The sequence below is a fragment of the Janthinobacterium sp. SUN033 genome (genome assembly GCF_030397595.1).
GTDB lineage: Bacteria > Pseudomonadota > Gammaproteobacteria > Burkholderiales > Burkholderiaceae_D > Janthinobacterium > Janthinobacterium kumbetense.
In genome coordinates this window covers 743,426-974,111 of sequence record NZ_JAPQNV010000002.1, presented here as the reverse complement: position 1 = coordinate 974,111, position 230,686 = coordinate 743,426, and the positions used below count along the sequence as shown (strand labels likewise).

Genomic DNA, 230,686 nt, shown 5'->3' with positions numbered 1-230,686 from the left:
GTGAAATTCGATGGCGGTGCGGCAGATGTTCAGGCCCATGCCCATGCCTTCGGACTTGGTCGAGAAAAACGGCGAAAACAGCCGCTCGGCCACGTCCTGCGCAATGCCGTGGCCATGGTCGATCACGTCCACCGTCACCATGCCTTGCTGCGCATCGTGACTGGCCCGCAGGCGCATGATACGCCGTCCCGGCGCCGCATCCTGCATGGCCTCGATGGCGTTGCGCGTCAGGTTCAGCAGCACTTGCTCGATCATCACGGGATCGGCGCGCAGCAGCGGCAGATCCGGCGGCAGCTCTTCCTGGATGGTGACATAGTATTTGCGCGCCTGCAGGTCGATCAGCGCGCGGATGCCGTCGATCAGGGTGCGGATGGCGATATCCTGGCGCTGCGGCTCGCTCTTGCGCACGAAATCGTGCACGCTGCGGATGATCTGGCCAGCCCGCTGCGCCTGCGCGCTGGCCTGTTCCAGCGCCGGCTTCAGGGTGCCCGGATCGACGGGGGCGTCATGCTCGATGGCGCGGCGGATCAGGTTCAGCGCGCCCGTGGTGTAGCTGGAAATGGCCGCCAGCGGCTGATTTAATTCATGCGCCAGCATCGACGCCAGCTCGCCCATGGTGGCCAGGCGCGAGCTCGTTTGCAGCTTTTCCTGCTGCTGGCGATTCAGTTCCTCGACGCGTTTGCGGTCCGAGATGTCGAGCACGGAACCCATCCAGCCCGTCTGCTGGCCGTTCTTGTCCACCAGCGGCGCTTCGAAGATCAGCACGGGCACGCGCGTGCCGTCGGGCCGCTGGAAATAGGTTTCGAACTGCGGCGTGGGATTGCCGGCCAGGGCCTTGACGAAGCGCTGCTGGTATTCCTCCAGCGCCTCGGGCACCCAGTAGGGCATGGGCGGCAGACGCCCCAGGATTTCCTCGGGCGGATAGCCGACGATCTGGCAAAACGCGGGATTCACATATGTGACTCTTCCTTCGAGATCGCGTGCGCGCATGCCCGTCACCAGCGAGTTTTCCATCGCCGTGCGAAACAGCATCTGCTGGCGCAGCGCGCCCTCGGCCACCAGGCGGCGCGAAATATGCCGCCACAGGGCCAGCAGGCTCCATAATAAACCCAGCGAGAGGGCGATGACGGAGCCGACCAGCAGATTGGGCAGCAGCTTGGGCTGGCTTTTCACGCTGTCGGTAAACAGGGTGATGGTGGCGCCGGGCACGTCGAGCGCGCGCTTGTGCGTGTACACGCCGTGGCCGGGACCGGCGGCGGCGCGCCGCGCCAGCACCTTGTCGTCGCGGTCGATCAGCGAAATCTGGTTGTCCTGCGCAAACCACCACGGCACCATTTCATCGAGCAGGCTGCTGATCTGGTAGGTGGCCACCAGGCTGCCGACATAGCGCTGGCCGTCGAACAGGGGCTGGTGGTAATCCATCAGCATGGCGCCGGGCGGCGCGTCGGGAAAGCCGCTTTGCTGCGAAGGCTGGGCGTACTGTCCCCGGTGCAGGCGGCGCGCATTGTCGGCCGCCGTCAGAGAGGCCGGCGAAAACGACAACGCATGCGGCAGGCTGTTGTCGCTGGTGGCCAGCACCTTGCCGCTGGTGTCGAGCCACAGCACGCGCTGCAATTCGCGGCCATTGCGCAACATCTGCTGCAGCCGTTCGTGCACTTTTTCCGCGCCCAGCGAGGCGCTGGCGATGTCCACGCCCAGGTTGAACAGGCTTTCCTCGTTGCGCGCCAGCTGGAAGCGGATGGTCTGTTCCACCCACAGGGTGTCGGCGATCAGCTGCTCCTGGCGCTCGTTGCTTTCCATCTGGCGCGCTTGCCAGGGCAGCCAGAACAGGATGGACAGGAACAGCAGCAGCAGGATGACGGGCAGCAGCCAGCGCATCGGGCTCGATAGCTTGAAACGGCGCGCAAAGGTGGGGGAAGTCGGCATGGCTGGCAGGGTAGCGGCTTATCGGGAGCCGGCTATTGTGGTTAACCACAATAGCCGGGGCAGTTTCTTTGGCACAATATCCAAGTAGACAAAAAATAAAGTTTTTTAAAAAACCACTCAGGAGACAAAAATGCAACTGCCGCCAATGAAAACCCTGTTCGTCGCGCTGTGCGCTGCCATCGGCGCCACCGCCGGCGTCCACGCCTATGCGCAAGCGCCCATCGTCATCAAATTCAGCCACGTCGTGGCCACCGATACGCCAAAAGGCCAGGCCGCCGAGCGCTTCAAGCAGCTGGCCGAGAAAGCCACGAATGGCAAGGTCAAGGTCGAACTCTACCCGAACAGCCAGCTGTACAAGGACAAGGAAGAACTTGAAGCCCTGCAGCTGGGCGCCGTGCAGATGCTGGCGCCGTCGCTGGCCAAGTTCGGCCCCCTGGGCGTAAAGGAATTCGAAGCGTTCGACCTGCCCTATATCTTCCCCACCAAGACGGCGCTGTACAACGTCACCGAAGGCGAAATCGGCAAGAGCCTGCTGAAGAAACTGGAACCCAAGGGTATCACGGGCCTGGCCTACTGGGATAACGGCTTCAAGGTGATGTCGGCCAACAAGCCGCTGCATACGCCGGCCGACTTCAAGGGCCTGAAAATGCGCATCCAGTCGTCGAAGGTGCTCGACGCACAGATGCGCGCGCTGGGCGCCAACCCGCAGGTGCTGGCCTTCTCCGAAGTGTATCAGGCGCTGCAGACGGGCGTGGTCGACGGCACGGAAAATCCGCCATCGAATATGTACACGCAAAAGATGCATGAAGTGCAAAAGCACGTGACCGTGTCGAACCACGGCTACCTGGGCTATGCCGTCATCGTCAACAAGAAATTCTGGGATGGTTTGCCGCCCGAAATCCGCGGCCAGCTGGAAAAAGCCATGCGCGAGGCGACCACGTTTGAAAAAGCCATCGCCCAGCGCGACAACGACCAGGCCCTCGACGCCATCAAGAAGGCGGGCAGGACGCAGATCTATACCCTGACGGTGCAGGAGCAGGCCGAATGGCGCAAGGCGCTGGCGCCCGTGCAGAAGGCCATGGAAGCGCGCATCGGCAAGGACCTGATCTCGGCCATCAACAAGGAAAGCGCGAAGTAACAGCGCTGGCCGCGCCACCCGGCGCGGCTGCCAGGGACATCCCTGTCTTTCTGCAGCAACGGCACCTGCGCGTCCTGCGCGGGTGTCAGCGTACCCGCATTCTTTGAAAGTCCACCATGAAATTTCTGGATCACCTGGAAGAGTGGCTGATCGCGTCCCTGATGGGCGCCGCCACCTTCATCATCTTCGTCGCGGTCGTGCACCGCTACCTGGCGGGCTTGCCTATCCCCGGCCTGCAAGACTTCCTGATTCAAATCAATACCAGCTGGGCCCAGGAACTGTGCATCTACATGTTCGTCTGGATGGCCAAGTTCGGCGCCGCGTACGGCGTGCGCACGGGCATCCACGTGGGCGTCGACGTCTTGATCAACCGCATGAATCCCCGCTGGCGCGACCGTTTCATCGTTTTCGGCCTGGGGGCCGGCGCCCTGTTTACGGGCATCGTGGGCACGCTGGGCGCCAGCTTCGTGTGGTCGATCGGCCACACGGACCAGACCTCGGCCGACATGGAAGTGCCGATGTGGCTGGTTTACCTGGCCGTCCCGCTGGGTTCCTACCTGATGTGCTTCCGCTTCCTGCAGGTGATGGTGCATTTCATCAAGACGGGCGCCTTGCCGAAACACGACCATTCGCATGTCGAGGGGCTGGAAGACGAATTGACGGCTGAAGAAAAAGGAGCCAAGGCATGAACGCGCTGATCATCTTTGTATTGCTGCTGGCGCTGATGCTGACCGGCATGCCCATTTCCATTTCGCTGGGCCTGACGGTACTGACGTTCCTGTTTACCATGACCAGCGTGCCCATCGAATCGGTGGCCCTGAAAATTTTCACGGGCATCGAAAAATTCGAAATCATGGCCATCCCGTTCTTCATTTTGGCGGGTAACTTCCTCACGCATGGCGGGGTGGCGCGGCGCATGATCAACTTCGCCAGCTCCATGGTGGGCCACTGGCATGGCGGCCTTGCGCTGGCCGGCGTGATGGCGTGCGCGCTGTTTGCCGCCGTCTCCGGTTCCAGTCCCGCCACCGTGGTGGCGATCGGTTCCATCATCCTGCCGGCCATGGTCAAGCAGGGCTATCCGCGCGGTTTCGGCGCCGGCGTCATCACCACCTCGGGCGCCCTGGGCATCTTGATACCGCCATCGATCGTGATGGTGATGTATTCCGTCAGCACCAACACGTCCGTCGGCAAACTGTTCATGGCGGGCGTGATTCCCGGCATGATGCTGGCCATGCTGCTGGGCCTGACCACGTGGTTCTTGGCGCGCAAGCACAACTATCCGCGCATGCAGAAGGCCAGCTGGGGCGAGCGCTTCGTGACGTTCAAGAAAAGCGCCTGGGGCTTGCTGCTGATCGTCATCGTCATGGGCGGCATCTATTCGGGCGCCTTCACGCCGACGGAAGCGGCCGCCATGGCTGCCGTGTACGCCTTCATCATCGCCGTCTTCGTCTACAAGGACTTGAAGATCAAGCAAGTGGGCAAGGTCTTGCTCGATTCGGCCGCCATGTCGGCGATGCTGTTGTACATCATCACGAATGCCGTGCTGTTCTCGTTCCTGATGACCAGCGAAAACATTCCGCAAGCGATGGCCGAATGGATCACGGGCAAGGGCCTGGGCGTGATCAGCTTCTTGTTGGTGGTCAACGTGCTGCTGTTGTTGGCTGGTAACGTCATGGAACCGTCGTCCATCGTGCTGATCATGGCGCCGATTCTGTTCCCCGTGGCCATGAAGCTGGGCATCGACCCTGTGCACTTCGGCATCTTGATCGTGGTCAACATGGAAGTGGGCATGTGCCATCCGCCCGTGGGCCTGAACCTGTACGTGGCGTCCGGCATCACCAAGATGGGCATCTCGGAGCTGACCGTGGCCGTGATGCCGTGGCTGCTGACGATGCTGGGCTTCCTCGTGCTGATTACCTACGTACCACAAATCTCGCTGTGGTTGCCAAATTTAATTTACAACTAAAACAGTTGTCCCCGTCATGGTGCAAAAAAAGTCGATCCGGCCGAATAAATGCGCTATGATGGGCAGCCTTAAGGGGAAACACGTATATGCATATGCGCCCTGGTAGCAAGGCTGAAAGACAGAATTGGTAACAAGGTTAGTGGGGGAGTGGTCTATAAAAACGGTATTGATACCGGGGATATATTGAGGAGACACACGTTTCACAGAAGTTGTTGAGTCATAGCTGTCTGCGGCCATAAGCCGGCACCGGCGGACCCAAACGACCGGGAACGTGAAGCAATATTTGAAGCGCACCGACTGGTGCGCTTTTTTTTCGTGCGGGGGAAACGTCCGCCGGCACGCCCAAAGTCGGTGCATAATCACTAGGGCGCAGCCAGATGCGCCGGCAGGTTGTATATATGCCACACTTGAAATTTGATCAGCAGATGAAAAAACAACAGGGCAGTGAACTGTTCAGCGCCATCGTGGCCGCGCCGTTCGGCGCCATGGGCGTGCGCGCGCAGGATGGCCAGTTATGCGAACTGGTTTATTTGCCGCCGCACTTCGCGGAAAAAGATGCGCAGGATGCCGTCTCCGAGCGGGCGTGCCGGCAACTGGCGCGCTATTTCCTTGATCCCGATTATGTCTTCGACCTGCCGCTGGCAGACGCGGGCAGCGCCTACCAGCAGCGCGTATGGGTGGCGATTGCCGGCATTCCGCGCGGCCAGGTGCGCACGTACGGCGACGTGGCGCGCCTGATCGGCTCGGCCCCGCGCGCCGTGGGCCAGGCTTGCGGCGCCAACTGGTTTCCCGTGGTGATCCCCTGCCACCGGGTCACGGCCGCTGGCGGCCTGGGCGGCTTTGCCCACCACGACGATGCGACGGGCTTCCACCTGGGCGTCAAGCGCTGGCTGCTGGCGCATGAAGGCGTGGCGGGCATGGGGTGGTCCAAACGATGATGAACAGCCTGCTGGCGCCCGACAACACTACCCTGATCGATGAATTCTGCGACAGCCTGTGGCTGGAAGACGGCCTGTCGAAAAACTCGCTGGACGCCTACCGGCGCGACATGCGCCTGTTCGCGCGCTGGCTGGAAGTGAACCGGCCCGGGCGCGAGGGCCTGTACGAGGTATCCACGGCCGACGTCGACGCGTATTTCGCGGCCCGCCACGACGAGAGCAAGGCGACGTCGTCGAACCGGCGCTTGTCCGTGCTCAAGCGCTTTTACCAGCTGGCCTTGCGGCACAAGCATATCGCGGCCGACCCGTGCCTGAAGATGGTCTCGGCCAAGCAGCCAGCGCGCTTCGTGCACACCTTGAGCGAAGCGCAAGTGGAAGCCTTGCTGGCGGCGCCCGACGTCAGCACGCCGCTGGGCCTGCGCGAACGCACGATGCTGGAGCTCATGTATGCGAGCGGCTTGCGCGTGTCGGAGCTGGTGGACTTGAAATCGGTGGAACTGAGCCTGAACGATGGCGTGCTGCGCATCACGGGCAAGGGCAGCAAGACGCGCCTGGTGCCGTTCGGCGAGCAGGCGCGGCTGTGGATCGAGCGCTACCTGAAGGAAGCGCGCGGCGTCATCCTCGATGGCCAGATGGACGATGCGCTGTTCGTCACGCGGCGCGGCGGCGCCATGACGCGGCAAATGTTCTGGGTCATCATCAAGAAACACGCGCTGAACGCCGGCATCACGGCGCCGCTGTCGCCGCACACCTTGCGCCATGCGTTCGCCACGCATTTGCTCAACCATGGCGCGGACTTGCGTGTTGTGCAATTGTTACTGGGGCACTCCGATATTTCCACCACGCAGATTTACACGCATGTGGCCCGCGAACGGCTGAAACTGCTGCATGCGCAGCATCATCCGCGCGGCTAAAAATTTTGTATTTGCTCCAACTGCGTCATAATGTGCCCTATGTGCTTATCTGTAACAATAAAAAACTAAAGAGGTAGTAAATGGCCAAGACAAATTTCCAATACGAAAAACGGCAAAAAGAGCTGGAAAAGAAGAAGAAAGCCGAGGAAAAAGCCAGACGCAAGCTGGAAGCGAAGAACAATCCGAAACCGGCCGATGGCAGCGAAGGCGATGAGCCGGAAGCGGACGACGCCGACGTCGACGCAGATCCGGCCGCCGAAGGCGACGCACCCGCCCAGCCCCAGTAACTCCCCGTTCCTGACGACCGGTGCGGCATCGCCGCGCCGGTATCCCCTCGTTCTCCCTTCCCCCGCTACAAGCGCGGCCGCTGGCCAAGCGCCAGTTGCAGCTGCGTGCTGGCCATGGCCGCATCGGCGCGCGCCTGCACATAGCCCTGGTACGCTTCGTCGGCCGAGCGCTGCGCCGCCAGCCATTCCAGCAGCGAGGCATTGCCGCTGAAGTAAGACAGGCGCATGCCGTCGACTACCTTTTGCGCATCGACCAGCACGCCGTCGCGGTAGCGCGCCAGCCTGTCCTGCGCCGCATGCAGCTGCCGCTGCGCCGTGCGCACTTGCGTCTCCGCCTGTAATTCGGCCTGGCGCAGGGCCAGCATCGCTTGCGTGACCCCTGCTTCGGCTTGCACCACGTCGCCCTTGTCGCGCCGCGACAGGGGGATCGGGATGGCCAGCGAGATGGACAGCGCACGGGAGCGGGGCGCGCCATCGACGGGATTGCCGCTGGCGTCGCTGCCGTCATGGTAGCCGCGTGCGGCGGCCAAGCCTACGGTCACGGTCGGGTCGACGGCGCGGTTGGCGCGCACCAGCGCCGCACCGTCGCGCAGGTTGTCCAAGGTGGCGCGGGCGATGCGCACGTCGTTGCGGGCCTCGAGCGCCTGCGGCACCAGCACGCCGGCGTCGCCGCCCACGTACGCGGCGAAGTCGCACGCCAGTTGCGCCTGCGGAAACAGACCATCGAACTGGCGTCCCAGCGGCGGCGACAGGGCCAGCATGGCGCCATCGGCCTCGCTGCGCGCCTGCGCCAGGTCGGCCTGGAACTGGTCGCGTTCCACGCGCGACTGCAGCAGCTCGATGCCGCCCACGTCGCCCGCCTTGCGCCGCACGGTATTCGCCTCGACTACCTTCGACAGGGCCGCCATGGTCTGTTCCTTGCGCGCGAGGACCTCGCGCGTGCGGCATGCTTCCGTGAACGCGGCGGCGGCCGTGCCATACAGCTCGCTCCTGAAACCGGCCACCGTCTCCTCTGCCAGCGCGACATTGCTGTGCGCCGCCTTCAGGCGCGCGGCGCGCTTGCCGCCCGTCTCGATGGCCATGCTGATGGCCGGATTCCACGTGACGGGACGGTGTTCGACGCTGCGCACGGTTTCGCGCGTGGCGCCCAGGGTGAACTCGGGATCGGGACGCAAGCCGGCGATGCCGATGCCGGCCTTGGCCGAGGTGATGCCCTGCTGCTGCGCCTGCAGTTCCAGGCTGTGGCTTTCCACGGCGGACAGATAGGTTTCAAAGCTCAAGGGTGCGGCAATGGCGCATGGAGCAATCAGCCAGGCCGCCAGCAGTACATTAAAACGTGTCATGGGTCTCTCCTTCGGTGTCGGTCCGGCGTTTTTGCAGGTGCGCCTCGATCAGGTAATACAGGGCCGGCAACAGCAGCAGGGTTAGCGCGGTCGCCGTCACCAGGCCGCCCACCACCACGGTGGCCAGCGGGCGTTGCACGTCGCTGCCCAGGCCTGTCGCCAGCATGGCCGGCGTCAGGCCCAGGGCGGCCACCGTGGCCGTCATCAGTACGGGACGCATGCGGTCGCGCGCGCCTTCCAGCACGGCCTCGCGCAGGATTTTTCCCTCGTCGCTGCGCAAGCGGTTGATCTGTGCCAGCATCAGGACGGCATTCAGGACGGCCACGCCGAACAGGGCGATGAAGCCGACGGCGCTCGACACGTTCAAGGTCATGCCGCGCAGGTGCAGCGCGGCCAGGCCACCGAGCATGGCCAGCGGCACGGCCAGCAAGACCAGCGCGGGCTGGCGCAGATTGCGGAACTGGCCAAACAGCAGCAGGAACATGGCGCCCAGGGTCATCGGCAGGATCAGCGCCAGACGGCTTTGCGCGCGTTGCAGGTTTTCGAACTGGCCGCCCCATTCGACGCTGATGCGCTGGTGTTCATCGGCCACGGCTTGCGCCACCAGCGGGCGCGCTTCGGCCAGGAAGCTCGCCAGGTCGCGCCCGCGGGCATTCAGGCGCACGATGATGTGGCGCCGTCCCATTTCGCGCACGATCACGCTTTCGCCCGAGGTGGTGCTGATGGTGGCCACCTGCGCCAGCGGAATCCTCGCGCCGTTGGCGGCGTTGAGCTTCAAGTTGGCGATGGCGTCCGGGCTGGAACGCGTGGCCGGCGGGAAGCGCACGGCGATGTCGTAGCTTTTCTCGCCCACGTACACCTGGCCGATGGGCGCACCGCCGATGCCGGTGGCGATCAGGTCGGCCACGTCGGCCGCGTTGATGCCGTAGCGGGCCGCCTTTGCCCTGTCCAGTTTCACCTTCAGGTTGGGCAGCGGCGGCTCCACGTCCACCGCCACGTCGGAGGCGCCAGGGATAGTCTTCAGGACATTTGCCACCTTGCCGGCGATGCCGCGTACTTCGTCGAGGTCATTTCCGAAGATTTTCACCGTCAGGTCGCTGTGCGCGCCCGACAATTTATCTTGCACGCCGTCGATCATCGGCTGCATGAAAGCCACGGTGACACCGGGCATGCTGGCGAAGCGCGCGTTCATTTTGGCGATCAACTGCTGCTTGCTCATGCCCGACTTCCAGCTCTTGTACGGATGCAGGCCCACGCTCGCCTCGATGTGCGACGGCGTCCAGTAATCGGTGCCGTCGTCGTTGCGCCCCGTCTGCGTGACGATGGTCGATACTTCGGGAAATTCCAGCGCGGCGCGCCGCAGTTCGCTGGCCATCTCGGATGCCTTGTCCAGGGTGATCCCGGGCGGCATCTGCACCTGCAGCCATAACGAGCCTTCATCGAGGTAGGGCAGGAAGTCGCGTCCGATGCTACCGCCCAGCAGCGCCAGGCACGCCAGCGAGGCGGCGCACACCATCGCAACCCAGCGCTTCCTGCCCACCATGCGTTCGAGGAAACGGCCGTACGCGCCCGCCAGCTTGTCCAGCGCGCGGTTATGGAAGGTGCGGCGCGGCTTGCGCAAGGCCAGCCAGGCCAGGCCCGGGATCAGCACCAGCGCCACCACCAGCGCGCCGACGAGCGCCGCGCCCACCGCATACGCCATCGGCGAGAACAGCTTGTATTCGATGCGCTGGAAGGCGAACAGGGGTAAATAAGCGGCGATGATGACGGCCATGCCGAACATGATGGGACGCGCCACCTGCAGGGTCGCATCGATGGCGTCCTGCAGGGTGAGAGGCCGTTCCTGCTCCCGTTCGCGGCGGCGCAGCATGTTTTCCAGCACCACCACGGAACCGTCGACGAGGATGCCGAAGTCGATCGCCCCCAGCGACAGCAGGTTGGCGGGAATTTTAAAATGGTGCATGAAGATGAAGGCGATCAGCAGGGCCAGCGGAATCGTCAGCGCGACGATGGCGGCCGCGCGCGGGCTGCCCAGATACAGCAGCAGCACGAGGGCGACCAGCAGCATGCCTTCGCCCAGGGTGTAACTGACCGTGTGCAGGGTGGCGTCGATCAGCGAGCTGCGGTCCAGGTAGGGCACCACTTTCACATCCTTCGGCAGCACATTGGCATTCAAGTCGTCCACGGCAGCATGGATGCCGGCCAGCGCTTCGGACGGATTGAAGTCCTTCAGCAGCAGGGTGATGCCTTCTATGGTGTCGGGATTGTCGTCCTTGCCCAGGATGCCGCGCCGCTCCACGTTGCCGTAGGCGAGCTTGCCCAGGTCCTTCACCAGCACGGGCACGCCGTTCTTGCTGCTGACGACGACGTTGCCCATGTCATCGAGCGAATGCAGCAAGCCCACGCCGCGCACCACGTACGATTGCTGGCCGCGGTCGATGACGCTGCCGCCGCCGCTGATGTTGTTGGCGTTGATGGCGTCCTTGACCTGCGCCAGCGAAAAGCCGTAGCTGTCGAGTTTTGCGGGATCGAGTTCCAGCATGAACTGCGTCGTCAGGCCGCCGAAATTGCTGACGTCCGCCACGCCGCGCACCTGCTGCAGGCGCGGTATCACCGTCCAGAACTGCAGCTCGGACAGTTCGCGCAGGCTGCGCGACTTCGATTCCAGCGTGTAGCGGTAGATCTCGCCCGTGGGCGAGGTATACGGATCGAGTCCCGGCTTGGCCTCATACGGCAAGTTGACGCTGGCGAGGCGTTCCTGCAGCCGTTCGCGCGTGAAGTAGCCGTCGCTGCCATCCTCGAACACCACCGTGATCAGCGACAGGGCGAACAGGCTGCGCGTGCGCAGCACGTGCATGCCGGGCGTGCCGAGCAGGGCGCGTTCGAGCGGAATGGTGATCTGCTGCTCGATTTCCTCGGCGCCCAGGCCCGGCACCTGCGTGACGATTTGCGAGGTGACGTCGGCGATGTCGGGATACGCTTCGATGGGCAGCTGCTTCCAGCAGTAGACGCCGTAGGAGGCGACGAACAGCAGTACCAGCCAGACGATGCCGCGCCGCTGGCAGCAGGTGGCGATGAAACGGTCAATCATTGAGCAGCACTCCTTCCTTGACGACGATGCGTTCGCCCGCGCGCAAGCCGGAGACGATTTCCACCTGGTCGCCATGGCTGGCGCCCACTTCCACTGCGCGCGGCGAGAACACCAGCGCGCTGCGTTCGACCATCACACGCGTCGAGGGCCCGCTTTGCAGCAGGGCGGACGCGGGCACGAGGAGGGCGCGGCGGCTGGCGCCGGCGAACCCCGCGTGGGCAAACATGCCGGGCTTGAAGGCGCCGCTGCGGTTGTCGATGGCCACGCGCACCTTCACCGTACGCGTCTCGGGGTCGAGCACGGCGCCCACATACGCGACCTTGCCTTCGAAAGCCTTGCCGGGCCAGGCGTCGACGGTGATGCTGGTCGTTTGTCCCACGGCCACCTGCGCCAGGTCCCTCTCGGCCACGTTGGCCGACAGCCACACGGTGGACAGGTCGGCCACCGTCATGACGGGCGCGTTGATATCGTTCCAGTAGCCGCCCTGGGCGCCTTCCATGGCGATCACGGTGCCGGCGATCGGCGAACGCAGCACGTAGTCGCGGCGCGACCCGCGCGCTCCGGCGCCGTACTGCGCCAGCTTGTCGGCGCTGGCCTGGGCGTCGCTGCCGGCTTGCGCAAAAGTGGCCTGCGCCGCTTCGTACTCCTTGCGCGCGGCGATTTCCGCCTCGAACAGGGTTTTCTGGCGTTCCAGTTCCTGGCGCGCCTGCAGCAGGGCGGACCTGGCTTTGCTGTCGTCCGCGTAGGCGGCGCTCAGTTCCGCCGAGTCCAGCGTGAACAGCGGATCGCCCGCCTTCACGCTGTCGCCCAGGGCGCGCTGCAAGCGCGTGATGCGTCCGGCCAGGGGCGGCGTGATCTTCACCAGCTTCTCCGGCATGGCCTCGATGCTGCCCGGCGCCTCCGTCTGCGTGGCGATGTCCTGTTCCAGTACGGCGGCGATCTGCAGGCGCTGGCGCAGCGGCGACATCTTGTCGACGGCGATGCTGCCGTCATCCTGATGCATCGATTGGGCGACAGGCGTGGCTGCCGCCGTCGGTTTGGCGCAGCCGGCCAGGGCCGAGCAGGCGAGAGCGAGGGCGCAGCTGGCGCCCAGGGCGTTGCGGGTGGTCGTGTTCATCCCGTGTTTCCTTGTTATTGATGGTGAGGGGGCATGCGTGGATGCCGTGCCCAGGCGGGCAATGAGAGGGGCGCAGGTGGCGCAGGCAGCGTCACAACAGCGCCGGGAAAGCATAGCAATGTGGTCCTGAAGAAGCGCCCAAGAACGCCTGAATCATTCTTCAGGTTCCGTGCGCGCACGGTGCGGCGCGGTAAAATGCCAGCATGGAAAACACGGCGCAATGCGAAAGGCAGGCATGAGAATCCTCCTGGTGGAAGACGACCGCAAGGCGGCGCGCCTGCTGGCGCGGGGCTTGCAGGAAGAAGGCTTTGTCGTCGACGTGGCGCACAGCGCGGAAGAGGGCGAGGACGAAAGCTACGCCGTCGACTACGACGCAATCGTGCTGGACTGGATGTTGCCGGGCAAGCAGGGCATCGATTTTTGCCGCGACTTGCGCGCGCGCGGCATCCAGACGCCCGTGCTGATGCTCACGGCGCGCGACGCCACGGCCGACCGGGTGGCGGGCCTGAACACGGGCGCCGACGATTACCTGACCAAGCCGTTCGAATTCGAGGAGCTGCTGGCGCGCATCCGCGCCCTGCTGCGCCGCTCCGACATCAGCCGCCCGCTGGTGCTGGCGCTGGCCGACCTGACGCTCGATCCCGTCAGCCACCAGGCGACGCGGGCTGGCGTGCCGCTGGTGCTCACGCCCAAGGAATACGCGATCCTGCTGATCCTGCTGCGCCAGGCGGGCGAAGTGGTCAGCCGCGCGCGCCTGGCCGAGCAGATCTGGCAGGCGGACCTGATCGGCATCGACAACCTGATCGATGTCCACGTGCGCAACCTGCGGGGGAAAGTGGATGCGCCGGGCTTGCCGCCTTTGATACACACGGTGCGCGGACGCGGCTTCCGCCTGGCGGAAAACAACGGTGGCTAGCTTTCGCAAGCGCCTGCTGCTGGTGCACCTGGCCGTCATCCTCGCCATCGTCGCCTGTACGGCGCTGGCCGGCTACTGGGGGCTGTCGCGCGCCGTGCATGGCCAGCTCGATGCGGCCCTGCTGGCGCTGGCCGAGACGGAAATGGCCATGCTGCCGGCCGCGCCGCGCCAGCCCGTGCAGGTGCACGAGGTGGCGCCGGGTCTGGCGCCGCCGTCATTGACGCGGCTCGACCGCCTGGTGCAGATCATCGATGGCGAAGGCCGCGTGCTGGCGCGCAGCCGCAACCTGGAGGCGGCGCAATTGCCGGCCCCTCCCGCCTTGCTGGCGCGCCTGGCGGCCGGCGAGACCATTTTCGAGACCCTGCCGAAGTTCGGCGAAGAGCCGCTGCGCATGGTCTCGATTCCCGTGCCTTCGTCCGGCGCGCGCCTGGCGGTACAGGTGGCCGGTTCGCTCGACGATACCAATCACGTGCTGGCCGCGGCCACCGTGCTGTTTGGCGCCATGGCGCTGGCCTTGCTGGCGGCCGTGGGCCTGGCCGGCGAAATGCTCACGCGCCGCGTGCTGGGCGCCATCGACGACGTGGTGGACCAGGCGCATTCGATCGGCGAAGCCAGTTTGCACCAGCGCCTGCCCCATCCCGGCACGCAGGACGAGATCGGCCGCCTGGTCGATACCCTGAACGCCATGCTGGACCGCCTGGAACACGGCTACGACGCGCAGCGCCGCTTCACGGCTGACGCTTCGCACGAATTGCGCTCGCCCCTGTCGCGTCTGCGCACGGAAATCGAAATCACCCTGCGCCGCCCGCGCGAGTCGCCCGAATATGTCGACGCGCTGGCATCGTGCCTCGATGAAGTGCAGCGCCTGACGACCCTGGTGGAAGAACTCTTGATGCTCACGCGCCTGGACGTGGGCCAGGAGCGCAACGCGGTGGAAACCATCGAACTCAATCCGCTCGTGCGGGCGGCGGCGCAGCGTCTGGAAAAGGCGGCAGCGCAGCGCGGCATCCGCATCGTCTTCGATGCAAGTGCAGACGTGCAGGCCAGGGTGGCGGCCGGCCCGGTCGACCTGGTGCTGGCCAATTTGCTGGATAACGCCGTGAAGTTCTCGCCGCCCGACAGCGTCATCACCGTGCACGTGACGCGCGACGGCGCGCATGCGATCGTCGGCGTGGCGGACGCGGGACCGGGTATCGGCGTGGAAGACTTGCCGCACCTGTTCGAACGTTTTTACCGGGGCGCGCAGGCGCGCGCGGGCGAGGCGCCCGGTTTCGGCCTGGGCCTGGCCCTGTCGCAAGCCATCGTGCACGCGTATGGCGGCAGCATCGAGGCGCAGAACCGCCCGCAAGGCGGCGCGCTGTTCCTCATGCGCCTGCCCGCCTCAAGCTGAAGGCGCAACGCCTTCCCAGCGCACTTGCCGCACTTGCGGCCAGGCGCCCGCGCGGTTGACGAAGCGCACCAGCACGGCGCGCTGCACGGCCTGGCACAGCACCGTGGCGATCAGCTGCACAACCTGCCTGGCCGCGTCCCAGCTGCGCAGCATTTGCGACGGCGCCAGGCCCGCGCCCTTGAGTTCGGCCAGCAGCAGGCGCACGACGTGGTCGGCCTGCGCTGCGGGGCAGGTGACGGTCAGGCGATAGGTGGCGACGGCAGGCCCCCGTTTGGCAAACCACAGCATCCATTTTTTCATCATCACACTCCCCGTTCGGCGACAAATTCCGCGTTGTTCACCAGCGCCCAGCGCACGGCCGAGACGCTGCCTTCCAGGCTGACCTGGCTGACGATCTGCTCCAGCAATCCCAGGCTGGACAGGGGCGTGAGCAGGTCGGCCCGCACTTCGATGCGTCCGGCGTGCGCGGCATCCTCGCTGTGCAAGGATTGCAGCATCAGGGCCGGCATGCCGCTGATCATGCGCAGCATCAGGTTGCGCACGAGGACTTCCTGCTCCGCCTCGCACACGGCCGTCACGCGGTAGATGCTTTCCGTCTCGATGCCCGCTTCGCTGCCGTGCGCGTTGATGCGTTGTGCCAGGTGGCGCAGCACGAGGTTGGCCACCAGTACAAATCCCGTGCCGATGGCCGCTTCCAGTGCAAACCCCAGGCCGCACAGTATGCCGATGGCGGCCGAGCACCACAGGGTGGCGGCCGTATTCAGGCCGCGCACCGTCATGCCTTCGCGCATGATGACGCCGGCGCCCAGGAAGCCGATGCCGGAGACCACCTGCGCGGCGATGCGCATATGGCCGGCGCTGTCGCCTTCGAGCACGGAAACCATCACGAACAGCGAGGCGCCGACGGAGACCAGCGCGTTCGTGCGCAGGCCCGCCATGCGCTGGCGCAGCTGGCGTTCGGCGCCGATCATGGCGCCCAGGGTCAATGCCGCGGCAACGCGCAGCGCAAAGTCAAATACCACCATCAGTTTCTCCCGGCTGGGGAGGAACAGGCGAGTGCGGGGGGCGAAGACAATTCGCCCCGAAAGGGGGCAGCAGACGATAACGGTGGAACGATGAGGAGGGAAGTGGCGGCGAGAGAATACTGCCGCTGATAAAACCGCACCTTGCCATGGGCAGGGCGGGCGGAATGCGCGCGTCTTGCCTAAGGCCGATCGCCGATGGTCAATCGACTACTGTCACTGGAACAAGCACCCACGAGTCACTCCATATCATTGATAACGGGGACAGTCTAGCCAGTGGGGCTGCTTTGGTCAACTGAAGCTCTCTTCAGGAAGCCGCCGCGTCGTCCCCGCCAATGCGGGGACGGTGAAGGCGACCGGTCAATCAGTGGGCGTGTGCTTTGCCGTCGTCGGCGGAGTCGGCGTGCTCGCCGCTGCCGCCGAAAAAGCGCGCGGCGCGCTTGCCCAGGCTGTCGAGGTAGGTGTAGGCGACGGGCACCACCACCAAGGTCAACAGGGTCGAGGTGATCACGCCGCCGATGACGGCGCGGCCCATCGGCGCCTGCGATTCGCCGCCGTCGCCCATGCCGATGGCCATCGGCAGCATGCCGAAGACCATGGCCAGTGTCGTCATCAGGATGGGGCGCAAGCGCACTTGCCCCGCTTCCATCAGCGCCTCGAACTGGCCCAGGCCTTCGCGCTGGCGCTGGTTGGTGAAGTCCACCAGCAAGATCGCGTTCTTGGTCACCAGGCCCATCAGCATGATGAAGCCGATCACGGAGAAAATGTTCAGGGTGCTGCCCGTAATGAGCAGGGCGGCCAGCACGCCGATCAGCGACAGCGGCAGGGACACCATGATGGCGATCGGCTGCAAAAAGCTGCCGAACTGCGACGCCAGCACCAGGTAGATGAAGATCACGGCGATCCCCAGCGCCATCATGGCGCCGCCCATGGTTTCGGCCATCTGCTGCGCATTGCCGGCCACGTCGAAGCGCACGCCGGGCGGCAGGTCGATGGACTTGATGGCTTTCTGCACGTCGGCGTCGACGTCGCCTGCAGGGCGGCCCTGCGTGCCTGCATAGATGGCCACCCGGCGCTGCAAGGCCTGGCGCTTCAGCACCTGCGGGCTTGATGACGGCACGAAGTCGACCACCTGGCGCAGCGGGATCATGACGGGCTTGCCGTTCGCATCGAGCTTGCTCGAGGCCAGCGACAGGTCGGCCAGGTCGGCCACCTTTTGCCGGCCCGACTTGGGCAACTGCACGTTGACGTCGTAGTTTTGCCCGTCGCCGGCTAACCAGTGGCTGACCGTGTCGCCCGCCACGAACGGCCGCAGGGCGTTGCCGATCTGCTGCACCGACAAACCCAGGTCGCTGGCCAGTTCGTTATTGATCTTCACGGTGGTCGACGGATTGGCGCCTTCCTGGCTGTATTCCATGTCGGCCAGGCCCTTGATGCCGCGCATCTTGTCCATCAGGGTATGCGCCACCGCATCGAGCTTGCCTTCGTCCGTGCCGAGGATGGCGATGAAGATGGGGCGCTGGCCGACGGACAGGGTGATGCCGGCGATCGGCGCCAGGCGTTCGCGGATCAGCTTTTCCAGCTCCTGCTGCGAGCGGCGCTTGTGCTTCTTGATGTCCGTCAGCTTCAGGTTCACCTCGGCCGTGTTGCGCCCGTCCTGCGTACCGATATTGGCCACCAGGCTGTCGATTTCTGGGAATTCCTTCAGGGCCGTTTCGATCTGGCGCACCTTGGTATCCGTGTATTCGAGGCTGGAGCCGACGGGCGTCTTGAAGCGCAGGTTGACCCAGCCCTGGTCCGTTTCCGGGAACATCTCGCCGCCGATCATCGGCACGAGCATCAGGCTGCCTGCGAACAGGGCGACGGCCGTGGCCAGGGTCGTCTTGCGCCAGCGCAAAGCGACAGCCAGCACCTTGCCATACCATACATGCAGGCGGTCAATGCCCGTCTCGATCCAGGCCATGAAGCGGCCCAGCCACGGCGCGTACTTGAAGCGGTCCTTGACGGGGTCGCGCCAGACGGACGACAGCATGGGGTCGAGCGTGAAGCTGACGAACAGGGAGACGAGAACGGCGACGGCTACGGTGATGCCGAACTGCAGGAAGAAGCGGCCGATGATGCCGTCCATGAAGGCGACGGGGACGAATACGGCGACGATGGCGAAGGTGGTGGCCATCACGGCCAGGCCGATTTCATTGGTGCCGTCGTTGGCCGCCTTGTAGTGGTTCTTGCCCATGCCCAGGTGGCGCACGATGTTTTCGCGCACGACGATGGCGTCATCGATCAACAGGCCGATGCACAGCGACAGCGCCATCAAGGTGAGGAAGTTCAGGGTGAAGCCGAAGGCCTTCATGGCGATGAAGCTGGCCAGCACGGAAATCGGCAGGGTCAAGCCCGTGATGATGGTCGAGCGCCACGAATGCAGGAACAGGAAGACGATCACCATGGTCAGCACGGCGCCTTCGATGATGGTGCGCTTGACGTTATCGAGCTGGCTTTGCACGCGCTCCGATTCGTCGTCCAGCACGCGCAGGGTGATATCGGGCGGCAGGGTCTTTTTCAGGTCCGCCGCCACTTTCAGGATGCCGGTGCCCACTTCGACCACGTTGGCGTCCTGCACCTTGGTGATTTCCATCGTCACGGCCTGCTGGCCGTTCATGCGCGAGATCGACAGTTCTTCCTGCTCGCCGTCGACGACGGTGGCCACCTGGTCCAGGTAGACGGGGCCGACGGCGCGGCGCGCGACGATGATCTTGCCGAATTCGCGCGCATCCTTGATCTTGCCTTCCACGCGCACCAGCTGTTCGGCCGCGCCATGGCTGATGGAGCCGGCCGGCAAATTGGTATTCGTGGCCTGGATGGCGCGGATCACTTCATCGACGCCGATGCCCTGGGCATTGAGTTCGATCGGCTTCATGCTGATAAGGATCTGGCGCGCGCGCAGGCCGCGCAGCTTGACTTGCCCCACGCCGGCCACGCCCTGGAAGCGCTTGCTGATGATCTGCTCCGTCATGGTCGACAGCGAACGCAGGTCATGCCCGGTGGAGGTCAGCACGATGGTGGCGATGGGGCGCTCGTTGTCGCCTTCTGCGCGGGCGATGAACGGGTCCTTGGCTTCTTTCGGGAAGCGGGGGCGCACCAGGGCCACCTTGTCGCGCAAGTCCTGCATGGCCTTGTCCATGTTCGTCGACAGCTCGAATTCCAGGTAGACGCCGGCGCGTCCTTCCCACGAGTTGGCGCGGATGGTCTTGATGCCGCTGACGGTGTTGACGGCGTCCTCGATGGGACGCGTGATGTCGTTTTCCACGGCTTCGGGCGAGGCGCCCGGATAGTTCACTTCAATGGCGGCGAACGGGAACTGCACGCTGGGCATGCTTTCCACGCCCAGACCCCGGTAGGAGAAGATGCCCAGCACCACCAGCGCCACCATGACCATGGTGGCGAAGACGGGGTTCTGGATACTGACTTTGGTCATCCACATGGCTTAATCCTTCCGAGCCAGCACGGCTGCCGGCGCGGCAGGGACGGCGGCCGGTGCGGCGAAAGTCACGCCATGGCCCGGCTTGACGCCATCGAGCCTGGCGATGATGACTTTCGCGCCCGGCACCAGGCCGGATTTGACTTCCGCATAGCCTTCATCCTCGTTGCGCAGCCCCAAGGTGACGGGCTGGGCGACCACCTTGTTGTTCACCAGCGCGTACACGACGGGGCCCTGCTTTTCGTTGCGCACGGCCGTCAGGGGCACCAGCGGCGCCACGTTTGACCGTTCGGTGACGATGCTGCCCTTGGCGAACATGCCGCCGCGCAGCGCGCCGTCGCCATTGTCGACGGCGATGTAGACCAGCATGGCGCGCGAACCGCTCTCGGTGGTGGGGTTGATGCGCGTGACCTTGCCGGCGAAGTCGCGCGCGCCGAAGCCGTCGACCTTGAAGTGCACGTCCTGGCCCAGCTTGATGCGGGGGATTTCCGCGCTGGGCACGGGCGCTTCCAGGGTCAGCTGGGCCAGGTTGACGATGGTGTAGACGGGCATGTCGGGCGAGACTTTTTCCCCGGCCTGCAGGTGGCGCTTGCTGACGATGCCGGCCATCGGCGCGCGGATCACCGCATCGGCCAGCGCGATGCGGGCGATATCGACCATGGCGGCGGCGGACTTGACGTTGGCGCGCGCCAGGTCGACCGAGTTTTGCGTCGTGTCGTACGCCGTCTGCGAGATGTATTTTTGCTTGAGCAAGGCCTGGCTGTTCGCTTCATTCTTGCTGGCCATCGACAAGCGCGCCTGCGCTTCGTCGAGCATGGCTTGCTGCTGCGTCAGGCGGGCGCGCAGGTCGGCCGCATCCAGGCGCACGAGGATTTGCCCATTCGCCACTTGCTGGCCTTCCTGCAAGGTCGTTTCCTGGATCACGCCGGAAACCTTGGCCTTGATGGTGGCCTGGGTCACGGGCGCCAGCGAGCCGGACAGGGGCAAGCTGATGCTGAGCGCGCGCGCCGCGATGGCGGCCACGTCGCCTTGCGCCAGTTCGTGCACGGGCGTCTTGGCCTGCTCCTTCTTCTTGCTCGCTTGCAGTTCGGCCGCCTTGGCGGCTTGTTGCTTCGATTGCATCACCGTCCAGCCGCCGCCGGCCAGGCCCAGCACGACCAGGATCAGCACGGGGGTGCGCCAGCGCCGGCGGCGCGTGGCTGCAAGGGGAGAGGCGGGGGGCAGGGTCTCGTTTTTCATAGGTATTTTTGGTCAGGAGCGGCGCAGGGGTTCGGCGCCAGGTCTCGGTGCGGACCCGGCCTGTCGCTGGCCGGGGGAATTCGGGTAGCGCATCACCGTGGCGGCCGCAGACAACACGCCTGCCGCTGCAGCCGTTCACGGCGATGCGCATGTTGCCACTTTAGGAAGAATCCAGCCCGGCCGCCATCGCCGTGCGACAGATTGCACAAAATCGGGGCTGGAATGCAAAAAACGGCGACCAAAGACACTGCCGGCATCGACGCCTTGCGCGTCACGATGCTTGCGCATCCTCAAGAAGCCGATTCGCCGGCGCGCAAGAATGGGGGGGATGGTTGCGCCACCGGACAGGCCATTCGCCCGCCGGTTGCCGTGCGGCCGCGCCACGGGGGGCTGATGTCTGAACGGATTGCCGGGGCCGCCCCGTCGCCGGGCCGTTTGCTGGCCGCTGCCGAACCGCAGGCGGGAGCGGCCGGCAAGGCGCTCGATCTGCTGGCCATCATCGTTGCCGCCGTCGAGCAGGCACCGGGCCTGGCCGTGCGCGGCATCGACCGCGATGGCATCGTGCGCTACTGGAGCTTGGGTGCGGCGCGCCTGTATGGCGTCACGGCCGAGCTGGCGCTGGGCCAGCCGTGGGCCAGGGTGGCCGCCTCGCTGCCGGATGCCACCCTGGCCGAGGAGGTTGCCGGCGAACTGGCGGCCGTGTGGGACAGCGGCAAGGCGCGCAGCACGCGCCTGTGGAAGCTCGGCGCCGATGGGGCCGCGCCGCGTTGCATCTGTTCCACCGTGTTTCCTGTCATCCAGTCCGGGCGAGTGCGGCAAGTGGTCTGCATCGACGTCGACATCACGGCCAGCGGCCAGGATGGCGCCGCGCAGGGCGCCTTGTTGCTGATGGGCGACAATTTCCGCCAGTTGTACGAGAAATCCGCCGATGCCATCCTGCTGCTGCGTGACGAGCATATCGCCGACGCCAATCCGGCCGCCATCGTCCTGTTTCAATGCGAGGACCGGCCACGGCTGCTGGGGCGCCGCCTCAGCGATTTTTCGCCCTTGCGCCAGCCCGATGGCGAATTGTCAGCGTTGCGCGGCACGCAACTGGCGGGGCAGGCCCACGCGGACGGCAATTGCCGCTACGACTGGCGCTACCAGACCTGCGCGGGCGAGCTGTTCTGGGGCGAAGTGCTGCTCACTTCCGTCACGCTCGACCACACCTATCTGTTTTACGCCGTGATCCGGGATATTTCCTCGCGCAAACTTGCCGAGCGCGCCCTGTACCTGTCGGCGCAGGTGGTCGAGCATGCGCGCGAAGCCATCGTCGTGCTCGATCCGCAGCAGCGCGTGGTCAGCATGAATCCCGCGTACAGCGAGATCAGCGGCTACAGCCTGGACGACATGCTGGGCAAGCCCTTCGTCCTGCACGGCGCGGAGCCGGACGCGCCGGCGTTTTTCGACCACGTGTGGGACGAAGTCGGGGACAACGGATATTGGCAAGGCGATATCGTGGGCCAGCGCAAGGCGGGCGGGCGCTACCCGGCCTGGCTGTCGCTGACGGCCATCCGCGATTCGCAGGGGCAATTGAGCAATTATCTGGCCATCCTCAGCGATATCAGCGAGCGCAAGAAAAACGAGGAGCACACGCGCCACCTGGCCGAGCACGATTTCCTCACCGACCTGCCGAACCGGGTGCTGTTGCTGGACCGGCTGTCGCTGGCGCTGGCGGCCGCGCGGCGCAAGCTGAGCATGCTGGCCATTTTGTACCTGGACCTCGACCACTTCAAGCACATCAACGACAGCATGGGCCACCACGTGGGCGACTTGCTGCTCAAGGAAGTGGCGCGGCGCCTGGTGCGCTGCGTGCGCGGCGTCGATACGGTCAGCCGGCATGGCGGCGACGAGTTTGTCATCATCCTGGCCGAGGTGGGCGGCATCGACCAGGTGGCCCACGTGGCGTCCAGCTTGCTGCATGCCGTCACGCAGCCCTATCAGCTGGGCGAATACGAATTGCATGTGTCCACCTCGATCGGCGTGGCCATCTTTCCCAGCGATGGCGACAGCATCGATAGCCTCGTGCATAACGCCGACATCGCCATGTATCACGCCAAGGAAAGCGGGCGTAACAATTTCCAGTTTTTCAATGCCGAGATGAATGCGCAGATCGTCGAGCGGGCCAGCCTGGAGCAAGGCTTGCGCGAGGCGCTGGGTCGCGAGGAATTCGTGCTGGAATTCCAGCCTGCGCTCGATGTCGCCAGCGGGCAGATCGTCGGCGCCGAAGCGCTGTTGCGCTGGCGCCACCCGCAACTGGGCGTGCTGCCGCCCGAGCGCTTCATCGCCGTGGCCGAGGAATGCGGCTTGATGGTGTCGATAGGCAACTGGGTGCTGCGCCACGCCTGCCTGCGCGCGCGTGCCTGGCACGACGCGGGCCATGCCTGGCGCGTGGCCGTGAATCTGTCGCCGGCGCAATGCCTGCACAATAACTTGTTGCTAAGCGTGCAAGAGGCGCTGGCCGTGTCGGGCTTGCCTGCCGGCTGCCTGGAACTGGAAGTGACGGAGTCCTTGCTGATGAAGGGCGGTGCGCGCCTGGCCGGCGTGCTGGCGCAACTGCGCGCGCTGGGCGCCAGGCTGGCCATCGACGACTTCGGCACCGGCTATTCGCGCCTGGCCAATCTGCGCCATTACCCGGTGGATAAACTCAAGATCGACCCCTCGTTCCTGCCCGCCGCGGCGGACGGCGCGGCGGGCGAGTCCGACACGGCCGTGGCCGCCACCATCATCGCCATGGCGCGCGAGCTGCAATTGACGGTGATCGCCGAAGGCGTGGAGACGGCGCAGCAACTGGCGTATCTGCGGGGGCAGGGCTGCCAGCAATACCAGGGGCGCTATGCCAGCGCGCAAGTGGAGGGCAGCGCGCTGGCGAAGTTGCTTAATTAGCAGCTGAGTTAGTCAATATTTCCCAGCAGCTTGATGCGTGCCAGCACCTGGCCATGGTCGGAGGCGTGCCGCAAGCCCAGCAGCAGATGGTCGTTGAGATAAGTCACTTCCTGCAGCACGCCGATGGCGCGCGGCGAGGCTGGATGAAAATGTTCGGAAACGAGGATGTGGTCGATCGTCATGTAGGCGCTGTCGTGGATATTCGTGTAGCCCACGTGGCGCAGGGCGTCCTGGCGCTGCTGGATGGCGTTGGCGTCGTACAGGCGTTCGCGCATCTCGGCACCCGCTTCGCACGGCGCGCCCGCCCCCATGACGATGGCCGTGGTGACGGCATTGGCGATGTCGTTGAAGTCGCCCAGCACGATGCGGGGACGGCCGCTGTGGCCCAGTTCGCTTGCCAGCACGCGCAGGGCCACGGCTTCCGCGCCGCGCCGCTGCAGCGAGCGCAGGTTGGCCAGCGCGTAGGCGGTGGCATCGTTGCCGTCGCCATGGCGGTAGTCGGGGCGGCGCGATTTCAAATGCACCACGACCACGTCCGTGAGTTGTCCGCCAGGCAAGATGACCTGGACATGCAGCGGCGCGCGGGCGAAGCGGCCAGCATCGTCTTCGGCAGGCACGCTCACGCCGGCGGGGAAATTTGCCCAGGCAACACCGGCGCCGGCCAGCGGCAGCCGCGACACGAGCGCCACCGTGGGCAGCATGCGTCCGGCGGCATCGATGGCATCGTAGCCGGCCAGGGTGGCTGCGCGGTAATGGCGCGTGCGCGACAGCACGTCGCGCAGGGCCGCTTGCGAGAAAATTTCCTGGAAACCGATCACGTCGGCGTCGAGCAGGTCGATTTGCCGCGCCGTCCATTCCGCCTTGGCTTCGTATTGCGCCGGGCTCAACGGTTCCAGGTTGTCATACAATTTCGCCCCGGCGGGGGCAAGGTTGCAGACATTGAATGTGGCAAAGCGGATTTCTTCCTGCATAATTAGCACTCCTCACTGAACGATCAGCGTATCACGCATGGCTAAAAAAGAGCATATTTCCGAAACCCAGGCGACGCAGTTGCTGCGCAAGCATCAAGTTTCCTTCGAAGAACATCCGTATCCTTACGAGGAGCACGGCGGCACCAGCGTCTCGGCGCGCGAATTGAACGTGCCCGAACACGCGGTGATCAAGACCCTGGTGATGCAGGACGAGGCGGCCAAGCCGATGATCGTGCTCATGCATGGCGATTGCAAGGTGTCGACCAAGAATCTGGCGCGTGGCATCGGCTGCAAGTCCGTCGAGCCGTGCAAGCCCGAAGTGGCGCAGCGCCATTCCGGCTACATGATCGGCGGCACCTCGCCCTTCGGCACGAAGAAGGCCATGCCCGTGTACGTGGAGCAATCCATCCTGGCGCTCGAGCGCATCTATATCAATGGCGGGCGGCGCGGTTTCCTCGTCTCGCTGGCGCCGCAGGTGCTCGTTGATTTGTTGCAAGCCAAACCGGTGCAGTGCGCCTTGCAGGATTAAGAGAGCAAGAAAGCGGGGCTCCGCCCTGTCCCTGGACGGGGCGCTGGTGTATATTCTGCTGCGCCAGCCTCGATGCTGGTGCAATAAACACAATAAAGGGAAGAAATGAATCCAGTAATCACAACCGTGGCAATGACAGTGGCCGCTTACTTGCTCGGCTCGATATCGTTTGCCGTGGTGATGAGCAAGGTCTATGGCATTGCCGATCCGCGCACCTATGGCTCGAAAAATCCGGGCGCCACCAACGTGCTGCGTAGCGGCAACAAGGGCGCCGCCATCATGACCCTGCTGGGCGATGGCGCCAAGGGCTGGCTGGCCGTGTTCCTGGCCGACCATTTTGCCAGCGCGCTGGGCGTGGGCGACACGGCCGTGGCCCTGGTCGCCATCGCCGTCTTCCTCGGCCATTTGTGGCCCGTGTTCTTCCGCTTCGTCGGCGGCAAGGGCGTGGCCACGGCCCTCGGCGTGTTGCTGGGCATCAATCCCTGGCTGGGCCTGGCGACCCTGGCCACCTGGCTGATCATTGCCTATGCCTTCCGCTATTCCTCGCTGGCAGCCCTGGTGGCGGCCCTGTTTGCGCCGTTTTACTATGGCTTGCTGTTCGGCGTCGATCCCATCTTGCTGGCCGTCATCGTCATGAGCGTGCTGCTCGCTTACCGCCACAGCCAGAACATCGCGAACTTGCTCTCTGGCAAGGAAAGCAAGATCGGCGGCAAAAAGGATGGGGCCAAGGCGCCCGCCAAGAAAAAGTAAGCGCTTGATTTCCCGCGGGCCGCACGCATATGCTGTGCTTGCGGCGCCGCGCGGTGCGGCCGCCACCGACTCGCGCAAAGGCTGCCCACCATGAGTTCCACTCCCGCCACACCTACCCCCATCCGTATCGATTTCGTTTCCGACGTTTCCTGCCCCTGGTGCGTGGTCGGCCTGAAATCGCTGGAGCAAGCGCTGGACACGCTGCAAGGCACCGTCCAGGCCGACATCCACTTCCAGCCCTTCGAGCTGAACGCCAACATGCCGCCCGAAGGCGAGGATGTCGGCGAACACATCGCCCGCAAATACGGCTCCACCCCGGAACAGATGGCGCAGTCGCGCGAAGCCATCCGCGCGCGCGGCGAACAGCTGGGCTTTACCTTTGCCATGGACAAGCGCGGCCGCATCTACAACACGTTTGACGCGCACCGTCTGCTGCACTGGGCCGGACTGGAAGGGCGCCAGAAGGCATTGAAAATGGCGCTGTTCGATGCGTATTTCACGCAGGGACAGGATCCGTCCTCGCACGCGGTGCTGCTGGCCGTGGCCGGCAAGGTGGGGCTCGATGGCGTGAAAGCGGCCGAGGTGCTGGCCTCCGGCGCGTATGCGGACGAGGTGCGCGCGCAGGAACAGTTCTACCAGCAGAACGGCATCAATTCGGTGCCCGCCGTCATCATCAACGAGCGTCACCTGATTTCCGGCGGCCAACCTCCCGAAGTGTTCGAACAAGCCTTGCGCCAGATCATCGCCGGCGCTTGAGCGGGGCGCCAATGGCGCGCGCCATGGCGGACTTTTTGCGCTACACTCGGCGCAGAAGGAGGATAGTCAAATGCCAACAGCCAGCTGGAATGGCGCCGTCATCGCGCAAGCCACCGATGCGCAGGTGCAAGTCGTTGAAAACAATGTATATTTTCCTTTAGCTACCGTGACGCAGGAATACCTGCGTCCCAGCAGCCACACGAGCATCTGCCCATGGAAGGGCACGGCCAGCTATTACGACCTCGTCGTCGATGGCGCCGTCAATGCCAACGCGGCCTGGTATTACCCCCAGCCCAAGGATGCCGCCAAGCAAATTGCCGGCCACGTCGCCTTCTGGCGCGGCGTCAGCGTCGAGCGCTGACGCTTTCTTACGACCAATCAACCTGAAAGCAGACGATGGATTTACGCCTCGCCGTGTACCAACTCGCCTCGGACTATGCGCTCGATGCCCAACAAACCCGGCAGTTGCAGGAAGTGGCCGGCTTCCAGCGCGAACCGGCGCGCCTGGCCTACTGGCTGCCGCGTGGCGTGGCCGTGCTGGGCGCCGTGCTGCTGGGCATGGGCTTGATCTGCTGGGTGGCCGCCAACTGGGAAGACCTGGGCCGCATGGGCCGCTTTGCCCTGCTGCAAGGCGTGCTGGCCGCCGCCTGCGTGGGCGCGTTTGCCGTGCCGAAAGCGCGCGTGCCCTTGCTGCTGCTGGCCTTGCTGGCCATCGGCGGCCTGTTCGCGTATTTCGGCCAAACGTACCAGACGGGCGCCGATCCGTGGCAGCTGTTCGCCCTGTGGGCCGCGCTGGCCTTGCCCCTGTGTCTGGTGGCGCGCAGCGACGTGCTGTGGACGCCGTGGATGCTGATACTGTCGACGGCCGCCACCCTGTGGATGCAGGCGCATGCGCACAACAGCTGGCGCGTCGATTCGGCCGATCTGCCCATTTTCATCGGCGGCTGGCTGGCCGTGCTGGCTGGCTGTGCGTTCGTCTCGCCCCTGCTGGCGCGCTGGACGGGCGCGGGCAACTGGGCCTTGCGTCTGGGCCTGGTGCTGGCCACCTTCCTCATCACGGGCACGGCCGTCAGCGCCCTGTTCGGCAGCGAGATCGAATCGCCGTACTGGGCCGGTCTCGGCTTGCTGGCCGTCGCCGGCGTCCTGCTGGCCACGCGCCAGTTCTTTGACGTGTTCGGCCTGAGCGCCGTCGCGCTGGGCCTGAACACCTTGCTGGTGTGGGGACTGGGGCACGTGCTGTTCCATGGCGGCGGCAATGGCGATGGCATCGGCAGGCTGGTGATGCTGGGCTTGTTCGCGGCCGTGCTGCTGGCGCTCACCGTGCAAGGCATTTTGTGGCGCACGCGCCGGGAGGCGGCATGAGCCATATCAATAGTCAGCGAGCCGATGCGCTCGCCACCCTGATCGACGACGCCACGCGCGCCGGCCTGTTGCCGTCCGGCGCCGCCCGTCCCGTGCAGGATGTGCGGCCGTGGCCGCTGGTGCTGATGACGGCCCTCGGCGCCTGGCTGGCCGCCATCCCCCTGGTCCTGGCGCTGGGCGCGGGCCTGGAAAGCGTCGTGCGCCACGGCCCCGGCGCGTATGTCGTGGCCGCCATCGTGCTGGTGGTGGCCGTGCTGCTGATCCGCACGCGCGGCGTGGCGTTGTTTGTCGAGCAACTGGCCGTGCCATGCCTGCTGGTGGGCGGCAGCCTGCTCGGCTATGCCCTGTTCCGCGACTACGCCACGCAGACGGCGTCGCTGCTGATGTGCCTGGCGTGCCTGCTGACGGCCGCCGCCCTGCCGCGCGACTGGCTGCGCGTGCTGCTGGGACTGGTCGCCTGCGGCTTGCTGGGGCTGGGCATCATCGATAGCACGCGCGACTGGATTTTCGAGAACGACCCCACGCAGCTGTACAGCGCCTGGATGCTGGCCCTGGCACTCTGGCTGGGCGCCCACTGGCTGCAAAAGCAGGCGTTCAACGATGGCCGCGGCGCGTCCATCGCTGCCTTTCTGGAATCGCTGTCGACGGGGTGGGTCCTGGCAATCTTGCTGGGGCTGGTCTTCTGGTCCGGCATGACCTTCATGCTGGGCGGCGCGCTGGGCGGCGGTATTGTCGGCGACGTGGCGCGCGAAGCGACCCGGCACCAGGCCGTTGCCTGGTATGCGCAAGTGTTGAATGGGGTGTCCCTCGTGCTGGCAACGGCGGCGGCCGCCTGGGCGGGATGGCGCTGGCCGGCGCTGCGCCAGTTGCCCGCCATCGGCGTGGCGCTGGTGCTGATCGTGCTGGCGTGGTTCATGCCGGCGCTGGGGCCCGTGCTGCTGATCCTTGCGTATTGTTTGACGAGCGGGCGTTCGCGCGTGGCCGTGGCGGCCGCGCTGGCGGCGGCGTGGATACTCGGCAGCTTTTATTATCAGCTGGCCTGGCCGCTGGCCAGCAAGGCGGCGCTGCTGGCCATGGCCGGCGCGCTGCTGTGCGCCCTGTCGTGGCTGGCCACGCGGAGCGCCGTGCTGCACCTGGTGGAAAGCAAGCCGGCGGGCGTGGTGCTTGAGCACCGCGCCGCGCGCCTGGGCGTGCTGGGGGGCTTGCTGCTGGTGTTGCTGGTCGCCAATGGCGGCATTTGGCAAAAAGAGCAGCTGATTGCCAAAGGGCAAGCGATCTTTGTGGCGCTGGAACCCGTCGATCCCCGTTCGCTGATGCAGGGCGACTACATGCGCCTCAATTTCGTCAACCTGGGCGTCCTGTCCACCCTGGCCAGCGTGGACAGGACGCCTGGCCGGCCCCTTGTGGTGGCGATGCGCGATGCGCGCGGCGTGGCGGAATTGCTGCGCCCGTACACCCAAGAGGCGCTGGCGCCCGGCGAATTCCTGCTCGAACTGACGCCGAAGGATGGGAACTGGGTGCTCGTCAGCGATGCCTGGTTCTTCAAGGAAGGCGACGCGGCGCGCTGGGAAAAGGCCCGCTATGGCGAATTCCGCGTGCTGCCCGACGGCCGCGCCTTGCTGGTGGGCATGCGTGGCCCGGAGCTGGAGAAGCTGTAGCTTTGTCGCGCAGGCAGTCGTGCAAGAGCACGCCAGGGCGGGCATCCTGTAAAATTGCCCTATGGATAATATTACGCATTCGGTCATCGGCCTCGGGGTCGGCGAACTGGTACACCGCAGCCTGCCGCCCGAGCCGCAGGCCCCCGCACAGCGCACCCGGCGCGCGCTGTTTTTATTTTCGGCATGGTTTGCCAGCAACGCGCCCGACCTCGACCTGGTGCTGACCAGGCTGTTGCCGCGCCCGTTCGGCTACATGTTGCACCACCGCGGCCACACGCACACCTTGCTGCTGGCCTTGCCGCAGGCGCTGCTGTTGCTGGCCTTGCTGTGGCTGCTGTGGCCCGGCGCGCGCCGGCTGCTGAAAAGCAGCGTACCCGCCCGCATCGGCCTGGCCGCTTGCCTGCTGCTGGGCTTTTGCTTGCACATGGGCATGGATTTCCTCAATTCCTATGGCTTGCACCCGTTCTATCCGTTTGACAGCCGCTGGCTGTATGGCGACATGGTCTTCATCGTCGAGCCCATGTTCTGGGTGCTGCTGGGCGTGCCCGTGATCATGTCCTTGCACTACGGCATCGTCAAAAGCGTGCTGCTGGCGGGGTTGACGGCGGCCCTGTGTTTCTTCACCTATAAAACCTATCTGGCGCCCGCTTCGCTGCTCATCCTGCTGGGGCTGGGCGTGGTCCTGGCCGTGCTGCAGGGGCGGGCCGGCGAGCGGGGGCGCGGACCGCTGCTGCTGGCCTTCGCGCTGGCCGCCACGTTCATCGGCACGCAGGGCGTGGCGTCGGCCCTCGGCCGTGCGCGCATCGAGGCGGCCGTGCAGCGCCTCGATCCCGGCACGCGCGTGTGGGATGTGGCGATGACGGCGTTTCCCAGCAACCCGCTGTGCTGGATCTATGTCTCGCTCGACAGCAAGACGGACGTGTACACCCTGCGGCGCGGCACCCTGAGCCTGCTGCCTGATGCGCTGGCGCCCGCTGCCTGCCCTGCCGGCCTGGTGGAAACGGGTAAGCAAGGCCAGCAACTGGCGCCCGGCATCGCCGTGTCGGCCAAGGCGGAGGGCAGCCTGGCCGCCTTGCGTGCCTTGCAGGAAGACAATTGCTATGTCGACGCCTGGTTCCGCTTTGCCCGCATGCCCAGGTTGAATGCGGACAAGCTGACGGACGTGCGCTTCAACCCCGGCATGCTGCCCAATTTCACGACCGTCGAACTGCAGCAGTTCCGCAACCGGCCGTGTCCCGCCTACGTGCCGGGCTGGGGCCGCCCCCGCGCGGACATGCTGGCGCCGCCGCAAGCGGTACGTCCGTAGCGAATTTGTTGCCTTGTGGCAAAATATCGTGTGTGCACTTACTTCGCCATGGCCGCGCATGCGACACGACCAATTCAGCATGAATGATATTTAGTTAGGATTATTTTGGAAGAGCAACACGCCTTACCGTATTTGCGGGAAACCCTGCTGTTTCTCGCCCTGGCCGGGATTTTTATTCCGTTATTGCAACGCCTGAAGGTCAACCAGGTCCTCGGTTTCCTGGCCGTGGGCGCCCTGTTCGGCCCGTTCGGCTTCGGCCTGTGGGCGGGCGACTTCACGTGGCTGACGTATTTCTCGTTCGTGCGTGCCGAGCAGGTCAGCGGCCTGGCCGAGCTGGGCGTGATGTTTCTGATGTTTATGATCGGCCTGGAACTGTCGACGGAACGGCTGTGGGCGCTGCGGCGCTGGGTATTTGGCGCGGGCGTGGGGCAGGTGGCCGTCAGTGCCTGCCTGATCGGCGGCGTCGCGTATTACTTTGGCCTGTCGCTGGAAGCGTCCATCGTGCTGGGCCTGGTGTTGTCGCTGTCGTCCACGGCCGTCGTGATGCAATTGCTGACCGACCAGCGCTCGCTGCAGACGCCGGCCGGCCAGGCGGGTTTTTCCATTTTGATGTTCCAGGATTTGATGGTGGTGCCGCTGTTCATCCTGATCGACGTGTTCGCCAGCGGGCGCAGCGACGACCTCGCGTATCTGCTCAGCTTTGCGGCCGTGAAATCGGCCGGCGCCATCCTGCTGATCTATCTGCTGGGGCGCCGCGTGATTCGTCCGCTGTTCCAGTTTTTCGTCAAGAAACGCCAGCCCGACGTGTTCATGGCCTTGACCCTGCTCAGCACCCTGGGCATCGCGGGCTTGACCTACCTGGCGGGCCTGTCGATGGCGCTGGGCGCCTTGCTGGCCGGCCTGCTGCTGGCGGAAACGGAATTTCGCCACGAAGTGGAAGTGACGATCGAGCCCTTCAAGGGTTTGCTGATGGGCTTGTTCTTCATGTCCGTGGGCATGCAGATCGACGTGCGCGAAATCCTCAAGTCGCCGGTCTTGATACCGTTGGCCGTGCTGAGCCTGTTCGCGCTGAAAACCCTGGTCATCAGCGTGATTTTCCGCATCGGCGGCTTCCACTGGGGGCGTGCCGTGGAAACGGGCGTGCTGCTGGGGCAGGGCGGCGAATTTGCCTTCATCGTCGTCGCGTATGCGCTGGGTACCAAGCTGATCGGCCCGCAGGTGGCGCAGTTCGTCATGCTCGTGGTGGGCCTGAGCCTGTTTGCCACGCCGGCGCTGGCCAAGGCGGCGCGCGCTTTCGGCAACTGGTGGGAGCAGCGCCACCACCATCAGCTGGCCGACCTGGCGCACGGCGCGCCGCCGCCGCAGGGCAGCACCGTCATCATCGCCGGGTTTGGCCGGGTGGGGCAGTTGCTGGCCAAGGTGCTGACGGAGCAGGATATCGCGTATGTGGCGATTGAAAACGATGCGCGCCTGGTGACGACCCTGCATCCGCGCGGCTTCCCCGTGTATTTCGGCGATGCGTCGCGCGCGGAATTGTTGCAAAAGGTCAATGCGGACCGGGCTGCCGCCGTGGTGCTGACGATGGACCATGCGGCGTCCGTGCTGCATGCCGTGAAATCGATCCGCCGCGAATATCCGCAGCTGCCCGTGTATGCGCGGGCGCGCGACGAGGCGCATGCCGTGGCCCTGATACAGGCGGGCGCCACCCTGGTCGTGCCCGAGGCGCTGGAATCGGCGCTGCAGCTGACGGCCACCGTGCTGCACACGGTGGGCCTGTCGGAAGCGCGCACGGCGGACATCGTGCAAGCCGAGCGCGACCGGCGCAATGCCGTGCTGCTGGCGAAAAAGCTGTCGTAGTGTTGTTGTAGTGAAACCTGTAGCGCAACCGTGCGTGTCGCCGTGCTTTGTCAATTATCTATACAATAATAGTATATGAGCACATTACCCACATGAAAGCCGCGACGAAGAGCGGAGCGGCGCCCTTGACGCCGCAGCAACTGGCGGCGCAGGAAACGCAGCAGAAATATGGCAAGCCCGAGCGGGGCTGGCGCGAGCAGGTGTACACCGTCATTTTCGAGGCGGAAACGCGCACGGGCCGCGCCTTCGATTTGCTGCTGATCGCCGCCATCCTGATCAGCGTGACGGTGGTCGTGCTCAGCAGTGTCGCCTCCGTGGCCGAGCGCTATGGCACCTGGCTGACGGCGCTGGAATGGTTTTTCACCATTTTATTTACCATCGAATATTTCGCCCGCCTGTCTTGCCTGCAGCATCCGGTGCGCTATGCCAAGAGTTTTTTCGGCATTATCGATTTGCTGGCCATCGTGCCGACCTACATCGGCTTGCTGCTGCCGGGCGCGCATGTGCTGATCGACGTGCGCATTTTGCGCCTGCTGCGCATGTTCCGTATCCTCAAGCTCACGTCGTATGTGCATGAATACACGGTGCTGGGGCGGGCCTTGCTGGCCAGCCGGCGCAAAATCCTCATTTTCTTGTCTTTTGTCATGATGGTGGTCTTTCTGTTGGGTACTGTGATGTACGTGGTGGAAGGACCGGAGAACGGTTACAGCAGCATCCCCACGTCGATTTACTGGGCCATCAGCACCATGACCACCGTGGGTTTCGGCGATATCACGCCGAGGACCGACATCGGGCGCACCATCGCTTCCCTGATGATGTTGCTCGGCTGGGGCATCTTGGCAGTGCCTACCGGCATTATCAGCGCGGAAATGACGGTGCAGCGCAGTTCCAAGCTGGTCACCACGCGTACCTGCCCCACGTGCCTGAAGGAAGGGCTCGATGACGATGCCAGTTTCTGCAAGAACTGCGGTGTTGCATTGCCGCCGCTGGCACGTGATTAATTCATAACTATATTTACTTTGTTAAGGCCAACATGATTCCAGTTCGCCTGATCGCGACGGGCAAGGCCGTGCCGTCGCAGAGTGTGACTTCCGCCAGCCTGGACCTGACTTTGGGCCATCCGGCTGGCTATACCCTGCGCAAGAGCGGCGTGCTGTCGCGCTTTGTCGCCGCGCCCGATGAATCGCAAAGCCAGCTGGGCGCCGCCGCCCTGCTCGACGCGCTGAAGAATGCCAGCCTGCGTCCGGCCGACATCGACTTGTTGATCTGCGCCAACGGCGTGCCCGAGCAAGCGTTGCCGAATACGGCTTGCTTCGTGGCCGAACATGCGGGATTGCCGCCAGGCACGCAAAGCTTCGACGTCAACGCCAGCTGCCTCAGCTTCATGGCCGCCTTCCGCGTGGCCGCGTCCATGCTGGCGGGCAGCGCCTACCGGCGCATCGCAATCGTTTCGTCCGACCTCGCCTCGCGCGGCGTCGACTGGAGCGAGCCGGAAGCGTCGATGATCTTTGGCGACGGCGCCGCCGCCGTCATCGTCGAGCGCGGCGATGGCAGCGTCGGCATCCGCGCCTACAAGATGGGCACGTATCCGGAAGGGCGGCGCTACTGCGAAATCCGTGGCGGCGGCACCGAGCGCAACCCGCGCAATGGCTGCGAGCCGGGCGACTACCTGTTCCGCATGGATGGCAAGGCCGTGTTCCGCCTGGCCGTCAAGGTGATGCCGGATTTCCTGACGGAACTAATGCAGGAATCGGGCGCGGGACTGGAAAAAGTCGATGTGGTCGTGCCGCACCAGGCCAGCCCGCTGGGGCTCGCGCATGCGGCGCGCATCCTCGACGTTCCCGATGCTAAAATCATCAAGATCTTTGAAACGCATGGCAACCAGGTGGCCGCGTCCTTGCCCACCGCCCTGCACGAGGCGGTGATGACGGGGCGGGCCGTGGCAGGCCAGCGTTTGCTGATGATGGGCACGGCCGCGGGCCTGACCATCGGCGGCATGATTCTTGACCTGTGAAGGTGGTGCGATGAGGCGGATACTGGTCACGGGAGCGACGGGCGGCTTGGGGCGCAATGCCGTGCGCACCCTGCTGGCGCAGGGCGTGGAAGTGCGCGCCACGGGCCGCAACGCCGCCGTCGGCCGCGAACTGGAACGCATGGGCGCGCAATTCGTCGCGCTCGACCTGGCGCAGGCATCGCCACGCCAGGTCGATGAACTGGTGCGCGGCATGGACACCGTCTGGCACTGCGCCGCGCTGTCCTCGCCGTGGGGGCCGGAACGCGACTTCATCGCCGCCAACGTCACGGCCACGGGCCAGTTGCTGCGCGCGGCCGCCAGCCTGCACGTGGCGCGCTTCGTGCACATCTCCACCCCGGCCATCTATTTCGACTACCGCAACCACCTTGAAGTGCCGGAAACCTTCCGCCCCGATGCCTTCGTCAACGCGTATGCGCGCAGCAAGGCGATGGCGGAAAAGCTGGTGCAGGATTGCGTCGACCGCCACCGCGGCATGACGTGCGTGATCCTGCGCCCGCGCGCCATCTTCGGCCCGCACGACCAGGTCTTGATCCCGCGCCTGGCGCGGGTGCTGCAGGAGCGCGGCGGCAAGCTGCCCCTGCCCAACGGCGGCGCGGCCACCATCGACATCACCTATGTCGACAATGTCGCGCACGCGATGTGGCTGGCCACCGTGCACAAGACCATCGCTTCCGGCGCCGCCTTCAACATCACGAATGGCGAACCGGCGCGCCTGTGCGACATCTTGCGCACCCTGTTCTGCGATTATCTGCAGCAGCCGTTCGAGATCGTCAGCGTGCCTTACCGCGTGCTGGCGCTGGTCGCGCGCCTGATGCAGTTCGCCTCGCGCTTTACCCGCCGCGAACCATCGCTCACGCCCTACAGCATCGGCGCGCTCAGTTTCGACATGACGCTCGATAATGCCAAGGCGCGCAAGGTGCTCGGCTACCGTCCCATCGTCAGCCTGCAGGAAGGCATCGCCCTGACGGCGCAGTGGATGCGCCAGGAAGCGGCGGCGCACAAGGTGGGCAAGGAGCGCAATGGCTAGCATCACCGCGTTTCGGGTCGGCCACTGCACCCATCCTTCGTGCATGGTCTTGAAAGGCAGCGGGCTGGCCAGCCGCTGCTTCCCCTCGCGCGCCTACCTGATCGAAACGCGCGCGGGCCTGTACCTGTGGGACACGGGCTACGCCGAGCACTTCCGCGCCGCCACGTCGAAGGGCGTGTACCGCATGTATGCGTGGGTGACGCCGATTTCCTTCGATGACAGTGAATCGTTGCAGGGCCAGTTGCGCGCGCATGGCGTGGCGCCCGGCGATATCCACACCTTGCTGCTGTCGCACTTCCACGCCGACCATATCGCGGGCCTGCGCGACTTTCCCGGCGCGCGGCTGATGGCCTCCCAAACGGGCTGGGATGCCGTGCGTCGCTTGTCCGGCGTGGCCGCCGTGCGCCAGGCCTTCGTGCCCGAACTGCTGCCGAATGACATCGCCGACCGCCTGGATTTCGTGGAAAGCGTGCCCGAGACGGCCTTGCCGGCGGCCTTGCTGCCATTTACGCACGGGCGCGACGTCAGCGGCACGGGCGAAATCTACATCGTCGACCTGCCCGGCCATGCCATCGGCCACCTGGGCGCCTTCGTGCTGCAGGATAGTGGCTGGACCTTGCTGGCGTCGGACGCGGCCTGGGTACCGGAAAGCTTCCAGCAGCTGCGCGGACCGTCCGAACTGTCGTTCCTCATCCAGCACAAGCGCGCGCCGTACTACGCCACCCTGAACCGGCTGCACCAGTTGCACCGGTCGGGCAATGCGCACATCCGCATCACGCATGAAGACACGGCGGACTATGTTCCTGTGGCGGGCCGCCCGTGAAGCGTCTTTTCTGGCTGTTATTGTCGTACTGGCGCACGCGCCGCCTGCGGTTCACAAGCCGCCCGCAGCTGGGCGCCTACCAGCACAAGCAACTGGCGCGCTTCACCGAGGTGCTGTGCGCGCGCAGCACCTACTTTGCGCCGTTCCGCGATCTGCCTCTGGCGCAGTGGCCGACGATGAACAAGGCGCTGATGCTCGAGCATTTCGACGCCATGAATACGCAAGGGGTGACTTTGGCGCAGGCGATGGCGGCAGCCATGGCGGCCGAGCAGAGCCGCGACTTTACGCCGGCCGTCGGCGACATCACGGTAGGCCTGTCGTCCGGTACCTCGTCGCGGCGCGCCGTGTTTACCGTCAGCCCCCGCGAAAAGGCGCAATGGGCGGGCGTGATGCTGGCCAAGGCGCTGCCCGACGGCCTGTTTTCCGGCGAAAAAGTGGCGCTGTTCCTGCGCGCGAACAGCAATCTGTACACGGCCGTGCGCTCGCCGTGGCTGACCTTTGCCTTCTACGATTTGTTCGAACCGTTCGACAGCCTGTGCGCGCGGCTTGCGCAATATCAACCTTCCGTCATCGTCGCGCCGGCCCAGGTGCTGCGCCAGCTGGCCTTGCGCGTCATCGACGGCAGCCTGGCGCTGGCGCCGAAAAAAGTCATCTCGGTGGCCGAAGTGCTGGAAGCGCAGGACCGCGCGCTGATCGTGCAGGCGTTTGGCGCCGTGCATGAAATCTACCAGGCCACCGAGGGTTTCCTCGCCAGCAGCTGCGAGCATGGCGTGCTGCACTTGAACGAAGAGTACGTGCACATCGAGCCGCAGTGGCTGGACGCTGAACAGAGGCGCTTCGTGCCCGTGATTACGGACTTCACGCGCATCACGCAGCCCATCGTGCGCTACCGCCTCGACGACATCCTGCTCGCGCGCACCACGCCATGTCCGTGCGGCCGCGCCACGCGCGCCATCGACGGCATCGAAGGGCGCTGCGACGACATGCTGTTCTTGCCATCCGTGCCATCGGCGAACGGCGGCGCACCCGTCGCCGTGTTTGCCGACGTATTGACGCGCGCGTTTGCGCAAGCCTTGCCGCCGGACGCCGATTACCGCCTGGTGCAGTCGGGCGTAGCGTCCCTGCAATTGCACGCAGCGCTCGACGAGGCAGGACTGGCCGCCCTGCGCGCGCACCTGGCAGCGGTGCTGCGCGGCCTGGGCGTGGCCGTCGACGGCCTGGCCTGGACGGTGAGCGGCGAACTGCCTCCCTTTGACCCCACCATGAAACGGCGCCGCATCCGGCGCCTCGCAAGCGCATGAATCCTTCTTCCATGACCGTACGCGGCCGCCTGCTGCACCTGCTGGCCGGCTGGGGCAGCGTCGGCCTCGTGTATTTTTCCAGCGACCTTCTGCAAGGGCAGGGCGTGCTGCTGCCGGAAACGGCCATCGACCGCGCCATCCCCTACACGGATGCCGCCATCTGGCTGTACCTGTCCTTCTTTATCCTGATCCCCTACGCCTACCTGGCGGCCGATGCGGCGAAGGTACGCTGGCTGGCGCGCGCCATGGCGCTTTCCGCGCTGGCTTGCGGCGTGGTCTTCCTGCTGTACCCGACCACGCTCGCGTATCCGCCCGTGGGCGAGGGCAGTGCCTGGAGCACGCAGGCGCTGCGCCTGCTGCAGGCGGCGGACTCCACGCAAAACTGCCTGCCGTCGCTGCACGGCGCCCTGACATTGCTGTGCGTGTGGGCCTTGTGCGGCAGGCGCCACCTGCTGCGTTCCGCGCTGGCCGTGGTGCTGGGCGTGGCCATCTGCTACGCCATCATCGCCCTGCGCCGGCACGTGAGCATCGACCTGGCCGCCGGCCTGGCCGTTGGCGTCGCTGGCGGCATCCTGGCCAAAATGCAGGTATCCTTGGCTGCCCGCCGCGCCGTTTCCATAAAAACCGCATCATGATGAATCCCTTTGCCCTGTCGTTTTTGATCATGCTGGCCTTCGTGCTGGCCGAACTGCTGATCCTCAAATGGGTGCGCAAGACCCCCGTGCCGTGGAAGGACGTGATCTTCAACCTCAACTCCGGCCATATCCTGATGTGGGTGTTCCGCGGGGTGGAAGTGGCGGCGTTCGCCCTGCTGCTGCGCCATGCGAACCTGCACGTCGTCGACCAGTGGCCCGTGGCAGCGCAATGGGTCTTCGCCTTCTTTGCCTGGGACCTGTGCTTTTACTGGATGCACCGGCTGCATCACAAAATCCCCCTGCTGTGGGCCGTGCACGTGGTGCACCACCAGGGCGAGCATTTCAACCTGTCGCTGGGCGTGCGCAATTCCTGGTATTCGTCGCTGACGAATTTCCCCTTCATCGCCATCCTGGCCGTGCTGGGCGTGCCGCTGGAAATCTTCCTCGTCGTCTCGTCCCTGCATTACACGGTGCAGTTCTACAACCACAATGCGCTGGTGAACAAGTCCGGCATCCTCGATAGCTTCATGGTCACGCCGTCGCATCACCGCGTGCACCACGGCACGGATAAACGCTACGTCAACCGCAATTTCGGCGGCACGCTGTTGATCTGGGACAAACTGTTCGGCAGCTTCCAGCCCGAACTCGAGGGCGTGGAAATGCGCTATGGCGTGAAGGGCATGACACCCACGCATAACCCGCTGTTGGCCAGCAATGGCAAACTGTTCACATGGCTGTGCGCGCGTTTCCCCCACTGGCAGTCGCGCGGCACTTTCCACGTGCCCGAGCTGTTCATCGGCACCGGCGGCGTGATCCTGTTTGGCCTGGTGATCTATTACGTCAACCATGAAGCGCTGCTGGCGGGCGCGCAGCAAGCCATCCTGTTTGCGCTGATCTTCGGCGGCACCCTGGCGCTGGGCGGCCTGTCGGATGCGAGACGCTGGGGTGCCATCGCCTGGGTCGCCATCGCGCTGGCCATGCCGGCCCTGTATCTGGGCTGGTATGGCGCGCGCGATGCGTGGGGCATGGTTTTCCTGGCCGCGCTGCTGGCGCATGGCCTCGACGGCGCGCGCCGCCTGTGGTGGCCGGCAGCGGCGGGGACGCGCGCGTGACGCAGCCTGTACCTTCGCTGCCGCCGCTGCGCTTCCGGCCCGCACGCGATTCCGCCTTCCGCCGCGAATTGCGCGCACGCGCCGACGCCTACCTGGCGGACGAAGGAAAACACCGCTTCGGCGACGCGCGCCTGCATGCGAAAACCGTGTTCCTGGCCGCGCTGACGGTGGGACTGTATGCGCTGGCGCTGCGCGCCGAAAGCACCTGGCCGTTTGTCGCCAGCTATGTCGCTTGCCTGGTCGCGGCCATGACCCTGGCCATGAATACCCTGCACGATGCGGCCCACAGCGCCGTCTTTCGCCAGGGAGCCTGGAACCGCGTGCTGATCCGCCTGGTGGGCTTGCCCGTGGGCGTGGATACGGATTTCTGGACCATCCGCCACGTGCATTTCCATCACACGTATGCCAACGTGGAGGGCTATGACCTCGACACGGAACCGAATCCGTTTTTGCGCCAGACGCCGTTCCAGCGCTGGTCGCCGCAGTACCGCTATCAATACCTGTACTGGCCCGTGGTGGCGGCCCTGTCGCTGCCCTATTTGAACTGGTATGGCGACTGGCTGGACCGCTTCGGCAAGACGCCCGTGGCGGCGCACAGCCGGCTGCAGGGCTGGCGCGGCTGGCTGTCGTTCCTGGGCTGGAAGCTGGGCCACGTGGCGCTGGTGCTGGCGCTGCCCATGTGGGTGCTGCAGCAGCACGGCATCGGCTGGGGCGTGGTGCTGGGCGCGTATTTCGTGGGCCAGATGATCGCCTCGTGCGCGCTGGTGGCGCTGATCCTGGGCACGCACTGGGCCGAAGTCGAGTTTTTCCAGCCGGGCGCGGACGGTACGCTGCCGCACGACTGGTACCAGCACACGTTTTACACGTCTTGCGACTGGACGCCGCAGCCGCGCCGCCTGCGCTGGCTCGGTTACTGGCTCGGTGGCTTGAATCTGCACCTGACGCACCACTTGTTCCCCACCTGGAACCACCGCCACTACCCGGCGCTGGCGCGCATCCTGGCCGAACTGGCGCCGCGCCACGGTCTCGTGTACCGCGAACTCGGTTATGGCCAGCTGCACGCGTCGCAGCAGCAATTCCTGCGCGCCATGGGCCAGCCGCCCGCCGGCAGGGACCTGTAACGAATCGCACTTGACTCGGTTTCCGTTCCGTCTTACATTTCTGTAACGACAGAAATAAGAGAAAATCATGGAACTGAGTCCAACCACGCAGAAATATATTCTGCACTGGGGCGAGATGGGCACCCGCTGGGGCGTCAACCGCACGGTGGCGCAAATCCATGCGCTGCTGTTCCTGGCCAACGAACCCTTGACGGCGGAAGACATCGCGGCCAGCCTGAACGTGGCCAGGTCCAACGTCAGCAACAGCCTGAAGGAATTGCAAAGCTGGGGCCTGGCGCGCATCACGCACGTGATGGGGGACCGGCGCGACCATTTCGTCGCCCTGCAGGATGTGTGGGAAATCTTCCGCGTCATCATGGAAGAGCGCAAGCGGCGCGAGATCGACCCCACCCTGACGGTGCTGCGCGAATGCGCGATCGAGGGCGAGCACGATGCAGCGATACCGCCGGCGACGCTCGAACGCATGGGCGAAGTGCTGGCGTTTCTGGAAATGCTCAGCAGCACCTACAGCGACTATAAGAACCTGCCGCCGGCGACCTTGCAGCGCATGCTGTCGATGGGCGGCAAGGTGGCCAAGTTCCTCAGCCCGGAAGACAAACCGGGCAAGCGCGGGGAATCATGAACGGCCCCTCGGAAGGAGAACTGTTCAAGAAGGTGATGGGCGAGCAGTGGCTGACCCTGCACCCGGACATCCGCCGCCGCTTCGAGAAAAATCCCGCGCCGGGCCAGCCCCTGTACTACCGGGGTGAACTCAGTGAACTCAGCAGCTCGCGCCTGGGGAAATGCCTCGGCTGGCTGACGCGCCCCTTCATCGATGGGGCGCTGATTCCGCATGACGACCACGACTTTCCCGTGGATATCGAAGTCTATTCGCGCCCCGGCTGCCCCTTCATCTTCAAGCAGCGCACCTACCGCCTGCACGGGCGCGCGCCGATCCGCTTCACCTCCTATATGGCCGAAAGCGCAAAGGGCGAAGTGCTCGAATACGTGGGCATGGGGCTGGGCATGAAGCTGCTGCTGCACGTGGAAGAGGGCAATTTGCACTTCACCAGCGACGGCTATTTCCTCGATATCTTCGGCTGGCGCCTGCCGCTGCCCGGCGTGCTCACGCCCGGCAAGACCTATCTGTGCCACCGCAACGAGACGCCGCAGCAGTTCAACATCCGCATCGAGATTCGCCACGCGCTGTTCGGCACCACGTTCACCCAGGCGGGCGTGTTTCGCGAGTCCGCCGCACCGGAAATGAAGGAAACACCATGAATACGCATCTGCTGGCCCTGCAACTGATGGCGGCGCAAGGCTGCCTGGGCGCCTTCGACACCATCTACCACCATGAAATCACGGAGGCGCTGCCGCAAAAGGCGTCCGCAAGGCTGGAATTGACCATCCATGCGACGCGCGCCCTGATCTACAGCTTGCTGTTCGTGGGCCTGGCCGCCTGGGAGTGGCATGGCGCCTGGGCCTGGGTGCTGGTCATCGTGTTTGGCGTGGAAATCGTGCTGACCCTATGGGATTTCGTCGTGGAAGACCAGACCCGCCTCTTGCCCGCCACGGAGCGGGTCACGCACACGGTGCTGGCGATTAACGCGGGCGCCTTCATCGCCTTGCTGGCCCTGAACAGCAGCGAGTGGGCGACGTTGCCGACGGCCCTCGTGTGGCAGCCGTATGGCTGGCTCAGCGTCTTCCTCGCCCTGTGCGGCGTGGGCGTGGGCTTGTCCGGCCTGCGCGACGCGTATGCCGTGTGGCAGCTGGGCCGGCGCAAGGTGCAGGAAAAGCAAGAGCAGGAAGAGCACCTGCGCTTTGCCGCCGCGCCGCAGTCCGTGCTGGTGACGGGCGCCACGGGTTTCATCGGCCAGCAACTGGTCAGCGCCTTGCTGGCCGATGGGCATGCGGTGACGGTGCTGACGCGCCAGCCGAAACAGGCCGCGTGGACCTTCGATGGCCAGGTGCGCTGCATCGATTCGCTGGACGCATTGGCGGATGCGCAGCGCATCGACATGGTGGTCAACCTGGCCGGCGCGCGCATCGTCGGGCGGCGCTGGACGGAGGCGCGCAAGGCGGCGCTGCGCCGCAGCCGGGTGGCGCTGACGCAGGAACTGGTGGCGTGGATCGCCCGCGCGCAGCACAAGCCGCGCGTACTGCTGTCGGCGTCGGCCATCGGCTATTACGGCGTGCAGCCGCAGGGCGACGCCACGGAACTGACGGAGGAGAGCGCGCCGCAAGCCATCTTCATGTCGCAGCTGTGCCAGGAATGGGAAGCGGCCGCGCGCCAGGCGGAGGCATTTGGCGTGCAGGTGGGCTGCATGCGCTTTGGCCTCGTCTTCGGCCACCAGGGTTCGCTGCCGCAGATGCTGCTGCCGATCCGCTTTGGCGTGGGCGGCCCGCTGGGCAGCGGCAAGCAGTGGGTCACGTGGGTGCACGTGCGCGACGTGATCCGCGGCATCGCCCACCTGGCGCGCCGCAGCGAAGATGCCATCGTCAGCGGCGCGTATAACTTCTGCGCGCCGGAAGCCATCGAACAGCGTCGCTTCGCCCAAGTGGCGGGCGCCGTGCTGCACCGCCCCAGCTTCCTGCCCACGCCGGCCTTCGTCATGCGCACCATGCTGGGCGAGCAGGCCGACTTGCTGGTGGAAGGCCAGCGGGTCGCGCCGCGCCGGCTGCTGGGCGAAGGCTTTGCCTTCCGCTACCCACAGCTGGAAGGGGCGCTGCGCAGTTTATAAGTTGGCGTAAGATGGGGATGGGAGGAACCGAACCATGCCCCGCTTCAGCCATACGATAGACAGTCATACCTATGCCTTCGCCAGCCTGAAGGAGCTGCTGGCGAAGGCCACGCCGCCGCGTTCGGGCGATGTGCTGGCCGGCGTGGCGGCCGCCAGCGCGCGTGAACGGGTGGCGGCGCAGCTGGCGCTGGCGGACGTGCCCTTGTTGACCTTTCTCAATGAGGCGCTGGTGCCGTACGAAGACGATGAAGTCACGCGCCTGATCATCGACACCCACGAGCGCGCCGCCCTGGCGCCGATTTCCCACCTGTGCGTGGGCGATTTCCGCGACTGGCTGCTCGATGACGCGACGGATACGCCAACGCTGTCCCAGGTCGCCGCCGGCATCACGCCGGAAATGGCGGCCGCCGTCTCAAAAATCATGCGCCTGCAGGACCTGGTGCTGGTGGCCCGCAAGTGCCGTGTCGTCACGGCCTTTCGCAATACCCTGGGCCTGGAAGGCCGCCTGTCCACGCGCTTGCAGCCGAATCACCCGACGGATGACGCCACGGGGATTGCCGCCTCCATCCTCGATGGCCTGCTGCTGGGCAGCGGCGACGCCGTGATCGGGATCAATCCCGCCACCGACAATGTGGCGCAGGTGGTCGCGCTGTTGCACCTGCTCGATGCCGTCATTGATCAATATCAGATTCCCACGCAGTCGTGCGTGCTCACCCACATCACCAATACGCTCGAGGCGATACGCCGCGGCGCGCCCGTCGACCTGGTATTCCAGTCGGTGGCGGGCACGCAGGCGGCCAACCGCAGCTTCGGCATCGACTTGTCGCTGCTGGCCGAGGGCCAGGCGGCGGCCCTGTCGCTGGGGCGCGGCACGGTGGGCAACAACGTCATGTATTTCGAGACGGGGCAGGGCAGCGCCCTGTCGGCCGGCGCCCACCACGGCATGGACCAGCAGACGTGCGAGGCGCGAGCGTATGCGGTGGCGCGCGCCTTCCAGCCGCTGCTGGTCAATTCCGTGGTGGGCTTCATCGGCCCGGAATACCTGTACGACGGCAAGCAGATCATGCGCGCGGGACTGGAAGACCATTTCTGTGCCAAGCTGCTTGGGCTGCCCATGGGCTGCGACGTGTGCTACACCAACCACGCGGAAGCGGACCAGGACGACATGGATGCCTTGCTGACCATGCTGGGCGTGGCCGGCTGCAATTTCATCATGGGCGTGCCGGGCGCGGACGACATCATGCTCGGCTACCAGAGCACCTCGTTCCACGACGCCCTGTATGCGCGCCGCGTGCTGGGCCTGCGTCCCGCGCCCGAATTCGCGGCCTGGCTGGCGCGCATGCGGATCACGGATGCGCAGGGTCGTCTGAACACGGCGCTGGCGCCCGCCTTCCAGGCGGCCCTGCTGCGCCTGAACGGCTAGGGAGGATACATGGACGAGAAAAGCCCGTGGCAGGCGCTGCGCGCGCATACGGCGGCGCGCATCGCGCTGGGGCGCCGCGGCGTGAGCGTGCCGACCAGCGCGCAGCTGGCGTTCCAGCTGGCCCACGCGCAGGCGCGCGACGCCGTGCACCTGGCGCTCGATGGCGGCGCCCTGGCGCAGACGCTGACAGAACAGGGGCAAGCCTGCGTGCAGCTGCACAGCGCCGCCGCCACGCGCGCCGACTATCTGCAGCGTCCCGACCTGGGCCGCCGGCTCGACGATGTTTCACGCGCGCGCCTGGCGGCCTTGCCGCAAGGCGTGGATCTGGCGCTGGTGGCGGCCGATGGCCTGTCGGCGCTGGCCGTGCAGCGCCACGCGGCGCCCTTCCTGGCCGCCTTGCGCGCACGGCTGGCGCTGGAAGCGTGGACGCTGTCGCCGCTGCACATCGTGGCGCAGGGACGGGTGGCCATCGGCGACGAAATAGGGGAGTTGCTGAAGGCGCGCGCCGTGCTGGTGCTGATCGGCGAGCGGCCGGGCCTCAGTTCCCCGGACAGTCTGGGCCTGTACCTGACGTGGGCGCCAAAAACAGGCTTGCGGGACGAGCGCCGCAACTGCATCTCGAACGTGCGTCCGGAAGGGCTGGCGTATGCGCCGGCCGCGTACCGGCTGCATTATCTGCTGTCGCAGGCGTTCAGCCGGCAGCTGTCGGGCGTGGGCTTGAAGGATGAAACGGTGGCGGAAGGCGCGGCCCTGGCGGGCGCGCGCAACTTCCTGCTGGAGTGATCAGACTTCGCGGATTTCGTCCAGCGGCCAGCGCGGGCGCACATTGAACGAGTAATCGTGCTTGGCCGCCTGCGGGTTGATTTGCAGGCGCATGGCGCCGGCAAAGGCGATCATGGCGCCGTTATCGGTACAGAATTCCAGCTCCGGGTAATACACTTTAAAACGCTTCTTGGCGGCGGCCACGTTGAGCGAGGCGCGCAATTGCGCGTTGGCGCCCACGCCGCCGGCGATCACCAGGCGTTTCAAGCCCGTGTGCTTGAGGGCCGCCACGCATTTGGCCGTCAGCACGTCGACGATGGCGTCGACGAAGCCGCGCGCGATATTCGCCTTGTCCTGTTCGCAGATATTCGCGATGACTTTTTCTTCATGGTTCTTGACCACGGTCAGCACGGCCGTCTTCAAACCGGAGAAACTGAAATTGAAATCCTTCGAGTGCAGCATGGGACGCGGCAGTTTATAGGCCAGCGGGTCGCCGAATTCGGCCAGGCGCGAAATGGCGGGGCCGCCCGGATAGCCCAGTCCCAGCAGCTTGGCCGATTTGTCGAACGCTTCGCCGGCCGCGTCATCGAGCGTTTCGCCCAGCATCGTGTACTGGCCCACGCCATCGACGCGCATCAGCTGCGTGTGGCCGCCCGACACCAGCAGGGCGATGAAGGGGAATTCCGGCGGCTCCGACGCCAGCAATGGCGAAAGCAGATGGCCTTCCAGGTGGTGGATGCCCAGCACCGGCTTGTTGATGGCCAGGCCCAGGCTGCAGGCCACCGAGGAACCCACCAGCAGCGCGCCGGCCAGTCCGGGACCCTGCGTATAGGCGATGGCGTCGATCTCGGGCAGGGTGATGCCGGCCTTGGCCAGGGTTTCATCGAGCAGCGGGATGGCGCGGCGGATATGGTCGCGCGACGCCAGTTCCGGCACCACGCCGCCATATTGCTCGTGCATGGCTACCTGCGAGTAGAGGGCGTGCGACAGCAGGCCGCGTTGCGTGTCGTACAAGGCCAGGCCGGTTTCGTCACAGGAGGATTCGACGCCAAGAACAATCATGAAGGTACTGAATAGGGAGGAGTAATCCGCCATTGTAAAGGAAAGCCGGCTGGTCCACCGTGCGGCGGGCGCACCATTTCGGCGGCAGTGTGCACTTGCGCAGTGCGCCGCGCTGGGGTTTCCCCCTGCATGTTGGCCATTTTTTGCCCGTGCGGCACTGGCACCGCTCTTGCTTAGACAGGCGTGTGCCTTTCTCAAGGGAGCTAGCGATGTCGGAACAATGGAAAATGATTTGCCGCCTGAAGGACATGCCGCCGGCGGGCGCGCGCATGGTGCAGCGGGGCCTGGCCTGGCAGGACTTGCCCGGCGTGGCGCTGTTTCGCGCCCTGGATGACACGGTGTACGCGCTGCTCGATACGGTGCCATGCCTGGGCGGCCCGCTGGCGCACGGGGTGCTGATGGAGAAAAACCTGATGGGACCGAAGAACAGCTGGATCATCGAGCTCGATTCGGGGCGCCTGGTGGCGCCCGTGCAGGGCATGGCGCGCACGTACGCCGTGCGCATCCTCGATGGGCGCATCTACCTGGACGTCAATGAACTCAATATCCCGGCCAGCAAGGCGGAACAGGCGCTGGCGGGATCGTTCGCCGTGCTGCCGCATGTGCAGATGGCCGTGTGAAAAAAAAAGGCGCACAGGGCGCCGTTTTTGGTCTCCGCGAGAGGCTTACGCCGGGCGGTTCAACAAGTGCGCATGCGCATCGCGCAGCATGGTCGCCGTCGTGTCCCAGTCGATGCAGCCGTCGGTGACGGAGCAGCCGTAGGTCAGTTGCGACAGGTCTTGCGGGATCTTCTGGTTGCCGCCGACGATGTTCGATTCGATCATCACGCCCACCAGCGAGCGGTTGCCCTGGCGGATCTGGTTGACCACGTCGGCCATCACCAGCGGCTGCAGTTCTGGTTTCTTGTAGCTGTTCGCGTGCGAGCAGTCGACCACCAGGTTGGCGGGCAGCTTGGCCTTGGCCAGCGCCTGTTCGGCGATGGCGATCGACACGGAATCGTAGTTCGGGCGGCCGTCGCCGCCGCGCAGCACGACGTGGCCGTACGCGTTGCCGCGCGTGCGCACGATGGCCACATTGCCTTCGCCGTTAATGCCCAGGAAGGAGTGCGGGTGCGCCGACGACAGGATGGCGTTGACGGCGATGCTGATGTCGCCATCGGTGCCGTTCTTGAAGCCGACGGGCGTCGACAGGCCGGACGACATTTCGCGGTGCGTCTGCGATTCCGTGGTGCGCGCGCCGATGGCCGTCCAGGCGATCAGGTCGCCCAGGTATTGCGGCGAGATGGGGTCCAGCGCTTCGGTGGCGGTGGGCAGGCCCAGTTCGCACACGTCGAGCAGGAACTGGCGCGCCTTTTCCATGCCTTCGTTGACCTTGAACGAGTCGTCCATGTACGGGTCGTTGATATAGCCCTTCCAGCCCGTGGTGGTACGCGGTTTTTCGAAATACACGCGCATCACCAGCAGCATCGTGTCCTTGACTTCCTCTTGCAGCGCTTTCAGGCGGCGCGCGTAATCGAGGCCGGCGACGGGGTCGTGGATCGAGCACGGGCCGACGACGACGAACAGGCGCTGGTCCTTGCGGTCGATGATGTTGCGCAGCGCTTCGCGGCCGCGGCTGACGGTGTCGAAGGCGCTTTCCGACAGGGGCAGCTTGGCGTGCAGTTCGGCCGGTGTCGGCATGGGCGCGAAAGAGGTGACGTTGATATTTTCGATGTCTGGCGTATTCATGATTCTGGCTCGGCTTTCGCTATTGCGTTCTTTAAGAGGCAATAGTGTAGCGGAAATGCGGCCTGGCGGCGGGGATGGGGCCAAAACGGGAATGGCTGAGTTGTTTTTATGGCAGGGCCGGCACGCCGCCGGCCCCTTGCTTCCGGGCGCTCAATGACCGCCGGCCAGGCTGGCGCCAACGCTGTAGCGGGCGATGCGCGGGTAATTGCCGGCCAGCTCGGGTGGCCGGGACAGGCCGGGATGGCGCCGCACATGCGCAAGAATGGCGCTTTCGTGCTGGCGTATCTGCGTATCGAGGCAGGCGATCTGCTGGCGCAGCAATTGATGCAGCGCAATCTGGCCCGCATGGAAATGGGTTTCCAGGCACGTCATTTCCTGTTGCCGCAGCTGCCGCACGGCTTGCAGGCGGCGCAGCCACTGGCGCAGCTCCATGTAGGCGGGCGAAGGCGGCGTCCAGGGGACAGGGCGTGCCGCCGCGCAATACTTGGCCAGCACCACGGCGCCGCGCACCGCGCCGCCGGGCAGGCCGCAGCCGCGCGCATACGCTTCCAGCCGGCCGGGCTCGGCATCGCAGACCAGCATGCCCATGCCGGCCAGCGCGCTGGCGGCCGCCTCGCTGTGCGGCTCGTTCACGCGCATGCAGACGCGCAAGCCCATGACGGACACGTCGTTCCTTTGCAGCCAGCTGCGCAGCCAGCGGTAGCCGGCCACGTCGTTTTCCAGCACCTTGCACAGCACTTCGCCGCCCGAGAGCAGCACGGCTTTCAGCAGCAGCTTGCTCGTTTCGATGCCGACGAAGGCCGTTTCCTGTTTGCTTGCGTGTTCCATGATGAGTCCTCCTGTGCAGTCTTATACGCAGCGGTGGCGCGTTTGGATGCAGTTCCATCCAAGAAATAGCTCGAAAGACTGTTGCATCGGCGTCCATGGCGGCTTCCAGCCCGTCTGCAAGGGGGAGAATCCGTGTAAACTGGCGCCATGACGACTGTTTCCATCCCCCATACCGATGTGGCCGGCGAGCCATTCCCCGCAGCACGTTTCATCAAGGAAATAGGACGCGGCAAGAACGGCGCGCGCAGCATGACGCGCGATGACGCCCGCGCCCTGTACCGCGCCATGCTCGAGGGCCGCGTGTCGGACCTGGAATTGGGCGGCATTTTGTTGTCGATGCGCATCAAAGGCGAATCCGTGGACGAGATCGCCGGCTTCCTCGACGCGGCCGAAGCGTCATTCGTCCCGCTGGCCGCGCCGGCCGGCGAATTCGCGCCCATCATCATTCCCAGCTACAACGGCGCCCGCAAGATGGCCAACCTGACGGCCCTGCTGGCGCTGCTGCTGGCGCGCGCGGGGGCGCCCGTGCTCGTGCATGGCGTGACGGGCGACCCGGGCCGCATCACGACGGCCGAAGTGCTGGCCGCGCTGGGCGTGCCCGCCTCGCCGGACCATGCGCAGGCCGAGGCCGCCATGGCGCGCGGGGAAGCCGCCTTCCTGCCCATCGCTGCGCTGGCGCCGCGTCTGGCACACATGCTGTCCCTGCGGCGCGTGCTGGGCGTGCGCAATTCCACGCACACCCTGGTGAAAATCATGCAGCCGTTCGCCGGTCCCGCCCTGCGCCTGGTGTCGTACACGCACCCGGAATACCTGGAAATGCTCGGTGAATATTTCCTGACTGCATCAGATTCTGCGCGCGGCGACGCTTTCCTGATGCGCGGCACGGAAGGCGAAACGGTGGCCAACGCCAACAAGGCGCAGCAGATCGACTGGTTTCACGGGAGCGAACGCACGGTGCTGGTGGAAAAACAGTTGCTGGTGGAAGAGTTGCCGCACTTGCCGGCCGAGCGCGATGCGGTCACCACGGCTGCCTGGATCGCCGCCGTGCTGCGCGGCGAGGTGCCCGTGCCGCCGTCGATCGCCGAGCAGGTGGAGCAATGCCTGATGGCATCGCGGCAGATTGCAGCACGGCCGCGCTAGCCGCGCCGCCGCAGTTTACAATGGCGTCTTTGTAATCAGCGGTGACCGGAATTCTTATGGCAAAACAATTTGATGTGGCAGTGATCGGCGCGGGCGCGGCCGGCATGATGTGTGCGGCTGTTGCCGCCCAGCAAGGCAAGCGCGTGGTGTTGATCGATCACGCGGCCAAGCTGGCCGAAAAGATCCGCATCTCGGGTGGCGGGCGGTGTAATTTCACCAATATTAACGCCACGCCACAAAATTTCCTCTCGGAAAACCCGCATTTCTGCAAAAGCGCGCTGTCGCGCTACACGCCGCAGGATTTCCTCGCGCTGGTGAAAAAATACCGGATCGGCTACCACGAAAAGCACAAGGGCCAGCAATTCTGCAATGAATCGGCCGAACAGATCATCGACATGCTCAAGGACGAGTGCGCCGCTGGCGGCGTGCATTGGCGCATGCCGTGCAAGATCGACAATGTTGTGCAGCAGGAAGATGGCGGCTTCGTGCTGCAGACCGATAGCGGCGACATCGAGACGGCCAGCATCGTCATCGCCACGGGCGGCCTGTCGATCCCGAAGATCGGCGCCACGGATTTCGCCTACCGCATCGCCAAGCAATTCGATTTGATGATGGTCGAGCCCCGTCCGGCCCTGGTGCCGCTGACGTTCGACCCGGCCAGCTGGGCGCCGTTCGCGGAACTGTCCGGCATCGCGCTGGAAGTGGATGTGGAAACGGGCAGCCTGAAAGGCCGCAAGGCCACGGGTGCGCGTTTCCGCGAAGATTTGCTGTTCACCCATCGCGGCTTGTCGGGCCCGGCGATTCTGCAGATTTCCAGCTACTGGCTGCCGGGCGAGCCCATCGTCGTCAACCTGTTGCCGGAAGTGGACGTGGCGCAGACCTTGATTGAAGGCAAGGGCACCTTGAAGAAGCAACTGGGCAATATCGTCGCGCAATGGCTGCCGCAGCGCCTGGCCGACTGTTTGCTTGCTGTCAATGGCCTGGCGCCGGATGCGCGCATCGCCGACATGCCCGACGCGCAGCTGCGCAAGCTGGGCCAGGCCATCAATGCCTGGTCCATCGTGCCGAACGGTTCCGAAGGCTACCGCAAGGCGGAAGTGACGCGTGGCGGCATCGACACGCGGGAATTGTCGCAGCAGACCATGATGGCGAATAAGGTGCCGGGCCTGTATTTCATCGGTGAATCGGTCGATGTGACGGGCTGGCTGGGCGGTTACAACTTCCAGTGGGCCTGGGCTTCCGGCGTGGCGGCAGGTATTGCCTTGCAGTAAGCAAGTCTGTAGGATGGGGTTCTGGCGCCCGGTGCGCCGACCCCGGTGCGTGGTTTACGCCACATTCCGGCAGCGACTGCAGGCTGCATGCCGCACGCAAGTGGGGGAGGGGCTTCCCTTTCCGAATAAAAGCTGCTACTATCTATCTCTTCCTATACACCACCTCAACGGTTTGAATTTTACATGACCACTATTCGCCTTAAAGAAAACGAGCCGTTCGAAGTCGCAATGCGTCGCTTCAAACGCACCATCGAAAAAACGGGTCTGCTGACCGAATTGCGCGCACGCGAATTCTACGAAAAGCCAACAGCTGAGCGCAAGCGCAAGCTGGCAGCTGCTGTTAAGCGTCATTACAAACGCATCCGCAGCCAACAACTGCCGAAAAAATTATTCTAAGACTGTTCAGTCAGAACCAACCCGGGTAGTTCGGCGCATTGTTCGCCACGGGTTTTGTTTTGATTCGCCTGGAGTGATACTTCAGATGAGTCGCATACCCGCTCCGGTTCGCCGCAGCGGGTTTTCGCTTTTGTGGCTGCCTGCTTGGAGTACACAGATCAGCATCGAACCCCACTTACCAACACGAGGATTGCCATGAGCTTGAAAGAACAAATTACCGAAGACATGAAAAACGCCATGCGCGCCAAGGAAGCGGGCAAGCTGGGTACGATTCGCCTGTTGCTGGCGGAAATCAAGCGCAAGGAAGTCGACGAGCGCATCGAATTGACGGATGCCCACGTGACGGCCATCGTGGAAAAGATGATCAAGCAGCGCAAGGATTCGATCACCCAGTTCGAAGCCGGTGGCCGTGCCGACCTGGCCGACATCGAAAAAGCCGAACTGGTGCACCTGATCGGCTACATGCCTGCGGGCCTGTCGGAAGACGAAGTGGCGGCCGAAGTGGCTGCCGCCGTGGCCGCCTCGGGCGCCGCCGGTCCGCAAGACATGGGCAAGGTCATGGCCATCGTCAAGCCGAAGCTGGCTGGTCGCGCCGACATGACGGTGGTGTCCGCCCTGGTCAAGAAAGCCTTGACGCCGGCAGCGTAAGCATACAATAGTAGCAAGGGCTGCCAGCCGTCGCGCTGGCAGCCTGTTAACAGCCCACACGTTGACCTGGCTCAACCTCAGGCCGCGTGCGGTAGTATAGTCTGACCTATAACAAGACCCGCCCTAGCCAGTGATACCTCAATCCTTCATTTCCGATTTGCTCAACCGCGTCGATATCGTCGATGTCGTGGGGCGCTATGTGCAACTGAAAAAAGGTGGCGCCAATTTCATGGGCTTGTGCCCTTTCCACAGTGAAAAATCGCCCAGCTTTACCGTCAGCCCCACCAAGCAGTTCTATCACTGCTTCGGCTGTGGCGCGCATGGCACCTCGATCGGCTTCCTGATCGAGTACTCGGGCATGGGCTTTGTCGACGCCGTCAAGGACCTGGCGCAGAACGTGGGCATGGTCGTGCCGGAAGCGGACGATAAAATTCCGCCAGCCCAGCGCGCGCAGATCCAGGCGCAGAGCCTGGCCCTGTCCGACGCCATGACGCAGGCGTGCGATTATTACCGCGGACAATTGCGCCACGCGCCGGAAGCCATCGCCTACCTCAAAAACCGGGGCTTGACGGGCGAAGTGGCCGCTCGCTTCGGCATGGGCTTCGCGCCCGGCGGCTGGGACAACCTGCGTTCCGTCTTCCCCGATTACGATGTGGTGGCCCTGGCCGAGGCCGGTCTCGTGATCGACAAGGTCGATGAAGAGGGCAACAACCGCAAGCGTTACGACCGTTTCCGTGAACGCATCATGTTTCCGATTCGCAATACCAAGGGCCAGGTCATCGCCTTTGGCGGCCGCGTGCTCGACCATGGCGAACCGAAATACCTGAACTCGCCGGAAACCCCCTTGTTTTCCAAGGGTTTCGAACTGTATGGGCTGTTCGAGGCGCGCCAGGCCATCCGCGATGCCGGCTATGTGCTGGTGACGGAAGGCTATATGGACGTCGTTGCCTTGGCGCAAATGGGTTTCCCGCAAGCCGTGGCAACCCTGGGCACGGCGTGCACGCCCACGCACGTGCAAAAACTGCTGCGCCAGACGGACAACGTGATTTTCAGCTTCGACGGCGACAAGGCCGGCCGCCGCGCCGCCCGCCGCGCGCTGGAAGCGAGCCTGGCCCACGTGTCGGACAATAAGACCATCAAATTCTTGTTCTTGCCGTCGGAACACGATCCGGACAGCTACATCCGCGAATTCGGCGCCGAAGGTTTCGAGCAGCAAGTGCATGAAGCCATGCCGCTGTCGCAATTTTTGCTGAAAGAGGTGTCGGGCGAGCATGATCTGTCGGAACCGGAAGGGCGCGCCCGCGTGCAGTTCGACGCCAAGCCGCTGCTGCAACTGATGGCGCCGTCGTCCCTGCGCCTGCAGATCGTGCGGGGACTGGCGCAGCTGACGCAGTCCACGCCGGCCGAGATCGAAGCCCTGTTCGAGCTGGCGAAGCCCGTTGCCGTGGCGCACCGCGCGCCGCCGAAATCGGGCCGCCCCGTGCCTGTCGGCCTGGAATTGAAGATCATGCGCATGCTGGTGGCACATCCGCCCCTGACGATGCGCATCGACGAAGCCGCCCTGGCCGCCTTCCAGCACCTGGGGCCGGATGCGGCGCACAGCCTGGGGCAACTGGTGGCCGTGGGCCAGGCGCTGGGCGAGCACGGCAGTTTTGCCGCGCTGGCGCAGCAGTTGAAGGAGTTGGGCAGCGAGTATGACGAGATCATCGGCGAGATCGCGGCCGGTACGGAATCCGATTACGACAGCGAATTGTCGTGGTTGGTGAGCACCATCCGCGAGATCAAATTGAATGCCTTGAAGGCGGAATTGCAGCAATTGTTTGCGTCGGGTTTGCCATCCGAGAAAATTGGTGTACGCTACCGCGAAATCATGCAGGAGCAAGGGGCGCTGGAGCGCGAGCGCGATGCCGAGTTGGTGAATCGCTAACCTTGCCTTGAGGGTATGGCGCGCACTGGAAAAACATTTTTCGCGTGCTATAATTAAATGCTAAGTATTGTGTGCTTTGGCAAGCTAGTTCTGTTTCGTAAATAGTATTTGTTTTCAGTAAGTTAGGCTCTTGATCGGCGCGGTGGATCGTGTCGGCAGCCAGGGCCAACTGGCGTTTTCGGCGTTGCGGGCAAGGCTCGCAGACGCTGGCAAGCCGCGCCAGGCTCTCGCTCCCAACGCGGTCGATGCAGGAATTTTTGCCGAGGCGGCTGGCAACAGCCGGTGGACAGGAATTGCTGCGCTTCCCGCGGATCGTGGCCGATGAGGTGTAAGTAACGTAACAGTGTCGAATTTGCGTAGTCGGCAGGTTCGAAGATGGTGGTTCCCGCAGGTAGACAGGGAACTGGCAGCAAACTTTATCCTAATCCACCGTAAAGCAAGTCGTTGTGTAATCGAAAGCGCCTGTGCCAATCAAGAAACCCGAATCCAAAGCGGCTGCAAAGCCCACTAAAGTTACCACGAAAGCCGAAAAGGCGCTCGACCGGCCAGAAGCGCGCGTTACCAGCGCGCCCGTGGTCAGCCAGACCACCGACGCTGCCACCCTGGCAGCCATCGATACGTCCGGTTATGTCTTGCCGTCGGTAAAAGTGCCAGGCCGCCGCGGCCGCAAGCCAAAAGAATTCCAGCCAGAAAATGATGAAGTCGCCGCCCTGAACGCCGTCGAGCGGGCCGAACTGAAGGCCGTCGACAAGGCCAAGGCCAAGGACCGCAAGGCGAAAGAGCGCGCGCTGCTGAAGGACGCGTTCTCGTCCGATACGGAAGCGAGCGAGGAAGAACTCGAGCGCCGGCGCCAGAAACTCAAGACATTGATCAAGTTCGGCAAGGAACGCGGTTTCCTCACGTATGCGGAAATCAACGATCACTTGCCTGAAAACATCGTCGATCCGGAAGCCATCGAAGGCATCATCGGTACCTTCAATGACATGGGCATCGCCGTCTACGAGCACGCGCCCGATGCGGAAACGTTGTTGCTGTCCGATAACGTTGCCGTCGTCACCAGCGATGACGAGGCGGAAGCTGCGGCCGAGGCCGCACTGTCGACCGTCGATTCCGACTTCGGCCGCACCACCGATCCCGTGCGCATGTATATGCGCGAAATGGGCTCGGTCGAGCTGCTGACGCGCGAAGGCGAGATCGAGATTGCCAAACGCATCGAAGATGGCTTGAAAGACATGATCCAGGCCATTTCCGCCTGTCCCGTGACGATCGCCGAAATCATCGCCGCTGCCGACCGCATCGCCAACGAAGAGATCAAGATCGACGAAATCGTCGACGGTCTCGTCGATGAAAACGAGCCGGTCGCCGCCGCCCCTGTCGTCGCCGCTCCCGTCGAAGAAGACGAGGAAGAAGGCGAAGCGGAAGAAGAGGAAGAAGAAGAAGAAGAAGAAGCGAGCGCGTCGGGCGCCGCCGGTTTCTCCGCGGAACAGCTGGAAACCCTGAAACGCACGGCGCTGGAAAAATTCGCCGTCATTTCTCAGCAATTCGACAAGATGCGCCGCGCCTTCGAAAAAGAAGGCTACAACTCGAAGCCGTACGCCAAGGCGCAGGAAGCCATATCGCAAGAATTGCTGGGCATCCGCTTCACGGCCAAGGTGGTGGAAAAGCTGTGCGACACCCTGCGCGGCCAGGTCGACGAAGTGCGCCATATCGAGAAGCAAATCCTCGACGTGGCCGTGAACCGCTGCGGCATGCCGCGCGCCCACTTCATCAAGGTCTTCCCGGGCAATGAAACCAACCTGGACTGGGTCGATGGCGAAGTCAACGCAGGACACGCCTACAGCGCCATCTTGGGCCGTAACATTCCGACCGTCAAGGAACTGCAGCAGCGCCTGATCGACCTGCAGGCGAGGGTCGTGCTGCCGTTGCCGGACTTGCGCAATATCAACCGCCAGATGGCGGCCGGTGAAATGAAGGCGCGCAAGGCCAAGCGCGAAATGACGGAGGCCAACTTGCGCCTGGTCATTTCGATCGCCAAGAAATACACGAACCGCGGCCTGCAATTCCTCGACCTGATCCAGGAAGGCAATATCGGCCTGATGAAGGCCGTCGACAAGTTCGAGTACCGCCGCGGCTACAAGTTCTCCACGTATGCGACCTGGTGGATTCGCCAGGCCATCACGCGCTCGATCGCCGACCAGGCGCGCACGATCCGCATTCCCGTGCACATGATCGAGACGATCAACAAGATGAACCGGATTTCCCGCCAAATCCTGCAGGAAACGGGTGCGGAACCCGATCCGGCCACCCTGGCGATCAAGATGGAAATGCCCGAGGACAAGATCCGCAAGATCATGAAAATCGCCAAGGAACCGATCTCGATGGAAACGCCGATCGGCGACGACGACGACTCCCATCTGGGCGACTTCATCGAGGACAACAACACCCTGGCGCCGGCCGATGCGGCCCTGCACGCATCCATGCGGGGCGTGGTCAAGGACGTGCTCGATTCCCTGACGCCACGCGAAGCGAAAGTGCTGCGCATGCGTTTCGGCATCGAGATGTCCACCGATCACACCTTGGAAGAAGTGGGCAAGCAATTTGACGTGACGCGCGAGCGCATCCGCCAGATCGAGGCCAAGGCGCTGCGCAAGCTGCGCCACCCATCGCGCTCCGACAAGCTGAAAAGCTTCTTGGAAGGCAACTAGAAGCCAATAGGGCTTGACGTACGCCCCTGATACCCCTATCCTCGCGTGTCCGTTTCCAAAACGGCCGCGCGAGGCGGGTTTCAACAGCGCCGCCACGCCGCAGTCCCCTGGGCCTCTAGCTCATGCTTGGTTAGAGCAGCGGACTCATAATCCGTTGGTGCCGTGTTCGACTCACGGGAGGCCCACCAGAATTTGCAGCAATAGAACGAGCCCCGGCGGGTGACTGCCGGGGCTTTTTTATGCGCATGACAATCAGCGCAAGGATTTTTCATTCGGATTAGCTAGCTGGTTTCCTCACTAATTTCATCTTTACAGCGGTATGGAGTGCATAAGAGGCGTCGTGCACTCTGTCAACCGTTCGATCTTGTATTCGCAATTACGTACGCGATAGGCCATTATCGTTCTTCAACGTGGCTATGGTTGGGCTTGTGTCTGAATGACGGATTTGACCCTGCCACCGTGTAGGCCGCTTTTCGGACGATTGAGGGGCATTACATGGATGGCTTGCAGACATGGTGCAACAATGGGCTTGGCGTTGTCTACCTTGCGACTGCTCCGGGCTTGCTTAACACTGTGCATGAATGTCCGTTTTGAATGTTGTATAGTTTATTCAATGCAACATTTGGAGTCGCCTGGCTATGGGAGTTTCGGAGTCGTCGCAGTTGGTTTTTCCAGTGGACGGTGTCATGCAAAAAACTTGGGATGACGCCGTTGCTCGGTGGCTAATCGAGAAAGCAGATAAGGCATCGTTGAAATCAGATAAGTGTATTATTCGCTGGCTTGATAGTTATCTAAGCGGCCTTCCTATTGCTGATATCACGCGTCCTGTAGTTGACTCGTTGGCACACAAGAAGATTGCTACAGGAGTTGCAAACGGTACAGTCAATAGGATGCTTGCGTTGCTGCGTTCCATATTGATTCGCGCATCTCTAGATTGGGAATGGTTGCCTGTAGTGCCTAAAGTAAGATTGCTGCGGGAACCTGTCCGTCGTATTCGTTATCTTACTAAAAGTCAGGCAGAGTCATTGCTTGCTCAGTTGCCGCCTCACTTAGCTGAAATGACGGCATTTTCGCTTGCTACGGGCCTACGTAAAAGTAATGTCACAGGTCTATGTTGGTCTCAAGTTGATTTGCCTAGGCGCGTGGCTTGGATACATCCTGACCAGTCGAAAACACGTAAGGCTATCGTAGTTCCATTAAATCTAGATGCATTACGTGTGGTTTCATTGCAGTTTGGTAGGCATCCGACGCGAGTATTTAGCTATAAAGGAGATCCAGTGGCCCAAGTAACGACAGTTGCATGGTATAAAGCGTTAAAGAGGTGTGGTATCGATGATTTTAGATGGCATGATTTAAGGCACACTTGGGCAAGCTGGCATGTGCAAAATGGTACGCCATTGAACGTGCTGCAAGAGTTAGGTGGCTGGGAGAGTGCGCAGATGGTAAGGCGTTCCGCTCATTTCTCTGCTGGTCATCTCGCCCATTATGCTGATAGTCTTCCTTGTATTACTTGAGTAGAGAATGATATGCATAAGTAATGCTTATTTATTTTTTTGTTAAATAATTTGGATTTCGTATGAAAATAAATTTTAGTTGGGTTTTAATTATTGTTTTGGCTGAGCTAATACTTCTTCATACGGTATATTCATTGGTATATAGTTATTCAGATATTAAAAGTGTGGTAGATGCATTTGCTTTTGGTGGAACATTGGTTGGAATTCTTGTCGGTGTTATTGCAATTATTTATGCCTTTTACCAGGGGGCGGCACAACAACAAACCAATACTACTATGGTGTCGGAATTAACAAAGTTGGCAACAATTAAAGAGGATATTGGGGCTTCGGCAAATTCATTGCGGAAAGAAATGGGGGGGCTGACACTCATTGCTGAAAAATTAGCTCTTATAGAGAGTAATGTTATCAATACGCACGATGGTCTTACTGAACTTTCAAATAGGATCGATAAATCAGGGTCATTTATTGTACCTGTTAGTCATAATTCTAATGCCACTTCTGTTCCCCCTGAAGTGATGGGAGTGGATTCTGTAATTTCATTTCTTAAAGTATATTTGCCCAAGCAGGCAATTTTATATCTATGTTTCTTTTCATACTTTCTTAAAGCTAGAGGAATTAAGAAATTTGATGATCATATAAATTCTGTATTCTCGGTAATGAAGGATTTTGATGATGGATATAAAAGCAGTATATTTACTGAAAATTTAATTTATGTTGTTTTTCAATGCTTGTCCTCTGTTTTTGGTTCTCTTGGGATTGTTTGTTTTACATTGGATCCGGAGGATTCAGAAATTATTTCTTGGGAGATTTCTGATGAATTTAAAGATAAAATAGATATTATATTTGAAATATTGTGGGGTTCGGCAGATAGTGATGCTAATAAGACTCTCGTAACTAAGATATATAAAATGTAATTTCTATCTTTTGCACTAGTGTCCGATTCTAATATTTTTAGCTAAATGAAGAGTTGTTTTTCGGCAATGGTATAATTTCCCTCTTGCCCATGTCTTTGTGTCGCGATAGAGCATGTGTCTCATAATCCGTTGGTGCCGTGTTCGACTCACGGAAGGCCCACCAGAATTTGCAGCAATAGAACGAGCCCCGGCGGGTGACTGCCGGGGCTTTTTTCGTGCTGTCGTACAATCGCGGCATTGCGATTTATCAAGGATGAAATGAGATGACGGCTGAAGTGAAGATGGACGATATCGTGGTCGGTGACGGCAAGCCGGCGGCGCGCGGTGCGCTGATTACGGCGCACTACCGGGGCTGGCTGGAAGATGGGACGGAGTTTGACTCGTCGCACAAGCGGGGTGAACCTTTTCGCTGCGTGTTGAGCAATAACAAGGTAATCCAGGGCTGGATTCTGGGCTTGCAGGGCATGCAGGTGGGCGGCACGCGCAAGCTGTGGGTGCCGGCAGAGCTGGCGTATGGCGAGCGGCAGGTGGGCTTGATTCCGCCAAACTCCAATTTGGTCTTCGAGATCGAGTTGCTGGAAGTGCTGACGCGCGATTGATGTTTGGATGGTGTCATCAGGCCGATACGACGCCGGCTTTTTTCAGCAGCAATTGCTCGACATCGGCGCGCAGCGCCTGCTGCGTGGGGAAATTGGCATAGCGCAAGGTCACATAGCCGGCCAGCCTGAGCATGGCGTTGCGCTCCTTGTCCTGGCGTTCGCGGCGGTTGTGGCTGCTGTCGTCGAGCTCGATCACGGCGATGACGTTCAGTTGCTGGCTGCACAGGACAAAATCGGCCACCTTGCGGTCGAAACGGTTTCTGTTCGCCCATCCTTTCGCTGTCACCAGCGCGGAAAACGCCACTTGCGCCAGGACCGTGCATTCCGGCAAGGCCGTTTGCAGCAGGTGGTACATCTGCTGCTCGCGCGCCGTCATGACGGGTTTTCTGTGCAGCCGCAGCGGTGCACGGGACTTCGCGTTTCCGCGCACGGCCAGCATGGCAAAGAGCAGGAGCAAGGCCGCGATGGCGAGCAGGACGGTATAGGAAGGCATGGGCAGGCATCAGGATGGACGAATCCTGATGGTACGCGAACAGCGGCGTGTTTTCGTGCCGCTGCCGGCGTATTTCAGGTGCAGCCTTTGTTGAAGATCAAGCCTGTTTCAAGTTGATCTGCATCACGTCCAGCGCCGGCACGATGTCTTGCAGGCTGGCCACTTCATAGGTAGGGATGGCGGCCGAGGTATTGGCCATGCTGTCCGGGTTGAACCAGCAGCTGTCGATGCCGTAGCGGTTGGCGCCCAGGATGTCGGCGTCCAGGCGGTCGCCGATGATGATGGTCGCGTCCTTGCTGCATGCGCGCGCCATGTCGGCCGCGTATTCGAAGAAACGCACGTCCGGCTTGGCGTGGCCGCACGCTTCGGAGGTGGCGACGAAGGAAATGTAGTCGCCCAGGCCGGAGGCGGCGATGCGGCGGTTCTGGATGGACTCGACGCCGTTGGTGATGATGCCCACTTCGCCGATGCGCGACAAGGTTTCGCACACTTGTTTGGCACCATCGATGAGCACGACCGTGTCCGGCAGGGAGTCCAGATACAGCCGGCTGGCCAGTTCCGGGTCGATGGCGATGTGGTTCAGTGCAAACGTCTTGCGGAAGCGCTCCACCTTCAGGAAATCCTTGCTCACGTCACCCGTTTCGAAACGTTTCCACAGGTCGACGTTGATCTCTTGGTATTGGGAAAACAAGCCGTCGATGCCGTCGCGCAAGCCCAGTTCGTGCATGGTGTGCAGGAACGAGCGTTTTTCGGATGCCCGGAAGTCGAGCAGGGTATCGTCCAGGTCAAACAGGAATAATTTGTATTTCATGGCGTGTTGTTGAAAGCGTGGAAATCTATCTTGCATCGTAGCACGTAGCGCTGAGTTCGGTTGGTCGTGCCCTGCGCGGGCGATCCGCTACAATCGCTGCCACACCTGTTACCCTCATTCCATACCCGCACATGACCCAGCTCTCCGTCAACGTCAATAAAATCGCCTTGCTGCGCAATTCGCGCGGCCGCAACTTCCCGGACCTGCTCGCATTTTCCGCGCGCTTTCTCGACCTGGGCGCCGCCGGCATCACCTTGCATCCGCGCCCTGACCAGCGCCATGCCCGCTACGACGATGTTGCCCCGTTGCAGCGCCTGTGCGCGGAGCGGGGGCGCGAGCTGAATGTGGAGGGGTATCCGACGGCGGAATTTCTGGAAATAGTGAAAAGTGCGCGCCCGGCGCAATGCACCCTGGTGCCGGACATGCCGGGGCAATTGACGTCCGATCACGGCTGGGACATCGAGCAGCACGCAGCGCTGCTGCGTCCCGTCATTGCGGAATTGAATGACCTGGGCATCCGCGTCAGCCTGTTTGTCGATGCCGACTACCCGGCGCTGGAATGGGCGCGCGAAGTGGGCGCGGCGCGGGTCGAGCTGTACACGGAGCGGTTTGCCGAAAGCCATGGCAGCGGGCACGGCGATGCCGTATTCGATACGTATCTGCAGGCGGCGCGGCGGGCGCAGGCGCTGGGACTGGGCGTGAATGCCGGGCATGATCTCGATCTGCACAACCTGGCGCGTTTCCTGGACATTCCCGGCATCCTGGAAGTGTCGATCGGCCACGCGCTGGTGGTCGAGTGCATCGAGCAGGGCATGGACAAGGTGCTGGGCCGCTACCTTGAGATATGTCAATCGTAGGAGTCTTGGAGGACGATGCTGGCCGGCCGCTGCAACCTGAAGCGGACTGGCCGTTCTTCGATGCCGATTTCTCCATCCCCGCACAGATGCGGGCGCAAGTGCAAGCGCTGACGCCCCACGCCGCGGCGCAGTTGTGGACGCGCCTTGTGTCGGCCCAGCCCGATGAAACGCACCCGTTGCAGTTGCGCGAGGGACACCGCCTGCAGCCAACGGTAGCGGGGCCGGACTGGCTGGCCGAGTTTGACGCCGTTTCCAGCGAGCACCCGGCGCAATCAGGATGCGTGGCCGCGTTTCTCGCTTCCCACTTTCACGCTGCCGGGGCGGCACCCGTCCTGTTCATGGCCAGCCGGGCGCGCGCCTATGCGCTGACACCCGCCGCGCTTGCCGCATGCTGGCCTTGCTTGCTGGCCATTGCCGATGAAAGTCCCTTGCTGTACCAGCCAGTGACAGGCAAGTTCGTCTGGTGCCAGCCACATGGAGCGCTGGCGGGTGGCGAGGACAAGCTGCAGTCCGTTTAACGGGAACGATAGACTCATGCGTCCATTCGGTAGCGGTATCCACTGCGCTGAATGCCAGGCGCGTTGTCTAATTGCACTGAAACCTGACCATTTTCGTTCGCTGTGCAATGGCTGCGACGCACTGTTTGACGCCTGGCAAAGCCATGCGCAGGTAGCGTTCGGTACCCGCATACAGGCAGTCCACCTGAAACAGATACTCGGGCGCATCAAAATTGATGTCCCAGCGTTGATGCAAGGTGCCGTTGCGTGTCCATTCCTTGTCCGGGGCCAGGATAGGCAAGGCGTCGCCCGCTGCTGGCGGCTGATCTGCCGGATAGGACAGCACGCGTACGCCATCGAGCTTGCTGGCCGGCAGGTTCCAGCTTGAGGGAGGCGCTTGCGGGCAAGAAAGGGGGGCTGCGTTAGCTGACTGCATCGCCGCGGCAGCGATGGCCAATGCCAACAGTGCGAGCAGCTTCATTCCACTACCGAATAGAGTTCGGGACGATTCGATGCCCCGGCCGCCGAACGGCCGAAGTAGATCACGCGGGCGCCGGGCTTGTGGTGACGCCACTGGTCGAAAATTTCTATGCCGCCAGGTACCTGGCGGATGAACAGCGCCGCATGATTGCCCTGCCGCAGATTCTGATAGCGGCCATTGACGAAGGTGGCAATCAGCGTGCCTTTCGCGATGCCGCCGTGTTCCAGCAGGTCCGGCACTTTGTCACCTTCGCGCCAAAGCGAAGAGGCACGGGCGCCGGTGAGGCGCCTTGCCAGCGTGACGCACTCGCCATTTCCCACGATTTCTTTTTGCTTCGCATAGTCGGCGCGCGCAATGTAGGGCATATCGTTGCTCTCTGTGGTTGACGATAGAGAGAGCGTATGCAAGGCGCGGGCAAGCACCTTGATGTGTGCCAGAGCAATACAGAACATTGACATGTGTCATGGCTCCGCCTGGCGCACGGGCATGCTTACATATCCACCCACCAGTTGAGCAAGGTTTCATCATCGTCGTCATCGAGGTTGACGTAGATATTGGCGAAGTACCATTCCACGCCCGTCGCTTCGCGGAAGGCGTCAAAGGGACCGTTGACGTTGTAGATGCCGTGGTGTCCCGGCACGCTGAAGGTGAGGTTGCCCTTGTACTGGCCATCCAGGGTGCCGCCCAGCTGGCTTTGCACGTCGCGTTCGAGCTGGTCCACTGCCTCTTGCGACACGTCGTCGGCGTCGTAGATATGGATGCAGAAGTTGCCGCCGCGCTTCAGTACTTCGGCGGGGGCGAGCGGGTCGGCGATGTTGACGATGTCGCCGCGCGCCAGGTTCAGGGTCAGGCCGGGCGAGGCCAGCAGTTCGTAGACGTGCTCGTCGATCTGGCGCGCCGGCAGGGTTTCATACACGGGACCGCTGGTGTTTTCGCCTGCCAGTACGCGGATGTGCGGCAAGCCTTCGCAATTGATGTCTTCCATTTATTCTTTCATAATGCCGGCGCCGCGTACTTTGGGCTGCGCCAGGGTGGGTTTATGGCAATATTGTACCGGGTACGTATCTGCTGGCAGGGCACGCAACGGTGCAAACGAGGAGAAGCGATGGAGAATGTGGTGCAAACAGGCGGCTGTCTGTGTGGCGCGGTGCGCTTTGAAGCGACAGGCGAGGGCAGCAATCCGCACAGCTGTTCCTGCCGCAATTGCCAGCAGCATACGGGCGCGCCGACGGTGGCGTGGGTGGAGTTTGCGCGCGATCAAGTGCGCTGGACGGGTACGGCCGGTGCACCGGCAACATACCGTTCTTCCGAGTATTCCAGCCGGGCATTTTGCGCCGCGTGCGGCAGTTCCGTCGGCGCCATCGACGATGCGCCGACGGTGGCCTTGCTGGTGGGCAGTTTTGATGATCCTGCCCGGGCGGCCTTTGCTCCCGACTATCACGCGTTTGACGATGTCAGGCCGCTCTGGTGGCACTTCGATCCGGCCGTCGCTATACCCGGGCCGGGCGGCGCAGGCAAATAGCCTGCGGCGCGTCAGACTGGCGGCGTGGCCAGGAAGGCGGGCAAGGTTTCCGCCGAGCGCGTGTAGGCGTGGATGGCCGGGTAATCGCTGGGTTTGACGATATCGGACGTTTCCAGCTGGGCGAAGCTCCAGCCGACGGCGATGGTCACGCCCGCCTGGTCGATACTGCCAGTCTCGCCAGGCAGGGGCAGGTGCGCGCATTCCTGTTCCAGCGCGTTCCAGGCGGCATGCAGCTGCATGCTGACCCGTTCCAGCCACGGCGCGTGTTGCTTGTCGAGCGGACGCAGCTTGCGTTCGTAGACGATCTGCACGGCTTTTTCATAGGCGGCCAGGGCCAGGCCCGTCAGGCGCAGCGCGCGCACGCTGTCGGCGAGGGCGGGGACGGCGGTGTCCGGACGCAGCAGCGACAGATATTGCAGGATCAAGGTGGAATCCATCAGCACTTGCCCGTCGTCCAGTACCAGGGTCGGTACCTTGATGACGGGGTTGATCTCGCGCACGGCATCCATGTTGCGGAACACGGAGAGCGGCAAGTGCTCGTAGGAAATTCCCTGCAGTTGCAAACAGATGGCGACCCTGCGCACATAGGGCGAGTCGAGCATGCCGATCAGTTTCATGGCCAGTCTCCGGGGTAGTCAGGAGTATCTACGATACCCGCTTGCCTGCCCGCTGGCCAGCGTCCTGCTTAATTGTGTGCGCTGATGCCGCTGCGGAATTGTTCGAAACCGGCGCGGGCTGCCTTGTAGCAATTGCCGGCGGCCGCTTCCAGGCCTTCGCGGTCGAGCACTTCGACCGTGCCGCGGCGGTACTGGATCAAGCCTTCGTCCTGCAGCTTGCGGGCCGTGACGGTGACGCTTTCGCGGCGCACGCCCAGCATGTTGGCCATGGTGTCTTGCGTCACCTTCAGCTCGTTCGACAGCGAACGGTCGAGGCGGTCGAGCAGCCAGCGGCACAGCTTTTGCTCGATGCTGCAATGACGGCCGCCCACCACGTTCTGTGCCATTTGCGCAAACATGGCGCTGGTATAGCGCATCAGCAATTGCGCCAGCGCGCCGCCTTCATTGAACACTTCGCGCAGGAAGGCTGTTTTCAGGCGGTAACCGTAGCCGGCCGTTTGCACGATGGCCGTGCAGGTGGCGCGCTCGGCTTCGTACAGTACCACGCCGGCCACGCCTTCGCGGCCGATGACGGCGATCTCGGTGGTGGCGCCGTCTTCCATCACATACAGCAGGGAAACGATGGCGTTGGTGGGGAAGTACGTGTATTCAATCTTGCCGCCACAGTCGAACAGGTGCTTGCCGGCAGGCAAAGCGACCAATTCCAGTTGGCAAAACAGGCGCTCCAGATCGGCGCGCGACAAAGCGCGCAGCAATTCGTTCTGTTGCGCGCCCGTGATGCTGATCATGGGCGTGGCGGGAGCGGCTTGCCAGTTGTGCTGGACGGCGGCGTGGGTATTCGTTGCTGGTGTCAGGTTGCTATAAGCTTTGTACATGGTAGGGCCTCGTCTTCTGATTTTGTTGGATGGCGCTGCTTTTCTGGCTTGCTAGCGTTGTGCTGAATCTTGTATCCACTATAGAACCGGGGGCTGTGGACGGGCATCGGATGAGCCGACGCGCTTATGTAGGCTAGGAACATTGCCTCGTGTCATCCGACTCCTACGCCTGTTCCTGCTTTTTTCCCTGTGGAAACAGCCGTGCCTGGACAAAAATACGTCGCGTTATCCGCGAACTTTGGCCGCATGCCGCGATCAAACCACTCTGCGTCTGGTGCGACGGTGATAAAATGTTGCACTGCGGAAATTTGGTTTGTGCCGGTATGAGTTGCTGCACTTGCTCTCCAGCACCGCTCCCTTTCCCGCAGCCTGCCCTCACTGCGCGCGCCGTGCCTTTGCCAGCGTGCGGCTGTCTTGTCCCGCGGTCTTGTCCCGTTTACCCGTTTATGAAGGAAAGCAACGCATGAAATGGTTTTTTGATTTGAAAATTGCCACCAAGCTGATCTTGTCGTTTGGCGCCGTGCTGTTGTTGACGGCCGCGCTGGGCGTGTCGGCGATCTTTTCCATGGCGCGCATCAATACCGCGTCGACGGATCTGTCTGATAATTGGATGCCCAGCGTGCTGGCGGCCATGTCCATGCGCAGCGACGTCAGCGATTTCCGCCGCTGGGAACTGGCGCACATGCTGGCCGCACAGGATGCCGACATGGCGCAGAATGAAACGCGCATGACGGAAACCCAGGCCAAGCTGAAGGTGGACGGCGACAAGTACCGCAGCCTGATTTCGGAACCGGGCGAGAAGGAAGTGTTCGAGCGCTTCCTGGCGCTCAACGATGAATTCATGCGCCTGCACGCAACCATGCTGAGCCTGTCGCGCGAGATGAAAAAGGAAGAGGCGCGCGCGCTGGCCGTGGGGCCGTCGGCCCAGGTCATGACGGACATGATGACGGTCCTCGATAAACTGGTGTCGATCAATACGGATGGCGGCGTGCGCTCGAGCGCCAGCGCCGACGCAACCTATGCGGCCTCGCGCGCCAGCCTGATCGGCTTGCTGGTAGGCATCGTCGTCATCGGCATGCTGCTGGCGCTGTGGGTGGCGCGCAGCGTGGCGCGTCCGCTGATCGCGGCCGTCGGCGTGGCGCGCCAGGTGGCGGCCGGCGATTTGACGGCGCATATCGTTGTGCAATCGCAAGACGAAACGGGGCAATTGATGCAGGCCCTGAAAGACATGAATGCCAGCCTGCAAAACCTGGTGGGCCAGGTGCGCAGCGGCACCGATACCATCGCCACGGCGTCGAGCCAGATTGCCGCCGGCAACCAGGATTTGTCGTCGCGCACGGAGGAGCAGGCCAGTTCACTGGAAGAAACGGCCTCTTCGATGGAAGAGTTGACGTCGACCGTGAAACAGAACGCGGACAATGCGCGCCAGGCCAACACCATGGCGCTGACCTCGTCGAGTATCGCCATCGAGGGAGGCAAGGTGGTCGGCGAAGTGGTGGGCACGATGGCGTCGATCAATGCCTCGTCGCGCAAGATCGTCGACATCATCGCCGTTATCGACGGCATTGCATTCCAGACCAATATCCTGGCCCTGAATGCGGCCGTCGAGGCGGCCAGGGCGGGCGAACAGGGACGGGGCTTTGCCGTCGTGGCCACGGAAGTGCGCAACCTGGCGCAGCGCTCGGCCGCAGCGGCCAAGGATATCAAGGTCCTGATCGGCGATTCGGTCGAGAAAGTCGAGGCGGGATCGAAGCTGGTGGACCAGGCGGGCCGCACGATGGATGACATCGTTGCCAGCATCACCCGTGTGACGGACATCATGAGCGAGATCACGGCCGCCAGCAGCGAGCAGAGCGCCGGTATCGAGCAGGTCAACCAGGCCATCGCCCAGATGGACCAGGTGACGCAGCAAAATGCGGCCCTGGTGGAAGAGGCGGCGGCAGCGGCCGAATCGATGCAGGAGCAGGCCGCCAGCCTGAGCGCCGTGGTCAGCATCTTCAAGCTCGACGCAGCCAGTACCGTTGCAACCGGGCCGCGCGCGCCTGTCACCGTCAAGACGCCGGCAACCGTGGCGCCGGCACCTGCGCCGCGTCAACTGGCCGGCACGGCGCGCCGCGCGGCGCCAGTGGATGAGTGGGAAAGCTTTTAATTCAGAAATTAAGCGCGCTTGCGCGCTTTCCTGATGCCCTGAGGGGCGGGGGCTGCCGCGGCTTGCTGGCGCTGTTGCCACGCCCTCAGGGCCTCTTCGTAGGCGGCCAGGTCTTCCTGGTACATTTCCAGCACGCAAAAGGTGCAACCGCTGTGGCAACACTCGTCATTACCCGGTTTGCTGGGCGCTTGCGGTGGCGGATCGTGGGGCAGAGGCGGGGTGGGCATGGTGAGGGCAGGGGGCGGCGGAAGAGGCATCGGAGCTGGCATCGAAGTTGCCATCATACGGCATCCCGGCGGGCCGTTGCTGGAACGCTTTTTGCTCAAAAATCACGGTTTCCGTGTACAGTTGCGGTGAATTAGGGTATCGTTTACAGCACTGATATTGTATCTTCTGCGCGCGATGTTCCGCCGGCGCGATCTCCGCCGCCATCGCAGCACATCTCTTCGACGCTCCCGCATACGCCCTACAGCATGTCCCGGAGCACGGAGGTGCCGCAAGAACAATGATCCATGGCTTGCAAGACGGAGCTGCCTGTGCCCCGAAATGTTGTTTATTGAGAAAGCATGGCTTCCGCAGTGCGGAGGCACACCAGAAAATTTATGTCTGAAACCGAATCGACTCCTACGCCCAGCCCGGCGATTGCCCCTGAAGCGGCGCCCGCCGCTGCACCCGCACCAGCACCTGCCGCAGCCGTGGCGCCCAGCCTGACTTTTGCCGACTTTGGCCTCGCGCCTGAAATCCAGCGCGCACTGACCGACCAGGGTTACACCCATCCGACACCGATCCAGGAACAAGCGATCCCCGTGGTGCTGCAAGGCCGCGATGTAATGGGGGCCGCGCAGACGGGCACCGGCAAGACGGCCGGTTTTTCCTTGCCGATCATCCAGTTGCTGATGGCGCATGCCAGCAGCAGCATGTCGCCGGCACGCCATCCGGTGCGCGCCCTGATCCTCACGCCGACGCGTGAGCTGGCGGTGCAGGTGGCCGAAAACGTCAAGGCCTACGCCAAGCACACGCCGTTGCGCTCGACCGTCGTCTTCGGCGGCATGGACATGAAGCCGCAAACCGTCATCCTGCGCGGCGGCGTGGAAATCGTCATCGCCACGCCGGGCCGCCTGCTTGACCATATCGAGCAAAAGAACATCAGCCTGAGCCAGGTGCAGATGCTGGTCATGGATGAAGCCGACCGCATGCTGGACATGGGCTTCTTGCCGGACTTGCAACGCATCATCAACTTGCTGCCGAAACAGCGCCAGAACCTGATGTTCTCGGCCACGTTCTCGCCAGAAATCAAGAAGCTGGCTGCCACGTTCCTCAACGATCCGCTGACGATCGAAGTGGCGCGCAGCAACCAGACGGCCGACAAGGTCACGCAGGTGGTGTACAAGGTGACGGAAGGCGATAAGCATGCCCTGGTCGCCCATCTGCTGCGCCAGCGCGACCTGAAGCAGGTCATCGTATTCTCGAATACCAAGATCGGCGCTTCGCGCCTGGCCCGCGTGCTGGAACAGGAAGGCATGAGCGCCACGGCGATTCATGGCGACAAGAGCCAGCAGGAACGCATGGCGGCGCTGGAAGCGTTCAAGAAGGGCGAGATCGACGTGCTGGTGGCCACCGACGTGGCGGCGCGCGGCCTGGATATTTCCGACTTGCCTTGCGTCATCAACTTCGACTTGCCGTACAACGCGGAAGACTATGTGCACCGTATCGGCCGCACGGGCCGCGCCGGCGCCTCGGGCGACGCCATTTCGATCTACTCGGATAAAGACGAGCGCTTGCTGGCCGATATCGAGAAACTCATCAAGCAAAGCATCAAGCGCGGTGAATTGACGGGCTTCAATCCGGCTCCTGCCCGCAGCAGCGACAGCGAGCGCCGTCCGCCGCGCCGCAGCGAAGGCGGCGAGGCGCGTCCTGCGCGCGCACCCGAGAGCCGCCATGCCGGCGAGAGTCGCGACAGCCGCTCCGTCGAGCGCGGTGCGCGTCCCGCCTTTGGTCCCGGCGCCCGCCGCGAAAAGGCCGATCCCTGGTTCCTGAAGCCGTATGAGCCCGCCAAGGCAGCAGCCCCGGCTGCCGCCAGCATGGCGCCTGCCGCGGCCAAGCCGAAGCAGAAGGTGGCCGCGTTGCTGGGTGGCTTGTTGAAGAGCTGACTGTCGCGACTGGCTGCTACCCATGGTCGTTCGGGTAGCAACAGTGCCTGAATTGATGAATGAAACCCAAAAAGTTCAATGCGCACTTTTTGGGTTTTTTTATGATGAAGAGGCGGAGACGCTACCGCCGGCCTTGAGATGGTCGTGGCCGCCGGATATTGACGGCTGTCGAACCAGTTGGTGGCGCCGGCGTGCGTGTTGTACTACCGCAATCAGCCTTGCAGCTGTTGACGGTTATTCTGCCACCAACGACGCCCCAGCACGAACAAGATGGAGATGCTCAAGCCTGCCAGCAGGCTGCCTAGCAGGGCAACTGAGGTACGGGTTGTCCGATTCTTGGGCAAGCTGGGGCCAGCAATAAAGCGTGTTTTTTCCAGATAGAGACTAATGGCGGAACTATTATCGACACTGATCTTGTTATAGACTTCCTTGATCGTTTCGTCTTCCATATCCTTGCCGCTAAAGACGGTTTTCTTGATTGGTTCCAGTCCGCGCAGAATAGCTTCGCCAGATTTTGTGCTCTCGGCCAATGCTTTCGCGCGATCATAATACTCTGCGAGTATCATATACTGCTTTTGTTCCCGCTTTGCCTTGTAGATGGCTTCATTCGCTTCAGTAATCTCGACTTCGCTGGTCATCAGCTGGCTGAGCGGCGACAGGTAGCGCGCCGTATCTTCGGTGATTGATACAAGCTGGCGGGAAGCCTGGCTGGCAGCGTCCGGATAGCGCGTCACGATTTGCTTGAGCCTGACGCCTTTGCGCTGATACGAGTCGATTTTTTCCTTGTTTTCAATGATTTTATTATCCAGCTTGGTAATGGCAGCGGAAATTTCGGAATTTTTAAAGCGCAAAATATCCGTATAAATCATGTAGACAATGGTGTCGACTGTATATCGGCCAAGCAAGCTCACTGCTTGTTGCGCGCTTTCCGGTGTCTTGGCCGCGTAGTTGATGGAAACGGCGATGACATTGTTGTCAGCGTCCTTGGTGCTGCTCATCAATTCTTTGGCATCAAGCTTGGTGAACGGAAAGATCGGTTCGATCACCTTGGCAATCCCCCCGCGCGCGGCAAATGTCTGGCTCAACGCGATGACAGTAGGGTCATTCTCTATATTGTTTTGCCTGATAAATTCATTAAAGCGTTCGCTGGTGTTTAATGGCGATGAAAAGCGCTTGTAGTCAGCCAAAGCGATACCGGGCGCCTGTTCTTTGACTTCCTTTCCATCTTTCTCTATTTTTTTCTCGGGAATGGCGCCGCCGAACTGTAAAAAACCTTCACTTTGGTATTTGCCAAGGAATAAGGCGCTGGATGTGCCGAGTATCGCCACCAAGGCGGTTCCCGCCAGAATAACGCCACGCGACTGCCATAAGATAGTGAGGAAATTTGTCAAATTGAAGTCATCATCTTCAACGTAAACTTCCGATTCATTCAATTCGTCATGCTTTTCCATAAGTTCTCTTTTTTAATTTTCCAGCTCGCCATTTTCAAGATAAAAGTGGCAAGGATGTTTCAAAGGGCTAGTCTGCCATGTCGCTCAGTCCTGCCTGAGGATGCCGGGTGAATATGATTTCGCGGTATGCATTACCTGAGGGGCATGAGTTCTCTACGGTTATTCTTGAGGAACAATTTGATTGCTATTGAGTGAAAAAAATGTGCCAAGGACAATAATCGATGTTGGTTCTTATATTGCGAGCTTCATTTTTCGGAGAGCAGATTTTTTCACAAAATATTATAGGGGAATAATGGGAGACGTGAAAATAGGCATTTGTTACAATTTGTTAGCTTTCTTGTCTCGTTACCCATATATTCCCCGCCCCATTGTTATTTGAGGCGGGCTTCAGTCGGTCGCCCGGTTCATGTCAAAAAATTACTATCCTTGAGCGGTGGCGACTTATCTTCCGCGGTAGCCTGTCGACGCCGCTGCTCCGACCAGATCAGGTCTTCGATACCACATTGCGGTACATATTCGTGAACTGCCCGCAGCAGCAGATTGCGTAGCGCCTCGAAATTGAAGTCATTGCATGCAAGATCCATTTCCTCCAAGATCTTTTTCAAATCTTGCCAAGGCACTTCCGATTCCTCTGCCCGCATGATGAGGGGATGTTCGGTGCCTTCCACATTGCCCCCAATCAATAGCTCTTCATAGAGCTTTTCTCCGGGGCGCAGACCTACATGCTGTATTTCAATACCGTCCGGTGCCGACTTGCTCTTCACTTCCAGGCCACTCAAATGGATCATGCGTTCAGCCAGATCCATGATCTTCACGGGCTCGCCCATGTCAAGAACGAACACATCGCCGCCCGTGCCCATGGCGCCGGCTTGCAGCACAAGTTGGGCGGCCTCGGGAATGGTCATGAAATAGCGTGTGATTTCCGGATGTGTCAGGGTGATGGGACCACCGGCCTCGATCTGTCGGCGGAACAGGGGAACGACCGAACCAGACGAGCCCAGGACATTGCCAAAACGAACCATGCAAAAGCGCGTGTGGCTCTGTTCGCGTGTAAATGCCTGCAAAATCAGTTCCGCGAGGCGCTTGGTCGTGCCCATCACATTGGTCGGACGTACCGCCTTGTCCGTGGAAATCAGGACAAAATATTTGACATGGGCCGCCATTGCCGCCTTGGCAATGCTGAGCGTGCCGAAGACATTGTTGCGTACCCCCTCAACGGGGTTATGCTCCACCAACGGCACGTGTTTGTAGGCTGCCGCATGATACAGCGTCTCCACCGAGAAGGATTGCAAGATGCGCTGACATTTTTCGGTATCGAGCACGCTGCCGAGGAAGGGCAGGATGTCGACGCCCAGCTCATATCCTTCATTGATGCCTTTTAACTCCTGCTTGATGGAATACAGGGCAAATTCGGACATGTCCAGCAAGACGAGGCGGGCAGGTTTCAATCGGATGATCTGGCGACACAGTTCGGAACCGATCGAGCCGCCAGCGCCCGTGACCATGACGGATTTGCCGATAATGCAACTGGATATCAGCGACAGATCGGGCGATACCTGGTCACGGCCCAGCAAATCTTCAATTTCGATGTCGCGGACATCTTGCACGCGTAACTCGCCACTGACCAGGCTTTCCACCGGCGGGGTAACCTTGATCTTGACTTTCAGGTGTTCAAGGCTATTGAGGATTTTTTTCTGTTCGCCTTTGTTCAAGGCAGGCATGGCCAGCAGTATCTCGTTAACCCCATATTTCTCGATCACGTCGGCCAGCGCATTGGACGGATGGACTTTAATGCCAGAAATAGTTGCATCGCGCAATTCTTTCATATCGTCGATGAACGCCACTGGCATGTACTCGCGGCCTGCGCGCAAGGCGCTGGCCAGTTGCACGCCCGCTTTGCCCGCGCCATAGATGGCGACGCGCGTATAGCGACGTCCCATCTGGTGCAGTAGCACGCCCCGTGCGAGAAAGCGGCTGGCCACCACGTAGGTCAAGGCACTTACCCAATAAATGCCGAATACGCCGCGCGAGACTCCGGCCATATGCGTCAATAGCCCCGCCAGTGCCAGTAAAACAGCGACCGACAGCGTGACACCGAAGACGACCACATACACGATTTTCTGATCGATGAAGCGGATGACGGCGCGGTACAGGCCAATTTTGATAAAGATGGGGATGGCGACGATGGGGGCCGCAACGATGATCCAGAAATAGCTGAGGAACAAGTTCAGGTTAACGACATCGTAGCGCAAAATAATCGCCAGACAAAAGGTCAATGGCAAGAATATCAAATCAGCAGTAACAGCAATGAGCTGTTTCTTGAATCGTGATAAATCAATAATTAGTTTCATTTTGACGAATAATTACTTTAGAAAGGATAAGGGCAGCGTTGGCTTTGCTGCAAACCGTTGGAATATCGCAAAAACAATACTGTTTCCAATGTAAAACTCATCAATGCGTGACGCCATCGCGGCGTACTACCTTGAGCGCCGTCAGGAGGATAATTTTCAAGTCGAAGAAGAACGATTGCTGCTGCATGTAGGCCAGATCGAGTTTGACCTTTTCCGGAATCGGCAATTCATCGCGGCCATTGATCTGCGCCCAGCCGGTCAGGCCTGGCAGTATGCGGTCGACGCCGTATTCCGTCCGCAGCGCGATCAAATCCTGCTGGTTGAACAGGGCGGGACGGGGCCCGACAAAGCTCATGTCGCCGCGCAGGATGCTCCACAATTGCGGTAACTCGTCAAGGCTGGACTTGCGCAGGAAGGAGCCTATCGGCGTGAGGAACTGCCCGGGATTCGTGAGCAAGTGCGTTGCCACGGCCGGTGTGTCTATACGCATCGTACGGAACTTTGGCATGCGGAAAATCTTGTTGCGCACCCCGACCCGGTCCGACCAGTAAATGGCAGGCCCTTGGGAGGTGAGCTTGACAAGTATGGCGACGATGAGAATCGGGATGGCAAAGGCCAGCAGCACTACGGAAGAAAGGACGAAATCAAATAATCTTTTCATTGGAGTATTTTTATTGTTTTGAAGTAAAAGAAGTCACCGTCTTGTTGATGGCGTCCTGCATTGCATGGGGGGGCTGCCAGTTCAGCATGCGTTTGGTCTCGCTAATATCTACTTGCAATGAGTCAAGCAAGCGGTTCGCATCCATCGATTTTCCTGCCAGGCGCGCCAACGCCACAAGCAGGCAGGGAGGAACGGGTATCAGCCAAATATGTTTTTTCATGCCGCTTGCCAACATGCGCAGTAACTGTGCAATGCTGACATCGTGGTCATCTGACACAAGGAATATTTTCCCCGGTGCCTGTGCATGCCATGTACTGAGCGCAATCAAATCAACAAAATTATCCAGTGCAACCATACTGCGGACATTGTGTACGGCGCCGAGTGGCAATGGTACACCGCGCTGTACCAAACGCATCAATCGTTCAAAATTTGCGCGTACGCCAGGCCCGTAGATCAGCGGTGGACGCAGTATAACGATTTCCATGCCCGTTTCGCGACCAATGGCCAGCAGGGCCTGTTCGGCTTCGTGTTTGGACGTGCCGTAGGGGTCTTGTGGATTCGCTGCATCACTGGCCTGGAACGGGCGACCAGGAAGCGTTTGCTCGCCATTCACCTTTAACGAACTGATGAAGATGAATCTGCGGACGCCGGCATCCGCTGCCTGGCGGGCCAGATTGACGCTGCCTTGCACGTTGATACGACGAAATTCGTCCGCAGGAGACGCTGCCGTGTCGCGCATGACGTGAACCCTGGCCGCAAGATGAACGACCACCTCCACACCATCGAGCGCCGCGTGCCACTCCTGTGTTTCAAGCGCATCGTCGCACTGGAAGAACGTCATGTTTGGCGCCGTGCATGGGATGTGGCTACGGGCTGCGCACACCACGCACGTCCCGGCCTGGACGCCAAGATGCTGTGTCAGCGCCCGGCCGACAAAGCCCGAGGCGCCCGTCACGAGAAAACTGCGGGGGTTAAAAGATGTCTGCATAGCCGCTCGAAATTCTGTTCCATGTATACAATTGATCCGCCAATTGTTTCATCTGATGACCCAAGAGCGTCAACTTGGCTTCGGTCAGGCTGTTCAGCAGTTCAGTTAATTCTGCAGACGTGTCAAAAAAATAAGCCTGCTGGTTGGTGGTTTCGCGGTTGAAGATGCAGCCATAGGCAAGCACCGGCAAGCCCAGGCTCATCGCTTCGACCAGCGAAGGATTGGTTCCGCCAGCGCTGTGGCCGTGGACATACACTTGGCAGGCAGCGCGTAGCTGATTCAGGATAGTGTGATCGTAGATGGGGTCGAGCAAATGCAAATGGGCAATTCCGGCATATTTTTGCCGTAATTGCTTGCCATATTCGCTATTGTCCCAGTTGCCCACGATGACAAGATCCATCGTGGGGGCGCTGGCGAATGCCTCGATGATCATGTCGATATTGTTTTCAGGCTCGATGCGGCATACTTTAAATGCGTACTTCACGCGATCGAGCTCATATTTTGCCAATATGGCATCATCCCGCTGTGGACGTACAGCATGGTCGCCACCATAGGCGATCAGTGCGCTATCGCGTCCATATTGCGTTTTGACATAGTCCTGGATCGCTTTGTTGTCCGTCACGACCTGGTCGGCATAGCGTACGGCGGCCGATTCCGATAGTTTCAGGAACCATTTGGCAAAGCCGCTCCATTTGGCCCGGCGCCACTCGAGGCCATCAATATTGATGACAAATTTTTTGCGCGATATGACCTTCAGCACAGGCATGAAGACGCAGCCGGAAACGCCCAAGACCACGATCGTATCGGCATAACGGATGGCTTTCAACATCGACCACAGGTCATAGATGATGCTTTGCATGCCGTTGGCATCGAGGTTGATGTAGACCAGTTTGGCGCCATTATAGGTTGCCAGCTTCTCCGGGTATTTTTCAGCACAGCAATACACGGTGAAATCGAAGGAAGTGGACAAGTGCGCCGTCAGGTGGTCGACAAGTGTTTCCCATCCTCCATATTTGGCTGGTAATCCGACGGAACCTACGATAGCGATTTTTTTCATATTAATGTGAACCTGTTTTTTTTGTTGCAAGAAAACTTGAGAAATAACCTAACACGATGTAACAAAATACGGATTCATTGCTGAAGATGCCGCAGATGACCATGTTGGACAGCAACAGTCCCGCGATGCTGCCGAGTATCATCATCCTGCCATGGGGGGCCGTGCAGTGTTTGGCACGCCTGAACATTTTCAGCAAAAAAATGAAATAACACAGCAGACCAGCCAGGCCGCTCTTGACGAGAATGTACAGATAGCCATTGTGCATCCATGGAATTTCCGAATATTCGGCACCGCCCAATGGAACTGGAAAATCGAGATGCACTAATGCGCCGAATCCGCCGCCAAAAATCTCGTTAAGGACGGGATAGTTCTTGAATTCGCGAAATGACGCAAAAATTTCGTAGGCGCGATAGCTGGTGCCGATGTCCTCCTGAGTCCATTCTTCATTAAAATGCAGTTCTGAGATTGCCTTGTGCAGTGTTTCACCGATCAAATCATACAGGCCAAAGGCGCCTGCAACGGCAGCGGCAAGAATGAAAAGGGCCAAGGCGCGCCACATTATTTTGGCGTCGATGATTTTTCTTCCCGAGAGAAGAAAAAAAGCCGCCAGGATGAGAACATAGGTGCGCGAAAACTGAGCGAGAAAAACGGCATGTACCGCAATAAACCAGGGGTTGTGCAATACTTGTTTCCAGGACTTTCGTTTTTCATACAGCATGACAATGCAGTAGACCAGCAGGAAGCTGCCGGGGCTGACAAAATCACGTATTTGCAGCACCCCGATAAAACCCATCTCAAACCAGAAGAAACACAGCAGCAGTAAAAATATGGCGCAGTATATTTTCGAATAACCAAAAATCAGCTGGCGGATATTCCCACCTTGCTTGAAAAATCTTTTCCCTGCCATGAAGTAAATGTACGGAATCAGAAAGAATAGAATATCCCGAACCGTATCGGCCAGCTGGTTTTTCCATGCAAAGAGCAGGCCAATGATGCATGGTAGCAACAAGTAGAGTTCCAGCTTCTCACCGCGATAGCGCCATACTTTTTTTACCGGTAGCGCGATATACAGCGCCGTCAAAAACAGGCTGCCCAGTTTGAGATAGTTGGAACTGAAAAAGAGAGCAAGTACAGATAGCAGGAGGCCCCAGAACAGTAGTTGCGAGGGTGCACCGATCTGACGTGGCGTATGGATTATTTTACCGATTAACAAACTATTTCCCGTGATATTGGATGGAGCACGTCTTTACAGTGAAGGCAAGTGTACTGGTCGCATCATCTCAGCATCCCCACGAGCCCCCTGAGCGCCTGGGAAAACTTCTCTTGTGAAAAGTTCTCGGCCCTGGCGCGTGCCGCTTTCGACATGGCATGGCACAGGGCGGTATCGTCTGCAAGGGCCAGCGTTCTTTGTTTTAACAGTGCAAAGTCACGTGAGTCGACCAGAAATCCTTCCTGCATGTCGTTGACCAGCTCTGCCGGCCCGCCCAATGGTGGTACAAGCACGGGTAGGCCAAAAGCCATGCCTTCCAGCACCGTGAGTCCGAAGGTTTCAATCCAGCTATCCACGCGCGAGAGGTTGAGCAGCATGCCAGCGCGCTGATAAAACATGGCGGGATTGTCGGTGCGAGGATATACGCGCAGATTGGGCGTTATCGGCATATGGGCAAAATATTGCGTGATGGCCGCCTGATCGTCGTTGACCACCAATTCAAATTGCACGTCTTTGCGGTCGGCCAGCGCGGCGGCCAGCGCCACCATTTCCGGCACACCCTTGTAATCGCGCAGCGATGCCAGCATCAGTATCGTAAAGATGCCATCGTGACGCGGTTGATAGCTGGCTTGCGCTGCGACCGCCGTGAAGTCCGCGTCGAGCGTATTGTAGATTTGCACGGCCGGCACGTCGGCGATAGGCAAGGCTTCCGCGTGCGACTTCGACACATAAATATTGTAGGCCGAGCACATGCGCGCGATCGTGCAGAGCAACAGACGCAAGGGCTTGGGTTCTATGGATATTTCATGGACATGATAGATGACCTTGCGCCCGGTGAGCTTGCCATATAGCGCTCCACCGAAAGGCAGCAGGGTATTCACATAAATCACAGCATCCTTGGCGATGTTGCGTTGGCAAAGCAAGGAGAACAGCAGAAATATCTGGCTGAGTAACAGATTGCAGAGAGTAATGATACGCAACCGCGAACGGTGGTACCAATATCGGCTGAGTGGAATGCCGCACGTTTCCAGGACGCCACGACCCTGGGAGCCAACAAAGAGCATCGCGCGAGCGGGATCGTCAACCAATGCACGGATGGTGCCTCGCAGTACCCGCGGACTGCCGGATGCGTCATTGAGCAAATGGCAGAACACCAGGTCGATTTTTACGGACTCCGCTGAGGAGACGGGAGGTATGTGCGTCATGCGATAAGTGATTTTAATTTACGTGCCGGAATGCCGCCATATACGGCGTTGCCTTCATACTTCCCCGCAGTGACGACCGCACCGGCGGCAATCACGGTATTGTCGCCAATCTCGGCACCGTCCAGGATGGTGGCCTTGGCGCCGATCCAGCAGTTGTTCCCTACGCGTATGCCTTGCTGAGTGACGCCTTGCAGACGGATGGGGACGCCGCTGTCCTCAAAATTGTGATTTTCAGAATGCATGCTGACAAAATTACCCAATATGGTGTCATCACCGATGCTGATGCCGCCCGCACAGCCCAGGAAGCTGAAGGAACCAATTCCTACATTATTTCCTGCAGAAAACCCCTTGCCCAGGGTGGCCAGCGATCCTGTGCATTCAATGGATGCACCACGTCCCAGGGAAAAGTTATTCCCCAGATGAATTCCATCGCGCGACAGGGCATCCACATGGCATTCGGATGCAAATTTGATGAAGCGGCCGGTACGGATTTTCGAGGTACACAAAATCGCTGTCTTCCTGCCGACAAAAATGCGCGCGTTCAGGCGTCGAAACACGAGAATGCCGCGCAAGAGGTCAATGACCTTGCCAGCGAAAAAACGCAGCAGATAGGCCTTGGGAACGTCCGGATCGATGGCGAATTTCTCTTTTCTTGCGCGTGACGCCAGCGTTGAAAAAAAATCACTCATGCGTCACCTTTTCATAAATGTCGCGCACCTGACGTATTGTCACATCCCAGTGCAGTTCCGCCTGGCGCTGCAGGACATTGGTTTTCATGTGATCGAGCGCTGCATGATTGTTCAGACAAAATGCCATGTGGTCCGCCATCTGCTCAATGATGCCCTCTACAGTGTTGAGCGTTACCTTGAAGCCAGTTTCTGCTGTTATCAGGTCACGTGCGCCAAACTGGTCGAGCGCGATACTGGGCAAACCCATTTCAAACGCTTCCAGCAATACGGTGGGATTGCTGTCCATCATAGACGGCATGACGTGGACATCTGCTTCACGCATGATGTCGAGCACCTGCTCGCGCGGCACCTGTCCATGCCACATGATCCGCTCATCGAGTTTCAGAGCCTTGGATTGGGCCTGCAGCACTGCTTTGCACGGTCCGTCACCGATGACGTGCAAGCGCCAGTCCTGTCGTCCGGACAAGTGCGCCAGGGCGCTCAGCACGAGGTTCAGGGCCTTGAGTTCGTCGATGCGGCCAGCCCAGACAAATTGCACCTCTGCACCTGTCGGCTTGATCGTCTCCCGTAGATTCAAGAGCGAGTTTTCACGAATGATCTGGCAATCCACATGCAGAAAATGCTGGAGATTATCGCGATCAGCCGAGGTGGCCGAAAAAATTGCCTTTGCTGCCATTGCCGCATTTTTGACGCGTGCCGAGTATTGCAGGAAGTAGCTATTTGTCCAGTTTCTCAACTTGTGCCGAAGAAAGTTTCCTTTGCCCAATATAGGGAAAAATATATCGTTCAAGTTCGAACTTCCACCGACCGGCCCCCAGACAAAGGGGAGATCGAGTTTCCACAGAAAACCCGGATGCCGAAATCCTATCGTGTTCAGTTGGTGCACGAGGCTGTAATTTTCATTTGCCTGTATTTTTCTTGCGGTGGCTAGTACCTGGCGTTGCCACAACATGTAAGAAAATGAAAAGAACAGGGGGGTGATCGAACGGTTCATCCAGTCGAACAAACGCACTAATCGGTTCGGCTCGACATACACATAGTTGACGCCATCGTCTGGATTGCTTTGGCGATATTGAAGCATCGCCTCATGATTTCCCATGCAGACACCGGACGTTCCGTACAGCACGGTAATGTCGTAAAACGCGCTCAGCTTGGAAACGAAGTTCCATCCTACGCCAAATTCGGAGCCTGAATACGGTGAGATGGCGTAAGCGGCAATGAGTATCTTCTTCTTCGGTGTATTTATTTTTGTCATAAAAATATCATTGAATCATGTTGTTGAATTCGAATTCAAATTCAATTATTTTTTCCGAGAAAAGAGAAAGCACAGGCGCAATACAAGTCTGCTTAGGTGAAAAAATGGCGTGGCTGGCAGTTTGCTCAAGCCATGTTCCCGGCGCAGACGGGGGAGATCAAGGTCTATATTCCAGAAGTTTTTATATTGTTTTATCGTGACCAATGCATAGAACTGAGCATACTGACGTAGCAGCGATGGTGGTACATCGACGTGTTTTTCCAGCGCCCTACGCAATTGTATGTTTTTTGCAATAAACCCTTCGCCGGTGGCGGGATTGGCGGTTTCGTTTTCGTGAATGCGATAATACGCCAGGGTCTTGTTCAGTCTGCTTGCACCGAAATTCAGGAAATACATCGTGAAAAATACATAGTCTGAACTGGGAAAGGCAGACGCCTTGTAGCCACCAATTTGCATGGCGTGACTACGTTTGAAAATCAGGCCAAGGGCGCTCGATGGCGCATCCATATAGACGTGGGAAATCGGGATGCGGCTCAACTGCGGCAAAAACCATGTATTCTTGATATTTTTCAGACCTTGTTTGATTCTGTTTTTGAGCTGCTGGTTAAGACTGCCACGGGCATCCATAAAAATGGAGCGGCAGTATAGCAGGCTGATCGAAGGATCTTTTTTCAGCACCGAGAACATTTCAGCGACAAAATCCGGATGCAGTAAATCATCGTCATTCAAAATGGAAATCCATTCACTGCGCGCCAGTTCAATACAGCGGTTCCAATTGCCGAACATGCCCAGATTTTCGCTGTTGCGGAACAGGCGCAGGCGATCATCTGCAAATTGACGAATCAGTTCGTCAACTTGTTCGCTCATCGAATGGTCGTTATCCACGACGACGATTTCGAAGTCAATATCGCTTGCCTGGGCCAGTACCGAGCGAATCGCCTGCGCCAGCATGTCCGGGCGGCGATAGGTCGGGATCATGATGGACAGTGTCGGCATGAGGCGCTTGCCTCCATCAATGATGAGTGACGAAGGACGATCTGCACAAATGGCAAACTGGTCTTCAATATCGAGAATGTTCAAACGTTACACTTTCATTTGATGGGGCGAGGAGGCGGCAGGCGACGCTTTATTGCGATACAGTTCGAGCCAGACCATGTATGGCCATTTCCAATTGTTATAGACGAGTTGTACCGTAAATTGACTTGCTATGAGCCACGTCAGGCCCATCCCTCCCAAACGCAGGCCTAGCCATGAGAGCGTGACAATAGCCAGCCCGGAAACGAGCGCAGGTTTGACAAATGGCACACGGTTACCTGTGACAATGACGCTGGCTGCCAGCGAGTGGTTCAATTCCAGCAGAACCATGATCCCGACCCAAATCAGCAGTGGCAATGCCAGCAGCCCGGTTTGACCGCCGATCCATTTGATCATGGTCGGGCCAAAACACACCAGGATGATCGCGCCACAGAGAAAGATCCCGAGTGCACAACCGATGCCGAGCTGTATGGTGTGACGCAGGCGCCCTGGTTCATTCGCGACACGGTATTGCGCAAGTTTGGGTTGCTGGATATTGAACAGAACCATCGACATGTTTTGCAAGACGGAATAGACCTGCAGCGTCAGTGCATAAGCGGCGGTGGTGGCCAGGCCGAGGTAAGCGGACGACAGCAGCGTATTGGCCCTTAGTATCAGGAAGGCGCCGATGACCCCCAGGCCCATGCGCCATGCGTTATGCCAGAGAATACCGAAAATATCCCGCGTGGAGATGCTGGAATGCGGCGCCTGACGCAGGGCTGCCTGGAAAGACTGGTCGTGAAAATAATACCAGCTGAGCCAGCGTCCAATGAGTGCCGAAGCAAGGTATCCCAGCGCCACTGCCAGTAAGGTCAGTCCGCATTGCAAGAGTATCGCTGTCACAATCACGAAACCGAGATTGGACAGGGCACTCGATTTATAGAAGGCGGCATACAGGCCGCGTCCTTGCAGTAATGGCGTATAGTATTTGTAATACAGATTGATAACCGTAGCGACAACAAACACACCCCAGGCAAGCAATACCTCTTGCGGGGCGATCTGCCCTTGCGATACATGCACGATGTACCAGCTACCCAGGGTGGCCAGCAACAGGAAGGCGCAGCCGGCCAATACCATGAAGATGCGCCGTGCCGCATGAATGATGGCATTGAACAGGCTATAGTCGACTGGGGATGGTGTGCTCAGCACTTCGAAACCATCCTTGAGCAGGCGTTTCGCGCCGCCCAGGACATAACTGACATTGCGCGCCAGCGTGGGCGTGAATCCGAGGTCGAGCATCGTCACCAGCGCCGATATCGTCATGAAGACGTACCAGATGCCCAGCTCGGCACTGCTCAGTTTTCTCAGCAATAGTGGCAGAACCAGCAAAGCTGCTCCATACTGCAAAAACTGAGACAGATAGCCCCAGAGCATGTCTTTTTTCATTTACCTTGTCCGGCAAGCAAGCCGTCGATGAGCGTGTCGGCTTCCATGCGCGCGATCCCCTGTTGCAACGTAATTTGCGGCTGCCAGCCTGGCAGGCGAGGTTGGCGCGTACTCGGTTGCATGGTTTCACGTGGACGGTAGGGAAGGCCGCCCCATTCGATCTGCAGGTCTTTGCCTACGACGGCGCCATAAACCCGCACCAGATCTTTCAAGGTCAGACGAGCGGGGTTGCTGACGGCATAGCATTCCGCTGCGCCAATTGAGGGCAGGCGCTGCATGGCCAGGAGGTAGGCATCGAGTACGTCATCGATGTACACGAGGTCGAGCAGTTGCTCTCCCGGCGACATGCGCAGGTTGACGCCGCTGCGGGCTGTCTTGCGCAACAAGCTGAACAGTTTCGCACGAGTATCGCCGGGGCCGTAAGTGTCGAACAGCTTCAGTGTGATGGCTTGAAAACCGTGCGCGGATACATAGTAGGCCAGCAAGTCCTCGAATGCTTGCTTGGTGGCCGCATACAGGTTAACGGGATTGTATGCCGCGTCCTCGAAGTGCTGCCAGGACGTGCCGGTATTAATCAGGCGACGCAAGCCCAACTGTTGCATAGCCTCAAGCAACTGTGTCGGCATGCCGAGATTTGACTCGATCAGGCGGTTCACATCTTCCGGCTTGTGCTGTGCCAGGAACAAGGAGGCAACGTGGCACACGACGTCTGGCCGAGTTTGCTCCAATGCCGCATATAAGGTGGAATAGCTGCCATCATGGATATGCACGCTAATCTTTGGCAAGGCATCCTGCAATACGCTGAGATCGGAATGCTGGCGTACCAGGATGGCAACCTCGTGATTATCGGCGAGCAGACGTTTGACCAGCTGACTGCCTATAAAACCGGTAGCGCCAGTAAGAAATACTTTCACGGAATATATCCTACTAAAACGGAGAAATGAAATCGGCAAAGGCGTCGTGCTGCTCATCGCGCGCCGACATGATCGGTGCTGTCACTTGCCAATCGAACCCGAAGCTGTCCCAGCGTATGCCGCAGTCGGCAGACGGCGTGTGCACCGTGCTGGTCTTGTACAGCATCAACGCTTCCTCTGTCAGCGCAACAAAACCATGAGCTACTCCCTTGGGAATAAAGACCATCAGCCCATTTTCTCCAGACAGGTCGACGGATGCCACTTTGCCGTAGCCGGGTCCTTTTCGCAGGTCTAACAGTACATCGCGGACGGCGCCGCGGGTACAGTAAACCAGCTTGTCGTGATCGTGCGGCGGCAGCTGAAAGTGCATGCCGCGGATGACGTCCTTGCGTGAAATAGAATAGAACTCCTCCTGGATATCCAGATTGGCGCCTAAACTTTTACAGATGCCTTCATGATAGGTTTTAACAAAAGTGCCTCGCGCATCTTCAAAGTGGCTAGGCTCAAGCAAAAAACAGGCGGGAAGGAGTTCTTTCAGTAGTTTCATAATATGATTTAGAAATTCACGCCAAAGAATTCTTCGATCTTGCTGATCGAGAAATCCATCATTTCGCGGGTCAGGCCTGGGAAGACGCCGATCCACAGCGTGTCGTGCATGATGCGGTCGGTATTCGTCAGCTCGCCCGAGACACGGTAGTTACGCCCGATCATGTACGGCTGGCGCGTCAGGTTGCCGGCAAACAGCAGACGCGTACCGATCTTGTGTTGATCCAGGAAAGTCAGCAGGCTGACACGGTCCACGTTCGCTTCCGGACGCAGGGTGATCGGGAAACCGAACCACGAGGGATCCGAGTTCGGCGTCGCTTCCGGCAGGATCAGGAACTCCGCACAGCTCTGCAGGCCATTTTTCATGTAGTTGAAATTGTCCTTGCGCGCCTGCACGAAACCGGCCGCGCGGTCCATCTGCGCCAGGCCGCAGGCGGCCTGCATGTCGGTAATCTTCAGGTTGTAGCCCAGGTGGCTGTAGGTGTACTTGTGGTCATAGCCGTCCGGCAGCGTGCCCAGCTTGCAGCAGAAGCGCTGGCCGCAGGTGTTGTCCTTGCCTGGCGCGCAATAGCAGTCGCGGCCCCAGTCGCGGAACGATTCGGCAATCGCTTTCAGTTCCGGATTGTTAGTGAACACCGCGCCGCCTTCACCCATGGTAATGTGGTGCGCAGGGTAGAAACTCATGGTGCCGATATCGCCGAAGGTGCCGCACATCTGGCCGTTGTACGTGGCGCCCAGGGCGTCGCAGCAATCTTCCACCAGCCACAGATTGTACTTTTTGCACAGCGCGACGATGACTTCCAGGTTGAACGGATTGCCCAGGGTATGGGCCAGCATGATGGCCTTGGTCTTGTCCGTGATGGCCGCTTCGATTTTGCTGGCGTCAATATTGTAGGTGCCCAGTTCCACGTCGACGAAGACGGGTACCGCACCATATTGCAAAATCGGATTGACGGTGGTCGGGAAACCGGCCGCCACGCCGATGACTTCGTCACCGGGCTGGATGGCGCGCGCGCCGAGTTTCGGCGACGTCAGCGCCGAGAAGGCCACCAGGTTGGCCGACGAGCCGGAGTTCACCGTGATCAGGAATTCGACGCCGATGAACTTGGCCAGACGCTGTTCGAATTCATCATTGAAACGCCCCGTGGTCAGCCAGGCGTCGAGCGAGGCTTCGACCATCAGGCCCATCTCGGGGGCGCCGACGACTTTGCCGGCCGGTGGAATCACCGTCACGCCCGGCTCGAAGGGTTTCGGCACGCTGGCCAGTGCGCCGTATTGCGCCACCAGGGCAGCGATCTGCTCGCGGATTTGTTGTTGGGTCAGTTGTTCGCTCATGATACAGCCTTCAATTTATTAGGTAATTAATCAGGTATTTTGATAGGTGGCGATTTGCGCCAGCGTCATTGCCCGCATGTCCGCGCCCTGGTCGCAGGCCTTATGCCATTCGACGATCTTGGCGATGGTCTGGCCGATGTCCCAGCGCGGATGCCAGCCCAGCTGGCCGCGTGCCTTGGAACAATCGAGCTTCAGATAGGTCGCCTCATGCGGATGATCCTGGCCATCGAGCGACCAGGAGGCACCCGCGCCCCATTCCTGCGTCATGCGCTCGATGATCCATTCGACGGGCTTGGCGTCGGTATCGTGCGGGCCGAAGTTCCAGCCTTCGGCATGCACGGGGCCTGCCGTATACAGCTTTTCCGCCAGGGTCAGATAGCCGCTGAGCGGCTCGAGCACATGCTGCCACGGGCGGATTGCATGGGGATTGCGGATCATTACCGGCTCGCCGGCGCCGATCGCGCGCAACATATCCGGGATCAGGCGATCCAGCGCCCAGTCGCCGCCGCCGATGACGTTGCCGGCGCGGCCGCTGCCCAGAGCCACGCCGTGTTCGGCGTATTTGTCGGCATGGAAGAAGGAACTGCGGTAGCCGGCTGTCACCAGTTCGGCGCAGCCCTTGCTGTTGCTGTAGGGATCGTAGCCGCCCATGGCCTCGTTTTCGCGGTAGCCCCACGGCCATTCGCGGTTTTCATAGCACTTGTCGCTGGTAACGTTCACCACCGCACGCACGCCAGGCGTGGCGCGCACGGCTTCGAGCACATGCACCACGCCCATGACGTTGGTGGAATACGTTTCCACCGGATTGGCGTACGAGTAGCGCACCAGCGGCTGGGCGGCCATGTGAATGACGATGTCCGGGCGCGCAGCGGCCATGGCGCGCTTGACTGCGTCGCCATCGCGCACGTCGCCGATGATCGACTGCATGCCACTGGCCACGTCGGCGACCTCAAACAGGCTGGGGGTGGTCGGTGCCGCCAGCGCATAGCCGGTCACGTCGGCGCCAAGCTGCTGCAGCCACAGGCTCAGCCAGCCACCCTTGAAGCCGGTATGGCCGGTGAGGAAAACACGTTTTCCTTGCCAGAATGCGGGATTCATCAAGCCGCCTTCCAGGGGGCCTTGCCCGATTGCCACAGTTCTTCCAGATGTACCTTGTCGCGCAGGGTATCCATCGGTTGCCAGAAGCCATGATGGAAGAAGGCATGCATTTCGCCTTCCCGCGCCAGGCGCTCCATCGGCGCCTTTTCCCACACGGTGCTGTCTTCGGCGATATAGTCGATGACTTGCGGCGACAGCACGAAATAGCCGCCGTTGATCCAGGCGCCATCGCCTTGCGGTTTTTCCTGGAAACTGTTGATCTTGTTGCCATCCAGATTCAGCGCGCCAAAGCGGCCGGGCGGCTGGGTCGCGGTCAGGGTGGCGAGCTTGCCGTGCGCCTTGTGGAAGGCGATCGATTCAGTAATGTTGACATCGCTCACGCCATCGCCGTAGGTGAAGCAGAATGCCTCTTCGCCTTCCAGGTAGGGCTGGACACGCTTCAGACGTCCGCCGGTCATGGTCTCGTCGCCCGTGTCGACCAGCGTCACTTTCCACGGCTCGGCATTGCGCGCATGCACTTCCATCTGATTATTCTGCATATCGAACGTCACGTCCGACGTGTGCAGGAAATAATTCGCGAAATATTCCTTGATGACATAGCCCTTGTAACCGCAGCAAATCACAAAGTCGTTGATGCCATGGCTTGAATAGCTTTTCATGATATGCCACAAAATTGGCTTGCCGCCAATTTCAATCATGGGCTTGGGTTTGGTGTGGGTCTCTTCGGAGATCCGGGTGCCGAGGCCACCCGCAAGAATGACTGCTTTCATTTTTATTATTCCTATTGAACGAATTAAATTTGCCTGCCTCATTGGTTTGCGGGCTGGCGCCCGTACAACTGATCGGCCAGCGCAGTGCCTGGTGGCAAAGTATAAGTTCGGTGTACAGGTCAGGCCACACGCTACCATGTCTGCTCTTGTCCCTGCTTTTCCGCATCGCTCAAGTTGATACCTTGATGCTTGCCACTAACTCGCCGGCCCATGGCCTGATCGCGTAGCGTTGTTTTTTGGTATGGTAATTTTCACAACGCCGGGCGTCATGAATAGAAAACCGGCTGGAAAAATAGCTCGGTAGACTGGATACCTATTGCGCTAATTTTCCGAGCAAGCTTTCCGAGCAAGCGTGCTTATCACATCAGTTGCTGGTTCATCGTTCCGTGCAAGCCGAGTCAGCATGAAGTGAAATTATAAAATAATAAACTTCGGCTCTCCTGTTACCAAAATCATCTAAAATTTCCCATGCGACAAAAACAATTAGCTCTTGATTATAATTCAGAACACATGGAATTGCCATGTATGCATCGCTTCAACGGACACCGTCCGGTTACAGGTGGATCGGAAAGAATGTGAAATAAAGCACGCAATAATGCCTGATATTAAAAATATCCAAACGGCAATTATTATTGTGGAGACGAACAGTGTTTATTAAAGCTCCAAGCAAATCCAATGTTGTTACATTTGCTTGCGTTTGGCGCGAGAGTCGGACGTGTATGTGGTGGAATATGTAATGATGTTAAAAGATTCTCTATCTAAACATTGCATGGCAACCATTTCAGGGTGCTGACTGCAATGTCTTGGAGCGTCAGGTTAGGCGTGCTGCGTCATGTGTGGCCACCAAGCCACACATTTCTTCACCATGATTTTGGGCTGACGTTATTGAGCGATTTTCTTGCCGTAGCAATGCGGGCATGACACTTCATACACATATTCCGGCGCCAGCTGCTGGCGCGGCGTGACGACGGCGCGGCAGACGAAACATTGCACGGTTTCCGTTGGTTCCAGTTTCGGGTTCAGCGCCGTGCGGTAATCGAAGACGAAGCAGTCGCCCGTGTAGTGCTCGCCGCCCACTTCCTCGAAATACTTCAGGATGCCGCCGTCGAGCTGGTACACGCTGTCGTAGCCGATTTCCTTCATGTGGATGGCGGCCTTTTCGCAGCGGATGCCGCCCGTGCAGAAGGTGACGACGGTCTTGCCTTCCAGCTCATCCTTGTGGGCGGCAGCCACGGCCGGGAATTCCGTGAACTTGTCGATGCGGTAATCAAGCGTGTTGTTGAACGTACCCACGTCCACTTCAAAGGCGTTGCGCGTTTCCATCATGACCACGGGTTTGCCCGCATCGTCGACGCCGGCGTCGAGCCAGCGCTTGAGCGTATGCGCGTCGACGGACGGGGCGCGGCCCAGTTCCGGCTTGATCAGCGGCATGCGCATGGTGATGATTTCTTTTTTCAGCTTGACCAGCATGCGCTTGTGCGATTGTTCGTTCGACAAGCTTTCCTTCCACTCCAGATCGGCCAGACGCGCGTCGCTGCGGACCCAGGCGAGAAAGGCATCGATATGCTCGCGCGTGCCCGACAGGAACATGTTGATGCCTTCCGGCGTCAGCAGGATCGTTCCCTTCAGTTCCAGCGCCAGGCATTGCTCCTGATACAAGGGACGCATGGCTTCCGTATCGTCGAGCGTAATGAATTTATACGCGGCGATATTGACAAACGTGGTGGCGGACGGGCTGACGGCGGCGGAAACGGCGGGTGTTGCTGGGGTGATGGCTTGCATGATGGCGATCGGCTTAGACTGAACAGCCGATATTATAAGCCCGACAGGCCTGGCGGGATACCCGGCCAGCCACGTTTTGCCGTGCCGGCGGGCTGTGCAGGGCAGGAATTTCTTGCCCGCAACCGGGGGCCGCACCGCCGGTCCGGGGCCGCGACGCGGTAGAATAGACCCCATTGAATTTTGCACGAAACGGTACACAGGATGGAAATGGTAATGCAAGAGGCCGGCGCTCCGGCAGGTTCACAGCAAGCGATGCAGCCCGGCCCTGCCTTCGTCCATTTGCGCGTGCACTCGGAGTACTCGATCGTCGATGGCCTGGTGCGCATCGACGACGTGGTCAAGGCGGCGGCGAAGGACAAGCAGGTGGCGCTGGCCGTCACCGACCTGTCGAACCTGTTTGGCATGGTCAAGTTCTACAAGGAAGCGCGCGGCAAGGGCATCAAGCCCATCGTCGGCGTCGACGTGTGGATCACGAATGACGACAACCGCGAAAAGCCGTCGCGGCTGCTGCTGCTGGCGAAGAACCGCATGGGCTATCTGCAACTGTGCGAATTGCTGTCGACGGCCTGGCTGACGAACCAGTACAAGGGCCGTGCCGAGCTGCGCATCGAATGGCTGCAGGCGCTGGCGACGAATACCTATGAGCTGTATCCGGGCGAAAGCGCGGCGAATGGCTTGATCGTCCTGTCGGGCGCGCACTTCGGCGATGTTGGCACGGCCATCGAAAATGGCAACCTGGCTCTGGCCGAGCGCAATGCGCAACGCTGGGCCGAGATTTTTCCCGGCCATTTCTATGTTGAAATCCAGCGCGGCGGCCAGGCCAACCAGGAAGCGCAGGTCCGCCATGCGGTGGCGCTGGCGGCCAAGCTGGGCTTGCCCGTGGTGGCCACGCATCCCGTGCAATTTATTTCCCCAGAGGAATTTATTGCCCACGAAGCCCGCACCTGTATCGCCGAAGGCGAAATGCTGGCCAACGCCAAGCGGGTCAAGCGCTTCAATGACAGCCAGCGCTTCCTGTCGCAGGCCGACATGGCGGAGCTGTTTGCCGACTTGCCGGCCGCGCTGGCCAATTCCGTGGAAATCGCCAAGCGCTGCAATTTGACCTTGACCCTGGGCAAGCCGCAATTGCCGAATTTCCCCACGCCAGACGGCATGACGATCGACCAGTTCCTCGTCGCTGAATCGCAGGCGGGCCTGGAAAAACGGTTGCTGCAGCTGTATCCGGATCCGGAAAAGCGCGAAAAGGAGCGTCCGCGCTACGAGTCGCGCCTGAAATTCGAGACAGACACGATCTGCAACATGAAGTTCCCCGGCTACTTCCTGATCGTGGCCGAGTTTATCCAGTGGGCCAAGGAAAACGGCGTGCCCGTCGGCCCGGGCCGCGGTTCGGGCGCGGGTTCGCTGGTGGCGTATTCGCTGCTGATTACCGACCTCGATCCATTGCAATACAACCTGCTGTTCGAGCGCTTCCTGAATCCCGAACGTGTCTCTATGCCCGACTTCGATATTGACTTTTGTCAAGAAGGGCGCGACAGAGTCATCCAGCACGTCAAGGATTTGTATGGCAAGGAGGCTGTCTCGCAGATCGCCACCTTCGGTACCATGGCGGCCAAGGGCGCGATCCGCGACGTGGGCCGCGTGATGGACTTCGGCTATAACTTCTGCGACGGCATCTCCAAGCTGATCCCGTTCAAGCCCGGTAAACCCGTGTCGATCGCCGACGCCATCGAGGAAGAACCGCTGCTCAAGGAACGCCTGGAAAACGAGGAAGAGGTCAAGCAGTTGCTGGACCTGGCGCAGCAGGTCGAAGGCATCACGCGCAATATCGGCATGCACGCGGGGGGCGTGCTGATCGCTCCCGGCAAGCTGACGGATTTCTGCCCGCTGTACACGCAGGGCGGCGATTCCGGCGTCGTGTCGCAGTACGACAAGGATGACGTGGAAGCCGTCGGCCTCGTGAAGTTCGACTTTTTGGGTCTGACCACGCTGACGATTCTCGACCGCGCCGTGCGCTACATCAAGCAGCTTGATCCCGCGCAAGCCAATTTCGATCTGGCCACCTTGCCGCTGAACGACAAACCATCGTATGACTTGCTGACCAAGGCCAAGACCGTGGCCGTGTTCCAGCTGGAGTCGCGCGGCATGCAGGGCATGCTGAAAGATGCGCGTCCCGACCGCTTCGAGGACATTATCGCGCTCGTGGCGCTGTATCGTCCGGGCCCGATGGACCTGATTCCGGATTTCTGCAAGCGCAAGCACGGCGAACGCTTCGATTATCCCGATCCGCGCACGGAATCGATTCTGTCCGAAACCTACGGCATCATGGTGTATCAGGAGCAGGTGATGCAGATGGCGCAGATCGTCGGCGGCTATTCGCTGGGCGGCGCCGACATGCTGCGCCGCGCCATGGGTAAAAAGAAAGCCGAAGAGATGGCCGAGCACCGCGAGATCTTCCGCGCCGGTGCGGCGAAAGATGGCTTGACGGCGGAAAAGGCCGACGAGATCTTCGACTTGATGGAAAAGTTCGCCGGCTACGGTTTCAACAAATCGCACGCCGCCGCCTATGCCTTGCTGTCGTATCACACGGCTTACCTGAAAGCGCACCACACGGCCGCCTTCATGGCCGCCAACTTGTCGCTGGCCATGGACGACACGGACAAGATCAAGATCCTGGTGGAAGACTCGCTGGAAATCTGCAAGCTGACCTTGTTGCCGCCGGATATCAACGAATCCGATTACCGCTTCATGCCGAGCGGCGCGGCGCCATCCGTGAGCGGCAAGAAAGTCACGCAGATCCGCTATGGCCTGGGCGCCGTGAAGGGGTCCGGCCAGAACGCCATCGAAGCCATCATCGCCGCGCGCGAGGCGGGCGGGCCATTCACCAGCCTGTTCGATTTCTGCAAGCGAGTTGATAAAAAGCAAATCAACCGCCGCACCATCGAGTCCCTGATTCGCAGCGGCGCCTTCGATTGCCTGAAGGTCGACCGCGCCATCCTGCTCGCGTCCGTGGCGTTCGCCATGGAGTGCGCCGACCAGGCGGCCAAGGCGGCAAACCAGGTGAGCCTGTTCGGCGGCGACGACAGCGACATGGTGGCGCCGCCCGAGTACGTCAAGGTGCCAGTGTGGACGGATAAACAACGCCTGACGGAAGAAAAGATCGCGCTGGGCTTCTACCTGTCCGGCCACTTGTTCGATTCGTATGCGCCCGAGGCACGCCGTTTTGCCCGCACGAAACTGTCGGAACTGTCGCCGTCGCGCGAACCGCGCATGATGGCGGGCGTCATCACGGGCTTGCGCACGCAGATGACGCAGCGCGGCAAGATCCTCATCGTTACGCTCGACGACAAGAGCGGTACGGTGGAAGTGACGGTGTACGGCGAATTGTTCGATTCCAACCGGAAAATCTTCAAGGAAGATGAATTCCTCGCCGTCGTGGGCAAGGTGTCGGAAGACCGCTTTTCCGGCGGCTTGCGCATCACGGCCGAGAGCGCCTTCGACATCATCTCCGCGCGCGTGCAGTATGGCCGCCAGCTGGGCTTGACTCTGCCTACGACGCTGGACATGAAGCGCATCAGCGATGTGATCATGCCGCACCGGGCTGCGGACGGACTGCCGATCGCCGCCAAGGTCAGCCCGCAAGGCGTCAGTTGCGTGCTGCAGTTCGGGGACGAATGGAAAGTGGCACCATCGGATGAATTGCAGATGGCGCTGGAGCAAATGCTGGGTGCGCAAGAAGTGGCGGTCGAATACTGACCGGTACCGCCCGGCGCATGCAACAAAGCCAAACCGCAGACATGCTGGTTTGGCTTTTTTCGTTTACATGTCTTTCAGGCCCGTGATCGCATAGCCCTTGGCGGCGATCTGCTGGTGCGGCTGTTCGATATGGTAGTTGGGCAAGATCTCGGCATCGTCAGCCACTTCACTGGCGCGTACTTCCAGCTGCCAGTCGGTATTGGTAACTTCTTCAGGAATGAGCTTTCCTTCCGGCACGGCGAGGTAGGAAAAAATGCCGTCGTGCTCGGCCCGGCGGTAGATGTCTACGCGCATGACTTGCCTCCTAGTAAGCGTTGGGGGAACCGGTGCACCGCAGTGCATGCCGATAGTGCTAGCGTAACAGGATTGGGCCGCGCATGGGTTGAAGCGTGTGTTGCAGGAGGGGCGGCGGTGTGGTCGCGATGGCAAACAACGATGCGGGGGCGGGGCATCGTGCAGTGGCCGGGGGACTCAGGCGATGGCGGAAGCGTAGTCGTCGTCATCCAGATCGACCGCTTGCCGTACTTCGTTGGCGGCTGCCGCAGCGCCTGCCGTGGCGAGCTGCACCGGGCTGCGATGGGCGTCGAGGCCGCTACGCAGGGTGCTGATCATGGCCAGCGTCAGTTCGTGGCGTTTGCGTGCTTCCGAGCGCTTTTTCGAGGGAATGTCTTCCAGGGCAGGCAGGGGCAAGTTTTCGCATGGCAATTCAAAATCGCCATCCTTGCGTGCCTGGGCGCCGAGTTCTTGCCAAAGGGAATTGTAGTCGGCGAATAAACGGCCTTTTTTTGCGGAGTGATGGACGGCGCGGTTGATATTGCCTACAAGCACCATGTTGCGGCAGCCATGTTCATGTCCCAGCTGGCGCACCAATCGCACCATCAGGGCCTTGGGGCGCATGCCATGCAGGTCGCGCGTGGCTTCGCGCACGCGGCGCAAGCCTTCCGCGCCGCGCGGGCCCTGGATGCAACCGATGCCCACGCTCATGCTGGCGCGCGCGCGCGAACCGAAAAAGGTAAACGCGACCGAGTAGATCACGTCATCGCCGTGCGCCAGTTGCAGGACCATCTCGCCTTCGCGGTCCATCGGTTGTAGCGAACACAGCTGCAGGTGGTAGGGCGCGCCCGACTTTCCCGGCACGGTGCCCAGCCGCACCGGCGCGCGCGCCGCCTGCGTCATCAACTTGCCCCAGCCCTGTTGCAGGATGAAATGATAGTGTTCGACCAGCAAGGCGACGCGCTGACGGCACGACAGGTTCGTGCTCAGGTAAGGGCGGTACACCTTGTGCATCAGGCGCGGGTAGGCTTGCAGCAAGTCCTGGAACACGGGGTGGGAATTGAGCAGCTGCAGCCAGATGCGCGTCTGGCGGCGCTGCAGTTGCGCCCGCAATTGCAGCTTGAGCAGCTCGCGCATGCGGGACATGCCTGGCGGCATATTGCTCAGGCCCGCATGCAGGGTAATAGCTTGTGTCATCAAAGAGTTTTCATGTGAATGTGGATGGGCCGGACGCGGGGTGCTGGCGGCGCTTCAGGCCGGCGGCGGCCCGCTCATGCCGTCGGTGTCGGCCAGCAATACCGTGGCGCTGCGCGTAGCGCGCGCCAGCTTGCGCGCGAGCGCACCGGAAAAACGGCGCTGCCAGGGACTATGACGCAGGGCCGGCAGGACGATTTCGTGGCAGCCGAGCAGTTCAGCCGTATCGAGGATCGTAAACAGCAGCTCGCCGGCAAAAATATGGGTATTGAAGGCGAGTTGAGAGCGGCTCAGGTACAGTCCCGCCTCGTGCATCATGTGCTGCGTGGCCGGGTCCAGCGCATGGCATTCGCCGGCGTTGTGCTGGGGCAAGCCATCGGCCCGGCGCGCTGGCGCCGGTGTCACGTGCAGCAGGCTGACGCTGACCTGGATACCCCATTCCTGCAGGCGCCTGGCGTAGCGCGCACCGTAGATGATGTCGCTGGCGCGCTTGACGGGCAAGAGCAGCAGCAAGGTATCCTGGCCCGGCTTGCCGCCCGTGCCCGCGGTGCTGTCCGGGGCGCGGTGACGTTGCGGGGCAAGGCGCGATGCATGCATGGAAGGGATCGCCATAGTGGGAAAACCATGTCATCTTATCCATGCCATCCCCCTCTGTAAATTGGCGAAACAGCGTACGGGTTTCCCTTATGCCGTCACGGTTTTAATAGCGGTAAGTGACGTACACGGCGCCGACCGGGGAGGTCTTGCGCTGCACGATGGGGCTCTTGGCCGCGTCGCCCAGGCGGCTCTCGACGCCGACCAGGGTATTGATGCCCCAGCGCGCATCGAAGCGGTGCTCCCAGTTGATGGTGGCCTGTGCTTCATAGAAACCGCCCTTGGGCGTGTATTGCTTGAACGAGGTGTTCGCGGCCTGGGTGGCCGTCACGCCATACATGGTCTGCACGTACTTGCGCTCGCCCCAGCCCAGCTGCCCGCCGATGGTTACGCTATCCTGCTGCGCGCCCTTGGCATCGGTCCGGCTGTAGATCTGGCCCGCCGCGCCGAAATGCACATTCGCGCCATTTTCGCGGTTCGACAGGGGAATGTCGCTCGACACGCTCAGCGACAGGCCCGGCAAGGGCGAATACCCCGCGCTCAGCAGGGCGCTGGCGTTGCCCTTGACTTCGCCCATGCCCTTCAGGTAGTCGCTGCCGCCCCAGCCATTGGCGCCATTGCGCTTGTGGTCTTCGCGGTTGCCGCGGTAGCCCAATGCCGCGCTGTAGCTGAAGGGGCCGGCCTGGCCGCCATAGCCGATGCCGCGCGAAGTGCTGAAGAACAGGCCATTGGCCATGGCGTAATCGAGGATGATCAGGGGCGAGGCCGACAGCTTGTCGGCGCCGGAATAGCTGGACACGGCAGCGACGCCGCCGCCGATGGTGAAGACATTTTGCGGGGCCGGTTCGGCCGCGGCGGCGGCCAGCGGGTTGAGGATCATGCCGCTGGCGAGTGCCAGCGCGGTCAGCAGGGTTGTGGGTGCGTGCATGGAATTTTCCGTCAGGTGGAGAACCGAGTCCGGAGTGGCTCGATTGACTGCCGACAGTATCCATCCTTGCCATGAAGGAAAAATGAGCCTTTTATTAAGATTGGATGAAGAACGCTTCTTTACCCATTCTTCAGCTTGCGGTGGTTTAATACTCACCATGAAGATACTGCTGATTGAAGACGATATGGACCTGGGCAATGGCGTGCGGATCGCCCTGCGCGACCAGGGCATGCAAGTGGTCTGGGTGCGCAGCCTGGAGGATGCGGCGCGCAGCATCGAGCACGACAGTTGCGAACTGGTGCTGCTGGACCTGGGCTTGCCCGACGGCGATGGCCTCGATTTGCTGGCCCGGCTGCGCGCGGCGCGTCTGCCGGTGCTGATCCTCAGTGCCCGCGATACGCTGGAGCAGCGCTTGCGGGGCCTGGACGGCGGCGCCGACGATTACCTGGTGAAGCCCTTCGTGCTGGCCGAGCTGCTGTCGCGCGTGCGCGCCCTGGCACGCCGCAGCTACGGTTTCGATGGCGACACCATCGAGTTGCGCGGCCTGCTGCTGCAGGTGCCCACGCGCAGGGTCAGTGTGCATGGACGGCCCGTGGAACTCACCGCCAGTGAATATGCCCTGCTGAAAACCTTGCTGATGCGCGCCAACCGGGTCATCACGCGCCGCGTGCTGGAAGAGCATATCCTGCCAGGCGGGCTGGCCAATGCCAGCAATACCCTGGATGTGCATATGGGTAACTTGCGCCGCAAGATAGGCGAGGGGTATATCCGTACCGTGCGCGGCGTCGGCTATGTCATCGATCAGCAGGGCGAGACATCCGTCCCGCCGGGTACCGGCGCATGATGGGCCGTTTATGGGCCATGCTGCGCCGGCCCACCCTGGTGCGCCGCCTGATGATGGCGCAAATGCTGATGCTGACCGTGCTGTGGAGCCTGGCCGTGGCGTATGTGCTGTTCGAGGGCACGAGCGAAGCGAGCAATGTGACCCGCGGGGTCTTGCACGCCATTATCAGCGTGGCCGACAACCTGGCTGACCAGCCCGTGCGCCAGGAGCAAAGCTTGCGCGCCATCGACGAAGCCTTGCGCGAAGAATTTGAAATGGGGAAAGTGCCGGAACTGGCGCCGCGCATCCTGGTCTGGCGCGAGGGCAAGCTGGTCTACAAGTCGCCGAATGCGCCCAGCGGCATCCGCAGCGCCGGCCCGGAACAGATGGAAGTGGTGTACGTCAAGGGCCAGGCCTGGCGCAGCCGCAGCCTGGCCGAAGGTGTCACCCGCGTGACGGTGCTGGAAGTGGGCGGCGCCTGGCAATTTTTCATCACGATCAATTCACGCGGCTACTACCTGCTGCCGTTGCTGATCAGCCTGCCGTTCCTGCTGGTGCCGGCCTGGCTGTCGATCCGCCTTGCCATGCGCCCGTGGCGCAAGGTGGCGCAGGAGGTGGCGGCGCGCGGGCCGCAGGATTTGCGTCCGCTGACGTTCAAGCCGCCGCATGGCGAACTGGCGGCGCTGGTCGACAATATCAATGCCCTGCTGCAGCGGGTCGATGCCAGTGCCGCGCGCGAACGCAGCTTCATCGCCGACGCCACGCATGAGCTGCGCACGCCGCTGGCGGCCATGCGCGTGAATGTCGAGGCCTTGCAGGGACAGGCGCATGATGCACGCCAGCAAGAGTTGCTGGACGGTATCTTGAACAGCGGCAACCGGGCCGCGCGCCTGGTGGGGCAGTTGCTGCAACTGACGCGCAGCGAAGTGCAGGCGGGCGGGGGCGAGTTGCCGCGGCGCCAGGCGCTCGATACCTTGCTGCAGGATCGCCTGGCGGCCCTGTCCGGACTGGCCCAGGCGGGCGATATCGAGCTCGAATTGCAAGCCAGCGTTTCGCTCAGCGTGCCCGGGCAGCGCGAGAGTCTGGTCTCGCTGATCGACAATCTGGTGGAAAACGCCATCAAGTACAGCCCGCGCGGCAGCAGCGTGACGGTGTCGCTGCATGCGGAGCGGGGCCAGGCCGTGTTGCATGTGGCCGACCAGGGGCCGGGTATCGCGCCGGCGCTGTATGAACGCGTGTTCGACCGCTTTTTCCGCGCGCCGCAGCAGGCGCAGCCGGGCAGCGGCCTGGGCTTGTCCATCGTCGCTTCCGTCGTGCAACAGCATGGCGGCACGATTCAGTTGCACAGAGGCAATGGTGGCCTGGGCTTGCTGGTGGAGGTGCGCCTGCCGCTGGCCGAGGCCTGATTCTGTCGGCGCGCCTTGCGATATTGCATGAAAATTATTTTGTGTGCTTATAACGCAAGATGGCATGGCGTGGCGCACGCTTGCGATGCATAATGCGGGACAGTTAAAAAACACCGTTATGCGCCCACTCCTGTCCCGCTACCTGCCGTATCCCGCCTTTGTCGGCCTGTATCTGCTGTTTGACTGGGCCACGTATATCGATCCGATGTACGGGCTGAACATCACCCCCTGGAATCCCGATCCCGCGCTGGGCCTGGTATTTTGGCTGATCCACGGCCGCAAGGCGGCGCTGCCGTGGTTTATCGCCCTGGTGGCCGGCGAGGTGCTGGTGCGCGGCATGCCGGCAGGCCTGCCCCTGACCTTGCTCTGTTCGGCGTGGCTGATGCTCGGCTATGGCGGTATCGGCGCAGTCTTGCGCCGCAGTTTCAGCAGCAGCGACATCTTCGACAACCGGCGCCGCCTGAGCGCCTGGGTTGCCATCGTGCTGCTGGGCACCGTGCTCAATGCGCTCGGCTACATTTCCCTGCTGTCGCTGACGGGACGCATCCCGGCCGGCGAATGGGGGACGGCAGTCTGGCGCTTCGGCATCGGCGACATGGTCGGCATGCTGGTATCGATGCCGCTGATCTGGGTGCTGTTCAGCGAGCGGGGGCGCGAACGCCTGCATGCCGCCGTCTGGCGCTGGGAAACCCTGGCGTATCTGGCTCTCGCCAGCTTCGTGCTGTGGAGCCTCTTCGGTTCCATCGTGCGTTCCGAATACAAGCATTTCTATTTCCTGTTTCTTCCCGTGATCTGGGCCGCCTCGCGCCAGGGCTTGCATGGCGCCGTGCTGGCCGTGTTTGTATTGCAACTGTGCATCATTACTCTGGTGAAATGGACGCATGCGGTCGATATCCAGTTTTATGAATTGCAGTTGCTCGATGCCGTGCTGGCGCTGGTGGGGTTTTTTATCGGCATCGTCGTCGATGAAATGCGCCAGGTGGCCGACGAATTGAAACACACGATGCGCCTGGCCGCCGCCGGCGAGATGGCGGCGGCGCTCGCGCATGAGCTGAACCAGCCGCTGACGGCCTTGTCGACCTATGGCAAGGCGTGCGAATACTTGCTGGAACGGGGCGAGACCGGCGCCCTGCTGCAGGGCGCCGTGGGGCATATGATCGTCGAATCGGGCCGCGCCGCGGACGTGGTACGCCGCCTGCGCGACTTTTTCCGCACAGGTGCGATGCAGCTCGAAGCGGTGGAGGCGAGCGTCTTGATCGAGGGCATGGCGCGGCAGTTCACGCCGCTGTTCCATGAGCATGGCATCGAACTGGTGCTGGCGCCGCCGTCGCCGCTGGCCGTCAACGCCGACCGCCTGCAAATCGAGCTGGTATTGCGTAATTTATTGGCCAATGCGCAGGATGCGGTGATGGGCCAGCCGCGCGGCCGGCGCCGCATCACGGTCTCTGCCGAGCGGCTCGAAGGCGGGCGGCTGCGGCTGTCCGTGGAGGATAGCGGCCCCGGCATTTCCAATAGCCTGGCGGCACGCCTGTTCGAACCGTTCGTCTCGACCAAGGCCAGCGGCCTGGGTCTGGGGCTGGTGCTCAGCCGCAGCATTGTCGAAGCGCATGGCGGCCAGTTATGGGCCGAAGTGGGCAAGCATGGCATTTTTCGTTTTGTCCTGCCCCTGGCGTGCGCCAGCGCGGCCGCTACAGGAGAGTATGGTGACAAGTAATTTGACGGTGTTTATCGTGGATGACGATCCCGCCGTGCGCGATGCGCTGGGTTTGCTGCTGGGCATACGCGGCTACCGCACGGCCCTGTTTTCCTGCGGCGAGGATTTCCTGCACAGCTGGCGGCCCGAGTGGGCCGGCTGCCTGCTGATTGATATCCGCATGTCCGGCATGGATGGCCTGAGCCTGCAGCGCCGTTTGCTGGAGTTGAAATGCATGCTGCCCATCATTATTATTACGGGACACGGCGACGTCACCCTGGCACGCCAGGCTTTCAAGGCGCAGGCCAGCGATTTCCTGGAAAAACCGTTTGACCACGACAAGCTGCTGGCCGCCATCGATGAAGCGTTTTCGCGCGAGGCGCATGCGCGCGGCCAGTTGCTGCGCCAGGTGGAGGGGCAAGCCTTGCTGCGCGCCCTGACGCCGCGCGAACGGGAAGTGATGCATCTGGTGGTGACGGGCCAGCACAACCGCGATATCGCCCCGGCACTGGGCATTTCCGTGCGCACGGTGGAAGTGCACAAGGCGCGCCTGATGGACAAGCTGGGTGTCGACAACGTGGCCGACCTGGTGCGCATCAGCATGCTGGGCACCGGCTAGCCGCTGCCGCGTTGTCTAGGCGATGGTCTGCAATACCTGATCGACCGAGATCGCCTTGACCCAGTCGCTGCGCCGGGCCACCGTGATGACGGTGCTGTTGGCGCTGTCGAACGGCGCCCATTCCGGATTCTTCTTGCGCATCAGCGCCACCACGGGCACATGCACGGCGTTCGCCAGATGCATGATCGACGTTTCCACCGAAATAATCAGGTCGCATTGCGCCAGCATGGCCGGCAGCTGGAAAAAGTTGTCGACGGCGCTGAAGGCTTGCGTGCGCGGCAAGTTGTGCGCCTGCACGACGGCATTCACCTTGGCCAGTTCCTGCGGCATGGCATTGATCAGGAAGCAGGCATTTGCCCACTTTGGCATCGCCTGCATGCGCGCGATCAGTTCGGCGATGCGCTCCAGCGGCCAGCCGCGCTTGTGCGACTTGGCAAACGGATTCAATAGCACCAGCGGACCCTGGCGCGGGGCAAAGCCCCAGGCGGCCAGCTGCTGCTGCGCCTGCTGCAACGCGTGCTCGGGAATGTGCACGAAGGGATAGCGTTCGGCCACGGGAATGTCGAGTCCCGTCAATTGACGGAACCAGTCCGCATAGACGCTGCTGATATGGTGCTCGCCCGCATCCTGTCCCGCATACGAGGCCAGCACGGCATCGATCTTGCGGTAGGCCAGGTAATGCCAGGGGCGCAGCGGACTGAATGGTTTGCGCGTGCCGATTACCAGTCCATTCGGGCTGATCGCACGGGCAAGATCCGCGTATTGCTGTGGCCGTACGTGGGCCAATGACACGACGACAGGATAGCGTTCCGCCTTGGCCTCGCGCAGGGATTCTTCGTACAGCGCCGGGCTGTAGGTCTTGCGGTACACCTTGGCGAACAGGCCCGATTGCTCCACCCAGTCGTACAGCGAATAGGTACGCAAGCCTTCCCATTGCCTGGAGTCGGACGTGCGGCGGACTTCATCGACCCACAGGTGGATCTGGATATGGGGATAGGCCGCGGCAAAGGCGCGGAAGCCGTTTTGCAGGTAGGTAAAGTCTCCCAGCGCCAGATGGGCGATGAAAAGAATTTTGTCCGACTTTTGTAGAAGTTCGGCGGGAATCAAAGGCGTCATGTATCAGTACGATTTCAGGTATTCGGTCGATGGTGTCAAACCACTTGCTGGGAAAATTGCAGGCGATGCAGATTGGCATACGCGCCGTTGGCATCCAATAATTGCTGGTGACTGCCGGTTTCCATTATTTTCCCATGTGACAATACCACGATACGGTCCGCACGTTCAATTGTTGATAGCCTATGAGCAATAACTAAGGTGGTTTTTCCTTGCATCAGGTGTTCCAGTGCCGCTTGTACGGCCCGTTCCGCCTCCGTATCCAGTGCCGAGGTGGCTTCATCGAGGATCAGGATGGGCGCATCCTTGTAGATGGCGCGGGCGATGGCCACGCGCTGGCGCTGGCCGCCGGACAGGCGCGAGCCGTTGTCGCCCAGGCGCGTGTCCAGGCCATCTGGCAAGCCGTCGATGACGTCCGACAGGAAGGCGGCGGCCGCCGCCGCTTCGATGCGCTGCCGGTCCGGCGCCGCATCGCCATACGCGATATTCGCGGCCAGGGTATCGTCGAACAGCACCACCTGCTGGCTGACCATGGCGATCTGGCTGCGCAGGCTGGTCAGGGCGATGGCATCGATATTCTGCCCATCGAGCAAGATCTCGCCACTGCTGGCCGAGTAAAAGCCAGGCAGCAGGCTGACCAGGGTCGATTTGCCGCCGCCGGACATGCCGACAAAGGCGACCGTTTGTCCTGGCGCAATGCTCAGGTCGATGTGCCGCAGGGCTGGTTCCTGATGTCCGGGGTAGGCAAAGCTCACGTCCCTGAACTCGATGCGGCCTTTGCTGCGGCCAGCGAGCGGCGTGCCGCCCGTGCGCTCCGGCGTCTTGTCGATCAGTAAAAAGACTTCTTCGGCGGCGGCCATGCCGCGCTGCAAGGGGCCGTTGACTTCAGCCAGCTGCTTCAAAGGCGTCAGCAGCATCAGCATGGCCGTGATGAAGGATACGAAGCCGCCGACCGTGATCTGCCCCTGCTCCGACTGGAACAGGGCCATCACGATGACCAGGGCCACGGCGGCGGCCGTGATCACCTGGGTGATCGGCACGGTGGCGGAAAAGGTCGTGGTCATGCGCATGCTGTAGCGGCGCAATTGCTCGGCACGCTCTTCGAAGCGCGATTTTTCGTAGTCCTGGCCGCCGAAGATCTTGATCACTTGCTGGGCGCGCGTGGTTTCCTCGATGACCTGGGTCAGCTCGGCATTGACGGCCAGCGAGTCGCGGTTGAGTTTTTTCAGGCGCTTGCCCGTGGTGCGCACGACGATGGTCAGCAGGGGCAGCAGCACCAGGGTCACGAGGGTCAGCACCCAGTTCAGGTACAGCAGCCACGCCAGCAGACCCAGCACGGTCAGCGAGGAGCGCACGATCGAGGTAAACACCTTGGTCACCATTTCGATGATCTGCTGCACCTCAAACATGATGGAGTTGATGACTTTGCCCACCGTGTGCGTGTTGTAGAAGTCGATGGGCAAGTTGAGCATGCTGGCAAACATCCTGCGCCGCAACTCGTTGAGGATGCGCGTGGAGACATAGCTCATCAGATAGCTGCTGGCGAACGTCGACGCGCCGCGCATGGCAAAGATGCCGATGACGATCAGCGGCACCAGCCAGAAGGAAAAATTCACCTTGCCGCCAAAGCCATTGTCGAGCAGCAGCTTGAGCGCATACGGCAGCAGCGGTTCCGTGGCCGCCGTGACGACCATCGCCAGCAAGGCCAGGGCCAGGTGTTTCTTGTAGGGCGCGTGCAGCGCGGTGAGGCGCTTCAGGTCGGGCGTGAGCATCGGTATGGTTCCTTGCAGGGGACAGCAAAAACGGTCAGGCGAAAAACGAACTCAGGCAATGCGTTCTTGCTGGCGCAGCATGGCCCACAGTATCACCATCGGGAAGACCAGCATGATGATGCCGATATTCAGGGTGAGCGAGCTCGTCGTCAGGCCAAAAATCATGTAGCAGGTGCACAGCATCACGCCGGCCAGCGCAAATGGTTGGGCGCTTGCGGGGCCGTGACGCAATGCCCTCGTGAACAGAGTCAGCGGTACCAGGAATAGCAGCAGCAGGGCCAGCAGGCCGAAAATGCCACGCTTGACCAGGGAGTCGATGTAGTCGTTATGCGCATTGGTGTAATGCAACACAATTTCGCTCATTTTTCCTTCCGCCGACAGTTTTTTCTTTGCCTCCAAGTAGCCGTTGCGTCCCATGCCGAACCAAAGATGGTCATTGGATAAAGTTAATGCTGTACGCCACATTTCCAGCCGTTGGCCGACTGACGTGCTGACGTTGTCGCTGTCTTCAAATTTTTTCAAATCTTCCACGGCATCCGTCGCTCGTTCAAGCACGGGGGAATTGGGCACTATGTAGGATAGTACCGCCACGGCCAGCAGCGCCGCCAGCAGGCCAGTCATATAGTGCTTGCCGCGTGTTCTCGCGTAGTGGACGACAATTATGCATCCGCAGACGGGCAGCGCCAGCCAGCCACCGCGGCTACCGCTGATGATGGAGCCGAAAATTCCGATTAAGCCGCCTGCCAGCAATAGCACGCTCCAGGCGATTCGATGGCGCTGTTTGATGGCCCACTCGATCCCACATAACGTCAACATGCCAAACAGCATGCTGACATTGCCATAGTGAATAGCGTTACTTGTGGCGGCTTGTGGCCGGAAGGGGCTGCTAGGAATATATTGCGTAGCCGCCAAGGCTGCCCCCGCGATGGCGCCAATTGCCAGGCCGCTCCACCATGCCGCCGCCCGCGGCGGATAAGCAATCAGCAGCAGCAGCACGGGCACGGCCAGCAGCACCCGCAAGGGCATGTCGAGTTCTCGCGCCGGATCGCCGTGGTACAGCATATTGGCGGTGAAAATAAGGAAGTAGGCCAGCATCACGCCCATCAGCAGATAGTCCCGGCGCTGCAGATGCAGGCGGGGGCGCTTCCATAGCAGCCAGCTGCTGGCCAGCAGCAGGACCAGCGCGCCAAAGGAATATCCGCTGTTGACAGCCAACGCCAATGCCGAAAAGAGAAAAACACAAACAGAGGTCAGGCCGAGCATGAATATCCTTGTTAACGCACATCGTCGCCATTATGGCAACTGTAGCAACATAAAGTAGGCGTCATTGTAATCGAAGGTGGCAGCAAAAACGTCCCTGGGAGATTTACTCTTCGATAACTGTATAGGCGATCTCAAGGGGGAAATGAAAAAAACCATGGTTTTTAGACATGGTTTTTTTGTAAGCAATGGTAACTTGCTGTTATTTTGCCAAGACCGCAAGGTCGGTCATGCGTCTCAGGCGGTGGCTGGCACGCGGGTGGCCACGCCGGTGGCGATGGCCGCTTGCGACACGGCAGGCGCGACCCAGCTGCGCAGGCGTTCGTCGAACGGCGATGGAATCAGTTGCAGCGGCGTCAGCGCGCTGCTCTCGTGACCCGGCAACGGTTCCTTGGCCAGCGCGGCGATGGCGCGCACGCAGGCCAGCTTCATTTCTTCGTTGATGGTGGTGGCGCCCACGTCGAGTGCGCCACGGAAGATGTACGGGAAGCACAGCACGTTGTTGATCTGGTTCGGGTAGTCCGAGCGGCCCGTGGCGACGATGGCGTCGTCGCGCACGGCATGCACTTTTTCCGGGGCGATTTCCGGATGCGGATTGGCCAGGGCGAAGATCAAAGGCTTGGCGGCCATCGATTCGACCATCTGCGCGCTCACCACGCCGCCCTTCGAGACGCCGATGAAAATGTCGGCGCCAACCATGGCGTCGGCCAGGTCGCGGTCGCTGGTGTCGTTCGCGTAGCGCGCCTTGTTCTCTTCCATGTTGGCATCACGGCCCGGGTAGATCACGCCCTGGCTGTCGCATACTTTCAGCAGCGATTTATTCAGGCCCAGCGAGACGAGCAAGTCCAGGCAGGCGATCGAGGCCGCGCCGGCGCCCGAGACGGCCACTTTCACGTTGCCGATATCCTTGCCCACCAGTTCCAGGCCGTTCAGGATGCCGGCCGCGACGATGATGGCCGTGCCATGCTGGTCGTCGTGGAAGACGGGAATGTTCATGCGCTTGCGCAATTGCTGTTCGATGTAGAAGCAGTCCGGCGCCTTGATGTCTTCCAGGTTGATGCCGCCGAAGGTCGGCTCCATGCGCACCACGGTGTCGATGAACAGGTCGGGATCGTTCTCGGCCAGTTCGATGTCGAACACGTCGACGTCGGCAAATTGCTTGAACAGGCAAGCCTTGCCTTCCATCACCGGCTTGCTGGCCAGCGGACCGATATCGCCCAGGCCCAGCACGGCCGTGCCATTGGTGATCACGGCCACCAGGTTGCTGCGCGACGTGTAGGTGCCGGCCGTGCGCGGATCTTCCACGATCGCTTCGCAGGCGAAGGCCACGCCCGGCGAGTACGCCAGGGTCAGCGCGCGGGCGTCGCCCAGCGGTTTGGTTGGCGTGACGGAAATCTTGCCTGCGCGAGGTTCGGCGTGATAGGCGAGGGCGGCTTCTTTCAGGTTGAAGGTTTCGCCGTTCTGTTCGGCGTGCTTGCTGTGCGAAGTAGACATAGGAATTCTGGGAAGGGCATACAGGGCCCGAGTGGTCAATCCGAGTCATGGTATGCAAGCGTTTGCACGCTGTCAAGGCTGGATTGTACTTAAGAGTGTCAAAACCGCTTTGGGAAACGGCTTTATCTCAATGCAAGCGTTTGCTCGGTTTTTGACGGAATGGGGAATTTTTACGATAAAATCACGGTATTGCGATCCGGGAAGCCCATGACAAACAAGAACCCCACCTTAAGCGACGTCGCGCGGGCCAGTGGCGTGCACTTTTCCACCGTGTCGCGCGTGATGAACCCGGCAACGCGGCAAATGGTCAGCGCCGAGGTGGCCACGCGCGTGTTGGCCGAAGCGGGCCGGCTCGGCTACCGGCCGAACCGCGCCGCCTCCACCCTCGTCACGCGCAAGTCGCGCATCATCGGCGTGGTCTTGCCCGACATTACCAACGCGGTTTTTCCGCCTATCCTGCTGGGCATCGAGGAAGGCTTGCGCAAGCATGGCTACCTGGCCATCGTCGCCAATGTCGGTGCCGACGAGGAAGAGCAGCTGTTCGTCATCAACCGCCTGCTGGGGCAGCAGGTCGATGGCCTGATTTTGGCTACCGCACGGCGCGACGATCCCGTCATCAAGATGTGCATCGACCAGAATGTGCCGGTGGTGACCGTCAACCGCAGCGACGAGACGGGCGTCGCTTCCTGCGTCGTCAGCGACGACGTGGTCGGCATGCGCCTGGCCGTGGAACACTTGCTGGCGCTGGGCCACCGGCATATCGCGCATATTGCCGGCCCGGAAAACCTGTCCACCGGCCACGTGCGCCGCCTCGGTTTCCTGGCCGCCATCCAGGCCAGCGAACTCGATCCCTCGCAAGCCTTCGTGTTTGAAAGCAGCGGCTATTCGCGCGAATGCGGCAAGGCGGCCCTGCTGGAGCTGCTGCGCCAGTCGCCGCGGACGACGGCCGTGGTGACGGGCAGCGACCTAGTGGCCCTCGGCTGCTACGACGCCATCCGCGAACTGGGCTTGAGCTGCCCCGAAGATATTTCCGTGGTGGGCCACAACGACATGCCCTACATGGACATGATCCGCCCGCCCCTGACCACCATCCGCATCCGCCACCACGGCATCGGCACGGAAGCGGCCCGGCTGATCCTGCAAACCATCGATTCGCCCGATTCCGCCGTACTCGACGTGCGCCTGAAACCCGAGCTGGTGGTGCGCGAATCGACGGCCGCTCCCCGAGGCTGAGGCCGCGCCTGGGGCCGCGCCGCTGCAAGGTGGTACACTGGCGCCCCTCAACGTATTTTGCCCCTCTATCGCCATGACCAAAACCAACACGCCTTCCCCGAAACGCCGCGAAGAGGGCGTCGCCAAGCTGACCGTCAATCCCTTCCTCGATGCCGAGTTTTACGCGCGCATGCGCGATTACACGGAGCGCGATGCGGCCATCATCAAGGAATTGAAGGCGATCGCCGAGATTCGTGCCGGCAACAAGCAGCCCGACCCCCGCCTGGCGCCGTCGCTGGAAGCCCTGCGCAGCACCGTCAAAAAAGGCTTGAGCTTTGGCGAGATGCTGGAGCGCATGGCCGCCGGCAAGGAAAAAGGCTTGTGGGAGCCGTGGATGACGACCTTCGGCATTGAAATTCGCGCCGTCAACTACGGCGCCGGCCCGCGCAACGCCTGCCTGGTGCTGGACCTGGCCGCGAATGCCCCCGCGCACGCCATGTTCGCCAAGGCGGGCATCCAGAACTGGCGCAGCCTGGCCGCCGACGACTGCTCCGTCGTGCGCTCGGAAAAGGCGACGGAAACCACGCCCTTGAAAGTGTATGCCGTGTTTTATCTGGACCCGCTGCCAGCCTGATCCGCCAGCAGCACCAGCGCCAGCACGATCAGCACCACGCCCGACAGCCGTTCCAGCGACGGCAGCGCGCGCGCAAAGCGCTGCCGCAGGGCGGCGCTGCCGATGGCCAGAGCCACCGCCATATCCCACGCCAGCACGGCAAAGACCATCCACGCGCCATACGCCACCATCGCAACGGGACTCGTCTGCCTGGCGGCCAGCACGGTGGCCAGGCTGACATAGAACAGCGCATTCTTCGGGTTCAGGATGGCGGAGACAAACCCCGTCGCGACACCGCCGCGCCAGCGCGCCTTGCCGGTGGCGGGCTTTGCCTCCAGGCTGCTCTTGCCCGCATGGCGCAGGAACAGCCAGCCCAGGTACAGCAGATAGGTGCATCCCGCCAGCCGCACCAGCATGAATGCCGTGCTGCCCGCCCTCAGTACCGATAGTCCCGCAAACGCCGCCACGATAAACACCGCATTGGCCACGGTAATGCCCACGCACGTGCCGGCGGCGCCGCGCCAGCCGTGGGCCAGCGAGGTGCGCGCGATCAGGAAAAAATCGGGACCGGGCGACAACAGGGAAAGAAAGTGGGCGGCGGCGATGAAGAGAAAATCCTGCATGGAGTTTGGCTCCGGCAATGGCGATGCGCGAGTATGCCGGGGCTGGCGACAGCCTGTATTGAAGAAAATTGCAGGTGTTCTAGCTGCCCTGGCCGCGATAGCGTCCCGGAGTGATGCCCGCATGCGCCTTGAACACGCGCTGCAGGTGGCTCTGGTCGGCAAAACCCAGCTCATGCGCCAGTTGCGCCAACGCCGTCCCGGCCTGCAAGCGGCTGCGCGCGCGGTTGACGTGCATATTCAGTTGGTAGGCATGCGGCGTCAGGCCCGTGGCGGCGCGAAAGGCGCGGATCAATTGATACGGGCTCAGGCCTGCCGCCTCCGCCAGTTGCCGCAGGCTGGCCGAGGGCAGCGCCTGCAGCGTTGCGAGCACGGGTGCCAGCTGCTGCGGCAGCGGCTTGCGTTCCGAAGGCAGCCGATCCGCACAGGCGCTGGTGCAGGCGACCAGAAACGCCAGCAGCGCCGCATTTTTCTCCGCCGCGCTGACCGTTGAAAACAGCAGCGCATTCATGGCGCAAAACTGCGCGTACAGCAGCGGGCACTGCAACACCGCCGCCGTATCGCCATCGAGCGCCGGCGCGTGTGCTTGCAGCCACCGCGCATCGAGATGCAGCATCTGGTAGCTCCACAGGGCGTCGGGCAGGGGATTGCAGGCGTGTACGCAGCCGGCCGGCACCAGCACCAGGCTGCCATTGCCGAGTGCAACCTTGCCGTCTTTGCTGCCGGTAAAGATGCTGCCGCCAGAGTCGACGGCGCCGATGGAAAACGTGGGATGGCTGTGGGGCTTGTAGCAAGCCCGGCTGTGGCAGGCGCGCCGGCTCTCCACGTGAGGGAGAGACGGGTCGCGCCAGAAGGCGGTGGTACCGGGCATGACTACATCAAAATCACGTCGTATTGTTTTTTTAGTGTCTATTGGCATCTATTGACGTCTTGCTTTTAATTATAAGTCTTTGATTTTATTGAATTTATGTCCGTAATTGTCTATTGACGTCCATTAGTGTTGTCACTATTATGTGTAGCTAATTGTGTAGCTACATACGATGAGCAGAAATATGACAACAAAAATCAAGAACAGAGACCGCCTTGATGCCATGCAATTACAGCACTGGCTGAGGGCTGTAGAAAATGGCGTCGCACCCACGGTGCGCGATCCATCAACGGGCGAGGTTACAGTGCTTCCGGTACCGCTGGCAAGGTCCGACGGGGATGGCCTGACGTTTACTATATCCAAAAGTGGTACTGCTTCCTGGATATTGCGATATCGGTATGGGGGCCGTGTCCGGGAACTGACCCTTGGAAACTATCCAGACTTGGGCCTGGCCGCTGCAAGAAAAATGGCTCGGGAAAAGCGGGTGGAAATAGACCAGGGGGGCGATCCGGCAGCAGAGAAGCGGCGCATGGTTTCTTCGGCATTGAAAGATTGGACGGTCCGCCGGCTGATCGAGGACTACCGCGAGAAGATATTGGCAGACCTTTCGGTGAGTAGCCAAAAGGGTTATGGACGTAGTCTTGTCCGTATCGAAAATCGGCTAGGCGGATTGACGGTTTCTCAGGTGTCGTCGATGGATATCGTTGAGATGATCGAGTTTGTCGATGCCCCCTGGAGTGAATCGCGGACACTTCTTTCGACTGCGCGGATGTTATTCAGGCATGCCGCTGGTAGGAAGCTGGTAGCGGCCAACCCTTGTGTGGGCATTGAGCTTACCGCCTTACTTGGCCGGCGTCCTCCTGTGCGTCTGAGGTTGATGCTGTCTGAGACTGAGTTACGAATCGTACTTAGAGCGAAAATGAACCGCGAGAATGCCTTGGCTGTTCGTTTGCTGCTAGGAACCGCCGTCAGGTCTGACGAACTCCGCAATGCTCGCTGGGAACAGTTTGATTTTGAATCTGCAGTGTGGAGTGTACCTTCTACGAAAACTGGGCCTGGCATGCAGATCCCATTGTCAGGCCCGGTCCTGGAATGGCTGACGGAGTTGAAGGCGCTGAGCGGTGATTCCTCCTTTATCTTGCCCAGCAGGGCAGAGCAACGAAAGAGGAAGTTCGGTGGTGATGCGCCTATCAATCCCAATACCATTGGAGCCGCTATTGAGTTCTGGCTAACGGAATATTCGCCCTCTGTCAGGCGCTTTACCCCTCATGACCTGCGCTCCACGGCGAAAAGTCATATGCGCGCATTAGGTATTCCGCGCGACATCACAGAAATGTGCCTGAATCATAAGCTTCCTGGGATTGAGGGCATTTACGATGTGCATACTTATTTTCCGGAACGTAGCGAAGCGTTGGCAACCTGGGGAACCTATCTACAGGGCCTCGAATGTGCTACTGACTAGGACTTGCAAATCCCGCGTTATACGGCGTTTGACATCATCGGCGCTGTCAAGTGTCGTGTCACGTGCATTGCGCGCTTGTCTGGCCGTTTTATCGCGTTCTCTGGCATTGCGAGCACGTATTGCTTAGTAAGCACGCGCCGACATACAAGGAAAACCCTCCTGAATGCTGGAGAAGCGCTGAAAATGGCAAAGTTATTTGCCATTATTGAAACATTGTTGTTATGGTAAAATGTTGATATCGAGTTCAAGCTACGCATCGTTCATGGTGCCGAATTCGATTCATCGCGCAGTGCCGCAAGTCTGATCAGGTCGCCTCCGAGACAAGGACGGTAGATCGATGCTTCAGCAATTCCCATATGCCATTACAGCCCGATCTTGGTTGCCGCTCGTTCGGCTGGCATTGCTGCGCGCTTCTTTTATCATTTCAAGGAATAAATATGAGCACCTTACCTACACTTCCTGGCGTAGTTACTTCCAACACCGCAGGATTTCAACCGGCATTCAAGCATGTCGGAACCAAGGATCGGCACGCATATGCATTCGCATCGATTGCGATCATTGCCTCTACCACGATCGAAGATGTCTTTAAAAAGGCCGAGGAGCTTGGTATGCCAACTATCGGCCCGTACAGCCACTGGATCGATGCCGAATTCCTTGCAAGTATCTTTGCAAAATATGGCTGGGTGGCGACCGTGTGGAAGGAATGCACGGGTACGGCCACCTTGCCGGACCTCTGCATGGCGCTGGTTGACTACGACACTGACTGGGAAATGGGGCGCTTTGTCGTAATCCATAGGGCCAAGGCAAGCCACGACGCAAAAATCGTGACCTACGCAATTGATCCTGCCGCAGCAGATGTGAAGTTGCAGGTCCGTACGGACCTTGATGTGTTACAGCCTGCCTGGTACATCGGCGTACATCCGATGGGAAAGATCGCTTCATCGACGAAGAAGTGACGTGGCGTTCGTCTATCTAGCTGAATAAAGCGTTTTGCTTTAGCTACTCTTGCGGCGGTGGGGGAGACAGCAACTCTGCCATGGGCACACCCAGGGCGCGTGCTATGCGCTCAATATTGCAGATTGAAATGTTTCTCTCGCCGCGCTCAACGGAGGAAATGTAATTCTTGTGCAGCTCGGCATACTCCGCCACCTTCTCTTGAGTCAGAGATTTGGCGAGGCGTATGCGTTTCATGTTGGCGGCGAAGAGCAGCTGCGCATCAATTTTTTGGGGTTGGAGGCTTGTCACAGGCGAAGCATCCGTTTTTTCGATAGCTAACTCCACCCACTTTGAGTTTGCTTAAAATAATTTCCATGAGACAATAAGTAAACTCAAAGTGTTATTTCATTGTTTGGCTATTCTTGTGTTCCTCATTAGGGAGATTCAATTGGCAGCAAAAAAGAAAGACGATAGTGACCTGTATATCGTATTGGGAATGATCCTTTTTATCCCGTTCCTTATCTTTGCATGGAGACACTACAGTCGGCTAAAAAGGGAGTTTGTCGTGAACGCTTCATCGCAGCGGATTTTCGATACTGCAAGCCTTTGGTATCCGCTGGGCGTTGGCGGCGGTATCACAGCCGTGGCGACATACCTTATCCTTGCACTCGCACACGGGCCTTGGTACCTCAGCATCATCTTGGCGCCATGTCTTGGCCTCCTATTCCTCTTCTTAGGACGCCAAGTGGCTCGCTGGCTCGCCGCAACCTATTTAGGGGTGCTGGTTGACCCTTTGCAGGACAGGGTACTGCTTCCATGTGACATGGCCAGCTATGGCATTGCTGACTACCTGAGCTTTCGCTTCCTGAAGGATATGGGAACCGTAGACAGCATTCCCTTATCCGGAATTACAAAGATCACTCGTGAAGCCGGTAAAAGTCTGTACGTACATGGCGCATTTGGTTCGCGGGCGATGACCTTCACCAACAAGCAAAAACGGGACGAGTGCATTGGGGCTATCGAATCAGCATCCCGCAGATCCATCAGGGCAGGCGGGTTTGAATAGGATCGGAGGCCAATTCGCCTGCCGTTTTCAACGTTATCTATGAGGGGTATCATGCAACTGAACACGACGAAGGGCCGACTGGACTATCGGAAACTTCCATTTTTACCAGCCAAGAATAAAGTCCTTGGGATAGCGATTATGCTCAGCTCGGCCTGCATGCTTTCAGCTTGCGGCAAGTCGAAGCCGAGTGCATCGGATATCGAGCCGTATGTAATGGCTGAGCTTTCGAACTGCCCATTATGGTCAGTGAGTGATGTCCGCAAGGTGGACGGAATTGCAACTGAGGATTCGTACCAAGTAGATTTTTCAGCTAAATTAACTCTAAGGGCTACGCCAGAGCAAACACTGCGCAGGTATGTGGATCATGGAAAAGAAGCAGCCTATCTCGGCTGCCATTTCGTCATTGCGCATTTATCAGATACGCGTATTCGGGGCTTACCAACGAAAAAGTATGAAATCTCGGGTGCTGGTGAGCTAGTCAAATCAGAAAGCGGCTGGCGGTTAAGGGGAGAGTTGGGGCAGCTGGCATTTATGCGTGATGCCAATGAGTGGGCTTCAATTCGCGAGGAAGTCAATCGCCAGGAATCTGCATCTTCTACTGTTGCAGTAAGACCGTCAGCAGCAAGTGAAGTGGAGGTCAAAGGTCAAAACGCCTCACCTAACTTGTCACCTTGCGTCGAAACGAAACTGATGGCTTGGGAGAAGCGGCATTCCAATGAAGTTGAACAGGCTGCAGCAATTGCCCGAGCCGCTGGTGAAGAGTTTCGTTCCAGCGCTGGGATGGAGGAGCTGATGCGGCAAGAGGCCTTGGCCACAGCCATCTCTGAGTGCAAGTAATCCCATTTCGCTTACCAATTCCTACAATCCCTTTCGCTTAACGGTATCTTTGCTTAAATCGATGCCTGCAACCAAGTTGCAAGCAGGTTAGAAAACACTCTGACCTGCTGTATTTCCCACCTCCAAACTCAGCGAACACGTGCACATCTTCTTCTGTCGAAGTTGGAGTATGCATGCGCGCAACTTCTCACAATCAAAGGGTGATATGAAAATTTTTCGTAATGGACGTCTGCCGCCATACAACACGGAGCAGGCAGTCACACATCGCGCTCCTATCTTTGCGCTGGGTACTACGGTAGCTACACCTGGGGCACTGGATCTACTTGATCGCGCAGGGACGAATGCTTCCACCTATTTGGAGCGGCATCAGTCGGGGGATTTTGGATCGATATGTTCGGAGGATGAACAAGCAAATCGTGTCGCGATTCTTCATGGATTCCGGATTTTGTCAGCATACAACATCTCTGGCGAAAAGCTCTGGGTTATCACGGAGGCCGACCGCTCTGCGACAACGTTACTTCTACCTTCAGAGTATTAAAAAAACACCTGGGGCTTGATCCCTCGTGCATTGTTTAATAGGTAAATTTTGTGGATACGTACTGTCATCCACCACATTACATAACGGCACCCTCTGCGGTGCCGTTTTTTTTGTTCCTGCAACTATCGCTAACACTTTATTGTTGCCAATTGAAAGAAATCATGACGGACTCAAAAAAGACCTCATCATTGTCGCGCGCAGCGAAAGCCAAGAAGTTACGTAAGGTAATAAAGGCAGCGCCATCAGCGTTAGTGTTGAGCTACTCAGCGGCGGCACAGTCGAGCGCCACCACGCGGTCATACGACGCGGACATTCTTCATTTCAAACAGCATGGTGGCGCGATCCCCGCGACAGCAGCCATGGTGGCTGAATACCTGGCGAGCTTTGCCGGGACATTGGCAGTCGCGACTCTGCAACACCGCCTCATCGCTATCCACAGGGCACATACTGAACTAGGACTTGAATCGCCGATGAAGGATCACCTGATCAAACGGACTATGCAGGGAATCCGTCGGACGTTCGGCACCAAGCAGCGCCGCGTTACAGCCCTCGTTAAGGACGATCTCCTGGAAATGATGGTGCATATCGATCATCAGGCGCCAATGAAGGCTGCGCGTGACAAGGCGCTTTTGCTCATCGGATTTGCCGGTGCATTCCGGCGTTCTGAGCTTGTCGCGTTGCAGTACGAGGATATGACGCAATTCGATGCTGGAGTTGAGTTGTTGATTCGGCGGTCCAAAACCGACCAAGAGGGCGCAGGCCGAACCGTGTTCATCCCGTATGCAAGAGGTAGTCGTTGTCCGGTGAAGGTGCTGAAGAATTGGCTTGAGTTGGCAGGGATTGTAGCAGGTCCACTGTTCAGACCAATTAACCGACACGACCAGATAATCGGAAGCAAGGCGCTTACTGCGCAGTCCGTCGCTTTGATTGTGAAGTCTTCCGTGCGCAAGATGGCGGGCGATGATGCTGCCAAAGCTGTCGCTGGTCACAGCCTTAGAGCCGGGTACTGCACAGAGGCCGCGATAGTTGGACTGCAGCCATATCAGATACGTGAGCAGACAGGTCATAGGTCGGACGTGACCTTGGCGCGTTACATCAGGCCGGTCGCGAAGAGAAAAATACCCAGTCTTCTTTGAGCGGCGCGGCAGAGTCGGAGACATTTCGGTCTCTTCTTTTTTTGGGGAGGGGATCAACATTCAACCTATGACAAGTAAGCAAACCTGAACGTGTGGTCACAGGAGTCCGAGTACAGTAACTATCAAGAAGATATTCTTCCAGGCGGTCCAAATGGCCTTTCTTCATGGCACTGCGTCATGTATCCTTGTTGTTAATATACTTTTGGCATCAAGCTCATGACCACGACGACCATCGCCCCTTCCGCCTTCCGCTTCATAAAACTTGGAGAACAAGGCTATTGGGAAAAATCTTGCATCGAGGATGGAACCCTACGTCTTGGTTACGAGAGTCCCCACCATACAGAATCCCTTGCCGGTGATTGGGGCACCGTACAGGATTTCTGGCTGACCGTTCGAATTGGTGACCACAAAGAGGCGACCGTTAAACGTGACATCAACCAGGTGAAGGACTTCTACGAGTTGGATTCAAACAGCCTCTGGTTCACCTTCTACAACCGCAAACTATGGTGGTGCTTTGCCCAGCCAGAAGTCACCGAGCTTGAAGATATGAGCCGCATTCGCAAGACCTTGAATGGTTGGTCCTGCACCGACCTGAAGGGCCGCGAGCTCACCGTACAAAATCTAGACGGCCGAGTAACGACGGTCCAAGGCTTCCGTGGGACCATCTGCAGCCTGAGACCTGAGTTGCATGAATACCTCACCAGCAAGATTAACGGCGCTACGACCAAGGATGTTGATGATGCCCTGGCTCACCTGATTTCACTGACTGAGTCGATGAAGCTCCTGGTTCAAGGCTTGTGGTGGAAGGACTTTGAACTACTGACCGACCTCATTTTTTCGCAGGCCGGGTGGCAGCGTACTTCCGAGTTGGGCAAGACACAGAAATCCATTGACCTTGACATGCTCTCTCCTGTCACTGGTCGACGTGCCTATGTTCAGGTAAAGTCCAGCGCCAATATCGCAATGCTTAATGCATCTATAGATGAGTTTAAGGCGATGGAAGCCTTTGATGAACTATTCTTTGTAGCTCACACCACCGACAGAGGAATTCAGGAATTTACCACAGAAGATCAGCGCATCCATGTCATGGACTTGGACCGCATCGCGAATCTCGTGATTAATTCTGGCCTGGTGCGTTGGCTCATTAACAAACGCAGCTAGAGTAAATTCACGACAATGAAATTATCTCCCTTCACCATCAAGTACCTCGCCAAGATGGTTTCTGGTGACACCGAAGGCTGGCCCTATCGTAGAGGGCCAGACCTCGTGAAGCTGTTCAACCAGTATGGTTTTCGGGACGTATACGAACAGGGTTTCCCCACTAGGTACATCTTCGCTGAGGATAAGCTCAAGGCTATAAGTGGCCAGGTCATCGTTAAGGAGCTCCTCAAGGATTTGCTGGACCCGCGCAACTGGATGGACGCTCAGAAGGAACTCAAGAGCATCGATGAATGCGCCGCTCAAGTGAATGAGCTTATCAAGTACGATAACCTGGAAATGGTGAAGGATGGGCTCTACTATAAGGCACGTGAACTCAGCGGATCTATCATTACCGTTGAAGTCCCGTTCAGGAAGGCATCAGACATCACGGAAATTGCCATCGAAGAGCAGATTCACAAGTGCCGTGACAAGATCACTTCGGGCGACTATGACGGCGCAATTACTAATGCACGCTCATTGGTGGAAACGCTGCTGACTTCAATCGAGAAAGAACTAGACCCCAGTGCACCAGAACCAGATGGCGACATGGTACGCCTCTATACACGTGTTCGTGGGCTCCTGAATCTTGATCCCGGTCGCAAGGATATTTCAGACGCCTTGAAGCAGGTTCTTACCGGCCTGGCCTCAATCATTCATGGCTTGGCGACCATGCGAAACAAGATGTCTGATGCCCATGCTACTTCTTATAAACCGGCCCGTCACCATGCCAAGCTTGCAGTGAATGCAGCCAAGACCGTAGCGGATTTTATGTTTGAAACGATGGCCTATCAGAAGGCTGCAGGCCGGCTCAAACCGAAGCAATGAACTGAAAGTAGACCGTGCACAGACTATACGAAATTGGTTTTCAACTTTTCGGTCAGTGGAGCCTAGACAGCGATAGTCTGCGACTTGAGCTCAATGCCTTAGTTGAACATCAGAACGTACTGTACGCCTTCATCAGCTCCGACACCGTGAAATATGTGGGGAAGACTACTCAAACCCTCCAGCGAAGGATGATGGGCTACCAGAAGCCTAATGAAGGGCAACGGACGAACTGGCGCAATCGCCTTTCCATCATAGAGCTTTTGAAGGCTGGTCAGCGTGTAGAGATTTTAGCCATGCCTGATTTTGGCCTTTTAAAGTACGGCGTATTTCATTTGAACCTAGCCACTGGCCTTGAGGACAGCATCATCAAAGCCCTCAAACCTGAGTGGAATAGTGGCCGCACAAGCATAGCCATCGAAATACTAGAAGAAGCCAATCCGCCTGACCAGAGCAAAGAAGCCAAGCTTGAGTCTCAAGCCGTTGCAAGTGCTGATAGCTTCCAAATGACCATTCATAAAACCTACTACCGTACAGGATTCTTCAATATCCCTATCGCTTGGTCAAATCCTTTAGCCGGTGACAAGGCTGATGTGATGATCTACTGCGGCAAGGAAAAGCTGGTTGTCGATGCGAAGATTAACCGCATCGCTAATACCAACGGTACTCCCCGTATCATGGGTGGAACACGTTTGAAAGGGTGGTTCCAAAAGAGTGAACCCATGAGGGTTGTCACGGTTAGTATCTTGAACTCAACCACCATCGACATTCAATAACTGGCAGAAGAAAGAGCTTGCGAGCCTTCCGTCTTCCACCATTCCTTGGGTTACTAAAGGCAAACGCTCATCTGCTGGAGGAGTCAATGTAAGTTACAAGGTCAGTGGTTCCTTTTGCCCAAACTTGGCAAGCCACCAGATACTGTCCAAATTGAACCGCCTGAACCCAATCCGATATCGGCAGCACTTGCGCGCGGCTTCTTATCCAGCACGATACTTGCCAATAAATTGGCGTGTTCTTTCCAATGGTCTCTCGACAAAGGCAGATGGCAGACCGGACACCGTTTGAGGTTGACCGAGCCTTTCCCAGGCAACGCGACCTTCACTATCGCAAGGTGCTTATTCTTGGCGCGTGGCGTAGAATTGCGAGGTGGATCAGGTATGTTTTTTTGGAAGGCGATACTAAAGAAAATGTCGCTTCCATCATGCTCTAAAAATGCAGTGCATGGCCCCGAAATCTCAAGTAGTTCGTTGCGTTCACAGTGCTTGTCAAAGTGTAGATCGTGAAGGTCAAGCTTCGGTAGTCTTACACTACCGTTTGCCGATAAGCTCCAATGATGCAGAGTCAGAGTGAGGTGGTCAGGTGCGTCATTGGCGAGATGGACAACCAACTCCTTCAGCATCTCCAGAACAGCATCTCGGTTTCCAACTATGTACGGAGCTATGTCTGCCCGGTGAAGCAGTAAGAACATAGAGGCGTCTTGCGTTGAAGTGATGGGCTTGCTAAAGTTGGCAACGCATCGTAGAACCTCGATTGGTCCAGCGAACATTGAATCGATCACGCTGCGCTGCGCTGGCGTCAAATCCAGGCGGCTTCGAAAGGTTTTATTCTTCATCATGTTTTCTCACGTCCCTTCATGTGTTTGACGCCAATGGCTCTAGTCTAGCGGATCGAACTTAAGTCCTTTCTAATGACTTATTCTTTACCTGAATCTTCTGCTTATAGTCGCACCTTGGAAATCGAGTACAGCCAAAGAAATCCGAATACGGACCGGTCCTTTTCGTCAGCGTTCCTTGACCACATTTCGGACATGGAGCCGTCTTAGACTTTTTACCATCAATGCCTTGTACTTCAAGCTTGATGTCGTTAATCAACTCCACGACGAACGGCGACATACGGCCATCAACAGTGAAGATGGTTACGGAGCGCCGCGCACGAGTCAGAGCCACATAGAACAGCCTACGCTCTTCACTGAAAGCATAGGTATCCTCTGATGGCATCGCAAGTTGAAGAACTGGGTCATCTTCAATGGTGCTTGGGAAAGAGTAATAGCCGCTGACCACACGTGGCAGAATCACGTAATCAGCTTCCAAACCTTTAGATCCATGCACACTTGAGAATTTCAGTTCAAGGTGAGTACTATATTTCTTCTCCCAATCGTCAGGGATGTACTTTTTATCCACCTTGTAGCGTCCCAAGACGAATACTGAAATCTTCTTCCCTTTTTTAGGCGAAGCTACCTCACCATTCAATATTTTCCTGTGCAGGCCAGCCAAAAACTTGTCGACGCTATCCTGTAGCTTCTCATCGTCATCCACTTGGAACAGTTCAACTGCAGGGGGATGTTCAGCTTCCAGAGAGCGTACTTTTTTAGAAATCTGCGAAGGATTCTTAAGCACGAATTTGCTGGACACATCACACAAGGACTGAGGGCAACGGAAGGTTCGTTCAAGCCGAACAATGATGGCACGCCCAAACCATTCTTCAAACTTAGTCATCACCGAAATGTCAGAACCAGCAAAGCGATTGATGCTCTGCCAGTCATCCCCAACAGCGAACAGGAAGCGGCCAGGTTTACGGACAAGCGCTCGTGTGATTCTTGCGCGAGCCCATGAAGCATCTTGGAATTCATCAATCATCACCAGCTCATATGGGGATTGCCAGCGCCCCGCGTCCATGTGATCCGAGGCCAAATTCAACATGTCCTCAAAGTCAATGCAGCGACCATCAGCCAAGCTCTTTTCCCAAGCTTTGCGAACCTCCACAAAGATATCCAGGAACAGCTCATGACGATAAACGAAGTTGCCCACTGTCTGGTTGTGAAGTCGCTGGCGTAAATCAGCATCGGTAAGCCGGTTACTCTTAGCATGGGTCAGGAACGTCCTGAACACCTTCACGAGGTCCTCATTGTTAATGGGTTTACGGCCTTCAACTGGACGTTCAGGATTGGGATCAAGCACTATGCCACGCTTCGTTAGTTCAGCTTCAAGGATAGCAAAGGCTTTACCAGTTCGGAGCTGAGCCGAAGTTGTTTCAATGAGCGCTGTCTTGTGCTGCTTATGCAACCCTCGCTTCCACTTCACACCATCCATGTAGCCTTTGAACTGTGGTGGTGGAGCCCCATTTTGATCAAAAGCGAAATGCTCATGGTAGAGATCCACATCGGCGTAGTAGAAATCAGGGTTGTACTGCCTGTGCGATTCTGTGGCCGTATCATGTTCATATGGCTGTTCATAGCGATAGTCCACACCGTTATAGAAAAGCCAATCCGCAATCATACGCTCACCATGGCTCTTCACCACTTCATTGCGAAGTGTGCGGAAGCCGTACTTCTTCGTGTTGCGATCCCTATCTTCTGTGTCTTCCTCCTCTTTTCCGAATTGGGGCAAGTCCCGGCTCAGGACGATGCGGAACAGATCCCACTTCGTCCTAAATAAAGCGTCCTTGTCCTTCAGGCCATCAATCAACTCCGCCAGGTGTTCAATGTCTTTACCATTGTCCAGCCATGCGGCCAAGCTGGGCTTACGTCCAGTTGCCTTGCCGATGACATCCAAGCCGAAGGCATGGAAGGTACGGGCAACCACGGCATCAGCGCGGAAGCCGAGAGGCGTTAATCGATCATGAACCCTCTGTTGAAGTTCTTCGGCAGCGTCTTTATTGAAGGCCAGCAGAAGAATTTTGTCGGCACTGACCAACTTACGGAGCAAAGCATATGCAGCCTTTGCCACCATCGTTGAAGTCTTGCCAGATCCCGCCGACGCGATAGTTAGAACACGGTTGTCAAAGCAGACCACAGACTTGGCCTGCTCTACGGTTAGGGGAGACTTTTCCACTTTATTGAAGAAGTCTTTGCAGGCGATCAGTTCAGCCTGGAAGTGCTCTTCATTACGCTTAATGACCGTGGGGCGCAGATCAGCCTTCCATAAATCCACTGCATATTTTGTGCCCTGGTCCTTTCCCTTGAAGTGCTCAGCTACCACTGCATCCTTCAATAGGGCTGAGAATCGTTCAGCATCTTTACCAACCACAGCTGGCCTAACAGTGTCCCACCCCTGCAAAGTTTCCTCAGCAATCCAGCGATGGTTTGACTTGTGGGTCTCAAAATCTTGAACCACGATTTGGCGCCATGACACTAGCGGGGCAAGCAGCCGGTCAAATTCCTCAAGCTTGCTTCGCTTCTTCTCGCCAGCTGTGAATTGGGAGTATGCAGTCTTGATGGCCGCAGTCATCGCTACGGCATGCTCATTGGGAATGCCGTCCAATGAAATGACCTTACCTTCCTGGGTCTTGAAATCCACCGATGTCCAGAAGAACCCAGGCGCGGTGCTAACCGCCTCTTCGTCCGTAAGACTAGCCTTGTACTTGCGTCCTTCCTGGTGAACGATCAGCTCAGGACCATTGATCAAAAGCGTCCATCCCAAGGTTCTGGTGAACCGCTCGCCCATCCTGCTTGAATTCCAAATACTCACAATTGCCGAACCTTTTTCCTTAGAGAAACGACATGTTAGCAAACCCGTGGCCCATCTCGCCATAGAGTGGCCGATGACGACGGTGCTAAGGATAAGTCCAACTGTCTTTCGATTTGCAAGTTAAAGAGTTGTGAAAATCAACCTTTTCGTTTTGATCGTCTGGATTTTCTTCTACTTGAACGAGTGGATCAGTCATCAGTGGATACAACAGCGGGGAGCTTGTGACCGTTGCGAGCAAGGGCTTCCGCTTCGGCTCTGGAATATCCCGCTACTTCTTCATAGGGAGGTGAGCCTCAAGCTTGAAGAAGAAAAAAGGAAGATGAGACTGGATTACGAAATGATCGCCAGCCTCATATATCGCTGGAATCAAGATTGAGGAAGGCAATAATCCCATGAGTCTTTACGGTTGAGGGGGGCTCTGTGGGCCATATAGCGGCTCCGGCCTGCTAAGCTGACGGGAAACTGGAGGAACTAAACGATGGATCACACACAGAATGCGGCCGAGTTTTCAGGCTTTGACCCGCGGTCGCAGTTTGCGAATGCAAATTTTTCCCCACTCGGTCAAGGCGATTTCTTGGCTGGCGGCGACGCTGGGGAAGTTTTGGGAAGAATGGCGGCATGTTACCTGGGCTTTCGGAGGCCAGAAGGTGATCCTTTGTTTGACGGCATTCTGGTCATCGCGCCACCAATGTCTGCCTGGAGCGTTTCTGACGAAACCATTGCTGAGATGCTGGCATCGGGTCTTCAAGCAATCTGGGGAACAAGGGCTTCCGAGGTCGCAGCCGGGATTTTGGGACGCGTGGTCATCCATCGATGCCAGCGGCTGGAGTCTGATGAGGTCGTCGCTGCATTCAAGGTTTCCGGGCCGAGGCGCATCTGCCTGATTCCAGAGGCAAGCAGGTACCGCGACGGCGAGGCGCTCGTAACCGATACTGCCACCGGCCTTTCTCGCACAGTGTTGTCGGAAGACATTTGGGTTCCGCATGTTGTGCGCTTGGCGACAGCGAGTCTTGCTGTCGCCAAGGATACAGAAAACGTACTCGTGTTCCACTCGGAAGAGCCACTTTTAAAAGATGAAAGTATGAAGCTGTTGGCTGACGTCGAACAACTCTTTCCTGGTGTGCTTGTGGATGAGCACGGCAAGACACCAAAGAAGGAGTTTCTAACGCAATTGGTGCCGCGCTGGGTGACGATGGCCGTTGCTGGTCGCTCAGTAGATGCTTTGCACGAACTGGAACAGGCTGGATTGAGCGCAGAAGACCAGCGTGAAGTGAGGCTCAACATCGCCGTACGTGTCAAGGACCGTCCAGAGGTGCTTCGGCTGCTGAGAGAGTGTCTGGATAAGTGCCACGACCTGACCAGCGAAAGTGCGGTCAGCTTGGGTCGCGTAGCGCACCGCTTTAGCGATATGGAGCTTGCCCAGCAGTTCTTTTCCGATGCACTCACAAAGGGTCTTAACGGTCATATGGCGCTCGTGCTCGTGCTTGATGCTTCCACGTCGATAGGTGACGAAAGGCTTGTTCGGGAGAGCTGGGATCGTATGGTCGTCTTGTTTCCCAATGATAAATATCTCGACGAAAATCGGGAGTGCCGACTTGTGCTGACGTGCGAAGTAGTAAATGAGGTTACTGGTTCGGCGCCTTCAAGGGTTGGATTTGATAGGTTTGAGTCTTATCTCGCAGATGCCCTCTACCAAAAACACGATCCGGACTACCGAGGTCTGTTCGACTATGTCGTGGAGCGTTGGCCCGAGAAGCAAACGATTGCGGCTCTTTGCCTTGCCCTTCACGCATCAAATTGTCGAAGTCTCGAAGCCGCCTTGAACTTCGCCGTCGTGGCTTCCGGAGAAGAGGCGTATGCTGAGCGTGCAGCCTGGATACTCTTAAATGTCCTAAAACGGATGTTTCTTCAAGAAATCCGTCGAAGGGACGGGATGGAGATTTACAAGGTTCCTCTTTTGCTCATATCCCGTTATTTGAGCAATCATCCAGGCAGGGGGCAAATGCGTGCCGAGCTAGCTGAGGTAGTTAGTGTCGAATCAGCAGGTCAAGCTGGGCTGGCGGTCTTAGCATCATTCGTCCTCGACGTGATTGGTACGGGAGCACCAATGGTGGAAGCATCACAAGCCTGTCAACGCTCAGAAGACAGCCTGCTAAACAATTTTTTTGCCGACGCATTGATTTGGATGAGCGAGCAGCCCGCTATTGAGCCTGGCGTTACGAAGTTACCCGCACGTCTGCTCACGGACGACGCCAACAGACTCCTCTCTGGTCTTCAAGCGCTGCTGCAAATGGCCGCCCGCATGGACGATACGCCGGAGCAGCTCGACGCGATCGAGAAGTTAGCATACATGATATGCCTGCTTCAGCCCTTCGCACCCGGAAATAACACTGACCTAAGCGCGCTTCGCCTTTTTGCCGCAAAGTGTTGGTACTTCGGCCGTGCTCAACGAGCTCGTGACGTCGCTGAGCAGATACTTCAGCTTGCGGGCAGCACCCCCGAACGCAGTCGGCTAGCTTGGGGCTGCTACGCAGACATCCTGCACTTCACTGGGAGCCCGATCGACGCGCTTATTGGCTTGGCATGCGCGTCAGTGACTGATACCAAGCTAAGCGCTGCGGATCTCTATCAAGAGGCGTATGTACTACTGCGGGTCACGAGAGACCTTCATTACCTTGACCTCGCGCGACAAGTTCTTCCCACGTGCAGGAGCCTATATGAGATCGAAGGAGTTGGAGACTTAGGACGACAGCGCTTAGATGGCATTGAGCTGTCGCTGGATGTTGTTCAGGCGTCTGAGCAAGGAGAGGCAAACCTTGTCGCTTTACTGGAACGAACAAGACTTCACTGCGCCGAAGTAATGGCTGGAAAGGATGAGCTGTTCTCTGCTGCATCCCACTTCCTTCAAATCGCGGGAATGGTCGAACGAATGGGCGGCTCACTGTCGCTTGAGGCTGTGGCCCTACGGGCTGAACTTGAGGGCCGCCAGATTGGACTGCAACTCCGCACGGTGTCAACGGCCTTCCCGACGCCGGAGGAGGTCGTCGATCTGCACAATCAATTACAGGCAGCACGTTACTCCGAAGATACCGCTTCAGACCAAAGAACGGTTGTGGTCGCAGCTCATCGCCTCTTGCTGCCGCGAGAGCCAGAAATTTCGGCTGCTCAAGCTGCGGTCGCAGTCGAGCTCTTGAGTGACAGGGCAATCCGACAGATATCTGAGAGCCCAATCGATGTCGATTGGCCGGGAGAATTTATCTCAAAACTCTCCTTGGAAGGATTGAGCGTTTTGATGCTCGCGATGGATAGCGGTGGCGAGTTGGTTGGTGCCTTCAGCAAGTGCGGCGAGGTTACTCTTGTGCGGCCCCGAGCCTACGGTCCGAGTTTCGCGAGGCGACTGAGCATCTGGAGTGCCGACTACCCTTATAAGTATGGGCTCGTCAATCGAGACGCTGGTAATAACGAGATCTATTCCTCAATGACTAAACTCGATCTGAATATGCCCGATGCCAGACGTTTGTTAGTTGTAGCTCAGCCTGCGCTGCAGCAGATTCCGTTCAACATCGGGCTCATAGACGGTAACTTTGCGGGAACAACGATAGCCATTGGCTCCGCCCCATCGCTGACCTGGTTCCGAGAAGTTCGTGGACGTCAGCGCTCGGATGCCTCAAGGCGGCTCGCATGGATATCTTGTGCTCCACAGTCTGAGGCCTACGGCACTCTCGAAATGCTCTATGCCAGAATGTCGCCGGTTTTTGAACAGTATGGCTTCGAAACCGACACGAGCGGCAGCATTCCAGTGGACACTCGCGGAGCAAATCTTGTGGTTGTCACAGCACACGGCCAACTGACTGCCGACGGACGCTTCATTCATCGAATCGCTGACGAACAGGGGCTCGTTGAGTCGCCGCAGATACTTGCACGGGCGCTGGCGGGAGTTGAGCTTGTCATCCTGTTTGTGTGCAGTGGTGGTCGTGTTGACCAACATCCGTTAGCCAACACTACGGTCAGCCTGCCGAAGATGCTCCTCGACAGAGGGTGTCGCGTGGTCATAGCTTCTCCATGGCCGCTAGATAGCGTCGTGCCGGGAAACTGGCTCGAGCGCTTTCTTGAAGCCTGGGATGGCGGAGACAGCGTAATCGACGCGAACTTTAAGGCGAACCAATATGTAAGTGAACGACTAGGGCCTGAGGCGCCGTTGTACCTGGCAATGACGGTGTACGGCGACGTGTTGCTCAGTAAGGCAAGCGGTGGATTATGTGTTCCCAGGGATACAGGTCAAAGCGAGTAGAAAGGGCTATCAACGAGACGCAATGCAATCCGAGGTGTAGTCCACATTTTACTTTCTCCTGGTGCTGCTAGTTCTTGGATGAATGGGAAAGTGCTTTCTGTGTTGGGGAATGACGGTTGCCGCTGCGAACTTGCTTCGCAGCTGGCTAACTATCGAAAACGCTTTATTATCACTGCCGAAAGCACACATGAAAACCCCAACGAAGCGATCTCCGCAATCTCTGAAGACAACAAAAGCCGGAAATCCACTTAAGCAGCCTCAGGCAATACCATCGGCGCTTGTAGCTAGCTACTCAGCGGCGGCGCAGTCGAGCGCCACCACGCGGTCATACGATGCGGACATTCGACATTTCAAACAGCATGGCGGCACGATCCCTGCGACAGCGGCCATGGTGGCGGAATACCTTGCAACTTTTGCTGGAAACCTCGCTGTAGCTACGCTTCAGCATCGCCTGATCGCAATTCATCGAGCACATACCGACAGTGGCCTGCCGTCGCCGATCATGGATCAACTGGTCAAGCGGGCCATGCAAGGCATTCGTCGCACGCTGGGTGCAAAACAACGGCGTGTGACTGCTTTGGTGAAAGACGACCTGCTTGAAATGATGGTCCACATTGATCAGCAGTTGCCCATGAAAGCCGCGCGCGACAAGGCTCTATTGTTGATTGGCTTCGCTGGTGCGTTTAGGCGCTCCGAACTGGTGGGGCTGCGATACGAGGATATAACCCATTATGATAGTGGCTTGGAGTTGCTACTTCGACGGTCGAAGACCGACCAGGACGGCGTCGGACGTACCGTGTTTATCCCTAATGCGAGGGGTAACCGCTGTCCTGTGAAAGCGCTATTGACCTGGCTCGAATTGGCTGGGATCGCGGCTGGCTGGTTGTTCCGGCCGATCAACCGGTACGATCAGGTAGTCGGCAGCAAGGCGCTCACGCCACAGTCCGTTGCGCTGATCGTCAAGGCCTCTGTGCGAATGATTTCGGGCGACGAGGCGGCCAAGATGGTAGCGGGACACAGCTTGCGTGCGGGGTACTGTACTGAGGCTGCGACAGTGGGACTTCAGCCATACCAAATCCGCGAACAGACTGGGCACAAATCGGACGTCACCCTTGCTCGCTACATTCGCCCAGTCGCTAAGAGGAAGATTCCAAGCCTGCTATAAGTCCAATTGGTCTCCGTTGGTCGCGCTCAACAATGAACCCAGGCCGAGGCCCACGCGGGAGACGTTCCTGATGAGTGCGTGCGGCAAGTTGGGCTTTGCTGTGGGTTCCGCTTTTGACCGAAAGCAGTCTATCAGTGAGCGTTCGCTACCTTTCAGCGCGTTGTGCAGAGCGTCCCTAACTGTGCAGGCCCAGGATCGCCTCCGCGACGCGTCGGGCACCTGCGATGGGGTTGTCCAAGCTGATCGTTGCGGGAAGTTTCACGCGGAAGGTGAGCGACTGGACGTCCACATGCTGGTGGGCGACCACGTCATCGTGCCGCAGCACCTCGACGGCCGGGTCTGCCATGTCGTAACCCCGGACGAAGGTCACACTAAACGGGGTCGTGAACGGAGCCTCGTTGGCCATCGTGGGATGCTCGTATCCGATACCCGACTCCGAGCCATACATGGCTACGCGCGCGAGGAACTCATCGACCAAGCCGCTGGCCCCGGTCGCGGTGAGTCGCGCGACGATGCTCTCCACCAGGGAGGGAATCGACAAGGCAGGCGCGTTCGGATCTGCCTGGCGCAGTCCGATGCTTACGAGGAGTAGGCGAGCTTCCCCGGGGCCGTCATTAGTGGCAGGGGCAGGCTCGATCTGGTGGATGCCATGGATGGCGTGACTCGAGGTGGTACGAGTTGTAGTTTTTATCTCGACGCCCGTGCCCTCCCAGCTGAGATCCCTTGCAGAGCGGCGCCACCCATCCCAAGCTTGGACGACCGGCCCGACGTGGAGATCGTCTGCGCGGCGGCAGAGAGCGTCGAGAAGGAGCAGTTCCCCGACGAGTCCGAGGATGGCGTTCTCGGAGATCTCCAGACGCTTGATGGCAAGTTCGATCAAGGGCTCGGTGACGGCGAAGGCGCGGTCCAGATTGGCGTCAGCTTTCTCGCGCAGCAGTTCAGCGGCAATGAACGCACCGACCTGGTCGAAGTATCCCAGAGCGGGTAAGAGGATGCGGTTCGCGCTCAGCGGCGGCTTGGTGTCACGGTGCCACGAGTGGTAGTGAATCGCAGACTTCACTGTGCTGGTCCGGGGCTTCAACTGGTCGCCTGCAAGGAACAGTTCCAGGTGTCCGCGATGGTCCCGGGCGATACCGAGCACCTGCGCGTCGGTCAACCAAGTGATGGATCGGTCATTTCCGGTGCCCCCCGCTGGGACGGCGTTGATCTGCTCGAGAACTTCTTCGTAGTTGGTCATGGGGGGCTCCTTGTCACTATGGCCACCCCAGCACGGGTAGCTGCGAACTGCTCGGGACCTCCCGCAGGCAGGCAAACTCCAACTGCGACCGTGGGGTAGAGGTCGCCCGGATGTTGGTTGACGTAGAAGAGGATCTGTCCGTCGGAGCCGCTGGGTCGCCAAGCAGTGTCGCTGCTCATCGGAGCAGCAATTTTGCGGTGGTAGTAGTCGAAGTAAACGTCGCCGCGAAACTGGCCCGGGCCAGCGCTGGGGTCACTCGCTCCCCATGTCGTCTTGAGTTCGCCTCCGACCACACTTTTACGGGTGGCGTAGATGTTGAACGGGAGCCGTGCCAGCGAACTGTTGGACACGGCGGCACCATCTCCGTAACGAATGCCGACCCAGAACCGCGGCTGCTCAACGCTCTTTCGACCGAGGTCTGCGTAGGACCACAGGTCGCCTGGGTGGCCGGTGACAAAGAGCCCCGTGATCGAGCGAGTGAGGCTCGCCACCCAGAGTCGAAGATAGGCGGCGATGGCATAGGGGCAGGCACGCCGGGGCACATTCCCCTTCCCGCACCTCACGGGCGGGCGGTAGAACGGCTGATCCGGGAGTGGGGCGACTGCGTGTGCTCGGGCCTGGACGCGGTTCCAGATTTCGGCTTGGAAACCCTCCCGCCCGGGCTGGTAGTCGGAGAAAGTGAGGCGGTCCAAAAGTTCTGCAGCCTCGGTAAGTTCAAGTGGCACGTTCAAGATTCGGCCTCGCAGCACGTTGGCGACAGTGACATCGCTGGATGGTCGAGCGAAGAGGTCCGCCACGACGTCTGCATTGGGATCCGCCTGCTGGCCGTCATTTATGACTGTAACGAAGGGGCGTGCCCCCGGAGACAGGGGAAGGTTGCCGACGCCCGCGATCTTGCCAGTGGCCTCGAAGTTTAAGCCTTGCAGGACAGTCGGATCAGGGGCGCCGTTCATCATGCGCTCGGTGATTGCGGCGCGGACCGCTTCGTCGACATCGTGGTACGCGCGGAAGAGGGCGAGTTGGTCGCTGGCGGCGAATACGCGGCACAGCTCAATATAGGACCCGCGGTACCCGAACCAGCGCTGCATCTGCATTTGAGTGTCGGCCAGCGGGTTAGCCGACGAACGCTGAAACAACGCGGTGGTCATCCCTTCCAGCGTTAGTCCCCGGGCCATGACGTTCCCTGAGACAAAAATCGTGCTGAGGTCGCGTGCGGCGCTCCACTTTCCGGTTTCCGGGTCCTGGCTCGGTGCGTAGGCAGGGCGGTCGTCAGCGTTAGGGTCGCTGTTGACCACGGCGACCCTAGTCCCCGGGATCATCTCGTTAATGAGCAGGGTTTCGACGGTCTGCCAGTCCGGGAAGCTCTTCGGCGGCAGGACGTCGAACTCGTCCTCGATTGCTCGGGCGGAGGCAACGTACTTGCCGAGCCATTGCGCCCACGGGGCGGGATCCGCCTGCAGGTCGTTCACCAAGCTGTCGGGGAGCCTGGCGTCGCGTGCGTCGAGAAGCTTCCGAGCCGTCCCCCGGTCCTCGATCCCCGCCCAGAGCAGGATTTCCTCGGCGCCCCGGAAGTGATCCAGAATTGCCGCTGAAGGGTGGTAGAGCATTGAGTGCGGCGAAGTCACGCTGGCAAGGGCTTCGTCCTCGGAATCGAACTGGGCTGTAATTACGGAGGCCGGGCCGAGCTTGCCGGAGCGGTGCAGGCGGATGGCGCCCGCCACCAGGAAAGCCCGTACGGCATCGGCGAGGTCCTGTTGAGCGGAGTTGGTCGTGGACACACACAGGCCGCCCACCCCCGCACGGCGATAGAAGACCTCACCGCCGGTGTAGTAGGAGCGAATCCCGGCCGGCTCGGGGTACGTAGATGAGCGAGGGGCGTTGAGGTTACCGGGGGCGGTAGTGTCTACCGGATGGCCGACATCGAGAGGAGTGCGAAGTGCAATCATGAAGTCGCGCGGCGCCAGGGGGTTGTGGTCCTCCTGAAGAAGATTCGCCTGGGGTGTCGCCGTGTAGGCGATGTAGGTCGAGAACAGGTTGTCAGGAGAACCCTGGGGAGGGTCCCAAAGGTTGGCAATCGCACGCGGGATCTGCTTCAGCCTGCCGTAAATGGGGTCCTGCGAGGACTCAACAACGGCATCGAGGATCGAGCCGTCGTCGGCCTCGTCGTCCAGTACAAGCATGTGGGCCGTGCGACCAAGCTCCTTGACCACGCTGAAGACATTTGCGCGGAGGCTTGCTCCCAAGGCGTGCAGATGATCGGTCTGCTTCATCGCCACGATGATTACTGGCTTGCCCTGACTCAGACGTTGTCGAACCTGAGCCGGTGGCAGGCGATAGATGGTCGCCAGCGGGTGCGTCTGCTCCGACAGTGCGACGCCCGGTGGTGGGCACAGCAGGCGGCGCTTAATCTTCTGTGCGTCCTCCTTTCCCGAATCCAATTGTTGCACCAGTCTCTCGTAGGTCTGGCGCCACAATGAGAGACGCGTCCCGGCGAGTACGACGATGATGTCAACGCCACCGTCGATGGCCAAGGCTGAGACACCCAGCATGGAAGCGGTCTTGCCAGACTGAACCGAACCCATGACGAGTCCGGTGCGTGATCGGCGGGAGGACCATTCTTCGGATTTCGCGGTGTCGGCCGCCAGGACTCCGCGCCGCAGAATGTAGCGGGAGTCTGCTTCAACTGAGGCTCGCGCCGTGTCGGTCAGGCCGGTGAGCTGGGCCTTGTAGCGGGCCCACCATGAGTCCGCCTGCTGGGGAGAGGGCGGATTGAAGTAGACATTCTCGACGAGTGGGGCTCTTTCCTGCACGGTTCTCAACTCTTCGGCTTGATGAGCATACGCTGCAACGAATCGTACCCGGATGCCCCGAACTGCTGACGTACAGCTTGAGCAGCTTGAGCAGGGTCGATGCCCAGTAGTTCGAGGAGACTTTTGCTGATCTTGGCGATGTAGTCCCACTGGGTCCTAGTCTGCGTCTTATCGGGGCGCCTCCAGTCCGCAGATTTCTCGCTCGCGGTGCGGATGGCATCACCATTCGCCTCAATGCGGTCTTTGATATCGTCCGGCGAGGCTGCCAAGGCCATGGCAATACCCACGATGGAACCCACAAGCTGGAGTTCCTGCCACTTAGCGCCCTTGCCACCGTCCATGAACTGCTCGGACCACAACTCATCGTGCGATGAGTGGAGTTCCACAGCGTGCAGCAGCAGCGAGAACAGCATGGTCAAGGTCGAGGACTGGGCAAGCGGGTGGGACGGGTTCTTCTGAACCGCGATCAGCAATTGGTCGATGTTACGGCTTGTCGATGCCAGATCCCTTCCAGCTGTGTCATGCACCAAGACCGAGATGACCCATGCCAGAACCTTAGTGCGCTTGTAGCGCGTGTCGCCGAAGCCGTAGTTCTTCAGTGCCTGGCCGAGGCGACCAAGATTCGCGACGCCGGCTAGCGACTTGGCAATTTTGGCGACATCAGTGTTTGGGTCGGCGTCGCCGGCCGCGGCGAGCGTCGCGCGGGTGAGTTCGGCCTCATGGTAGACCGCGTTACGTATCTCTTCTGCGTTCAGGTGCACGCCCTGTTTGTTGTAAAGGCGGAAAACCTCATGAATCTGAGCCTGAGAGGCCTGGGTGTACTCAATAACGGGGATCTTGTACTCCACGACGCCCTCGAACAGTTCCTCAATGTCAAGCTGCTGGCTAGCGACGTTGATCTCGTGGCGCTTGATTTGCGTATAGTACTTTCCGCGTAGGGGTTCAAGGTTGCGGCCGACCAGCCCACCGTCTCCAGTTGTGCGTAGCTTGAACGGAAAGTAGTACTCGTTCTCATGCTCGGCTTTGAGTGCGTGACCCTCCAGCGCCTTCCACGCAAGACGGAAGGCCGGATAGTCGGTATCGAACAGATCAGCCAGGCTCTGGTCGCCGTGGTCGTCGAGCCGTCCATGTTTGTTGAACTTCTTGCCGCTGTGTCGGGCAGCGACCTCCGCAACTTTCTGTTTGGCGACAGGGTGCTTGCCCACGAACCGGAGGATGGCCGTGAGCCTCTGCTTGCCGTCGACGACCTCGTGCGGAATGGAGGGTTTGCTGCGGAGCAGGATGATGGAGGGCAGGGGGACGCCCCGAAGGATGGACTCTATTAGGGACTGCCGGTCACCATTACGCCAGACGTCTCCGCGCTGGTAGGACGGCGTTAGGTTCGGCGGCTTCTTGGTCAGTTGGAAGATCGGCCAGACGTCGGCTTTTGCTGTGACCGGTTCCGGACTCACCGCCGCCTCACCCGCGTCAATTTCCGCCCACGCGTCAGCCCAAGACTGGGTGGCCGAAGCACGACTGGTGCCCTTGGTCTCAAATTCTTCCAGGAAGTCGATCTGCAACCGCCCGGCGGTATCCACGCGCTCGTTGAGACGTTCCAGCGCGCGGAGACTCAGCAGCGGGTACGCTGTCCCAGGGGCGAGCAAGTCGGCGGGATTGAGTTCGAACTCAGCGATGAGCGCCTGAAGAAAGGATTTGCCTCCCGTGAGCGGAAGATCCTTGCTGAGGCTCAGCCAACCCTGAATCTCGGCCAGTTGATTCATCCATGCGTCGGAGGAAAAGTCGACGTCACCGCTGCTGAACATTGAAGATACTGGGGTGACCCCGTCGGGCGTGTCTGAAGCCTCCGAAAGAGTTGCCATCCCGTCGGCAAGGCTCTCCAGCAATTGGATCCGCGGATCCTCCTCGTCAAAATCGTCTTCGTGCTCGATGTGATTGGTCATGCAGTAGCTCTCAACGGTTCGAAGTCAGAGATGACGCTCGAGGTAGGACGGATGAACTCGCACAGTAATCGTTCTGCAATCGCCTTAACGACGCGGGCGTTAACTGCGTTGCCCAGGGCCTTATATGCATCAAGGTCGGACGCCGGCAACTCGATATTGCCGAGACACTGAAGTTCCGCACACTCTGCCGGGGTCATGTAGCGACGTTCACCCGTCAGGTTAGCGCCGAGAATGGGCACTTGAGTCTGCGTGAAGGCAATGAGGCTTGGGGAGGTCGTTGGACGCTTGACCCGTAGCCCAGATGCACGCACCTGTAGCACGAAGTTGTCGATGTCACGGTGTTCACCTTGTGCGTTCCATTCCATTTTCTGGAAGCTAGAGTGGAAGCCTTGTGGGCTCCATTGTGCGATCCAGGGATCGATCCAGTAGCGGTTGGCTTGGTAGAACTCGCGGTTCTGCCTGATAAAAGCCCGCTTCCACTGTGGGAAATTCAAGTCGCCTGGGCGGTTGGCGTGGCTCGGTATCCTCGTAAACTGTTCATCCAGCGCACACTCGAGGGATTGGCCGAAACTGCCCTTAAAGCCCATCTGGCGAAGTCCCCACACAGGTCTGCGAACCCAAACCCCTGCCGGAGTCTCGTCCTCGTAGGGATACGTTGCCCCAAACTCCATCGCCCAGATGGGGAAGGAAGGCAGCTTTAGCGCAGCCGGCGAGCGGCGTAGGAAGTCGCCCCACATGTCGATGGCTCGCAGCGTCTGGTCCGGGATGGCGCGCCTGGAATGCGCTTCGCGGCGCAGTACCCAGTGGATTTCCGTTGGATCCTTGTGCTTCGCCGGCCACTCGAAATGATCGAGACCCTCGAGTGAACCTACGAAGTAGGCGCGGTCTCGCACCTGTGGAATGCCGAACTCGTGGGGCGAGAAGTGCTCAACGTCGACGGAGTAGCCAAGCTCTTCCAGCAAGCGAATGATGGTAGCCCTGGTGCGGCCGCCGTCGTGCTTGAGGATGTTGGGCACATTCTCCAAGATGAAATGTAGCGGCCGCTTGACGCGCAGGATGTCGTGCACCTTGAAGAAGAGATTGCCCTGACTTGTGTCCTTGAAGCCCAGTTGATCTCCTGCTTTCGAGAAGGGTTGACACGGGAAACCCGCTGTAAGCACGTGGTGATCGGGCACGTTCCGGGCGATGATTTCGTCGCTGCTCAACTCGTTAAGGTCACCCCAAGCCTCCACACCGAAGTTGACCTTATAAAGCGCCCTCAGCGTGGGCTCCCACTCAGCAGCGAACACTCCACGTCCCTCCAACTCATCGAGGGCGACGTGAAATCCACCCAGCCCAGAGAAGAGGTCGATGAAGCGGAAGGCCTCATTACTATTTTCCATCATTTCGGTCCCGTCCGTCTTTGCTTGATCGGGCGAGACTTCTTAGGATTTGTGCATCCCCTCGCATTGCACCACTTCATGCTGTATTTCTCATGGTTTTTTCAGTACGGTTTCATTTTACTAATCTTGCTGTACGCGGAAACGAGGCAAGGTTAGTTGGCCGTCTTAGTGAACAGCGGCTCTTCGCCGATTTCAGTCCTTCGGAAATGTCAGTGTACGGTGCAAGTTGTTCTAGGGGAAGCCCGATAACCTGAAAAAAGAAGAAACTGTCATTGCCAGGTTGAAGTATAGCTTAACCAGACAGTACGTAGGAAGTTACGATTTACCCAATGTTGTTCAGCAATACGACACTATCGAACCGGCAGGCCGCTTTCGATCCTAAGCGGCCGTTCAATCTTGGTTGTGCAGGTTGCGAAGATCTACGCACCCCAATTCGATCCAGTGTTCCGCAAGCTAACAGCCGTTTACTATCATCAGTGCCCAGGATCCGTCGATTGCTTCAGCTTTCGCAGAGCAGACCTAACGTTGAAACCAGTCCCTGCTGCCAACACAGAGGCTGTTCGTCCTGACTAGGGGCAGAATCGGACCACCGACACGAGAATTTCTAATCACAAGCTCGTTAGTTTTCTAAATTTTTATATTGTTAAATTAGCAATTGCTATCGATACGCCACCATTATCGATAGTCAGCCAGCCTAAATATTTGAGGGAGGGATGACCTGATGCTGCAAGGAAGCTACCGCCGGAAGCGGAATCTGACTAGATCAAACTGTAAATTTGGTGGGTGCTGAGCGGCGCTTGTTCTTGGCGATTGCGAACTCGGGAATCTCTCCCACGTGTTCAAGCATTGTTATGTCCAGTGCCTTGGCAATCGGGCGCAGCGCGTCAGGCAGCGCCATCTCCAACGCCAGCACGACGTGTACTTGGGGCGGCTGAATCGGGTGGTCGATGCGGGCTTGCGCTTCGAGCACGGCGCGGTACTTTACGATTTGGTATAAGCCACGTTCGTAGTCCCTCTGGTTCCCTTCGGACGTCGAGGCCTTTACTTCTACACCGACCCAGGACTGGGGCGACTTGAACAGAACGTCAATTGCGTCGGCAGAACGCAGAGCGAATTCACAGAATCGCTTGGCGTCGGCTGGCGCCTTCACCAATTCGGGATGGGAGGCAATGTATTCCTTGAGCGCTCGGTGTTGGGGCGATTCCCCACCAGCCAGGCCGCCACTTGTGACGCTGTCCGGCGCTTTGTGCTGTGTTGACTCATCGGGTAGTTCGAGTACGTGCAGCACATCAAGCCAGTGCCGGCCAAAGTCCATGATGCGCATGTATTCGAGTTCGACCCGATCGGTCTTTTCCTTGCGCGACAAGCCAGGGAAATCCGGCCATAAGCAGGCGACTCCGTCGCCCGGCAACCCTTTGCCAGGTCCCGATTTGTCGACAACGATGGTGGTCAGGTACGGTAACTCTTCTTCTAGCAGCGCAGCAGCTCGATCAATGTGTACCAAGGATCTAGCCAAGACATCGCCCATACCCAACGCCATCGGAAGCCCATTCAATTTGCCGTTATGTTTGCGCCGGTCAAGGCGTTCAGCCAGTTCTTCATACGTAAGGGGCTGCATTATGCCATCGCGCTGTTCGAGCACATGCGAAATCAGGATGGGGATGCAGGCCATGGCCAATTCATCATTGTTGCGGTTACCGCTGTGTTCTGGCGTGACTTGTTGTATGTCCCCGATAAAGCCCTCAGGCGTGTGCCAGCGTTTCCGGACATCCGTCTGTCGGTGTTGCGCATTGAATTCGCGCAAGAAGCTAATGGCCTCGTCCATCGTAGCAAACCCGATCCGGAACCAGGATACTGGGCAACCGCGCTGATGCACGTTGTACGGCCGTCCACCCAGGCGTTGTCGCTGGTACTGGAGCCATCGCAACAGGGCAGGACGCTCTATAGGCAATTCAGGCAGGCGGTCCTGGTTTAAGGCAAATTCTACGTTATTGCCATCTGCGTTATCTGATACATAACCGGATGCTAGCTGACCATCTGGCCGACGTATGCGCCAACCATGCTCCAATTTTTCGCTGGTGCGGCTCGACCCAGGGAGAAAATCCACCATAGCATTTGGTAGCCGGTTATCGAGCAGCGAGTTAGAGGGCTTGACCATAAGGAAGTAAGAACAGTTCCAAATAAGATTGTGTCCAAGCGATGCGCAGGCGAGTAAACGGGCCACTACCTTATTGCGAATAATGACTTCGTCGATCCTGTTGATCAGCTCCGTTTACGCGTTACGTTACCGTCGCACCTGCCACCATTGGATTCCCACGACAACCCTATTCGCTTGCCGATGTGGTTTCACCACGATGGGGTAAAGACTACGGTTTTCACCCTCGCTGTAGCAAACGTCGTTCAGCAGATGGGGGACGTTGTGTGGGTCCCACCGGTATCCGCGCTGGTAGCCTGGCACGGAGACGTTACCGCAGATTTAGCCTATAGTTTTGTGCGTGGGCACATACCTGCGCTCTTCAACTGGAATGGGCATGACTCTCTCGTCGTGATTGCTAAAGGCCCTACCAGTATATGCCAGAATTTGCATAAAGAATATCGAGGAGTGTCGGTTGAAAATGAGAACGCTATCTTAAGCAAGCACCTTGCTTGTCCTACTATCCCACACGATATGTCTATTTGAGCCGCACATATAAGTGATGCGCAGTGGACTTCTCGCTGGGAACCTCCTTTACTTCGATGTAGTTCTGCTTTCTGACCAGTTCGCCAAGCTTCTGACTACCATAGTTACGTGGGTCAAATGAGGGGTTGATTTTTAGCATGAGGTTTCCAACGGGGCCGAGGGGCGCGAATCCATCGTCCCGCGCGACCGCTAAAATCGCTTTCCGGAACAACTCCTCCAGTCCTGCTAGTGATTCGATTACCGGGCTTGGCGTCGCCGTTCCGCCATGCTTAGGTTCTCCTATTGAAGGCGGCGTCACTCTCAGAATTTCCGTATACACAAACTTATCACACGCCACTACAAAGGGTTCAGGCGTTTTCTTTTCTCCGAAACCATAGGCAAGCAAACCTGCTTCGCGTATACGCGTTGCTAGCCGTGTAAAGTCGCTATCGGATGAAACCAGACAAAATCCATCTACGGTGCCGGAGTGAAGTAGATCCATTGCGTCGATGATTAACGACGAATCCGTGGAGTTCTTGCCGGTAGTGTAGCTGAATTGTTGGATAGGTTGGATCGCCATCTTGTGCAGCGTCTCCTTCCACCCCTTAAGATTCGAAGTAGTCCAATCTCCATATGCCCGCTTAACGGTAGCAACACCGTATGAAGAAACCTCTGCAAGAAGCTCTTTGATAATGCTGGCCTGGGCATTATCAGCATCAATCAATACAGCCAGCTTGGAATTCAGAGTTTGTGCCATTTTTAGGGTGAAGTTCCGTCCGCTTGATAATATCTAGATATTAACATCATGGCTAGCTTTTATGGTCTGCTGCAGGACAGCTACTTATCCTTCTACGCGTACGCTACGCTATGTGCAATGCTCAGTATTTCCCCGTTGTCGGCAAAGACTTGGTCACGTTACCTTTACCATTTCGCATCTGGCCGGACGATCTTTGACGGCTTCTCCTGCGCATCCGATATGTCGATTCGTCCCTTGCGCGGCGTCAGCAAAATCACCCCGCTGTCTAGCAGGCGGCATCCGACTTCATCCCCAACTTTTAGGCCCGCAGCCTCAATGATTACCTTTGGCAAGCGCAAGCCACCATCAGAGTTCCCCCAGCGCGTCAAACGTGTCATAGCTGCCTCCCAATCAAAAGTATATACAAAGCGTACAGTGTGAAAATTGGTGTGTACCTGGCTGCGCCTGAGGCGTTTTGAGCATGTAGCCCGGCTGCTTGCTTTGGCATTGCCGGTTAGCGAACGAGGCTTGTTCATTGATATTGTAGAGATCGTAATCGAAGACTCTCTGCGGGTGCTGGTCAGGCTAAATGAGGTGTTGCACTAGATGTGCTAATTGCCAGGTTCGTGGCGCGACGGGTGCCGAGATCGCCAAATAGTGCCTAGCCGATTAATACCTCGTATTTACCGCTACGCCGCTACAGGTTTTGCAGTGACATCTCTCGCCTTTTGTTTCTCTGCGGTTGTAACTGCCGCCTCATAGGCTACCCGCAATGTTTCCCTGAGCGCAGGCCAATTGTCTTTGCAGAAACACCACGGCGCGTGCTCCATGCTCGGATGATAGTCGCCTGGATATCGAAGCTGTCCCGTTAGCTCGAAGCAGCGCAGCTTAACGTGTTCCGGCCACGGAATGCCGATATCAATCTGAGCAACGTCGAGAAGCCGCAAGCGCAGTTCCGAAAATCGTTTCGCAGGGTTTTTACTTTCCACTACGCTTTTGCACTGACGTGGTTGGCGACCTTCAATATATCCTCGTAACACATGGGCCTCAGTGAGTGTCAGCTTCGAGTACACCTCCTCACGTGGCGCTTTATGTCGGAGCGACTTGCCATCAAGGCGCATCGATTTGACTACTGTTTCTCCGAAGATCTGTTCATAGATACCGTCTATGTAAGCATGCCGCCAGTTTTCCAGCTTGAGTAGATTCCGCTCACGCAAAAATGGCAAGCCTAGCTTCGCTTCAATGCGAACTATGTAGGCGGTACGTTCCACCATGGCAGACGCAGGTGCATCGTCTGCCCATTTGCAGTGTTTGAGTTCAGTTTTAATGTAGGCGCCCAGCGTGAAGCCTCTTTCAGGAATCTTGACAGTGATATTGCTAGACTCCCAGGAAGTACTACCGGAGTTCAGCACCTTGCTTGTCACGTTGATGGCATTCATCAGGGCTTGTGCCGCATCCTTGCTCGGGCATGGTACGAGGAACGTTAAAGTGACACCATTCAGGGTTATGTCATCCGTAGTGAGTAAATCCAGTTGGTTTCGGGGGAGACCGCATTCAGCGAGCCAAATCCGTAGCAGTTCTAAGGAGGCGACACCGGCAGCGAACACGCTGGTCCCATGTTCGACGTTATGGCCGGTAATAGCATTTGGAATGTTCAGGTCAGCATCGATGCTCGTGGGTACCAGGTAACCCTCTAGTTCATCTGATCCTCGCTCGCAGCGAACGACCCACTTGGTGTGGGACTTTGCCACGGGACTCTGCTGGACTGTTGGTGCACTATAGCGTCGCTTGGATTCGCCCCACGGTGTACTGCGAGTGCAGATTTCTGCATTTATGTTCATGCGATCGTCAGGTAATATCTGACGCAGTGAAAGATTGATTTTGATGGAATCGGTCATGGTCTAATTCAGTTAACATGGTTAAGGTAAACCTCTTTACAGCGGTTACGGGGGGCAGGAAAGCACAGCGGACGGAGCCATTATTGATGTCTAGTTTCGTGAGCGATATAACTGGACGCCAGATCGGTTCGGGAGGTTTGCGTGTTGATCTGTCGGACCATCTGGCAGCGGCTATGTTGTGGATTGGTCTGTCAATGACGTTATTGATCATTCAGTTTATGCCTGGCTGGCTCGTGCAGATAACGATCTGAGATAGCGGCTGGCTCGTGGTTATCGGTTAAACGTAAGCGGTGTACCGTCTGACCATTGATATGGAAGTCAGTTTAAGGTCGTAAGTGTTTTTTCCTGGCAACATGGCTTCAATATAAATTACTCATTGCTATCTGAATATGTTGTGTTTATATAGTAAGCAATTTCATGTTCAATGCCGTCCGGTGGCTAGCCCTGGTAGACCCAATATTGAAGCATCTACTGCAGGAGAAAACGCTTATATTCGACTCTGTATTGCAAGTTGCAAAATGTCCGTGAGCATTGCTGGCATGACTTACTTTCGAGAATAAAGTAATTCAAATCCAACGCCAGTGCCTAGAGTGGAGAATTCATCTGCTGCAGGGTTGAATGTGCAGAGGGACTCAAGACATCCTGATCGCCGTCGTCGTTATCGAGGGGCAGGACTACTTCCTTAGGGCTATTTAGGCCGTCTATCCGCAGGTCAATTTAGGCGCGCATCCTACCTCTCGTACTACAGTTTGGTAGCCTGGGTAGCGAATGGCCGCAACTGGAAAGACCCATTGAATAAGCGTGCCACAGGTATAGGCTACTGAAATTCTTAGTGTCACGATGGTGCAAGAGGCTATTTTCCGCCCCCATGTTGTATCAAATTAAACGCCACCCATTGTCTGCGAATGCCCACTCGTCGATGGCATCGGGATCTACCGGAACGTTACTGATTCCGCGCGCGTAGCTGCTGGGCAGCGCAATGTCACGAATGGCTGAAACTTTTAGCTGTTCTTGGATGCATTCTAGACTCGCGCGAAGTGCATAAAGCTTAGTTGCGGATTTTTGCCGCTTTGCCAAGCCGAGCGCAAGGGCATATGACGATCTGGAGGTGCGCAAGCGTGGCATGCCTTCTATCGTGGCGAAATTATTATTTTCCAGATCGCTGGTGCTCAAAAGACGATCTAGCCATATGCCCAGATGGGGGAACTCCGCCCACAATTGCCCAAGATATTCGAATGCACGCTCGTATGCGACATCTTCTCCGTCAACGTTGTACTTTTTGCCATTGAAGCCGGGACTATGGGCGCGCCGATTCACGTTTTTCGGCCGAGCATGCAACCGATCCGCTTTGCGGAGCAGCGCTTTATAGCACTCAAGCCCAGATGGAGGCTTGATCTTGGGGGCGCAAGGATATAATTGGAGTAATTCTGCTTTAAGAGACTTCCATTCTGCAGGCAGAAGTACCTGGCGTAGCTTGGAACGTTCAACGTCGAAGTGTGTTTCAAGGTCCGAAATGACCTCCTTTATGCGAACGATACGTTCTGTGTTAGGTAATGTAATTGGTTTTTTGTTGACCATAGAGTTCTTTCATTGAGTGCATCGACCCGTGAATACGCCTGGGGCGGATGGCAGGGTGGTAATACGAGAGTTCTCCGATTGCTCCAAACAAAGATTTCGAGGTAGCGATGCGGCTCTCGCTTGCAGGCGCTACAACGCTACAAATCGGCTAGCATTTGGCCGGTGAGCCAGTATTGCCTGAGCGCTGCGCTGTCAGGAATTCTGACAGCGCATGTAGCGGTGTAGCGCATCAAGCTACGTCGTCGCGCACATAACGTGCGAATGCATCATCAAACTGCGCCAATTCGTAACCTTTGACGACTTCAGTACCAAACCTTAAATTCTTGCTTTCAATATCAAAATCGGCGAGTAATTTAGCGACCTCGCGAGGCGTGATGGCTTTACCTCGCGTAAAGGTCCCCCATGGTTTTTCCGCGTCCGCGCTCAATTTAGCAATCAGCTCTCCGGTGCGCATCTTGCTGCATGTACTTGTACGAAATGCCACCTGTATATCGCGCAGTATCTCTTCGCCACCGCATTTCGTTTCGTCATGTGTAATGGACAGCGTGCGTGCTGCATTTTTTGCACGTTCAGGCCATTTACCGCCAAGGCAATGAGCGATCCTCAGAAGTGGCTCCCAGTTATCTTCATGACGGTCATTATTAAGACCCGCCTTGCCGACCGCCGATCCAGTGATGGGGGAACGGAGGTCTGTCATGCAGCGAATGATTTGTGCACGTAACGCGACAAATTCATCGTTAGCAGCAGGAATATATTGCTCAACAGTTTCCGTGGGGAGCTTGCGTTGTAAGAGAATAGAAATTCCGCGATCCATTATCGTGTCCGGAAAAATACCGATCCCTGCGAAGGCTTTCGCACAGAAGGTATTAAAATTTTTGATCTTATTGCCTTCCATACGTGTGACAAAGGACGCAGTACGCGAGTGTCCTGAATTGATTATTCCCGTCAGGCCGCCATTGCCGTTCAAGTATGTATCTGCTTCGTCGAGAAGCAGAGTTGGATACCATTCATCCACGAAGCGATATACGACAGCAGGGGTGATATTAGAAGCCACGAATGGCTTTGCAACGAGAGCAACCAACAGTCGAATCACAGATGTCTTGCCACAACCCTTGATGGGTGAGCGAATTAATAGGATGGGGGAGTATTGAAAAAGATCTATGACATAAGTGAACATGACCCACAGCGCCATGGCGATGACCGCCTCGCTGGACATGACGACGTGCTTGGATATTGTCTTCACAAGATGTTCCATGAGGACCTCGCCATTGACCATGTTGGGCCAAGGGGACGGACGCGGTGGAATAACTGAGATATCCTGCGAAGTTGCCTTTTTTTCTATCATTGAGGCATCAACGGCGTTGTTGATGCTATCTTTAATGGAATGAGGCCCTTGCACCCGGTATTGTTCGTCAAACGTGAGGACATCGTTAGGAAGCGCAACGCGTGCATTAATGGAAATGGCGGCCGCTAATACCTGAGGCAAACTAGACGAGTCTTCTCCTCCATGGTAATTGGCGGCACCTATCACGAAATGGCGATCTGAATACTTCCTTTTCAAGATAATCGCGACCGACATCAGGTTATCGGCGTAGAGAGCAACTGCCACGCCGTAGCTCGTTGCCTTATGCAATGCGAGGCCTGCAGGATAGTTGTCTACTATGATAATAGTATTCGAGCAGTTGTTGCCGATCAAGCCGAAACAGCTAGACAGGTTGGCACCAGGGAAAAAGACATCCTCATAGTAGCCGAACGAGTTTTTGACCATGACAAGCAGGTTGACAGTTACAAAATCGGCGTTGAGAACGAGGAGTGCAGTAGCACCGTCACAATTGATACCGCCAATATGCCGGATGCTATTATAAATTTTTGTGGGAATACCGACGAGGCCATGGTCCTTCAGGTAGTTGGGTTTCGGTCCATTATTGGTTACGCTGGCCAGGCAACTCGCAATATCATCCACTTCCTGCCATTCGCCTTTGATATCTGTATTTTTCTCAAACGGAGAGTGAGTTTTAGGAAACATAGGTGCCTTCACTGAGGAGCGCCGAGATCGCGAGCACTGGTGACGAGTACGCCAAAAAATGACAGATTTTTGTCGGAGTCATGCTTCACTCCTCGAAGCTTTTAGAGGTGACTTGATTGCGGGACTTTACCAATAAGGTGATGAACGCTTTCATGTCGACAGGAGTCTTGCTGCAGGCGGAAAATGAGCGCGCAGCGATCCATGCGTCGATTTCGTTAGCGCTAAACCCCACTGCTCTGCGGCCAATTGGAAAACTGGGCGGGAAGACCCCTTGAGCTTCGTCGAGAAAACTAGTGCTGATCCCACGTCCGCTTTTGCTCTTAAGATCTTTGCGCCGGACGATATAATCAGTCATCAGTTTCCGAGTGCGTTCGATGATACTTTTTAATTCTGGACAGACATCGGGTTCCGATTTCACTACGGTCGAGTGAGTACGGACATCGACTTTACCTTTGATTCTATTAGCGCTCATTGTTGCTTCCTTTCGTTTAAGCAGTGAGGAAAGGATAGCGGGCTAGATCAAAAAGATCGACTACCCCTGATACGTCAGGGGGTGTTGATTTTTGTGGAAGATGTGGAAGCAGAAAGTGAGATACTATGATGGCACTATCCGGCGGCTGGTAAACGAATTCCAGCGCGTGCACGTAGCTCAGACGAGTTTGCGTGGTCTTGCTCGGTAGCGCGAAAGCGCATCCCATTGAAAGCTCTCTAAGTGAGCAGGAACCTGAGAGGGGGGGATGGGTTCAAAATTTTCGAGATTCTCCGGCACTGAAGGAGAAATTTGTTTGAGGTAAGGACGTATGCGTCCCGCACTTTTCGGAATGTTTGCGCGTAGCCTGAATTCATAGAACGTGCGTGTTAGTCGTAGGAACTGGTCGTAATCTGCGTCGCGGATGAAGTCAAAAAGTGTGTTCTCGTTGTACTGTAGAGGTGACTTCATCATGCACACTACAGCAGCCCAGCAGTGTGCGTCGTGGATGTGATTTTTCCACTGTTCTTGTATAAGCTCCCACTTACCTCTGGGAGTTTGCTTTTCAGGAATAGGTTTCCTTGTTGGAGCGTTTTTTACTAACCAAGCCGCTTTGCTGAGAGACGGTGCTTCCGATAACCTACGGTCATGCATTTGTTGGTAGATGTACAGTGATGAACCAACGTCAAAGGCTGCAGATGCCCTCTTAAACGCCTGCCGTAAGGTATCCATGAAATAGCTGCCGACAACAGACTCTACTTGCCCATGATCGTAACGATGTTCGTTCCATTGAGAGGACCGATAAAATGCAGCATAGTGTCTGATTGCTGTTCGAAACTTACGCTCACCCTGTTGAAAATCTTGATAAGCTTGCGTATCACAATGGTCTTCGCCATACGTTAATGGCTTCTGCAACTTGACTTCTGCGTTCTCGATGAGATGCGTTTCAATGCGCTCACTAGGCAGAGCCCTAGACGGAGTGATTGTGAAATGGTTAGCCTCAACAAAGAGCATAGATGTGAGCAAGTCACAAAGTGCATACTTATCTCTTTCAGATTTTCGATACTCTGGAAGGGCATTCAGGAGTTCTTGCTTCGCCTGACTTTCCTTTCTAAGTTCAGCTTCTTCGGCTTCTGTAGTGAACCAACGATTTTTCTCGGTTGCCAATATCCATCATCCTCAGGTCGGCTATAAACATTAGGAATCTACACCAGGGAGCTACGGCTTACTTACTTCGCTGAGCAATGAGGTCTAATAAGACGTAACTTTTTTTGTGTAGCTGAGTGTGTAGCTAGGCAGTATTTCTGTTCTGTTGTATATGTAACTCATTGATACTAATGGAGAATATTTCTACATCAAAATCACGTCGTACTGCTCCTGGTGGTAGGCATTCTCCACCTGCAGCGAAATCTTCTTGCCGATGAAATCGCCGAGCATGGCAAGGTGCTGCGATTCTTCTTCGAGGAATAAATCCACGACTTCCTGCGAGGCGAGGATGCGGAATTCGCGCGGGTTGAACTGCTTTGCTTCGCGCAGCAATTCGCGCAGGATTTCATAGCAGATGGTGCGCGAGGTTTTCACTTGCCCCTTGCCGGCGCAGGCGGGGCACGGTTCGCACAGGATATGGGCCAGCGATTCGCGCGTGCGCTTGCGCGTCATTTCCACCAGGCCCAGCGGCGAGAAATTGCTCACCGAGACCTTGGTGCGGTCGCGCGACAGGGTGCGTTTCAGTTCGGCCAGCACGGCGTTGCGGTGCTCGGCGTTGTCCATGTCGATGAAGTCGAGGATGATGATGCCGCCCAGGTTGCGCAGGCGCAGCTGGCGCGCGATGGCGTGCGCCGCTTCCAGGTTGGTCTTGAAAATCGTGTCGGCAAAATTGCGTCCGCCGACGAAGCCGCCCGTGTTGACGTCGATGGTGGTCATCGCTTCCGTCTGGTCAACGATCAGGTAGCCGCCCGATTTCAGGTCGACCCGGCGGCCCAGGGCGCGCAGGATCTCCTCTTCCACGCCGTACAGGTCGAACAGGGGCCGCTCGCCCGTGTAGTGCTGCAGGCGCGTCAGTTCGCTGGGCGTGTAGATTTCCGCGAATTCCCGCAGTTTCACATAATTTTCGCGCGAGTCGACCTGGATGGTGGCCGTTTCATCGCCGACGAAATCGCGTAGCACGCGTTGCGCCAAGCTCAAGTCCTGGTGCAGCAGGCTGGTGGCGGGGCGCGTGCGCGCGCCGTGCGTGATCGTGCTCCAGGTTTTTCTCAGGTAGTCGACGTCCGCCTTCAAGTCCGCGTCGGACGCGTCTTCAGCCATGGTGCGCACGATGTAGCCGCCCTTTTCATCGGCAGGCAGCAGGCTTTGCAGGCGCACGCGCAGCTGCTCGCGTTCCGCTTCCTTTTCGATCTTCTGCGAAATGCCGATATGCTTATCCTGCGGCAGGTACACCAGCATGCGCCCGGCGATGGAAATCTGCGTCGACAGGCGCGCGCCCTTGGTGCCGATCGGGTCCTTGATTACCTGTACCGTCAGCACCTGGCCGTCAAACAGGATTTTTTCGATGGGCGCCGGCGTGGCGTTCTGGCCGTCGTGGCCGCGCGCTTCCCAGATGTCGGCCACGTGCAGGAAGGCGGCCCGTTCCAGGCCGATGTCGATGAAGGCCGACTGCATGCCCGGCAGTACGCGCACCACTTTGCCGGAATACACATTGCCGGCCAGACCGCGCGTGAGCGTGCGCTCGATGTGCAATTCCTGCACGGCGCCCTGCAGGATGAGGGCGACGCGCGTTTCTTGCGGCGTGATATTGATCAGGATGTCTTCGTTCATGGAGGCGCGGGAGTGGAGGCAACGAATGACATCATACCCGATCAGGGCAGGGGCAAACCTGCCAGTCGTAGCAACTGTGCAGTTTCGTACAGGGGCAGGCCCATGATGCCGGAATGGCTGCCTTCGATGTGCTCGACGAACAGCGCGGCGCTGCCCTGGATGCCGTAGCCGCCGGCCTTGTCGTACGGTTCCGGCGTGGCGCAATACGCGGCGATCGAGGCGGGCGACAGCACGCCGAAGCGCACTTGCGAGATCTGCGTGCGCTGCTCGGCGAAATCCTTGTAGTGCACGGCGATCGAGGTGAGCACCTCGTGCGTGCGGCCCGACAGCTGCTGCAGCATGGCCACGGCCTCGGCCCGGTCGGTCGGCTTGCCGAGGATGCCCCCATCGATGGTGACGGTGGTGTCGGCCGCCAGCACGGGGCGCGGGGTCAGGTGGCGGCGGCGCACCAGGTCCCAGGCGAAGGCGGCTTTTTCATTCGCCACGCGGGCCACATAGTCGAGCGCCGACTCGCCGGGGAGAACTTCCTCGGTGACGTCGGCGCCGCGCGGGCCGTCGCTGCGCAGCAGCAGCAATTCAAAATCGACGCCGATCTGGCGCAGCAATTCGCGCCGGCGCGGGCTTTTGGAGGCGAGATAGATCTTGTTATCGGCCGGTTTCATGGGGAATTCAGACGCGGTGGTAGGGGTGGTTTTGCGTGATCGACCAGGCGCGGTACAGCTGCTCGGCGAGGATCACGCGCACCACGCCGTGCGGCAGGGTCATGCTGGAAATGCGCAGCATGCCTTCGGCACGTGCCTTGAGTTGCGGATCGAGGCCGTCGGCGCCGCCGATCAGGAAGGCCGTGTCGCGGCCATCCTGCTGCCACGCCATCAACTGCTGCGACAGGCCGACGCTGGTCAGGTCCTTGCCGCGTTCGTCGAGGGCGATGATGCGCACGCCCTTGGGCAGGACGGCTTCGATGCGTTCGCGTTCCAGCGCCATCGCCGTGGCGGCGGTCTTGCTGCCGGAACGCTCCACCGGCTTGATTTCTTTCAGCACGATGCGCAATTCCGGCGGCATGCGCTTCGCGTATTCCGCGAAGCCCGTCTCTATCCAGGCCGGCATTTTATGGCCGACCGCAGCGATGATGAGCTGCATCGAGGCTTACGCTTCGACTTTTTTGATACGCTTGATCACGGTTTTTGCCGGTGCAGCATCGGCTGCCGGCTTGGCCGCGCGTGGGGCGCGTACTTTTTTCTCCGGCAGCGCTTTCAGGGCTTTCACTGCGGCTGCTTCGGTCTTGGTTGGCGCGACTTTCACGGTCTTGCCGACGGCTTTGGAAGTGGTGGCTTTTTTCGCCGGGGCTTTCTTGGCGGCGGTGGTGGCTGCCGCGGCTTTCTTGGCAGGCGCCTTTTTCTCGATCACGGGCGTCGCTTCCACATTGGCCTTGCTTGCTGCCAGGTGGCCGCTGACCTTTTTCGGCTCGTCGCCGGCCGCTTTTTTCGGCGCGCGCTTGGCGGCACCCAGCTTGACCGGGGTGTCGCCCCAGATTTCTTCCAGGCGGTAGTAGGCGCGGATAGGTGCTTGCATGATGTGGACGATCATGTCGCCCAGATCGACCAGCACCCATTCACCGGTGTCCTCGCCTTCCATGCCGATGATGTCGCCGCCGGCGTCCTTGACCTTGTTGCGTACCGAGGCGGCCAGCGCCTTGGTTTGACGGTTCGAGGTACCGGAAACGATCGCGATGCGGTCGAACAGGCTGGTCAGGTGGCTCGTTTCGAAGACGGCGATGTCTTGGCCTTTGACGTCTTCAAGGGCGTCAACGACGAGGGTTTGCAGTTTTTTGATGTCCATTTAGCTTTTGTATAAATTATGTTGTTCAATATAGTCTAGCACTAGCGGGGAAACAAGCGGGTTTGCCCGATTCCCCCGTTGTAATGCCGCACGTATTTCGGTGGCGGAGATATCCACCGCGAAGTCCTGTGCCAGATAAGTCAGACCGTGCGGCGTGTTGCGGATGCTTTCCAGTGACCCCAGGCGGCGCGAAAATTCTTCGGCGACCACTTGTGGCACTGCGGTGTCATTCAGCGCGAAGCCGGGGCGGGCCGCGACGCAGATATGCGCGTATTCAAATAATTGCTGCCATTCGCGCCATGTCGCGAGCCGCTGCAGCTGGTCGGCGCCCATCAGGAAAACGATGGAAGCGCGCGGACCCAGCTCGGCGCGTACCTGGCGCAAGGTATCGATGGTGTAGCTGGCCTGGCCATGTTCGCTGCGCGCGATTTCCTGGCGGTCGATCACGACCGGCAGGGGCAGGCCGGCAAACGCCAGGCCGGCCATCTCGGCACGCTGCTGGCCGGTGGCGCCCAGCTTGCTTTTTTGCCAGGGCGCGCCTGCCGGAATCACGCGCAGTTCATCGGCGTGCAGCAGGCTGGAAAAATGCGTGCCCAGCGCGACATGCCCCATATGCACCGGATCGTAGCTGCCACCAAGCAGCGCCACGCATGCCCTGCTACCTGGGTTCACGCCTGCAGCCAGTCGCGATGCACGAGGAAGTCAGTATACAACGCCGCTTCGGGACTGCCCGCTTCCGGGTGCCAGTCGTAGCGCCACTTGACCACGGGCGGCATCGACATCAGGATCGCCTCGGTGCGTCCGCCCGACTGCAGGCCAAACAGCGTGCCGCGGTCGAACACCAGGTTGAACTCGACATAGCGTCCGCGCCGGTAGCACTGGAAGTCGCGTTCGCGTTCGCCGTAGGGCGTGTCCTTGCGGCGCGCCAGGATAGGCACATAGGCGTCGATGAAGGCGTCGCCGGCGCTGCGCATCATCGCAAAGCTGTCGTCAAAGCCCAGGGCATTGAAATCGTCGAAGAAAATACCACCCGCGCCGCGCGCTTCGCGCCTGTGCTTCAGGTAGAAGTAATCGTCGCACCACTGCTTGAACTTCGGATGCAGTTCCTCGCCAAACGGCGCCAGCGCATCATGGCACACCTGGTGAAAGTGCTTCACGTCGCCCGCGTCGCCATAATACGGCGTCAGGTCCATGCCGCCGCCGAACCACCATACGGGTTCGCCATCGGCATTCACGGTGGTGAAGAAACGCACATTCATGTGCACCGTGGGCGCATACGGATTACGCGGATGCAGCACCAGCGATACGCCCATCGCTTCCCACGCCTTGCCACCGAGTTCAGGGCGCGCGGCCGCTGCCGATGGCGGCAATGCGGCGCCGGTGACGTGCGAAAAATTCACGCCGCCACGCTCGAACACATTGCCTTCCTCGATCAGCCGTGAAATGCCGCCGCCGCCCTCGGGGCGCTGCCAGGCATCGGTCAGGAAGGGCTTGCCGTCCTGCGCTTCGAGCGCCTGCACGATACGGCTTTGCAAATCGAGCAAATAGGCCTTGACGGCCGAAGGAGAGGGAGTTGACGACATCGCGTGGGCCGACGAGGCCGAAATAAAAAAGTAAGGACGGATTGTACCCTGTTACGCGTTTTTGTGATAGGGCGGCGCTTGCGCTGTGCGTTTGTGTTGTGGATCAGCGTGCCGGTGGCGTGGCATCGTCCTGCACTACCGTGATGGACAGGTCCGCGCCGGCGCCGGGCAGGCGCGCGCTTTCCACGGCGTGCGCGGCGCGCTGCTGCAAGTCGGGCCGCTCGACGCCCTGCCCGGCGACGGGGGCTGCGGCGGGGGAGGGCGCCTGCCCGGAGACGATGGCGCGGCCGGCAAAGGCCAGTACCAGCACCAGCAGCGCGGCCATCACCCACGTTCCCGGGCGCGCATAGGCGGGGCGTTCCCGGCGGGCCTGGCGCGCGGCGCCATCGACGATGATGCGGCCCAGCTCCGAGCCGTGCTGGCGCGTGCGCAGTAGCTCGAATTGCTGCGCCGTCAAGGTGCCTTGCCGGAGCATCTCGCGCAGTGCGTCAATCGGCGAGGCGAGCAGGCGCTTCTCCGGCAAGCTGGCGTGGGCGGCATCGCGCTGCCACTGGTTGATCAGGTCTTCGTCGTACAGGGTGTCGATGGCCTGGCCGTTGACCAGCTTTAGCGCGTCGGCGGCCAGTTGCTGGCGCTCGAGCAGGGCTTCGCCGCCATGCCGGCGCGGCAGATCCTGTACGCGTCGCAGGAAGTCGTCCTGTGGCAGCAGGTCAGTGCTCAGCAGCCATGCCAGGGCCTCGGCGGGGCCGGCGCCGGCGGCCAGTCGTGGCATGTCGACGTCGTCTTCCTCGTCCAGGGCGAGGATTTCCAGTTCGGCGATGGCGTCGTCGAGTTCATTGTCCGTGATCAGGCGGAGTTGGCGTACCTGAGCGAGGGCGGGATGGACGTGGCTGGTCATGGGTTGCAACTTTGTCTGAAAGGCAAAATCTTAGCGCAAGGTCCGCTTTCCTGGCGCGCCAATCAAAACAGGGCCGGGGCGGATGCATTCCGCGCCGGCCCTGCCGTTTGCCGTCTGGGGCGGGCTTAGTGCTTCAGGCCGCGCCAACCGATGTCGCGGCGGTACTGCGCGCCGTCGAAATGGATTTTTTCCACGGTTTCATACGCCTGTTTCTGCGCCATCTTGATGCTGTCGCCCAGGCCCACCACGCACAGCACGCGGCCGCCGTTGGTCACCAGGCGTTCGCCCTCAATGCGGGTGCCGGCATGGAAGGTGACGGAATCATGCGTTTCGGCCGGGATGTCGCCGATGGAGGTACCCTTGACGGGATCGTCCGGATAGCCGGCGGCGGCCATCACGACGCCAACGGCCGTGCGGCGGTCCCATTCCAGTTCCACGGCGTCGAGCGTGCCGTTGACGGCGTGTTCCATGACGGTCACCAGGTCGGTCTTCAGGCGCGCCATGATGGGCTGCGTTTCCGGGTCGCCCATGCGGCAGTTGAATTCCAAGGTCTTTGGCGTGCCCTTGTCGTCGATCATCAGGCCCGCATACAGGAAGCCCGTGAACGTGATGCCGTCCTTGGCCATGCCCTGGATGGTTGGCACGATGATTTCGCGCATGACGCGCGCATGCATGGCCGGGGTGACGATGGGTGCCGGCGAATACGCGCCCATGCCGCCCGTGTTCGGGCCCTGGTCGTGGTCTTTCAGGCGTTTGTGGTCCTGGCTGGTGGCCAGCGGCAGGATGTTCTTGCCATCGCACATGACGATGAAGCTCGCTTCTTCGCCGGCGAGGAATTCCTCGATGACGATGCGCGCGCCGGCGTCGCCGAACTGGTTATCGGACAGCATCATGTCGACCGCCTGGTGCGCTTCTTCCAGGGTCATGGCAACGACAACGCCCTTGCCGGCGGCCAGACCGTCGGCCTTGATGACGATCGGCGCGCCCATGGCGTCGACATAGGCGTGCGCGGGAGCGACGTCGGAGAAGGTCTGGTAAGCGGCCGTCGGGATGCCGTGGCGCTGCATGAAGGCCTTGGCGAAGTCCTTCGACGATTCCAGCTGTGCCGCTTCTTTCGTGGGGCCGAAGATTTTCAGGCCGCGCGAGCGGAACAGGTTGACGATGCCCGCTGCCAGCGGCACTTCCGGACCCACGACCGTCAGGCCGATGTGTTCCTGCTGAACGAAGTCGGCCAGCAATTGCGGGTCGCTGATGTCGAGATTGACCAGGCGCGCATCGCGCGCGGTGCCGCCGTTGCCCGGCGCGACATACACCATCTGTATGCGTTCGGACTGGGCCAGTTTCCAGGCCAGGGCGTGTTCGCGGCCGCCAGAGCCGACTACCAGAATTTTCATAGGAACCGTTCGTTCAGTGTGGGTTGCAGGGCGGTGCTGCCGCCCTTGAGGTGTATAGCTTATTTTTTGCTTAGTTTTCGATCAGGGCATTCGTAAACACTTCCTGGACGTCGTCCAGCAGCTCCAGCGCATCGATCAGCTTTTGCATCTTGATGGCGTCGTCGCCCGTGTAGACGGTTTCCGTCGCCGGTTTCATGATGACTTCGGCCACTTCGGCCTTGAAGCCGGCCGCTTCCAGCGCTTCCTTGACGGCGGCGAAATCATGCACGGGAGTGACCACTTCGAAGCCGCCCTCTTCATCGGCGATGACGTCGTCGGCGCCCGCTTCCAGGGCCGCTTCCATCAGCTTGTCTTCATCGGTGCCCGGCGCGAACAGCAACTGGCCGCAGTGCTGGAACATGAAGGCGACGGAGCCTTCGTTGCCCATGTTGCCGCCGTTCTTGTTGAAGGCGTTGCGGACTTCAGCCACCGTGCGTACCTTGTTGTCGGTCATGCATTCGACGATGACGGCTGCGCCGCCCACGCCGTAGCCTTCGTAGCGCACTTCTTCGTAGTTGGCGCCATCGACGCCGCCGCTGCCGCGGTTGATCGCGCGCTGGACGTTGTCTTTTGGCATGTTCGCATCGGCCGCCTTGTCGACTGCCAGGCGCAGGCGCGGATTGGTGATGGCGTCGGCGCCGCCCATGCGGGCCGCGACCGTGATTTCCTTGATCAGGCGCGTCCAGATTTTGCCGCGCTTGGCATCGGTGGCAGCCTTTTTATGCTTGATATTGGCCCATTTGCTATGTCCTGCCATGTCGAATCTTCCTTAGACGGGTGTTCAATTGTGGCCGACATTTTAGCATATCGGCCCCCTGCGAAGCGGCGCGGCCCCGTCATCAGGATGACACAATCTGTTGCTAAAGTGACGCGCTTTCACCATATCGAGGGCGCGACATCATGGCAAGTCAAATGGACAGGCGGCAATTTCTGAAATTGGGCGGCTTTATTACCGTCTCCGTGGCCACTGTCGGCCTCGCCGCCTGCGGCAGCACCGATTACAGCGATCCTGGCGTGCCGCTGGCCTCGGGCAGCGACTGGAAGTTCCCGCAAAGCGTGGCTTCGGGCGACCCGCGTGCCGACAGCGCCATGCTGTGGACGCGCGTCGTGCCCGCCAGTTTCGACGCCGTCGCGCCCGCCGTGGCCGGCAAATCCGACGTCGCCGTGCGCCTGATCGTCAGCGCCAGCGACAATACGGCCGCCCTGGGCGGCAACACGGCCCTGGTCGGTACGCCCATCGTCGATGCGAAATTGCCCCTGAAAGCAGATTTCGACAATACCCTGCGCCACAAGGTGACGGGCTTGCAGCCGGGCCAGGTGTATTTTTACCAATTCATCGCCGGCGACGTGCGCTCGAACGTGGGCCGCTTCAAGACGGCACCCGCCGCGACCAGCGACGTGACCCAGCTGCAGTTCGCCTACCTGACATGCCAGGACTGGAGCATCAACCACTGGGGGGCGCTGTCGCACATCGCCGCCAACGAATCGCTCGATTTTATCGTCCACCTGGGCGATTACATCTATGAAACGGTGGGCGAAGCCTTCCAGAGCGGCGCAGTGGAAAGCCGCCACGACCAGTTGAAATTGCCCGACGGCACGTACAAAAGCGGCACCTCCGGCGCGAAATACGCGACCACCGTGGCCGATTACCGCTACCTGTACAAGAAATACCGCACCGATGCGCGCCTGCAAGCCGTGCACGAGCGTTTTGCCTTCATCGCCATCTGGGATGACCATGAATTCACGGACGACGCCTGGCAGGATGCGTCCACCTATGAAGGCATCGTGGCGACCGACGGCAGCGACTTGCACCAGCCGGCCCGCCGCCGCAGCGCCAACCAGGCGTGGTTTGAATACATGCCGGCCGACGTCACGTTCGACGCCGCCGCGACGACCTTCCAGAATATCCAGATTTACCGCGATTTCCAGTTCGGCAAACTGATGCAGCTGGTGATGACGGACGAGCGCCTGTACCGCGCCGACCATGCGATCGCCGAGTCGACCATCAATCCCGCCACGGGCAAGCCGCTGGGCAGCATCGGCAGCCGCTACCTGGTGCCGCAAGCGCTGTTCGACAGCGTGGAAGGGCAGAAAATGGCGGCCGCCACCAAGGCCGGCGCCGATCCGCTGGCGGCAGTGGGCATGCTGGGCAGCACGCAGCGCGACTGGTGGAAGGGCAAGATGAAGGCTGCCACGTCGACCTGGAAGCTGTGGGGCAATGAAGTGTCGTTGCTGCGCATGGGCTTGAATGGCACGGATGCGATTGCCACCTTGCTGGCCCTGGGCGCCATGGCCAACGTGGGCAAAGCCATCGCCAGCACCCTGCCATTGGTGGGCGGCAGCGTGCCGCTGGCGTCCGCCATCGTGGCGGCCTCGACGGCAGGCGCATCGTCAAGCGTGGCGCAGGCCGCCGCCATGGCGATTGCCGGCGCCGCAGCCAATGCCGGCGCGCAGGGCGCCGCTGCCGTGGGCGCCGGTTTGAGCGCGGCCCAGGCTGGCATCACGGTGGCTGCCTACAACAGCGGCTCGCCGGCCGCCGCCGCGCAAGTGATCGCCTTCGGCTGGATCAAGCCCGACGTGCAGGCCAAGGGCGCCGCATCGAGCTTTGTCGCCGCTTCCGGCCAGCAAGCGGCGCTGACGCCATTCTTCACGCGCTTCCTGCTCAATTGTGACCAGTGGGATGGCTACAACAGCGAGCGCAAGAACCTGATGGCGCACCTGAAAACCAATGCCATCGGCAACGTGGTGGCCATCACGGGCGATATCCACTCGTTTTTTGCCGGCACGGTCAGCGACGATTTCGACGCGGCCGGCGGCGGCACGCCCGTCATGGTGGACCTGGTGTCGGCCGGCGTCAGCTCCGATTCCTTCTTCAGCTACCTGAAGTCGGCGGCCGGCAGCATGGGCGACATCGGTACTTTGGTCAGCTATCCGCTGGCCATCCCCGTCACGGGCCTGGGCACGGTGAACCTCGACGTCAACCTGCTCGACTACACCATGGGCAAGGCGGCGCCCACCGTCGACAGCCTGCTGGAGCAATTGCGCGTGCAATTGCGCGGCGCCCTGGCTGCCAAGGGTGTGCCGGAAGCGCAACTGGACGCGACGGTCGCTGCCGTGCAGGCTGGCTTGAAAGCAAGCACTGACTTCAGTGCAACCCTGCTGGGCCTGGCGCAGCAATTATCCGGCCTGGGCAACAACCCATGGATCAAGCATTTGAGCACGGATGCGCAGGGCTACACGGTGGTGACCTTGACGCCGGGCAAGCTGGTGGCGCAGTTCAAGCAGGTGAATAAACTGGTCGGCACGGCGGCGCCGTCGAACGTGATTGCGCGCGTGACGACGGCGACGGTGACGGCGGGTGCGGCGGCGGTGGTGGTCTCTTAATCTGCCGCCGGTTTTATTCGGGGCCAGACGGGGACGCCGAGTCCCGCCGGGTCTGGCCCCGGCTTTTGCCTTACAATCTGGGCATGAGCTCCAGTTCCCCGCAAGCATCCCCTGCATCGATTCCCCGTTCCGTCTACCTCGGTGGCCTGGCCATCGCCGTGGGCGGGGCGGTACTGTTTTCCACCAAGGCCATCGTCGCCAAGCTGCTGTACCGCTACCAGATCGACGCCGTCACCCTGATCGCCTTCAGGATGATCTTTTCGCTGCCCGTGTTCGCCGTCATCGCTTGCTGGAAGATGCGCACGGAGCCGCCGCTATCCAATAGCGACCGTTGGCGCCTCGTCGGGCTGGGCCTCGTCGGCTACTACCTGTCCAGCTATCTGGACTTTCTTGGCTTGCAATACATTTCCGTGGGCCTGGAGCGCCTGATCCTGTTCCTTACGCCTACTTTCGTGCTCCTGATTACCACCGTGTACTTCAAGCAGCGCATCAGCCGCCTGCAGTGGCTGGCCCTGTTCACCTCCTACTGCGGCATCGTGCTGGTGTTCGTGCACGACTTGCAGGGCGGCGCCAGCAACGTGGCGCTGGGCTCGACCCTGGTGCTGGGCTCGGCCTGTGCCTATGCCGTGTACCTGCTCGGTTCGGGAGAGCTGGTGAAGCGCATCGGCTCGATGCGCCTCGTCAGCTATGCCATGTGCGTGGCCAGCTTTGCCTGCATCGCCCAATTCTTCATCCTGCGCCCCGTCGAGCTGCTGATCCAGCCCATGCCCGTGTATGGCTTGTCTTTGCTCAATGGCATCTTTTGCACGGTGATGCCCGTCTTCATGACGATGATTGCCGTCGAGCGCATCGGCGCGCCCGTCGCTTCGCAGGCCGGCATGATCGGCCCCGTGTCGACCCTGTTCCTGGGCGCCATGATCCTCGATGAACCGATCACCAACTGGCAACTGGCTGGCACCAGCCTGGTATTGGCCGGCATTTACTTGCTGTCGAAAAAGAAATAATTCCTCCACCCACTGAAAATGTCCCCACCATGAAAACACGCATCGCCCTGATTGCCCACGACAAGAAAAAAGATGACATGATTACCCTGGCGGGCGAATACCTGGACTTTTTGAAGGGTTGCGAACTGTCGGCCACGGGCACCACGGGCGGCCGCCTGATCAACGAGCTGGGCCTGGCGGTCGAACGCAAGCATTCCGGCCCGTTCGGCGGCGACTTGCAGATCGGCTCGCTGCTGGTGGAAGGCTTGATCGATTGCGTGATCTTCCTGCGCGACCCGATGACGCCGCAGCCGCACGAGCCGGACATCAATGCCCTGGTGCGCGCCTGCGACGTGCACAACGTGGCGTGCGCGACCAATCTGTCGTCGGCGCACCTGGTGCTGTCGCAATTGCAGGCGCGGGCCAGCGCTGCCGCCTGACGTTTTCCCGATTCTTCTTCAAGGAGCATATTGTGAGCGCAACGATTACCACCAAAGCCATCCGCGTACAGCGCGTGGGCGGCCCGGATGTGATGGAATATGTGGATGTGGAACTGCCGCCGCCGGGTCCCGGCGAGGCGCGCGTCAAGCACGAGGCCATCGGCCTCAATTTCATCGACGTGTATTTCCGCACGGGCTTGTATCCGCAGCCGCTGCCCAATGGCCTCGGTGTCGAGGGGGCGGGCATCGTCGAGGCGGTGGGCGAGGGCGTCACGGAAGTGAAGGTGGGCGACCGGGTGGCGTATGCGGCGCGCATCAATGGCGCGTATGCGCAGCAGCGCAACCTGCCGGCGGCCCTGCTGCTGGTGTTGCCCGAGCGTATAGGTTTCGATACGGCCGCCGCCATGATGCTGCAAGGCTTGACGGTGCAATACCTGTTCCACCGCACGGTGGCCCTGAAGGCGGGCGACACCATTTTGTTCCACGCGGCCGCGGGCGGCGTGGGCCTGATCGCCTGCCAGTGGGCCAAGGTGCTGGGCGTGAATCTGATCGGCACGGCCGGTTCCGATGAAAAGGCGGCGCTGGCCAAGGCGCATGGCGCGGCCCATGTCATCAATTACAACACGGAAAACTTCGTCGAGCGCGTGCGCGAGATCACGGGCGGCAAGGGCGTCTCCGTCGTCTACGATTCCATCGGCAAGGATACGTTCACGGGTTCGCTCGACTGCCTGGCGCCGCTGGGCATGATGGTCAGCTTCGGCAACGCGTCCGGTCCCGTGCCGGCCTTCACTTTGAGCGAACTGGCATCGCGCGGCTCGCTCTTCATCACGCGTCCGGCCCTGTTCAGCTATGCCTCGAACCGCGCGAATCTGGAAGAGATGGCGACCTCGCTGTTCGGCGTCGTCAGCAGCGGCGAAGTGCAGATCGAGATCAACCAGCGCTACGGCCTGGCCCATATCGCCCAGGCGCATACGGACCTGGAAGGGCGCAAGACGACCGGTTCGACCATCATCGTGCCATGAGCGGCGGCAATGATGGCACGCCGAAGTTCGGCCGATTGCTGATCGTGCTGTTATTGGCCGTGGCCCTGATCGGCGCGCTGACCTTTGCGGCCGAGGCGTATTATTCGTAGACATAAAAAAACCGGCTGGCGCATCGCTGCACCAGCCGGTTTTTTGTATTGCCACGTAATTATTCCACCTTGACTTCCACTTTACGGGGCACGCCGCTCTGGCCGGGGAAGTCGGCAAAGGCGCTGGCGACCATGGCGGGCATTACTTGCGACGTGGCGCGCTTGTTGCTGGTCGATTGCACGGTCACGTCGTACAGTTTCTTGCCGTTGCGGTCATTGATCGTCACGCGCAATTCGCGTTCGTATTTATGGCGCACGCTTTCTTCCACGTCCATCGGGCCATACCAGTAGGGGTTATAGCCAAAGCGACCGTAGCCTGGCCATGCGCCGTAGCGGTAGCCATAGCGGCCAGGCCAGTAGCCGGGACCATACCAGAATGGGTCGGATGCCTGCAGCACGCGCTCAGGGTAGTCGACGGTCGAAAAATTCATTGCCACCCGCAAATTGGCTGCCGCAGGGCCGGACGCTTCGCCGAAACCGTGTTTGGCCAGTTCCGCGCGCACCAGGTTCTGGTAGCTGCGGTATTCCAGCGTGTCGTCTTCGGCCGCCGGCGCTTCAAATGCATACGATTTGTCCTGCAATTGCGCAGGCCACTCATGGAATACGGTCACATCGCTGCGTATGGTGGTGGCGCATCCGGTGAGCAACACGGTCAATGCGGCCATCATGATGGTGAGATATCGTTTCATTGCATGACCTCCTGATTAGTAGACGCAATTCTTCGCTTAGTATTATAAGAATAGTTCTATTTGTTTCTATTCATTATTACAGAATGTTACCTGGCATGTCTGCGTGTAAGGGAATCCAACATTCCTGACCTGAATCGCGACTATCGGGGGCTGGTGTTGGTAAAATAGGCTTTTGCCTCCGCTCCCACCCAAATCCCTATGCGCACAGACAGCCCTCAGACGATTTACCGCAAAGATTACACGCCGCCCAGCTTTTTGGTCGACAGCGTCGAACTTGGTTTCGATCTCGATCCCGCCCGCACAGTGGTGGCGAGCCGGATTCAAATGCGCCATAACCCGGCCAGCACCAGCCGCAGCATCGAATTGCACGGCGAACACATCGAACTGGTGCTGGTGCGCCTGAATGGCAAGGTATTGAAGCCGTCGCAGTACAAGCTGACGGCCGGCATGCTGACCATCCCCAAGGCCCCGGACGAGGTGACGCTCGATATCGAAACCGTGCTGGCGCCGCAGGACAATACCTCGCTGTCCGGCCTGTATGTGTCGAACCATAATTTCTTCACGCAGTGCGAGGCGGAAGGCTTCCGCCGCATCACCTTCTTCCCTGACCGCCCGGATGTGATGGCCAAGTACACGGTCATGCTGCGCGCCGACAAGGACAACTATCCGGTGCTGTTGTCGAACGGCAACCTGATCGAAGAGGGCGACCTCGGCGATGGCCGCCATTACGCCAAGTGGGAAGACCCGTTCAAGAAGCCGTCCTACCTGTTCGCCCTGGTGGCGGCGCGCCTGGTATGCCAGGAAGAGCGCTATACCCTGAAGTCGGGCCGCGAAGTGCTGCTGCAAGTGTGGGTGGAAGACGGCAACCTGGATAAAACCGACTACGCCATGCAGTCGCTGAAAAACTCGATCCGCTGGGACGAGGAGCGTTTCGGCCTGGAACTGGACCTGGACCGCTTCATGATCGTCGCCGTGGGCGATTTCAACATGGGCGCCATGGAAAACAAGGGGCTGAACATCTTCAATACCAAGTATGTGCTGGCCAATTCGCGCGTGGCGACGGACGTCGATTACGCGGGCATCGAAGCGGTGGTGGGCCACGAATACTTCCATAACTGGACCGGCAACCGCGTGACGTGCCGCGACTGGTTCCAGCTGTCGCTGAAGGAAGGCTTGACGGTGTTCCGCGACCAGGAGTTCTCGGCCGACATGATCGGTACGGACACGGGCCGCGCCGTCACGCGCATCGACCAGGTACGCACCCTGCGCCAGGCGCAGTTCCCCGAAGACGCGGGCCCGATGGCCCATCCCGTGCGTCCCGATTCTTTCGTCGAAATCAATAACTTTTATACGGTCACCATCTACGAGAAGGGCGCCGAAGTGGTGCGCATGTACCAGACCCTGGTGGGCCGCGACGGTTTCCGCAAGGGTATGGACCTGTACTTTGAGCGCCACGATGGCCAGGCCGTGCAGTGCGACGACTTCCGCGCCGCCATGGCCGATGCGAATGGCCGCGACTTCAGCCAGTTCGAGCGCTGGTACAGCCAGGCGGGTACGCCCATCGTGACGGCATCCACGCGCTACGATGCGGCCAGCCGGACGTTCGAGCTGACCCTGTCGCAAAACTGCCCCGCCACGCCGGGCCAGCCGAAAAAACTGCCTTTCCACATCCCCGTCACCGTCGGCTTGCTGGCCGCCGATGGTCGCGACCTGCCGCTGCACGTCGATGGCGTCGTGTCGAACGGCGCTGCCAGCGTCGTGCTGGAACTGACGCAAGCGTCGCAGACTTTCCGCTTCACGAATGTGACGGAGTTGCCCGTGCCGTCGCTGCTGCGTGACTTTTCCGCGCCCGTGGTGCTGGAATACGATTACACCGACGAGGAACTGCTGCATCTGTTCCGCCACGACAGCGACCCGGTCAACCGCTGGGAAGCGGGCCAGCGCCTGGCCATGGAGCGCCTGCTGAAACTGACCGGCGCCATCGCCGCCGGCGAGACCCTGGCGCTGGACGACACCTTCATCGAAGCGCAACGCGCCTTGCTGGCCGACGAAACGCTCGATCCTGCCTTCCGCGAGCTGGCCCTGATCCTGCCGTCGGAAACCATCATCGCCGAGCGCATGGCGCAAGTCGACCCGCAGGCGATCCACGCGGCGCGCCAGTTCATGCGCCGCACGATTGCGGCGGCCCTGAAGCCGGAATTGCTGGCGCAATACCACGCCAACCAGACGCCGGGCGAGTACAGTCCCGACGCCCTGTCGGCCGGCAAGCGCGCGCTGAAAAACCTGGCCCTGTCCTATCTGCTGATCGCGTCGGGCGAGCAGGAACTGGCCCTGGCGCAGCAGCAGTTCGACGGTGCCGGCAACATGACGGACCGCGCGGCAGCGCTGGGCGCCCTGATCCATTCGGGTTCGCCATCGCACGCGCAGGCGGCGCTGGCCAGTTTCTATGCCGACTTCGAGAATGAAGCGCTGGTGGTCGACAAGTGGTTCGCCATGCAGGCGGCGGCGCCATCGACCGATGTGCAAGCCGTGCGCGAGCTGATGACGCATCCGGCCTTCACCTTGAAAAATCCGAACCGCGCGCGCAGCCTGATCTTCAATTTCACGAACGGCAATCCGTCGCAATTCCATGTGGCTGACGGCAACGGCTACGCCTTCTGGGCCGAGCAAGTCATCGCGCTCGACGCCCTGAACCCGCAAGTGGCAGCCCGCCTGGCGCGGTCCATGGACCGCTGGCGCCGTTACGTGCCCGCGCTGCAAAGCCACATGCGCGACGCGCTGGAAAAAGTCGCCGGCCAGGCCAGTCTGTCGAATGACGTGATGGAAGTCGTCAGCAAGGCATTGGCCAATTAACACCGCAATAATCATCAAAACAGAGGGATTTCATGAAACGCATCAGTCTTACGCAATACCTGGTTGAAGAGCAGCGCTCGAACAACAGCATTCCGGCCGAACTGCGCCTGCTGATCGAAGTCGTCGCGCGCGCGTGCAAAACCATCAGCCACGCCGTCGGCAAGGGCGCGCTCGGCGAAGTGCTGGGCACGGCCGACACGGAAAACGTGCAGGGCGAAGTACAGAAAAAGCTCGACATCATCTCCAACGAGATCCTGCTGGAAGCGAACGAATGGGGCGGCCACCTGGCGGCCATGGCGTCGGAAGAGATGGAATCGATCCACCCGATCCCGAACCGCTATCCGAAGGGCGAATACATGCTGCTGTTCGACCCATTGGATGGCTCGTCTAACATCGACGTCAACGTCTCCATCGGCACCATCTTCTCGGTACTGAAGGCGCCGGACGGCATGGGTCAGCCGACCGAGCAGGACTTCATGCAGGCGGGCAGCAAGCAAGTGGCGGCCGGCTATGCCGTGTACGGCCCGCAAACCATGCTGGTACTGACCTTCGGCAATGGCGTGAACTGCTTCACCCTGGACCGCGAGATGGGTTCGTGGGTCCTCACGCAAAGCAATATGCAGATTCCGCCGACGACGAAGGAATTTGCCATCAACATGTCGAACGCGCGCCACTGGCATCCGCCCGTGAAACGCTATGTCGACGAACTGCTGGTCGGCGACACGGGCCCGCGCGGCACCAATTTCAACATGCGCTGGATCGCCTCGATGGTGGCCGACGTGCACCGCATCCTGAACCGTGGCGGCATCTTCATGTACCCGGCCGACCTGCGTGACACGTCGATGCCCGGCAAGCTGCGCCTGATGTACGAAGCGAACCCGATGGCTTTCATCGTGGAGCAAGCCGGCGGCGCCGCCACCGATGGCCAGCAGCGCATCATGGACATCGCCCCGCACAAGCTGCACCAGCGCGTGCCCGTCTTCCTCGGCTCGAAAGACGAAGTGGCCCGCGTCACGGCCTACCACGCCGAGTAAAAGCCGCACTTTTCCACGATTTTCAGCGGCCTGCAGCCGGGCCGCTAAAAAAATGCAAAAAAGTTCGCGTTGACACTAGCAAATTTTGTGCATTGTTTGTAGAATGTGGGTCTTCGCCGTTGTAGCTCAGTTGGTAGAGCAGCACATTCGTAATGTGAAGGTCGCCAGTTCGATTCCGGCCAACGGCACCAAGTTTCATCAGAAAACCCGCTTGCTTGCAAAAGTCAGCGGGTTTTTTGTTGTCTGTCACGCTACCTGGCTCAGATTCACTGATCGTTCTCCACCGTGCGCTCGCCCGCCTCGCCGTCGCCCGTGTTGACCACGCCGCGCGGCTCGATCAGCAGCAGCCTGGTTTCGGCAGGCGCGCACGGTTTATGTTCGACCCCCTTGGGCACCACCGCCATCTGGCCGGCACGCAGCACGATGGCGTGTCCTTCCGCGTAGCCGGGGCCGCGCAGGGCGATGCGCAATTGCCCTTCCAGCACGATGAAGGTTTCGTCCGTATCGGCGTGCCGGTGCCACTGGAATTCGCCCAGTACCTTGACGACCTTGAATTGGTAGTCATTCATTTCGGCGATGACGCGCGGCTGCCAGTGCCCCTCTAACAGGGCGACCTTGCCCGCCAGATCGATGGACTGGCCCTGGCCGCACGTGGTGATGGTAGTGATGGTGGTGGTGGACATGCTGTGCTCCGTTCAAGTGGCGATGCAGCCAGAATACGCATGCACTTGCGGGCCGTATTGAACGATCGTGGCTGTTTTCAGCTCTTGACGCTACCGCCGGCGAAGCGCAGCCAGCGGCCAGGCGTCAGTCCATGAGTTTTCAGGAAATGCCGTGTCATGTGGCTCTGGTCGGCGAAGCCCGCGGCCATGGCTGCCGATGCGAGCGTGGCGCCAGCCAGCAGCAGGCGGCGCACCATTTCCAGGCGCCGCATCGTCAGATAGCGGTACGGGCTGGTGCCGTAGAACACGCGAAAGTCGTGCGACAGGCTCCAGCGGTCGCGTCCCGTTGCCGCTTCAAGTTCCGCCAGGGTGACGGCCTGCGTGCAGTGCGCCTGCAGGTAGTCGCGCGCGCGGCGTGCCGCCAGGAAGTCGCCTCGCAAGCGCCGAGCCGGCGTGCCGGCCACCGCCGCCAGCGCGTGCGCCAGCTCTACCAGCGCCTCGCTCTGTTCCAGCGCTTCGAGCGGGTGGCCGTCGTGCGGCAGCAAGGCGGAGGTGGCGGCCGCCAGGCGGGAATCGGTCGACACGCCGCCTTCGATGAAGGGCAGCGCGTGTCCGCCCAGCACATCCTGGAACAGCGCCGGTTCGATATACAGCATGCGGTAACGGAAGCCTGCGTCGGTACCCGCCTGGCCATCGTGCGCCTCGTCTGGATGCAGGATTATGGTATTGCCGGGCAGGCTGTCGCGCTGCCCGCGACGGTAGCTGAAACGCTGCACGCCCGCCAGCGTGCGGCCGATGGCGTAGGTGTCGTGGCGGTGCATGGCATAGGCCTTGCCCTTGAACCACGCCTCGATGCGTTCGACCCCTTGTACCGGTTCGGCGCACTTGACCCAGTCGCTGCGCGCTGGCGCTGATGCTCGCTTCATGATGTTTGTCCGTGGATGTCCGCCCTGGTTGCCGATTGCTGACTGTACCCGCCGCGCGCGGGGCTGTCCACGAAAACAGCCGAATCAGAAATTGTGCCGGATTCCCAGCGCCACGCCCGACATGGTGGCGCCCTTTGTTGCTGCATCGCGTCCCAGGCTGTTGATGGCAAAGTCGGCGACGCCGTTGCCGCCGTTGGCCAGGCGCGTGTAGTAGGCATACAGGCTGCTGCGTTTCGACAGCTGGTAGTCATAGCCGACGGTGGCGTGGGTGGCGCCCGCACCGGCTCCCGCGCGCACGTTGCCGATGCTTTCCAGCGCGCCGCCTGTGGCGCTTTGCGCATGCGCCAGGCCGAAACGCATGCCATGGCGGCCGAACTGGCGCGTGGCGGAAAAGTAGACCGTGCGGCGGCGCAGTTCGCCCGTGGGCGTCGCATAACGCAGGCTTTCCAGCGCCACCGCCAGCTGCGTGGCGCTGTCGACATGCCAGGCGAGGGCCAGCTTGCTGCCACGGTCGGTCAGTCCCCGTCCCTGGTAGTCGTGATGGTCTTCCTGCGCCAGGGTGGCGTACAGGGCGCCGCCGTCGTAGATCAATGCGGCCGAGGTCAGTGCCGGATGCGCGCCGCTGGCGGGCCGCTCTTCCCCCATGCCGCGCGCCACGCGCAGCGACCAGCCCTGCCACTGCGGCGTCCAGTAATGTACGCTGTTCTGCTGGCGCCGGTCGAAGGAATACGTGTTGCTGGTATGGCTTTCGCTGGCGCCGGCGCCGTTGCCCATCAGGCTCATGTAGCCGGCCGTGGTGGGGTAGAACGGGTCGAGCGCGGAAGTGGCGCTGTTGTAGGGCAGGGTCCAGTTCCCGCCAAACAGCGTGCCCCACGGGCCGGCAATGCCGACGCGCGTGTCGCGCGCGGCGATGGATCCCGCGCCCGTGTCGGGCGCCAAGGTGCCCTCGACCTGGAACAGCGCCTGCCAGCCGCCGCCCAGGTCTTCGCTGCCGCGAAAACCGAGTACCGAGCGGTTGTTGGAGACGCGCTGCACGCTGTCGCCGCTGCCTGACGAGTGCAGCGCTTCGAACGCCACGTTCAGGCGGCCGTACAGCTGCACATTTTCTTGTGCCGCGGCGGGCAGGGCCGCCGCCAGCGCCAGCGCGCCGGCAGCCAGCAAAGGCAATCGCGTCAGCATGGCATCAGAACGCAAAGCAGCTGCATCCCAGCGCGCCCCAGAAGCCGGAGTGGCTGGAAACGGGCACGGAACTCTTGCGCGCCACGTCGTGGGCGTGCGCGTGCACGCCGCAGGCGCCCTGGCACTGGTGCTGTTGCATCACGCTGGCCGTTTGCGGCGGCGCGGCGCGGTAGTGGCCAGCCACGTTTTTCACGGGTGACCAATCCGGCAATACCGGAATGGGAGGCGGCGCCAGTGGCGTGAATTCCGCCTGGCCGTAGACGACCTTGCCGCCGACAATGGTGAGCACGGATTCGATCGACTTGATGGCCTCTTCATCGATGCTGAAAAAGTCCGCGCTCAGCACGGCCAGGTCGGCCAGCATGCCTTCCTGGATGCGTCCCTTCTTGCCTTGCTCGCTGGAGAACCAGGCGCTGCCCGCCGTCCACAGTTCCAGCGCCGTGTCGCGCGACAGGCGCGAATCTGCGTCGTACAGGCGCAAGCCGCCAACGGTGCGGCCCGATACCAGCCAGTACAGCGCCGTCCACGGGTTGTAGCTGGCCACGCGCGTGGCGTCCGTGCCGCCGCCCACGGGCACGCCCGAGGCAAGCATGCGCGCGATCGGCGGCGTGGCCTTGGCCGCTTCCGCACCGTAGCGGTCGACAAAATATTCGCCCTGGAAGGCCATGCGGTGCTGGATGGCGATGCCGCCGCCCAGCGCCTTGACCCGGTCGATGTTACGCGGCGTGATGGTTTCGCAGTGGTCGAACATCCAGTGCAGGCCGTCGAACGGGATATCGCGGTTGACCTTTTCAAACACCGTCAGCATGCGGTCGATCGATTCGTCATAGGTGGCGTGCAGGCGGAAGGGCCAGCGCTTGGAGACCAGGTGGCGCACCACCTTTTCCAGTTCGTCGTCCATGCCGGGCGCCAGTTCCGGGCGCGGCTCGAGGAAATCCTCGAAGTCTGCGGCGGAAAACACCAGCATTTCGCCGGCGCCGTTATGGCGGTAATAATCGTCGCCCTGGCCCGGCGTGACCATGTCCGTCCATTTTTCAAAATCTTCCAGTTCGCGGCCCTTGTTTTGCGTGAACAGGTTGTAGGCGATGCGGATGGTCAGCTGCTCTTTTTGCGCCAGTTCGTCGACGACGGCGTAATCCTCGGGATAATTCTGGAAGCCGCCGCCCGCGTCGATGGCGCTGGTGATGCCCAAACGGTTCAGTTCGCGCATGAACTGGCGCGTGGAATTGACCTGCAATTCGCGCGGCAGGGTCGGGCCTTTCGCCAGGGTCGCATATAAGATCATGGCGTTCGGGCGGGCGATCAGCAGGCCGGTCGGGTTGCCGGCAGCATCGCGCACGATTTCGCCGCCGGGCGGGTTCGGCGTGTTCTTGTCGTAGCCGACGGCGCGCAGGGCGGCGCGGTTCAGCAGGGCGCGGTCGTACAGGTGCAGGATGAAGACGGGGGTGTCGGGCGCAGCCGCGTTGATTTCGTCGAGGGTCGGCATGCGCTTTTCCGCGAACTGGAATTCCGTCCAGCCGCCCACCACGCGCACCCATTGCGGGTTCGGCGTGCGCAGCGCCTGTTCCTTGAGCATGCGCAAGGCGTCGGCCAGCGAGGGCACGCCTTCCCAGCGCAATTCCAGGTTGTAGTTCAAGCCGCCGCGGATCAGGTGCAAATGCGAGTCGTTCAGGCCGGGAATCGCCGTGCGGCCACCCAGGTCAATCACCTGCGTGGCGGGACCGCGGTGGCGCATCACGTCATCGGCATCGCCCACGGCGAGAAATTTGCCGTCGGCGATGGCTACCGCGCTCGCTTGCGGGCAGCTTTTATCGACGGTATGGAAGCAGCCATTGAGCAGGATCAAGGGTGCGGCGGCGGGGAGGGTGTGTTCTGGCATGGTGCAGCTCCATGGTTGCGGTGCGGGGAGGGCCGGCGTGCGCGGCGCGAAAGTCACGTCGGCCAGTGTAGCGGACGTCCCGCGCTTGAACACGGGCCAAAAGATCAGGTGGCGCCAGGCGCACTGGCCGAAGGACGGGGGCGGCGGCCGGCCGTATGGCTTACCATGCAGGGAGCGGCGCCGGGGCGCTTTCCTGGCGCGTTTTTTTGTTTTTTAGTGCATTGCACGGTATCGGGAGTCATTCGATGGATCAGCCACCATACAGCCGCTTGTTCGGCACCAGCCTGGGATTTTTAGCCGGGTATGTCGATACCCTGGGTTTCATTGCCCTGTTTGGCCTGTTTACGGCCCATGTCACGGGCAACTTCGTGCTGATCGGCGCCGCCTTGGCCGAACCGACGCGCATCCCCATCCTGCTGAAAATCCTCGCTTTTCCCGCCTTTATCGCGGGCATCGTCGTCACGCGCCTGATGGTGCTGGCCATCGAGCGCCGCGGCGGTCCGGCGCTGACGCTGGCCTTCCTGCTGCAATGGATCTTGTTGGCCGGTTTCATGGTGTTTGGCATCCTGGCTGAGCCGGTCGGCAAGGATGCCAGTTCCATGGCCATGGCGGCAGGCTTGCTGGGCACGGCCGCCATGGGCGTGCACAGCGCCACCAGCCGGCTGCTGCTGGCGCATCTGGCGCCCACCTCCATGATGACGGGGAATGTGACGCAGATCGTGCTCGACACCGTCGACGTGCTGCGCGGCGCGGCCGACGGGGGCACGCGCGCGCGCTGCGGGAAGTTCTTCTGGCCGCTGCTGGCCTTTGCGCTGGGGGCCATCGCTGCCGGCTTTGGCTACCTGGTCTTCGGTTTCGCGGCGCTGGCCGTGCCGCTGGTGCTGCTGGGGGGATTGATCGTCGTGCAGCAGCGTAGCGGGCAGCCGCGCGTGCCGGCGGCCTGAGCGTGCTGGCGCCGCTCAGGCGTCGAGGATGCCGCGCCGCAGCGCGATGGTGACGGCGTGGGTGCGGTCCCGGGCGCCCAGCTTGGCCAGGATGGTGCTCATGTGCGCCTTGACGGTTTCTTCCTTGATCTGCAGCAAGGCGCCCGTTTCGCGGTTGGAATTGCCTTGCGCAACCTGCTTGAGCACGTCCAGTTCGCGGTTCGACAGCACGTCGCTGCAGGCATACAGCGCCAGTTCCGCCTCGATCTCGGGCGTGATGTGGCGCCGCCCCGCGTCCACGTTCTGTATCGCCGCCAGCAATTCGTGGCGCAGCGCGCTTTTCAGCACATAGCCGCATGCGCCCGCGCGGATGGCGCGCAGCACCTGCGTGTCGCCCTTGTAGGTGGTCAGCACGATGATGCGCGCCTGCGGATGGCGCGCGCGGATGGCGCCGATGGCGTCGAGGCCGCTCATGCGCGGCATCTGCAAATCCATCAGCGTGACGTCGGGCTGCAGCGCGTCAAATTGCTGCACCGCCTGCTGGCCATCGGTGGCCTGGCCCACCAGCGCCACGCCGGGAAAGGCTGCCAGCAGGGCCGCGATGCCGTCGAGCAGCAACTGGTGGTCGTCGGCGATGAGGACGCGTATCGGCGCCGTATCGCTGCGCATGATGTTGCCTGGTAAAGAGGAATTATCGATCAAGAGTCGTCGGAACAGGGTGAGCAAAAGGTATTTTACCGCAGCGCTTGCCGGGCTGCAGGGGGGACTCCCCAGAGGCAAGCTTCATGTCAGCCTATATTTAGATAGTGGTGCGGGCACGCGGCCAGGCATACGATGCACGGCAGTACCCACTCAACCCTCTCCGCATGGATGACATCATGACCAATCCGAAACTGGAAGTCCTCACCCCCGACAATTGCCAGATCATCTTCATCGACCAGCAGCCGCAAATGGCGTTCGGCGTGCAATCGATGGACCGGCAAGCGCTGAAAAACAATACCGTGGGCCTGGCCAAGGCCGCCAAGGTGTTCAACATCCCCACCATCATCACCACGGTGGAAACGGAAAGCTTCTCCGGCCACACCTATCCCGAACTGCTCGACGTCTTCCCCGGCCAGGATATCCTCGAGCGCAGCTCGATGAATTCGTGGGATGACCAGAAGGTGCGCGATGCGCTGGCCGCCAACGGCAGGAAGAAAGTCGTCGTGTCGGGCCTGTGGACGGAAGTGTGCAACAACAGCTTCGCCCTGTGCGCGATGCTCGAAGGCGACTACGAAATCTATATGGTGGCCGACGCCTCGGGCGGCACCTCGAAGGAAGCGCATGACTACGCCATGCGGCGCATGATCCAGGCCGGCGTGGTGCCCGTGACCTGGCAGCAGGTGCTGCTGGAATGGCAGCGTGACTGGGCGCACAAGGCAACCTATGACGCCGTCATGGCCATCGTGCGCGAACACTCGGGCGCCTACGGCATGGGCGTCGACTACGCCTACACGATGGTGCACAAGGCGCCGCAGCGCATCCATGGCGAGCACGCCACCCTGGCGCCGGTACCGGCCAGGTAAGTTCCACGTGGCAATGCCATGCGCCGCGCGCCTGACCGTGCGCGGCGTTTTTTTCATCGAAAGGAATGCGCCATGAAGTTATATGTGATTTCGCTGGCGGTGGGCTTGCTGGTTGGCATTATCTACGCCGTCTTGCAGGTGCGCTCGCCGGCGCCGCCCGCGATAGCTCTGATCGGCCTGCTGGGCATGCTGATCGGCGAACAGATCGTCCCCGGCGTCAAGCGCCTGATGGCGGGCGAAGCCATCACGGTGTCGTGGCTGCGCAGCGAATGCGTGCCAAAGATCAGCGGCGTGGAGGCGAAGCCAGCGCTGGCCAAGGCCGAGCCGCAAAAGGATGACAGCGCCGCTTGATATCCGTGGCGTCAGAACGCGCCCAGCAAGCCGCGCCGGGCGGCCACCGTGGCCGCCTCGGTGCGGCTTGATACATTGAGCTTGGTCAAAATGTTGTTCACGTGAAATTTGACCGTGCCCACCTCGATGCCGGCGCTGCGCGCGATCATCTTGTTGCTCTTGCCCGCGGACAGGTGCAGCAGGATGTCGTGCTCGCGTTTCGACAGGCGGTTCGCCTCGATGCGGCCGGCCTGCTGCGCCGCCAGTTCCGGCGGCAGGTAGTGCCTGCCGGCAGCCACCTGGCCGATGCATTGTGTCAGTTGCAGGAAGCCGGAATCCTTCAGCAGGTAGCCGCGCGCGCCGGCGCGCAGGGCCCGGTGCACATTGTCCTCGCCCTGGTAGGTGGTGAGGATGACGATCTTCGCTTGCGCGTCGTCTGCGCAGATGCGCTCGATCGCCTCGACGCCATGCATTTCCGGCATGTTCAAATCCATCAGCACCACGTCGGGCCGCAGTTCGCGGTACAGCGCCACGGCGGCGTGGCCCGTGCCCGCCTGGCCCAGCAGGCGCAAGCCCGGCAAGGACGCGATCAGCGAAGCCAGGCCGGCCAGGATCAGCGGGTGGTCGTCGGCGATCAGCAGAGTAGTCGGCGGAGCGGCCGGGGGGATGGTCGTGTGCATGGCTGTACTCATGGTGCGGGCAGGGTGAAGTGGAAGACGCTGCCGTGGGGTGCGCCGGGGGCATGCCACAGGCGGCCGCCATGCGCGTCGAGGATGCGGCGGCAGATGGCCAGGCCCATGCCCATGCCGTCCGGCTTGCTGGAATACAAGGCGTGGTACAGGCGGCCGGCCGCCTGCGGCGCGATGCCGGCGCCATTGTCGGCGATGCTGAAATGCTGCACGCCCCCATCCAGGCGCGAGGACAGCAGCACCGTGCGCGGCCGGCCGCTGGTGCCCTGCAGGGCTTCGATGGCGTTCATCAGCAGGTTCAGGATGACTTGCCGGAATTGCACCGGGTCGGCGTGCAGCAGCGGGCGGCCCGGAGCCAGCTGCATTTCCAGGTGGATGGCGTGGCGTTGCAGTGGCGCGCGCAGCAGCGGCAGCAGGTCTTGCACGGCGTCGTCGGCCACAAAATGGCCATGGCTGCCCGGCGCGTTGCAGGCCAGTCCATGCACGCTGCGCAGCACGGCGCTGGCGTGGCTGCCGGCGCTGGCGACCAGGGCCAGCGCCGCGCGCGCCTCGTCGAGGCGGGGCGGATCGTGGTCGAGCCAGCGCAAGGCGGCATCGGCATTGAGCGCGATGGCCGCCAGCGGCTGGCGCACTTCGTGCGCGACCGATGCGGCAAATTCGCCCATGCCGTCCATCCTGCCCATGCGCTGCGCCTGCGCCAGGCCTGGGTCTTGCTGCTGAGGGAAAGAATGCGTGCTGGCCATCGCGGGACTCCTGTCGTTCGCCGCGGCTCATGCCGCGCGGCAACAAGTATGCATGGCCCGGCAGGCAAGGCAGTTATACGAATGGGGGAGGCGGGCGGTTTTTTTGCGCGGCGGAGGCGCTGGCGGGGGAGATAGACACCGCCGGGCGGGCCGGCGGTGCGGGCAGCGCAGAACGGTCAGGACTTGATAAAGGTCAACAAGTCTTCGTTCAGGCGATCCTTGTGGGTGGCTGGCAAGCCGTGCGGCGCGCCTTCATAGATGACCAGCCTGGCGTTCTTGATGAGCTTGGCCGCAGCCTTGCCGGAGGTGTCGATCGGCACGATCTGGTCGTCGCCGCCGTGCACCACCAGGGTCGGCACGGAGATTTTCTTCAGGTCGGCCGTGAAGTCCGTCTCGGAAAACTGCTTGATGCAGTCATAGGCGTTCTTGATGCCGCACTGCATGCCCTGCAGCCAGAAGGTGTCGCGCATGCCTTGCGACACCTTGTTGCCGGGACGGTTGGCGCCGAAGAACGGCACCGTCAGGTCCTTGAAGAATTGCGAGCGGTCGGCCAGCACGCCGGCGCGGATGCCGTCGAAGACAGACATCGGCAAGCCGCCCGGATTGGTAGCCGACTTGACCATCTGCGGCGGTACGGCGCCCACCAGCACGGCCTTGGCCACGCGCTTTTCGCCATGGCGGCCGATATAGCGCGCCACTTCGCCGCCGCCCGTCGAATGGCCGACCAGGGTCGCGCCCTTGATGTCGAGCGCGTCGAGCAGGGTGGCCAGGTCGTCGGCGTAGGTATCCATGTCATTGCCCTGCCACGGCTGGCTGGACAGGCCGTGGCCGCGGCGGTCGTGCGCGATCACGCGGTAGCCGTGGCTGGCCAGGAACATCATCTGGTCTTCCCAGGCGTCGCCCTGCAAGGGCCAGCCGTGGCTGAAGACGACGGGCGTGCCCGTGCCCCAGTCCTTGAAGCGGATGACGGTGCCGTCCTTGACGGTGACGCTATTGACGGTGAGCTTGCCCGGCGCCACGGCAGCGGCAGGCTTGGCGGCGGCGCTGGCGCCACCGGCGGCCAGCAGTCCCGCGCCGGCGGCCACGCCGGCGACGCCGACGAGCAGCTTGCGGCGGGAGTTGACTTCTTCGGCTTCGATTTTTTTCGACATGATGCATTTCCTTCGGGGAGGGGGGAGGGGCCAGCCATGGCGTGGACCAGTGACGGCATCGGCCAGTCTAGGCCTTCGCGCGCGCCGGCGCCTCTGCCAAAAGACCAGTCGCGCCCAGGCGTCCGCCTGCCTATGATGGCTGGCAGCGGCGCGCCGCGCCGCCTGGCTTTCCCACTGGAGCGATCATGAAGAAAAACTGGAGGGCGGCGCTGACGGGCCCCTTTTTACCCGATGCAGGCTTGCTGTTTGCGCGCGTGGCGGGCGCGCTGCTGGTGCTGCACGTGCACGGCTTGCCCAAGCTGCTGCATTTTTCCGAGGAACTGGCGCGCATCGACGACCCGCTGCACCTGGGCCGCGCCGTCACCCTGTACTGCGCCCTGTTCGCGGAAATCCTCTGTCCGCTGTTGGTCGCCGCCGGCTTGCTGACGCGCCTGGCCTGCCTGCCCCTGCTGTTCCTGCTGGGCGTGTCGATGCTGCTCGTGCACCCGGACTGGAGCATCGCAGACGGCCAGTTCGGCTGGCTGCTGATCATCGTCTTCGGCACGATTGCCATCAGCGGCGCTGGCCGTTATTCGCTCGATGCGCGGTTGCGCCGCTAAATGACGAATTCCCGCCGCACGGCCGGTTTGTGCGCCAGCAGCAGCGATAATTTCTTCAATGCGCTGGCCAGGCGCGCGCGGTCGCGGATGCTGCCCAGCGAGATGCGGATGGCGTTCGGCGGGCGGTTGTCGTAGAAGGCGTCGGACGCCGTGACGGCCACGCCCTGGGCGCGGGCGGTGGCGGCCAGCTCGCGCGAGGTCCAGTAGCCGGGCAGCGAAAACCACACGTGGATGCCATCGCTGCGCGGGTGAGTGGCGCCCGTCAGGATGGTGCGGATGACGTCCTGGCGCGCATCGGCTTCGCTGCGTATGCCGGCCAGCAGCGCGTGCGCGGAGCCGTCGTGTATCCATTGCGTCGTCAGCGCCGTCGTCACGGGCGTGGCCATCAGGCTGAAAGAGCGCAGGGCGTCCAGGAAGCGTTCGCGCAGCTGCGTGTCGGCGATCAAGGTATAGGCCATGCGCAGGCCCGGCGCCAGGCATTTCGACAGGGTGGCGATGTAGGATACGTGGGCGGGCGCGTAATGCGCCAGGGGCGGCGGCGCATCGGACGCCAGCAGCCAGTACGGGTCATCCTCGATGATGTGCATGCCGCAGCGCTGGGCCACTTGCGTGATGGCCAGGCGGCGCGCGGCCGGCATGGTGTGCGCCGTGGGGTTTTGCAGGGTGGGATTCAAATACACGAGGCGCGCGCGGTGCTTGCGGCCGGCTTTTTCCAGCGCTTCGGGCAGCATGCCATCCGCATCCGTTTCCACGGCCACGGCCTTGCGGTTCAGCTGCCCGGCCGCCGAGCGCAAGCCCGGATACACGGCCGGCTCCGTCAAGATGGCGTCGCCGGGCCGGCTCAGGGTCAAAATCAGCGCCGCCAGCGCCGCCTGTGCGCCGGGGCAGGCGACGACGTGTTCCCCATCGACGTTGCCGAACATGGGCGCGAGCCAGGCGGCGCCCGCCGCGCGGTCGGCCTTGCTGCCGCCGCCCAGGTGATAACTCATCAACATATCGCTGTCCGTGCGCATCAGTACCTGCGCCACGCCCTGTTTCAGCAGGTCGTCGAAATCCACGCCCACGGGCGGCGGCGGGATGTTCATGCTCAGGTCCAGCATCTGCGTCAATTCCACCTTCGGCGCCGCCACGTAGGTGCCGCGCGCGCCGTGCCCTTCCAGCAGGTTGCGGCGCTTGGCTTCGTCGTAGGCGCGCGTCACGGTCGTCAGGTCGACCTGGAACAGGGCGGCCAGGCTGCGCTGCGGCGGCAAGCGGTCGCCCGGGCGCAGGCTGCCGCCGGACAGCGCGCGCTCGAGCATGTCGGCGATCTGCAGGTAGCGCGGACCGCCGTGCTGCACGAACGGCGTGACCCACGCGCTTGCATGGTCATCTTTTTGTATGGATTTAGACGGAGGCATTTTGTCTTGATGTATGTATTTTAGTGCCTACATTATGCGTAAAATCTGCATAAAAATCCATGCATTTGTATGGGGCCGGCTTTCTCTTCTGGGCCGACCATGCATCAGGCAGCGTTACTCCCCGCCCGCCGCACCAGACCGGCGGGGATTGTTATTTCTGGCAGGCATTTAAGTCTGGCCTTCAAGGTGTGGCAGCGCACGGTGGCGCATGGCAGGCGCGGTTAAGGTAGCGCCAACAGCTTGCTGCTGATCCACTGTTTGATATGGCTCAGCCCGGCAGCGTTTAGCCGCTTCTTTTTCCCAGAAGCGAGGAGAATCATGATTCGGTCACGGCATCGAGCATGGTTGAAATTATTCACTGTTAAAGGAAACCATCATGAACGCGATTGAAAAAACCAGCTCCGATATCAACGGCACCGCCCAGGATACCCGCCAGGACTTGCACCGTACGATCGACAAGGTGGCAAGCCAGGCCCAGCCCCTGGCCGACAAGGTGGCCACGCGCGCCCACGACGGCGTGGACCAGGTGGGCGACCGCATCGACCAGGTCAGCGACAGCGTCAGCAAGGCTTCCGAACGCCTGATGGCGCGCGGCAAGCAATTGGGCGCCGCCTGCCAGCGCGCCGGCGAGACGGGCCGCGATTACGTGCGCGAACGGCCGGCCGTGTCCCTGCTGATTGCGGCAGCGGCCGGGTATGGCCTGTCGAAATTGCTGGGTTCGCGTAAATAAGTTTTACGCCTTCCTGGCCGGTATTTGTCGTGGGCGCTGTTTCCTTCGCCGTGATGGCGGAGGAAGCAGCGCCCACGCGCATAAGGTAGTAGTTAGTAGCAGGCCGTAAAGGAGAGTGAAGATGCGCTCCATTTTGTTGTGGTTGATCGGTGTACCTATTCCCATCATTGTTTTGATTGCCCTGTTCGTGCGCTGAATGAGGGAGTTGTAGCGTTCTCCCGGGGCAGACTACTCACAGGAGATGTAATGGCTACCAACAAGAAAACGCCGTCCAAGGACGGTGCTGGTTCCGTATTGAGCAGCATGTCCGGCCCATCCGACAGCAATGCGCCGGACAGCCTGGGGGCGGATAATGAGCTGACCCGTGCGCTGCTGCAAAAGACGGCCGCCGGCCAGCAACTGTCCGCCGCCATGGCCGTCAATCCCAAGGAGGAGGGCCAGTATGGCGAGGCGGCGCGCACGCCGGCCGAAGGCGTGCATGTGGCAAGCGGCGAAGCGCTGGCCACGGCCAGCACCACGGGCGAAACGGTACCTTCCCCGAAGACGGGCGATGGCCAGCCCGCGCTGGGCGAGAATGCGTTGAATAATTCGCTGGATCACGCCCGCAGCGACGACAGCGGCTGCGTGCTGACGACCAACCAGGGCGTGCCCGTGGGCGACAACCAGAATTCGCTGAAGGCGGGCTTGCGCGGTCCCACCCTGATGGAAGACTTTATCCTGCGCGAAAAGCTCACGCACTTCGACCATGAGCGCATCCCCGAGCGCGTCGTGCATGCGCGCGGCTCGGCCGCCCACGGCTATTTCGAATGCTACAAGGAGCAAAGCAGGCACACGCGCGCCGCGCCGTTCGCCAAGGCGGGCAAGCGCACGCCCGTCTTCGTGCGTTTTTCCACGGTGGCCGGCGAACGCGGTTCCACCGATACGGCGCGCGACGTGCGCGGCTTCGCCGTGAAGTTTTATACGGACGAGGGCAACTGGGACCTGGTCGGCAATAACATCCCCGTCTTCTTCATCCAGGATGCGATGAAGTTCCCCGACCTGATCCACGCCGTCAAGCCCGAGCCGCACAACGGCATGCCGCAGGCGGCCAGCGCGCACGACACCTTCTGGGACTTCGCCTCGCTGTCGCCGGAAATCACGCACATGCTGATGTGGGCCATGTCGGATCGCGCCATCCCGCGCAGTTTCCGCATGATGCAGGGCTTCGGCGTGCATACCTTCCGCCTCGTGAATGCGAAGGGCCAGTCCGTCTTCTGCAAATTCCACTGGTCGCCCATGGCCGGCACGCATTCGCTCGTGTGGGACGAAGCCGTCAAGCTGAGCGGCGCCGATTCCGACTTCCACCGGCGCGACCTGTGGGAAGCCATCGAGTGCGGCGCGTATCCCGAATACGAGCTGTCCTTCCAGCTCTTCACGGAAGCGCAGGCCGAAGCGTTCCCCTTCGACGTGCTCGATCCGACCAAGCTGATTCCCGAAGAACTCGTGCCGCTGGTCCCCGTCGGGAAGATGGTCTTGAACCGCAATCCCGACAATTTTTTCGCCGAGACGGAACAGGTGGCGTTCTGCACGGCGCACATCGTGCCCGGCATCGATTTCAGCAACGACCCGCTGCTGCAGGGGCGTATCCACTCCTACGTCGACACGCAGATCACGCGCCTGGGCGGTGCCAATTTCCATGAAATCCCCATCAATTCGCCGCTGGCGCCGTTGCACAACAACCAGCGCGACGGCATCCACCGCCAGGCCATCAACCGAGGCCGGGTCGCGTATGAACCCAATTCGCTGGCGGGCGGCTGCCCGTTCCAGGCGGGCGCGAAAGGCTTCAACAGCTTTCCCGCCGCGACCGAAGGCGACAAGGTGCGCGGCAAGCCCGAGAAGTTCGCCGAGCACTTCGGCCAGGCGCGCCTGTTCTGGATCAGCCAGACGCCGGTGGAACAGGACCATATCGTGCATGCGTTCCGCTTTGAACTGAGCAAGGTGCAGACGGTGGCCATCCGCAAGCGCATCGTCGCCATGCTGCGCAATGTCGACGAGACCCTGGCGCAGCGCCTGGCCGATGGCCTGGGCCTGGCGTTGCCGCCCGTCATGCCGCGCGCCTCCATGCTGCCGATCCCCACGTATCCGCCGTCGCCGGCCCTGTCGCTGTTTTTCCGTCCCGGCAAGACGGGCATCCATACCCTGCGCGTGGCCATCCTGGTGGGGCCGGGCAGCGATGGCGCGCAGGTGCGCAATATCTATGCCTCGCTGCTGGCCGATGGCGCCGTGCCGCGCCTGGTGGGCAGCCATCTGGGGAAAGTCGATACCAGCGGCGGCGCGCCGCTCGACGTGGAAATCTCACTCGAGACGGGACCGTCCGTGCTGTTCGACGCCGTCGTGCTGCCGGATGGCCAGGGCGCCGTGCAGCAGCTGGGCGGCGACGCCAACGCGCTCGACTTCCTGCGCCTGCAATACCGCCACTGCAAGCCCATGCTGGCTGTCGGCGCGGGCAAGGACTTGCTGGACAAGGCGGGCGTGCCGGTGACATTGCCCGATGGCAAGCCCGATCCCGCCATCATCGTCGCGCCGTCCGGCGACGTGGCGAAAGCCGTGGCGGCCTTCAAGAAGGCGCTGGCCGCGCACCGGGCGTTTGCGCGCGAGACGGACCCGCCGCGGGTGTGAGTGGCGGTATCGGCAACGGGGCCGGATCCGCCGGCCCCGTTGCATACGCTGTTTGAGCGACATGCGCAACGCCATGCAACAATGTAAACAATAAAAACGTCCTGCGGTGATATGCTGCTGGCTAGAACTGTTCATTTGCAACTATTTATATAACGGCAGCAAGGAACGGCTTCAGCAAACCGGATCGCGATTACCGCATGGACAAGTACACACCTCGCACCTGGGGGCCGGGCGAACGCCCGACCTTGCCCGGGTCGCCATCGATGCCCGAACATTCGACGCCCAAGCGTGTCGCGTACTTCATCGTCGGCCTGATCGTCGCGCTGACGGGGGGACTGGGCAACGGCCTGGTGACGGCCAATCTGCTGAACCTGCAAGGTTCGCTGGCCGCCTATGCCTACCAGATGCAATGGCTGCCGGCCGCCTACGTGATGACCATCGTGTCCATGAATCTGCTGCTGGTGAAGTTCCGCCAGCAGTTCGGCCTGCGCCTGTTCACGGAAGCGTTCCTGGTGCTGTATGCGCTCGTCACCTTCGCCCACTTGTATGCGAATACCTTGCCGTCGGCGATCGCCGTGCGCGCCGCGCATGGCATGGTGGGCGGCGCGCTGGGCGTGCTGGGCCTGTACTACACCTTGCAGGCGTTTCCCGCGCGGCACCGCCTGAAAGGCGTGGTGCTGGGCCTGGGTTTTGCCCAACTGGCGCTGCCGCTCGCGCGCATCTTCACTTCCGAATTGCTGCAGATCGGCGAATGGCATGGCCTGTACCTGTTCGAACTGGGACTGGCCCTGCTGGCGCTGGGCTGCGTGCTGGCCCTGAAACTGCCGCCCGGCGACAGGGTGCAGACGTTCGAGCCGCTCGATTTCCTCACCTTCATCCTGTTCGCGCCCGGCGTGGCCTTGCTGTGCGCCGTGCTGGCGCAGGGGCGCACGGCGTGGTGGATGGAATCGGAATGGGTGGGCGTGTGCCTGGCGTGCTCCATCGTGCTGATCGCCGCCTCGCTGGCCATCGAGCATAACCGCGCGCGCCCGCTGCTCAATACGCGCTGGCTCACCACGGGCAAGATCGCCAAGCTGTTCTTGTCCGTGCTGCTGTTTCGCATCGTGCTGTCCGAATCGACGGGGGCCGTGGGCTTCCTGCAGGCGCTGGGCTTGAACACGGACCAGATGCAGAACCTGTTCATCGTGGTGCTGCTGGGCAGCGTGGCGGGCCTGGTGGTCAGCGCGCTGACGATCAATCCGGCCACCCTGAACCGCTCGCTGATGTTCGCGCTGCTGCTGATCGCCGCTGGCGCCCTGATCGACGCGCACGCCACCAGCCAGACGCGCCCCGTCAACATGTATGTCAGCCAGTTCCTGCTGGCCTTTGGCGGCACGTATTTCCTCGGCCCCACCATGGTGGCCGGCATGGGTGCTGTGATCGCCGAACCGCGCAACCTGGTGAGCTTTTCCGTGATGTTTACCATGACGCAGAACCTGGGCGGCTTGCTCGGCTCGGCCATCGTCGGCACCATCCAGACGGCGCGCGAAAAATACCATTCCAGCTATCTGGTCGAGCACCTCACTATGCTCGACCCGCAGGTGGCCGTGCGCGTGCAGTCCGGCGCCGCGAGCTACGGCGGCGTGCTGACGGATCCTGCCTTGCGCAGCGCCCAGGGCGTGGCGCGGCTGGGCGCCATCGCCACGCGCGAAGCCAATGTGCTGGCCTATAACGATGTCTTTTTGATGATCGCCGGCGTCGCCATCGCCACCCTGATCTGGATGCTGGTCAGCCAATCCTGGACCCGCATCACCACCGGCGCGCGTCGCCTGGTCGGCCCCGTGCGCGATGCGCAGACGGCCATGGCCATCGTCCCCATTACCAATTCGGAACCGAGCAATGACAGAAAATAACAATCCACCGCCACCTCCCGCACCTGCATCGGCGGCGCCTGCAGCCGCACCCGCCGCCCCTTCCACGGCGCAGCCGGACCGGCGTCACCAGTGGCTGTCCGCGCTGGCCTTTGCCGCCGTGGCCCTGGTGGGCGTGCTGATCGTGCTGTACGCGTGGCGCCTGCCGCCGTTCACCAGCCCCGTCGTGACGACGGAAAACGCCACCGTGCGGGGGCAGGTGACGATCATCGGCACGCAGCTGTCCGGCTACGTGGTGGAAGTGACGGTGCAGGATTTCATGGACGTGAAGGAAGGCCAGCTGCTGGTGCGCATCGACGACCGCATCTACCAGCAGCGCTACGAGCAGGCGCAGGCCCAGCTGGCGGCGCAGCAGGCGGCGCTGTCGAACTGGGCGCAGCAAAAGGCCAGCGCGCAGGCGGGCATTTCCGTCAGCGAGGCGGCGCTGGCCAATGCGGAAGCGCAGGCGCGCAAGGCCAGCGCCGACCTCAATCGCGTGGAACAATTGGTGGCCGACGGTTCTCTGTCGCAGCGCGAACACGACCAGTCGCGCGCCACGCAGGCGCAGATGGCGGCCGCGCTGGCGCAGGCGCGGGCCAATCTCGACATCGCCCAGCAAAGCGTGCATTCCGTGGTGGTCAACAAGCAGGCCCTGGAAGCGGCCGTGGCGAACGCGCAGGCAGCCGTCAAGGCGGCGAAGATCGACCTCGATAACACGCGCATCGTGGCCCCTTCCGACGGCCAGCTGGGCCAGGTGACGGTGCGCCAGGGCGCGTACGTGAATTCGGGTGCGCAGCTGATGGCGCTGGTGCCGCGCCAGATGTGGGTGATCGCCAATTTCAAGGAAACGCAGATGAACGGCGTGCAGGAAGGGCAGAGCGCCACCTTCCACGTCGACGCCCTCGACGGCGCCGTGCTGACGGGCCAGGTGGAGCGCATCTCGCCGGCCACCGGTTCCGAATTTTCCGTGCTGCCGGCCGATAACGCGACGGGCAATTACCTCAAGATCGCCCAGCGCATTCCCGTGCGCATCCGCATCGACGCGGGGCAGGCGAATGCGCGCCGGCTCGTGCCCGGCATGTCGGTGGTGGTCAGCGTCGACACGTCCGCCGTGCTGAACGACTCGGCGGACAATCCGGCGCCGCCGCCAGCGCCGAAGAAGGCCAAGCCATGAAGCGCCATGTCCTGCTGATGGCCGGCGCGCTGGCGCTGGCCGGCTGCGCCGCCACCGCGCCGCCGCAGCCAGTATCGGCATTGCAGCTGCCGTCCGGCTGGCGCGCGCAGGGGGCCGGTGCGCCGGTGCTCATTGCCGTCTCCGATGGCGCGCAGGTGGAGCAGCTGTGGTGGCAAGCGTTCGGCGATCCGGTCTTGAGCGACCTGGTGGGCGAGGCGCTGGCGCGCAACGGCGACTTGCGCGTGGCGCGTGCCCGCGTGCAGGAATACCGCGCGCGCCTGGCGCAGGCCGACGCGAACCGCGCGCCCAACCTGGCCTTCGACGGCTCGCCCACGCGCACGCGCACCCTGACGCCCAGCGGCAAACCGTATGTGACGAATGTCTTCCAGGCCGAACTGCAGGCCAGCTATGAAATCGACGTGTGGGGCCGGCTGGCCAATCTGAGCGATGCAGCGGGCGAGAGCTACCGCGCCGAACAGGCCAGCCTCGATGCGGCAGCCTTGTCGATCGCCGCCAGCGTGGCGACGAGTTACCTGAATCTGCGGGGGCTCGACGCGCAGCTGGCGCTCACGCAATCGACGCTGCAGCTGCGCGAACAGTCGCGCGAGCTGGCGCGCAAGCAGTTCGAGGTGGGCTACAGCTCGCGGCTGGAATGGCTGCAGGCGCAATCGGAGTACCATGCGGCGGCCGAGCAGATGCCGCAGCTGCAGCGGCAGATCTTTGAACAGGAAAACGCGCTGGCCGTCCTCGTCGGCGGCAATCCCGGCCCCATCGCGCGCGGCTTGCCGCTGGCCGAACTGGCGGCGCCGGGCGTGCCGGCCGGCCTGCCGTCCGAATTGCTGCGCCGGCGGCCCGACATCGCGCGCGCGGAACACAACCTGGCGGCCGCCAACGCCAGCCTGGCCGCCACGCGCGACCAGCTGCTGCCCTCGTTCAAGCTGACGGCCGTCGGCGGTGGGCAAGCGACGACGCTCACCGATTTCCTGCATGCGCCCACGGCCCTGTGGCGGCTGACGGCGCTGGCGGCCGGTCCCCTGTTCGACGGCGGGCGCGTGCAGGCGCAGACGGATGCGGCAGGCGCGCAGCGCGACCAGCTCGCGTACACCTATGAAAACGTGGTGCGCAATGCTTTCGCCGAAACGGAGAACAGCCTGGGTGCCATCTACCGTCTCCAGCAGCAGGCCGTGGAAAACGACGCGCGCCGCGCCACCGCGGCGGACACCCTGCGCATCGCGCATAACCGCTACCGCAATGGCTATGCCTCGTACCTGGAAGAGCTGGACGCCCAGCGCACCCTGTACAGCGCCGACGTGGGGCTGCTGCAACTGAAGACGCGCATCCTCGTCGCCTCGGTCGACCTGTACCGGGCCATGGGCGGCGGCTGGGCGGCAACGGCCCGCCCTTAAAGCCTGTCCCGGCTGTCCCGGCAGGGGATGGATCCCTCTGCCGGGGCAAGCGCCTGCTCCCTCCTGTCGCAGCATCCGTTTTTTTTGCCTGGATGCAGGCGCTTCGGTAATGTCTTGCCGCCCTTTCCCAAAACTCCCCGCGTTTCCCCTGTCCGCGGCGGCGCGCCGCCGATCTTTTTTGTTGTATTTTCACAACTTCATTTTCACGTTGCTGTACATAAAAAATTTCCACATGGAATTCTTTTGCGATTTCTGCCGTGCTGCGCCTGTGATACCAATAAACATTGTCATTTGAATTATTTTTAGTATCACATGGGAAACACTTTTCTTTCTGATATGTACGCTAGAGTACATAGTGGCATATTGAGCGAAATTGGCATCTTTAGCCTCGCTTTCTATCATTTCAGGGGCGTGAAGCCAAGAAACATGCCGTAGTACCAATTTCAAAAAATAACAAAATAGACACATTTGTTGGCATGAGTGCAAGTGCCTGTGAGTGATTTTTTCATTTCCTTGCTTAATCTCAATTGATTAATTTTTTAATATTTTTATTGCTTGTAAAGCATTAAAAAATGCATCAGAATGTCGCAAATCATCAATGTTGTCATAAATTACACATTGAATATTTGTTGACTTTCGTGCCGCCTTGCCATGTCCGCAGGGTGAAAAAGCAGGCCGTTCGCTGTTTTTTCTGGGCCGGAAGTGCCGTTGCAGCACACCGCACAACCCCCTGACGACTGCCATGCCTATGTCCTCCTTTTTGCGCACTATCTTTTCCTGTCTGATCTCCTGCAAGCGGGGAGGGCCGCGCGGTCTCCTGCAGCGCCTGTTATGGCTGGTCGCCTGTTTCTGCACCCTTGGCGCGGCGGGAACGGCGTCGGCGGCGGCAATCGACTTGTCCGTTTCCGCCTACCTGCAGGCGCCGGACCCCGTGCCGCGCGGCGGCAAGGCCAGCTTTTCGGTGGTGGTGACGAACAATGAGGACCTGGTCGATGCGACGGGCACCGTGCGCCTGGCGGTGGAATTGCCCGCCAATGTGAATTTTGCGTCGAGCACGGCGCCGGCCGGTTGCGCCTTCAATCTGGCAGCCAGTCCGCAATTGCTCACTTGCACGCGCAGCGGACTGGGCAAGACCGCGAACTGGACGGTCAATTTCAGCGGCACGGGCTCGGCGGCGTCTGCCGTGGTGACCAAGGCCAGCGTGTCTTTTGTCAACGTGGACACGGACGGCAACAGTTTCAACAACGATTCGATCAAGACGGTCACCGTCATCAAGGGCGCGGACCTGAGCGTCGCCGCCAGCGGCACGACGGGCTTGAGCGGTTGTCCCGCCGCTTGTACGGCAGCGGCCGGCGCAACGGTGGGCTACCGGGTGGACGTGGCGAATGCCGGTCCGGACAGCGCATCGCAATTCAAGGTCACGTACAACTTGCCGGCCAGCGCAGATTTTACCTATGCGTCGGCGTCCGGCACGGGCTGGGCATGCGCCCGTTCGGGCACCGTGCTGACCTGTACCTACAGCGGCGCGGCCATCGGCGTGGGGCAGCAAGCCCCCCCCATCACGATCGGCGGGCGCATCGTCAAGAGCATCGCCGGCACCATCACCAACGGCGCGTCGGTGGCATCGAGCGACTTGCAGACCGGCGATCCGGAAGACGGCAACAACGGACCGAGCCAGGTCATCGTCACGGTCAAGCCGGGCACCGACCTCGATGCCCGGCAAACCCTGGTGTCGAACGCCAGCGGCCTGAGCTCGTTGACACAGGGCGAGGCGGTCAGCCTGAACCTGTGGGCCGTCAATAGCGGCACGCAGGATGCCAGCGGCGTCACCGTGAAGACGACGGTGTCCGGCGATTTCACGATCGGCACCTTGCCGGCCGGCTGCGCCAAGGCTGGCCAGACGATCACCTGCAATGTCGGCGCGCTGGCGCTGGGCGCCACCTCTTCGAAGTTCCTGATTCCGCTGACCGTCGCCACCGGCGCGACGGGCGGCGCGAATGTGGTGGACGTGGCACGCAGCGCCCCGCTCGACGGCTTGAACAATCCCGCCTCGGCCACCTACACCATCGTCGCGCCATTCGCCCACCTTACCCTGAGCAAGAGCAAGTCGCCAGGACTGGTTGCGGCCAATGGCCTGATCACCAATACCATCACGGTCACCAATGCGAGCACCTCCACCAGTGCCGCCAGCGGCACCGTGACCGTGACCGATACCTTGTCGCCGCAAGAAAGCTATGTGAGCGCCAGCGGCGCCGGCTGGACGTGCAGCGCGGCGGGACAGCTGGTGACCTGCACCTACACGATTTCCGGCAGCCTGGCGCGCGGCGCGAAACTGCCTGCCCTGATTCTGACCACGCGCGCGCAAGCGGGGTTTTCCGGCACCTTGAGCAATACCGCCTGTACCGGCATGGCCGCCGGGTCGGCGCACCAGCCGCCGGACAATGCGAGCACGGGCAATTGCGACACCGCCAGCGTCACATCGACGCCGTTGAATGTCGACCTGGCCATCGTCAAGACGGCGTCCCTGGTCAGCTTGCCGGCCGCCTCGAATACCTTCAGCTATACCCTGGTGGTCAGCAATGCTGGCCCGGACAGCGCACCGACCGTCAAGGTGGTCGACGCCTTGCCGCACTGGTACAACGGCAGCGGCGGCACCACGGGCGGCAGCGTCGTGCTGGCCGGCAGCGGCGCAGGCGAAAGCTGCAGCTTTGCGTCGACCATCACGTGCACGCTGCTGAACCTGGGCAATGGCGCGTCGCGCACCATCACCATCACGCTCAATCGCCCCTTGAAGGACGGCGCCTTGCTCAATACCGCCACGGTATCGAGCCCGGATGCCATCGACTCCGATGCGGCCAATAACAGCTCCGGCGCCACCGTCACCGTGGTGCCGCAGGCCGACGTCGGCGTCACGGCGATGGCCGGTGCGCCGAATCCCGTGCGCGTCGGCGTGCCGCTGGTGTTCACCACCTCGATCCGCAACAATGGGCCCAGCAGCGCGGCCAATGTGGTGCTGCGCCAGGTCATCGATCCGGCCCGCATGGCGTATGTGGCCGGCTCGGCCAGCATCGCGGGCAGCGCCGCGCAATGCACGCTGGTGCCCGCCTTCAGCGGCGCGCCCTATGCGGGACAGTCCGGCATCGAATGCCGGACCTTTGGACTCGGTGATGGCGAGACGCGCCAGCTGATCTTCTCGGTCATCCCCGTGTTCCCGTATCCCGATGCGCTCGACGCGACCTATGCCAGCAGCGCCACCATCAGCACGACGACCGACGACAGCAACGCGGCCAACAACAGCAACAGCACCACCGTCACCGTGATCAGCAAAGAGCTGGACCTGAGCGTGTCGGCCGTCGATACGGGCTACGAACAGAGCCCGTTCGGCGATGCGCTCGTGTACAAGGTCACCGTCCAAAACAATGGACCGTCGCTGGCCACCGGCCTGAAGCTGGTCATCACGCCCGTGCCGCCGCCGCAAAATGGCGCGGCCGTGCCGTATACCATGCTGTGGAATGCCGCCGGCAGCACCTTGCCGGCCGGCGCCTCGTGCAGTCAGCCGGGCGGCGCGGGCACAAACCTGGTGTGCTACCTGGCCAGCGTGCCCGGCGACAGCACGCTGTCCAGCGGCGCCAGCCGCGTGTTCGCCCTGAAATTCGATACGGGTCCCGTCAGCAATGCGCCGCTGGGATCGATCACCTACAAGATCAACGCCAGCGTCGAATCGCTGGAAACGGGCGCGGCGCCGTTTGCCGGCGACAAGCTGGCGACGAACAACGTGGTGGAAGAAACCACCACCGTGCTGCCGAAGACCGATCTGATGCTGGTATCGAAAACCGTTTCGCCCGCATCGCCGTTCAGCATCAACCAGCCCTTTACCTACACCCTGGTGGTGGGGAATCTGGGACCCGCCCTGGCGGCCAGCACGGTCGTCACCGACGTGCTGCCGGCCGGCTTCGTGCTGACGGGCGCACCGACGGCACGCCTTGGCTCGGGTGCTGCGCTGGCCTTGAACAACTGCGTCAGCAGCGGTTCGCCGGTCACCGTGACCTGCACGCTGGGCGTGCTGCCGATTGCATCGGGCGCAGCCGACACGGCCAACCTGGTCAGCATCTCCATCCCCGTGAAGGCGCCTTACCCGGCCTATGCGGGACCGTTCGCCAGCAACATCACGAATACCGCCAGCATCGTGCCGACGCCGGGCACCTCGCGCGATCCGAACGCCGGCAACAACAGTGCCAGCGTCGACGTGCAGATCGTCAAATCGAGCATCGCCGGCTCCGTGTATAACGATGCGAACCGCAGCAACGGCATGGATGCCGGTGAAAAAATCACCAGCAGCGTGACGTTCTCGCTGTACGGCCAGGATTTCTGGGGCAACGATATCGGCACGGCGGGCGCGCCGCTGACCCTCAGTACCAGCAGCGGCGACTTCCTGTTCGACCGTCTGCCGCGCTCCGCGGCCGGCGGCTACACCCTCGTCGAGACACAGCCGGCCAGCTACGCCGACCTGTTTGAAGTCGCGGGCACGGCCGGTGGCACGGCGCCGCCGGCCAGCTGCGACAACGGCGCCAACTGTTCCGCCAGCGCGGCGCACAACACCATCGGCCAGATCGTGCTGGCACCGAATACGGCGGCGACGGGCTACCTGTTCCAGGAGTACGCGCATGCGGCCATCAGCGGCTACGTGTACGCCGACAAGAACAACAACGGCTTGCGCGAGGTGGGCGAAAATGGCATCGCCGGCGTGCAGGTGAAGCTCTCCGGACTGACCTTCTGGGGCGCCGACGTGTGCGCCGCGATGGGCAGCGCGTGCACGGCCACCACCGACGCCAATGGCAAATACAGCTTCACGAATGTCCCGCCTAGCCGTCTGGGAGAATCCTACACGGTGACCGAACTGACCCAGCCTGCCGGCCATGCGGATGGCAAGGAGCAGAATGGCGCCAGCAATGTCGTGGCGAACAGCGCGGGACGCGCCGCGCCGGAAGGCATCGTCATCGGCAGCATCGAACCGGGCCTGAGCTACACCGAGCGCAATTTCGGCGAACTGGCGCTGGCGTCGATTGCCGGCAGCGTCTACATGGACAGCAACCGCGATGCGGTGCGCCAGGGCGGCGAAAGCACGGGCGTGGCCGGTGTCACGCTGACCCTGAGCGGCAACGACCATCTCGGTCATCCCGTCTGTCCGGGCATTGCCGTGCCGAGCTGCACCTTCCAGACGGGTGCGGACGGCAGTTACCTGATTGCCGGCCTGGCGCCGAGCGACGCTGCCGGCTATGCCGTGACGGTCACGCCGCCGGCCAGCCTGTATCACACGGGTGCGCAGGCAGGCAGCCTCGGTGGCCTGATCGACGGCGCCGTGCGCGTGCCTGGCACGGGCGTGCCGGGTGCGGCTATCCGGACTGCCGGCGCCATCGTGCTGCTGCCCGGCGCCACGGCGACGGGCTACCATTTCGGCCAGGCGCCAGGCGCGGCTGGCGGCGTGGCGCAATCGCTGTCCGGTTACGTGTATATCGATGTGAACCGCAACGGCCGCAAGGATGGGGGCGAGACGGGCATCGCCGGCGTGACGGTCACGCTGTCGGGCACCACGGCGGACGGCTTCGACGTCTGCAGCGTGATCGTGCCTGCCTTGTGCACGCTGCAAACGGCGGCCGACGGTGGTTACAGCTTCACGGGCCTGCCGCAAAGCGACGGCAACGGCTATGCCGTGGCTGAAACCCAGCCTGCCGCCTACCTCGATGGCGCGGAAAGCGTGGGCACGGTCAATGGCGTCGCGACAGGCCGCATCGGCGGCAGTGCGCCCCGTTTCGACCAGTTCAACGGCATCGTGCTGCCGAACGGCGGCAGCGCGCGCGATTACAATTTTGGTGAACTGACGGGCAGCATCGCCGGCAAGGTCTACCTCGACGTCGACGGCAATGGCGCAGCCGGCAGCGGCGACACGCCGCTGGCGGGCGTGACTTTGACGCTGACCGGTGGCGCAGGCGGTCCCGTGACGGTACTGACCGATGCCAACGGCGCCTACCATTTCGACGGCCTGCTCGCCGGTACCTATGCCGTGACGCAAACGCAGCCGGTCAATTACGCCGATGCGGGCCAGGCGGCCGGCAATGGCGGCGGCAATGCCAGCGTGGCCAACGTGGTCAGCGCCATCGCGCTGGCGCCAGGCGCGCAATTGACGGGCTACGATTTCGGCGAGAAGACAGGCGCCATCAGCGGCGCCGTCTACGTCGACGCGAACGACAATGGCGTGCGCGATGCGGGTGAAACCGCGGGCATCGCCGGCGTTACCATCACCCTGACCGGCATCGCCCGCGATGGCGTGACGCCGGTCAACCGCACGGCCATCACGGCCGCCGACGGCAGCTACAGCTTGCGTGACCTGCCGCACGCGAATGCGGCCGGCTATACGCTGGTGGAAACGCAGCCGGCCGCCTATCTGGACGGACGCCAGCGCAAGGGCCTGATCGACGGCGCCGCCGCCTGCGCCAATCCGGCCTGCGACATCGGCACGGCCAATACCATCGCGCGCATTCCATTCGATGCGGCGAAGAGCCATACGCGCTTTGACTTCGGCGAATTGCAGGCGGCGAGTATTTCCGGCCGCGTGTACGGCGATGCGAACGACAGCAGCAGCTACGAGAAGGGCGAAGGCTTGCCGGGCGTGAGCCTGACGCTGAGCGGCATCGACAGCCACGGCAAGCCGGTCAATGTCACCGTCGTCACGGACGCCGATGGCAGCTACACCTTCCCTGGCCTGTATCCATCGGGTCCTGCCGGCTACACGGTCACTGAAACGCAACCGGCCGGCCTGGGGAATTATCCGGGTGCGACGGGTACCTTTGTCGGCAGCATCAACGGCAAACCGGTCGGTACCGGCGTGGCGGATGTCGTCAGCGGCATCGTCCTGCCGCCGCAGGGCAATGGCAGCGGCTATGATTTCCGCGAACAGGTGTCGTCGTTGCGGGGTTTCGTGTATCGCGACCTGAACGACAACGGCGCCATGGACGCGGGGGAAGCGGGCATCGCCGACATTGAAATCACTGTGCGCGGCGCGAACGGCTTGACCCGTACGGTGGTGACGGGAAGCGATGGCAGCTACCGCTTCGACGGCCTGCCTGCCGGTACCTACAGTCTGCTGGAAAGCCAGCCTGCCGTGTATCTCGACGGCCGCGAAACGGCCGGCAGCGCCGGCGGCAAGGTCAACAACGCCAGCTTCGGCGCGGCGCCGGAACACAACACGATCGGCGACATCGTGCTGCCGGTGGCGACGCAGGCGAGCGGCTACCTGTTTGGCGAACGCCATATGCTGGGCAAGATCGGCGGCGTGGTGTATGCCGACCTGAATAACGACGGCATCCGCAACGATGGCGAGTCAGGCATTGCCGGCGTGACGGTGGTCCTGAGCGGCACGTCCGTCGATGGCAAGCCCGTCAAACTGAGCGTGCTGACGGGCGCCGACGGCAGCTATCTGTTCGACACGGTGCCGGTCAGCGACGCCGCCGGCTACACCCTGACGGAAACGCAGCCGGCCGCTTATGTGGACGGCAAGACGGCGGTGCTGCCAGGATCGGTGGGCACGGCCAACGCCAGCAAGCCTGTCGGCGTGGGCAACAAGGATACGATCACCGGCATCAGGCTGGCGGCGGGCGACGACATGCGCGGCTATCTGTTCGGCGAGAAGGGCATCCCGCAATTGAAGCCGCCCATCATCAACGGCTACGTATGGCTGAACCGCGACGGCAGCCGCGTGCGTCCGCTCGACGGCAGCCAGGCTGGCGTGGCCGGCTGGACGGCCGAGCTGCACCAGGAAGGCAAGTTGATCTGCCGCGCCATCACGGACGAGAAAGGCTTCTACCAGTTCGACAACCTGCATTGCCCCGGCTACGAGGCGAGCGGCTTGCCGACGGGTTCCGGCTATGCGATCACCTTCCTCAAGGATGGCAACAACATGCCGAATGTGCCCGTGTCGACGGGGGGCGAAGGCGTGGTGGTGCCAGGCGGCAGCCGCATCACCAACCTGACCTTGCGCGACGGCGACCGTGTCGTCGAGCAGAATCTGCCGCTCGATCCGGCCGGCGTGGTGTACGACTCCGTGACGCGCAAGCCGGTGGCTGGCGCCGTGGTGTCGATCAGCGGCCCTGCCGGTTTTGACAGCGCCACGCACCTGGTCGGTGGTATTGCCGAGCAGATGCAAACCGTGGGCAGCGACGGCATGTACCAGTTCCTGCTGCAGAACGGCTTCCCCAGCGGTGTGTATACGCTGAGCGTGGTGGCGCCGGCGAATTACCTGCTGGCGCCGTCCGGCAGCCTGCCGGCCTGCAAGGGACCACTGACGGTGGGCCTGGTGCCGGATCCGGCCTTTATCCAGGCCAGCGAGCTGGCGCCGGCATTGACGACGAAGATGGAACTCGATCCGAACAACTGCACGGGACTGATCGCCGGAGGCGCCAGGACCACGCAGTATTACCTGAGCTTTGTCATCACGAATGGCGGTTCGGCTCCGATCCTGAACAACCATATCCCGCTCGACCCGCTGGGCAGCGACAGCATCATGGTGACGAAGACGACGCCGATGCTGAACGTCACGCGCGGCGACCTGGTGCCGTACACGATCACGGCCAGCAATCCGCAGGCGGCGACCCTGGGCGCGATGGAGGTGCGCGATCTGATACCGGCCGGCTTCAAGTACCGCGTCGGCAGCGCGACCCGCAACGGGGTGCCGGCGGAACCTGTCGTCGATGGCCGCAGCTTGCGCTGGAAGGAAAGCGGTTTCGCGCCGAAGGAGAAGAAGACCTACAAGCTGATGCTGATGGTGGGCAGCGGCGTTGGCGATGGCGAATACGTCAACCAGGCCTGGGCAGCGACGGACGAGACGCGTATTTCCAACCTGGCTACCGCCACGGTGCGCGTGGTGCCGGATGCCACTTTCGATTGTCCCGACATCATCGGCAAGGTGTTCGACGACCGGAACGCGAATGGCTACCTGGATGACGGCGAAGCGGGCATTGCCGGCGTGCGTATGGCGACGGCGCGCGGCTTGCTGGTGACGACGGATGCGGAAGGACGCTTCCACGTGGCTTGTCCGGCGATTCCGAATGCGGACCGCGGCTCGAACTTCGTCATGAAGCTCGATGACCGCACCCTGCCGAGCGGCTACCGCGTCACGACGGAAAACCCGCGCGATGTGCGCCTGACCCGAGGCAAGGTGGTCAAGCTGAACTTCGGCGCCACCATCCACCGTGTCGTGCGTCTTGAGCTGAGCGACGCCGCATTCGTCGCGGGCGAAACGGCCTTGCAGCCGGAATGGGCCGGACGCATCGAAGGACTGGTGGCCAGCCTGCGCGCCAAGCCATCGGTACTGCGCATCGCGTATGCCGCTGGCGGCGATGCCGCGCTGGCGCAGCGCCGCAGCAAGGCGATCGAAAGCGAGATGCAGGCGCGCTGGCAGGCACTGCAAAACGAATATCCCCTCGTCATCGAGATCGAGGGCGCACAATGAAACCGAAAATGACCATGAACGTTAGCAATCAAGGCACCTTCAAAGCGGCGGCCAGGCCGGCCCCCACGCGGCTCGTGTATTTGCTCGGCAGCATAGGCTTTGTCTGTCTGGGCGCGCATGCGCAAACGGCAGACGAGCACGCGCTGCGGGGAAAAATGCTGGACCGGGGCCACAGCATGGGGGCGCAGCAACCCTCGAGCGGCGAGCAGGAGTCGCCCGCTTTCAGCGGCCTGGCGCCGTCTGGCCTGAGCCGCGCCGAGCGCCGCGTGATCCTGGAAGCGGTGCCGCCGGCCACGCCGGCGCAGCAGAGCGTGACCTTCGACGATCTGCTGTCGGGCACCAATTTCGAGTCCGGCCGCGATGTGCTGCTGCCGGCCGCCACGGCCCGGCTTGACGCGCTGGCCGCACGTTTGCGCGGCAAGCAGAAGGTGCGCGTGCAGGTGATCGGGCATACGGACAACCAGCGCATCGCCGCCTGGCTGAAGCCGACTTTCCCGACCAACCAGCATCTGTCGGAGGCGCGCGCGCTGGCCGTCACGGCCTATCTGATGCGTGCACTGGACTTGCCGGCATCGGCCTTTTCCGCCAGCGGCAAGGGCGAGAGCGAAGCGATCGCGTCGAACGCCACGCCGCAAGGCATGGCGCAGAACCGCCGAACGGAAATCCGTGCCTGGTACGAGGAAGCCGTCGAACTGCCGGCTGTCGCCGCCGCACCGCCGAAGCGCATCGAGACGGTGGTGCAGGTCGACGATTGCGCCGTCGCCAGCCAGGTGGCCAACCGCGATGCGGCCTTCTCCATCAGCATAGACGGCGTGGTGCAGGACACCGATACGCCGCAGCAGGAGGCGGACCGCCAGCGCTGCGTCGACGTGGCGCTGGAGCGTTCCGACATCCAGGTGAAGTACGACCCCCTGAACGTCGCGCCGGCCTTGAATGTCTGGCTGGCGGCGCCTTATGCGCAGCGCCAGGTGCCCGTGCGTTTTGGCACGTACACCAATTACGCATTTTTCCAGCAGCGCGCCGAGATCCGCATCTTCGCCAAGGGACAGAGCACGCAGGAGCAGCCATTCGCCATCGTGCCCGCGACGATGGGCGAAGTCACGGCCTGGCAGGCGCCGGCCGATGCGCCGGAGCAGATCGGCTACCTGCTGCGCGTGTACGACGCAGGCGGCAAGTTCGACGAGACGCGTTTGCAGCCACTGCGCCTGCTCGATGCGGCGCCGCCCGAAGCGCCGGGCAGGAAGGCCGGCGGCGATGCCTTGGCCGGTTGGGGCGAGTCGAGCCTGATCTTGCGCAATATCGATGCAGCGGGCGGCAGCGTCACCATCAGCGGTGAGAAGGTCAAGCCTGGCCAGCAGGTGACGGCGCTGGGCATGGTCGTGCCGGTCGACGCCAGCGGCAAGTTCGCCATGCGCCAGATCATGCGTCCTGGCCCGCATACGGTGGAAGTGGCCGTGAAGGATGGCAGCGGGGCCGGCATGACCTTCCGCCGCAACCTGAACATCGCCGACAGCGACTGGTTCTATGTGGCGCTGGCCGACCTGACCATTGGCCGCGACCGCACGAAAGGGCCGGCGGAACTGGTCACGGGCGACACGCAGCACTATAAAAACGAGACCTGGGCCGATGGCCGCGGCGCGTTTTACTTGAAGGGCAAGATCAAGGGCGACTACCTGCTGACGGCCAGCGCCGACACGCGCGAGCAGCCCCTGCGCGACCTGTTCCACAATTTCCAGAGCAAGGACCCGAACTACCTGCTGCGCCGCATCGATCCGGACAAATACTATCCCGTGTACGGCGACGACAGCACCACCGTCGACGATGCGCCTACCCAGGGGCGCTTTTACGTGCGCCTGGAAAAAGGCGATTCGTCCGTCATGTGGGGGAATTTCCAGACCACCTGGAGCGGCTCGGAACTGGCCCAGTACAGCCGCGGCCTGTATGGCGCCAACCTGTTATGGAATGGCGCCGCCAGTACCAGCCATGGCGAAAAGGCCAGCACGGTCAACGTCTTTGCCGCTTCGCCGGGCACCTTGCAGTCGCGCGAGGAATTTCGCGGCACGGGCGGTTCGCAATACTATCTGCGCCACCTGGACCTGACGCAGGGCTCGGAACGCCTGTGGGTGGAAGTGCGCGACAAGGATTCGGGCCTGGTGATCGAGCGCATCCAGCTGACGCCTTCGCAGGATTATGAAATCAACTACCTGCAGGGACGCCTGACCTTGCGCTCGCCGCTGTCCTCTGTGGCCGATGGCGGCGCGCTGGTGCAAAGCGCGAGCCTGAGCGGCAACCCCGTGTACCTGGTGGCGACGTACGAGTATGTGCCGGGTCTGAGCGCCATTTCCGGCACCTCGGTGGGCGTGCGCGCCAGCCACTGGTTCAACGACCATGTGCGCATCGGGGCCAGCAATTATCACCAGGGCGAACAGGGTTCGGACCAGACTCTCAAGGAGCTGGACCTGACCTTGCGCTACAGGCCGGGTACCTGGATCAAGGCCGAGGCGGCCCGTTCCAGCGGCGACGCCAGCAGCGTGCTCAGTTCATCGAGCGGCGGCTTCGATTTCAACCAGACGACGGCGGGCGGCCGTCCCGCCAACGCGAAGCGCTTCGACGGCGCGCTGGACCTGGCCGACCTGGGCGGCGCGGCGCGCGGCCGCATCGCCGCCTACTGGCAGGACCGCGAAGCCGGTTACGCGGGACCGGGCATGCAGACCCTGAACGGCGAGGCCGTGCGGCAAACGGGCCTGGCGGCGACCGTGCCGCTGGGCGAGCGCACGGAAGTGTCGCTGAAGGCGGATGACCGCACGGCCACCAGCCAGGATGCGCGCGCCGTGGAAGCGGCGCTGCGCCACAAGCTCGATGCCGAGTGGGGCGTGTCGGCTGGCATGCGGCACGACCGCCGCGACAATGCGATGGGCAGGGACAATGCCAGCGCCATCCTGAGCCAGGATGGCGGGCGCAGCGACGTCGTGCTGCGCGTCGACTATCGGCCATTGCAGCAGGGCCAGCAAGCCCGGGATGGCGCGCTGGAAAGGACACCGGCGTCGAACGCCGTGCCGCAGCCGGGACTGGAAGGCGGCATCACGGGCCAGCTGGTGACGCAGGGCCGCGAGGCAGGCATGGCTGGCGGTCCGCAGTACGGCCCCGACACCACGCTCGCTTCCGGCGTGGCCTCGGCGCGCGTGGCAGGATTGCTGTACGCGCCGTGGGATATGTACGGCTTCGTGCAGCATACCTTGTCGCGCAGCGGCAACCGCGCCCTGAATGACCGCGCGGGACTGGGTGGCACCTACCAGGTGAGCGAACGCCTGCGCCTGGGGGCGGAAGCGTCGGGCGGCAGCGGCGGCGCGGGCGGCCAGCTGTTCGGCAACATGCAGATGGATGAACGCAGCAGCGTTTACCTGAACTACCGCATGGAGACGGAATCGCCGGATGTGAACTACAGCGGCCGCCAGTCTACCTTGACGGCGGGCAGCCGCTACCGCCTGAACGACAAGGCGGGCCTGTTTGCGGAAAGCCGCTGGGGCAATGGCGCGGGGCCGCAAAGCCTGACGCACGCGTTCGGCGTGGACCTGGCGCCCACCGAGCGCTGGACCACGGGCATCAAGTTCGAGACGGGCACGCTGTCGAATCCCCTGTCGGGCGACTTGAAGCGCGACGCCATCGGCCTGACGGCGGCATATGCCTACGAGCGGCTGAAGTTTTCCAGTGCGCTGGAGTTCCGCACGGACCGCACGAAGTCGCTGGGGACGGTCGATGGCAGTTGCGCCACCATGCCGGCTGACGGCGGCTGCGTCACGGACGCGAACAGCGAACACCGCAAGGTGTGGCTGACGCGCAATGCGCTGAGCTACCAGCTGGACCGCGATTGGCGCCTGCTGGGGAAATTCAACCTGTCGCGCAGCAGCTCCACGCGGGGGGCCTTCTACGATGGCGACTACACGGAAGTGGTGACGGGGGCGGCCTATCGCCCGGTCGACAACGACCGCTGGAATACCCTGTTCAAGTACACGTACTTTTATAACCTGCCATCGCCAGGCCAGGTTGACGGCGTCACGGGCGGGGTGCTCGACTATACGCAGAAAAGCCATATCCTGAATGTCGATACGACGTATGACGTGCGGCCATGGCTGTCGTTGGGCGGGAAATTCGGCGTGCGCACGGGCCAGTTGCGCGCGTCGAAGACGCAAGGCGAGTGGTTTTCCAGCCGCGCGGAATTGCTGGTGCTGCGCGCCGACTTCCATATCGTCAAGGAGTGGGATGCCTTGATCGAGGGACGCAGGCTGAAGGCGCGCGAGGCGGGCGATGCGCGTGCCGGCGCCCTGGTCGGCGTCTACCGGCATGTGGCGAAGCACGCCAAGATCGGCATCGGCTACAACTTCACGACCTTCTCGGACGATTTGACGGATCTGTCGTACCGCAGCCGGGGCTGGTTCCTGAACGCCATCAGCACGTTCTGACGCCCACAGGCGCGCCAGGAAAGCAGGACGGTCTCGCGGCTGTCCTGCTTTTTTTTCGCCGTTCGCGTGTCTCCCCGGCGGGCTTGCCGTGGTGGCCGGTGTAATATTGAGCCAGGGAAAGCGGCGGCATGGTGCCAGCGGCTCCCGTCACGAACGAGGTTGTAACATGACGATTTTTGGCATAGGCATCCACATCCTGATCGCGGTATTTTTTGCGATTCACGTGGTGCGCAACGGGCAGCAGCTGTACTGGCTGCTCATTTTATTCATGTTCCCGCTGCTGGGCAGCGTGGTGTATTTCTTCGCCATCTACCTGCCCAATTCGCGCCTGCCGCAAGGCGCGCGCAAGGTCGCGTCGGTGGCCGTGCAAGTGCTCGATCCGAACCGGGAACTGCGCGAGGCGAAAGCCGCTTTCGAGTACACGCCGACGGCGCAAAACCAGATGCGCCTGGCCAGCGCGCAGCTGGAAGCGGGCGATGCGCAGGAAGCTGCATCGACGTATGAAGCCTGTCTGCAGGGTGCGTTTTCCTCGGACCTGGAAATTCGGTTGGGCGCGGCACGCGCCTACCTGGAATGCGGGCGCGGCGCCGAGGCCTTGACGCACCTGGAGTTCATCCGTCGCACGGATATCCATTTCCGTCCCGAGATGGTGTCCCTGCTGACGGCGCGCGCGCTGGCGCAAAGCGGGCGCCAGCCGGAGGCGAAGGCGGAATTCGACGATGCGCTGGCGCGCTACAACAGCTTCGAGTGCCGCGCCGAGTGCGCGATCTGGGCGCTGCAGCAGGGCGACAAGGTATTGTCGGAACGCCTGCTGCTCGATATCGACAGCGCCATGGCCCGCTGGAGCAGCCATACGCGTGCCATGTATGCGCCGCTGCTGGCGCGCCTGGAGGCGGCGCGCCGCTGATTTTTTACCACCGGTGCCTGGCTCAGACGCCAGGCACCGTGTTCTTGCCCTCGATCAGTTTGTATCCCTTTCCATCGAAGCCATAGCGCGCGTGGCCGTTCAGGGGCGTGGCGATGCGCGGCGGGTCTTCGTCCGGCTTGACCGTGACGCCCGGCTTGATCTTCTCTGAGGCGCCCTTGAAATCGATCAGCAGATCGTCGTAGGCGCCGCCATTGCGCGCGGGAGCGAAGCGCCACTTGCCGTCGACCATCCAGCACTCGTCCGTGTCAGGCCCGCAGGCGCCCATATTGTCCGAATACAGGTCGATGCCGCCATCGATCGCCGTCACCTTGCCATCGCCGATTTCAAACAGGGCCAGTTGCGTGATGGTGTAACCCTGGCCCGTGTAGCCATGGCGGATCGCCAGTCCCGGCTTGTTCGCACCCAGCATGACCCAGTGCACTTCGCCCAGCTGCCCTGAGGAGCCGAGGGTGGCGATGTTTTCCAGGCGTTTCACGACTTGCCATTGGCCGTCTTCCGGCTGGCCCTTGGGCGCCAGGAAAAACACGTTCAGCAGTCCCGGCGAGGCATGCGCCGATTCGGCCGTGCCTTCCGTGTTCGCCGTTTCCGCATTCGCCACCAGGATGGCACGGCCATCGGGCAGCAGCTTGTGGCTGATGGCGCTGACCACGTAACTGAGTTTGTCGACGTGGTTGTCCGGATCGGACAGGTCGGCCAGCGCATCGTCGCTGTCGTTGCGGTAGTCCTTGCCGAAGACGGCGCGCATCATGCCCACTTCGAGCTCGCGCGCTTGCGGCGTGTTCATCGCCTCTGTCCTGGGCGCGGTGGCGGCCGGCGGCGGCACGTGTTCGGTCGATGCCGTGTCGGCTGCGGCGGCAGGGACATCTGCTGCCACGTCAGCCGCCAGGTCGGCGCTGGCGGGGGCGGTCTTGTCCGAGCAGGCGCCGAGCAGTGCGGATACCATTAACAGGGCGAGCGGGGTGCGGTAATTCATAGGCAGGGCAGATTGCGTTCATGGAGAATGGGCGCAGTATGCCAGATAGATGGAAGCGAGGGAGCGCGGCCTGGCGGCCGGTCCTTCGCTTCCTTGCCCGCAGGGGGCGATTTTGCAAACGGTGGCGGCGCTTATTTTTCCAGCGCCACCTTGTCATCGCGCCGCAGCGGCGCCTTCTGGCGGCGCAGTCTGGCCATGCCGCGCTTGAGCAGGTGCTCCAGGTCGTCGATATAGGTGAACACGGCCGGCACCACCAGCAGGCTCAGTAAAGTCGAGGTGATCAGGCCGCCGATGACGGTAATGGCCATGGGCGAACGGAAGCTGGGGTCGGCGCCCCAGCCCAGCGCCAGCGGCATCATGCCGGCACCCATGGCGATCGTCGTCATCAAAATGGGGCGGCTGCGCTTGTGACAGGCGTCGACCAGCGCATCGAAGCGGTTCATGCCAGCCTGGCGCGCCAGGATCGCATAGTCGACCAGCAGGATCGAGTTCTTGGTGACGATCCCCATCAGCATGATCAGGCCGATCATCGACGGCATCGACAGGGCGCTGCCCGTGATCAGCAGGGCCACGAAGGCGCCGCCGATCGACAGCGGCAGCGCCGCCAGGATGGTCACCGGCTGCATGAAGTCCTTGAACAGCAGCACTAGCACGCAGTAGATGCACAACACGCCGATCAGCATGGCCAGGCCGAAGCTGGCGAACAGCGATGCCATTTCCTGTGCGTCGCCCAGTTCGGCGATCTTCACGGACGGTGGCAGATTCTTCATCGACGGCAGCGCGCGCGCTTCTTCATTCAGTTCGCCCAGGGTGCGCGAACCGAGTTCCACGTCGAGGGTGACGTTGCGGCTGCGGTTCAAGCGGTCGATCTGCGCCGGGCCGCTTTCCATCGTCACGCTGGCCACGTTCGCCAGGCGCACCGGACCATTTTTTCCGGGCACCGTCAGGCGTTCGATGGCGGCCAGGTCGGCGCGCACGCTGTTGGGCAGCTTGACGCGGATCGGCACCTGCCGCTCGGGCAGGTTCATTTTCGTCAGGTCCGTATCGTAGTCGCCGGCCGTGGCCACGCGCACCGTCTCGCCGATGGCTGCCGCCGTCACGCCCAGGTCGGCCGCCTTGGCAAAATCAGGGCGTACGATGATTTCCGGGCGCACCAGCGAAGCGCTGGAATTGACGTTGCCGATGCCTTTCAGTCCGCGCAGCTCGCGCTCGACCTTTTGCGCCGCCGCCATCAGCGCCACGGGGTCTTCCGAGCGCAGCACCAGCTGCATCTTGACGCCCGTGTCGGGCGGCCCTACTGTGAAGCGCGCACCGGGTATCGTATCGAGCTTGTGGCGCAGCTGCGTTTCCAGGCCCGCCATCGATTCCTTGCGCTCCGTGCGGTGCACGGTGGTTAGGGTCAGCACGGCCCGGCGCGCCTCGGCAGCCGCGCCGGGGGCGAAGGCGTCGCCGCTGGAGCCGCCGCCAATCGAACTGAAGACGCCCTGGATGCCTGGCGTGCGCATGGCCGCATCGCGCGCCAGGGCCGCCACGGCCTGCGTTTCGCCCAGGGTGGAGCCGGGCGGCAGTTCCAGGTTGATCTGCGTCTGCGCGCGGTCGGCGGCCGGCACGAAGCCCGTCGGCAGCAGGGGCACGAGCGCGATGGCGCCGACAAAGAACAGGGCAGCGGCGATGGCCGTGGTGCCGCGGTGGTTCAGGCACCAGCGCATGACGCGCAGGTAGCGCGTCATCAGCCAGCCATCCTGTTCTTCCTTGTGCGGCAGCGGTTTCAATATGTAGGCTGCCATCATCGGCGTAAGCAGGCGCGCCACCACCAGCGAGGCCAGCACAGCCAGCACGGCCGTCCAGCCGAACTGCTTGAAGAACAGGCCGGGAATGCCGCTCATGAAGGCCGTCGGCAGGAACACGGCCACCAGCGCGAAGGTGGTGGCGATCACCGCCATGCCGATTTCGTCGGCCGCTTCCATGGCCGCTTCCATGGGCGACTTGCCCATACGCAGATGGCGCTCGATGTTTTCGATTTCCACGATGGCGTCGTCGACCAGCACGCCGACGACCAGCGCCAGCGACAGCAGGGTGACGGTGTTGAGCGTGTAGCCGAACCAGTAGATGCCAAGGAAGGCTGGCATCACGGACAGGGGCAGGGCGGCGGCGGCCACCAGGGTGGCGCGCCAGTCGCGCAGGAACCACCACACCACCAGCACGGCCAGCAGCGCGCCTTCGTACAGCAGCTCCATCGAGCCGTCGAAGTTTTCCTCGACGGGGAAGGCATTGTCGATCGACTGCTGCAGCACGACATTCGGGTTTTCCTTCTGCAGGTCTGCGATGGCATCGCGCGCGCCCTTGGCGACGGCCACTTCGCTGGCACCCTTGGTGCGGAACACTTCAAAGGCGACGACGGTCTTGCCATCCTGCTCGGCCAGCGCGCGCGGTTCGGCGACCGTGTCGCGCACGGTGGCCACCTGGTCCAGGCGCACGTGGCGCCCGTCCGGCAGCGGCACTTCCACGCGCGACAGTTCATCCGCCGTCTTGACGGTGGCGATGGTGCGCACCGACTGCTCGGCGCCGCTGATGTCGCCCCGCCCGCCGGGCGCTTCGCGCTGCACCAGGCGCAGCTGGCGCGAGACGTCGAGGGCCGACACTTTCAAGGCGGCCATGCGCGCCTCGTCGAGTTCCACCTGGATCTCGCGGTAGACGCCGCCCACGCGGGTGACGGCGCCCACGCCGGGCACGGTCAGGAGGCGCTTGGCCACCGTGTTGTCGACGAACCACGACAGGTCGGGCGCGTCGAGCGGATTGTCGACGCCTGGTTTTGCCGTGGCGATAAAGGTCAGCACCACCCTGCCTGCGGTGGACGCCTTGGTGACGGTGGGGTCGCGCAGCTCGGCCGGCATGTCCGCCTTGACGCGCGCGACGGCGTCGCGCACATCGTTGACGGCTTCGGCGATCTGCTTTTCCAGGATGAATTCGACGGTCACCGTGACGACGCCATCGAGCACCTTGGTGTAGATGTTTTTCACGCCTTGCAGGGTGGCGACGGAATCTTCGATCTTGCGCGCCACTTCCGTTTCCAGCTGGGCCGGCGCGGCGCCGGGCAGCACCGCGCTGACGGTGACGATGGGCAGTTCGATGTCGGGGAAATCCTGCACCGGATTGGCCTTGTAGGCCAGCAGACCGGCCAGGGTCAGCAGCACGAACAGCATGATGGCCGGGATCGGATTCTTGATCGAGAGGGAGGAAAAATTCATGGTTTTTCCTTACTTTTTCGCTGCGGCCGGCTTGGCAGCCGCTGCGACCGGGGTTGCCACCGGGTTTTGAACATTCCGCACCAGGTCTCCGTCATTGAGGAAGCCGGCGCCGCTGACGACGATGGTGGTGTCGGCCGTGATGCCGCCTAAAATCTCGATGCGGTCGCTCAGGCGCCGTCCGGCCTGCACCTTGATCTGGCTGACCCGCTGGTCGGCATTCAGGCGGAAGACATAGCTGAAGCCATCGCGCACGGCAATCGCCTGCTGCGGCACCGTCAGCGCGCCCGAGGTGCCCAGTTCGAATTCGCCGCTGGCGTACATGCCGGCCTTGAACGGCGCATTGTTGTCGGTGCTGGCCGGCAGGTCCACGTACACGAGGGCCGAACGCGTCTGCGGGTCGACGGTAGGGGCGATCATGCGCACCTTGCCGGTCAGGACGCTGCCGTTGGCAGCCTTGACCTGCGCCAGGGTGCCCGCTTTCAGGTTCAGCAGCTCGGTGGCCGTCACTTCGGCGCGCCATTCGAGGCGGCCCTGGCGGATCATGCGGAACAGTTCCGTGCCGGCGCCCACGACGGAGCCGACGGTGGCCGAGCGCGAGGAAATGATGCCGCTGTCGGGCGCCACCACCTGCGTGTATTTCAGGCGCAGCTGCTGCGACGCCAGCTGCGCCTTGGCGGACGCGATGCGCGCGTTGGCCGTCTGTTCGGCCGTCAGGTACTGGCTGATTTGCTGTGCGCTGATGGCGCCCGTGCTTTGCAGCGAACGGGCGCGCTGCGCGTTGGCGGCGGCTTCCGCGGCATTCGCTTCCGCTTCCAGCACGGCGGCCTTCGCCTGCGCCACATCGGCATTGACCGTGTCGTTCGAGAACACGGCCAGCACCTGGCCGGCGCGCACGACGTCGCCGACATTCACGCGCACATCCGTCAGGCGCAAGCCGTTCGATTCGCTGCCGATGACGGCTTCCTGCCAGGCGGCCACGTTGCCGTTGGCCTTCAGCTTGATGGGCAGGCTGGCCGTCTGCGGCTTGGCCGTGGTGACGGTGAGCGCCGGTTTTTGCGCCGTGTTCTTATCCTTGGCGTCGTCGGCCGCCGTGGAAGAAGGGGAGTACAGGGCAACGCCGGCGCCCAGCACCATAAAGAGGGCGGCCAGCGCGAGCGTCATCGGTTTCAAGGTCATTTTTTTCATGTTGTCGTATCCGTCAGGGGGCGTTGTTGGCGATGGCGCTGCTGCTGTTCCAGCCGCCGCCGGCGGCGCGGTACAGCGCCACCCAGGCGGCGCTGCGTTCGCGCTCCAGGTTGACCACGGTGTTTTCGGCGGCCAGGCGCGTGCGGCGCGCGTCTTCCAGTTCGATCAGGCTGGCCAGGCCATTCTTGTAGCGGTCCTCGGTGGCGACAAACGACACGCGGTAGCCTTCCAGGGCCGTTTTCGCGTGGCCGCTGCGCGCGTCCGTGCTGGCCAGGTTGACCAGCGCTTCTTCCACTTCGCGCACGGCCTGGCGCACGCCGGCACGGTACTTCACCACGGCTTCGTCGTAGCGCGCCGTGGCCGCATCGACCTGGGCGCGGCGGGTGCCGCCGTCGAAAATGGGCAGGCTGACGGCCAGCGGGCCGATGCTCCAGGTGCTGGCCGTGATGCTGGTGCCGCCGGCGCGGAGATTGCCCTTGCCGATGGAGCCGGAAAGGCTCAGGCGCGGGTAGCGCTGCGCCTGCGCGCCGCGCACTTCAAAGCTGGCGGCCGCCACTTCGCGTTCGGCGCTGTAGATGTCGGGACGCTGGCCCAGGGTTTGCGCCGGCAGCTCCGCAATCGCCACGGGCGAGGGCAGGATGGCCGGGCTGGCCGCCAGCTTCTCGCGCAGCGACGCTTCCGGTATGGCCGACAGGGCCACCAGCGCCTTGACATTCACGTCACAGGCGGCGCGCTGTTCGATGGCGCGGCTGGCGCCTTCGGCGGCGCTGGCGCGGGCCAGGGCGGCGTTGGCGGGCGGCTGGAAGCCGGCGCCGGCGCTCAGCTCCGTCAGGCGTGCCGAGTCGCGGCGCGAGACGGCATCCTGTTCGGACACTGCCTGCAATTGCTGGCAGGTGCGCAAGGCGTAATACTGGTTTGCCACTTCGGCGGCCACCGAGACGCGGGCCTCATGCCAGCCCGCGCGCGCGCTGTCGTAGCGCTCCTGCGCCGCATCGCGCGTGGCGCGGTTGGCGCCGAAGACGTCGATTTCCCATGACGCCTGCAGCGCGGCCTGCGAGGTGGTGCCGCCGGGCTGGGCCGATTGCTGGCTGGTGCGCACCACGCTGCCCGTCGCATCGAGCGTGGGCGCCAGCGCGGCGCCGCTGGCGACTCTGTCCGCGCGCGCCTGCACGATGCGCGTGCGGGCGGCGGCGATGGTGGGGCTGACTTGCTGCGCGTCGGTGATCAATTCCACCAGCAGGCTGTCACCCTGGCCCTGCCACCAGCTGGCCAGGTCCGTCAGCTTGCCGTTATGCGGCAGTGGCGCCTGCCACTGCACGGGTGCGCTGGCGGCCACCGCTGCGGGCGGCCCCTGCAGGGCGCAACCGCCCAGCGCCAGCACGATGCTGGCGGCCAGGACACGTTGAACGGTGCATCGAATAGTCGTCATGCTGGTCCTTCTGCTTGTCGTTGAGCGGTAGGGGTAGAGGGAGGGACGGCCATACGCCGGCGCTCCACGTCGGCCATGGCCAGCGCGTAGTCGGTCATGCGCGCCAGCCAGGTGTCGATGGCCTGCGGCGATTCCAGTAGTTGCGGGCGCAGGGTTTGCAGCACCTCGGCGCCCACCATGTGCTGCAGGGCCAGCGAAGCGATGGAAAAGGCCAGGCGGTGCATGTCGTCGCTGTCGTCGGGTGCGCCCAGGTGGCGCGCCAGCACGCGCGTGAGCGCCTCGTGCTCGGGGCGGATATTCTGGTCGATTTCGCGCGCCCACAGGCCCGTCGGTTCGAGCATTTCGCGGCACCACAGGCGCATGCAGTCGCGCGCGATCTCGCCCTGCTGCATGGGGGCGAGCAGCTGCGCATAAAAGCCTTCCAGGCTTTGGCGCAAGGTGAAATGCGGTTGTTCGTACAGGGCGATATTGTCTTGCGGGTTCGGCGACTGCTGGGCGAAGGCGGCGCGGTACAGGCCCGCCTTGTCGCCAAAGTAATAGCTGATGGCCGCCGCGTTCGTGCCGGCTGCCTGCGCCAGTTCGCGCGTGGACGTCTTGGCGTAGCCCTGCTCGGCAAACAGGCGGATGGCGCTATGCAGCAGGCGCTCGCGCGACTGTTCGCCGTCGGAACGGGGCTTGCGCCCTTCGTCGGCGTGGGAAGTGGGGATGGCGTTTTTTTCAATCATGCCGGAGATTTAATCACATATCTCAAACGATTGATATAACTAAATCGTTTGATTTAGTTAAGGAAAGGTGAAGATGAGGGAAAACGCAGGCAAAAAAAAGCCCGCGGTTGTATTCGCGGGCGTAATCCAATGTTCGGAGAACGAATTGGAGGAGACAGTTCTACTATAGCGCTGAAAATGGTGCGGTGCAATACCGTAGAACTACTGTATCGGTCTGTCCTGGATGGCAAGAAATCAAAATTTCATGCTGCGGCGCACAGAAACTCAGGCCTTGCTGCGCAGGGCCAGTGTAAACGTGCTGCCGGAGCCGTAGTCGCTGTTGAAAAACAGGGCGCCGCCGATGGCGTTGGCCAGGTTCTGGCACAGGTACAGGCCCAGTCCCGCGCCTTCCACGTGGCGCGTGGAGGTGGAATCGAGCTGCGAGAAGGCCTGGAACAGCTTGGCCTGGTCTTCTTCCTTGATGCCGGCGCCGCTGTCGGCGATGCTCATTTCCGTCACCAGCACGCCGTCCTCGTCGCGCTGGGCAAGGCTGATGCGCACCGTGCCCTGTTCCGTGAACTTGATGGCGTTGTTGAGCAAGTTGATGAGGATTTGCGTCAATGCGCGGCGGTCCGTGTCGATGATGGCGGGCGGCTGGCCTTCTTCTCCCAGCGCCATTTCCAGCGCCAGGCCCTTTTGCTGGGCCAGGGGGCGCAGGGTGTCGGCCACGTCGGCCATCAGTTCCTGGCAGTGCACGGGTTCGATCGACAGGGTCAGCTTGCCCGCTTCGATCTTGGCTACGTCGAGGATGTCGTTGATCAGCGAGAGCAGATGGCGCGCGCTGGCGCGGATGGTGTTCAGTTGCTTGTCCTGGTCCGACGTCAGCGGGCCGGGCAATTTCATCAGCAGCGCGCCCGTGAAGCCGATGATGGCGTTGAGCGGCGTGCGCAGTTCATGCGACATGTTCGCGATGAAGGCGGACTTCATGCGGCTCGCCTCGGCCAGCTCCAGGTTCTTCAGGGCGATTTCGCGGTTGATGGTTTCCAGTTCGGCCGCATGGTGCGCCAGGCGCATGTTCAGCTCGATCACCTGGCGTTCGCGCGCCTGCAGTTCGCCGTTGACCTGCACCGCCTGTTCATAGGTGGAAATGAGCAGGTCGAGGATTTGCTGGCGCTCCGCATTGATGAAGTGCTTCTGGTCGCCCAGGTACAGGGCGATGCCGATTTCCACATTCTGGTTCTTGCGCAGCTTCTGGTTCATCAGCATGTGGCTGATGCGGTTGAGCAGGTAGTCTTCCGCGTAGGGCTTGCGGATGAAATTGTCCGCGCCGCACTCGATGCCGCGGATGATGTCCTTCGGATCGTTGAGCGAGGTGACGAGGATCACGGGGATGTCGCGCAAGGTCGGATCGGACTTGATGGCGCGGCACAGGTCGTAGCCATTCATTTCAGGCATGACGATGTCGGACAGCACCAGGTGCGGCTTGCGCTCGCGGATGGCGGCCAGGGCCAGCTGGCCATTGGCCGCCACGCGCGCGTTATAGTGCAGGGACTGGATCAGGCGGCGCAAGCGCTCCGCCTGGGTCGGGCTATCCTCGACGATCAGGATCTCGATTTCGTCAGGCTTGATTTGGTTGTTGGAGTCCACAGACCTCTCCTAGAATTTCAGTGTGGTGATGCTGGGCGCGGTGAGCGCGCAATATCGACATCGTATGACTATATCGGATTTAGGTCTGCAAAAGTAACTTCCAAGTAACTATTTTGGCCACAGGGAATGCTGTGGCTGCTTGTCAGTTTTCGCCCTGGAACTGACCTGCGCGATAGGTCAGCACGAGCGTATCGCGGTGGCCATGTTCGCCGATCGGCTGGATCGGCGTCGATTCGTGGATGACAGACGCATCGTCGAGCAGCAGCAGCGACCACGGCTCGGTCAGGGTAAAGCGCTTGCCGTTGGGGCCATTGGCCTCGAAGATGCGCGTCTCGCCGCCCTTGACCTGTTCGCGCCCGATCAGCAGCACGGCGACGAAATCGACGCCGTCGCGGTGCGCGCCTTCCGGCGTGGGGCGGCCGATGCCATCGGTCGTATCGATGCGGAACTGGTGCGCCTCGATGAACCACGGCTGGCTGCCCTTGACCTGCGAGCAGGCGTTGCCCAGCGCGCGGATCAGCTGCTGCCAGGCCGCTTGCGCAACGATAGCCGCTTCGACCGGTTCGAACAGGCGGTGCATGCCGCCGTGCAGGGCGTTGTATTCCACCGGTTGCCAGTGCGGACGGTGCGCCGTCTGCGTCAGGCGCTCGCCATCCTGCACGAAGCACGAGTGGCGCCGGCGGCGATAGCGGCCGCCATCCTTCAGGTAATTGTCCAGCGGCAGGGTATTCCAGCTCCCTTCCAGCGCGCGCAGCGCGGCCAGCGGGCAGCCGGCCAGCGCGGCCACGTCCTGCGGGCGCAGGACGGCATAGCCGTCATCGCGCAAGGCTTCCTTGACGTGGGAAGGGTCGGTAAAGATCGGTGCGGAAGTGCTCATGGCGGTGCGGGCCGCAATGCGGCCTGTCTCAGTTTATCCAGCCTGGCATTCTACGACTTCGCGGCAACTCTTGTGTTAGGTCCGATAGGAATTATTCTTGTTGAGTTAAAAATTCTTTACCAGGGTCAGGCGCAGCGAACGCGATTCCACCGGATGGAAGTGGATATCGTCGACGGGTTGCGCTTCGCCGGGCAGGCGCGAGGCATAGTAATAGTCGATGGCCGAGTCGCGCCGGTTGGCCAGGTTGTAGCCTTCGACTTCCACGCGCAAGGTCTTGTCGATCTGATAGGCGATGCGCCCGTTCAAGCCCACGCTGGCCGCGGAGCGCACGCTGTTGTCTTCAATCAGCGGGCGCGGGCCGAAGTAGCGCAGGCGCAAGGAACCCGACCACGGCCCCGGCGGCGTCACCGTCATGGCCAGCTGGGCCACGCCTTCGATGGCGCCGGGGATGAAGTCGCCCGCCGGGTCGCTGCCGCGCGAGCGCGCCCGCGCATATGCCAGGTCCAGGTCTAGCGACAGCCAGCTGGCCGCCTTGTAGTAGCTGGAAAACTCCAAGCCGTAGCGGCGGCTGGGGCGGCCCGCCTCGGTGGCACCCGCGTCGCCGATGAACAGCAGCTCGGAATCGAAGTCCAGGCGGTACAGCGACAGCGAGGTTTGCAGGCCGGCGATGGCGGCGCTGCGCAAGCCCAGTTCCAGCCCGCGCGAGCGCACCAGGGGCGTGACCTTGTCGGCCGCCTCGCCCGTCTTCGGGTCGACGGTGATCGTCGTGCCGCGCGCGTCGTTGCTGTGAAAGCCATTGCCGATGTTGAGATACGCTTCCGTATCGCGCCACGGTCCCGCGATCACGCTCAGGCTGGGACTGAACAAATGGTCGCTGGCCGTGCCCGAATTGGCGGCGCGGTCGCTGCGCACGTCGAAGCGGTAGGCGTCCGCGCGCAGGCCGGCCACGGTGCGCAGCCAGCGCGACCAGCGCGTGCTGTTTTCGCCATACACGCCGATGCTCGACTCGACGATGTGGTCTTGCCGCGTGGTCGACAGGATCTGCCGCTGCCGCGTGTTGTACAAGCCATTGTGGATATTGTCGTTCTGCAGCTGCAGGCCGATGGTGGTGTCGCTGCTGCCCCTGTCCGTGTGGCGGTGCCAGGTGTGGCTGGCGTCGAGGCCGGCCGTCACGCGCCGGTCGGGCTGGGCGAACTGGTCGCCGTTGTCGGGATCGTCCATCGCATACGTAAAATTCGAGAACAGGGCCAGGCGGTTGGCGATCACATACGCGCTGACCCTGGACGACACGTCGTCCGTCGTCTGGCGCCAGGCGCCCGACAGGCTGTAGCGCTGCGCCTTGCCGCCGTCGCTGGCATCGATGGCGTCGAAGCGGCCCAGCGTGCCGTCCTGTACGGCGCGCAGCGGAATCTGGTCGGTGGCGTTCCAGCTGGCGTCGTACGCCATGGCCGTGACGTTGAAGCCGTTGTTGGCATAGCCTTCGCTGTAGCGCAGCACGCCGTTGAGCTTGCGGTAGCGGTCCGGCTGCGTGAACGGGCCATCGTTATGCTGCGCTTCGAGCGCGTACAGCAGGCTGCCGTCGCCCGCATCGGGCGAATCGGCCAGCAGGGCCCGGCGAAAGCCGTTTTGTCCGAGTCCCACGCTGGCGACGCCCTGCGTCAGGCGGTTCGCATACACGACGGACGCCGCCCCCGCCGAGGAAAAGTCGCCTTGCGCCGCCGAATACGGTCCCTTCTTGTAATCGAGGCGCATGGCCAGTTCGGGTATCAGGAAGTTCAGGTCCGTCCAGCCCTGTCCGTGGCCATGGCTGCGCTGGTTGACGGGCATCTCGTCGACGGTGGTGCGCAAGTCCGTGCCGTGATCGAGGTTGAAGCCGCGCAGGTAGAACTGGTTGGCCTTGCCTTCGCCGCTATGCTGGCTGACGATCAGCCCCGGCACGGCTTCCAGCAGTTCGCCGGGCCGGTAGCTGGTGCGCGCATCGAGCTGCTTTTGCGTGACGCTGCCCGCGTTGGCCGAATCGGCCACGCCCAGCTGGTTCAGGCGCGAACCGTCGACCAGCACGCGCTGGAAGATGTCGTCGGCGTGGGCGGCGACCGGTGAAAACAGGGCGGCGAGGAGAAAGGCAAGATGGCGTGGCGTCATGGGTCTTTGGAAGTGGCGGAGCTTAGCGGATCGGCAGTTCCGTGTTCTGGCGGTCGAAAATCAGCGTCTGGATGCTGCCGCTGTCCTGCACGTTGAGGGTGTTGCGCTGGCTGGGCAGGAAATCGATCAGCAACTGGTTGTGGATGCGTGTGGCGGGGGCTAGGCGCGTGCGTTCGAGCTCCTGGAAGATCACCACGTTGTCGGCATTGACCTTCATGCCGACCCAGTTCAGGGGCAGGCGCTTGCCGTCCGGCGCCACGAGGTAAAACTGTTTTTCGACATAGCGGCGCAGCGCCGCTTCGCTGTCTTCCTGGCCCAGGTCGAACTGGCGCTGGTACAGGTTCGTCAGCAGCGCCTCGACGTCGTGGCCAGTGTAGGTGTGCACCACTTCGGTGCTGCCGCTGGCCGCGTTATAGCTGATATCGGCGATGCCCATATGAAAATTATGGGCACCCGCCGCCATGCTGGCGCAGGCCAGCGTGGCGCAAGCGAGCAGGCGCCAGCGCTTCACGCCTCGTCGCCCTTGGCCGAGCCGCCGTTCTTGCCTTTCAGCGGCGTATGAAAATCGCGCATCAGGTTATCCTTGGGCGATTTCTCGCTCTTGAACAGTTCCAGGCGCGACGGCGTGATTTTTCTCGGCCAAGCGTTGTTGCTCGTGTCGATATCGGCCGTTTCCCAGTACGGGTCCTGCACCAGGCCCACCATCGGTTCATCCGTGATGACGACCTTGGTGATTTTCTTCGGCGAGTAGCGCCACACTTCGGCCGGCACGCGCTCGACGTACTTCTTGCCGCTTTTCAGTTCGATTTCGAGTATCAGCGGCATGACCATGCCGCCCACGTTCGACAGGTCGACCAGGTACAGGTGCTTGCCCTGTTTCAGCAAGTCCTTTTCCCACGGTTCCAGGGCGGCCAGCGTTTCGGCGTAGGCGTTGCGGTCCTTGTTGGTCACCGTGAAATCGTCGTGCTGGTTGTAGAAATCCTTCAGCTCCGGATGCGCCTCGACCCGGCGCGGCATGCCCTTGTTGGCGCGGCTCGTGACGGATTCCGGCTGGGCGTCCTTTTGCGCCTTCTTCCAGGCTTTTTCCGTTGCCGGATCCTTCGAGCTCACGCCATATTCGCTGATGCCGTCGATGCTGATGTCGACCGGGTCGGTCGTATAGAACCAGCCGCGCCAGAACCAGTCCAGGTCCGTGCCGGAGGCGTCTTCCATGGTGCGGAAAAAGTCGGCGGGCGTGGGACGCTTGAACTTCCAGCGCTGCGCATATTCCTTGAAGGCGTAGTCGAACAGTTCGCGCCCGAGGATGGTTTCGCGCAGGATGTTCAGGCCAGCCGCCGGCTTGGCGTAGGCGTTGTTACCGAACTGCAGCAGGGACTCGGAATTGGTCATGATGGGCACCTGGTCGCGGCTACGCATGTAGTCGACGATCTCGCGCGGTTCGCCGCGCGAAGCCGGGTAGTTTTCTTCCCACGCCTGCTGCGCCAGGTATTGCACGAAGGTGTTGAGGCCTTCGTCCATCCACGTCCACTGGCGCTCGTCCGAGTTGATGATCATCGGGTAGTAGTTGTGGCCCACTTCGTGGATGATCACGCCGATCAGGCCATATTTGGTGCGCTTGGAGTAGGTCAGCTCGCCCGTCTTCTTGTCTTTCACCGGACGGGGGCCGTTAAACGAGATCATCGGATACTCCATGCCGCCCACGGGGCCGTTGACGGAGATGGCCGTCGGATACGGATAGTCGATGCTGTACTTGTTGTACTGTTCAATCGTGTGCACGATGGCTTGCGTGCTGTACTTTTCCCACAGGGGATTACCCTCTTTCGGATAGTAGGACATGGCCATCACATCGCTGCCGCCCTTCTTGTATCCCTGCGCATCCCAGATGAACTTGCGGCTCGAGGCCCAGGCGAAGTCGCGCACGTTGGCCGCCTTGAAGTGCCACGTCTTTTGCGCGCGGCTCACTGTTTTTTCGGCCGCTTCGGCTTCCTTCTGCGTGACGATGACGACGGGCTTGTCGCTGCCGCGGGCCTTTTCCAGGCGCTCGCGCTGCGCGGAAGACAGCACCTCCTGCGGGTTTTGCAGCTCCCCCGTGGAGGCGACGATATGGTCGGCAGGAACGGTCAGCTGCACGTCGTAGTCGCCGAATTCCAGCGTGAATTCGCCGGAGCCGAGGAACTGCTTGTGCTGCCAGCCGGCCGCATCGTAATAGGCCGCCATGCGGGGGAACCACTGCGCCACTTCGAACAGGGCGTTCTTGTCGTCGAAGAGTTCATAGCCGGCGCGCCCGCCCAGCACCTTCTGTTCGTTGATGCGGTAATCCCAGTCGATCTGGAAGACGAAATCCTGGCCCGGCTTCAGGGGCTGCGGCAAGTCGATGCGCATCATGGTGCGGTTCACTACATATTTCAAAGGCTGGCCATCCGCGCCTGTCAAGCGGCGGATATTGAAGCCGCCCTGGAAGTCGCCGCGCGCGAGGATGCCGCGCAAGCCTTCGAACTTCATGGTCTCTTCGCCCGTCGTCTTGGCCCACGCCTGGCGCGAGGGCGCCGTGGTCATGCGGCGCGCGTCGGAATCGGGCTTGTAGATATTCTGATCCAGCTGCACCCACAGGTAGCCGAGGGTGTCGGGCGACTGGTTATGATAGGTGATGGTGCCGCTGCCGGCGATCTCGCGCCTGGCTTCGTCCAGCGTCGCGCGGATCGTGTAGTCGGCGCGCTGCTGCCAGTAGGCGTGGCCCGGCGCGCCGGAGGCCGTGCGGTAGGTATTCGGGGTGGGCAGCACCTCTTCGAGCTGGCGGAACTTGTCGTCGAATGGTTCGGCCGCGAAGGCCGACACGGTAAAACACAGAGCCAACGAGGCTACGGAGCCGAAAGATATGCGCATATTCACCCTGATGTTGTTGTAAGGAAATAGTGGCAACTATTCTATACGCAGGGCGGGGCCATCCATGTATCGATTTGTAATAAAGAAAGGCGGATTTCACGCCAGCTTTTGCCTGGCGCTGTCAGGGGGATGCTTTACCTGATTTTGCTCGGAAAAGCGGTGCCTTTACTCACTTTTCATCAGGCTGTCGCGCAATTGGTTCAGCTGTTGTTTCATGTCCACAACCTGTTCCACGCTGCACTGGCTGGCCGTCAGGATGGCTTCGGGCAGCAAGGCTGCTTCATGGCGCAGCTGGTCGCCCTGTTCCGTGAGGGAAATGATGACTTGCCGCTCGTCGCTGGCGGCGCGCGTGCGCGTCAACAGGCCCGATTGCTCCATGCGCTTGAGCAGGGGCGTCAGGGTGGCCGAGTCGAGGAACAGGCGCTCGCCCACTTCCGACACCGTCAGGCCGTCGCGTTCCCACAACACCATCATCACCAGGTATTGCGAATAGGTGAGACCGAGCTTGCGCAGGAGCTTGCGGTACAGCTTGTTCATGGCAAGCGAAGTCGAGTACAGCGCAAAGCACAGCTGGCTGTCCAGGCGCGGCACCTGGTGCAAGGGATTGGGGGCGGTGGTGGTATCCATGGGCACAGTATATATAGCGCACTACCTAATTGCAATGCGCGGCGCCGGACCTGGCGATCCGGCACCGGGGCGCAGAAGCTTAGCCGGCGTAGCGCGTGCGCAGCAGATCGAGCATGGCGACGTTCTGTTCCCATGCGTCGCTCACGGGCTGCTGCGTCCAGGGCAGCGTTTGCGTGTACGGCGCGGGGCCGAATTCCGGCGTGAACGTCATGCGCTCGGCACCGGCGGCGCGTCGCAGGGCGACGATGGCATCCCACCAGGCCAGGTGGGCGTCGAGTGCCGGTTTCGCTTCCGGTGCGCGGAAGTCGGCGACCTGCGGCCCTTGCGCATGGCCCACGCGCGCATGCACGTGGCGCACCAGCGGCAGCACCTGCGCCAGGGTCTGCGGCTGGTCTTCCAGCAGCGATTCGCAGGCGCAGCACCAGTGCGACAGGTCGGCCGTCAATGGCAGCTCGGGATACTGCTGCAGATACGGCAGCAGCAGCATCGGATGGCCGGAAAAGCGGCTGCGGTGGATTTCGTGCACGATGGGCACGCCGTGCTTTGCCGAGATGGCGGCGGCCAGGTCGAGCAGCTGCGCGTTTTGCGCCGGCGTATAGAAATCCTTGCCCGTATGGGTGTTGACCAGCACGGGGCGCGCCAAACAGGCGTTTTCCAGCAGTTCGGCCAGGGCGGCGCGGTGCAGATCGAAGTCGCTGTGGAACACGGTTTCCCACTGCGCGGCGATCAGCTGCAGTCCCGCCTTGGCGATGCGCTCCGTCCACTCTTCGCGCAGGGCGACGTCCAGCGGCAGCGACATTTCGATGCCGTCGAAGCCGGCCGCCAGTACCTTGTCGATGAAGACGTCGGGCGGCAGGTCATTATTGCCCCAGTGGGCGGCAAAGATGTCGATGCGCATCAGACGAAGCCCCGCACGGGGAAGGCGTCGTCGCGCTGGATCCAGTTGTGGGCCGCGTATTCCGTCTGGCCGTCGGTGGCGTGCAGGGTGTAGGCGTGGCGCGAGACGGGCGAGCGGTTCGGCGCGCTGTAATGGGGCAGCAAGCCATGGAAGCAGACGAGGGCGCCGGCCTTGACTTCCAGTGGCACGGCCGTGCTGTCGTCGGGCCACGGCATGGCGTCAAGTTTTTCCACGCGCACCTGGTCGCCGTTGCGGATGAAGCGTTCGCGCAGCGGGCCGCGGTGGCCGCCCGGTTCCGCCCACAGGCAGCCGTTGTCCAGGGTCGCGTCTTCCAGCGCGAACCAGAAGGTGGTCACGCTGATCGGCGTGGTCTCGAAATACGTGGCGTCCTGGTGCCAGCGTACTTCGCCGCCGATGCCGGGCTGCTTGAAGATGTACATCGATTGCCATACCTGCGCATCCGCCAGGCCCAGGTCGCGCGCCACTGCGGCCAGTTTCGGGTCGGCCGAAAAGCTGCGGAAGACGGGGTCCAGGTCATGCATGGCGTGGCCGATCTTGTTGATCGACAGGGACTTGGCCTGCTTCAGCTGGCCGTCCGGTCCAAACGCCTCTTCCTCGAAGAAGCAGCGGATGGTGTTGTCGGAAGCGAGAAAATAATCGTTGGTGTTCTTCGCCTGATCGCGCGTGGTGAAGATGGACTGGCTGACGCTGGGATCGAATTCGTTGACAATCTGCTCGGCGCGCGCGCGCAAGGCGGCGATTTCGTCCGCGCCCTTGAAGCCGGGCAGGATGAGGTAGCCGTCGCGTTGGTATTGTTCTTGTTGTTCGATCGTTAGCATGGCGGCGGCTCCGGAGGTCAATGGAAAGCACCATTGTAGGATGGGCGAGGGCGGCAAACAATCGCCCTGCGGTTGACAGATTGTCGCCAAAGCGAAGACAATCTTTGACATGGATCAACTAAAAGCGATGGAAATCTTTGTCGAAGTGGCGCGCCAGCGCAGCTTTACGGTGGCCGGGCAGCGCCTGGGACTGACGCGCGCCATGGTCAGCAAGACCATCATGCAGCTGGAAGAACGCCTGCATGCGCGCCTGCTGCACCGCTCCACGCGCGAAGTGAGCCTGACGGACGCGGGCCGCGCCTATCTGGCGCCATGCATGGCTACCGTCAGCCAGGCGCAGGAAGCGGCGCGCATGGTGGCGCACGTGGCGCAGGCGGGAGCCGGGGCGGAGCTGGCCGGGCCGCTGCGCATCCAGGCGCCATCGAGTTTCGGCAGCGCGTGGCTGGCCGATGCCGTCGCCCGTTTCAGTTTGCTGCACCCCCAGGTGCAGGCCGAATTGTTTGTCGACGATGCGCTGCTCGATCCGATACGCCACGGTTTTGATTTGACGATACGCGTGGGCGGCATCCCGGACAGCAGCGCGCTGGCCATGCGTCCGCTGGCGCCGTGCCGCGCAGTGCTGTGCGCCAGTCCCGCCTACCTGGCGCAATGGGGCGTGCCGCAGATGCCGCAAGAGCTATTGAAGCACCAGTGCCTGCACTTCAGCCACCTGACGGATGGCACGAACTGGCATTTCCAGCGCGGGGAGGGAGACCGGCAAGAGGCTGTGAGCGTGCGCGTGCAGGCGGGTTTTACGGCGAACAATGGCCTGGTGCTGCACCAGGCGGCGCAGCGGGGACTCGGCATCGTCTACAGCACCACGTTCCTCGCCTGGCGCAACCTGCTCGATGGCAGCCTGCTGCCCGTGCTGTCCGGCTGGGAGCTGCCCCTGAATCACTTGAGCGCCCTGTATCCGGCCAGCCGCCAGCCGTCGCCCAAGGTGCGCGCGCTGATCGATTTCCTGGTGGCCGAATACCAGCCCATGCCGCCGTGGGACCGCGAGCTGGCGGCGGCAGGATTTTTCAGCTGAGGCTCAATTGAGTGCGACGGGTTCCACCGTCCACGCGCCATCCGCGTACACGCGCTCGTCGTCCAGATAAACGGCTTGCGTGACGGCGAAGATATCGACGTGGTAGCGCGCATCCTTGCGCTTGAATTGCGGCTTGGCGTAGACGCCGTGCTTGGCGCCCAGCGACAGATGGATGCCGCACATGCGTTCATACGTGCCGATGTCGTTGACCAGCTGCTCGCGCGAAAAGGCGCGGTTCATGCCGAAGCCCAGTTCGCGCACCCACACTTCGCCTTCGTGCGCGCGGATGATCTCCAGCATGGCGGTAAATTCCGGCGTGGCGTTTTCCGTGCCCGTCACGCGCCCCTTTTCGATGATCAGGGTGATCGGCGTGTCGGGGCGGTTGACCATGAAGTGTGTGTCGCCGAAAACAAAGATGCGCACGCGGCCATTGACGGCTTCCAGGTCCTGCGCTTCCGTAAACACTTCGCCCAGGGGGAACTGGCCGCCGATATTGTTCATGCCGCTGTAGTCGCCGATATTGAGCTTGGCCGATTCGAACGGGGAAGCGAAGACCAGCTGCTCGCCGCCGCTGTCGACCATGCCGTGACGGGCGCCGTCGATGCGCGCCTTGAGCGCATGGCCCACGCCGCGGTAATAGGCGGGGTCGTAGGCCAGCGAGGCGATGTAATGCAAGCCCTGCACGCCGGGCATGCGCGACAGGTGCACGTGTTCGATGACCTTCAGCCCCCGCTTGAACAGCTCGATGCGGATGCGGAACGCTTCCAGGCGGAAGCTGGTCGACTGGATCAGCACGACGAGGCTGCCGGAAGGCAGTTCGGCAAACGCGGCCAGCACGGCGTCGGGCGTGACGTCGTCGAAATCGATGAAGGCGGCGTCCGGCAAGGCCTGGCGATACGCTTCTGTCAGCACGACATTGAGCCAGCTGCGCTTGTCGCAGACGATCAGGGCCGGTTCGTCGGGGCGGTGGCAGATGGCCATGGCCAGCAGGTCGGCCACGTTTTGCGCGGCCACTTCGGTGGCGGCGGCGCTGATGGCGTCGAGCCGGCTGGTGTCATTCTCGGGAAGCGTCATGGTGCGGAGGTGGGGGACGTGAAGTAATCGCAGCATTATAAGGTGATTGCCACTGGCCACACCATTCCCCATCCGGCGGAGGGCAGGCGGCTGCCGCGCCCCTGATTACTTGTGTAGTGCTTTCCGGCAATGTATTATTTGATAAATGGTATTGCAGGGCATGGCAGCGAGCCTGGGAGTGGCCCGGCGCAGCGGCAAACGCATGCGCACGGCGGCTCGCTTCCAGTGATGCAGGGACAACAAGCCAACAGGCGATGATGAAGAGTGTGAAGTGATGAGCATAATCGGACAAGATATTCCCATGGAGCGGCCGGATACGGATGGGCGCGCCGCCGTCTTCGTTCCCGTCACGGGCGTCAAGGAAGATGTCCTGTTGACCATACGCAAGGGTGCGGCCATCGTCGGCTTTGCCAACCACGACCGTACCATCACCGTGTATTTTGAAAGCAACCGCTTTGACGATCCCGTGCTGGCCAAATGGGAGCACAAGGCGCGCAAGGCCTACGACCGCCTGGTCGACAATGCGCCCACCGTGTCGAAACTGACCACCAGCCCCGCCAATTTCGAGCAGATCGGTTATATCAATGGCAAGGGCATCACCATCCGCCGCATGGAAAGCCTGCAGCGCTGGCTCGCGTATTCGGATGCGATGGAGACTTGCCCGGCAACGGATATCATTCCGCGCACGGTGATAGCGAAACCTGAAAGCGTTAAAGTTTAAGAGCGGCTGATACAACGCCCTCGGCGTTGTTGCCTGCCCTGCATTTACCTCGCTGTACTGAAGTACTGTCTTCGGGGCGGCACCTGGCCCTGCGCATTTTCTCAGCGGCTCCTGGTCTGCGCGTATGAGTATCCAATGGCGCCGCTGGCGCTAATCCGACCTGCGCGACCTAAGCCTGACCTCGCTTATCACTACACCACGACGATATTCGCCTGCGCCTTGAGCGGGCAGGGCAGGGTGTCGTCGAAGGTGATTTCGATGGCGCTGGCGACGAACATGCCGCCGATGTGCTGGGCGGCGATTTCGGGCGGCGTGCCGGGCTTGGTCAGGTTGACGTCCTGGGCGAAAACGAAGACGCGCCAGGTGCCGTAGACCTTTTGATCATATTGCAGCAAGGTGCGGTAAGCGCGCTTCAAGTCCAGGCTGCCTGCGTAGACGCCATCGTTGGCGCCCGGATCGAAGCCCAGGCCGTCATCGGTCAGCGATTCGACGAAATACAGTCCCTGCGGCGCCTGGAACAGCACGAAGGCATACAGCTCTGTACCGCGGAACACATTGCCATTGTCGCGCTTGAAGCTGGCGCGCAGCCACAGCGGTTCGTAGGCTTGCACGACGGCGGGCGTATCCGTTTCCACGGGCCCCGCCAGGTGGATGTTGACCTGCGTTTCGCTCACGGCATGCTGGTAGGTGGCGCCCGTGGTGAAGCGCTCGTACTCCCAGCTGATGTCGGCCGTGTAGGGCAGGCCCGCGTTCGGCGCTTCCGGCAACACCCATTTCGCCACCACGCGCTCGGCCAGTGTCAGTTCGCCGGCGGCCGGTGGTGTTGCTTCCTGGCCACGCCAGAACGGGTCCGCGATATCGGAGCAGGCGACGGCGATGGCGCCCGAGGCGATGGCCGAGGCCACGCCCGCCACCGTGAATTCGGGCAGGCCCGAGCCTGCCCCTTCCAGCGAGCAGCAGTCGACGCTGGGATCGGTTTCCTCGAAGGTGCCGCCCACGCTGAAGCTGGCCTTGCCGGAACCGAGCGCGGCTGAAATGATGGCCACCAGCGCGGCGATGATGGCGATGATAATGGCGAGTATCTTCCACCACGGGTCGGAAAACGGCAGCTCGCCATGCGTGCCCGCGTAGGCGGGGTTCGGCGTCCAGACGAGGGTCATGCCGGTAGGCACGATCGGTCCCAGGCCGGGCGGGCAGCGGCACTCCTTCCCGTCGCCGCCCGTGCTGCCCCAGCGCTTGCCCGGCAGGTGGCCTTGCGGCTTGGACAGTTCCAGTGTGCCTTCCTCGACCGTGCACGTGTACGTGTTGGTGGCGCTGTCGAAGCGCGTCTGCGAGACGAAGATTTGCTGGATCGAGCGGTGCGGCAGGTAGCCGTCCGCCTTGGCGACGAAGCTGACGAGGCGCTTGCCGGGCGCCGCATGCTGGAAGTCGGCATCCCACATCACCAGCATGGCCGCGCCGGCCGGGATGCTGGCAAAGAAGAAGGTGCGCGCCACGGGCACGATGCCGGGGTCGCCCACGCTTTCCAGGTACACGGTGACATTGTTCAGGGCGCTGCTGGACATATTGGTGACGTGGGCGGCGATGCGCAAGCCATAGATGGCATTGTCGAAGATGCCATCGGGCAGCATGATGTTGGTGACGGGCTCGATCGCGAACGGCCGCGTCAGCACCTGCAGGGGGGTATCGCTCATGATGCTTGCTCCTCGGGGCTTTGCTGGTCTTGCGCTTGCTCTTTCTCGAGATCGGTGACGATATACGTGATGCCGCCCATGACCTTGCCTTCCTGGCTCTCCAGCACGCGCAGCAGCGCATACTGGCGTGGCGGCAAGGCTTCGGCGCGCACGCTCAGGTACACGGCCTGCGCCTGCCCGCGCGGCACTTCCAGCGCCAGCTTTTGCTCGCCGGGCGCATCGCTATTGCAGTGGGGCGTGCGCGCCAGGCCCGCTATCAGGCGGGCGTCCCTGGCCGGCTGCCAGCGCTCGAGGCCCAGGGTGGCCAGCAGGTGTTCCGGCAGCTCGCCGCCCTGCTCAATCTGCAGTTCCACTTTTTTCGTTGCGCGGGGCAGGGCCGCCACCGCGATGGCCAGCGATTGCGCGCGCCTTGCCGCCAGCACCACGGTGACATTGCGCTGGGCGATCTGCTCGTGCAAGGTGGGCTGGAAAGGAAAGCCGTTGGGCAGGGGATCGGGCAGCGGGTTGATGTCGCCCGCGCCGTGGGCCACGGCCAGCAGGCATTCGTGGCCGCCGTTGACGATGACGGGCACCCAGGGCACCAGGCACAGCACTTCCTGCGTGGCGCCCGGCGGCAAGTCGGCAAACGCGGAGCCGATCTGCGTGGCGGCGCCGACGGCGATCTGGCCGGAAGGATCGGCCCAGTAAAAGTCTACGCGCACGCCGTTCGAGGCGCTGTTGCCCGTGTTGTGTACGCGGCCCCACAGGTAGTTGGCGGTGCCGGCGATGGGCGCGCCGGGCGGGCCATTCGGATCATTGCCCGGCACGACCCAGATATCCGCGCTGTCCCACCACCAGGGCTGGCCGTCTTCGATGATCAGGTGGGCTGGCATGGCGTTCTCCTTGTCCTTGGCCGCTGCTGGTAGCTTAGACCGCTGCGGCGGATGCTTTTTGATCGGTATCAAGGCCATGAAACACGGCGCCGTTGCGCCGTTGCCGTGCTTGCGTAAGGTAATATTGCGGCAGAACGCAGTGGAATGACTCCAGGAAAAGGTTGGAATGTGCTTGAAACAGTGAATGACGTTTGCATCAACGCCGCTTGCGGCCGGACCTTGCCGCTGCGCGTGGCGCATTGCCCGTTTTGCGGCGCGCGCCAGATAGCGCAAGCGCCTGTCCTGGAGAAAGCCGTGGCGCCGCCGGTGCCGCGCATGCCGCCGCCCGTGCCCGTCGCGCCTCCCACGCCTGCGCCTGCTCCAATGCCGCAGCCCGCGCCGCAGTCCGCACCCGCGCCCAAGCCCGTCCCGCCAGCACCTGTCGCGCCGGCCAAGGCGCCGCCCGCGAAACCGGCCGTCAAGGGTTCGGTGCCGCCACCGCGCCCGCCCGTGCGCTTGCGCACGTGGCTCGCGGCGGCAGTGGTATTGACCGGCATCTGGTTCTTCAACAAGCCGGCGGACAAGCCGGCCAGCGTGGCGGAACAGGTCGAGGCCGCCACGGCGCTGGCGGCGCAGTGCGACCTGGACGGGGCGCGCAGCGCGCTGGCCGTGCTGAAAAGCGCCAAGGCGCCCGCCGCGCAGATCAAGCGCCTGCAGGCGAACATCAGTAAGTCCGCCGCCGCCTGCGACAGGCAACAGCAGCGGGCGCAGGCCTGGACGGCGCTGCAAGACAGCGTCAGCCAGGCCCTCGATGGGGGCAAGCCGGATCTGGCCGCCACGCGCCTGGCCGCTTACGTGAAACGCTGGGGCGACGATCCCGACACCCTGGAACTCGATGCCAAGGTGAAAGTGGCGCTGGCCAGCGCCCAGCTCGACCTGGCCGACGCCTGCCTGGCGCGTTCGGACCGGGTTTGCCTGGAAAACAGCCTGATCGCCGCCGAGCGCTACAAACGGCCGGAACTGGCGGCGCGCACGCAGACGCTGCGCACGGCGTTGTCGCAATTGCTCGAGCGTTCGCTGCTCGATGCGGCCCCGGGAGCGGGCCAATAACCCCAGCATGAAAAACGCCCGTCGCGGCCAGGCCGTGCGGGCGTCGCGCCTGTCGGCGGGCGCGATTACTCTTGCGGCACCAGCGCCAGCGCCGCGCTGAAGTCGCCCATCGGCTTGCCGCCGTTGGCCACCAGCGCCTTGTCGCGCGTGCTCAAGCCATCGAGCACGGGCAACGCAAAACGGTGCGTGATGGCGCGCAGGATGGAAGCCGAATCGTATTGCGTATGATCAACTAATCCCTTTTTCACGTACGGCGAGACGAGGATGGCGGGCACGCGCGTGCCGGGACCCCAGCGGTCGCCCTTCGGCGGCGCCGCGTGGTCGTAAAAGCCGCCGTTTTCATCGTAGGTGACGATGACCAGCATGTTCTTCCATTGCGGACTTTTCTTCAGCTGGGCGATGACGCTGGCGATGTGCGCGTCGCCGTCGGCCACGCTGGCATAGCCCGCGTGCTGGTTCAAGTTGCCCTGCGGCTTGTAGAAGGTCACGGGCGGCAGCTTGCCGGCGCCCGCGTCGCTGAGGAACTGGCTGTCGAAGTCGCGCAGGTGGGCGGCGCGGTAGGCGGGCGCCTTCACGGGGTCCATATTCGCAAAGTAATTGAAGGGCTGGTGGTGGAACTGGAAGTTCGGCGGATTCGGGAAGCTGCCGGCGCGCGCGCTGGCCGTCGCCAGGGCCGTCGTGTCTTTCCAGGCGCCTGCATACCAGGCCCAGTCGATGTTCTTGCCTGAAAGCAAGTCACCGATATTCGTCTGCGTCTGCTGCGGCAGGGTGGTGGCCTTGCCCGTGTCCGCATACAGCTTGCTGCTGTCGCCGGACGCCGGCGCATTGCTGCTGGGCTGGAACGGCGGCTGCATGGTATTGACGGCATAGAACATGCCCGTGCTGTCGGCCGGCGTCAGCGCGCCGTCATTGGCATACGCAGGGGCGCTGTTCAGGACGGTGCCCGGCGCCGTGGCGGACGGCGTCAGGCGCAGGAAGTTGCCCTTGGCATCGACGTCGATCTTGGCGATCGAACCCTTGGCCACCGAGGTGTCGGCGTTCGGGTAGGTGGGCGCGCAGGCGCAGATCAGGTACTGGTGCGTGAGGAAGGAGCCGCCGAAGGCGCCGATGAACAGGTTGTCGGCCAGCGCATATTGCCTGGCGATGTCCCACAGCTGCATCTTGCTGCCGTCGTAATAGCCCATGCTCAAACCGCCCGCGTCGGAATACGCCGTAAACTTGTCGTTGGCGCCGCCGTTGATCTGCATCTGGTTGTTGTAGAAGCGGTGCACGAGGTCGCGCGTGATCACCGATTGCGGCAGGTACAGGGGGCTGGCGGCGTCGTCGATCTGGAACGGCTTGTTCGGCAGGTTGGCCGATTGCGCCTGGGTGATGACGGTGCTCTGGCCTGCCGCCGTCATGCCGCCCCAGGTGGGCGGCAGCACGGGCAGGGTGCTGCCGTCGTAGTCTTTCTGCGCCACGTAGGCGGAAGTCGACGTGGGATTGACGCCCGGCACGCCGTTCGCGCCCGGGAACAGGCCGTACAGATTGTCGAAGCCGCGGTTTTCCGCGTAGATGACGACGATGGTCTGGATATTGTTCAGCGCCAGGGCGCCGTTCAGGGCGGCCAGCGCGTCGGCGGGCGCCGCTTGCGCGCTGGCGCTGGCGATCAAGGCCGTCACGCTGGCGTTTTCCGCCTTCAGTTTCGCCAGTTCGTCGCCGCTGGCCTTGTTGAAGTCGGACGCCAGGCCCGCTTCCGACACGCCCAGGCGCGCGGCCAGCTTGCTGCTGGCGGCCGCAAAGTCGCCGCCGTTGCCATCCATGACTTGCGCCAGTTCCGTCGACAGGGCGCTCACAAACGCGCTGTGGCCGGCGGGAGCGCGCAGCAGCAGTTTTTGCGTCACCTTGCTGCCGGCGTCGCCGATGGCTTCATGGCGGATGGCGTCCGTGCCGATGGTCGCCAGCACGGCGCCCTGGCCGTCCAGCGTGTAGCTGCCGTCGGCGGCCGTGCGTACGGTGGCGGAAGCGTTGTCGCACGTCAGCTTGGCGGTGGCGCTTTCCAGGCACACCTGGGCGTTTTCATAGTAGCTGCCGATCACCTGGCCTTGGGTGCCGGGTGTGATCGCATAGTCGCTGCCGCAGGCGGCCAGGCCCAGCGACAGTAACAACGGCAGGGGCCGCAGGGAGGGTTTTGCGTGCAAGTTCATGTTCATGCCTTCTGGGTGGAAAACGTCGCATGCTAGGCAGGCAATATGTCAGCTGCGTGACATGTCAGCGCCTGTTACATGACGTAATGTACGAACTTGATACATGAGGTTTTGCGGGGTTTTGTCACGCAGTTGTCACATGCCGTTGCTACGCTGCCAGCCCATGATGAAAACGATACCCCCTCTGCTGCTTGCCATGTGCATGCTGTCCGCCTGCCAGCCCGCGCCGCCGCCGGAAGCCCAGGCCGCCCCCGCGCCCGCCTACCTGGCCGCGGCCTACGCGCCGAGCCTGAAGCGCCAGCCATCGGTGGCGGCAATGACGGCCATGGGCCGCGCCATGTTTTTCGAGCCCGGCCTGTCCGTGTCGGGCAAGCTGGCGTGCGCCAGCTGCCACAGTCCCGAGCACGCGTACGGTCCGCCGAACGGGCTGGCGGTGCAGCTGGGCGGCCCGGAATTGAAGGATGCGGGCACGCGCGCGGCGCCCTCGCTGCGCTATCTGCAGACGGCGCCCGCCTTCAGCGAGCACTATCACGACGACGATGGCGACGACAGCGTCGATGCGGGTCCCACGGGCGGGCGCAACTGGGATGGCCGCGCCCAGTCCGGCCATGAGCAGGCGCTGGCGCCCTTGCTCTCGCCGCGCGAGATGGGCAACCGCGACGGGGCCGCCGTCGTCGCCAAGCTGCGGGCCGGTCCGCTGGCGGCGCAGTTCCGTCAGACGTATGGCGCGGATATCTTCGAGCAGCCGGGCCAGGCGCTGCGCTGGGCGCTGATGTCGCTGGAAGTGTTCCAGGAAAGCCCGGCCGACTTCTACCCCTACACGAGCAAGTACGACGCCGTGCTGCGCAAGCAGGCCGTCCTGAGCCCGCAGGAAGCGCGTGGCCTGGCCCTGTTCAACGATGAACGCAAGGGCAATTGCGCCTCCTGCCATATCAGCCAGGTGAGTGCCGGCGGCGCCTTCCCGCAATTTACGGATTACGGCTTGATCAATATCGGCGTGCCGCGCAACGGCAAGCTGCCGGTCAATGCGGACCCGGCGTTCTTTGACCTGGGACTGTGCGGCCCGGACCGCACCGACTTGACGCAGCACAAGGAATATTGCGGCAGCTTCAAGACACCGTCCCTGCGCAATGTCGCCCTGCGCAAGGTGTTTTTCCACAACGGCAGCTTTGACAGCCTGGAACAGGTGCTGCGTTTTTACGTGCAGCGCGATACGGCGCCGCAAAAATGGTATCCAAGGGATAAGCACGGCAAGGTGCGAAAATACAACGATATGCCGCCGGGAATGGACGCGAACGTGAACGTGGAAGCGCCATTCGACCGCCAGCCGGGCCAGGCGCCCGCCCTGAACGCGGCGGAGATCGCCGACGTGATCGCCTTCCTGCAGACCTTGACGGATGGCTATCGGGCGCCCCGTCCTGCGCAGGGAAAACATGGCTAAAAAATATCAAGATACCATTGCTTACAACTACGCCACAAAAGCGTGTTTTTATGTGCGTTAGCGCACGCTAGAAAATTTTAGGCAGGTGTATATTGCGAACTGATCTGTGTCTTTTGATAACAATGAAAGGGAATATCATGAAAGTAAGCAAAAATTGGATGACCGTGTGCGCCGCCGGGATGATGGTCGTGGCACTGGCTGCCTGCCAGAAGAAGAGCGATGTCGCCGCAGGCCCTGCGGAACAGGCTGGCCAGAAGATCGATGCGGCCGCTGCCAAGGCTGAAGCCGACATCAAGGCCGCCGCTACCAAGGCTGACGCTGCCGTGAGCCAGGCCGCTGCCGATACGGGCGCCAAGATGGACCAGGTCGCCGCTGACGCCGACAAGAAAATGAGCGAAGCGGCCGACGCCGTCGGCAAGAAAGTGGAAAAAGCGGGCGAAAAGATGCAGGACGCCGCGCACAAGTAATCATCGCGATAACATCGCCAGGGCCGGCCACGGCCGGTCCGCTCCCCGCAGTGGTCGTCAGGTGACGGCCGCTGCGGTCACGCCATCGCTGGCGCCAGCCTGGCTGCCCCGCGTCGCAGCGCCTGCAGCGGCAGTATCGCCCCCGTCCGTTCCCCCCAGCACCACGCTCAGATCGACAAAGCCGTCGCGCCACGCGCGCTCCAGGTCTTGCTCCACCGCTTCCAGGGTCGTTTTTTCCACCTGCTGAAAACCGCGCAAGCCATACGCCCGGTTGCGCCCGTGCGCCTTGGCCAGGTACAGCGCCATGTCGATCAGGTTGACGCTGCGTTCCCACGTGAGCGGGCGTCCCAGCGGCGCCAGCGGATAGGGCGCAAAGCCCACGGAGACGTGCACCTGGATGGCCTGTCCCTGGTAGTGGATGCTTTGCGCCGCCATGCCGTTGAGGATGCGCCGCGCGATATCGTCGAGCCCGTCGCGCGCGACAGCCGGCAGGAAGGCAAGGAATTCCTCGCCGCCCCAGCGCACGATCATGTCCGTTTCGCGCAACACGTCGTGCAAGGTTTCGGCGATCGTCGTCAGCACCAGGTCGCCCGCGGCATGGCCGTAACGGTCGTTGATGTGCTTGAAATGGTCGACATCGAGCAGGAACAGCGCGCCCACGACATCGGCGCCGCCGTAGGCCGGCTGCGGCTTGCCCGCATGGCTGCGCATGAATTCCTGGAAATGGCGGCGGTTGTACAGGGCCGTCAGCGGGTCGCGCGAGCTCTGGCGCTTGAGTTCCTGGTTTTTCACCTTCAGCTGCACGTTCGCGTGGCGCACCTTGCGGTACAGCAAGCCAACGATGGCGGACGCCATGGCCAGTACCAGCGCCAGCAGCCACCACACGCGCTGCTGCAGGCGGCGGTTGTCGATTTCCGTGCTCTTGAGCTGATTTTCGCGGCTCAGCAGCTCGATCTGGCGCTGTTTCTTTTCCGCCTCATACTTTTCTTGCAGCTCATACACGGCTTTTTGCCGTTGTTTCTCGAACAACTGGTTCGAGATGCCCCGCTCGCGGTGGTAGGCCGTCACGGCGCCGCGCAGGTCGCCCGCCTTTTCCAGCGCCGTGCCGTATTCCAGCAGCACGGCCTGCATGTCCGGCTGGTTGGCCGTGCGTTCGTAGTAGGCCAGGCCCGTGGCCACGCTTTGCTTGCCTTCCTGCAGGCGTCCCTGGCCGATCAGCGCCTGTCCGATGTTCAGGCGCGCCGTCGCTTCCACCTGTTCATTGTTGACCAGGCGCCCCGCCGTGATGGCTTCATTCGCATAGCGCAGCGCGCGCACGTAGTCGCCTTCCTTCAGGTAGCTGTCCGACAGGTTGACGAGGGTAACGGCCACCATGCCGCGCGCGTCCAGCTGGCGTTCCAGCGCCAGGGCCGCCAGCAGGGCGCGCTGGCCCCGCTGCGGCTGCTGCGCGTCGAGCGCCAGCCCGTATTCCGTATTCTTCGCCTGCGCCATGCGGCCCGGCGACGCCAGGGTGCCGGATACGGCCAGCAATTCGTCGAGCACCGCGAAGCCCTTGTCGTATTCGCGCATCTGCGTGTACAGCAGGGTGAGGGCATTCAGGGCGGCGGCCAGGCTGGTGGGGGAGTTGCTCTGGCGCGCCAGGTCGACGGCCGCCTGCAGCTTGGCCAGCGCAAACGGGAAATTGCCTTCCTCGGCCCACGACTGGCCCGCGCTGATGGTCGCCTGCACGCGCACGGGCAAGTCGTCCGTGCGGTTGGCGATGCGTTCCGCTTCGAAGGCCAGCAGGTGCGAGGCGCGGCGTTCGTTCATGGCAAACGTGATGTAGGCTTTGCAGAGCACGCCTTTCGCCAGCGCCACGTCGTTCTTGTTGGCGCGGGCGTAGGCGATCAGCTCCTCGGCCAGCTGCATGGCGAGGTCGTTCTGCCCCAGGCGCATGCGGACGGTGCTCAGCTGGGTCAGGAATTCCGCGCGCACGGGCAGGGGGGCGCTGCGCGCCTGCGTTTCCACCTCCTGCAGGCGCTGCAGGGCGCGCGCGGGCACGAAGCGGCCATCCTCGCGTACGGCGGCAATCTGCTGCTCCAGGTTGCCGGCCTGGGCATGGGCGGCGGGCGGCAGCAGGCAGGCCAGTACCAGCAGCCAATGCGCCTTTCGCCATGATGCCCGTCTCTGTCTGCCTGCCAACGTCCCGCTCCCGCAATGACCACCTGTCTTGAACAGATTATATTCTGTTGCAATCAAGAAATATCATGCGGTGCGCAGAAATTTGCGAAAGTGCACACGGCAGGCATTGACAAGGCCCCCTTACTGCGCCAGCTGCTGCAGCAGGTACAGGCGCTGGTACAGGCCGCCTTCGATCTGCATCAGGGCGTCGTGCGGCCCCGCTTCCGTGATGCGGCCGTGATTCAGGACGATGATCCGGTCGGCTTCGCGGATGGTCGACAGGCGGTGGGCGATGGCGATGATGGTCACCTTGCCGCGCAATTCGTTGAGGGCCAGCTGCACGATCTGCTCCGTCTGGCTATCGATGCGCGACGTCGCTTCGTCCAGCAGCAGAATGCGCGGCTGGCCGGCCAGCGCGCGGGCAATGGCGATCAGCTGCTTCTGCCCCGACGACAGGCGCGAGCCGCCTTCGCCCAGCGGCGTGTCGTAGCCGTGTTCCAGCGCGGCGATGAAATCGTGCGCATGTGCGGCGCGCGCTGCCGTCTCGATCTGCTGCTGCGTGTAGCCGCGGCCCATGTCGATGTTTTCGCGCGCGGAGGCGGCCAGCAGGAAGGGGTCTTGCGGCACCAGGCCCACGTCGGCGCGGAAATGCTCGTTGTCGATGCTGTCGAGGGCGACGCCATTGATGGCGATGCTGCCCTGTGTGACGGGGTAGAAGCGCAGCAACAAGGAGAGCAGGGTCGACTTGCCGCTGCCCGTGTGGCCGACGATGCCGAAGAAGGCACCTTGCGGGATGGTCAGCGACAGGTCGTGCAGCACGGGCTGGTTTTCCACGTAGGCGAAGGTCAGGCGGGAAATGTCCACGGCGGGCAGGTCGACGCCCGCTTTCGCCTGCCGCAGGGCC

General features: G+C 61.5%; 185 protein-coding genes, 2 tRNA genes and 1 pseudogene (2 of these 188 cut by a window edge). 87 read left to right on the top strand and 101 right to left on the bottom strand.

Going from position 1 to position 230,686, the window contains the following annotated elements:
• Positions 1 to 1,926, bottom strand: the 5' portion of a protein-coding gene (locus OX460_RS12900) for a PAS domain S-box protein (protein WP_289898870.1). 93 nt of this gene lie to the left of the window's left edge; only the first 1,926 of its 2,019 coding nucleotides appear in the window; its start codon is at positions 1,924 to 1,926; its stop codon lies off the left edge, out of view.
• A gap of 145 nt (positions 1,927 to 2,071) precedes the next feature.
• On the opposite strand from OX460_RS12900, the gene OX460_RS12895 reads away from it, so the two are divergent.
• The 6 genes from OX460_RS12895 to OX460_RS12870 all read left to right on the top strand — a co-directional run bounded on the left by OX460_RS12895 (position 2,072) and on the right by OX460_RS12870 (position 7,169).
• Positions 2,072 to 3,064 (top strand): TRAP transporter substrate-binding protein, encoded by a 993-nt coding sequence (locus OX460_RS12895; protein ID WP_251351784.1) that lies wholly within the window; start codon positions 2,072 to 2,074, stop codon positions 3,062 to 3,064.
• A gap of 116 nt (positions 3,065 to 3,180) precedes the next feature.
• On the top strand, positions 3,181 to 3,753 hold the full coding sequence (locus tag OX460_RS12890; RefSeq protein WP_099666604.1) for a TRAP transporter small permease: 573 nt from the start codon (positions 3,181 to 3,183) through the stop codon (positions 3,751 to 3,753).
• Positions 3,750 to 5,030: a TRAP transporter large permease subunit gene (locus OX460_RS12885; protein WP_099666605.1), complete on the top strand. Its 1,281-nt coding sequence runs from the start codon at positions 3,750 to 3,752 to the stop codon at positions 5,028 to 5,030. The genes OX460_RS12890 and OX460_RS12885 overlap by 4 nt, the downstream gene beginning before the upstream one ends.
• Before the next feature lie 425 nt (positions 5,031 to 5,455).
• Complete coding sequence (locus tag OX460_RS12880; protein WP_289898869.1) at positions 5,456 to 5,968, top strand: methylated-DNA--[protein]-cysteine S-methyltransferase; 513 nt, start codon at positions 5,456 to 5,458, stop codon at positions 5,966 to 5,968.
• Positions 5,965 to 6,882 carry a site-specific tyrosine recombinase XerD gene (gene xerD / locus OX460_RS12875; protein WP_289898868.1) on the top strand — a complete coding sequence of 306 codons (918 nt, stop codon included), beginning with the start codon at positions 5,965 to 5,967 and terminating at the stop codon, positions 6,880 to 6,882. The genes OX460_RS12880 and xerD overlap by 4 nt, the downstream gene beginning before the upstream one ends.
• Before the next feature lie 80 nt (positions 6,883 to 6,962).
• The gene (locus OX460_RS12870) at positions 6,963 to 7,169 is read left to right on the top strand and encodes a hypothetical protein (protein WP_102296696.1); all 207 of its coding nucleotides are present in this window, start codon (positions 6,963 to 6,965) and stop codon (positions 7,167 to 7,169) included.
• Between the two features lie 65 nt (positions 7,170 to 7,234).
• On the opposite strand, the gene OX460_RS12865 is transcribed toward OX460_RS12870, so the two are convergent.
• Genes OX460_RS12865 through OX460_RS12855 form a run of 3 tightly spaced genes read right to left on the bottom strand, consistent with a single transcriptional unit; the run spans position 7,235 to position 12,720 of the window.
• Positions 7,235 to 8,512, bottom strand: coding sequence for a TolC family protein (locus tag OX460_RS12865; RefSeq protein WP_289898867.1), 1,278 nt, complete (start codon positions 8,510 to 8,512; stop codon positions 7,235 to 7,237).
• Positions 8,499 to 11,603, bottom strand: a complete 3,105-nt coding sequence (locus OX460_RS12860) for a CusA/CzcA family heavy metal efflux RND transporter (protein ID WP_289898866.1) — start codon at positions 11,601 to 11,603, stop codon at positions 8,499 to 8,501. The genes OX460_RS12865 and OX460_RS12860 overlap by 14 nt, the downstream gene beginning before the upstream one ends.
• The gene (locus tag OX460_RS12855; RefSeq protein ID WP_289898865.1) at positions 11,596 to 12,720 is read right to left on the bottom strand and encodes an efflux RND transporter periplasmic adaptor subunit; all 1,125 of its coding nucleotides are present in this window, start codon (positions 12,718 to 12,720) and stop codon (positions 11,596 to 11,598) included. Before OX460_RS12855 ends, OX460_RS12860 begins: the two co-directional genes overlap by 8 nt.
• A gap of 235 nt (positions 12,721 to 12,955) precedes the next feature.
• Between OX460_RS12855 and OX460_RS12850 the strand changes: the two genes are divergently transcribed.
• Both OX460_RS12850 and OX460_RS12845 read left to right on the top strand, forming a co-directional pair.
• Positions 12,956 to 13,636, top strand: a complete 681-nt coding sequence (locus OX460_RS12850; protein WP_251351759.1) for a response regulator transcription factor — start codon at positions 12,956 to 12,958, stop codon at positions 13,634 to 13,636.
• Entirely contained in the window at positions 13,629 to 15,026 is a 1,398-nt protein-coding gene (locus OX460_RS12845; RefSeq protein ID WP_289898864.1) for an ATP-binding protein, read from the top strand. Before OX460_RS12850 ends, OX460_RS12845 begins: the two co-directional genes overlap by 8 nt.
• Here the strand turns inward: OX460_RS12845 and OX460_RS12840 are convergent.
• The 4 genes from OX460_RS12840 to OX460_RS12825 form a co-directional block, all read right to left on the bottom strand.
• Positions 15,018 to 15,329, bottom strand: coding sequence for a hypothetical protein (locus tag OX460_RS12840; protein ID WP_289898863.1), 312 nt, complete (start codon positions 15,327 to 15,329; stop codon positions 15,018 to 15,020). The two genes, OX460_RS12845 and OX460_RS12840, sit on opposite strands and share 9 nt — an antisense overlap.
• Positions 15,329 to 16,051, bottom strand: a complete 723-nt coding sequence (locus OX460_RS12835) for an MgtC/SapB family protein (protein WP_099666612.1) — start codon at positions 16,049 to 16,051, stop codon at positions 15,329 to 15,331. The genes OX460_RS12840 and OX460_RS12835 overlap by 1 nt, the downstream gene beginning before the upstream one ends.
• A gap of 361 nt (positions 16,052 to 16,412) precedes the next feature.
• Positions 16,413 to 19,529 carry an efflux RND transporter permease subunit gene (locus OX460_RS12830; protein ID WP_289898862.1) on the bottom strand — a complete coding sequence of 1,039 codons (3,117 nt, stop codon included), beginning with the start codon at positions 19,527 to 19,529 and terminating at the stop codon, positions 16,413 to 16,415.
• 3 nt (positions 19,530 to 19,532) lie between these two features.
• A complete protein-coding gene (locus tag OX460_RS12825) occupies positions 19,533 to 20,765 on the bottom strand; it encodes an efflux RND transporter periplasmic adaptor subunit (RefSeq protein ID WP_289898861.1) in 1,233 nt (410 codons plus the stop codon).
• Positions 20,766 to 21,158: 393 nt separating this feature from the next.
• Between OX460_RS12825 and OX460_RS12820 the strand changes: the two genes are divergently transcribed.
• Positions 21,159 to 23,690, top strand: a complete 2,532-nt coding sequence (locus OX460_RS12820) for an EAL domain-containing protein (RefSeq protein WP_289898860.1) — start codon at positions 21,159 to 21,161, stop codon at positions 23,688 to 23,690.
• Between the two features lie 8 nt (positions 23,691 to 23,698).
• On the opposite strand, the gene OX460_RS12815 is transcribed toward OX460_RS12820, so the two are convergent.
• The gene (locus OX460_RS12815; protein ID WP_099666615.1) at positions 23,699 to 24,661 is read right to left on the bottom strand and encodes an endonuclease/exonuclease/phosphatase family protein; all 963 of its coding nucleotides are present in this window, start codon (positions 24,659 to 24,661) and stop codon (positions 23,699 to 23,701) included.
• Between the two features lie 37 nt (positions 24,662 to 24,698).
• Here OX460_RS12815 and ybaK point away from each other — a divergent pair, with 37 nt between their 5' ends.
• From ybaK to eutC, 21 genes are all read left to right on the top strand, one after another.
• The gene (gene ybaK, locus OX460_RS12810; RefSeq protein WP_251351753.1) at positions 24,699 to 25,190 is read left to right on the top strand and encodes a Cys-tRNA(Pro) deacylase; all 492 of its coding nucleotides are present in this window, start codon (positions 24,699 to 24,701) and stop codon (positions 25,188 to 25,190) included.
• Positions 25,191 to 25,295: 105 nt separating this feature from the next.
• Complete coding sequence (gene plsY / locus OX460_RS12805) at positions 25,296 to 25,940, top strand: glycerol-3-phosphate 1-O-acyltransferase PlsY (protein WP_230539942.1); 645 nt, start codon at positions 25,296 to 25,298, stop codon at positions 25,938 to 25,940.
• A 90-nt stretch (positions 25,941 to 26,030) separates the two neighbouring features.
• A complete protein-coding gene (locus OX460_RS12800) occupies positions 26,031 to 26,696 on the top strand; it encodes a DsbA family oxidoreductase (RefSeq protein ID WP_289898859.1) in 666 nt (221 codons plus the stop codon).
• A gap of 70 nt (positions 26,697 to 26,766) precedes the next feature.
• A complete protein-coding gene (locus OX460_RS12795; RefSeq protein ID WP_099666619.1) occupies positions 26,767 to 27,057 on the top strand; it encodes a DUF427 domain-containing protein in 291 nt (96 codons plus the stop codon).
• A gap of 35 nt (positions 27,058 to 27,092) precedes the next feature.
• On the top strand, positions 27,093 to 28,058 hold the full coding sequence (locus tag OX460_RS12790) for a DUF2157 domain-containing protein (RefSeq protein ID WP_289898858.1): 966 nt from the start codon (positions 27,093 to 27,095) through the stop codon (positions 28,056 to 28,058).
• Positions 28,055 to 29,716 carry a GDYXXLXY domain-containing protein gene (locus tag OX460_RS12785; protein ID WP_289898857.1) on the top strand — a complete coding sequence of 554 codons (1,662 nt, stop codon included), beginning with the start codon at positions 28,055 to 28,057 and terminating at the stop codon, positions 29,714 to 29,716. The genes OX460_RS12790 and OX460_RS12785 overlap by 4 nt, the downstream gene beginning before the upstream one ends.
• Before the next feature lie 61 nt (positions 29,717 to 29,777).
• Positions 29,778 to 31,022: a metal-dependent hydrolase gene (locus OX460_RS12780; RefSeq protein ID WP_289898856.1), complete on the top strand. Its 1,245-nt coding sequence runs from the start codon at positions 29,778 to 29,780 to the stop codon at positions 31,020 to 31,022.
• Between the two features lie 105 nt (positions 31,023 to 31,127).
• A complete protein-coding gene (locus OX460_RS12775) occupies positions 31,128 to 32,879 on the top strand; it encodes a cation:proton antiporter (protein ID WP_099666623.1) in 1,752 nt (583 codons plus the stop codon).
• A 92-nt stretch (positions 32,880 to 32,971) separates the two neighbouring features.
• On the top strand, positions 32,972 to 33,880 hold the full coding sequence (locus tag OX460_RS12770; protein ID WP_099666624.1) for an ion transporter: 909 nt from the start codon (positions 32,972 to 32,974) through the stop codon (positions 33,878 to 33,880).
• A gap of 32 nt (positions 33,881 to 33,912) precedes the next feature.
• On the top strand, positions 33,913 to 34,893 hold the full coding sequence (locus OX460_RS12765; protein WP_289898855.1) for a 3-oxoacyl-[acyl-carrier-protein] synthase III C-terminal domain-containing protein: 981 nt from the start codon (positions 33,913 to 33,915) through the stop codon (positions 34,891 to 34,893).
• 10 nt (positions 34,894 to 34,903) lie between these two features.
• A complete protein-coding gene (locus tag OX460_RS12760; protein ID WP_289898854.1) occupies positions 34,904 to 35,941 on the top strand; it encodes an SDR family NAD(P)-dependent oxidoreductase in 1,038 nt (345 codons plus the stop codon).
• Entirely contained in the window at positions 35,934 to 36,764 is an 831-nt protein-coding gene (locus OX460_RS12755; RefSeq protein WP_289898853.1) for an MBL fold metallo-hydrolase, read from the top strand. The genes OX460_RS12760 and OX460_RS12755 overlap by 8 nt, the downstream gene beginning before the upstream one ends.
• Positions 36,761 to 38,065 (top strand): F390 synthetase-related protein, encoded by a 1,305-nt coding sequence (locus tag OX460_RS12750; protein ID WP_289898852.1) that lies wholly within the window; start codon positions 36,761 to 36,763, stop codon positions 38,063 to 38,065. Before OX460_RS12755 ends, OX460_RS12750 begins: the two co-directional genes overlap by 4 nt.
• Complete coding sequence (locus tag OX460_RS12745; RefSeq protein ID WP_289898851.1) at positions 38,062 to 38,700, top strand: phosphatase PAP2 family protein; 639 nt, start codon at positions 38,062 to 38,064, stop codon at positions 38,698 to 38,700. The genes OX460_RS12750 and OX460_RS12745 overlap by 4 nt, the downstream gene beginning before the upstream one ends.
• Positions 38,697 to 39,812 (top strand): sterol desaturase family protein, encoded by a 1,116-nt coding sequence (locus OX460_RS12740; protein WP_289898850.1) that lies wholly within the window; start codon positions 38,697 to 38,699, stop codon positions 39,810 to 39,812. Before OX460_RS12745 ends, OX460_RS12740 begins: the two co-directional genes overlap by 4 nt.
• Positions 39,809 to 40,933: an acyl-CoA desaturase gene (locus OX460_RS12735; RefSeq protein ID WP_289898849.1), complete on the top strand. Its 1,125-nt coding sequence runs from the start codon at positions 39,809 to 39,811 to the stop codon at positions 40,931 to 40,933. The genes OX460_RS12740 and OX460_RS12735 overlap by 4 nt, the downstream gene beginning before the upstream one ends.
• Before the next feature lie 67 nt (positions 40,934 to 41,000).
• Positions 41,001 to 41,555 (top strand): GbsR/MarR family transcriptional regulator, encoded by a 555-nt coding sequence (locus OX460_RS12730; protein ID WP_289898848.1) that lies wholly within the window; start codon positions 41,001 to 41,003, stop codon positions 41,553 to 41,555.
• Positions 41,552 to 42,193, top strand: a complete 642-nt coding sequence (locus tag OX460_RS12725) for a DUF4166 domain-containing protein (RefSeq protein ID WP_289898847.1) — start codon at positions 41,552 to 41,554, stop codon at positions 42,191 to 42,193. The genes OX460_RS12730 and OX460_RS12725 overlap by 4 nt, the downstream gene beginning before the upstream one ends.
• Entirely contained in the window at positions 42,190 to 43,653 is a 1,464-nt protein-coding gene (locus tag OX460_RS12720) for a TIGR01777 family oxidoreductase (protein ID WP_289898846.1), read from the top strand. Before OX460_RS12725 ends, OX460_RS12720 begins: the two co-directional genes overlap by 4 nt.
• A 34-nt stretch (positions 43,654 to 43,687) precedes the next feature.
• Positions 43,688 to 45,076 (top strand): ethanolamine ammonia-lyase subunit EutB, encoded by a 1,389-nt coding sequence (locus OX460_RS12715; RefSeq protein WP_289898845.1) that lies wholly within the window; start codon positions 43,688 to 43,690, stop codon positions 45,074 to 45,076.
• Between the two features lie 9 nt (positions 45,077 to 45,085).
• Positions 45,086 to 45,859, top strand: a complete 774-nt coding sequence (eutC, locus tag OX460_RS12710; RefSeq protein WP_289898844.1) for an ethanolamine ammonia-lyase subunit EutC — start codon at positions 45,086 to 45,088, stop codon at positions 45,857 to 45,859.
• Here eutC and tsaD read toward each other — a convergent pair whose 3' ends face one another.
• On the bottom strand, positions 45,860 to 46,900 hold the full coding sequence (tsaD, locus tag OX460_RS12705; protein ID WP_289898843.1) for a tRNA (adenosine(37)-N6)-threonylcarbamoyltransferase complex transferase subunit TsaD: 1,041 nt from the start codon (positions 46,898 to 46,900) through the stop codon (positions 45,860 to 45,862).
• Positions 46,901 to 47,109: 209 nt separating this feature from the next.
• Here tsaD and OX460_RS12700 point away from each other — a divergent pair, with 209 nt between their 5' ends.
• Positions 47,110 to 47,520: a nitrite reductase (NAD(P)H) small subunit gene (locus OX460_RS12700; protein WP_099666638.1), complete on the top strand. Its 411-nt coding sequence runs from the start codon at positions 47,110 to 47,112 to the stop codon at positions 47,518 to 47,520.
• 45 nt (positions 47,521 to 47,565) lie between these two features.
• Here OX460_RS12700 and OX460_RS12695 read toward each other — a convergent pair whose 3' ends face one another.
• Positions 47,566 to 48,627, bottom strand: a complete 1,062-nt coding sequence (locus OX460_RS12695) for a 3-deoxy-7-phosphoheptulonate synthase (protein WP_099666639.1) — start codon at positions 48,625 to 48,627, stop codon at positions 47,566 to 47,568.
• Between the two features lie 150 nt (positions 48,628 to 48,777).
• Complete coding sequence (locus OX460_RS12690; RefSeq protein ID WP_289898842.1) at positions 48,778 to 49,455, bottom strand: hypothetical protein; 678 nt, start codon at positions 49,453 to 49,455, stop codon at positions 48,778 to 48,780.
• 147 nt (positions 49,456 to 49,602) lie between these two features.
• On the opposite strand from OX460_RS12690, the gene ybiB reads away from it, so the two are divergent.
• The 10 genes from ybiB to OX460_RS12640 all read left to right on the top strand — a co-directional run bounded on the left by ybiB (position 49,603) and on the right by OX460_RS12640 (position 60,569).
• Positions 49,603 to 50,595, top strand: coding sequence for a DNA-binding protein YbiB (gene ybiB, locus OX460_RS12685; RefSeq protein ID WP_289898841.1), 993 nt, complete (start codon positions 49,603 to 49,605; stop codon positions 50,593 to 50,595).
• A 56-nt stretch (positions 50,596 to 50,651) separates the two neighbouring features.
• Entirely contained in the window at positions 50,652 to 51,866 is a 1,215-nt protein-coding gene (locus OX460_RS12680) for an NAD(P)/FAD-dependent oxidoreductase (RefSeq protein ID WP_289898840.1), read from the top strand.
• 183 nt (positions 51,867 to 52,049) lie between these two features.
• Entirely contained in the window at positions 52,050 to 52,262 is a 213-nt protein-coding gene (gene rpsU, locus OX460_RS12675; RefSeq protein ID WP_008451879.1) for a 30S ribosomal protein S21, read from the top strand.
• A gap of 195 nt (positions 52,263 to 52,457) precedes the next feature.
• Positions 52,458 to 52,910 (top strand): GatB/YqeY domain-containing protein, encoded by a 453-nt coding sequence (locus tag OX460_RS12670; protein ID WP_152256678.1) that lies wholly within the window; start codon positions 52,458 to 52,460, stop codon positions 52,908 to 52,910.
• Between the two features lie 130 nt (positions 52,911 to 53,040).
• Entirely contained in the window at positions 53,041 to 54,837 is a 1,797-nt protein-coding gene (dnaG, locus tag OX460_RS12665; RefSeq protein WP_099666643.1) for a DNA primase, read from the top strand.
• 464 nt (positions 54,838 to 55,301) lie between these two features.
• Positions 55,302 to 57,542, top strand: a complete 2,241-nt coding sequence (gene rpoD / locus OX460_RS12660) for an RNA polymerase sigma factor RpoD (protein WP_099666644.1) — start codon at positions 55,302 to 55,304, stop codon at positions 57,540 to 57,542.
• A 109-nt stretch (positions 57,543 to 57,651) separates the two neighbouring features.
• Positions 57,652 to 57,730 (top strand) — tRNA-Ile (locus OX460_RS12655).
• A gap of 498 nt (positions 57,731 to 58,228) precedes the next feature.
• Positions 58,229 to 59,056, top strand: a complete 828-nt coding sequence (locus OX460_RS12650; RefSeq protein ID WP_289898839.1) for a site-specific integrase — start codon at positions 58,229 to 58,231, stop codon at positions 59,054 to 59,056.
• A 62-nt stretch (positions 59,057 to 59,118) separates the two neighbouring features.
• Positions 59,119 to 59,970: a hypothetical protein gene (locus OX460_RS12645; RefSeq protein ID WP_289898838.1), complete on the top strand. Its 852-nt coding sequence runs from the start codon at positions 59,119 to 59,121 to the stop codon at positions 59,968 to 59,970.
• A 263-nt stretch (positions 59,971 to 60,233) separates the two neighbouring features.
• Complete coding sequence (locus tag OX460_RS12640; protein ID WP_289898837.1) at positions 60,234 to 60,569, top strand: FKBP-type peptidyl-prolyl cis-trans isomerase; 336 nt, start codon at positions 60,234 to 60,236, stop codon at positions 60,567 to 60,569.
• 16 nt (positions 60,570 to 60,585) lie between these two features.
• Here the strand turns inward: OX460_RS12640 and OX460_RS12635 are convergent, their stop codons facing one another.
• On the bottom strand, positions 60,586 to 61,062 hold the full coding sequence (locus OX460_RS12635; RefSeq protein WP_289898836.1) for a DUF2726 domain-containing protein: 477 nt from the start codon (positions 61,060 to 61,062) through the stop codon (positions 60,586 to 60,588).
• A 97-nt stretch (positions 61,063 to 61,159) separates the two neighbouring features.
• Positions 61,160 to 61,873 (bottom strand): YjjG family noncanonical pyrimidine nucleotidase, encoded by a 714-nt coding sequence (locus OX460_RS12630; protein WP_289898835.1) that lies wholly within the window; start codon positions 61,871 to 61,873, stop codon positions 61,160 to 61,162.
• A 131-nt stretch (positions 61,874 to 62,004) separates the two neighbouring features.
• Between OX460_RS12630 and OX460_RS12625 the strand changes: the two genes are divergently transcribed.
• Positions 62,005 to 62,730 (top strand): pyridoxine 5'-phosphate synthase, encoded by a 726-nt coding sequence (locus tag OX460_RS12625; RefSeq protein ID WP_289898834.1) that lies wholly within the window; start codon positions 62,005 to 62,007, stop codon positions 62,728 to 62,730.
• Positions 62,731 to 62,735: 5 nt separating this feature from the next.
• On the top strand, positions 62,736 to 63,248 hold the full coding sequence (locus OX460_RS12620) for a DUF2947 family protein (RefSeq protein WP_289898833.1): 513 nt from the start codon (positions 62,736 to 62,738) through the stop codon (positions 63,246 to 63,248).
• Positions 63,249 to 63,315: 67 nt separating this feature from the next.
• Here the strand turns inward: OX460_RS12620 and OX460_RS12615 are convergent, their stop codons facing one another.
• Genes OX460_RS12615 through OX460_RS12605 form a run of 3 tightly spaced genes read right to left on the bottom strand, consistent with a single transcriptional unit; the run spans position 63,316 to position 64,693 of the window.
• Complete coding sequence (locus OX460_RS12615) at positions 63,316 to 63,708, bottom strand: STY0301 family protein (RefSeq protein ID WP_289898832.1); 393 nt, start codon at positions 63,706 to 63,708, stop codon at positions 63,316 to 63,318.
• Positions 63,705 to 64,166 (bottom strand): BPSL0067 family protein, encoded by a 462-nt coding sequence (locus OX460_RS12610; RefSeq protein WP_289898831.1) that lies wholly within the window; start codon positions 64,164 to 64,166, stop codon positions 63,705 to 63,707. Before OX460_RS12610 ends, OX460_RS12615 begins: the two co-directional genes overlap by 4 nt.
• Positions 64,167 to 64,198: 32 nt before the next feature.
• Positions 64,199 to 64,693, bottom strand: coding sequence for a DUF4265 domain-containing protein (locus OX460_RS12605; protein WP_099666653.1), 495 nt, complete (start codon positions 64,691 to 64,693; stop codon positions 64,199 to 64,201).
• Positions 64,694 to 64,813: 120 nt separating this feature from the next.
• On the opposite strand from OX460_RS12605, the gene OX460_RS12600 reads away from it, so the two are divergent.
• Complete coding sequence (locus OX460_RS12600) at positions 64,814 to 65,230, top strand: GFA family protein (RefSeq protein WP_289898830.1); 417 nt, start codon at positions 64,814 to 64,816, stop codon at positions 65,228 to 65,230.
• An 11-nt stretch (positions 65,231 to 65,241) separates the two neighbouring features.
• Here the strand turns inward: OX460_RS12600 and OX460_RS12595 are convergent, their stop codons facing one another.
• Positions 65,242 to 65,847, bottom strand: a complete 606-nt coding sequence (locus tag OX460_RS12595; RefSeq protein ID WP_289898829.1) for a glutathione S-transferase — start codon at positions 65,845 to 65,847, stop codon at positions 65,242 to 65,244.
• Positions 65,848 to 65,915: 68 nt separating this feature from the next.
• Entirely contained in the window at positions 65,916 to 66,635 is a 720-nt protein-coding gene (locus tag OX460_RS12590) for a Crp/Fnr family transcriptional regulator (RefSeq protein WP_035828139.1), read from the bottom strand.
• 550 nt (positions 66,636 to 67,185) lie between these two features.
• On the opposite strand from OX460_RS12590, the gene OX460_RS12585 reads away from it, so the two are divergent.
• Positions 67,186 to 68,871, top strand: coding sequence for a methyl-accepting chemotaxis protein (locus OX460_RS12585; protein WP_289898828.1), 1,686 nt, complete (start codon positions 67,186 to 67,188; stop codon positions 68,869 to 68,871).
• An 8-nt stretch (positions 68,872 to 68,879) separates the two neighbouring features.
• Here the strand turns inward: OX460_RS12585 and OX460_RS12580 are convergent, their stop codons facing one another.
• Entirely contained in the window at positions 68,880 to 69,098 is a 219-nt protein-coding gene (locus OX460_RS12580) for an oxidoreductase-like domain-containing protein (protein WP_289898827.1), read from the bottom strand.
• Positions 69,099 to 69,473: 375 nt separating this feature from the next.
• Here OX460_RS12580 and OX460_RS12575 point away from each other — a divergent pair, with 375 nt between their 5' ends.
• The gene (locus OX460_RS12575; protein WP_289898826.1) at positions 69,474 to 71,021 is read left to right on the top strand and encodes a DEAD/DEAH box helicase; all 1,548 of its coding nucleotides are present in this window, start codon (positions 69,474 to 69,476) and stop codon (positions 71,019 to 71,021) included.
• 212 nt (positions 71,022 to 71,233) lie between these two features.
• Here the strand turns inward: OX460_RS12575 and OX460_RS12570 are convergent, their stop codons facing one another.
• From OX460_RS12570 to OX460_RS12490, 17 genes are all read right to left on the bottom strand, one after another.
• Entirely contained in the window at positions 71,234 to 72,472 is a 1,239-nt protein-coding gene (locus OX460_RS12570; RefSeq protein ID WP_289898825.1) for a lipopolysaccharide biosynthesis protein, read from the bottom strand.
• Positions 72,473 to 72,876: 404 nt separating this feature from the next.
• A complete protein-coding gene (locus OX460_RS12565) occupies positions 72,877 to 74,823 on the bottom strand; it encodes a nucleoside-diphosphate sugar epimerase/dehydratase (RefSeq protein ID WP_099666660.1) in 1,947 nt (648 codons plus the stop codon).
• A 100-nt stretch (positions 74,824 to 74,923) separates the two neighbouring features.
• Positions 74,924 to 75,484, bottom strand: coding sequence for a sugar transferase (locus OX460_RS12560; protein ID WP_289898824.1), 561 nt, complete (start codon positions 75,482 to 75,484; stop codon positions 74,924 to 74,926).
• A gap of 10 nt (positions 75,485 to 75,494) precedes the next feature.
• A complete protein-coding gene (locus tag OX460_RS12555; RefSeq protein WP_289898823.1) occupies positions 75,495 to 76,472 on the bottom strand; it encodes an SDR family oxidoreductase in 978 nt (325 codons plus the stop codon).
• Positions 76,456 to 77,529, bottom strand: coding sequence for a DUF1972 domain-containing protein (locus tag OX460_RS12550; protein ID WP_289898822.1), 1,074 nt, complete (start codon positions 77,527 to 77,529; stop codon positions 76,456 to 76,458). Before OX460_RS12550 ends, OX460_RS12555 begins: the two co-directional genes overlap by 17 nt.
• Before the next feature lies 1 nt (position 77,530).
• Complete coding sequence (locus OX460_RS12545) at positions 77,531 to 78,742, bottom strand: O-antigen ligase family protein (RefSeq protein WP_289898821.1); 1,212 nt, start codon at positions 78,740 to 78,742, stop codon at positions 77,531 to 77,533.
• A 62-nt stretch (positions 78,743 to 78,804) separates the two neighbouring features.
• A complete protein-coding gene (locus OX460_RS12540) occupies positions 78,805 to 79,944 on the bottom strand; it encodes a glycosyltransferase family 4 protein (RefSeq protein ID WP_289898820.1) in 1,140 nt (379 codons plus the stop codon).
• Positions 79,941 to 80,633, bottom strand: coding sequence for an acyltransferase (locus tag OX460_RS12535; RefSeq protein ID WP_289898819.1), 693 nt, complete (start codon positions 80,631 to 80,633; stop codon positions 79,941 to 79,943). The genes OX460_RS12540 and OX460_RS12535 overlap by 4 nt, the downstream gene beginning before the upstream one ends.
• Complete coding sequence (locus tag OX460_RS12530; protein ID WP_289898818.1) at positions 80,626 to 81,888, bottom strand: glycosyltransferase family 4 protein; 1,263 nt, start codon at positions 81,886 to 81,888, stop codon at positions 80,626 to 80,628. Before OX460_RS12530 ends, OX460_RS12535 begins: the two co-directional genes overlap by 8 nt.
• Positions 81,889 to 81,933: 45 nt before the next feature.
• Positions 81,934 to 82,968 carry a glycosyltransferase gene (locus tag OX460_RS12525; RefSeq protein ID WP_289898817.1) on the bottom strand — a complete coding sequence of 345 codons (1,035 nt, stop codon included), beginning with the start codon at positions 82,966 to 82,968 and terminating at the stop codon, positions 81,934 to 81,936.
• Between the two features lie 3 nt (positions 82,969 to 82,971).
• On the bottom strand, positions 82,972 to 84,348 hold the full coding sequence (gene wzx, locus OX460_RS12520; RefSeq protein WP_289898816.1) for an O-unit flippase-like protein: 1,377 nt from the start codon (positions 84,346 to 84,348) through the stop codon (positions 82,972 to 82,974).
• The gene (locus tag OX460_RS12515; RefSeq protein ID WP_289898815.1) at positions 84,345 to 85,262 is read right to left on the bottom strand and encodes an NAD(P)-dependent oxidoreductase; all 918 of its coding nucleotides are present in this window, start codon (positions 85,260 to 85,262) and stop codon (positions 84,345 to 84,347) included. The genes wzx and OX460_RS12515 overlap by 4 nt, the downstream gene beginning before the upstream one ends.
• A gap of 13 nt (positions 85,263 to 85,275) precedes the next feature.
• Positions 85,276 to 85,809 carry a dTDP-4-dehydrorhamnose 3,5-epimerase family protein gene (locus OX460_RS12510; protein ID WP_289898814.1) on the bottom strand — a complete coding sequence of 178 codons (534 nt, stop codon included), beginning with the start codon at positions 85,807 to 85,809 and terminating at the stop codon, positions 85,276 to 85,278.
• A gap of 8 nt (positions 85,810 to 85,817) precedes the next feature.
• Positions 85,818 to 87,143, bottom strand: a complete 1,326-nt coding sequence (gene rfbH, locus OX460_RS12505; protein WP_077408253.1) for a lipopolysaccharide biosynthesis protein RfbH — start codon at positions 87,141 to 87,143, stop codon at positions 85,818 to 85,820.
• A gap of 30 nt (positions 87,144 to 87,173) precedes the next feature.
• Positions 87,174 to 88,241, bottom strand: coding sequence for a CDP-glucose 4,6-dehydratase (gene rfbG / locus OX460_RS12500; RefSeq protein WP_099666290.1), 1,068 nt, complete (start codon positions 88,239 to 88,241; stop codon positions 87,174 to 87,176).
• Complete coding sequence (gene rfbF / locus OX460_RS12495; RefSeq protein WP_099666671.1) at positions 88,241 to 89,011, bottom strand: glucose-1-phosphate cytidylyltransferase; 771 nt, start codon at positions 89,009 to 89,011, stop codon at positions 88,241 to 88,243. Before rfbF ends, rfbG begins: the two co-directional genes overlap by 1 nt.
• Before the next feature lie 882 nt (positions 89,012 to 89,893).
• The gene (locus OX460_RS12490; protein WP_099666672.1) at positions 89,894 to 90,793 is read right to left on the bottom strand and encodes a sulfurtransferase; all 900 of its coding nucleotides are present in this window, start codon (positions 90,791 to 90,793) and stop codon (positions 89,894 to 89,896) included.
• Between the two features lie 213 nt (positions 90,794 to 91,006).
• Here OX460_RS12490 and dnaE point away from each other — a divergent pair, with 213 nt between their 5' ends.
• The gene (gene dnaE, locus OX460_RS12485; protein WP_289898813.1) at positions 91,007 to 94,546 is read left to right on the top strand and encodes a DNA polymerase III subunit alpha; all 3,540 of its coding nucleotides are present in this window, start codon (positions 91,007 to 91,009) and stop codon (positions 94,544 to 94,546) included.
• 63 nt (positions 94,547 to 94,609) lie between these two features.
• On the opposite strand, the gene OX460_RS12480 is transcribed toward dnaE, so the two are convergent.
• The 4 genes from OX460_RS12480 to OX460_RS12465 all read right to left on the bottom strand — a co-directional run bounded on the left by OX460_RS12480 (position 94,610) and on the right by OX460_RS12465 (position 97,535).
• Positions 94,610 to 94,840, bottom strand: coding sequence for a DUF6139 family protein (locus tag OX460_RS12480; RefSeq protein WP_092713976.1), 231 nt, complete (start codon positions 94,838 to 94,840; stop codon positions 94,610 to 94,612).
• A 177-nt stretch (positions 94,841 to 95,017) separates the two neighbouring features.
• Positions 95,018 to 96,016 (bottom strand): VirK/YbjX family protein, encoded by a 999-nt coding sequence (locus OX460_RS12475; RefSeq protein WP_289898812.1) that lies wholly within the window; start codon positions 96,014 to 96,016, stop codon positions 95,018 to 95,020.
• A gap of 54 nt (positions 96,017 to 96,070) precedes the next feature.
• The gene (locus tag OX460_RS12470) at positions 96,071 to 96,610 is read right to left on the bottom strand and encodes a universal stress protein (protein ID WP_289898811.1); all 540 of its coding nucleotides are present in this window, start codon (positions 96,608 to 96,610) and stop codon (positions 96,071 to 96,073) included.
• 103 nt (positions 96,611 to 96,713) lie between these two features.
• A complete protein-coding gene (locus OX460_RS12465) occupies positions 96,714 to 97,535 on the bottom strand; it encodes a MipA/OmpV family protein (protein ID WP_289898810.1) in 822 nt (273 codons plus the stop codon).
• A 157-nt stretch (positions 97,536 to 97,692) separates the two neighbouring features.
• Here OX460_RS12465 and OX460_RS12460 point away from each other — a divergent pair, with 157 nt between their 5' ends.
• The 4 genes from OX460_RS12460 (at position 97,693) to OX460_RS12445 (ending at position 102,076) form a co-directional block, all read left to right on the top strand.
• The gene (locus OX460_RS12460; RefSeq protein WP_099666677.1) at positions 97,693 to 98,379 is read left to right on the top strand and encodes a response regulator; all 687 of its coding nucleotides are present in this window, start codon (positions 97,693 to 97,695) and stop codon (positions 98,377 to 98,379) included.
• The gene (locus OX460_RS12455) at positions 98,376 to 99,764 is read left to right on the top strand and encodes an ATP-binding protein (RefSeq protein WP_289898809.1); all 1,389 of its coding nucleotides are present in this window, start codon (positions 98,376 to 98,378) and stop codon (positions 99,762 to 99,764) included. Before OX460_RS12460 ends, OX460_RS12455 begins: the two co-directional genes overlap by 4 nt.
• A 118-nt stretch (positions 99,765 to 99,882) precedes the next feature.
• A complete protein-coding gene (locus OX460_RS12450) occupies positions 99,883 to 101,478 on the top strand; it encodes an ATP-binding protein (protein WP_251350540.1) in 1,596 nt (531 codons plus the stop codon).
• Positions 101,465 to 102,076, top strand: a complete 612-nt coding sequence (locus OX460_RS12445) for a response regulator (RefSeq protein WP_077408234.1) — start codon at positions 101,465 to 101,467, stop codon at positions 102,074 to 102,076. The genes OX460_RS12450 and OX460_RS12445 overlap by 14 nt, the downstream gene beginning before the upstream one ends.
• Positions 102,077 to 102,091: 15 nt before the next feature.
• Here the strand turns inward: OX460_RS12445 and OX460_RS12440 are convergent, their stop codons facing one another.
• From OX460_RS12440 to OX460_RS12425, 4 genes and pseudogenes are all read right to left on the bottom strand, one after another.
• Positions 102,092 to 103,192 carry a glycosyltransferase family 9 protein gene (locus OX460_RS12440; protein WP_099666679.1) on the bottom strand — a complete coding sequence of 367 codons (1,101 nt, stop codon included), beginning with the start codon at positions 103,190 to 103,192 and terminating at the stop codon, positions 102,092 to 102,094.
• A 35-nt stretch (positions 103,193 to 103,227) separates the two neighbouring features.
• Entirely contained in the window at positions 103,228 to 104,961 is a 1,734-nt protein-coding gene (gene msbA / locus OX460_RS12435) for a lipid A export permease/ATP-binding protein MsbA (RefSeq protein ID WP_077408230.1), read from the bottom strand.
• A gap of 51 nt (positions 104,962 to 105,012) precedes the next feature.
• Entirely contained in the window at positions 105,013 to 106,224 is a 1,212-nt protein-coding gene (locus tag OX460_RS12430; protein ID WP_289898808.1) for an O-antigen ligase family protein, read from the bottom strand.
• A 252-nt stretch (positions 106,225 to 106,476) separates the two neighbouring features.
• Positions 106,477 to 107,715 (bottom strand): annotated as a pseudogene (locus OX460_RS12425) (malic enzyme-like NAD(P)-binding protein); the annotation flags it as partial.
• Positions 107,716 to 107,922: 207 nt separating this feature from the next.
• Here OX460_RS12425 and OX460_RS12420 point away from each other — a divergent pair.
• A complete protein-coding gene (locus OX460_RS12420) occupies positions 107,923 to 108,948 on the top strand; it encodes a LacI family DNA-binding transcriptional regulator (RefSeq protein ID WP_289898807.1) in 1,026 nt (341 codons plus the stop codon).
• A 73-nt stretch (positions 108,949 to 109,021) separates the two neighbouring features.
• Positions 109,022 to 109,561 carry a hypothetical protein gene (locus OX460_RS12415; RefSeq protein WP_077408222.1) on the top strand — a complete coding sequence of 180 codons (540 nt, stop codon included), beginning with the start codon at positions 109,022 to 109,024 and terminating at the stop codon, positions 109,559 to 109,561.
• Here the strand turns inward: OX460_RS12415 and OX460_RS12410 are convergent.
• Both OX460_RS12410 and OX460_RS12405 read right to left on the bottom strand, forming a co-directional pair.
• The gene (locus OX460_RS12410; RefSeq protein ID WP_289898806.1) at positions 109,537 to 110,163 is read right to left on the bottom strand and encodes a LysE family translocator; all 627 of its coding nucleotides are present in this window, start codon (positions 110,161 to 110,163) and stop codon (positions 109,537 to 109,539) included. The genes OX460_RS12415 and OX460_RS12410 overlap by 25 nt on opposite strands.
• Positions 110,164 to 110,242: 79 nt before the next feature.
• Complete coding sequence (locus tag OX460_RS12405) at positions 110,243 to 111,031, bottom strand: AraC family transcriptional regulator (RefSeq protein ID WP_289898805.1); 789 nt, start codon at positions 111,029 to 111,031, stop codon at positions 110,243 to 110,245.
• 181 nt (positions 111,032 to 111,212) lie between these two features.
• Here OX460_RS12405 and OX460_RS12400 point away from each other — a divergent pair, with 181 nt between their 5' ends.
• Both OX460_RS12400 and OX460_RS12395 read left to right on the top strand, forming a co-directional pair.
• Positions 111,213 to 112,490, top strand: coding sequence for a site-specific integrase (locus tag OX460_RS12400; RefSeq protein ID WP_289898804.1), 1,278 nt, complete (start codon positions 111,213 to 111,215; stop codon positions 112,488 to 112,490).
• Positions 112,491 to 112,927: 437 nt separating this feature from the next.
• The gene (locus OX460_RS12395) at positions 112,928 to 113,446 is read left to right on the top strand and encodes a hypothetical protein (RefSeq protein WP_289898803.1); all 519 of its coding nucleotides are present in this window, start codon (positions 112,928 to 112,930) and stop codon (positions 113,444 to 113,446) included.
• 43 nt (positions 113,447 to 113,489) lie between these two features.
• On the opposite strand, the gene OX460_RS12390 is transcribed toward OX460_RS12395, so the two are convergent.
• On the bottom strand, positions 113,490 to 113,681 hold the full coding sequence (locus OX460_RS12390) for a helix-turn-helix transcriptional regulator (protein WP_289898899.1): 192 nt from the start codon (positions 113,679 to 113,681) through the stop codon (positions 113,490 to 113,492).
• Positions 113,682 to 113,874: 193 nt separating this feature from the next.
• Between OX460_RS12390 and OX460_RS12385 the strand changes: the two genes are divergently transcribed.
• The 6 genes from OX460_RS12385 to OX460_RS12355 all read left to right on the top strand — a co-directional run bounded on the left by OX460_RS12385 (position 113,875) and on the right by OX460_RS12355 (position 119,801).
• On the top strand, positions 113,875 to 114,492 hold the full coding sequence (locus OX460_RS12385; RefSeq protein ID WP_289898802.1) for a hypothetical protein: 618 nt from the start codon (positions 113,875 to 113,877) through the stop codon (positions 114,490 to 114,492).
• Positions 114,493 to 114,543: 51 nt separating this feature from the next.
• Complete coding sequence (locus OX460_RS12380; RefSeq protein ID WP_289898801.1) at positions 114,544 to 115,329, top strand: hypothetical protein; 786 nt, start codon at positions 114,544 to 114,546, stop codon at positions 115,327 to 115,329.
• A gap of 699 nt (positions 115,330 to 116,028) precedes the next feature.
• The gene (locus OX460_RS12370; protein ID WP_289898800.1) at positions 116,029 to 117,003 is read left to right on the top strand and encodes a site-specific integrase; all 975 of its coding nucleotides are present in this window, start codon (positions 116,029 to 116,031) and stop codon (positions 117,001 to 117,003) included.
• A gap of 216 nt (positions 117,004 to 117,219) precedes the next feature.
• The gene (locus tag OX460_RS12365; protein WP_289898799.1) at positions 117,220 to 118,164 is read left to right on the top strand and encodes a restriction endonuclease; all 945 of its coding nucleotides are present in this window, start codon (positions 117,220 to 117,222) and stop codon (positions 118,162 to 118,164) included.
• A 15-nt stretch (positions 118,165 to 118,179) separates the two neighbouring features.
• A complete protein-coding gene (locus OX460_RS12360) occupies positions 118,180 to 119,028 on the top strand; it encodes an abortive infection family protein (protein WP_289898798.1) in 849 nt (282 codons plus the stop codon).
• A 14-nt stretch (positions 119,029 to 119,042) separates the two neighbouring features.
• Positions 119,043 to 119,801: a GIY-YIG nuclease family protein gene (locus OX460_RS12355; RefSeq protein WP_289898797.1), complete on the top strand. Its 759-nt coding sequence runs from the start codon at positions 119,043 to 119,045 to the stop codon at positions 119,799 to 119,801.
• Positions 119,802 to 119,902: 101 nt separating this feature from the next.
• Here the strand turns inward: OX460_RS12355 and OX460_RS12350 are convergent, their stop codons facing one another.
• Together OX460_RS12350 and OX460_RS12345 are read right to left on the bottom strand one after the other, a co-directional pair.
• Complete coding sequence (locus OX460_RS12350; RefSeq protein WP_289898796.1) at positions 119,903 to 120,640, bottom strand: hypothetical protein; 738 nt, start codon at positions 120,638 to 120,640, stop codon at positions 119,903 to 119,905.
• 58 nt (positions 120,641 to 120,698) lie between these two features.
• Positions 120,699 to 123,554 (bottom strand): UvrD-helicase domain-containing protein, encoded by a 2,856-nt coding sequence (locus OX460_RS12345; RefSeq protein WP_289898795.1) that lies wholly within the window; start codon positions 123,552 to 123,554, stop codon positions 120,699 to 120,701.
• 415 nt (positions 123,555 to 123,969) lie between these two features.
• On the opposite strand from OX460_RS12345, the gene OX460_RS12340 reads away from it, so the two are divergent.
• Together OX460_RS12340 and OX460_RS12335 are read left to right on the top strand one after the other, a co-directional pair.
• Positions 123,970 to 127,782, top strand: coding sequence for a CHAT domain-containing protein (locus OX460_RS12340; RefSeq protein ID WP_289898794.1), 3,813 nt, complete (start codon positions 123,970 to 123,972; stop codon positions 127,780 to 127,782).
• A 187-nt stretch (positions 127,783 to 127,969) separates the two neighbouring features.
• A complete protein-coding gene (locus OX460_RS12335) occupies positions 127,970 to 128,947 on the top strand; it encodes a site-specific integrase (RefSeq protein ID WP_289898793.1) in 978 nt (325 codons plus the stop codon).
• Between the two features lie 175 nt (positions 128,948 to 129,122).
• Here the strand turns inward: OX460_RS12335 and OX460_RS12330 are convergent, their stop codons facing one another.
• From OX460_RS12330 to OX460_RS12230, 21 genes are all read right to left on the bottom strand, one after another.
• Positions 129,123 to 130,184, bottom strand: coding sequence for a PD-(D/E)XK motif protein (locus OX460_RS12330; RefSeq protein WP_289898792.1), 1,062 nt, complete (start codon positions 130,182 to 130,184; stop codon positions 129,123 to 129,125).
• Positions 130,181 to 132,994 (bottom strand): Z1 domain-containing protein, encoded by a 2,814-nt coding sequence (locus OX460_RS12325; RefSeq protein WP_289898897.1) that lies wholly within the window; start codon positions 132,992 to 132,994, stop codon positions 130,181 to 130,183. Before OX460_RS12325 ends, OX460_RS12330 begins: the two co-directional genes overlap by 4 nt.
• 5 nt (positions 132,995 to 132,999) lie before the next feature.
• Complete coding sequence (locus OX460_RS12320; protein WP_289898791.1) at positions 133,000 to 134,934, bottom strand: DUF262 domain-containing protein; 1,935 nt, start codon at positions 134,932 to 134,934, stop codon at positions 133,000 to 133,002.
• Entirely contained in the window at positions 134,931 to 136,319 is a 1,389-nt protein-coding gene (gene dcm, locus OX460_RS12315) for a DNA (cytosine-5-)-methyltransferase (protein WP_289898790.1), read from the bottom strand. Before dcm ends, OX460_RS12320 begins: the two co-directional genes overlap by 4 nt.
• 760 nt (positions 136,320 to 137,079) lie before the next feature.
• Positions 137,080 to 138,540, bottom strand: a complete 1,461-nt coding sequence (locus OX460_RS12310; RefSeq protein ID WP_289898789.1) for a hypothetical protein — start codon at positions 138,538 to 138,540, stop codon at positions 137,080 to 137,082.
• Between the two features lie 448 nt (positions 138,541 to 138,988).
• Positions 138,989 to 139,732, bottom strand: coding sequence for an NYN domain-containing protein (locus OX460_RS12305; protein WP_289898788.1), 744 nt, complete (start codon positions 139,730 to 139,732; stop codon positions 138,989 to 138,991).
• 164 nt (positions 139,733 to 139,896) lie between these two features.
• Complete coding sequence (locus OX460_RS12300; RefSeq protein WP_289898787.1) at positions 139,897 to 140,109, bottom strand: AbrB/MazE/SpoVT family DNA-binding domain-containing protein; 213 nt, start codon at positions 140,107 to 140,109, stop codon at positions 139,897 to 139,899.
• A 291-nt stretch (positions 140,110 to 140,400) separates the two neighbouring features.
• The gene (locus tag OX460_RS12295) at positions 140,401 to 141,609 is read right to left on the bottom strand and encodes a hypothetical protein (protein ID WP_289898786.1); all 1,209 of its coding nucleotides are present in this window, start codon (positions 141,607 to 141,609) and stop codon (positions 140,401 to 140,403) included.
• An 876-nt stretch (positions 141,610 to 142,485) separates the two neighbouring features.
• Positions 142,486 to 143,187 (bottom strand): hypothetical protein, encoded by a 702-nt coding sequence (locus tag OX460_RS12290; protein ID WP_289898785.1) that lies wholly within the window; start codon positions 143,185 to 143,187, stop codon positions 142,486 to 142,488.
• A gap of 229 nt (positions 143,188 to 143,416) precedes the next feature.
• Positions 143,417 to 145,213 carry a DUF3631 domain-containing protein gene (locus OX460_RS12285; protein WP_289898784.1) on the bottom strand — a complete coding sequence of 599 codons (1,797 nt, stop codon included), beginning with the start codon at positions 145,211 to 145,213 and terminating at the stop codon, positions 143,417 to 143,419.
• Between the two features lie 85 nt (positions 145,214 to 145,298).
• Positions 145,299 to 145,685, bottom strand: a complete 387-nt coding sequence (locus OX460_RS12280) for an AlpA family phage regulatory protein (RefSeq protein ID WP_289898783.1) — start codon at positions 145,683 to 145,685, stop codon at positions 145,299 to 145,301.
• A 177-nt stretch (positions 145,686 to 145,862) separates the two neighbouring features.
• Positions 145,863 to 146,849 carry a hypothetical protein gene (locus OX460_RS12275; protein WP_289898782.1) on the bottom strand — a complete coding sequence of 329 codons (987 nt, stop codon included), beginning with the start codon at positions 146,847 to 146,849 and terminating at the stop codon, positions 145,863 to 145,865.
• 183 nt (positions 146,850 to 147,032) lie between these two features.
• Positions 147,033 to 148,496: a ribonuclease G gene (rng, locus tag OX460_RS12270; RefSeq protein ID WP_070254273.1), complete on the bottom strand. Its 1,464-nt coding sequence runs from the start codon at positions 148,494 to 148,496 to the stop codon at positions 147,033 to 147,035.
• Between the two features lie 41 nt (positions 148,497 to 148,537).
• Positions 148,538 to 149,158 carry a Maf family protein gene (locus OX460_RS12265; RefSeq protein WP_289898781.1) on the bottom strand — a complete coding sequence of 207 codons (621 nt, stop codon included), beginning with the start codon at positions 149,156 to 149,158 and terminating at the stop codon, positions 148,538 to 148,540.
• 7 nt (positions 149,159 to 149,165) lie between these two features.
• Positions 149,166 to 149,636, bottom strand: a complete 471-nt coding sequence (gene rlmH / locus OX460_RS12260) for a 23S rRNA (pseudouridine(1915)-N(3))-methyltransferase RlmH (protein WP_034747108.1) — start codon at positions 149,634 to 149,636, stop codon at positions 149,166 to 149,168.
• Between the two features lie 6 nt (positions 149,637 to 149,642).
• Entirely contained in the window at positions 149,643 to 150,335 is a 693-nt protein-coding gene (gene rsfS, locus OX460_RS12255; protein ID WP_289898780.1) for a ribosome silencing factor, read from the bottom strand.
• The gene (gene nadD / locus OX460_RS12250; protein WP_257218867.1) at positions 150,336 to 150,983 is read right to left on the bottom strand and encodes a nicotinate (nicotinamide) nucleotide adenylyltransferase; all 648 of its coding nucleotides are present in this window, start codon (positions 150,981 to 150,983) and stop codon (positions 150,336 to 150,338) included.
• A 20-nt stretch (positions 150,984 to 151,003) separates the two neighbouring features.
• Positions 151,004 to 151,918, bottom strand: a complete 915-nt coding sequence (hemF, locus tag OX460_RS12245) for an oxygen-dependent coproporphyrinogen oxidase (RefSeq protein ID WP_251350553.1) — start codon at positions 151,916 to 151,918, stop codon at positions 151,004 to 151,006.
• A 103-nt stretch (positions 151,919 to 152,021) separates the two neighbouring features.
• Positions 152,022 to 152,816: a hypothetical protein gene (locus OX460_RS12240; RefSeq protein ID WP_289898779.1), complete on the bottom strand. Its 795-nt coding sequence runs from the start codon at positions 152,814 to 152,816 to the stop codon at positions 152,022 to 152,024.
• Between the two features lie 125 nt (positions 152,817 to 152,941).
• Positions 152,942 to 154,210: a phosphoribosylamine--glycine ligase gene (gene purD, locus OX460_RS12235; RefSeq protein WP_099666692.1), complete on the bottom strand. Its 1,269-nt coding sequence runs from the start codon at positions 154,208 to 154,210 to the stop codon at positions 152,942 to 152,944.
• Positions 154,211 to 154,280: 70 nt separating this feature from the next.
• The gene (locus tag OX460_RS12230; protein WP_077408206.1) at positions 154,281 to 155,006 is read right to left on the bottom strand and encodes a YebC/PmpR family DNA-binding transcriptional regulator; all 726 of its coding nucleotides are present in this window, start codon (positions 155,004 to 155,006) and stop codon (positions 154,281 to 154,283) included.
• A 143-nt stretch (positions 155,007 to 155,149) separates the two neighbouring features.
• Between OX460_RS12230 and OX460_RS12225 the strand changes: the two genes are divergently transcribed.
• The 4 genes from OX460_RS12225 (at position 155,150) to OX460_RS12210 (ending at position 160,078) form a co-directional block, all read left to right on the top strand.
• Positions 155,150 to 157,633, top strand: coding sequence for an alkaline phosphatase D family protein (locus tag OX460_RS12225; protein ID WP_289898778.1), 2,484 nt, complete (start codon positions 155,150 to 155,152; stop codon positions 157,631 to 157,633).
• 83 nt (positions 157,634 to 157,716) lie between these two features.
• Positions 157,717 to 158,637, top strand: a complete 921-nt coding sequence (locus tag OX460_RS12220) for a DMT family transporter (protein ID WP_099666695.1) — start codon at positions 157,717 to 157,719, stop codon at positions 158,635 to 158,637.
• A 29-nt stretch (positions 158,638 to 158,666) separates the two neighbouring features.
• The gene (locus OX460_RS12215) at positions 158,667 to 159,056 is read left to right on the top strand and encodes a methylglyoxal synthase (RefSeq protein WP_034786684.1); all 390 of its coding nucleotides are present in this window, start codon (positions 158,667 to 158,669) and stop codon (positions 159,054 to 159,056) included.
• Between the two features lie 92 nt (positions 159,057 to 159,148).
• On the top strand, positions 159,149 to 160,078 hold the full coding sequence (locus OX460_RS12210; protein WP_251350740.1) for a quinone oxidoreductase: 930 nt from the start codon (positions 159,149 to 159,151) through the stop codon (positions 160,076 to 160,078).
• A gap of 169 nt (positions 160,079 to 160,247) precedes the next feature.
• Here OX460_RS12210 and OX460_RS12205 read toward each other — a convergent pair whose 3' ends face one another.
• Entirely contained in the window at positions 160,248 to 160,877 is a 630-nt protein-coding gene (locus tag OX460_RS12205; RefSeq protein ID WP_099666698.1) for a DUF4136 domain-containing protein, read from the bottom strand.
• 198 nt (positions 160,878 to 161,075) lie between these two features.
• Between OX460_RS12205 and pepN the strand changes: the two genes are divergently transcribed.
• The 3 genes from pepN (at position 161,076) to OX460_RS12190 (ending at position 164,955) form a co-directional block, all read left to right on the top strand.
• A complete protein-coding gene (gene pepN / locus OX460_RS12200; RefSeq protein WP_289898777.1) occupies positions 161,076 to 163,730 on the top strand; it encodes an aminopeptidase N in 2,655 nt (884 codons plus the stop codon).
• A gap of 32 nt (positions 163,731 to 163,762) precedes the next feature.
• Positions 163,763 to 164,764: a class 1 fructose-bisphosphatase gene (locus OX460_RS12195; RefSeq protein ID WP_289898776.1), complete on the top strand. Its 1,002-nt coding sequence runs from the start codon at positions 163,763 to 163,765 to the stop codon at positions 164,762 to 164,764.
• A gap of 115 nt (positions 164,765 to 164,879) precedes the next feature.
• A tRNA-Thr gene (locus tag OX460_RS12190) sits at positions 164,880 to 164,955 on the top strand.
• A 75-nt stretch (positions 164,956 to 165,030) separates the two neighbouring features.
• On the opposite strand, the gene OX460_RS12185 is transcribed toward OX460_RS12190, so the two are convergent.
• The 4 genes from OX460_RS12185 to OX460_RS12170 all read right to left on the bottom strand — a co-directional run bounded on the left by OX460_RS12185 (position 165,031) and on the right by OX460_RS12170 (position 169,410).
• The gene (locus tag OX460_RS12185; RefSeq protein WP_289898775.1) at positions 165,031 to 165,447 is read right to left on the bottom strand and encodes a cupin domain-containing protein; all 417 of its coding nucleotides are present in this window, start codon (positions 165,445 to 165,447) and stop codon (positions 165,031 to 165,033) included.
• Between the two features lie 77 nt (positions 165,448 to 165,524).
• Positions 165,525 to 166,352, bottom strand: a complete 828-nt coding sequence (locus OX460_RS12180) for an AraC family transcriptional regulator (RefSeq protein ID WP_289898774.1) — start codon at positions 166,350 to 166,352, stop codon at positions 165,525 to 165,527.
• 84 nt (positions 166,353 to 166,436) lie between these two features.
• The gene (locus tag OX460_RS12175; protein ID WP_289898773.1) at positions 166,437 to 167,531 is read right to left on the bottom strand and encodes a porin; all 1,095 of its coding nucleotides are present in this window, start codon (positions 167,529 to 167,531) and stop codon (positions 166,437 to 166,439) included.
• Between the two features lie 4 nt (positions 167,532 to 167,535).
• Positions 167,536 to 169,410, bottom strand: a complete 1,875-nt coding sequence (locus OX460_RS12170; RefSeq protein ID WP_289898772.1) for an amidohydrolase — start codon at positions 169,408 to 169,410, stop codon at positions 167,536 to 167,538.
• Between the two features lie 245 nt (positions 169,411 to 169,655).
• On the opposite strand from OX460_RS12170, the gene OX460_RS12165 reads away from it, so the two are divergent.
• Positions 169,656 to 170,354, top strand: a complete 699-nt coding sequence (locus OX460_RS12165) for a YoaK family protein (protein WP_289898771.1) — start codon at positions 169,656 to 169,658, stop codon at positions 170,352 to 170,354.
• Between the two features lie 15 nt (positions 170,355 to 170,369).
• Here OX460_RS12165 and OX460_RS12160 read toward each other — a convergent pair whose 3' ends face one another.
• Entirely contained in the window at positions 170,370 to 171,002 is a 633-nt protein-coding gene (locus tag OX460_RS12160; protein ID WP_289898770.1) for a response regulator transcription factor, read from the bottom strand.
• A gap of 209 nt (positions 171,003 to 171,211) precedes the next feature.
• Here OX460_RS12160 and OX460_RS12155 point away from each other — a divergent pair, with 209 nt between their 5' ends.
• Both OX460_RS12155 and OX460_RS12150 read left to right on the top strand, forming a co-directional pair.
• Positions 171,212 to 171,898 (top strand): hydrolase, encoded by a 687-nt coding sequence (locus tag OX460_RS12155; RefSeq protein WP_289898769.1) that lies wholly within the window; start codon positions 171,212 to 171,214, stop codon positions 171,896 to 171,898.
• Between the two features lie 72 nt (positions 171,899 to 171,970).
• Complete coding sequence (locus tag OX460_RS12150; protein WP_289898768.1) at positions 171,971 to 172,249, top strand: XapX domain-containing protein; 279 nt, start codon at positions 171,971 to 171,973, stop codon at positions 172,247 to 172,249.
• Between the two features lie 11 nt (positions 172,250 to 172,260).
• Here the strand turns inward: OX460_RS12150 and OX460_RS12145 are convergent, their stop codons facing one another.
• The 3 genes from OX460_RS12145 to OX460_RS12135 all read right to left on the bottom strand — a co-directional run bounded on the left by OX460_RS12145 (position 172,261) and on the right by OX460_RS12135 (position 174,811).
• On the bottom strand, positions 172,261 to 172,908 hold the full coding sequence (locus OX460_RS12145; protein ID WP_289898767.1) for a response regulator transcription factor: 648 nt from the start codon (positions 172,906 to 172,908) through the stop codon (positions 172,261 to 172,263).
• An 8-nt stretch (positions 172,909 to 172,916) separates the two neighbouring features.
• On the bottom strand, positions 172,917 to 173,660 hold the full coding sequence (locus OX460_RS12140) for a sensor histidine kinase (RefSeq protein WP_289898766.1): 744 nt from the start codon (positions 173,658 to 173,660) through the stop codon (positions 172,917 to 172,919).
• 176 nt (positions 173,661 to 173,836) lie between these two features.
• The gene (locus OX460_RS12135) at positions 173,837 to 174,811 is read right to left on the bottom strand and encodes an alpha/beta hydrolase (protein ID WP_289898765.1); all 975 of its coding nucleotides are present in this window, start codon (positions 174,809 to 174,811) and stop codon (positions 173,837 to 173,839) included.
• Between the two features lie 185 nt (positions 174,812 to 174,996).
• Here OX460_RS12135 and OX460_RS12130 point away from each other — a divergent pair, with 185 nt between their 5' ends.
• Complete coding sequence (locus OX460_RS12130; protein WP_289898764.1) at positions 174,997 to 175,410, top strand: DoxX family protein; 414 nt, start codon at positions 174,997 to 174,999, stop codon at positions 175,408 to 175,410.
• Here the strand turns inward: OX460_RS12130 and OX460_RS12125 are convergent.
• Positions 175,407 to 176,807: a PLP-dependent aminotransferase family protein gene (locus tag OX460_RS12125; RefSeq protein WP_289898763.1), complete on the bottom strand. Its 1,401-nt coding sequence runs from the start codon at positions 176,805 to 176,807 to the stop codon at positions 175,407 to 175,409. The genes OX460_RS12130 and OX460_RS12125 overlap by 4 nt on opposite strands.
• Before the next feature lie 376 nt (positions 176,808 to 177,183).
• Between OX460_RS12125 and OX460_RS12120 the strand changes: the two genes are divergently transcribed.
• The 5 genes from OX460_RS12120 (at position 177,184) to OX460_RS12100 (ending at position 184,664) form a co-directional block, all read left to right on the top strand.
• Entirely contained in the window at positions 177,184 to 177,537 is a 354-nt protein-coding gene (locus OX460_RS12120) for a hypothetical protein (RefSeq protein WP_251350576.1), read from the top strand.
• A 246-nt stretch (positions 177,538 to 177,783) separates the two neighbouring features.
• Positions 177,784 to 180,195, top strand: a complete 2,412-nt coding sequence (locus OX460_RS12115) for a catalase (protein ID WP_289898762.1) — start codon at positions 177,784 to 177,786, stop codon at positions 180,193 to 180,195.
• Between the two features lie 197 nt (positions 180,196 to 180,392).
• Complete coding sequence (locus tag OX460_RS12110) at positions 180,393 to 182,087, top strand: MFS transporter (protein ID WP_289898761.1); 1,695 nt, start codon at positions 180,393 to 180,395, stop codon at positions 182,085 to 182,087.
• Positions 182,074 to 183,258, top strand: coding sequence for an HlyD family secretion protein (locus tag OX460_RS12105; protein ID WP_289898760.1), 1,185 nt, complete (start codon positions 182,074 to 182,076; stop codon positions 183,256 to 183,258). The genes OX460_RS12110 and OX460_RS12105 overlap by 14 nt, the downstream gene beginning before the upstream one ends.
• Entirely contained in the window at positions 183,255 to 184,664 is a 1,410-nt protein-coding gene (locus OX460_RS12100) for an efflux transporter outer membrane subunit (RefSeq protein WP_289898759.1), read from the top strand. The genes OX460_RS12105 and OX460_RS12100 overlap by 4 nt, the downstream gene beginning before the upstream one ends.
• Positions 184,665 to 185,195: 531 nt before the next feature.
• On the opposite strand, the gene OX460_RS12095 is transcribed toward OX460_RS12100, so the two are convergent.
• Complete coding sequence (locus OX460_RS12095; RefSeq protein ID WP_289898758.1) at positions 185,196 to 185,408, bottom strand: hypothetical protein; 213 nt, start codon at positions 185,406 to 185,408, stop codon at positions 185,196 to 185,198.
• A gap of 151 nt (positions 185,409 to 185,559) precedes the next feature.
• Here OX460_RS12095 and OX460_RS12090 point away from each other — a divergent pair, with 151 nt between their 5' ends.
• From OX460_RS12090 to OX460_RS12080, 3 genes are all read left to right on the top strand, one after another.
• Entirely contained in the window at positions 185,560 to 194,169 is an 8,610-nt protein-coding gene (locus OX460_RS12090; RefSeq protein ID WP_289898757.1) for an SdrD B-like domain-containing protein, read from the top strand.
• Positions 194,170 to 194,183: 14 nt separating this feature from the next.
• Complete coding sequence (locus OX460_RS12085) at positions 194,184 to 198,629, top strand: OmpA family protein (protein ID WP_289898756.1); 4,446 nt, start codon at positions 194,184 to 194,186, stop codon at positions 198,627 to 198,629.
• Between the two features lie 166 nt (positions 198,630 to 198,795).
• Positions 198,796 to 199,536 carry a tetratricopeptide repeat protein gene (locus OX460_RS12080; RefSeq protein WP_289898755.1) on the top strand — a complete coding sequence of 247 codons (741 nt, stop codon included), beginning with the start codon at positions 198,796 to 198,798 and terminating at the stop codon, positions 199,534 to 199,536.
• A gap of 22 nt (positions 199,537 to 199,558) precedes the next feature.
• On the opposite strand, the gene OX460_RS12075 is transcribed toward OX460_RS12080, so the two are convergent.
• The 13 genes from OX460_RS12075 to OX460_RS12015 form a co-directional block, all read right to left on the bottom strand.
• Complete coding sequence (locus OX460_RS12075) at positions 199,559 to 200,530, bottom strand: hypothetical protein (protein ID WP_289898754.1); 972 nt, start codon at positions 200,528 to 200,530, stop codon at positions 199,559 to 199,561.
• A gap of 131 nt (positions 200,531 to 200,661) precedes the next feature.
• On the bottom strand, positions 200,662 to 203,778 hold the full coding sequence (locus OX460_RS12070) for an efflux RND transporter permease subunit (RefSeq protein WP_289898753.1): 3,117 nt from the start codon (positions 203,776 to 203,778) through the stop codon (positions 200,662 to 200,664).
• A 9-nt stretch (positions 203,779 to 203,787) separates the two neighbouring features.
• Positions 203,788 to 204,963 (bottom strand): efflux RND transporter periplasmic adaptor subunit, encoded by a 1,176-nt coding sequence (locus OX460_RS12065; protein ID WP_289898752.1) that lies wholly within the window; start codon positions 204,961 to 204,963, stop codon positions 203,788 to 203,790.
• Between the two features lie 13 nt (positions 204,964 to 204,976).
• The gene (locus OX460_RS12060; protein ID WP_289898751.1) at positions 204,977 to 206,392 is read right to left on the bottom strand and encodes an efflux transporter outer membrane subunit; all 1,416 of its coding nucleotides are present in this window, start codon (positions 206,390 to 206,392) and stop codon (positions 204,977 to 204,979) included.
• A complete protein-coding gene (locus tag OX460_RS12055; RefSeq protein ID WP_289898750.1) occupies positions 206,389 to 207,117 on the bottom strand; it encodes a CerR family C-terminal domain-containing protein in 729 nt (242 codons plus the stop codon). Before OX460_RS12055 ends, OX460_RS12060 begins: the two co-directional genes overlap by 4 nt.
• Before the next feature lie 264 nt (positions 207,118 to 207,381).
• Entirely contained in the window at positions 207,382 to 208,743 is a 1,362-nt protein-coding gene (locus OX460_RS12050; protein ID WP_099666722.1) for a response regulator, read from the bottom strand.
• Between the two features lie 142 nt (positions 208,744 to 208,885).
• Positions 208,886 to 209,620, bottom strand: a complete 735-nt coding sequence (locus tag OX460_RS12045; RefSeq protein WP_251350592.1) for a 2OG-Fe dioxygenase family protein — start codon at positions 209,618 to 209,620, stop codon at positions 208,886 to 208,888.
• Between the two features lie 105 nt (positions 209,621 to 209,725).
• Positions 209,726 to 211,762 carry a TonB-dependent receptor gene (locus OX460_RS12040; RefSeq protein WP_289898749.1) on the bottom strand — a complete coding sequence of 679 codons (2,037 nt, stop codon included), beginning with the start codon at positions 211,760 to 211,762 and terminating at the stop codon, positions 209,726 to 209,728.
• Between the two features lie 22 nt (positions 211,763 to 211,784).
• A complete protein-coding gene (locus OX460_RS12035; protein ID WP_289898748.1) occupies positions 211,785 to 212,273 on the bottom strand; it encodes a DUF6702 family protein in 489 nt (162 codons plus the stop codon).
• Positions 212,270 to 214,645, bottom strand: coding sequence for a M1 family metallopeptidase (locus OX460_RS12030; protein ID WP_289898747.1), 2,376 nt, complete (start codon positions 214,643 to 214,645; stop codon positions 212,270 to 212,272). Before OX460_RS12030 ends, OX460_RS12035 begins: the two co-directional genes overlap by 4 nt.
• 165 nt (positions 214,646 to 214,810) lie before the next feature.
• The gene (locus OX460_RS12025; RefSeq protein WP_099666727.1) at positions 214,811 to 215,272 is read right to left on the bottom strand and encodes a MarR family transcriptional regulator; all 462 of its coding nucleotides are present in this window, start codon (positions 215,270 to 215,272) and stop codon (positions 214,811 to 214,813) included.
• Between the two features lie 79 nt (positions 215,273 to 215,351).
• The gene (locus OX460_RS12020; protein ID WP_289898746.1) at positions 215,352 to 216,170 is read right to left on the bottom strand and encodes a sugar phosphate isomerase/epimerase; all 819 of its coding nucleotides are present in this window, start codon (positions 216,168 to 216,170) and stop codon (positions 215,352 to 215,354) included.
• Positions 216,170 to 217,009, bottom strand: a complete 840-nt coding sequence (locus tag OX460_RS12015) for a phytanoyl-CoA dioxygenase family protein (protein ID WP_289898745.1) — start codon at positions 217,007 to 217,009, stop codon at positions 216,170 to 216,172. The genes OX460_RS12020 and OX460_RS12015 overlap by 1 nt, the downstream gene beginning before the upstream one ends.
• A gap of 109 nt (positions 217,010 to 217,118) precedes the next feature.
• On the opposite strand from OX460_RS12015, the gene OX460_RS12010 reads away from it, so the two are divergent.
• On the top strand, positions 217,119 to 218,078 hold the full coding sequence (locus OX460_RS12010; RefSeq protein ID WP_289898744.1) for a LysR family transcriptional regulator: 960 nt from the start codon (positions 217,119 to 217,121) through the stop codon (positions 218,076 to 218,078).
• Positions 218,079 to 218,081: 3 nt separating this feature from the next.
• Here the strand turns inward: OX460_RS12010 and OX460_RS12005 are convergent, their stop codons facing one another.
• Positions 218,082 to 219,152 (bottom strand): hypothetical protein, encoded by a 1,071-nt coding sequence (locus tag OX460_RS12005; protein ID WP_251350601.1) that lies wholly within the window; start codon positions 219,150 to 219,152, stop codon positions 218,082 to 218,084.
• 274 nt (positions 219,153 to 219,426) lie between these two features.
• Here OX460_RS12005 and OX460_RS12000 point away from each other — a divergent pair, with 274 nt between their 5' ends.
• On the top strand, positions 219,427 to 219,873 hold the full coding sequence (locus OX460_RS12000; protein WP_251350602.1) for a hypothetical protein: 447 nt from the start codon (positions 219,427 to 219,429) through the stop codon (positions 219,871 to 219,873).
• A 191-nt stretch (positions 219,874 to 220,064) separates the two neighbouring features.
• Here the strand turns inward: OX460_RS12000 and OX460_RS11995 are convergent, their stop codons facing one another.
• Together OX460_RS11995 and OX460_RS11990 are read right to left on the bottom strand one after the other, a co-directional pair.
• A complete protein-coding gene (locus OX460_RS11995; protein WP_289898743.1) occupies positions 220,065 to 221,567 on the bottom strand; it encodes a hypothetical protein in 1,503 nt (500 codons plus the stop codon).
• Entirely contained in the window at positions 221,564 to 222,439 is an 876-nt protein-coding gene (locus tag OX460_RS11990; protein ID WP_289898742.1) for a hypothetical protein, read from the bottom strand. The genes OX460_RS11995 and OX460_RS11990 overlap by 4 nt, the downstream gene beginning before the upstream one ends.
• Before the next feature lie 168 nt (positions 222,440 to 222,607).
• Here OX460_RS11990 and OX460_RS11985 point away from each other — a divergent pair, with 168 nt between their 5' ends.
• On the top strand, positions 222,608 to 223,528 hold the full coding sequence (locus OX460_RS11985; protein WP_289898741.1) for a hypothetical protein: 921 nt from the start codon (positions 222,608 to 222,610) through the stop codon (positions 223,526 to 223,528).
• A gap of 65 nt (positions 223,529 to 223,593) precedes the next feature.
• On the opposite strand, the gene acpA is transcribed toward OX460_RS11985, so the two are convergent.
• Positions 223,594 to 225,714 (bottom strand): acid phosphatase, encoded by a 2,121-nt coding sequence (gene acpA / locus OX460_RS11980; protein ID WP_289898740.1) that lies wholly within the window; start codon positions 225,712 to 225,714, stop codon positions 223,594 to 223,596.
• Between the two features lie 166 nt (positions 225,715 to 225,880).
• Between acpA and OX460_RS11975 the strand changes: the two genes are divergently transcribed.
• Together OX460_RS11975 and OX460_RS11970 are read left to right on the top strand one after the other, a co-directional pair.
• Positions 225,881 to 227,155 (top strand): cytochrome c peroxidase, encoded by a 1,275-nt coding sequence (locus OX460_RS11975; protein ID WP_289898896.1) that lies wholly within the window; start codon positions 225,881 to 225,883, stop codon positions 227,153 to 227,155.
• A gap of 137 nt (positions 227,156 to 227,292) precedes the next feature.
• Positions 227,293 to 227,622, top strand: a complete 330-nt coding sequence (locus tag OX460_RS11970; protein WP_077408123.1) for a hypothetical protein — start codon at positions 227,293 to 227,295, stop codon at positions 227,620 to 227,622.
• 57 nt (positions 227,623 to 227,679) lie between these two features.
• Here OX460_RS11970 and OX460_RS11965 read toward each other — a convergent pair whose 3' ends face one another.
• Positions 227,680 to 229,803 (bottom strand): GGDEF domain-containing protein, encoded by a 2,124-nt coding sequence (locus OX460_RS11965; protein WP_354669826.1) that lies wholly within the window; start codon positions 229,801 to 229,803, stop codon positions 227,680 to 227,682.
• A 120-nt stretch (positions 229,804 to 229,923) separates the two neighbouring features.
• Positions 229,924 to 230,686, bottom strand: partial view of an ABC transporter transmembrane domain-containing protein gene (locus OX460_RS11960; protein WP_289898739.1) — the end only. 1,046 nt of this gene lie beyond the right edge of the window; only the last 763 of its 1,809 coding nucleotides appear in the window; its start codon lies beyond the right edge, outside the window; its stop codon occupies positions 229,924 to 229,926.

What these genes read in the sequence shown, in the direction of transcription:
- OX460_RS12465 (WP_289898810.1), bottom strand. Translation starts at nt 97,535, where the DNA reads ATGCACGCACCCACAACCCTGCTGACCGCGCTGGCACTCGCCAGCGGC.
- OX460_RS12645 (WP_289898838.1), top strand. Translation starts at nt 59,119, where the DNA reads ATGAAAATAAATTTTAGTTGGGTTTTAATTATTGTTTTGGCTGAGCTA.
- OX460_RS12000 (WP_251350602.1), top strand. Translation starts at nt 219,427, where the DNA reads ATGAGCATAATCGGACAAGATATTCCCATGGAGCGGCCGGATACGGAT.
- OX460_RS12815 (WP_099666615.1), bottom strand. Translation starts at nt 24,661, where the DNA reads ATGCAGGAAGAAATCCGCTTTGCCACATTCAATGTCTGCAACCTTGCC.
- OX460_RS12535 (WP_289898819.1), bottom strand. Translation starts at nt 80,633, where the DNA reads ATGAGTGATTTTTTTTCAACGCTGGCGTCACGCGCAAGAAAAGAGAAA.
- OX460_RS12560 (WP_289898824.1), bottom strand. Translation starts at nt 75,484, where the DNA reads ATGAAAAGATTATTTGATTTCGTCCTTTCTTCCGTAGTGCTGCTGGCC.
- OX460_RS12835 (WP_099666612.1), bottom strand. Translation starts at nt 16,051, where the DNA reads ATGGTGGTATTTGACTTTGCGCTGCGCGTTGCCGCGGCATTGACCCTG.
- OX460_RS12600 (WP_289898830.1), top strand. Translation starts at nt 64,814, where the DNA reads ATGGAGAATGTGGTGCAAACAGGCGGCTGTCTGTGTGGCGCGGTGCGC.
- OX460_RS12410 (WP_289898806.1), bottom strand. Translation starts at nt 110,163, where the DNA reads ATGCAGGATTTTCTCTTCATCGCCGCCGCCCACTTTCTTTCCCTGTTG.
- OX460_RS12460 (WP_099666677.1), top strand. Translation starts at nt 97,693, where the DNA reads ATGAAGATACTGCTGATTGAAGACGATATGGACCTGGGCAATGGCGTG.
- OX460_RS12855 (WP_289898865.1), bottom strand. Translation starts at nt 12,720, where the DNA reads ATGAACACGACCACCCGCAACGCCCTGGGCGCCAGCTGCGCCCTCGCT.
- OX460_RS12580 (WP_289898827.1), bottom strand. Translation starts at nt 69,098, where the DNA reads ATGCCCACCCCGCCTCTGCCCCACGATCCGCCACCGCAAGCGCCCAGC.
- OX460_RS12165 (WP_289898771.1), top strand. Translation starts at nt 169,656, where the DNA reads ATGGATCAGCCACCATACAGCCGCTTGTTCGGCACCAGCCTGGGATTT.
- OX460_RS12195 (WP_289898776.1), top strand. Translation starts at nt 163,763, where the DNA reads ATGAAACGCATCAGTCTTACGCAATACCTGGTTGAAGAGCAGCGCTCG.
- plsY (WP_230539942.1), top strand. Translation starts at nt 25,296, where the DNA reads ATGAATCCAGTAATCACAACCGTGGCAATGACAGTGGCCGCTTACTTG.
- OX460_RS12595 (WP_289898829.1), bottom strand. Translation starts at nt 65,847, where the DNA reads ATGAAACTGATCGGCATGCTCGACTCGCCCTATGTGCGCAGGGTCGCC.
- OX460_RS12045 (WP_251350592.1), bottom strand. Translation starts at nt 209,620, where the DNA reads ATGAGCACTTCCGCACCGATCTTTACCGACCCTTCCCACGTCAAGGAA.
- OX460_RS12230 (WP_077408206.1), bottom strand. Translation starts at nt 155,006, where the DNA reads ATGGCAGGACATAGCAAATGGGCCAATATCAAGCATAAAAAGGCTGCC.
- OX460_RS12715 (WP_289898845.1), top strand. Translation starts at nt 43,688, where the DNA reads ATGCCCCGCTTCAGCCATACGATAGACAGTCATACCTATGCCTTCGCC.
- OX460_RS12365 (WP_289898799.1), top strand. Translation starts at nt 117,220, where the DNA reads ATGACCACGACGACCATCGCCCCTTCCGCCTTCCGCTTCATAAAACTT.
- OX460_RS11975 (WP_289898896.1), top strand. Translation starts at nt 225,881, where the DNA reads ATGAAAACGATACCCCCTCTGCTGCTTGCCATGTGCATGCTGTCCGCC.
- OX460_RS12295 (WP_289898786.1), bottom strand. Translation starts at nt 141,609, where the DNA reads ATGACCGATTCCATCAAAATCAATCTTTCACTGCGTCAGATATTACCT.
- OX460_RS12405 (WP_289898805.1), bottom strand. Translation starts at nt 111,031, where the DNA reads ATGCCCGGTACCACCGCCTTCTGGCGCGACCCGTCTCTCCCTCACGTG.
- OX460_RS12130 (WP_289898764.1), top strand. Translation starts at nt 174,997, where the DNA reads ATGAAGAAAAACTGGAGGGCGGCGCTGACGGGCCCCTTTTTACCCGAT.
- OX460_RS12300 (WP_289898787.1), bottom strand. Translation starts at nt 140,109, where the DNA reads ATGACACGTTTGACGCGCTGGGGGAACTCTGATGGTGGCTTGCGCTTG.
- OX460_RS12830 (WP_289898862.1), bottom strand. Translation starts at nt 19,529, where the DNA reads ATGTGGATGACCAAAGTCAGTATCCAGAACCCCGTCTTCGCCACCATG.
- OX460_RS12155 (WP_289898769.1), top strand. Translation starts at nt 171,212, where the DNA reads ATGACCAATCCGAAACTGGAAGTCCTCACCCCCGACAATTGCCAGATC.
- OX460_RS11995 (WP_289898743.1), bottom strand. Translation starts at nt 221,567, where the DNA reads ATGAGCGATACCCCCCTGCAGGTGCTGACGCGGCCGTTCGCGATCGAG.
- OX460_RS12885 (WP_099666605.1), top strand. Translation starts at nt 3,750, where the DNA reads ATGAACGCGCTGATCATCTTTGTATTGCTGCTGGCGCTGATGCTGACC.
- OX460_RS12105 (WP_289898760.1), top strand. Translation starts at nt 182,074, where the DNA reads ATGACAGAAAATAACAATCCACCGCCACCTCCCGCACCTGCATCGGCG.
- OX460_RS12575 (WP_289898826.1), top strand. Translation starts at nt 69,474, where the DNA reads ATGTCTGAAACCGAATCGACTCCTACGCCCAGCCCGGCGATTGCCCCT.
- OX460_RS12360 (WP_289898798.1), top strand. Translation starts at nt 118,180, where the DNA reads ATGAAATTATCTCCCTTCACCATCAAGTACCTCGCCAAGATGGTTTCT.
- OX460_RS12510 (WP_289898814.1), bottom strand. Translation starts at nt 85,809, where the DNA reads ATGAAACTACTGAAAGAACTCCTTCCCGCCTGTTTTTTGCTTGAGCCT.
- OX460_RS12100 (WP_289898759.1), top strand. Translation starts at nt 183,255, where the DNA reads ATGAAGCGCCATGTCCTGCTGATGGCCGGCGCGCTGGCGCTGGCCGGC.
- dcm (WP_289898790.1), bottom strand. Translation starts at nt 136,319, where the DNA reads ATGATGGAAAATAGTAATGAGGCCTTCCGCTTCATCGACCTCTTCTCT.
- OX460_RS12085 (WP_289898756.1), top strand. Translation starts at nt 194,184, where the DNA reads ATGAACGTTAGCAATCAAGGCACCTTCAAAGCGGCGGCCAGGCCGGCC.
- rfbF (WP_099666671.1), bottom strand. Translation starts at nt 89,011, where the DNA reads ATGAAAGCAGTCATTCTTGCGGGTGGCCTCGGCACCCGGATCTCCGAA.
- rsfS (WP_289898780.1), bottom strand. Translation starts at nt 150,335, where the DNA reads ATGGACATCAAAAAACTGCAAACCCTCGTCGTTGACGCCCTTGAAGAC.
- OX460_RS12765 (WP_289898855.1), top strand. Translation starts at nt 33,913, where the DNA reads ATGATTCCAGTTCGCCTGATCGCGACGGGCAAGGCCGTGCCGTCGCAG.
- OX460_RS12280 (WP_289898783.1), bottom strand. Translation starts at nt 145,685, where the DNA reads ATGAGCGCTAATAGAATCAAAGGTAAAGTCGATGTCCGTACTCACTCG.
- OX460_RS12555 (WP_289898823.1), bottom strand. Translation starts at nt 76,472, where the DNA reads ATGCAGACATCTTTTAACCCCCGCAGTTTTCTCGTGACGGGCGCCTCG.
- OX460_RS12185 (WP_289898775.1), bottom strand. Translation starts at nt 165,447, where the DNA reads ATGTCCACCACCACCATCACTACCATCACCACGTGCGGCCAGGGCCAG.
- rfbH (WP_077408253.1), bottom strand. Translation starts at nt 87,143, where the DNA reads ATGAGCGAACAACTGACCCAACAACAAATCCGCGAGCAGATCGCTGCC.
- OX460_RS12490 (WP_099666672.1), bottom strand. Translation starts at nt 90,793, where the DNA reads ATGCAAGCCATCACCCCAGCAACACCCGCCGTTTCCGCCGCCGTCAGC.
- xerD (WP_289898868.1), top strand. Translation starts at nt 5,965, where the DNA reads ATGATGAACAGCCTGCTGGCGCCCGACAACACTACCCTGATCGATGAA.
- OX460_RS12475 (WP_289898812.1), bottom strand. Translation starts at nt 96,016, where the DNA reads ATGACACAAGCTATTACCCTGCATGCGGGCCTGAGCAATATGCCGCCA.
- OX460_RS12785 (WP_289898857.1), top strand. Translation starts at nt 28,055, where the DNA reads ATGAGCCATATCAATAGTCAGCGAGCCGATGCGCTCGCCACCCTGATC.
- pepN (WP_289898777.1), top strand. Translation starts at nt 161,076, where the DNA reads ATGCGCACAGACAGCCCTCAGACGATTTACCGCAAAGATTACACGCCG.
- OX460_RS12440 (WP_099666679.1), bottom strand. Translation starts at nt 103,192, where the DNA reads ATGACGCCTTTGATTCCCGCCGAACTTCTACAAAAGTCGGACAAAATT.
- OX460_RS12010 (WP_289898744.1), top strand. Translation starts at nt 217,119, where the DNA reads ATGGATCAACTAAAAGCGATGGAAATCTTTGTCGAAGTGGCGCGCCAG.
- OX460_RS12205 (WP_099666698.1), bottom strand. Translation starts at nt 160,877, where the DNA reads ATGAAACGATATCTCACCATCATGATGGCCGCATTGACCGTGTTGCTC.
- rfbG (WP_099666290.1), bottom strand. Translation starts at nt 88,241, where the DNA reads ATGAATCCCGCATTCTGGCAAGGAAAACGTGTTTTCCTCACCGGCCAT.
- purD (WP_099666692.1), bottom strand. Translation starts at nt 154,210, where the DNA reads ATGAAAATTCTGGTAGTCGGCTCTGGCGGCCGCGAACACGCCCTGGCC.
- OX460_RS12605 (WP_099666653.1), bottom strand. Translation starts at nt 64,693, where the DNA reads ATGGAAGACATCAATTGCGAAGGCTTGCCGCACATCCGCGTACTGGCA.
- tsaD (WP_289898843.1), bottom strand. Translation starts at nt 46,900, where the DNA reads ATGATTGTTCTTGGCGTCGAATCCTCCTGTGACGAAACCGGCCTGGCC.
- OX460_RS12640 (WP_289898837.1), top strand. Translation starts at nt 60,234, where the DNA reads ATGACGGCTGAAGTGAAGATGGACGATATCGTGGTCGGTGACGGCAAG.
- OX460_RS12390 (WP_289898899.1), bottom strand. Translation starts at nt 113,681, where the DNA reads ATGAAACGCATACGCCTCGCCAAATCTCTGACTCAAGAGAAGGTGGCG.
- OX460_RS12115 (WP_289898762.1), top strand. Translation starts at nt 177,784, where the DNA reads ATGGCTACCAACAAGAAAACGCCGTCCAAGGACGGTGCTGGTTCCGTA.
- OX460_RS12220 (WP_099666695.1), top strand. Translation starts at nt 157,717, where the DNA reads ATGAGCTCCAGTTCCCCGCAAGCATCCCCTGCATCGATTCCCCGTTCC.
- OX460_RS12420 (WP_289898807.1), top strand. Translation starts at nt 107,923, where the DNA reads ATGACAAACAAGAACCCCACCTTAAGCGACGTCGCGCGGGCCAGTGGC.
- OX460_RS12335 (WP_289898793.1), top strand. Translation starts at nt 127,970, where the DNA reads ATGAAAACCCCAACGAAGCGATCTCCGCAATCTCTGAAGACAACAAAA.
- OX460_RS12870 (WP_102296696.1), top strand. Translation starts at nt 6,963, where the DNA reads ATGGCCAAGACAAATTTCCAATACGAAAAACGGCAAAAAGAGCTGGAA.
- OX460_RS12290 (WP_289898785.1), bottom strand. Translation starts at nt 143,187, where the DNA reads ATGGTCAACAAAAAACCAATTACATTACCTAACACAGAACGTATCGTT.
- dnaE (WP_289898813.1), top strand. Translation starts at nt 91,007, where the DNA reads ATGCAAGAGGCCGGCGCTCCGGCAGGTTCACAGCAAGCGATGCAGCCC.
- OX460_RS12215 (WP_034786684.1), top strand. Translation starts at nt 158,667, where the DNA reads ATGAAAACACGCATCGCCCTGATTGCCCACGACAAGAAAAAAGATGAC.
- OX460_RS12370 (WP_289898800.1), top strand. Translation starts at nt 116,029, where the DNA reads ATGACGGACTCAAAAAAGACCTCATCATTGTCGCGCGCAGCGAAAGCC.
- OX460_RS12020 (WP_289898746.1), bottom strand. Translation starts at nt 216,170, where the DNA reads ATGCGCATCGACATCTTTGCCGCCCACTGGGGCAATAATGACCTGCCG.
- OX460_RS12755 (WP_289898853.1), top strand. Translation starts at nt 35,934, where the DNA reads ATGGCTAGCATCACCGCGTTTCGGGTCGGCCACTGCACCCATCCTTCG.
- eutC (WP_289898844.1), top strand. Translation starts at nt 45,086, where the DNA reads ATGGACGAGAAAAGCCCGTGGCAGGCGCTGCGCGCGCATACGGCGGCG.
- OX460_RS12725 (WP_289898847.1), top strand. Translation starts at nt 41,552, where the DNA reads ATGAACGGCCCCTCGGAAGGAGAACTGTTCAAGAAGGTGATGGGCGAG.
- ybiB (WP_289898841.1), top strand. Translation starts at nt 49,603, where the DNA reads ATGACGACTGTTTCCATCCCCCATACCGATGTGGCCGGCGAGCCATTC.
- OX460_RS12380 (WP_289898801.1), top strand. Translation starts at nt 114,544, where the DNA reads ATGCAACTGAACACGACGAAGGGCCGACTGGACTATCGGAAACTTCCA.
- hemF (WP_251350553.1), bottom strand. Translation starts at nt 151,918, where the DNA reads ATGTCGTCAACTCCCTCTCCTTCGGCCGTCAAGGCCTATTTGCTCGAT.
- OX460_RS12720 (WP_289898846.1), top strand. Translation starts at nt 42,190, where the DNA reads ATGAATACGCATCTGCTGGCCCTGCAACTGATGGCGGCGCAAGGCTGC.
- OX460_RS12890 (WP_099666604.1), top strand. Translation starts at nt 3,181, where the DNA reads ATGAAATTTCTGGATCACCTGGAAGAGTGGCTGATCGCGTCCCTGATG.
- OX460_RS12570 (WP_289898825.1), bottom strand. Translation starts at nt 72,472, where the DNA reads ATGGAAAAGCATGACGAATTGAATGAATCGGAAGTTTACGTTGAAGAT.
- OX460_RS12065 (WP_289898752.1), bottom strand. Translation starts at nt 204,963, where the DNA reads ATGAAAAAAATGACCTTGAAACCGATGACGCTCGCGCTGGCCGCCCTC.
- OX460_RS11990 (WP_289898742.1), bottom strand. Translation starts at nt 222,439, where the DNA reads ATGCCAGCCCACCTGATCATCGAAGACGGCCAGCCCTGGTGGTGGGAC.
- OX460_RS12330 (WP_289898792.1), bottom strand. Translation starts at nt 130,184, where the DNA reads ATGACCAACTACGAAGAAGTTCTCGAGCAGATCAACGCCGTCCCAGCG.
- OX460_RS12055 (WP_289898750.1), bottom strand. Translation starts at nt 207,117, where the DNA reads ATGATTGAAAAAAACGCCATCCCCACTTCCCACGCCGACGAAGGGCGC.
- acpA (WP_289898740.1), bottom strand. Translation starts at nt 225,714, where the DNA reads ATGAACTTGCACGCAAAACCCTCCCTGCGGCCCCTGCCGTTGTTACTG.
- OX460_RS12650 (WP_289898839.1), top strand. Translation starts at nt 58,229, where the DNA reads ATGCAAAAAACTTGGGATGACGCCGTTGCTCGGTGGCTAATCGAGAAA.
- OX460_RS12060 (WP_289898751.1), bottom strand. Translation starts at nt 206,392, where the DNA reads ATGACGACTATTCGATGCACCGTTCAACGTGTCCTGGCCGCCAGCATC.
- OX460_RS12025 (WP_099666727.1), bottom strand. Translation starts at nt 215,272, where the DNA reads ATGGATACCACCACCGCCCCCAATCCCTTGCACCAGGTGCCGCGCCTG.
- OX460_RS12895 (WP_251351784.1), top strand. Translation starts at nt 2,072, where the DNA reads ATGAAAACCCTGTTCGTCGCGCTGTGCGCTGCCATCGGCGCCACCGCC.
- OX460_RS12015 (WP_289898745.1), bottom strand. Translation starts at nt 217,009, where the DNA reads ATGCTAACGATCGAACAACAAGAACAATACCAACGCGACGGCTACCTC.
- OX460_RS12075 (WP_289898754.1), bottom strand. Translation starts at nt 200,530, where the DNA reads ATGAATTACCGCACCCCGCTCGCCCTGTTAATGGTATCCGCACTGCTC.
- OX460_RS12625 (WP_289898834.1), top strand. Translation starts at nt 62,005, where the DNA reads ATGACCCAGCTCTCCGTCAACGTCAATAAAATCGCCTTGCTGCGCAAT.
- OX460_RS12160 (WP_289898770.1), bottom strand. Translation starts at nt 171,002, where the DNA reads ATGCGCAGCGATACGGCGCCGATACGCGTCCTCATCGCCGACGACCAC.
- OX460_RS12635 (WP_289898836.1), bottom strand. Translation starts at nt 61,062, where the DNA reads ATGCCTTCCTATACCGTCCTGCTCGCCATCGCGGCCTTGCTCCTGCTC.
- OX460_RS12140 (WP_289898766.1), bottom strand. Translation starts at nt 173,660, where the DNA reads ATGGCCAGCACGCATTCTTTCCCTCAGCAGCAAGACCCAGGCCTGGCG.
- OX460_RS12670 (WP_152256678.1), top strand. Translation starts at nt 52,458, where the DNA reads ATGAGCTTGAAAGAACAAATTACCGAAGACATGAAAAACGCCATGCGC.
- OX460_RS12210 (WP_251350740.1), top strand. Translation starts at nt 159,149, where the DNA reads ATGGAATATGTGGATGTGGAACTGCCGCCGCCGGGTCCCGGCGAGGCG.
- OX460_RS12455 (WP_289898809.1), top strand. Translation starts at nt 98,376, where the DNA reads ATGATGGGCCGTTTATGGGCCATGCTGCGCCGGCCCACCCTGGTGCGC.
- OX460_RS12695 (WP_099666639.1), bottom strand. Translation starts at nt 48,627, where the DNA reads ATGAATACGCCAGACATCGAAAATATCAACGTCACCTCTTTCGCGCCC.
- OX460_RS12730 (WP_289898848.1), top strand. Translation starts at nt 41,001, where the DNA reads ATGGAACTGAGTCCAACCACGCAGAAATATATTCTGCACTGGGGCGAG.
- OX460_RS12760 (WP_289898854.1), top strand. Translation starts at nt 34,904, where the DNA reads ATGAGGCGGATACTGGTCACGGGAGCGACGGGCGGCTTGGGGCGCAAT.
- OX460_RS12110 (WP_289898761.1), top strand. Translation starts at nt 180,393, where the DNA reads ATGGACAAGTACACACCTCGCACCTGGGGGCCGGGCGAACGCCCGACC.
- OX460_RS12680 (WP_289898840.1), top strand. Translation starts at nt 50,652, where the DNA reads ATGGCAAAACAATTTGATGTGGCAGTGATCGGCGCGGGCGCGGCCGGC.
- OX460_RS12285 (WP_289898784.1), bottom strand. Translation starts at nt 145,213, where the DNA reads ATGTTTCCTAAAACTCACTCTCCGTTTGAGAAAAATACAGATATCAAA.
- OX460_RS12095 (WP_289898758.1), bottom strand. Translation starts at nt 185,408, where the DNA reads ATGGCAGTCGTCAGGGGGTTGTGCGGTGTGCTGCAACGGCACTTCCGG.
- OX460_RS12450 (WP_251350540.1), top strand. Translation starts at nt 99,883, where the DNA reads ATGCGCCCACTCCTGTCCCGCTACCTGCCGTATCCCGCCTTTGTCGGC.
- OX460_RS12030 (WP_289898747.1), bottom strand. Translation starts at nt 214,645, where the DNA reads ATGCGCATATCTTTCGGCTCCGTAGCCTCGTTGGCTCTGTGTTTTACC.
- OX460_RS12070 (WP_289898753.1), bottom strand. Translation starts at nt 203,778, where the DNA reads ATGAATTTTTCCTCCCTCTCGATCAAGAATCCGATCCCGGCCATCATG.
- OX460_RS12120 (WP_251350576.1), top strand. Translation starts at nt 177,184, where the DNA reads ATGAACGCGATTGAAAAAACCAGCTCCGATATCAACGGCACCGCCCAG.
- OX460_RS12470 (WP_289898811.1), bottom strand. Translation starts at nt 96,610, where the DNA reads ATGCATGCATCGCGCCTTGCCCCGCAACGTCACCGCGCCCCGGACAGC.
- OX460_RS12565 (WP_099666660.1), bottom strand. Translation starts at nt 74,823, where the DNA reads ATGAAACTAATTATTGATTTATCACGATTCAAGAAACAGCTCATTGCT.
- OX460_RS12795 (WP_099666619.1), top strand. Translation starts at nt 26,767, where the DNA reads ATGCCAACAGCCAGCTGGAATGGCGCCGTCATCGCGCAAGCCACCGAT.
- OX460_RS12820 (WP_289898860.1), top strand. Translation starts at nt 21,159, where the DNA reads ATGTCTGAACGGATTGCCGGGGCCGCCCCGTCGCCGGGCCGTTTGCTG.
- wzx (WP_289898816.1), bottom strand. Translation starts at nt 84,348, where the DNA reads ATGAAAAAAGACATGCTCTGGGGCTATCTGTCTCAGTTTTTGCAGTAT.
- rpsU (WP_008451879.1), top strand. Translation starts at nt 52,050, where the DNA reads ATGACCACTATTCGCCTTAAAGAAAACGAGCCGTTCGAAGTCGCAATG.
- OX460_RS12150 (WP_289898768.1), top strand. Translation starts at nt 171,971, where the DNA reads ATGAAGTTATATGTGATTTCGCTGGCGGTGGGCTTGCTGGTTGGCATT.
- rng (WP_070254273.1), bottom strand. Translation starts at nt 148,496, where the DNA reads ATGAACGAAGACATCCTGATCAATATCACGCCGCAAGAAACGCGCGTC.
- OX460_RS12540 (WP_289898820.1), bottom strand. Translation starts at nt 79,944, where the DNA reads ATGACGCACATACCTCCCGTCTCCTCAGCGGAGTCCGTAAAAATCGAC.
- OX460_RS12610 (WP_289898831.1), bottom strand. Translation starts at nt 64,166, where the DNA reads ATGTCAATGTTCTGTATTGCTCTGGCACACATCAAGGTGCTTGCCCGC.
- OX460_RS12865 (WP_289898867.1), bottom strand. Translation starts at nt 8,512, where the DNA reads ATGACACGTTTTAATGTACTGCTGGCGGCCTGGCTGATTGCTCCATGC.
- OX460_RS12630 (WP_289898835.1), bottom strand. Translation starts at nt 61,873, where the DNA reads ATGAAATACAAATTATTCCTGTTTGACCTGGACGATACCCTGCTCGAC.
- OX460_RS12170 (WP_289898772.1), bottom strand. Translation starts at nt 169,410, where the DNA reads ATGCCAGAACACACCCTCCCCGCCGCCGCACCCTTGATCCTGCTCAAT.
- OX460_RS12840 (WP_289898863.1), bottom strand. Translation starts at nt 15,329, where the DNA reads ATGATGAAAAAATGGATGCTGTGGTTTGCCAAACGGGGGCCTGCCGTC.
- OX460_RS12180 (WP_289898774.1), bottom strand. Translation starts at nt 166,352, where the DNA reads ATGAAGCGAGCATCAGCGCCAGCGCGCAGCGACTGGGTCAAGTGCGCC.
- OX460_RS12740 (WP_289898850.1), top strand. Translation starts at nt 38,697, where the DNA reads ATGATGAATCCCTTTGCCCTGTCGTTTTTGATCATGCTGGCCTTCGTG.
- OX460_RS12340 (WP_289898794.1), top strand. Translation starts at nt 123,970, where the DNA reads ATGGATCACACACAGAATGCGGCCGAGTTTTCAGGCTTTGACCCGCGG.
- OX460_RS12530 (WP_289898818.1), bottom strand. Translation starts at nt 81,888, where the DNA reads ATGACAAAAATAAATACACCGAAGAAGAAGATACTCATTGCCGCTTAC.
- OX460_RS12350 (WP_289898796.1), bottom strand. Translation starts at nt 120,640, where the DNA reads ATGATGAAGAATAAAACCTTTCGAAGCCGCCTGGATTTGACGCCAGCG.
- OX460_RS12790 (WP_289898858.1), top strand. Translation starts at nt 27,093, where the DNA reads ATGGATTTACGCCTCGCCGTGTACCAACTCGCCTCGGACTATGCGCTC.
- OX460_RS12445 (WP_077408234.1), top strand. Translation starts at nt 101,465, where the DNA reads ATGGTGACAAGTAATTTGACGGTGTTTATCGTGGATGACGATCCCGCC.
- OX460_RS12125 (WP_289898763.1), bottom strand. Translation starts at nt 176,807, where the DNA reads ATGCCTCCGTCTAAATCCATACAAAAAGATGACCATGCAAGCGCGTGG.
- OX460_RS12700 (WP_099666638.1), top strand. Translation starts at nt 47,110, where the DNA reads ATGTCGGAACAATGGAAAATGATTTGCCGCCTGAAGGACATGCCGCCG.
- OX460_RS12175 (WP_289898773.1), bottom strand. Translation starts at nt 167,531, where the DNA reads ATGCTGACGCGATTGCCTTTGCTGGCTGCCGGCGCGCTGGCGCTGGCG.
- OX460_RS12400 (WP_289898804.1), top strand. Translation starts at nt 111,213, where the DNA reads ATGACAACAAAAATCAAGAACAGAGACCGCCTTGATGCCATGCAATTA.
- OX460_RS12080 (WP_289898755.1), top strand. Translation starts at nt 198,796, where the DNA reads ATGACGATTTTTGGCATAGGCATCCACATCCTGATCGCGGTATTTTTT.
- OX460_RS12305 (WP_289898788.1), bottom strand. Translation starts at nt 139,732, where the DNA reads ATGGCACAAACTCTGAATTCCAAGCTGGCTGTATTGATTGATGCTGAT.
- OX460_RS12690 (WP_289898842.1), bottom strand. Translation starts at nt 49,455, where the DNA reads ATGGAACACGCAAGCAAACAGGAAACGGCCTTCGTCGGCATCGAAACG.
- OX460_RS12265 (WP_289898781.1), bottom strand. Translation starts at nt 149,158, where the DNA reads ATGAAACCGGCCGATAACAAGATCTATCTCGCCTCCAAAAGCCCGCGC.
- OX460_RS12585 (WP_289898828.1), top strand. Translation starts at nt 67,186, where the DNA reads ATGAAATGGTTTTTTGATTTGAAAATTGCCACCAAGCTGATCTTGTCG.
- ybaK (WP_251351753.1), top strand. Translation starts at nt 24,699, where the DNA reads ATGGCTAAAAAAGAGCATATTTCCGAAACCCAGGCGACGCAGTTGCTG.
- OX460_RS12745 (WP_289898851.1), top strand. Translation starts at nt 38,062, where the DNA reads ATGAATCCTTCTTCCATGACCGTACGCGGCCGCCTGCTGCACCTGCTG.
- OX460_RS12850 (WP_251351759.1), top strand. Translation starts at nt 12,956, where the DNA reads ATGAGAATCCTCCTGGTGGAAGACGACCGCAAGGCGGCGCGCCTGCTG.
- OX460_RS12800 (WP_289898859.1), top strand. Translation starts at nt 26,031, where the DNA reads ATGAGTTCCACTCCCGCCACACCTACCCCCATCCGTATCGATTTCGTT.
- OX460_RS12780 (WP_289898856.1), top strand. Translation starts at nt 29,778, where the DNA reads ATGGATAATATTACGCATTCGGTCATCGGCCTCGGGGTCGGCGAACTG.
- OX460_RS12225 (WP_289898778.1), top strand. Translation starts at nt 155,150, where the DNA reads ATGGCAAGTCAAATGGACAGGCGGCAATTTCTGAAATTGGGCGGCTTT.
- OX460_RS12320 (WP_289898791.1), bottom strand. Translation starts at nt 134,934, where the DNA reads ATGACCAATCACATCGAGCACGAAGACGATTTTGACGAGGAGGATCCG.
- OX460_RS12615 (WP_289898832.1), bottom strand. Translation starts at nt 63,708, where the DNA reads ATGAAGCTGCTCGCACTGTTGGCATTGGCCATCGCTGCCGCGGCGATG.
- OX460_RS12040 (WP_289898749.1), bottom strand. Translation starts at nt 211,762, where the DNA reads ATGACGCCACGCCATCTTGCCTTTCTCCTCGCCGCCCTGTTTTCACCG.
- OX460_RS12860 (WP_289898866.1), bottom strand. Translation starts at nt 11,603, where the DNA reads ATGATTGACCGTTTCATCGCCACCTGCTGCCAGCGGCGCGGCATCGTC.
- OX460_RS12880 (WP_289898869.1), top strand. Translation starts at nt 5,456, where the DNA reads ATGAAAAAACAACAGGGCAGTGAACTGTTCAGCGCCATCGTGGCCGCG.
- OX460_RS12415 (WP_077408222.1), top strand. Translation starts at nt 109,022, where the DNA reads ATGACCAAAACCAACACGCCTTCCCCGAAACGCCGCGAAGAGGGCGTC.
- OX460_RS12550 (WP_289898822.1), bottom strand. Translation starts at nt 77,529, where the DNA reads ATGAAAAAAATCGCTATCGTAGGTTCCGTCGGATTACCAGCCAAATAT.
- rlmH (WP_034747108.1), bottom strand. Translation starts at nt 149,636, where the DNA reads ATGCAGCTCATCATCGCTGCGGTCGGCCATAAAATGCCGGCCTGGATA.
- OX460_RS11970 (WP_077408123.1), top strand. Translation starts at nt 227,293, where the DNA reads ATGAAAGTAAGCAAAAATTGGATGACCGTGTGCGCCGCCGGGATGATG.
- msbA (WP_077408230.1), bottom strand. Translation starts at nt 104,961, where the DNA reads ATGCTCACGCCCGACCTGAAGCGCCTCACCGCGCTGCACGCGCCCTAC.
- OX460_RS12480 (WP_092713976.1), bottom strand. Translation starts at nt 94,840, where the DNA reads ATGCGCGTAGACATCTACCGCCGGGCCGAGCACGACGGCATTTTTTCC.
- OX460_RS12345 (WP_289898795.1), bottom strand. Translation starts at nt 123,554, where the DNA reads ATGGCGAGATGGGCCACGGGTTTGCTAACATGTCGTTTCTCTAAGGAA.
- OX460_RS12135 (WP_289898765.1), bottom strand. Translation starts at nt 174,811, where the DNA reads ATGTCGAAAAAAATCGAAGCCGAAGAAGTCAACTCCCGCCGCAAGCTG.
- OX460_RS12430 (WP_289898808.1), bottom strand. Translation starts at nt 106,224, where the DNA reads ATGCTCGGCCTGACCTCTGTTTGTGTTTTTCTCTTTTCGGCATTGGCG.
- OX460_RS12590 (WP_035828139.1), bottom strand. Translation starts at nt 66,635, where the DNA reads ATGATCAGCATCACGGGCGCGCAACAGAACGAATTGCTGCGCGCTTTG.
- OX460_RS12770 (WP_099666624.1), top strand. Translation starts at nt 32,972, where the DNA reads ATGAAAGCCGCGACGAAGAGCGGAGCGGCGCCCTTGACGCCGCAGCAA.
- OX460_RS12145 (WP_289898767.1), bottom strand. Translation starts at nt 172,908, where the DNA reads ATGCACACGACCATCCCCCCGGCCGCTCCGCCGACTACTCTGCTGATC.
- OX460_RS12005 (WP_251350601.1), bottom strand. Translation starts at nt 219,152, where the DNA reads ATGACGCTTCCCGAGAATGACACCAGCCGGCTCGACGCCATCAGCGCC.
- OX460_RS12395 (WP_289898803.1), top strand. Translation starts at nt 112,928, where the DNA reads ATGAGCACCTTACCTACACTTCCTGGCGTAGTTACTTCCAACACCGCA.
- OX460_RS12825 (WP_289898861.1), bottom strand. Translation starts at nt 20,765, where the DNA reads ATGAAAAACGAGACCCTGCCCCCCGCCTCTCCCCTTGCAGCCACGCGC.
- OX460_RS12240 (WP_289898779.1), bottom strand. Translation starts at nt 152,816, where the DNA reads ATGACCAGCCACGTCCATCCCGCCCTCGCTCAGGTACGCCAACTCCGC.